This window comes from Streptomyces sp. SAI-135, from assembly GCF_029893805.1.
GTDB lineage: Bacteria > Actinomycetota > Actinomycetes > Streptomycetales > Streptomycetaceae > Streptomyces.
Genome location: NZ_JARXYP010000002.1, coordinates 7,714,616 through 7,940,755, shown reverse-complemented (window position 1 = coordinate 7,940,755; position 226,140 = coordinate 7,714,616). Strand labels below are relative to the sequence as shown.

Below are 226,140 nucleotides of genomic sequence, written 5' to 3'. Positions count from 1 at the left end.
CACCGCCGTACACGTCCGGCGGGTACTCCCGGGTCAGCAGGCCCACTCGCACCCGGAACCCCCTGTCTTTGCGGCTGGTCGGCTTTCATGGTCACCCAGATGCGCCGCGCGGGGAAGAGCGCGGGGCTCGTGTGAAGCAACAGTCACCGCACACGCCACCCCCCGGCAACCGGTAGTACAGACAGCAGCTGCGGCGGCGGCCGGCGGCGTCGAGCGTTCCCGCGAGCAGGGGGTGGGCGAGGAGCTCCGACGCGAGGGCGTGGGCGCCGTGGTGGCCCAGCTGCCGGACGGCTCCCGCGAGCGCGGAGGCGGCGTTGCCCCACAGCAGTCCGGTGGCCAGCCGGTAGTCCGTGCGCAGCATCGCCGTCAGGGGTTCGAGATGGCCGTGCAGCACGACCCGGGCGATGGTCGCGGCGTCGGCCGGGAGCGGTGCCACCGCGTCCAGCCAAAGATCGTCGGGTGCGCTCGCGTCGGGGTCCCAGCGCAGCCGGTGGGGGTCCAGGTCGGGGAGGTGCCCGTACCGCGCGGCGCAGCCGAGTGCCACCGACCACAACCGGGCCGCCAGGCCCAGCTGGGCGATGGAGGCCGCGATCCGGGGTTCGGGGGCGCACAGGGCGCCGGAGACCTTCCGGACACGAAAAGTCAGGGCATTTCCGTAAACATCCGACGGCTGGTTCTCGTAGACTTGTGCGAGAGTCGGCAGCGCCGGGCTCGATGCCCCGACAGGGCCGCCGATCGTCCGTAGTACGAAGAAGGCGCCGAGCGGTCGCAGCGCCGCGAGATCCGGGTCGAGGTCCACGACCAGCAGTAGTACCAAGACCCCTAGGGGTGCCCTCCAGGGGGCCTCCCCTCCGTGTCACCCGCCCTGGGGAGGACACGGACCGTTTTGTACTCCATCGGCAGTAGGACCCATTGCCTGCTCAGGGACGACGACGGGAAGAACTTTTCCGGGCATCGTGTTGTTCATGGAAGACGACCGTTCGTCGCGCCGGGCAGCATGCCCCCGCCTCACGCAGAGGAGCAGCTCATGAGTGCCCTCGCGTTGTCCGTGCTCCTCTCCCTCGTCTCCGCCGTCGCCTACGCGGGCGGAGCGATCGTGCAGGAGCAGGTCGCGGTGTCGCACCCCGACGAGCAGTTCGCGCCGCTGCGCCGGGCGAGCTGGTGGGCGGCGGTCGCGTTGAACGGCCTGGGCGGACTCCTGCACGTGGTGGCGCTCGCCTACGGCCCGCTCAGCCTGGTCCAGCCGCTGGGCGCCCTGACGATCGTCTTCGCGCTGCCGATGGCCGCGCTGTTCGTCGGCCGCAGGGCCGGGGCCACCGCCTGGCGGGGCGCGATCATGGCGACGGTGGGTCTGGCCGGTCTGCTCTCCCTGGTGGGCGCCTCCGACGCGCATTCGCTCGGCACGGCCCAGCGGGTGTTCGCCGGGCTGGTGACGGCCCTTGCGGTGCTCGCGCTGATGATCGCGGGCCGGGCCGCGCACCGGCACCCGGTGGTGCGCAGCGTGCTGCTCGCGACCGCGTCCGGCATAGCGTTCGGCATGTCCTCGGTGTTCACCAAGACGGTCGCCGTCGACTGGAGCGGCGGGCTGTCGGCGGGGGACCTGCCCTCGCTGGCCGCGATCGGTGTCCTGGCCACCGCCGGACTGATGCTGTCCCAGGCCTCCTACCGCGGCGCCGGTCTCGCGGCCCCGCTGGCGACGCTGACGGTCGTGAACCCGGTGGTGGCGGCCGTGGTCGGCATCACGATGTTCGGCGAGACCTTCCGCTACGGCACCACGGGCACCGCGCTCGCCCTGAGCTGCGGTGTGGTGGCGGCGGGCGGCCTGATCCTGCTGACGACCGAGCGGATCCAGCGCACCCACGCCGAGCCGGCGGCGGCCGCGGACACCGGCGGCGGGAGCGTGCTGGTCGCGGCGCCTGCCGAGGAACCGGCCGACGCGCTGGTGCGCGAGGGCGTGCTCGTCGAGCAGATCGCCGCCCTGCGCGAGGAGCTGCTCGTGCCGGCTCCCGGCCTCACCGAGGAGCTGCTCGTGCCGGCTCCCGGCCTGCCCGAGGCGGCGTCCGCGGGCGGCTCGTCCGAGAAGCTGCCCGACCCGGGCGGCGAGCCCCCGGCGTACTACGGCCCCTTCTACGGCGCCGCCTACATCCCGATGCCGGTCCTGGACCGGCATCGGAGCCGGGTCACATCCTGATGCCGCCGGCCCGGAGATACGCCACCGGGTCGATGTCGCTGCCGAAACCGGGCCCCGTCCGCACCTCGAAGTGCAGATGCGGGCCTGTGCTGTTGCCGGTGGAGCCCGAACGGCCGATGCGCTGGCCCGCGCCCACGCTCTGCCCGGACTTGACGGAGATCGCGGACAGGTGGGCGTACTGCGTGTAGCGGCCGTCGGCGTGCCGGATCACCACCTGGTAGCCGAAGGAGCCGCCCCATCCGGAGGTGACGACCTTCCCGGCCGCGACCGCCTTCACGGAGGTCCCGGTGGGCACCGCGAAGTCGACGCCGGTGTGGTAGCCCTTCGACCAGGCGGAGCCCGCCTTGCGGTACGGGGTGCCGAGGGAGGCGTTGACGGGGGCGACCAGGCCGGTGTCCGCTGCCTTCTCGGTCTTCTTCCCGGTGTCGGAGGAGGTCTTCCTCGTCGAGGTCGAGGTGTGCTCGGTTGTGGTGGGCGTACCGGCGCCGGCCCGCAGCCTCAGCCGTTGCCCGGGCAGGATGAGGTCGGGATCGGCCCCGATGGTCTGCCGGTTGGCGGAGTACAGGCCCCGCCAGCCGCCCCGCACCTTGTGCGCGTCGGCGATCCCGGAGAGCGAGTCGCCCCGGACCACGGTGTACATCTCGGCGGACCCGGCCCGCGACTGCGGGGTGGTCTGCGGCTGGACGTCCCGTACGGAGGCCGTCTTCTTCGTGAGCGGCTGGACGTCCGGGGCGGAGCCGCCGCGGGGTCAGTCCGGCCCGAACCGAGCAGGTCGGCCAGGCGCCCGGTCCCTGTCCGTCCAGCACCTTCTCGGCGACGGCGATCTGCTGGTCCCTGGTGGCCAGATCCGCGCGCGCCGCGTACCGGGTGCCGCCGTACGCCTCCCAGGTGGACCGGGTGAACTGGAGCCCGCCGTAATAGCCGTTGCCGGTGTTGATGCTCCAGTTGCTGCTGGACTCGCACGCGGCGACCTTGTTCCAGGTGTCCACGTCGGCCGCCTGGGCCGTGCCGGTGCCGATGAGCGGGACCGCGATGCCGACGCCGCCCGCGGTGACGGTGAGCGAGGCGCGGTTGATCCTGTTCGGCTGATACCGGCGGTGCCGGCCTCGTACGGCCATGGAGGCCTCCCCCTAGACATGCGTCAGGCGCCAGGAGGGGCAAAAGTAAGCGCTGCGAACAGGCCATGACAAGACGGCAACCAGCCGCGTGGGGGCGCGCGCCGGGCCGGTGCGTCCGGCTGAACGCAACGAGGCGCCCGAACCGTATCCCTGGTGTGCGGTCAGGCCCCCGACGGGCCAGGATGACCGGTGGACGATACTGACAAGCACGACCGGCAGCGATAGACAACCTACGCGATCCACAGGATCTTTTGGGAGCAGGCGGTATGAGCAACACAGCGCAGATCGGCGTCACGGGCCTCGCGGTCATGGGCCGCAACCTGGCCCGTAACTTCGCCCGCAACGGCTATACGGTCGCCCTGCACAACCGGACCGCGTCGCGCACGCACGCTCTGGTCGAGGAGTTCGGGAGCGAGGGCGACTTCATCGCGGCCGAGACCGCCAAGGAGTTCGTGGCGGCGCTGGAGCGGCCGCGCCGGCTGGTCATCATGGTGAAGGCCGGTGAGCCGACCGACGCGGTGATCCAGGAGTTCGCGCCGCTGCTCGAGCCCGGCGACATGATCATCGACGGCGGCAACGCGCACTTCGCGGACACCCGGCGCCGGGAGCGCGAACTGCGCGAGCAGGGCATCCACTTCGTGGGCATGGGCGTCTCCGGCGGCGAGGAGGGCGCGCTCAACGGACCGAGCATCATGCCGGGCGGCCCGAAGGAGTCCTACGACTCGCTCGGCCCGATGCTGGAGAAGATCTCCGCGAAAGCGAAGGACGGCGCTCCGTGCGTGACCCACGTGGGTCCCGACGGGGCCGGGCACTTCGTGAAGATGGTCCACAACGGCATCGAGTACGCCGACATGCAGCTGATCGGTGAGGCGTACCAGCTGCTGCGGGACGTGGCCGGGTACTCCCCCGCGCAGATCGCCGACATCTTCCGCACCTGGAACACCGGCCGTCTGGACTCGTACCTGATCGAGATCACGGCCGAGGTGCTCTCCCACGTGGACGCCGAGACGGGCAAGCCGTTCGTGGACGTGGTGGTGGACCAGGCCGAGCAGAAGGGCACCGGCCGCTGGACCGTGCAGATCGCCCTGGACCTGGGCGTCCCGGTCTCGGGCATCGCGGAGGCGGTCTTCGCCCGCTCCCTGTCCGGCCACGCGGAGTTGCGTGAGGCGTCCCGCTCTCTCGCCGGGCCCAAGGCGTCCCCGCTGTCGGAGTCCGAGGCGGGTGCCTTCGCGGACCGCGTGGAGCAGGCGCTGTACGCCTCGAAGATCGTGTCGTACACCCAGGGCTTCCACGAGATCGCGGCCGCCCGTGAGGAGTACGACTGGGACATCGACCTGGGTGCCGTCTCGGCGATCTGGCGTGGTGGCTGCATCATCCGCGCGGCCTTCCTGGACCGCATCCGGTCCGCCTACGACACCCGCGCGGACCTGCCCAGCCTGCTCTCCGACGACACCTTCGCGCAGGAGATCGCCGACGCCCAGGACGACTGGCGCGAGGTCATCGTCGCGGCGACCCGGCAGGGTGTGCCGACGCCGGGCTTCGCGGCGGCGCTGGCCTACTACGACGCGCTGCGTGCCGAGCGGCTGCCCGCGGCGCTGACGCAGGGGCAGCGGGACTTCTTCGGCGCGCACACCTACCGGCGCACGGACCGCGACGGCTCGTTCCACACGCTGTGGGGCGGGGACCGGTCCGAGGTGACCGGCTGAGAGTGTTCGCCTGACATGGCGGAGGGCCACCGTCCGGTGGCCCTCCTTCGCTTTGTCCGGGTGGGTGCCGTCAGCTGAGCGGCGGTCCCGGTTCCGGGTTCGGCACCGGCTCGGGGCCCGGCGGGACCGGGGAGGGCGACGGGTCGGGGCCGGGTCCCGGCGGGACCGGGTCGGGCGCCGGACCGGGGCCGGGGCCCGGACTCGGGGTCGGGTTCGGGGGTGACGGCGGCTCCGGAGCCGGCCCTGGCGTGGGCACCGGCCCGGGGCCGGGAGTGGGGCCCGGAGGGACGGGGTCGGGGTACGGATCGGTCATCAGGTCCTCCAGCCAGTCGGTCGGCGTCGGCTCTGGACTACTCCCCCGCGTACCCGTGGGCCCTGCCGCCAGTCACCCGCCCGTATGACGAGCGGGACCCGCCTGGGTGCGTCCGGGCGCGGGCAGGTCTCGACCCGGCCCGGACGTCGCAACCGCGCGCTCAGAACCCCTCGGGGTGGGCCACCAGCCACTCCTTCGCCGCGCGGAGCAGCTCGGGGTCGGCGGCGGGGGCCTCGTCGGGGTGGCGTTCGGCCCACTTGACGACGTAGGGGCACAGAGGGGCGACGGACACGCCCTCGCGGGCCGCGATGCCGTAGAGCTCGCGGGCCAGGGAGCCCGCGATGCCCTGGCCCTCGTGGGCCGGTTCCACGACGGTGTGGACCGGGACCAGGGCGCGCTCGGGGGATTCGAGGACGAAGTACTGGATGTGGCCGACGACTTCGTCTCCCTCTGATCCGACGGCCTCCAGCATTCCGGCCGGCCGGTCGTCGCGGATCTCGATGTCGCTCATGGGCACGCTCCTGGTCCGAAGGTCGTCGAGCAGGGTCAGGCCGGCACCGAACGCGGGCTGCGCTCCTGGTCCGAACCCGGCACGGGTTCCGACGGATCGGCCCCCAGGGCGAGGATGCGGTTGTCGCGGTCCACGTGCACGACCCGGGGTACCAGAGCCCGTGCCTCGGCGTCGGTCACTTGAGCGTAACTGATGATGATCACCAGATCGCCGGGGTGGACGAGATGGGCGGCGGCACCGTTGATACCGATCACCCCGGAACCGCGCTCGCCCTCGATGACGTAGGTCTCCAGCCGGGCGCCGTTGGTGATGTCGACGATGTGGACGAGCTCACCGGGCAGCAGGTCGGCGGCGTCGAGGAGATCCGCGTCGATGGTCACCGATCCCACGTAGTGCAGGTCGGCCTGGGTGACGGTGGCGCGGTGGATCTTGGACTTGAACAGAGTACGCAGCACTTTGGACTCCTGGAAGACGGCTCCCCGCCGGCTTTCTGCAGGTCAGGGGCATCCGTCACTGTACATCGGCAGGTCCTCGACCAAAAGACTCGCCGGCACATCGTGCGCCGAGGGCAAGCGCTCGGGCGGGCCGGGGAGGAGCGCGCCGGTGCCGTCCGTTGCTGTCCGGCGGCCTGCGGCCCTGTCGGCGGAGGGTGGAGCGAGCGGAGGGTGGGGCGAAGGAGAGCGGCGCACGGCCAGGAGCCAGGAGTGCGCCCGGCGGCGCTGCCCGTGACCGCCGTCGGCGCACACTCCGAGGAGTTCAGATTCTCCCTATTGTCTGAGCTTCCTCAGCGCTCTTGCCCCGGGCTCACGGTCTGCAGCCAGCTGGGTGCTGCGCCCACCTCCTGGCCCGGGTTTCCGATGAACCCTGGGCAGACCGACGGCACGCTGGGCAGTTGCGGGGCCGTCGCTCAGGGAGGTGGCCGGGACACCTGCACCTGAGGAGTAGTCATGTAGAAGGCATACGAGGCACCGACGCTCGTCCGGCTCGGCACCTTCCGGAAGGAGACGGGGCTCCTTCAGCGCTCCGGCAACGACCGGCTGATCCTGAGCAAGAACTCACTGACCGACGGTCCTTGACTCGACGTCATGACTGAACTGCACGAAAGTGCGGGGACGGGCCCCGGCGACGCGCACTTCGCGGTCTTCACCGACCGCGCGGAGGCGGCCGCCGTGGCCCGCTCCTTCGCCCGCCCCGGAAGCCGGATCCTCGCACATGCGTCGGGCCGGCCCTGGCTGGTCGGCCGCTGGCACGCCGACGACATGGTCACGGCGACCGTCGGCGGCGCCGCCGTGGCCGTCGTCGGCTGCTGCCCCGTCGAAGCCGGCGAACTGCGGCGCCGGGTCGCAGGGTTGCGTGATCTCGCGCACCTCGACGCACTGGCCCGGTCCCTTCCCGGCAGCTTCCACCTCGTCGGCGCCCTCGACGGACAGATCAGGGTGCAGGGCACCGCCTCCGGACTGCGACTCGTCTTCCACGCGGAGATCAACGGCGTGCGGGTGGCCGCCACCCGTGCCGACACGCTCGCCGCCGTCCTGGGCGTCGACCCCGACGTGGAAGAGCCGGCCGCGAGACTGCTGTGGCCAGCCCCCTATCCCCTGTTCGAGACGTCCCTGTGGCGTGCGGTCACCGCCGTTCCGCCGCAGGACGCCATGGGTGGTGCAGGACCCGGGACCGGTCCATCACGCCGATGGTGGGCTCGTCGAGGAGGTCGTCGACGGCGAGCAGATCCTCGTAGACCAGGGGCGACGCGTCGGCGTCCCACACCACCTGCTCGACGTCCGGGAGGTGGCCCATCGCCTGTTGGGCCCAGTACAGGTCGGTGTCCGCCGGATCGCGTCCCGGCCAGGTACTGGCCACCACGTGGGCCGGGGAGCGGTCCGCGAGGAAGCAGACGGAGGTCGAGTCCAGGCCGCCGGAGAGATCGCAGCTGACCACGCCGCCCTGCCGGGTGCGCGCGTCGACGGCCTCTCCCAGTGCCGTGCGGATGAGGGGCGCCGCTTCGGCGAGCGGCCGGTCCGGTTCCGGCGGCGTCCACCACCGGGTGTGCCGCACGGTGCGCCCGTCGGCGGTGACGACCATGGGCCTCGTCCAACGCGGGATGGGCGCCTACCGGCGCATCGACCAGACGCTCTGCCTGCCCGTCGAGCCCACCGCACCGCGCCTCCCGGGAGACCCGGTCCCCACACTCCCGCCGGCCGGTCCGTCCGACACCTCCGAGCAGCCCGCCCTCGCCCTGCGCGACGTCCACTTCGGCTACCACCCGGACCGGCCGGTCCTGCGCGGCGTCTCGTTCACCGTCGGGCACCGGCAGCACGTCGCCCTGGTGGGCCGGTCCGGAGCCGGCAAGAGCACGTTGTTCGCCCTGGTGGCGAGGTTCTACGAGCCGGACGCGGGCCACGTGCTCTTCGACGGGCGGCCCGCGACCGGACTCACCCGTGCCGCGTGCCGCCGGCGCATAGCCGTCGTCGACCAGAACGCGCACGTCGTCCGCGGCACCCTGCGCGACAACATCGCCTACGCCGTGCCCGACGCCACGGAAGCGGAGATCCGGCGCGTGGTGGAACTGGCCCGGCTCGAAGAAGTCGTCGACCGGCTGCCCGGCGGGCTGACCGCCGTCATCGGGGAACGCGGCGGCACCCTCTCCGGCGGCGAACGCCAACGTGTCGCCCTCGCCCGCGCGTTGCTGGCCCGCCCCACGCTGCTCCTGCTGGACGAACCCACCTCACACCTCGACGCGATCAATGAGTCGGCGCTCACCGCCGTCATGAAGGACGTCGCCCAGGAGTGCGCCCTGCTGGTCATCGCGCACCGCCTGTCCACCGTGCAGCACGCCGACCACATCGTCGTGCTGCAGGACGGCCGCACCGCCGCCGGCGGACGCCACGAGGAGTTGCTGGCCGACAGCGCCCTCTACCGCGAACTGGCCATGAGCCAGATGCTCAGACCTGGCGGGCACACCGGAAGCGGGGACCGAGCGGGGACATCGGGGTGAAGCCGCGCCCTGCAGAGTGCGGAAGACATTCACCTGGTTTCCGGGACCGCCCTCGCCGCCGCGCCGGCCGCAGCGGCCGTGACCGCCGGGCACGGGCAGCGGCCGCGGGACCGGTCGATGGTCCTCAGTGCGCCGACGCCGTGACGCGGGCGCGGACCGCATGGAGGACGAACCCGCTGCGCACCCGCGCCGGCATGCGGTTCAGCGGGATCCGCAGATCCTGTTCGGGGACGTCGTACTCCAGCCGGGCCAGCCGCGGGCCGAGGGCGGCGAGCAGCGCGACGGTGATGTCCTCGCCGGGGCAGCGGTGGCCGGTGGCCCGGTCCGCGCCCCCCTGCGGAACGAGTTCGTCGGGCCGGGGCGGCCGCCCCACGAAGCGCTGCGGGGCGAAGGCGTACGGCGCGTCCCAGAGGTCGGGGTCGTGGTTCTGCCCGTAGAGGTCGAGCAGGATCAGGGTGCCGGACGGGATCGGCTCGCCCCGCCATTCCAGATCGGTCACGGCCCGGCCGCCGAGGAAGGGCGCGAAGGGGTAGAAGCGCCGCAGTTCGTGGGCGAACGCCACGGCGTAGGCGGGGTCGTCCTCGCGCAGCCGTTCCTTGACACCCGGGGTGCGCAGCGCGTGACCGGCGTAGGAGACGAACCAGCAGACGGCGACGGTGGGGCGGATGACGTTGAGCAGTTCGACGGCGGCGGTGTGCGGGTCCAGGGGCCTGCCGTCGGCGTCCCGGTGGCTGACGACCGCCTCCAGCACCGACCCGGCCGGGGCCGTGGCGTCGCCCGCGCGCACGTCCTCGACCAGCCCCGCCAGCCAGCTCTCACTGCGTGACCTGGCCCTGCGTGCCCGCCAGTGGCGCGGTCCCGGTGTGGCGAAGCCGTCGACCATCGCGACCATGTCCCGGGCCACGGAATCCGCGTCGTCCACGGGGATGCCGGCCCACTGGCAGACGCCCCGGGTGAGGATCCGGCTCGCTTCGTCGAACAGGACGACCGGGCGTTCGGGCCACGACTGCACCGCCTCGTCCCAGACCTCCGTCACGCGGTCGACGACTTCGGCGACCGCCTTGGGGCCGGTCAGCAGGGACAGGAACATCTCCTTGCGCACGCGGTGCGCCGGTCCGTCCAGGGTGTGCACGGCGCCGTGACCGAACAGGGTGCTGAGCACGGGACCGGGAAGGGCGGTGCCGCGTTCCACGTGCCGTTCGTCGTAGAAGAACCGCACCGCTTCCGGGCCTTGCAGGGCAACCGCGTGCTGCCCCATCAGCCGGGTGCGCACGAGCGGAGCGCCGGTGCGGCGCCAGCGGTCGGGCAGCCAGGTGTATCCCTTGGCGAGGAGGGCGAGCGAGCTGTCGGCGATCGGCGGACGACTCTGATTCATGAGGCCGCGAGTGCCCTGCGCCCCCGGCGGGAAACGCGGCGTGGGCGACCCCGCCCCGTGGCCGCCGCGTTTTCGCCGTCCCCGGGTGGGGACCCGGCGCTCGTGGTGGCCTACGGAGCCGAACAGCGGGTGCGGGTGCCGGTCCTGCGGACGCGGTGGCTGCGGCAGACGTTCGTCCACTGGCCGTTCCCGCCGGAGGCGGTGCAGGCCCTGCTGCCGCGGGAGCTGGTCGCGGACGAGTACGACGGCGTGACATGGGTGGGCCTCACGCCGTTCGTGATGGCGGACGTGCGCCCCGCGGGGGTCCCCGCCGCCGTGCCCGGACTCCCGTCGTTCGCGGAGACCAATTTGCGGACCTATGTGCGGCGCGAGGACGGACGGGACGGGATCTGGTTCCTGGCCGTCCAGGTGGCCTGCCCGCTGATGCTCGCGGCCCGTGCCGTCGGGGCCCCGTACACGCTGGGGCACCTGCGCGTCGGCACGGACGGCGACACCGTGTCGTACACGGGCCGGCAAGGGGGCGGGCGCGTCTCCTACCGCCTGGACGTGCGCCCCGGTGAGCCCGTCCAGCCGACGGAGCGCGATGTGTGGCTGACCTCGCGCTGGCGGGCGTACACCCGCCGGCTGGGCGTTCTCCTCGAGACGCCCGTGGAGCACGAGCCCTGGCCGCTGGCCGGTGCGGCCGTCGACGTGCTGGAGGAGACACTGACCGCCGCGGTGGGCCTGCCCGTCCCGCTCGACAAGCCCGTCGTGCACTACTCACCCGGGGTGCGGCACGTCCGGCTCGGGCCCTCCCGGCCCCTGGTCGCATGAGCGGGCGCCTGCGCTTCGACGGCTGGATCGCCGGCCTGGGCACGGCCTCCGGGACCCGCGTCGTGCTCGGGCACTGGCCGCGGTCGCCGTTCGGGCCGTTCAGCGACGTGATGCTGGAACGGCCCGACGGAGAACGGCTGTTGCTCGCCCCGACGCGGGAGACGGCGGACTTCGTCAGTGACACCTACGTCTTCGACACCGTACGGGTCGTCCCGGTCGACGTACGCGTCGCCGACGGGACCTGGAGCGTGGCGGCAGGCTCCCTCGACCTGCGTTTCACCGTGGGTGGCCGACAGTGGCTGGGGCTGCTGCTGCGGGCGGTGCCCGGAGTGCTCGCCCGGCAGCCGGCCTGGTGCGCGCTCACGTCCCTCCCCGCCCGCGTCCTGCTGCCCGGGGTGCGCACCCGCGGCAGTGCGGGAGGGGGCCGCCGGGAATGGTACGGAGCCCGGGACCTGCGCCCCGTCCACACGGTGTCGGGGGTCTTCGAGGGCGAGGACCTCGGTGCGGCGGCACCCGTCGTCCCGCCCGTGCGCTTCGGGTTCGGGTCGGTGCCGAGGAAGCCCTCCCTCACCCGTGTGACGACCACGGTGGCCCTGGCCGCGGAGTGAGGACGCCCGGGCAGGGGTACCCGGCCGTACCGGACAAGGAGCGGGCTCATGCACAGGACGAACAGGCGGGACCCCGCGGACACCCTCGCCGTCACGCACGGCCTCTTCAACCTCGTGGGCGGTCTGTGGCCGCTGGTGCACCTGCGCAGCTTCGAGTGGGTCTTCGGACCGAAGACGGACGTGTGGCTCCAGATGACGACGGGCGGACTGCTGGCCTCCGCCGGCGCCGCCCAGCTCGCCGCCGCCCCCGGCCCCCAGGGCCCGGCCCAGGCCCGCCGGATCGGACTCGGCACCGCTGTGACCCTGCTGGCCGTGGACCTGGTCTACGTGCCGAAAGGACGTATCCGCCCGACGTACCTCCTCGACGCGGCGATGCAGACCGGCTGGATCGGCGCCTGGCTGCGCGCCGCCCGCGGGAAGGCGTCGTGAGCGGGAGAAGGCGCCACCATCGACCCCCGACACACGACAGGGAGACCGACCATGAGTGAGCAGACACCGTCCCAGGCGGAGGGCGAGCGCGAGGAGAGCACCCAGGACGAGCAGGAGGCGTCCGGACGTCGTGACGTGCCCAGGACGACTCCCTCGCAGGCGGAGGGCGAGGACACGGAGGACGAGGAGAACGGTCCCGCCGGTACCTGAGGGGAGGCCGGAGCGAAAAGTGCGATGAATGGCCCCCCGCAGGCTGGTTACACCGCCCTGCACGCATACTTCACAAGCATTCGTAGGGCGGGCCGATGGCGACACATACCGAACCGGTGACCCCGGTTCCGGCGGTGACAGGCCGCAGCAGGGGGCGCGTGGTGGTGTCCTGGCTGACCACGACCGACCACAAGAAGATCGGGCATCTGTATCTGATCACGTCGTTCTGTTTCTTCCTGGTCGGCGGGGTCCTCGCGATGGCGATCAGGGCGGAACTGGCCCGGCCGGGGCTGCAGTTCCTGTCCACCGAGCAGTACAACCAGGCGTTCACGATGCACGGCACGATCATGCTGCTGCTCTTCGCGACGCCGACCTTCGCCGGGTTCGCCAACGCGATCATGCCGCTGCAGATCGGCTCGCCGGACGTGGCCTTCCCCCGGCTGAACATGTTCTCCTACTGGCTGTTCCTGTTCGGCGGCCTGATCGTCATGGGCAGCTTCCTCACCCCGCAGGGCGCGGCCGACTTCGGCTGGACCGCCTACACCCCGCTCAGCGGCCCCATCCGCAGCGGCTACGTCGGCGCCGACCTGTGGATCATGGGGCTCGCGCTGGCCGGTTTCGGCACCATCCTCGGCGCGGTCAACTTCATCACCACCATCATCTGCATGCGCGCCCCCGGCATGACCATGTTCCGGATGCCGATCTTCACCTGGAACGTGCTGCTGACCTCGGTGCTCGTCCTGCTGGCCTTCCCGGTCCTGGCGGCCGCCCTGCTCGCCCTGGAGGCCGACCGGCACTTCGGCGCGCACGTCTTCGACGCCCAGTACGGCGGACCACTGCTGTGGCAGCACCTGTTCTGGTTCTTCGGCCACCCCGAGGTCTACATCCTCGCCCTGCCCTTCTTCGGCGTGATCAGCGAGATCATCCCGGTCTTCTCCCGCAAGCCGATCTTCGGCTACGTCGGCCTGATCGGCGCCACCATCGCCATCACCGGTCTCTCCGTGACCGTGTGGGCGCACCACATGTTCGCCACCGGCGCGGTGCTGCTGCCGTTCTTCTCCTTCATGAGCTTCCTGATCGCCGTGCCGACGGGGGTGAAGTTCTTCAACTGGATCGGCACCATGTTCAAGGGCTCGCTCTCCTTCGAACCGCCCATGCTGTGGGCGGCCGGTTTCCTGGTCACCTTCCTGTTCGGCGGGCTGACCGGCGTGATCCTCGCCTCGCCCCCGATGGACTTCCACGTCACCGACAGCTACTTCGTGGTCGCCCACTTCCACTACGTGCTGTTCGGCACGATCGTCTTCGCGATGTTCGGGGGCTTCAGCTTCTGGTGGCCCAAGATGACCGGCACCATGCTCGACCACCGCCTGGAGAAGATCCACTTCTGGACGCTGTTCGTCGGCTTCCACACCACGTTCCTGGTCCAGCACTGGCTCGGCGCCGAGGGCATGCCCCGCCGCTACGCCGACTACCTGGCCGCCGACGGCTTCACCGCCCTCAACACCCTCTCCTCCCTGGGCGCCTTCCTGCTGGGCCTGTCCACCCTGCCGTTCCTCTACAACGTGTGGAAGACCGCCAAGTCCGGCACGAAGGTCGTGGTCGACGACCCCTGGGGATACGGCCGCTCCCTGGAGTGGGCCACCTCCTGCCCGCCCCCGCGCCACAACTTCTCCGCCGCCCTGCCCCGCATCCGCTCCGAATCCCCCGCCTTCGACCTCCACCACCCCGAGGCGGCACAGCTGGACCAGAAGCGGCACTCCGGCAGACGGGACGTGATCGACGCCGAGGGCCACGAGGGTGAGCGCTCCTGAGGAGGACGAAGCCATGACCGCATCGGTCAGGCAGGACACCGCCCCTGGCCCGCGCGTCGAACCGCGCAGGTCGATGGCCGTGTGCGCACTGATCGGGGCGGCGGTGACGGCGGCGGTCGACGAGATCGTCTTCCACCAGATCCTGGGCTGGCACCACTTCTACGACCGCGCCACCACCAGCACGGGCCTGCTCTCGGACGGACTCCTGCACACCGCCGAACTCCTCGCCCTGTGCGCCGGCTTCTTCCTCTACGCCGATCTGCGCCGCCGCGGGTCCCTGGCGGTGCCGCACGCCTGGGCGGGCCTCCTCCTCGGCATGGGCGCCTTCCAGTTGTTCGACGGTGTCGTGGACCACAAGCTGCTGCGCCTGCACCAGATCCGCTACGGCGTGGACGTGACCCCGTACGACGTGGCGTGGAACCTCGCGGGACTGCTTCTCCTGCTCGCCGGCACGGGCCTCGCCGTGCGCGCCGCGCGCCGGCGGCACGGTGACAGCGGACGGACGGAATGAACCCCGCGCACGTGCACCCGGGCGCCCCGGGGCCGGCCGAGCTGGTCGTCGCCGGGGCCGCGCTGCTGGCGACCGTCCTCTACCTGGCCGCGGCAGGCCGGTTGCGGCGGCGCGGGGACGCCTGGCCCGTGACCCGGGACATGTCCTTCGCGGCGGGAGGCGTGGCCACGGCCTGGGCGACCCTCGGCGAGACGTGGGGCGGACCCTTCACCCAGCACGTGGTGCGGCACCTGGTCGTCGGCATGGCGGCCCCGCTGCTGTGCGTCGCCGCCCGCCCCCTCACCCTCGCCCTGCGCGCCCTCGCACCCGGCCGGGCACGGCGGCGCCTGGTGGCCCTCGCGCACTCCGGTGCCGTGGGGCTGCTGCTCTTCCCTCCCCTGGCGGCCGTCCTGGACGTGGGCGGGCTGTGGCTGCTGTACCGCACGGACCTGTTCGCGGCGACGGCACACCGGCCGTGGCCGCACAGTGCGGTCCAGGTGCACATGGCGGTGGCGGGACTGCTGTTCACCTTCGCCGTGGGCGGGCTCGATCCCGTGCGGCGCCGTTGGGGCCTCGCCGTGCGCGGCGCGACCGTACTGGCCGCCGGGGCCGCGCACGCGGTGCTGGCCCGCACGCTGTACTCCCGGCCCCCGCCCGGTACCGGTTTCGGCGCCGCCGACCTGCATCAGGGCGCCCAGTGGATGTACTACGGCGGCGACCTGGTGGAAGCGGGGCTGGCCGTGCTGATGGGGGTGGGCTGGTACGCCGCCGCCGGACGGGCCCGTACCCGTCGTCCGCGCCGGGGTTCCGGGGCGGGGTGGTTGACCGGCCCGGCCGGGGCACTCGGAGGCCATCACAGGACTCCGGCGGCCGGAGGGGAACCATGAACACGACGGCACGGACCTCGCTCGACGACGGTCCCGCACGGCAGAAACGCCTGGTGATCTACCTCAACGACCACCTGGCCGGTGCGACGGCGGGCGTTGAGCTCGCCCGCCGCATGACGCACGAGCACCACGGCACCGCCTACGGCGAGACCCTGGAGAGCCTGCGCAAGGAGATCGCCCAGGACCGGCAGGCCTTGGTGCGCCTCCTCGCCGACCTCGACGTCCCCGTCCGGCGCTACAAGACGTACGGGGCCTGGCTGGGCGAGAAGGTCGGGCGCATGAAGCCCAACGGCCGTCTGCTGCGCCGCTCCGGCCTCGCCCTGCTGGTCGAGATCGAGGCGCTGCGGCTGGGCACGCAGGGCAAGGCCTCCCTGTGGCGCGGGCTGCTCGCCGCGTCGGCACAGGACTCACGCCTGGACGCCGACCGGCTGGAGGAGTTGCTGCGCAGGGCGGTGCGGCAGATCACGACCCTGGACTCCCTGCACGCGAGGGCCGCCACCGAGCTGCTGTTCCCCGCGACGCGACCGGACTCCGAGTCGACACCGGCACAGCCCGGCTCAGCGCCTTGACCTGCCGGTCAGCGCTGGTCCGGACGGGGGCGCGGAAGCCTGCCCGGAACGGCGGGGACGGTCCCGGCACGGTCGGCCGATTCCGCTCCTCCATGTCCTTCACCGCCCGGTTACACCCCACCGGCACGGGTACCCGCGCGGCTCCACTCCGGCCCACAGCCGAGGAGACCCCCCATGGGCTTCAACCCACTGGAACATCAAGGCATCCCGCTGGAACGCCAGTTGCGCAACTGGCGTGAGCTCGACGTCGAGCCCGTCGACCCCGACCACGGCGATCCGTACACCAAGTGCCGCATCATCGCGATGAACGGCATCGAGGTCGAGGCGATCCTCTTCAGCCACCAGTTCGCCCGCCACTGTCCCGACCCGGACGTCAAACGGCAGCTGGCGGAGGTCCGTTACATCGAGCAACAGCAGCAGAAAGTGGTCAACTGGCTGCTCCCCGGCCTCGCCTCGGTCCTGGAGACGACCATCTCCTACGAGCAGGTCGCGGTCGATCTCACCGGCTGGATCGCCCGCCACGAACCGGACCCGTACCTCAAGCAGGCGTACGAGTTCGGCGTGCTGGAGGACTTCGACCACCTGTACCGCTACGCCAACCTCTACGAGATGATCGAGCACCGCAAGGCGGAGTCGATCGTCGAGGGGCTCACGGAGGTGATGCCGGGACGGCCGACCAAGTTCCACCACCGGCACCCGGCGGACAACGTGCGTGAGCCCTACGACCGCTCGACGGTCAACCCGCTGTCCCGGCTGCACGCGCTGACGATCATGTCGGCCGAGCAGCAGACCATGAACTTCTACATGAACGTCGGCCCCCAGTACATGGAGCCGATCGCCCGCCAGCTGTACCAGGAGATCGGGCTGATCGAGGAGGAGCACGTCACCCACTACGAGTCGCTGGTCGACCCGGGTGAGTCGTGGTGGGAGCAGCTCGTCACCCACGAGTACAACGAGTGCTACCTCTACCACTCCTTCATGGAGCAGGAGCCCGACCCCAAGGTGAAGGCGGTCTGGGAGCTGCATCTGAACATGGAGCTCGAACACCTGCGGATCGCCTGCGACCTGATGCGCCGTCACGACGGCCGCGAGCCGCAGGAGATCCTCGCCCCGGAGCTGCCGAACGTGCTGACCTTCGAGGAGAACAAGCAGTTCGTGCGCGGTCTGCTGGACACCCAGATGGATCTCACGACCCTCGGCACCGGCTACGTCCGCGACGCCCACGAGCGGTTCGAGCGGATGCAGGAGCAGATCCACGGTGGCGAGGAGCCGCCCAGCGAGCGGGTGATGGCCCAGCACCGGGAGATGTTCGGCCGTGAGTACCGCATCGAGACGGAGGGCGAGCACCCCGACGCCGCCTCCCGGGAGAGGAGCTGACATGGCCGGGATCGCGGCGAGCGACGCCGATGTCGTGGCCCTGCTGATGCGTCAGCACGGTGACATCCGCAACCTCTTCGACGAGGTGGAGCGGACGGCCGGGGACGAGCGCCGGGCGGCGTTCCGCAGCCTGGTCCGGCTTCTGGCCGTGCACGAGACGGCCGAGGAGGAGGTCGTGCGTCCCTTCACCCGCACCTCCGTGCCGGACGGCGCGAAGGTGGCGGACGAGCGGCTGGCCGAGGAGCGGGAGGCCAAGGAACTCCTCTCCCGGCTCGACGGGATGGACACGGACGACCCCAAGTTCCTGCCCGAACTCATGACGCTGCGCCTGGACGTGATGAAGCACGCCCGCGCCGAGGAACGGTACGAGTTCAACCACATCCGCCGCCACGCGGACAAGGCCCGGCTGTCCGCCATGGCCACCGCCCTGAAGGCGGCCGAGGCCGTGGCCCCGACCCACCCCCACCCCGGGACCGAGTCGGCGGCCGGGAACATGGCCCTGGGACCGGTCGCCGCCCTGGTCGACCGCACCCGGGACGCCGTGCGCAAGGCCATGGGCAAGGACGGCTGACCGGCCGCGCTCCGTGCCGGCACCAGCATCCTGGGCCGTGGCTTCGGCAGTGACGGCCGTGGCTCAGGAGTCAGGTGTCCGGTCCCGGGTACGCGAGGGGTGTCGGATCCTGCGACCGGGGTGGTGGCATGGAGAACACCGGTGACACCGGGCGGATGCTGAGGCACCTGCTGCAGGCCGCGCACACGGTGACGCTGGAGCAGCTGCCCGGTCTCATCGCCGGCCACGCCGACTCCGCGGGCCTGTACGACGTGGCCGTCTTCGCCGTCGATCTCCGCGAGACGGTGCTGCGGCAGATCACCGGCCGCGGTCTCGACGCGGCGGCGGGCGGGGAGGAGGTGCGGATCGACGGCACCCTGCCCGGACGGGCCTACCAGCGGGTGACGGTCGTCGCCGAAGCGCCGCGCGAGGCGGGGGCACGGCGGCGGTGGTGGGTGCCGGTGACCGACGGTGTCGAGCGCATCGGGGTGCTGCGTGCGGACTCCGAGAACGCTGACGAGGCGGCCGTACGGCAGGATCTGCGGGATCTCGCCTCACTGGTGGCCCTGGTCGTGCTCAGCAAGCGGTCCTGCAGTGACTCCTTCGCCCGGCTGGTGCGCACGGAACCGATGAACGTGGCGGCCGAGATGCAGTGGAAGCTCATGCCGCCGACCGCCTTCGCGGGGCAGGACGTGACCGTCGGCGGGGTGAGCGAGCCCGCCTACGAGATGGGCGGCGACGCGTTCGACTACGCCGTCAGCGGCAACGTCCTGCATCTGTCCGTGTTCGACGCGATGGGGCATGACACCACGGCGGGGATCACCGCGAACGTGGCGGTGTCCGCCTGCCGCAACGCCCGTCGTCAAGGGGCCTCGCTGGCCGAGACGAGCCGGGCCGTCGAGAGCGTCCTCGTCGCCCACTTCGGCACCAGCCGGTACGTCACCGGCATCCTTGCCGACCTGGACCTCGACACGGGGCGTCTGACCTGGATCAACCGCGGTCACCCTCTGCCGCTCGTCATCCGCGACAACCGCTGGACCGTCGAACCGACCTGCCCTCCGGCCGGGCCGATGGGCACCTGCCTGGGACTGCCGATCGTGGTCTGCCGCCAGCAACTGGAGCCCGGCGACCGGCTGCTGATGTACACGGACGGGATCGTCGAGGCACGCAACTTTGAGGGGCAGCGGTTCGGCCGTGAGCGGTTCGTGGACTTCGTGGTGCGCCACCACTCCGGCCGTCAGACGCTGCACGAGACCCTGCGCCGGCTGATGCACGCGGTCCTCGACCACCATTCCGGCCGGCTGGAGGACGACGCCACCGTCCTGCTGACCGAGTGGCGGGCGGGCCACCAGGACCGGCTCACGCCCTGACGGCGACGCCGGTTCCGGTTTCTCCCCCTCAGGGCCAGGGCACCCGCGCCCGGTCATGGTCGTTTTCCGACGAACCGCGCGAGGAGAACCGATGCAGGAGCAGGACCGGAACCGGATCGACACCCCTGCGGTGATCGCTTCCGAACCCACCCCGGACTTCCCCGAGCAGAAGCAGGACCCGCCCGGGCTGGAATCGGAGATGGAGCCCAGGCCGCGGTACCGGGCTGAGCGCTACCGGGCGGCGGGCAAGCTGACCGGCAAGGTCGCCCTGATCACCGGGGGCGACTCCGGGATCGGCCGGGCGGTGGCCCTGCTGTACGCGCGGGAGGGTGCGGACGTCGCCATCGTCTACCTCCCGGGGGAGCAGCCGGACGCCGAGGAGACCCGGCAGGTGGTCGAGGAGCAGGGCCGCAGGTGTCTCCTGCTGCCGGGCGATCTGTGCGATCCGGAGTTCTGCAAGGACGTCGTCGAACGCACCGTGCGGGAGCTCGGACGGCTGAACATCCTGGTCAGCAACGCCGCCTACCTCAACAGCAAGCTGCATCTGGAGCAGTTGACGGCGGACGACTGGGACCGGACGTTCAAGACGAACGCCTACGCCTACTTCCACCTGGTCATGGCCGCCCTCCCGCACCTGGACAAGGGTGACTCGATCATCGCCACGGCCACGGAGGAAGCCCTCAAGGGCAGCACCACCATGATCGACTACGCGGCTTCCAAGGCCGCTGTGATCACCTTCACCAAGTCCATCGCCCCGCACCTGGCGGCGCGGGGCGTGCGGGCCAACATCGTCGCGCCCGGCCCCACCTGGACGGTCCTGAACGTCGCCGACCGGCACATGCCTCCCGGCGACCTGGCCCAGGTGGGCAGCGAGACACCGATCGGCCGTCCGGCGCAGCCGGAGGAGATCGCCCCGGCCTATGTGTTCCTGGCCTCCGACGCGGATTCGAGCTTCGTCACCGGCGAGGTCATCGCGGTCACCGGTGGGGAGACGGACACCCGGTGACCGGCTAGGCGACGGCGGTCGGTGTCACCTCGCCGTCGTCCGGGGCGAACTGGGTGCGGTACAGCTCGGCGTACCGGCCGTCGCGGGCGAGCAGTTCCTCGTGCGTGCCCCGCTCCACGATCCGGCCGTCCTCCACCACCAGGATCAGGTCGGCCGTGCGGATGGTGGACAGGCGGTGGGCGATCACGATCGCCGTCCTGCCCTCCAGCGCCTCGGTGAGCGCCTCCTGGACGGCCGCCTCCGAGGTGTTGTCCAGGTGGGCGGTGGCCTCGTCGAGGATGACGACCCGCTGGCGGGCCAGCAGCAGCCGGGCGATGGTCATGCGCTGGCGTTCGCCGCCGGAGAGCCGGTAGCCGCGTTCGCCGACCACGGTGTCCAGGCCGTCGGGCAGGGACCGTACGAGGGCGTCGAGCCGGGAGCGGCGCAGGGCGTCCCACAGTTCGGTCTCGGTCGCCTCCGGGCGGGCCAGCAGCAGGTTCGCGCGGACGGTGTCGTGGAAGAGGTGGCCGTCCTGGGTGACCATGCCGAGGGTGGCCCGCAGGGAGTCCGCGCTCAGGTCGCGGACGTCGACACCCCCGACGCGTACGGCGCCCTCGTCGACGTCGTAGAGCCGCGGCAGCAGTTGCGCGACGGTCGACTTGCCGGCGCCGGAGGAGCCGACGAGCGCGACCGTCCGGCCGGGTTCGGCACGGAAGGAGATGCCGTGCAGGACCTCGGCGCCGCCGCGGGTGTCGAGGGAGGCGACCTCCTCCAGTGAGGCCAGGGAGACCTTGTCGGCGGAGGGGTAGCCGAAGCGGACGTTCTCGAACTCGACGGCGACCGGGCCCTCGGGGACCGCACGGGCGTCCGGTTTGTCCTCGATCAGCGGCTTCAGGTCCAGTACCTCGAAGACCCGCTCGAAGCTGACCAGCGCGCTCATCACCTCGACGCGGGCGCCGGCCAGGGCGGTGAGCGGGGCGTACATGCGGGTCAGGAGCAGGGCGAGGGAGACCACGGCGCCCGGTTCCAGGCTGCCGCGCAGGGCGAACCAGCCGCCGAGGCCGTAGACGAGGGCGAGGGCCAGGGCGGAGACCAGGGTCAGGGCGGTGATGAACACCGACTGTGCGGTGGCCGTGCGCACTCCGATGTCGGCCACCTGACGGGCGCGGGCCGCGAACTCCACGGACTCCTGCTCGGGGCGGCCGAAGAGCTTGACCAGGGTGGCGCCGGGCGCGGAGAAGCGCTCGGTCATCCGGGTGCCCATGGCCGCGTTCAGGGTGGCCGCCTCCCGCTGCATCCGGGCCATCCTGCTGCCCATGCGCCGGGCGGGGATCACGAACACCGGGAGCAGCGCGAGCGCCAGCAGGGTGATCTGCCAGGACAGGGTGAGCATCACCACCAGGGTCAGCAGCAGGGTGACCAGGTTGCTGACCACGCCGGACAGGGTGTTGCTGAAGGCGCGCTGGGCGCCGATGACGTCGTTGTTGAGACGGGAGACGAGCGCTCCCGTACGAGTGCGTGTGAAGAACGCGACCGGCATGCGCTGCACATGATCGAACACAGCCGTGCGCAGATCGAGGATGAGTCCCTCGCCGAGGGAGGCCGACAGGCGCCGGGCGAGGATGCCGAGCGCGGCCTCGGCCACCGCGATCAGGGCGATGAGCAGGGCCAGACGGACGACCTTGCCCTCGTCGTCACCCGACACGATCGCGTCCACGACGTTGCCGGCCAGCACCGGCGTGGCCACGGCGAGCAGCGCGGTCGCCACGCCGAGCACGACGAAGCGGGCGATACGGGTACGGTGCGGACGGGCGAACGCGCCGATGCGGCGCAGCGTCGCACGGGCGAACGGGCGGCGCTCCTGCTCGGCGTTCATGACACTGTGCAGCTGTGTCCAGGCTGTGGTCTCCATGCTCATGGGAGAGAACTTAGAACCTCAAGCGTTGTCGAGGTCAACGCCCGAACCTCGACCGCCCGACCGAAGGACTCGATGACCGTACGCAAGACCCTGGTCCCGCTTCCGCAACCCGCCGTTGGCGGGGCGGGGAGAACCTCTCCCGGTGTGACAGCGGTAGAACTCCCCCAGGGACGCCCTCTCCAGCGCCTCCCCGTCCGCCGTATCCGCCAGATCCTGTGTCTGGTCCCGCTCTTGCTGGTCACCGTCGTTGCGGTGCGGCACCGCTCCGTGCTCGCCGAGGGCTTCGGTCATCTGCGGCACGCCCAGTGGCCGTGGCTCGCGGCCGCGGTGGGCACGACCTGTCTGACGTGGGTGGCCGCCTCCTTCACCCGGCAGGGGGCTGTGGTGGAGCGGCTGCCCCGGCGACGCCTGCTGGCCACGCAGTTCGCGGCGGGCGCGGCCAACCATCTGCTGCCGACGGGCCTCGGCGCGGGCGCGGTCAATCTGCGCTTCATGACCGTGTGCGGGGTTCCGCTCGCCCGCTCCTCGGCCGCGCTCGCCCTGTATCTGCTGGCCGAGTCGATCGGCCGGCTCGCCCTGCTGACCGCGCTGCTCGTCGCCTTCCCGGACGCGCTGCGGCTGGGCGCCCTGCTGCCGGACACGGCCGTCGGTCCGCTGCTGCTGGGGCTCGGCGCGGTGCTGGTGGTGGCCGTGGGCGTGCTCGCCGCTGTCCGCCGGGTGCGAAGCGCGGTGGGCTCGTTCCTGCGGACCGCGCTGTGCGAGGCCCGCTCGGTGCACGCCCGCCCGTCCCGGGTGCTCGCCCTGTGGGGCGGTTCGCTGGCCTTCCCCGCGCTCCAGGCGGCCGGTCTCGCCGCGGTGGGGCAGTCGCTGGGGCTGTCGGTGCCGCCCGTGCACATGGCTCTCGCCTACCTCGCGGCGACCTGCGCGGTGGCCCTGGTGCCCACCCCGGGCGGGGTCGGTTCGGTGGAGGCGGCCCTGGTGGTGGCCCTGGTGGCGGCGGGCGGCCCGGCCGCAGTGGCCACGGCGGTGGTGCTCGCCTACCGGATCATCACGGTGTGGGTGCCGCTGGTGCCGGGCGCGCTGACACTGGGCGCGCTGGTGCGGCTGAAGGTCATCTGATCCGGGCCCGGGTCGTTCACCGGTCGCCGAGTGTCACCCGTACCGGGCCGCCCCCGGGGTCGACCAGGCGGGTCCACCGTGCGGTCAGGCCGAGGGTCCGGTACGGAACCGCCCTGGCCAGGCGCCGGCGGTGCAGGGTGCGCCCGTCCTGGGTGACCTGGAGGAGCGGGCGGGTCAGGTGGGCCGTCGTGCGCAGGAGGTACGGCAGCCCGCGGTCGGCCGGGGTGACCCGGTTCGGGACGATCCAGCGCAGCGGCGGCGTCACCGACAGGGGGACGCCGTCCGGGGCCGCGGCTCCGGCGAGTGCCTCCAGGACGGCTCCGGCCACGTGCGCTCCCTCGTGGGCCGCGGTCGCCGCGCTCTCCCCGGGGTGCAGCACGCCGCCGGCCGCGAACACACCGGGCCGCGAGGTGTGCAGCGACCCGTCGACGGCCGGGCCCCGGGTGCCGGTGTCCAGGGTGAGGCCGCCGCGCCGGGCGAGTTCGTGGTCGGGCACGAAGTCTCCGGTGAAGACGACGGTGTCACAGGAGAGCACGGCCTCTCTGCCGTCCCCGTGCCGTACGCGGACCCCCGACAGCCGTCCGTGCCCGAGGAGTTCGGCGACCGTCGTGCCGGTGAGGAGCGGGATGCCCTGCCGGAGGCGGGCGTCGGCGGCGCGGGCGGGCCGGGTCCGCGCACGGGGCAGGCCGGTGAGCATGGCCACGACCTCCGCTCCGGCCGCCCTCACGGTGGCCGCGGCCGCGTAGGAGACGTCCTCGGCGCCCACCACGACCGCGCGTTCCCCGATGCGTTGCCCGTACAGGTGCACGGCCTGCTGGAGTTCGCCGGTGGTGAGGACGCCGGCGGGACGGGTGCCGGGCACCAGCCGTGCGGAGCGCGGGCGTTCCCGGGCGCCGGTGGCCAGGACGACCGCCCGTGCCTCGACGGTCTCGGGACCGCGCGGACCGACGGTGTGCAGCGACAGCGGACCGGCCCAGTCGAGGGCGGTGACCCCCGGTCGCACGACGGCTCCGGCGCTCTCGGCGGCGGTGACGAGGAGGCGGGCGTGTGCGGGGCCCGTCAGGAGGTGCGGCCAGGTGCCGAAACCGCCGTGGGCACAGTGCCGCGGCACTCCCCCGGCCTGCTGCTCCCGGTCCAGGACCTCGACCCGGGGCACTCGGGCGGCCGCCAGACGGGCGGCGGCCGCGAGCCCCGCGGGACCGGCGCCGACGATCAGGACGTCGACCTGGCGCACCCGGCTCATCCGCCCGCCTCCTCGAACAGCTCCCGTAGCGCGGCCCCGCAGTGGAACCCCTGGCACCGCCCTGCCCGCGCCCGGGTCCGGCGGCGCAGTCCGTCGAGGCCGGCCGGGGGGATCGTGCCGGTGAGGGCGTCGCGGATCTCGCCGCGGCTCACCCGCTCGCAGTGGCAGACGAGGGTGCCGTACTCCGGGTCGGCGGCGATGAGTTCGGGCCGCTGGTAGGCGCGCGGGAAGGCCTCGCCGAGGTTGGGCATGCGGACCGGTTCCAGTTCCCCGGCGGGTCCGAGGTCCAGCCCGGCGTCGGCGAGCAGGTCCCTCACGTGCGCGGCGACGGCGAGCGAGGCGGTCAGCCCGGTCGAGCGGATGCCGCCGACGGTGACGTACGCCTGCTGCGGGTGTGCGGTGATCCGGTAGTCCTCGTGCTCGGTGGCGGCGCGCAGGCCCGCGTAGACGGCGGTGACCTCCTCGTCGAGCAGTGCGGGAAGGATGCGGCGGCCCTTGTCGCGGAGTCCTTCCAGGCCCTCGGCGGTGGAGCCGGTGGCCCGCTTGTCGTGCAGGTCCTCGGCGGTGGGGCCGAGCAGGACGTTGCCGTACACGGTGGGGGTGATCAGGACGCCCTTGCCGAGGGCGGTGGGGACGGGCAGCAGGATGTGCCGTACGAGGTCGCGGGCGAACTTGTCGAAGACGAGGAGCTGGCCGCGGCGCGGGGTGACGGTGAAGTCGTCGTGGCCCAGGGCCCGGTCGAGGGTGTCGGCGTGCAGACCGGCGGCGTTGACGAGCCAGCGGGTGCGCAGGATGCCCCGTCCCGTGTCGAGGACGTGGGTGCCGTCGTCCCGGCCGACCGCCCTGACCGGGGTGTTGAGGTGGAGGTCGACGCCGTTGCGGACGGCCTGGGTGGCGTACGCCAGGGTCGTCGTCCACGGGCAGATGATGCTCTCGCCGGGCACGTGCAGCGCCCCGAGTGCGCCGGGGCCCAGGTGGGGTTCGCGGGCGTAGAGCTCTTCCGGGCCGATCGGACGGGTGTCCGGGTGGTGGTTGCGTCCGGCCTTGTCCACCAGGCGGGGCAGGGCGGCGAGTTGCTCCTCGTCCCAGGCGACGAGGAGTGCCCCGACGGGTTCCACGGGGATGCCGGTCGCTGCCGCGTACTCGGCGAGCAGCCGTGCGCCCTCGCGGACCAGGCGTGCCTCCAGGAAGCCGGGGGTGGCGTCGAAGCCGGTGTGCAGGATGGCGGTGTTGGCCTTCGAGCTGCCCTGGCCCACGTCGTCCTGTGCTTCCACCAGGGCGACGCGCAGGCGGGGGTGGCGGGCGAGACCGCGTGCGATCGCACTGCCGACCACGCCGGCGCCGACGACCGTCACGTCGTACGGCGATGCGGGGAGCGGACCTTGCCGGGTGACGGTGACGTCCTTCGACCGCTGCTGCGTCGTGGCCGGCCGCGCAGTTCCCCGCGCTCCTCGGGGGCCTCGCCCGGCCGCTGTCATGCGGCCCCTCCGTCGAGCAGTGCCGCCACCGCTCGCCGGAACCGGCCCAACCGCTCCCCCGCCTCCTCCGCCGACACCCGCGGTTCGTACACCGCCGCCGGCTTCCAGTCGGGCAGGGCGTCGGCCGGCTCCAGGCCGGGTTCCGCGCCGAGGCGGGCCAGGGCGCCCACGCCGAGCGCCGTCGCGTCCGGCAGGGCAGACACCTCGACCGGGCGCTGGAGCAGGTCGGCCTGGGTCTGCATGAGGAGGGCGGAGCGGGTGAGGCCGCCGTCGACGCGCAGGGCCTCCAGCGGCGAGCCGAGATCCCGCGCGGCGGCCTCGGCGAGCTCCACGACCTGGGCCGCCAGGCCCTCGCACAGGGCGCGCACCAGGTGCCCGGGACCGGTGTCCAGGCCGAGGCCGGTCAGAGAGCCCCGCAGATCGCCCCGCCACCAGGGCGCGGCGAGTCCGGCGAGCGCGGGGACGAAGGTGACCCCGCCGCTGTCGGGCACCGAACCGCCCACCGCGTCGAGATCGGCCGCGCCCCCGATGACCCCGAGGTCGGTGAGCCAGCGGACCGCGGCCGCGGCCGTGTACACCTGACCGTCGAGGCAGTAGCGCGTACGCCCGTCGAGCCGCCAGGCCACACAGCTCACCAGTCCCGAACCGCCGCGCCGGGGCTCGGACCCGGTGTGCGCGAGGAGGAACGCCCCCGTCCCGTAGGTGCACTTGGCGCCGCCGGGTGCCGTGACGCGCTGGGCGAGCAGGGCGGCCTGCTGGTCCACGGCCAGACCGGTGAGCGGTGTCCTTGGACCGAACGCCCGTGTCACCCCCACCTGTCGGGCGTTGTCGACGACCTCCGGGAGCCGTTCGTCCGCGAGTCCGTACAGGGCGAGGGCCCGGGAGGACCACTCGGCGCGGTCGAGGTCGAGGAGCTGGGTGCGTCCGGCGGTGGCCGCGTCCGTGACGAGGGCCCCGGTGAGCCGGTGGACCAGCCAGGCGTCGCTGGTGGTGACCACGCCCTCCCGGGTGCGGTGCCGTCGTATCCACGCCATCTTCGGCGCGGCGAAGTAGGGGTCCAGTGGGAGTCCGGTCAGCTCCCGCAACTCGTCGCCGTGTCCGGAGAGTTCGGCGCACACGGACTGGGCCCGCCGGTCCTGCCACACGAGGGCGTCGGTGAGCGGCCGGCCCGTCGCTGGGTCCCAGGCGAGCACGGTCTCGCCCTGGTTGGCGAGGCCCAGCGCGGTCACAGGTTCACCCGCCTCCGACAGGGCCCGCGAACCCGCCTCGATCACCGAGTCGTACAGCTGCGCCGGGTCGACCTCGACCAGCCCGCCGGGGAGGTGACGGGGCCGCACCTCGGCGAACCCGGTGCCGAGGACACCGCGTTCGGGGCAGATCACCAGGGCCTTGGTGCCGGAGGTGCCCTGGTCGACGGCGAGCACCGGACCGGTCATCGCGCCCCTCCCGAAGTGATCACGATCCGACAGCCTGCCGCTGCCGTCCGTACCGCGTCAAGGCGCTCCCACCTGCGGTCGCCCGGCCGCGTTGACTGGTCGATCACCAGTCAACTTGCCCTGTTTCACAAGTAGTTCTCAATGATCGGGAAGGTGGTGTGCTGTTCCGATGTCCGCCCCTATAGTGACCGCCGACCGACGCGCGATCTCCTCAACCGCCGCCCCGAGGAGGGCTGTTGTTACTCCACCCCGCCGTCCTGCCCGGTCCCGCGTCCGGGGCGGGCCGGTGATGGCCAGAGAGGGAGCACGCCCCGTCTACGATCCCGCCGGCCACGACCCCGAACTGCGCGCGGCCCTTCAGGAGGTCCGTACCGGGCGCTGGATGTCGATGCGCACCCTGCTGGAGCGGACCACCGCCTGGTGGCAGTGGACCCAGCGCACCCAGGTGCTGGCCGCGGCGGCCGCGGGCACCGACGTGGTGCGCGCCTGGCTCGCCGAGGAGCCCGGCAGCGTGCCGGCCACGGTGATGCGGGCCAGGGTCGCCGTGGAGAGGGCGCTGCGGGCCCGGCGCGAGCGGCACCGCCGTACGCACGAACTGTGGATCGAGGCCTGGGACGTCAGCCGGACCGCCGCCCGGGTGGCCGCGCACGACCCGGTGCCCTGGGTGTGCCTGCTGGCCCTGGCCCAGCTCGACCACCGGCTGCTGTGGGAGGAGCACCGGGCGAAGCCGCCCGGGCCGATGCTGCCGCCGGGGCCGTGGGGGCTGCTGGCCGAGGCCGACAAGCGGGACCCGTACAACCGCGAGGCCCACCACCGGATGCTCCAGTTCCTGTACGCGCGGGCGTCCTCGGGGCGGCTGGCGGAGGCGGTCGGCTACGCCCACTGGGCGGCGGAGTCCGCCCCGCCGGGCTCGGCGCTGCACGTCCTGCCGCTGTACGTACGGGTGGAGCGGTACCGGCGCGGCGGCGGCAGCAGTGCCGCCCTGGACCTGCACTGGGTGGCGGAGGACGCCATCCGGGAGGCGGACCGGGCCCACGAGCGGTGGTTCGGGCTCGCCCCGGCCGAGGAGCGCGGCCCGCTGGACCTCAACCACCTCGCCCACGCCCTGTGGGGTGCGCTGCGGTTCGGGGCGGCGAGCGAGGTGTTCGACGCGATCGGCCCGTACTTCACGCCGCTGCCCTGGTCCTACCGTGCCGACGGCGACCAGGCGCGGGGCGTGCAGGTCTTCCTTCAGGCGCGGGCGCGCAGCCGGTCCGCGGTGCAGGGTCCCTGACAGCCGTAAGTCTCCCGCCACTTCACCGGAGGTCTGCCCGTGTCATCCGAACCGACTCTGTCCCCGCAGGTCCCGCAGCCCGACGAGGAACAGCGGCTGCGCGAACTCGGCTACCGGCCCGTGCTCGCCCGGCGCATGGGCGGTTTCGGCAACTTCGCGATCAGCTTCTCGGTGATCTCGATCCTGTCCGGCTGCATGACCCTGTACGGCTTCGGCATGGGCGCGGGCGGGCCGGCGGTGATGCTGTGGGGCTGGGTGGGCGTCGGCCTGTTCGTGCTGTGCGTGGGACTCGCGCTGGCGGAGGTCACCAGCGCCTATCCGACGTCCGGCGCCCTGTACTACATGGCGGACCGGCTCGGCGGGCGCCGCTGGGGCTGGTACACGGGCTGGCTGAACCTGCTCGGTCTGCTCGGCGCGATCGCCGGCATCGACTACGGCGCCGCCCTGTTCGCGGGCGCGTTCGCCAACCTCCAGTGGGGCTTCGAGCCGACACCGGAGAAGACCATGCTGATCTTCGTGGCGATCCTGTCGCTGCACGCCGCGCTGAACCTGTTCGGGGTGCGGCTGGTGTCCGTGCTCAACTCGGTCAGCGTGTGGTGGCACCTGATCGGGGTCGCGGTCATCGTCGGCGCCCTGTGGATCGTCCCGGACAGCCACCAGTCGCCGTCCTTCGTGTTCACGGAGTTCGTCAACGACACCGGCTGGCACAACCCGCTCTACGTGGCGGCGATCGGCCTGCTCCTCGCCCAGTACACCTTCTCCGGCTACGACGCCTCCGCCCACCTCTCCGAGGAGACCTCCAACGCCTCGGTGTCGGCGGCGAAGGGCATCGTGCGTTCGATCTGGGTGTCATGGATCGCCGGGTTCGTGCTGCTGGCCGGGCTCACCTTCGCGATCCAGGACTACGACGCCACGCGGGCCAGCGCGACCGGGGTGCCCCCGGCCCAGATCCTGCTCGACGGGCTCGGCACGGACGGGGCGAGCGCGCTGCTCGTCGTGGTGATCGTGGCCCAGCTCTTCTGCGGCAACGCCGAGGTCGCCGCGGCCAGCCGGATGGTGTTCGCGTTCAGCCGAGACAAGGCCCTGCCGGGCTCCGCGCTCTGGCGGAAGGTCAGCGCCCGCACCCAGACGCCGGTCGCCGCCGTGTGGCTGTCGGTCGTGGTCGCCGGGGTGCTGGCGCTGCCCTCGCTGTACTCGGCGACCGCGTACGGTGCGGTGACCGCGATCAACGTCATCGGCATCACACCCGCGTACGCCATCCCCGTGCTGCTGCGACTGCGCGCGGGGAGCCGTTTTCAGCCGGGTCCGTGGAGCCTGGGCAGGTGGAGCAAGCCCATTGGATGGACGGCAGTGGTGTGGGTGGCGTGTGTGACGGTGCTGTTCTGTCTGCCGCAGTCCTCGCCGGTGACGGCGGACACGATGAACTACGCCTCCGTGGCGCTGGTCGTGGTCCTGCTCCTCGCCACGGTGTGGTGGTTCGTCGCCCGGCGTTCGTACGGCACGCCCACGACGGCCGCGTACTCCGACCGGGAACAGGCCGAACTCTCGGAGGGGATCGTCTGAAACCCGGCGATCCGGCCTCGGGCCAGGTACGAACTCCTGTAGCGGATACGGCAGGATGAGCGGTCGCGCCGGCCACGGAACCTTCACACGGCCGACGCGATCGCACATCCCGCAAGAACGAACAGGTGGCAACGTGACGGCATTTCAACGGGATCTCACCATGGACGACATGATCGGCGCCGGCGTCGCCGTGGTCGCGGGCCTGGTGGCGGCTTTCCTGCTGCGCATGCTGCTCAAGTGGCTGGGCAAGCACGCGGACCGCACCAAGTGGGGCGGTGACGACGTCATCGTGGCCGCGCTGCGGACCGTGGTGCCCTCGGCGGCGATCGCGGGCGGCCTCGCGATCGCCGGGGCGGCGCTGCCGCTGACCAGGGCGGTCCAGCACACCGTCAACCAGGTGCTGACCGTGCTGCTGATCTTCGTCGTCACGGTGGCCGCGGCCCGGCTGGTCGCGGGGCTCGTGCGCACGGTCACCACCTCGCGCTCCGGGGTCGCCGGTTCGGCCACGATCTTCGTGAACATCACCCGGGTGCTGGTCCTGGCGATCGGCTTCCTGGTCGTGCTGCAGACCCTCGGCATCTCCATAGCGCCCCTGCTCACCGCCCTGGGCGTCGGCGGTCTCGCGGTCGCGCTCGCCCTGCAGGACACCCTCGCCAACCTCTTCGCGGGCATCCACATCCTCGCCTCCAAGACGGTCCAGCCCGGCGACTACATCCGGCTGGCCAGCGGCGAGGAGGGCTACGTCGAGGACATCAACTGGCGTCAGACCACGGTCCGCGCGCTCTCCAACAACCTGATCGTCGTCCCCAACGGCGAGCTCGCCAAGACGAACATGACCAACTTCATGCGTCCCGAGCAGCAGTTGACGATCCTGGTGCAGGTCGGGGTGGCCTACGACAGCGATCTCGACCACGTCGAGCGGGTGACCTGCGAGGTCGTCACCGAGGTCATGACCGGGGTCGAGGGCGCGGTCCCCGAACACGAGCCGCTGGTCCGCTTCCACACCTTCGGCGACTCGCGGATCGGTTTCACGGTCATCCTGGGTGTCGGTGAGTTCAGTGACCAGTTCCGCATCAAGCACGAGTTCATCAAGCAGCTGCACAAGCGCTACCGCGAGGAGGGCATCCGGATCCCGGCGCCGACGCGGACCGTGGCCCTCCAGCAGGGTTCGGTGTCGATCCCGCACCAGCGCGGGGCGGACACCGTGGTCGAGCCGGGCGAGCTGCCCGCCGCCCGGCTCGACTGAGGCCCTACAGGGTCGCCGAGTTGTCGTGCCAGTGGCCGTCCGTCCGGTTCTGCGGCTGCCGCAGCGCGGAGCTGACCGGCGTCACCGTCCAGTCCGGGTGACCGGGCATCCTCGGGGTCCTGGTGCCGTAGAGCCAGGCCTCCAGGAAGCCCGACTGGTCGGTGCCGGAGACCTCCGAGGCGACGGCGATGTAGTCCCGTGTCGACGCCGAGGCGTTGCGGAAGCGCTCCAGGAAGGTGGACTCGATCGCGGCGAAGACGCTCTCGCCGACCTGTTGCCGCAGCGCGTACAGGACGAGGACGCCGCCGAGGTAGCGCTGGCTGTCGAAGAGGTTGGCCTCGTTCGGGGCGGCGACGGGGCCCGAGGTCCTTCGCCACTGGTCGCCGCGCCCGTACGTGTCCTTCATGCGGGCTTCCATGGTGGTCAGGCCGAGGGAGTCGGCCCAGCCGCGCTCGTAGCGGTACAGCAGCCCGTAGAAGTCGGCGTGGCCCTCGTTGAGCCACAGGTCGGACCAGGTGGCCGGGCTCACGCTGTTGCCGAAGTACGAGTGGACCAGCTCATGCATCATGTGCGAGCCGATGCTCTTCTCCGCCTGGAGCAGGAAGTTCGGCTTGTACAGGGTGAGGGTCTGGGTCTCCAGGCCGGTGAAGTCGAAGGCGTTCGCGGCGTCGTTGTTGCACGGCAGCAGGCCGTACGTCTCGAAGGGGAAGGCCCCGAGCCGCTGCTCGATCCAGCCGACCAGGTTCGGGGTCAGGGCCAGGGCGGGCTCCAGGGCGGCGGCCCGGGCGGTCGGGACGACGTCCCTGAGGGGCAGTCCGTGCGGGCCCTGCCGGTCCTTGATCACGTAGTCGCCGACCGTGATCTGCACGACCTCCGTGGCGATCGGCTCCCGGGACCGGTAGCGGTACGCGGTCCGGCCGTCACCGAGGTCCTCCGTGCTCACCAGCCGGCCGCTCGCCACGCCCTTGAGACCGGCCGGGACGGTGATGCGGAAGCTGAAGTCCGCCTTGTCGGAGGGGTGGTCGTTGCAGGGGAAGACGGTGTGCGCCGCGTTGGGCTGGGGGCAGATCGCGAAGCCGTCCGGGGTGGGCACCCAGGCGGTGGGGGTGAGGGCGGCGCGCGGGTCCGCCGTGTACGTCACGGTCACGGTCGCCGTGGTCCGCGCGCCCAGCGGGGCGACAGGGGTGATCCGCAGCTTTCCGCCGACCTGCTCCCGGGCGGCCCGGACGCCGTCGAGCAGCACCTCGTGCACGTCGAGACCCCGCGCGTCCAGGGAGAAGCGGCTCAGCTCCTGGGTGGTGGCGATCGTCAGGGTCGCCGTCGCGTCGACGAGCCGGGTCGTGGCGTCGTAGGCGAGGTCGAGGTCGTAGGCGGAGACGCGGTACCCGTCGTTGCCGAGGGCCGGGAAGACGGGGTCCCCGAGGGTCTCCGGGCCAGGGGCGGCGGTCTCCGGGTCCGCGTGCGCCGGGGCGGCCACGGACAGGGCCGCCACGGTGCCGAGCAGCGCTGCCGGGGCCGTCACTCTGGTGCGATATCTCATGGTCTGCTTTCCCTCGGGCGGCCGGGTGGTCGGGTCCGGCCGTCGGACGACTGTGATCAACGTGCATGACCACAAGATCAGACGCTTCGGTTGCCTCGGGGGAGGTGCGGGATCCGGCCGTCGGGCCAGGACCGCTGTCGAGACCGGGGCGGTCACGAGATATCTTGATGTCGAGCAATGTTGCAGACGTGGAGCGGAGCACCCGGTGACTGACTCGACCATCATCTATACGCACACTGACGAGGCCCCGGCCCTGGCGACGTATTCGTTCCTGCCGGTGGTCCAGGCGTACGCCTCGCAGGCGGGTGTCTCCGTGGAGACGCGGGACATCTCGCTGGCCGGGCGGATCATCGCCGTGTTCCCGGAGTACCTGACCGAGGACCAGCGGATCCCGGACGCCCTGCACGAGCTGGGCGAGCTGGCGAAGACGCCCGAGGCCAACATCATCAAGCTGCCGAACATCTCGGCGTCGATCCCGCAGCTGAAGGCCGCCGTCGCCGAGCTGCAGGCCCAGGGCTACGCGCTGCCGGACTACCCGGACGACCCGAAGACCGACGAGGAGCGGGACATCCAGGCCCGCTACGACAAGGTCAAGGGCTCCGCCGTGAACCCGGTGCTGCGTGAGGGCAACTCCGACCGGCGCGCCCCCGCCTCGGTCAAGAACTACGCCAAGACCCACCCGCACCGCATGGGCGCCTGGTCCTCGGACTCCAAGACCAACGTGGCCACCATGGGCGTGGACGACTTCCGCTCCACCGAGAAGTCCGTGGTGATCTCCGAGGCCGGCTCGCTGCGCATCGAGCTCGTCGGCGACGACGGCTCCACCACCGTGCTGCGCGAGTCCGTACCGGTCCTCGCGGGTGAGGTCGTCGACGCCTCGGTGCTGCACGTGGCCCCGCTGCGCGAGTTCCTCACCGCGCAGATCGCCCGCGCCAAGGCCGAGGACGTGCTGTTCTCCGTGCACCTCAAGGCCACGATGATGAAGGTCTCCGACCCGATCATCTTCGGTCACGTGGTGCGCGCGTTCTTCCCGAAGACCTTCGCGCAGTACGGCCAGACGCTCGCCGCGGCCGGCCTGAGCCCCAACGACGGTCTGGGCGGCATCTACAAGGGCCTGGAGTCCCTGCCCGAGGGCGCCGAGATCAAGGCGTCCTTCGACGCCGAGCTCGCCGAGGGCCCGGCGCTCGCGATGGTCGACTCCGACAAGGGCATCACCAACCTGCACGTGCCGTCCGACGTGATCGTGGACGCCTCGATGCCGGCCATGATCCGCACCTCCGGTCACATGTGGGGCCCGGACGGCCAGGAGGCCGACACCCTCGCGGTGCTCCCGGACTCCTCGTACGCCGGTGTCTACCAGGCCGTGATCGAGGACTGCCGGGCCAACGGCGCCTACGACCCCTCCACCATGGGCTCGGTGCCGAACGTCGGCCTCATGGCGCAGAAGGCCGAGGAGTACGGCTCCCACGACAAGACCTTCGAGATCCCGACCACCGGCACGGTCCGCCTGGTCGACCAGAACGGCAACGCCGTCATCGAGCAGACCGTCTCCGCCGGTGACATCTTCCGCGCCTGCCAGACCAAGGACGACCCGATCCGGGACTGGGTGAAGCTGGCCGTCACGCGCGCCCGTGCCACCGGTGACCCGGCCGTGTTCTGGCTGGACGAGACCCGTGCGCACGACGCGCAGCTGATCGCCAAGGTCAAGGCGTACCTGCCGGAGCACGACACCGAGGGCCTGGACATCCGCATCCTCGCCCCCGTGGAGGCCACCAAGCTGTCGGTGGAGCGCATCCGCCGCGGTGAGAACACCATCTCGGTGACCGGCAACGTGCTCCGTGACTACCTCACCGACCTCTTCCCCATCCTGGAGCTGGGCACCAGCGCCAAGATGCTGTCGGTCGTCCCGCTGATGGCGGGCGGCGGCCTGTTCGAGACGGGTGCCGGCGGCTCCGCCCCGAAGCACGTCCAGCAGCTGGTCAAGGAGAACTACCTGCGCTGGGACTCCCTCGGTGAGTTCTTCGCGCTGGTCCCCTCCCTGGAGCAGTACGCGACGGCCACGAACAACTCCAAGGCCAAGGTCCTCGCCGACACCCTCGACCGCGCCACGGCGACCTTCCTCAACGAGGACAAGTCCCCGACCCGTCGCGTCGGCGGCATCGACAACCGCGGCAGCCACTTCTACCTGTCCCTGTACTGGGCCCAGGAGCTGGCCGCGCAGACCGACGACGCGGACCTGGCGAAGGCCTTCGCCCCGCTCGCGGAGACGCTCGCCGCGAACGAGGAGACGATCGTCTCCGAGCTGAACGCCGTCCAGGGCGAGCCGGCCGACATCGGCGGCTACTACCAGCCCGACCCGGCCAAGGCCGCGAAGGTCATGCGCCCGTCGACGACGTGGAACGAGGCGCTGGCGTCCCTGAACTGACGCCCACCCGCTGCACATCCCCGCCCCGGCCGGCTGCTGCCCGACCGGGGCGGTCGTGCATCCGGCGTCAGGCGGGCAAAAGGACTTCCGCCACGCAAGTGCGTGAGCCAAATGTCTCAAGCCAACTCATTGGCAGTACAAGCGGATTGTCGGTGGGGCACACTTGCCTGGAGCACTACACCACGAGGTCGGTTGCGAGGGGTGAGGCAATGGCCACGGCCGGGGGTCCCACGGTCCGTCGACGTCAACTCGGCGCGGAGCTGCGGCGACTGCGCGAACACGCGGGCAAGCGGATCGAGGACGTCGCCGCCCACCTGGAATGCTCCATGTCGAAGATCAGCCGGGTGGAGACGGGACAGGCCCCGATCAAGGCCCGGGACGTGCGGGACCTGCTGGAGTGGTACGGCGTCGCCGATCCGGTCCGCATCGAGACCGTCATGCAGATCCACAAGGACGCGCAGCAGCAGGGCTGGTGGGCACACTACGGCGACGTGCTGCCCTCGGGCATGGCCACCTACGCGGGCCTTGAGGCAGACGCGCGCGCCCTGCGGTCGTACGAGTCGATGGTGGTCCACGGCCTGTTGCAGACCGAGGACTACGCCCGGGCCGTGATAGCCCCGCTGCCGTACAACCAGCCCGACGAAACGGACCAGTTGGTGCGTTTCCGCAAGGAGCGCCAGGCACTGCTCACCCGGGACCCCGACCCGCTGGAACTGTGGGTGGTGCTGGAGGAGAGCGCGCTGCGGCGTCCGGTCGGCGGCAGGGAGGTCATGACGGCACAACTGCGGTACCTCGCGGAGGCCGCCGCCCTGCCGAACGTCACCCTCCAGATCATGCCGACCGCCAAGGGCGCCCACGCGGCCCTGTCCGGCGCCTTCTCCCTGCTGGAGTTCGAGCCCCAGACGCCCACGGTCGTCTACGTGAACTCCATGGCCGGCAATGTCTATCTGGAGAAGGAGCGGGACGTACGCACCTTCATCCAGACCTTCGACCTGCTGCGGGCGGCGGCCCCGGATCCGCTGGAGGCTCCCGCCCTGCTGGAACGGATCACAAGGGAGATGCAGGACTCATGAACGCCATATGGCACAAGAGCAGCTACAGCACCGGCAACGGGGCATGCGTCGAGATCGCCCTCGTCGAAGGTGTGGTCGCGGTCCGGGACTCCAAGGACCCGGGGCGGCCTGGTCTCGCCTTCTCGCCGCGCGAGTGGCGAGCGTTCCTCGCGACAGCCGGCGACGGCCGTCCGCGACGCCGCTGAACCGACCGGCCAGGGGGGCTGCCCGTGTACGACGTCTTCACCACCCAGCCCGTCGCGTCCGGTTCCGTCTCCGGGGTGGACACCTTCATCGCCGCGGCCGGGGTCGTCGCCACGGTCGTCCTCGGATACGGCGGGATCTGGGCCGTCTTTCGCGCGGCGCACCCCCGGCGCCGGCTCACCTACACGGTCAGCCACGCCCCACTGGTCGACGGCCCCGGCAGCGGCAACCTCGACTTCAGCCACAACGGCATCCTCCTGACCGACCCGCAGGTGGTCACGGTGACACTCGCGAACACCGGTCGCCGGGACATAGGCAGCCGCGACTTCGACCGCGACGAACCGTTCCGCATACGCCTGGACGTGCCGTACGCCAGACTCCTCAACACCACCTCGAAGCCCGACGACGCCGAGGCCCCACCAGCCTGGTTGTACGGTGCCGAGCTGAACATCGGTCCCGGGCGCCTCGGTTGCGGCACGACAGTCGTCTACCGCGTGCTCGTCGACAGGGTCCCCACTCCCCACTGCCGTCACTCCCTGCTGGACGTGCGGGTCCAGTGCGCACCGGCGGCCTCCCCGAACGGGACCCCCGCCTCGGCGCCGCTGGTACGACCGTGAACTCACCGGTCCCGCGTGGCGATCAGCCGCAGGTGCGCGCGACGAACCCGCGGGAACCCGTGGGCAGTCGCCGTCCCGTCTTCGGTGTTCATGCTGAGATGATGCGGCACGTCACTGACCACGCCCCCGGGAGCACCCGTATGCCCTCGTTCGACCTGTTGCCCGGTGCCGAGCGGTCGTCGGTGATCCTCCATGTGCCGCACTCGGCGCGGGAGATCCCCGCCGACGTGCGGGACGGGATCGTGCTGGACGACCCGGCGCTGGAGCGGGAGCTCGACCACATCGTCGACGCGCACACGGCGGAACTCGCCGAGGAGGCGGCTCGGCTGTCCCGGGTGGCCCCGTGGCGGTTCGTGAACCGGCTGTCGCGGCTGGTCGTGGATCCCGAGCGGTTCCCGGACGAGCGGGAGGAGATGCTCGCTGTTGGGATGGGGGCCGTGTACACGAGGACCACGGGGCGGGAGGAGCTGCGGCCCGCGGGCACCGATCCCGAGCCGCTCCTCGCGCGCTACTTCCGGCCGTACGCCCGGGCCATGACCGAGGCCGTGGCGCGTCGGCTGGACGTCACGGGGCGGGCGGTCGTCATCGACGTGCACTCCTATCCGAGCGCTCCGCTCCCCTACGAGCTGCACGGCGAGGGGCCGCGGCCACCCGTCTGTCTCGGTACCGATTCCTTCCACACCCCTCCCGAGCTGCTCGCCGCGGCCCGGGAGGCGTTCGGGGAGGCCGGCCTGGACAGTCCCTTCAGCGGAACCTACGTACCGTTGGAGTTCTACGGCCGCGATCTCCGGGTGAGCGCCCTGATGGTGGAGATCCGGCGGGACACGTACATGACGGAGCCGGGCGGGCCCGCCGGGCCAGGGCTCCACGAGCTCGCGAAGGCACTCGCCGCCCTCGTGGACGCGCTCGCCTGATCCGCCCGGATCATCCCTCAGACCGTCAGCCAGTCGGTGACGATCACCTGCTCGCCGGTCCGCAGCCGTAGCGCGAAGGGACCGGCCGGGGACGCCTCGCAGGTGAAGCGTCCCATGTCGTCGGTGGTGAGCGGCGAGCCCGCCTGCGGACCGCTGAGCACCTCGATCCGGGCCGACTGGGGCGGCAGCACCTGCCCCATGAGGCCCTGCGGGGTGAGTTCGACGTCGACCGTCACCTCTCCCGCGTGGAAGGTCAGCATCCGCGGCGCCCCCGTCGCTCCCCTCACCGGGATGGCGTCCACCACCGAGTCGAAGGCGAGTTCGGCGATCCGGCTGTCCAGGTCGTGCAGCGCGAACGCCTCGACGGCGATCTGCCGCAGGTCCGGCGGTACCGGATCGAGGATGGCCGTCGCCTGCCGGAGCTCCTCCTCCAGCAGTTCCAGGGCGAACTCCTCGTCGGGCAGCGCGTCCGCACCGGAGTCGAGGACGTCGTCGCCGAAGTCGTCGTTCCTGTCGCTCATACCGCCCCCCGGGCTTCGAGCCGCGCCCGCAGCCGCCTGAGGCAGCGCTGGCGCAGAGGTCCGATGCTGCCCACCGCGATCCCCAGGGCGGCGGACACCTCCTGGTAGCCGGGCTTCGGCGAGGCCATCAGGATGCGCAGCAACTGCCTGCACCGCTCGCCGAGTTCCTCGAACTCCTGCCACAGGTACCGCACGCGTTCGCTCTGGGCGGCCGCCTCCTCGGAGTCGATGAACGACTGCTCGGGCGTACGGTCCTCGCTGATCCGGTCCAGGAGCTGCGGGTCGTCCGTGACGGTCAGCCGCCTTAAGCTCTTGAGCACCTTCAGGCACTCGTGGCGCGCGGTGCTGGCCAGCCACGACTTCGCCTTGTCGGGTTCGCGGATCCGCCCCAGGTGCTGGGCGAAGCGGAACCACACGGTCTGGTACACCTCGTGCGCGTCGGCGTCGGAGAGCCGGTGCGCGCGCACCACGGCCCACACCAGTGGGCTCAGCCCTTCCACCAACGCCTTCCAGGCCGCCGCGTCACCGTCGACGGCGGACTGGACCAGCGCACCGACATCTGCTCGGTCCACGGTCCCACCCCTCGTGTACGGCAAGTCATCGTACGCCGTGGAAGGGGCCGTTCCGGCCGTCATGCGCCGACCGGACGCTGCACGACCGGCACCGGGCGCCAGCCGGCCGGCCTGAGCGCCGGCACGTGCGCCCCGCGCACTTCGGCGAACTGAGTGTTGGCGGCCAGCAGTTGCTGCCGGGCCGCGCGCGGGTCGGTCTCCTTGTTCGCGGTCATGTGGGCGGCGACCAGCCCTGCCACGACCGGGGTTGCGAAGGAGGTGCCGCTCCAGTGCGCGTACCCCTCGAACATGACCTGGTCCGGCTTGGTGACACTGCCGTCCTCGCTCAACACGCCGACGTGGGAGGGGGACTGGCAGGTGCACACGTAGGTGAAGCCGTACCGGCAGGCGTCGTAGGTGGAGTGCTGGTACTGGTACGGCACCGGTGCGTCGAAGCCGGTCAGTGCGCTGGTGAGGCGCTCACCGGGGGCGTAGACCTTGACCCAGGAGCCGTGGTTGCTGAAGCAGGCGCCGAACTCGCCGTCGCCGCGCAGCGCGCCGACCGACAGGACGACGTCCCGGTAGTCGGGCAGGTCGGCGTAGGCAGCGGGCCAGAAGGGGCTGGCACTGGCGTTGTTGCCGGCGGCGGCGACCAGCAGGGTGTCGTGGGCGCGCAGTTCCTCCATGAACGCGGCCATCCCGAGCAGACCGTCGGTGCGGCCGTTGGAGGTGCCCGCGGAGAGGCTGATGATGTCGGGCCAGCCGCCGTCGACAGCCTCGAAGAGCTTCTCGCCGAGCTCGGACTCCAGGATGGCGCCCGCGTCGTTGAGGGTGTTGCGGACGGTGATGTCGGTGTTGGGCGCGACGGCCGCGAGGACACCGGCGATGAACGTGCCGTGGCCGACGTACTGGAGGAGGTTCCCGGCCCCGTCGGTCTCGGTGCCGTGCAGGTCGCCCGCGACGTGGGCGAGCAGCGGGACGAGCGGGTGGTCGTGGGTGAGGCCGTTGTCGACGACGAGGACGCCCACGGCCGTGTCGGGGTCGTGAACCGCTTCCGCGGGGGCCGGGTTGGTGCCCTGGCTGAGCGAGGCGGGCACGGGTTCGTCGCCGGGGCAGGAGTTGACCGCGATGGAGACCACGTGGTTGCGGCTGACCAGACGGTGCCCGGCGCGTCCCTCGCGTTCGCTCATGGCGCGCAGGGCGTGGGTGACCGCGCGGTCGCCGCGCCGGTCCCCGTGGCCGGGGTCGCCGACCTTGATGCGGGTGATGCCCGAGCGGTTGGTCTCGGGACTGTCCCGCCGGACGTAGTCGCCGGTCAGCCCGGTCGCCGCGGTGAAGTGGGTGCGCACGGTCTCCTCGACGAGCGCCGCGTCACGGCCGTCGCGAGCGAGGACGACCCCCTTCTCGTAGATGAACTCCGAGGCGTCGTCGGGTCCGAGCGCCAGCGGGACGTCGGGCATGGAGCGCTGGATCTGGTCGAACTGCTCGTGGAATCGCTGAGGTGCCATGGCGTGTCCTCCCACTGGGGCGGCGGTCGTCAGTCAGAGCCGCGGGACCGTTGATTGATACAGCGCCAAACCGGTGTGGCCTGCCACCTGGGCCACTACCATCCATGGAGTGACAGCGGGAAGCGACTCGGTTCTCGAACTTCTGCCGATGGTGTTCGCCGCCCCCAACCAGGCGCTGGCGAGGGCGCAGGACGTACTCGGCTCGGACCCCTCACCGCTGCACGCCTCCGTCGCCCACCAGGTCATCGGCATCTGGCAGCGGGACTGGGGCGACATGCGGATCGCCCTGGACCATCTGCGCCGGGCCCGTGACCTCGCGGCCCGTTCGGAGTCGGCCGACCGGGAGGCGGACGTACTGGCGGCGCTCGGGGTCGCCCTCGTGCACGCGGGGCGCACCCGGCAGGGCCTGGAGTCGTTGGAGCGGGGCGTCGCGGTCAGCAGCGGGCACACCAGGGCGCAGGTCCTGTTCCGGCGCGCGTACGCGTCGTGGGTCCTTGGGCAGCACCGGGCGGCGCTGGAGGACGTACGGCGCGCGGTTCCGGTGCTGCGGCAGGCGGGCGACGTGATCTGGACGGCGCGCGCGCTGACCCTGCGGGCCACCGTGCATCTGGCGCTCGGGGCGGTGGAGCGGGCGGACGCCGACTTCACGGCGGCGGAGGCGCTGTGGGACACCACGGGCCAGGAGCACGACAAGGCCGACGCGGTGGAGAGCAGGGGTCTTGCCGCCTACCGGTCGGGGGACGTTCCCGCCGCGCTGCGGCTGCTCGACGAGGCACAGGAGCGGTACGCCAAGCTCGGCACGCCGACGTTCATGCTCACCATCCGGCGGTGCGAGGTCCTGATGGCCGCGGGGCTCGCCCCGGAGGCGCTCGCGGAGGCGGACGCGGCGATCAAGGTGCTCGACGGGATCGGCGGTCAGTCCACCCTCAAGGCGGAGCTGCTGCTGGCCGCCGCGCGCGCGGCCCGGCACGCGGGGGACGCGCACACCGCGATCGCCCGCGCCGACATGGCGGTACGGCTGTTCGCCGGGCAGCGGCGCACCTGGTGGGAGACGCATGCCCGGCTGGTGCTGATCGAGGCACGGGTCGCCGCAGGGCGCGGTTCGGGACGGCTGGTCGCGGACGCGGCGGCGGTCGCGGACCGGCTGGCCTCCTTCGGCGCGCCGGCCGCCCCGGAGGCCTCGCTGCTGGCCGGCCGGATCGCGCTGGGCCTCGGGTGGCGGGAGGACGCCCGGCGGCATCTGGAGGTGGCCGCCCGCAGCCGGCACAGCGGGCCACCGCTGGCCCGGATGACGGGATGGGCGGCGCGGGCGCTGTGGGCGCGGGCCGTGGGGTCCGACCGGCAGGTACTGGAAGCCTGCCGCCGGGGCCTGGACGTGCTCGACGACCACCGTACGACCCTGGGCGCCTCGGAACTGCGGGCCCGCGCCACCGCGCAGGGCGCGGAGCTCGCCGGGCTCGCGGCGCGGGCCTCGCTCGCGTCGGGCGGGCCGCGACGCCTGCTGGTGTGGAGCGAGCGCTGGCGGGCGACCGTGCTGTCCGCGCCGCCGACCCGCCCACCGGCCGACCCGGCGCTGCTCAGCGGCCTGACCGCCTTCCGGGAGATCGCGGCCCGCGCGGAGGGAGCCCGGATGGAGGGCCGGCCGGTGCCGACGCTGGAACGTGAACAGCGCCGCCTGGAACGGGAGATCCGCTCCCGGACGCTGCACATCCGGGGCGACGCTCCCGGTGACGGCTACCGGTTCGACCCGCGCAGGCTGCTGGACCGGCTCGGGGACGAGGTACGGCTGGTGGAGCTCGCCGTGCTCGACGGGCGGGTCCAGGTGCTGCTGTGTGCGCAGGGGCGGGTGCGGCGGTTCGAGGGCGGGCTGCTGGCCGACGCCGAGCGCGAGGCGGAGCATGTCCAGGCGGGGCTGCGGCGGCTGGCCCACCCGGGGGCGGAAGCCCGGCTTCCGGTGGTGGAGGCGGCCGGGCGGCGGCTGGAGGAGCTGCTGCTCGGACCGGCCGCGGCACGGCTCGGCCCCGGACCGGTCGTGGTGGTGCCGCCGGGGCGGCTGCACCAGGTGCCCTGGGCTCTGCTGCCCTCCCTGCGGGAGCGGGTGTTCAGCGTGTCGCCGTCGGCGAGCAGTTGGCTGCGGGCGAGGGAGACACCGCCGCCGGCGCACGGCGGTCAGGTGCTCGTGCGCGGGCCGGGACTGGCGACGGGCGGCGCCGAGGTGCCCGAGCTGGCCGGACTCTACGGCTCGGCGACCGTCCTGGAGCACGACGACGCGCGCGTGCCGCGGGTGCTGGAGGAGCTGGACGGGGCTGCCCTGGCCCATATCGCGGCGCACGGCGCGTTCCGTGCGGACAGCCCGCTGTTCTCGTCGCTGCGGATGGCCGACGGGCCGCTCATCGTCCACGACTTCGAGCGCCTGGACCGCAGCCCGTACCGGATCATCCTGTCCTGCTGCGACACCGCCCGCTTCGCCTCGGTCGGCGCGGACGAACTGCTCGGCCTGGTCACCGCGCTGCTGCCGCTGGGCACGGCCGGGGTGGTGGCGTGCAGCGCGCCGGTCAACGACGAGGCGGTGGTGCCGCTGATGCTCAGTCTGCACAAGGGGCTGAGTGCGGGGGCGTCCCTGGCGGAGGCGCTGCGTGACGCCCGGGCGTCGCTGCCGGGGGACTCGGTGCACCGGGCGACGGGCTGGGCGTTCTCGGCGTTCGGAGCGGCGTGAGGGTCGCGCGCGCCGGGGGATGCGGCAGGTGCGGGAGGTGTGAGGTGCGGGAGGTGTGGGGCGGCCTGACCCCTCCCCCGAATACTGGGGGTCAGACCGCCCCGGTCCGGTGTACGGCTCAGGCCGGCTGTGCCTCCGGCAGCTCCACCAGGCACGGCAGGGCGTCGCGGTCGCTCGCGCCGAGGCGGGCGTACGCGCTGTAGAGGTGGTTTCCGACCGTCCGGATCGACAGGGTGAGTTTCTCCGCGATCTGGCGGTTGCTCAGTCCGGCGGCCGCGAGGGTGACGATCTGCCGCTGGCGGGCGGTGAGTTCGCCGAGGACCAGCCCGGACAGGGCCGGGGTGCGGGCGCCCTGGCAGCGCCGGGCCAGGGCGACGGCTCGGGTCCGTGCGGTGCGGGCGGCGCTCGGGTCGCGGTGCGCGCCCGCGGCCTGGGCGTAGGCCTCGGCCGCGAAGAGCAGGAAACCGCGCTCCTCCAGGGACTGGGCGGCCCGGTCGAGGCCGGGGCCGTCGCTGCGGGCGAGTGCCTCGGCGTGGGCGGCGAAGACCCCGGACAGCCGGCCGACGGCCCGGTCGGGCGCGCCGAGCCGGACGGCCTCGTACGGGTCCTCCTCGGCCGCCCCGAGAGCCGCTTCGAGATCACCGCGGACGGCGGCCCGCCAGGTGGCTGCGCCGGCTGAGGGGACGGTGGGGGCGGTGACTCGGGGGGCGTCGGAGTCGGCGGCGGGCGGGGCGGGTCGACCGGCCGGCCCGGCAGAGGGGGCCGCGGGGTCCGAGGGGCGGTGGTCACCGGCGTTCCCCCGGAGGACGGCGGAGCCGCGCTCTCCGGGGCCGCCCGGCGAGACGGCCGCCCGGCCGCCGTCGGCCCCCGCCCGGGCCCCCACCGGCTCCGAGTCACCCGCGCGTCCCCCCGCAGGCTCGGGATCACCGGCCCGCGTCACCACCGACCCTGGCCCCTCCGCCTGTGTGTCCCCCGGCACGGGGGTGCCCGACTGGGCCCCCACAGGCTCGGGATCACCGGCCCGCGTCACCACCGACCCTGGCCCCTCCGCCTGTGCGTCGCGCGGCACGGAAGCGCTCCACTGGACCCCCGCCGGCTCGGGATCACCGGCCCGCGTCACCACCGACCCCGGCCCCTCCGCCTGCGTGGCCCCCGGCACCGGGGTGCCCGACTGGGCTGTCGCCAGGGTGAGTTCGCAACGGCAGGGTCGGTCGTCGGGGGTGCTGCGCAGGCCCTCTCTCGCCCAGGCCGCGGCCTCCCGCAGCTGCCCGCGCAGGCGGGCGAAACGGGCTCGTACGGCGGCGTGCGGGGCCGGGATGCCGGTGCCCTCGTCCACGAGCCACTCCCCCACCGGCGCGGGGACGGCCCGTACGTCCGACTCGGCGATCGCCCGGGTGAGCCCGGCCGTCTCGGTCTCCAGGGCGGCCGTGCGGTCGGACGGGGTGCGGGCCAGGCGGCGGGCCCGGAGGCGTCCGGCCGCCGCCCGGAGCGCCGGGCCGTGGAGAGGGTGCGCCAGGCGGACGGTGCCGTGCTCGTCGACGTGGACCAGGCCGTCGGCCTCCAGGGCTTCGAGTGCGGCGAGGTCGAGCGTGTCGGCGTCCGCGGGGAGCGGCTCGCCGAACGCCAGGCGGTCCAGGGTCTCGCGCTCACCGGGACCCGTGCGGTCCAGGAGGTGCGCGACGCGTTCGCGTACGGTCGCGGTGAGGGGCACCGGGCCGCGCCACTCCCACTCGGCCGAGTCCGGCACCCGGCGCAGCAGGCCGCGTTCGCGCACCGCGTCCACCAGCTCGCGCAGCAGGCGCAGATCGCCCTGGCACAGGCGGTACAGCCGGTTGACGGTGAGGGCTTCCGGTCCGCCGGCGCCGGCCGCGAGCAGTCGCGCGGTCTCCTCGCGGGGCAAGGGTTCCAGGGCGAGCCGCGGCAGGAGCTCCGCGGTCCACAGCCGGGAGATCGCGCCCGGCGTCCGCGCGCCCTCGGTGGCGACGACCAGCAGCCGGGTGCGGCCGTGCACCGCGAGCTGGTGGACCAGGGCCGCCGAGGCGTCGTCCAGCAGATGGGCGTCGTCGACGAGCAGGAGCCGTACGGAGGACAGGAGGTGGACGGCTCGGTGCAGGGACACCGTCTCCGGCAGGAGGTGCGCGAAGGCGGCGAACGGCAGTCCGTGGGTGTCAGGCGTGCCCGCCACCCTTGCGCAGTCCGTCCCCCGTACGGCCTCGGTGACGAGCCGGGTCTTGCCCCGGCCCGCGGGCCCGGTCACCACGATGCCCTGCCGGCCGCCGGCGACCGCCCCGCGGACCAGCTCCAGTTCGTCCTCGCGCCCGGTGAAGGGCCAGGGCAGTTCCAGGGTCTTCGCGTCCCGTTCGAAAGTCGTCACGGAAGCTAGAGCACCGCTACTCAGTCCTGATACAGGGGGACTTGAGTAGCCCCCGACTCAGGCGTCCCGGGGCGGCCGACGGCAGGCTGAACGCCATGACCGCACGCTACTGCTCCCTCGCGCAGCAGTCGGCTCCGGCGTTCGCGCCGGGGTTGGCCGCCGAGCGGCTGAGTGCGCTCATCGGCGGCAGCCGGATGTGGGTCAACAACACGGTCCTGCACTACTGCTTCTTCGACGGCGACACCGACGGGTCGGTCATTCCTGTTCCGGGGACCGGGCAGTCGCGTCGGGTGTCGTGGGGCGGCCCCAAGGAGCAGCGGGACGTGGTACGCGAGTGCTTCAAGGAGTGGCAGGACCTCGGGATCGGGGTCCGGTTCGCCGAGGTCGGCGACCGTTCGGAGGCCGAGCTGCGCATCGGGTTCCAGATCGGCGACGGCTCCTGGTCGGCCGTGGGCAAGGACGCGCTCCGGATCGGCCTGAACGACCGCACGATGAACTTCGGCTGGGACCTGACCGCGCCCGGGGAGCGCGGGACGGCCCTGCACGAGATCGGGCACGCGCTCGGCATGCTGCACGAGCACCAGAGTCCGTTCGCCGGGATCCACTGGGACGCCGAGGCCGTCTACGCCGATCTGGCGGGCCCGCCGAACTTCTGGAGCCGGGACCGGACGTTCTTCAACATCCTGCGCAAGCTCGACCCGGACGAGGTCAACGGCTCCGTCTGGGACCCGCAGTCGATCATGGAGTATCCCTTCGAGGCGGGGCTGATCCTGGAGCCGGAGCAGTACCGCGGGGGTCTCCACCCGCCCGGCACCCTGTCGGCCGCCGACAAGGAGTACGTCCTGCGCTGGTACCCGCCTGCCGAGCAGGTCCGGCCGCCGGCGCTGGTGCCCTTCCGGTCCGTGCCGCTCGGGCTCGGCCCGGGTGAGCAGGCGGACTTCACGGTGGAACCGCCGGAGACCCGCGAGTACACCGTGGGCACCTTCGGCGACGGGGACACCGTCGTCGTGGTCTTCGAGGAACGGGACGGAGAAGCCCGCTACCTCGCCGGCCGCGACGACGGAGGCACCCCGCACAACGCAACGCTCAGGGCCCGTCTCGTGAAGGGCCGCCGCTACTTCGTCCGTGTGCGCCTGTACTCCGCGTGGGGTTCGGGGGAAACCGCGGTCATGTGCTGGTGACAGCACAGTCGGGCCGCACACGGGCGGGGCTGGACCACTGTCCGGCGCCGGGGGAATGGCCGGAAGTACGTAACCTTCGGGGGAGGGATACGTACTTCCGGCCACGCGGCGTTCCGGGGGTGCGGAGGGAAAGGCCGCCCCTGATCGACGTGTGTCCCCGGTCCTCAGTCCAGGTCGCGGGTGAAGACGACTCGGGGTCGGCCGGGGCCGTCGTAGTCCTCCACCACGCGGTGGGCGAAGCCGAGGCTGCGGTGGAAGGCGACGGAACCCTCGTTGGTGACCGAGGTGATGGCCTTGAGGCGGACCGCGCCCTGGCGGCGGGCGGTGGCGGTGAAGGTGTCGTAGAGGGTACGGCCGAGGCCGGTGCCGCGGGTGTCGTCGCGGGTGGCGATCAGGTGGACGTAGCCGGTGCGGTCGGGGGTGACGAAGCCGATGAGGTAGCCGCGGATGCCGTCCTCGGCGCGGGCGACGAGGCAGGTCGAGCCGAACTCGCGGACCAGCGCGGTGAGATGGAGGGCTCGCAGGTCGCGTTCGCCCCAGTAGCGGGGGTGGTCCTCCAGGATCCGGTGGAGGTCGTTCACGTCGGCGAGGTCGATGCGGACTGCCATGGTGGTGATCATGGCATGGGGTCGGCCCCGTTGCGGTAGCGGGCGGCCGTGCGGTGCGCCATGTCGGCCAACTGCTCCCGCACGTCCACCGGTTCGAGTACCTCGGCATCCGGGCCGAAGCCGAGCAGGCGGCGGCAGGCGGCCTCCCGGTCGTCGAAGTGGAGGACCAGGCGGTACCGGCCGGGCTCCGCCGGATCCGCGGTCGCCCGTGCCGCCGAGCCGGTGTCCCCGAGCACCTGCGGAAGCGCGGCCAGGCCCGCTGCCGTCAGGCGTACGGTGACCGGGAGTCGGTCCAGGCTCGCCTCGAACTCGGCGGTCCAGCGGGCCCAGTGGGCCGCCAGGTCGAAGTCGGCGGGGCGGTCGAAGGACTCGGCCAGCAGCTCCGCGTCCGTGATCCTCGACGCACGGTGCGTCCGGACACCCCGGTCGGACCGGACGACCAGGTACCAGACCCCCGCCTTCGCGACGAGGCCGAGGGGGTCCACCGTTCCCGTCGCACCGGGACGGCTCGCGTGGGTCAGCCGCAGGCATCTGTCCCGTCGTACGGCATCGACCAGCACGGCGAGATGCGGGACGCGCTCGGGCGGCCTGAACCAGGCCTGGGTGTCGATGTGGAAGCGGCTCGCGGTGGTGTCGGCCTGCTCGCGGCCCGCGGCCGGGAGAGAGGCCAGGAGTTTCAGGCGGGCCTGGGCCAGTGCGTCGCCCAGCGCGATCCGCTCCAGCGGGCCGCTCCCGGAGGCGACCGTCAGCAACGCCGTCGCCTCCTCCGCGCTGATCCCGAGCAGCGGGCTGCGCCAGCCCTCCAGGAGGCGGCAGCCGCCGCCCGGGCCGCCGTTCGCCACCACCGGGACGCCGGCGGAGCTGAGCGCCTGAAGGTCCCGGTAGACGGTACGGACCGACACCTCCAGCTCCGCCGCCAGTTGACGGGCCGTCACCCGGCCGCGGGACTGGAGGGCGAGCAGGAGGGACAGCAGCCGGTCCGCTCTCATCGGGCGATCACCCCATCCATCCATGACTGACAGAGGATGTCAGCCATAGGGCCGTAGCGTCGTCCGCGAAGCCTCCGAACAGCAGGGAGACAGCACGTGATCAGCGGATACGTCATCGGCGAGAGTCTCAGGACGGGTGCGGTGTTCGCGCCGCACGGGCTGCGGTTGCGCAAGGTGAGCAGGGTCGAGGTCGCCGGGGCGAGCGGCGGGCAGCCGCCCGTGTGGACGCTGGTGGAGTGGGAGAGCGACGGCGAGGACATCGACGCGCTCGCGGACGCGTTGGCCGATGCCCTGGAGCCGGAGCTGGGTTGGTACGCCGACTTCGTCGCCGGGGACGAACGCGTGGTGGTGTTCGCCGGAAAGGTCTTCCGTCATCGGCGCGGCGACGAGGCGGGCCGCGCCGCGGCGGTCGCCTACGGGCGGTCGGTGGGGACGCCCGCCCGTCAGCTCGACTGGGACGAGTGAACTTCACGACGCCGCCCGCTGCTCCCCCGGCAGGTCGTCCGGGTGGGCGAGGCCGAGCTGGTGGCGCAGGGTCGGGCCCTGGTACTCGGTGCGGAAGACGCCCTGTTCCTGGAGGAGCGGGACGACCTTGTCGGCGAAGGCGTCGAGGCCGGTCGGGGTGATGTGCGGGACCAGGATGAAACCGTCGCTCGCGTCGGCCTGCACGTACTCGTTGATGGTGCGGGCGATCGTCTCCGGTGAGCCGACGAAGTTCTGCCGGTTGCCGGTGTGGATGACCAGGTCGCGGATGGACCACTTGTTGGCCTCGGCCAGCTCGCGCCATTCGCGGGCGGTGGCCAGCGGGTCCCGGTACATGCGGACCTGGGCGCGGCCCCGGGAGATGTGCTCCTCGCTCACCAAGGGGTCGACGTCGGGAAGCGGTCCGTCGGGGTCGTACGACGACAGGTCCCGGTTCCAGACGAACTCCAGGTGCTTGAGCGCGGTGGCGCCGCTGACCTGCCGGCGTCGGACGGTCCGCGCGAGTTCCTCGGCCTCGGCGTCGGTGTCCGCGAGGGCGAAGGAGGCGGCGGGCAGGATCAGCAACTGGTCGTGGCGGCGGCCGTACTTGGCGAGGCGGTTCTTGACGTCGGTGTAGAAGGCCCGGCCCTCCTTGAGGGTGGCGTACCGGCTGAAGATGGCGTCGGCGGAGGAGGCGGCGAACTCGCGGCCCTCTTCGGAGTCACCCGCCTGGAAGATCACCGGGCGGCCCTGCGGGGAGCGCGGGACGTTGAACCGGCCGTGGATGTCGAAGTGCCGGCCGCTGTGCGCGAAGGAGCCGGCCTTCGCGTCCCGCAGGAACGCGCCGGAGGCCTGGTCGGCGAGGATCTCGTCGCCCTGCCAGGAGTCGAAGAGCTCCTGGGCGGTGGCGAGGAACTCCTTGGCGCGGGAGTAGCGCTCCTCCTGGGGCAGGAAGCCACCGCGGCGGAAGTTCTCGCCGGTGAAGGCGTCCCAGGAGGTGACGACGTTCCAGGCGGAGCGGCCGCCGGAGAGGTGGTCGAGGCTGGCGAACTGGCGGGCCACCTCGTAGGGCTCGTTGAAGGTGGAGTTGATGGTGCCGGTCAGGCCCAGGTGTTCGGTGACGGCGGCGAGCGCGGCGAGGATCGTGAAGGTGTCGGGGCGGCCGACCACGTCCAGGTCGTAGATCTTGCCGCCCTGTTCGCGCAGGCGCAGGCCCTCGGCGAGGAAGAGGAAGTCGAACTTGGCGCGCTCGGCGGTCCTCGCGAAGTGTGCGAAGGAGCTGAACTCGATGTGGCTGCCCGCCTCGGGGTCGCTCCACACGGTGGTGTTGTTGACGCCCGGGAAGTGGGCGGCGAGGTGGATCTGCTTCAGGGGCTTGGACATGGGTGCGGGGTCCTTCCGGCTCAGGCGGACGCGGCGGCGTAGCGGTTGGCGGGGCGGGCGAGGCCCAGGAGGCCGCGCAGGGTGTCGGACTCGTACGCGGTGCGGAAGGCGCCCCGGCGCTGGAGTTCGGGGACCAGGCCGCGGGTGATCGCCGGGAGGTCGTGGCCGAGGACGGCGGGCCTGAGGCGGAAGCCGGTGAGTCCGGCCTCCTGGAACTCGCCCAGCAGATCTGCCAGTTGGGCCGGGGTGCCGGTGAAGACGCGGGCGTCGCTCCGGTACGGCTCTCCCGCGAGCGCGTCGAGACGGTCGCGGCGGGCGGCGGCCTCGGCGGGGTCGTCGTCGAGGAAGACCACCAGGTCGCCGAAGACGTGCAGGAGTTCGTCGGCGCGGCCGGCCGCCTCCTGCTCCGCGCGGATCTCGGCGACGACGGCGCGGGCCTGGCCGGTGTCGTGCGGGGTGGTGTAACCGACGTCGGCCTGGCGGGCGATGAGCCGGTACGGGACGGTCTGGTGGCCGAGGGCGGTGACCAGGGGCTGGCCCTGCGGCGGCCGGGGGGTGATGGAGGGGCCCTTGACGCTGAAGTGCCTGCCCTCGAAGTCGATGTAGTGCAGTTTGTATCGGTCGATGAAGCGGCCGGTGGCGGCGTCCCGGATCTCGGCGTCGTCCTCCCAGCTGTCCCACAGGCGGCGCACGGCCTCCACGTAGTCGGCGGCCTCGTCGAAGAGGTCGGTGACCAGGTCCTGGGCCTCGGGGCTGTCGTAGGCCTCGATGCGCGGGACGGTGCGGCGGCCGAAGTGCGCGGCCTCGTCGGGTCGTGCGGTGATCTGCACGCGCAGACCCGCGCGGCCGGTGCTGACGTAGTCCAGGGTGGCGATCGCCTTGGAGAGGTGGAACGGCTCGGTGTGGGTGACCACCGCCGTCGGGACCAGGCCGATGTGCCGGGTGAGCGGGGCGATGCGGGAGGCGATCAGCACGGCGTCGAGGCGGCCGCGGACCTGGTCGGTGCGCTCGTCCGGGTCGAGGAACCGGGAGGACTGCGGGCCGAGACCGTCCTCGATGGTGACGAAGTCGAGCAGGCCGTGCTCGGCCTCGGCGACCAGGTCGGCCCAGTAGGCGGCGGTGAACAGTTCACGGGGCCGGGCCACCGGCTCACGCCAGGAGGCGGGGTGCCAGCCGGTGCCGTCCAGGGCGACGGCGAGATGCAGCGGGGAAGAAAGCGGGGAAGAAGGGGACACGAGCAAGTGCCTTCCTGGAGATCCGTACGCGAGGGCCGGCCCTCGCGGGGGGCGGGGCACGGCGGCTGGAGCAGCTGACGGGTCAGGAACAACAGAGCGCGGTGGACACGCGCTGGAGATCGATGTGCGGCCGGGAGTGGAGGTGGGCGGAGCGGAGTACGCGGATCACGCCCGTCACCTCCTCCTTCTGGGCGCGCGACGGCGCCCGGCAGATCTCGTCGTGAGTCACAACACCCTGCTTTCCTGCGATGTTCCCGGGCTGCGGACCAGGAGCACGGGTGAGCGGAGGCGCCGGGTGAAGCCGATCGACTCGTAGAGCCGGATGGCGTTCGTGTTGTCCGGGGCCGCGTGCAGGAACGGGGTGTCGCCGCGTTCCCGGATCCCGGCGGCGACCGCGCGGACCAGCCGGGTGGCCAGTCCCCTGCCGCGGTGTGCGGGGTCGGTGCAGACCGCGCTGATCTCGGTCCAGCCGGGCGGGCGCAGTCGCTCGCCGGCGAGGGCGATCAGGCGTCCCCGGTCGCGGATGCCGAGGTAGGTGCCGAGTGCGATGGTCCGCCTGCGGAAGGGGCCGGGTCTGGTGCGGGCGACCAGGTCCAGGATCTCGGGCACGTCGTCGGGGCCCAGCCGTACCGCCTCGGGTGCGGGTTCGGCCCGCAGCGCGGTGTCGACCAGTTGGACGCCCACTCCCCCGCCGACGACCTCCCAGCCGTCCGGGACCCGGTCGACGGGCTTGATCCGTACGGTGGTTCCGGGGCCGACGAGCGTGAGCAGGTCGGCCCAGGCGGCCGGGTCGCCGGGATCGGCGAGGGCGGCTACGGCGTAGACGTCGTCGGGGTAGCGGGCGGCGCGGCCGACGCGGTCGGCCAGGTGGGCGTGCGGGCCGGTGAGGGCAGCCCATACGGCGTTGTCGAGGACGGAGGTGTCGGGTGCGGTGAGTCTCAGGGAGGCTCCGCCTCCGCGGACGTCGATCTGCTGGGCCACGGAGGCGGAGTCCTTCCCGAGTCAACCGGTGGATGTGCAGCACTTCCTGAGCGCGTGTCAGGAGTTGTCCAGCGGCAGTCCGGGCGGGTTGACCTCTGACTTGGTGACGGCGTCGTTCGAGAGGTTCCACGCGGCGAGCCACTTGGCGTACTGGCCGTTGTCGATCAGGTGGTTGATGGCGTCGGCGAGGGGCTCGGCGAGGCCGCTGTCCTTCTTCGCGGTCGCGGCGATCAGGCCCTGGAGCGACTCACCGGCGCCGGAGTACTGGCCCGCGATCTTCGTCGGGCTGGGCGTGCTCGCGGTCTGGGTGACGTGGTAGGAGAGGTTGGGGCTGGGGCCGAGGTAGGAGTCGATCTTCCCGCTGTTGAGGGCGAGGTAGATGCTCGGGCTGTCCTGGAAGTACTTGACGGTCAGCTTCTTGCCCTCCTTCTTCAGCTTGCTCTGCCACTCCAGCAGGATCCGCTCCTGGTTGGTGCCGGCGCCGACCGAGACGGTCTGCCCCGCGAGGGCCTCGTAGTCGCCGTCGAAGCTCCACTTGGAGGACTTGAGCGTCTCGAAGGCGAGGTCGTCCTTGCGGTAGGAGGCGAACTCGTACTTCTGCTTGCGCTCCTCGGTGTCGGTGATGTTGGAGAAGCCGACGTCCACCTTGCCGCTGTCGATGCCGACGAAGAGGTTCTCCCAGGTGAACCGCTTGACCTCGGGCTTCAGGCCGAGGACGGCGGCGACCAGGCGGGCCAGGTCGGTCTCGGAGCCGGTGAGCGTCTTCTGGTCGCTGCCGACGAAGCCCAGCGGCGGGGAGCCGGAGGGCAGGGTGCCGGAGCCGATGACGAGTTTGCCGCTCTTCTTGACGGCGTCGGGCAGTTCGGCGCTGATGGACTTGACCTCGGCGACCTCGAGGGTGGTCTCCTTGGCGGCGCCGTTGGACAGCCGGCCGACGGTGACGGTGCCGGCGCTGTCGTTCGTCTGCGTGGCGGCGTCGCTGTCCCCACCGCAGGCGGCGAGCCCGCCGACGAGGGTGGCGACGGCTGTCGCCGCGGTGATGCCGCGTATCAGGCCGCGTCGGGTGAAGTGGGCAGACATGTCCGTCCTAGGTGTTCGATCGTGTCCGATGAGAGAGGTGAAAGGCGGTGCGCGTGGGGGGAGTTCGTGGGAGCGGTGCGGTCACAGGACCTTGCTGAGGAAGTCCCTGGTCCGCTCGTGCCGGGGCCGGTCGAGGACCTCGGAGGGCGGCCCCTGTTCGACGACGCGCCCGCCGTCGATGAAGACGACCCGGTCGGCGATCTCGCGGGCGAAGCCGATCTCGTGGGTGACGATGACGAGCGTGGTGCCGCTGGTCGCCAAGTCCTTGATGACGGCGAGCACTTCACCGACCAGTTCCGGGTCGAGGGCGGAGGTCGGCTCGTCGAAGAGGATGACGCCGGGACGCAGGGCGAGGGCGCGGGCGATGGCCACCCGCTGCTGCTGGCCGCCCGACAACTGCCGGGGGTAGGCGGCGGTCCTGTCGGCCAGGCCGACCCGACCGAGGAGTTCACGGGCCAGTTCCTGCGCCTCCGCCTTGCCTGTCTTGCCGGTCGCCACCGGAGCGGCGGCCACGTTGTCCAGCACGGTGAGGTGCGGGAAGAGGTTGAAGTTCTGGAAGACGAACCCGATGCGGCTGCGCTGGGTCAGGATGGCCCGCTCGCTCAGCTCCTTGAGCCGCTCGCCCTGCCGGCGGACGCCGATGAGCTCGTCGTTGACGCTGACGTAGCCGATCTCCGGCTTCTCCAGGTGGTTGATGACCCGCAGCAGGGTGGACTTCCCGGAGCCGGACGGGCCCAGGATGACGGTGACCTCGCCGGGGCGCACCCTCAGATCGACTCCGTCCAGGACCCGGTGGGCGCCGTACCACTTGTGCACGCCGTGCACTTCGAGAGCTGCGGCGGTCATACGGCGGCCTCCGTGCGGATGCGGGCGCGCAGGTCGGCGAGGCCGGCCCGCAGTTTCTGGATCGGGGTCGGCGGCAGCGAGCGGGTGGCGCCGCGGGCGTAGTGCCGCTCGACGTAGAACTGGACGACGGACACGGCGCTGGTGAGGACCAGGTACCAGACGGTGGCGACCAGGAGCAGCGGCACGATGTCGCCGGGGTAGGTGGCGCCCATCGACTGCACGGTCCCGAACAGGTCGAGCAGGGAGACGTAGAAGACCAGCGAGGTGCTCTTGACCAGGCCGATGAGCTGGTTGACGTAGTTCGGGGTGATGGAGCGCAGCGCCTGCGGGAAGACGATCCTGCGGAACTGGTAGCCCTTCGGCAGGCCGAGCGCGGAGGCCGCCTCGTGCTGGCCCTGGTCGACGGAGAGGATGCCGCCGCGGACGACCTCGGCGGCGTAGGCGGCCTCGTTGAGGCTGAGGCCGATCACGGCGATGACCATGTCGGTGGCGAGCCGGGACTCGTCGAAGGAGAAGAAGGCCGGCCCGAAGGGGACACCGACGCTCAACGTCTTGTACAGGGCCGAGAAGTTGTAGAGGAAGAGCAGGACCACGATCAGCGGGATCGAGCGCAGCGCCCAGACGTAGGTCCAGCTGACCGCGCGCAGCACCGGGCTCTTCGAGAGCCGGGCCAGGGCGAGCACGATGCCGCCGAGGAGGCCGAGGACCGCGCTGTAGGCGGTGACTTCGAGGGTGATCAGGAGGCCGTCGAGGACGGTCGGCCGCAGGAACCAGTAGCCGAAGCGGTCCCACTGGTAGAAGGGGTTGGTCGCCAGGCCGTGGACGAACTGGGCCGCCAGGACCAGGACGACGGCGGTGGCGATCCAGCGGCCCGGCCGCCGCAGCGGCAGAACTCGCTGTGCTGCCAGAGGCTTTGACGGGGTGTCGGACCGGGGCGGCGCCTCGGTCACGGACACGGCGGCGCCTGGGGGTTCACTCATGAGGGGCTCCGGCGGAGTCGGGTCACCCCTGGGACACGGCGAGCGACAGCGTCCTACGGCGGCAGGACGTGACGCACGGGCACCGGGGGCTGGGCGGACAACGACACACCGCGAGCGCGGTGTTCGTCAGGAACGCGGGGGCTGGGAAGAAACGTCAGCCCCGACAGCGGGCACGGCCCGGTGCGGTACACAGTGCGCTGCTCACGCGCAGCAGGTCGACGGCCCGGTTGACGACCAGCGGGTCGCCGTACGGCCGTACGCAGCCCGGAGAACGGCGTGCGGCCGTCCTGGGAGCTGCGTACATGTCGGTCACCGTCGCTGTTCTCGGGGGTTCCGCGGAACCCTGGTGGGCCCGTGGCTGATACAGGGCCCTGCTGGACCCGTAGGTTAAGGCAGTCGTCCGAACCGCTGTCAATGCCGGTCCGTCAGGTGAAACGGTCAGGCGCTGCGAGCCGCGTGCGCGGCCCAGTCCAGAATCTGTACGGCGGCCCCGGCGGCCTCCAGGCCCCGACAGCGGGCATGGTGGCGGCGGGCGATGCCGGCCAGGTCGAGGTGGGTTCCGAAGGCCGGGTGGGCGGTCAGGCGGCGGGCGTAGCCCCACAGGGTGGGGTGGTCGGCGACGCGGTGCACGGCGGCGGCGTCCAGGTGGTGGCGGTGCACGGTGTCGAGCTGGACCAGGGTGACCCACAACTCGACGTCGGTGGCCGTGATGTGATCCCGGATCAGGTGGTCGCGTCCGACCAGCCAGCGCTCCAGGGAGCCGAGGGCGTCAAGGAGTTGCTCCAGTGCGGCGGCCCGCTCCTCGGCCTCGCCGCCCGCCGATCCGGCGTGCTGTGCGGACTGCTCGATGCCCCGGCACATCCGCTCGACGGCCTCGGTCTCCGACTCGGCGCCGCACGGGTACAGCGCGGGGCGTCCGGAGCCGAAGTGCCGGGCCAGGTCGCGGGTGATGTCTGCGGCGTGGGTGCTGACGATCCGGCCCGACCAGTCGTCGCTGAGCACCGGGGCGACGGCCGCGCCGGTGTACCGGTGCGCGCTGGCCTCGTACAGCGGGCGCAGTGCGGAGTGGCCTCCGTCGGGACAGTCGGGGACCGGGTCCAGGAAGGTCACGGGACAGACGTCGTCGAGGCCGAGCAGGCTGTGCACGACGGCGATGCGCAGACCGTCCGCGCAGGCGGCGGCCAGGTGGAGCCGGTAGCGGCGCGGCACGGCGTAGTGCCCACTGCGCGCGTCCCGTCCGATCCGGCCCCGGAAGGCGGGAGCCGGGTGGGCTGCGGGGACGTGGGCGAGCGGTGTGACGGACATGGGTCTCCCCGGGGTGTCGGTGCGCAGACGTACGCGCGGCGGAAGCGTCGTCGGGCCGAAGGTGCGGGCCTTGACAGGGCGGGGGCGGCTGCGGCCGGGCTCAGCCCAGCGGCCTGATCGCGCTGCAGACACGCAGCAGGTCGATGTGCAGGCGGGAGGTCAGAAGAGGCGAACGCCGCGGTGTACGGCTCTCTCGGCCGGCGGCCGGTGCAACGCGCCCCATGTTTCCCTACCTGTTCACTAGGATTCCCGTCTGGAGTGTCGATCGGGCCGGGGCGCACGTCAAGGGGGCGTCCACGAGGTGGGCGGGGCCGGGGGGCGGCCCCCTTCGTCCCCTTCCGGGTCAGTGCGACTCGCGGCTGACCTCCGAGCCGCTGGAGCCGACGAGGAAATCCAGGTCCGCGCCCTTGTCCGCCTGCTGGACATGGTCGACGTACAGCCGCTGCCAGCCGCGCCGCGGGTCGGCGAAGCCCGCCAGGGTGGCCGCGTTCGGGGTGCGGGCGGCGAGTTCGTCCGCGGGCACCTCCAGGTCGATGCGGCGGGCCTCGACGTCGAGACTGATGACATCGCCGGTCCGGACGAGGGCGAGCGGCCCGCCCGCCGCCGCCTCGGGGGCCACGTGCAGGACGACGGTGCCGTAGGCCGTTCCGCTCATCCGGCCGTCGCAGACCCGCACCATGTCCCGCACCCCCTGCTCCAACAGCTTCGTGGGCAGCGGCATGTTGGCCACCTCGGGCATGCCCGGGTAGCCCTTGGGGCCGCAGCCGCGCAGGACCAGGACGGAGTCGGCGTCGACGTCCAGGTCCGGGTCGTCGACGCGGGCGTGGAAGTCCTCGATGCTGTCGAAGACGACCGCCCGGCCCCGGTGGCGCAGCAGGTGCGGTGAGGCCGCCGCGGGCTTGATCAGTGCCCCGTCGGGGGCGAGGCTGCCGCGCAGGACGGCGATCCCGCCCTCCTCGACGAGGGGGCGGGCCCGGGTCCTGATCACCTCGGCGTCCCAGATCGGCGCGTCGGTGAGGTGGTCCACCAGGGGCCGTCCGGTCACGGTCAGCGCGTCGGGGTCCAGGAGGTCGGCGACCTCGCGCAGCACGGCGAGCAGTCCGCCGGCGCGGTGGAAGTCCTCCATGAGGAAGCGCCCGGCGGGCTGGAGGTCCACCAGGACGGGCACCCGGGAGCCGATGCGGTCGAAGTCGTCCAGGGTCAGTTCGACGCCCAACCGGCCCGCGACGGCCAGGAGATGGACGACGGCGTTGGTGGAGCCGCCGATGGCGGCCAGCGCCACGATCGCGTTGTGGAAGGACCCCTTGGTCAGGAAGGTGCTCGGGCGGCGGTCGCCGGACACCAGCTCCACCGCGAGCCGTCCGGTGCCGTGCGCGGCCTCCAGCAGCCGGCTGTCCGGGGCGGGGGTGCCCGCCACCCCGGGGACGACCGTGCCCAGCGCCTCGGCGACCAGTGCCATGGTGGAGGCGGTTCCCATGGTGTTGCAGTGTCCGCGGCTGCGGATCATCGACGACTCGGAGCGGGTGAACTGCTCCTGGGACAGGGTTCCGGCCCGGACCTCCTCCGACAGCCGCCACACGTCCGTGCCGCAGCCGAGCGGGGTGCCGCGGAAGGTGCCGGTCAGCATGGGCCCGCCGGGCACCACCACGGCGGGCAGGTCCACCGAGGCGGCGGCCATCAGCAGGGAGGGGATCGTCTTGTCGCAGCCGCCCAGCAGGACCACCCCGTCGAGGGGGTTGGCCCGCAGCATCTCCTCCGTGGCCATCGCCGCCATGTTGCGCCAGAGCATGGCCGTGGGCCGCACGTTGGTCTCGCCCAGCGACACCACGGGCAGATCGAGCGGGATGCCGCCCGCCTCGTGCACGCCGTCGCGCACGGACCTGGCCACCTCGTCCAGGTGGGCGTTGCAGGGGGTGAGGTCGGAGGCGGTGTTGGCGATGGCGATCTGGGGCCGGCCGGTGAAGGCGTCGGCCGGGACGCCCCGGCGCATCCAGGCCCGGTGGATGTAGGCGTTGCGGTCCTGTCCCGCGTACCACTGCGCGCTGCGAAGGTTCATCGCCGGTGCTCTTTCCGGTAATCGGTACGGCGGTCTACTATCCGGAACGCCATGCAGCATACGCAGCGCTTCCCCGCTTCGGCAGCCCCCGTCACGAACCGCGCGGAGGGCGGCCGTCCGGTGGGATCGGACCGGGTGCTCGCCGTGCTCAAGGAGCTGGCCCGGCATCCGGACGGGGCGGCGCTGGACGAGCTCACCCGGGCGATCGGCAGTCCCAAGCCGACCGTGCACCGGGCCCTGGCCGCACTGCGCCGGGCCGGTCTCGCCGGTCAGGAGCCCGGCGGCCGCTATCTGCTCGGTGACGAGTTCCTGCGGATGGCCTTCGCCCATCACGAAGCCCGCCCCGAACACGTGCGGGTGCGGCCGCTGTTGGAGTCACTGGCCGCCCGCTTCGGGGAGACCGCGCACTACGCCGTCCTCGACGGCCGAGACGTCGTGTACCGCGCCAAGGTCGACCCGCCCACCGGTGCCGTCCGGCTGACCTCCACGGTCGGCGGCCGCAACCCCGCCCATGCCACGGGGGTCGGAAAGGTGCTGCTCGCCCACGAGTTGGGCACCCTCGACGCCGTACGGCGATGGATCGGCGAGGTCCCCCCGGAACGCCGGACGCCCCGGACCCGGTGCACGGCCGAGGAGCTGCACCGCGAGCTGGTGGACGCGCGGGAGCGGGGGTACGCCCTGGACGACCAGGAGAACGAGCCCGGTGTCACCTGCCTCGCCCTGCCCGTGTACGGCACCTCGCCGCGGGCTCCCTCCGGGGCCGTGAGCGTGAGCGCGCTGGCGTACCGGACCCCGCTGCGGGTGCTGGTGGAGGCGGTGGAGGAGATCCGCGAGGCGCTCGGCCCCCTGAAGGAGCCCTTCTGATGCGCGCCTTCGTCCTCACGGCTCCCGGCGAGTACGCCGTGCAGGAGGTGCCGGTGCCCGTCGCCGCCGCCGGTGAGGTCGTCGTCGACGTCGAGCGGGTCGGGGTGTGCGGCACCGATCTGGAGTTCTTCACAGGGGCCATGACCTATCTGCACCAGGGGCACGCCGGCTATCCGATGCGGCTGGGCCACGAGTGGGCGGGCCGGGTGCGCGCGGTCGGCGCCGGGGTCGATCCCGGGTGGGTCGGGCGCCGAGTCATGGGTGACACGATGCTCGGCTGCGGGACCTGCCGCCGCTGTCGGCGCGGGCGGCAGCACGTCTGCGAGAAGCGGCAGGAGGTGGGCATCCGGGGCGGGCGAGCAGGGGCTCTGGCCGAACAACTCGCCGTGCCGGTCGGCTCGTTGTACGCACTGCCCGATTCCGTGGACCCGGAGCTGGGCGCTCTGGTCGAGCCGGGCGGCACTGCGCTGCGGGCCGCGCGGGCCACCGGGGCCGGGCCCGGCGACCGGGTCCTGGTGCTGGGCCCCGGCACCATCGGTCTGCTGGTCGCCCTCTTCGCCCGGGCCGCCGGTGCGGAGGTGCACCTCATGGGCGCGACCGAGGACTCCCTCGCCTTCGCACGCTCACTGGGCTTCCCGCACGCCTGGCGCGAGGCCACGCTGCCGGACCTGCCGTTCGACGCGGTCGTGGACGCCACCAACGCGGTCCATCTGCCCGAGCTGGCCCAGGAGTTGGTCGAGCCGGGCGGCCGGCTCGTGTACATCGGGCTGGCCGGTGAGCCCAGCAGGATCGACACCCGCGCGCTCGTCCTGAAGGACGTGACGGCGGTCGGGATCCTGTCGGCCTCCCCCGGGCTCGCCGCCACGATCGAGGCGTACGCCGAGAAGGTCATCGACCCGAGGCCGCTCGTGGCCGCGACCGTCGCGCTGGACGCGATCGGTGCCGTACTCGCCGGGGAGCGGCCACCCGGCGCCGGCCCGGGCCCGAAGATCCATGTCGACCCCCACCTCGCCTGAGCCCGGCGTGAGGGTACGGCCGAGCGCCCAGGTCGACGAGACCGCGGTGCTCGGCGAGGGGACGACGGTCTGGGACCTGGCCCAGATCCGCGAGAACGCCCGGCTGGGGAGCGGGTGCGTCGTGGGCCGGGGTGCGTACGTGGGTCCGGGGGTGCGGATCGGCGACAACGTCAAACTCCAGAACCACGCCCTGGTCTACGAGCCCGCGGTGCTCGGCGACGGGGTGTTCGTCGGGCCTGCGGCGGTCCTCACCAACGACTGCCACCCGCGGTCGGTGACCCCGGAGGGACAGCTCAAGCGCGGCGGCGACTGGCAGCCCGTGGCCGTGGAGGTCGCCGAAGGGGCGTCACTCGGGGCCCGTTCGGTGTGCGTGGCACCCGTACGGATCGGCCGCTGGGCGCTGGTCGCGGCGGGTGCCGTGGTGAGCCGCGACGTGCCCGACCACGCCCTCGTGGCCGGTGTTCCGGCGCGCCGCATCGGCTGGGTGGGGCGGGCCGGCGTACGACTGGTGGAGCGGCAGGGCGAGCCGGATGCCTGGGAGTGTCCGCAGACGGGTGCGCTGTACGACGAGAGGGACGGCCACCTCGTGGAGCGCGCATGACGCCCATTCCCATCAAAACGTATAATATTTCGGCATCCTGCCCGGCTGCCTGGGCCTTCCGATAGCGTGTCGTCCATGATCACGGGCGACAAGAAGGTGACCGCGGTTCGACCGGACGCGGTGGGAGGTTGACCGGCCGGCCGACGACCGCCGTGCTGCCGCCGTCGCTGCGCGCGCGGCTCGGGCTGGTCGCGGCTCTCGCCGCGCTGGTGGTCGCCGCACTCGCCGTCCGGTACGCCGGCGACAGCCGACCCGGCAGGGTGGACAGGTGGATCGTCCCGCCGACGGCGGACAGCGTGCGGCCTCCGTTGCGGTACCTCGCCCACAGCCTGGACTTTCTCGGGGAACCCACGGGATCGGTGATGGTGGTCGTGGCCGCCGTGACGGGCTGCCTGCTGCTTCGGCGCCCTCGTGCGGCCGTGCTCGCGGTGGCCGGCGCCGGCCTCGCCGTGGGAACCGCGACGCTGCTCAAGCACCTGGTGGGCCGCACCATCCACGGCGCCGAGAACCTGTCCTACCCGAGCGGACACACGGCCTTCCTCACGGCGATCGCCTTCGTCGCGGGGCTGCTCGCGACCGACCGGCTCGGCCTCGGCGGTACGGCCGGCACGTCACTCGTGCTCGCCGTGACGCTGGTCGCCGGCGCCGCGATGGGATGGGCGCAGGTCGCGCTGGGCGCACACTATTCGACCGACGCGCTGGGTGGCTGGTGCACCGCGCTGGCGGTGCTGCCGGTGACCGCGTGGCTCGTCGACACGGCGGCCGACCGGTGGGTGGACCGGTCGGCCGGCGCCGGTCGGCGAGAGCACCGCTGACGTCACGCCAGGCGTCGGAACACCGGCTTCACCGGCCGCCCGCCCATCCACGGGGTGGGGTCGGCGGCGTCCAGTGCCTTCCGGTACACCGCGCACGCCTGGGCGACCACGTCGACGGTGTGATCGATGTCGGCGTCGCTGAGCGCGCTGCTCACCACGAACGACGGGGCCAGCACCCCGCCCGCGAGGAGCCGGCGCAGGAACAGGGTGCGGTACTCCTGTGACGGCTGCCCGTTCTCGTCGAGGGTCGCGAAGACCAGGTTGCTGGCCCGGCCCCGGACGACGACGTGATCGCCGACGCCCATGCCGGCCGCCGCGTCGCGGACACCGGCGGCCAGCCGCTCGCCGAGGGTGTGCAGCCGCGCGGTGACGCCCTCTTCGGCGTAGACGGTCTGCACGGCCATCGCGGCGGCCAGCGAGTGCGTCTCCGCGCCGTGCGTGGTGGACAGCAGGAACACCCGCTCGTCGTCGTGCCGCAGCCCGCCCCGCTCCATCAGCTCGCGGCGTCCGGCCAGTGCGGAGACGGCGAATCCGTTGCCCAGCGCCTTGCCGAAGGTCGAGAGGTCGGGGACCACGCCGTACAGGCCCTGGGCGCCCGCCTCGGACCAGCGGAAGCCGGTGATCATCTCGTCGAAGATCAGGACGCAGCCGTGCCGGTCGGCCAGTTCGCGCATACCGGCGAGGTATCCGGGCGGCGGCTCGGTGTGGGTGGCGGGTTCGAGGATCAGACAGGCGATGTCGTCCTGGTACCGGGTGAGCAGTTCCTCCGTGGCCGCCAGGTCGCCGTAGGGGAAGGCCACCGTGAGCTCGTTGGTCGTCTCCGGGATGCCGGCGGACATCGGTGTGGTGCCGATGAACCAGTCGTCGGTGGAGAAGAACGGATGGTCGGCGCAGAGGGCCACCCGTCGGCGCCCGGTGGCGGCACGGGCCAGGCGTACGGCCGCCGTGGTGGCGTCGGAGCCGTTCTTCGCGAACTTCACCATCTCGGCGGTCGGCACCGTGGCCAGGAAGCGTTCCGCGGCCTCGACCTCCACCATCGACGGCCGGACGAAGTTGCTGCCGCGGTCGATCTCCCGCCGCACCGCCTCGGTCACCCGTGGGTGGGCGTGTCCGAGGCTGACCGACCGCAGGCCGGACCCGTACTCGATGTACCGGTTGCCGTCCACGTCCCACACATGGGCACCGCGGCCGTGGCTGATGACCGGGGCCAGGTTCTCGGGGTACTGGTCGTCGCCCTTGGCGTAGGTGTGGGCGCCGCCGGGGATCAGGGCGTGGAGCCGTTCGTTGGCCGCACGCGACCGGGGCAGTCGGAAGTCTTCGCTGGGCAAGCCGACTTCACCTTTCCGTGTGCTTGAGGACGTCGGCGAGGCTCGGGGCCTCACGGTCGCGTGGGGACATCGAGGTGACCGGTAGCGGCCAGGGAATGGCGAGTTCCGGGTCGTCGAAGGCGATCGTCACGTCCTCGGACGGATCGTGCTCACGGTCGATACGGTAAGAGGTGTCCGCGAGTTCGGTAAGAGCCTGGAAGCCGTGGGCGCATCCCGCCGGGATGTAGACGCTCTTCTGCGTCTCGCCGGACAGCTCGAAGAAGGCCCGGTTCCGGTACGTCGGCGAGTCGGGCCGCAGATCGACGACGACGTCGAAGATCTCGCCGTACGAGCACCGCACCAGCTTGGCCTCGCCGGCGCCGGAGCGCAGGTGCAGGCCGCGCAGCACGCCCCGGACCGAGCGGGACACGCTGTCCTGGACGAAGGCGTGCGGGTCGAGGCCCACCGAGCGGAACACGTCGACGTCGAAGGTGCGGCTGAAGAAGCCGCGTTCATCGGAGAACGGAGTCGGCTCGAACAGGTACGCGCCGGCGATCTCCGGGACTTGGGTCGCTTTCATGGGGCCTTCCGCGGGGCGTGGGCGTGGGAGTCCGCCGGGAACAGGGTCGTGGTCAAGGCGGTGAACTGCTGGGCGAGTTGCTCTGCGGCGACCCGGTTGCGCTCGGTGAGGGTCCGCCGTACCTCGACCGCGTGCTTCTCCAGGTCCCGGAACTGTTCGAGGAGCCGGTCGGCGTCGACCTCGCGGGCCGGGTGGCAGTACGTGCCGAGGCCCATCCGGTCCATGAGCGCGTCGCTCTTCGCCGCGTAGGACACGGCGAGCACGGGCGTTGCGGTCTTCAGCGCGCAGATCAGGTTGTGGTAGCGGACGGCCACCACGGTGTCGGCGGCCGCCATCTCGTCCATCAGGTCGGCCAGCGAGGCCGGTTCGGCCGCGGTGACCAGCGGTGAGTCGACGGCGTCGAGGATCGCGGCGACCACCGACAGGTCGCACTCGTCGCCGGTGAGGAGCCGGACCGGTCTGCCCTCCGCGACGAGCGCGCGGACGAACGTGATCGTCCCGTCGAGGTAGCGCCGGTGGATCTCCTCGGCCCGGTCGCGGTCGTCGTTGCCTCCGTGGAAGTCCATGACGCCCAGGCAGACGGGGCTCGGTGTGCCGGTGGGCTCGCCCGTCCGCGGCGCGGGCAGGTGGAACGCGAGGTCCGGGTAGACCTCGTCGCGCGCGGTGTCCACGCCCATCGCCCGCATCGCGTCGCGGGACTGGTCGTCCCGGTACGAGCGGTACGCGGCGAGCCGTGCCGACCAGCGCACCAGGGCCCGGGTCGGGCGGTTCCTGATCTCGGCGGCGCCGACGCTGACCAGCGCGACCCGGGTGCCCAGCAGCCGGCCGCTCGCGCAGAGCAGGAACAGCGAGTAGGGGAAGCCCCAGGGCCGCAGCGGCAGCGTGGCCTCCAGGACCCCCATGCCCGGCACGATCACCACGTCGTGCCGGCGCACCCAGGCGGCGGTGCGGAAGACGTCGAGGAGTTTGCCCACGCCCTTGCCCGCGATCGCCGCGGCGCGGGACGCGGTCCGGTACTCCCCGCGGTACCAGTGCAGCCGTGTCGCGGGGATCCCGAACCGGGCCGTGACGGCCTCGGGTCCACCGCACAGGGCGTCGACGGCCGCTTGCGGATGCTCGGCGCGGAGGTAGCGAAGGACAGCTTCGAGCGACCCGTCGTTGCCGAGGTTGCCGGAGCCGAGCAGGCCGAACACCCCGACGCGAGCCGGGGTCCCGTCCTTCGGCGTCATGCCCCCCTCCCTTCACGGCCGGCGACGAGGGCATCGACCGAGACGGTCAGCTTGGCCGGGTCGACCGGGGCGCGGTCCTCGACCCGCTCACCGGCGCCCGGCCGGACCCGGCTGGTCATCCACGCGGCCAGGTGGCGGTAGCACTCGCGCCGGTCGGCCGCGGACAGCGGGGCCCGCCGGATCGCCGAGGCGAAGCCCCAGACGTACTCGGCGAGCAGCCGGGGCGTCGGGTGCAGCAGGCCCGCCCGGCGCGGGTCCAGGTTGACGCACCGGGACCGCTTCGACGGGTTCGCGCGTTCGGCGCGGGTGGGGTGGTCGCGGCGGAAGTACAGCAGCTCCGGCACCTGGTGGAAGCGCCCGTGCAGGGTGATCTCGGCGACGTACGTGCGGTCCGCGTGGTGGTAACTGTCCATCGGCTTGACCCGGCGCAGCACGTCGGTCCGCATCACCCCGTAGAAGTCGTCGCCGCCGGGCTCGAACAGCAGACTGCGGAAGCGGTCCGGTGCGTGCGGCGAGTCGGTGGCGAGCGTGTACTCGTAGGGGACCTTCACCTGGCCGTCGCCGTCGATGACCGCCTGGTCGGTGTGGGCGAGGATCACGTCCGGACGTTCGTCCAGTGCCTCGATGCAGCGCCGCAGCAGGTCGCGGCCGTAGAGGTCGTCGTGCGAGGCCCACTTGAACAGCTCGCCGCGGGCCTCGTCGAGCACCTTGTTGTGGTTCGGTGTCGCGCCGATGTTCCGGGGCAGCCTGATGTACCGGATGCGCGAGTCCTGGGCGAGGTACTTGCGGCAGATCTCCTCGGTGCCGTCGGTCGAGGCGTTGTCGGAGATGACCAGTTCGAAGTCCTCGTAGGTCTGGCCGAGCAGCGCGTCGAGCGATTCGGCCAGGTACTCCTCGCCGTTGTACACGGGCAGGCCGATGCTCAGTCTGGGTCGGTCGGTCATGAGGTCCTCACTTCGGGAACGGATTCGTGGTGGCGCTCGCGCAGGGCGGACCGCAGTTGCAGCCACCACACGGCCGAGCCGCCGACGGTCGCGGCGGCGACGCCCCAGGCCGAGCCGACCGTGCCGGCCAGGGCCGCCCCGCCGAGCCCGCCGCCGACGTAGAAGGCGGAGGCGAACAGCTGGCAGCGCAGGCTGCGCCGGGCGGCCCCGAGGGCGCGCAGTCCGGCCGCCGCGCCGGTGCCGAGGCCGGCGCCCGCGACGCTGAAGGTGATGGGAACGATGAGGTGCGAGGAGGAGTGCCAGACGCCGCCGAGCAGGAGGTCTCCGAGCCGGTTCGGCAGCAGCAGCAACGAGCCGCCCCACACCAAGGCGGCGACGGCCTGTCCCCCGCCGAGCAGAAGGCAGAACTTGCCGAGGCGGTGCGGGGACTGCCGCAGCACCCGTGCCGCCTCCGGGACGGTGACCAGGGACAGTCCCATCAGTACGGCGAGGAAGGGGCCCATCAGGAGCTCGGCGCCCCGTACGGCGCCCACCGCGCCGAGCCCGACGATCGCGCCGAGCCCGTAGGCCCGCAGCTGGCTGGCGCCGCTGAGGCTGACGTTCTCGACCAGGTACCGGTAGCCGAGGTCGCGCTGCTCGCGCAGCCACCCGCGCGCCTTGGTCATCCGGGGCCGGATGCCGGACTGGAGGCAGCCGTACGCGGCGGCCACCGCGGCGGACGCGCCCCAGGCCAGCACGAAGGCGCCCACGGTGTCCACGTGGGCCGCCGCCACCATCGCCGGGACGAGCGCCACGCACCACACGACGTCGTTGACGAAGGCCTTGCGCCCGTTGCCCGCGGCGAAGAACGCGAACCGCCAGGCGTCCTGGAGCAGCAGGCCCGGCAGCATGACGCCCAGGCAGGCGAAGGCTGCCCCGAGACGGCCGCCGAGGGCCAGCCCGACCACCAGGGACAGCGCGCCGATGGAGGTGCCGACGCCGAGCGCGGTACCCGTGGACCGGGCCACCGCCCGTCGCCAGGACGCTTCCGGCACTCCGCTGAAGCGCACGGTGAGCGGGTCGGTGGACAGGCCGCGCGAGACGTTCAGCACCACGCCGTAGGTGACCCAGGCGAGGCTGAACACGCCGAACGCGGTCACTCCCAGCGAGCGGGCCACGTAGATGCCCACCGCGAAGTTGCTGATGCTGGAGGCCGCCTGGTCGGCCAAGCCCCAGGACAGCCGGCCGAGGAGGGCCCGCTTGGCGGATCCGGCCCGTGGCACCGCTGTCGGCGGGTTCTCCCCCTCGACGGGCATCGACGTCATGTCTTGATCAGCCCTGCCTCGTGCAGTGCGCCGGCCGCGTCGGCGACGGTGTCGAAGGGCAGCCCGGACCGCTCGGCGACGTCCAGCAGAGTGTGCTCGCCGTCGGAGAGGCTGAGCACCCAGAGCATGGCCATCTGGGCCTGTTTGGTGTCGCTGCGGCCGCCGAGCGCGTCGTACAGCCCGCGGCGGCCCAACTGCGGTTCGCCGTAGGGGCTGAGGTTGAGGTAGCGCCGGTTGCGGTCCAGGACGGCGAACGCCTCGCGAAGGACGGCGAGGGTGTCCGCCATCGCCTCCGGGGAGACGAAGTCCGGGTTGTCCGCCGAGGTGTGGTACTCGGGATAGCCCGCGTACGGGGTCCGGGTGAGCGAGCCGACGCCGAGGTTGAACCCGGGCGAGCAGTACTGCCGCTCGTCGTAGCCGTACGGGGTGAACTCGTTGATCTTGTGCGGGCGTTCGGAGGCGGTCAGCACGTGCCGCAGCACCCGGTCGATCTCCGCGTCGCCGCGCCTGCTCTGCTTGTAGGTGAGGTGACCCCGGTCGCCGGCGCAGGCCAGCACGAGCCCGTGCTTGACCCGCTCCACCCGCTCCGCGTTGCGGGCCAGCCAGGTGATCGCGCCGATGGTGCCGGGCGCGAAGATGAACCGGTAGGTGTAGTACGGCGTCCGCCGCGCCAGCTCCCGGGCCAGGTACGTGGCCACCGCCACGCCGGCCATGTTGTCGTTGGCCAGTGCCGGGTGGCAGACGTGGCAGGAGACGATCACCTCGTCGGCGACCTGCCCGGGGACCACGTGCTCGGCGTAGGTGAGGTGGCCGTCGGCGAGCGTGGAGTCGATGCGGACCTCGTAGTCGCCGTCCGGCATCGCGTCCAGGGTGTCCTGGGCCAGGCAGAAGCCCCACTCCGGCTTGTAGTAGCTGGTGCGGTACGGCACCCAGGACGGCTGGTCCGGCAGGGTGTGCAGGTGCGGGCGCAGCTCCGACAGCGGCATGGTCGCCGACACCGGGACGCTGTAGCCGAGCACGTGCAGGCTGGACGCGGCGAAGTCGACGACCCGCCGGCCGGTGCTGTCGGCGATGTACGCGTCGCGGATGTTCCACTCCTGCGGCACCGTCCAGTCGAGGACCTGCGTCCCGGTCGGCACCTCGTGCACCTGGAGCGGGAGGTACTCGCCGACGATGTCCAGGGTCGCCCGGACACCGTCGCCTGTGATGCTCCGGCACAGCGGGTACAGCCGCTCCACCAGGGCGTGCATCTCTTCGCCGACATCGGTCATCGGCGCCACCGCAGGGTGTCGTCGACGGTGCCGGCCTCGGACGCGGCGCGCAGCACGGCGAGCCGGGTGAAGCGCTGGTCGAAGTCCTCCTTGGTCAGCCCGAACTTCCGGTAGGCGTCGGCGAGTTCGAGCGCGCCCCGCTTGACGGACCACTCGATGTCGAAGCCGGGGATCGCGGCCCGGAACCGGGAGAAGTCCACCCGGTACGAGCGCGGGTCGGCCCCGTTCTCCCCGGTGATCCGCACCTTGGCGCCGGGCACCGCCTCGGCGACCTGCTCGGCGATCTCGGCGACCCTGACGTTGTTGGTCTCGCTGCCGATGTTGAACGCCCGGTCGTGGACCGCCTCGCGCGGCGCGGTCAACGCGGCCGTGAACGCGCGGGCGATGTCGGCGGCGTGCACCAGCGGGCGCCAGGGGGTGCCGTCGGAGAGCACCAGCACCTCACCGGACAGCAGGGCGTGGCCCACCAGGTTGTTCAGCACGATGTCGGCGCGCAGCCGGGGCGAGTAGCCGAAGGCGGTGGCGTTGCGCATGTACACCGGGGTGAAGTCGCCGTCGGCCAGCGCGTGCAGGTCGTCCTCCACCCGCACCTTGGACTCCGCGTACGGGGTCACCGGGCGCAGCGGGGCGTCCTCGCCGACCAGGTCGTCGCCGCCCGCGGCGCCGTAGACCGAGCAGGTGGACGCGTACAGGAAGCGCCGCACTCCGGCCTCGCGGGCCAGCCGGGCCAGCCGTACGGACGCGTGGTGGTTGATGTCGTAGGTGAGCTCCGGGGCCAGCGATCCCAGGGGGTCGTTGGAGAGCGCGGCCAGGTGGATCACGGCGTCCACCCCGGCCACGTGCTCGGCCGTGACGTCGCGCAGGTCGACGCGGTGTCCCTGCGGGTCCGCGGGTGTGTCGCCGAGGACGGAGTCGGCGAACAGGCCGGAGTCGAGGCCGACGACCTCGTGTCCGGCGGCGGCGAGGACCGGGGCCATGACGGTTCCCAGGTAACCCTGGTGTCCGGTGAGCAGTACGCGCATGGGTTCAACCCCCCAGGTTGAGCGTGAGTTTGGTGGTGGCGAACGCTTCGGCGTATCGCTCATGGCATTCGATGCCGCGGATCCGGGCGAGGCCGAGGAAGGCCTCCCGGTCGTACCAGGGCCGGTGCCGCTGCGAGGCGTAGTGCTCCTGAAGCAGCCGCACCTTCTCCTCGGCGATCTCGGTCGACAGCGGCTGGTAGGCCGACATGCGGCCGAGGTCGCCGTCCCACTTGACGATCTCGTAGCCGAGGACCAGGTGGTCGCGGAAGGCGGTGGGGATCAGCTGGGCCAGGCCGCGGTGGTCCTGGTGGGCGTCGTCGGTGCGCGGGGCCAGGACCAGATCCGGGTCGGTCTGCGCGCGCAGTTCCTCGACGGCGGCCTTGGCCTCGTCCCAGTGCACCGGCATGCGGCCGTCCGGCAGTTTGAGGACGGTCAGCCGCAGGTCGGCGCCCGGGCAGAAGGCGGCGAGCGCGGCCTTTTCCTCCTGCTCGCGTTCGGTACCGCCACCGGAGAGCACCAGCGCGTCGACGCGGACACCCGGCCGCGCGTGACACAGCGTCAGCAGCGTGCCGCCGGCGCCGATGGCGATGTCGTCGCAGTGCGCGCCCACCGCGACGACGCGGTCCAGGCGTTGCCCGGCACCGAGCCCGATCACGCGGTCACCGCCGCGCTGTCCTGCTCCCACACGGCCCACGGGCGCTCGCCCCGGGCGTAGGCGTCGTCGAGCGCGGCGCGCTCCTTGACGGTGTCGGTCGGCTTCCAGAAGCCGCGGTGCTGGTGCGCCACCAGGCGGCCCTGCTTGGCGAGTTGGGCGCAGCCGTCGGCGACGAGGTCGCCGCCCTCCGGAATGTGGTCGAAGACCTCCTGGCGGAGCACGAAGTAGCCGCCGTTCTCCCACAGCGGCATGTCGCTCACCGCGGTGATGCCGCCGACCAGGTTGTCCTCGCCCAACTCCACGCAGTGGAAGGAGGACTGGGGCGGCACGACCATCATCGAGGCGCCGGCGTCCCGCTGGGAGAACTTCTCGATCATCTCGGGCAGCGGGGCGTCGGTGAGGACGTCGGCGTAGTTGGCGAGGAACATCTCGTCGCCGTCCAGGTGGTGCCGCACGCGGCGCAGCCGCTCCCCGATGGGGGACTCGATGCCGGTCTGCGCGAACGTGATCGTCCAGTCGGCTATGTCGGTGGACAGCAGCTCGGTCCTGCCGCCGCGCAGCACGAAGTCGTTGGACGTCGTCTCCTCGTAGTTGAGGAAGAAGTCCTTGATGTGGTGGGCGCCGTAGCCGAGGCACAGGATGAACTCCTTGTGCCCGAAGTGCGCGTAGTAGCGCATGACGTGCCAGATCAGGGGTCTGGGGCCGACCATCGCCATCGGCTTGGGCACGTCGTCAGCGGTGCCGTTGCGCATCCGCATCCCGTAACCGCCGCAGAACAGAACGACCTTCATGCTGTGACCTTTCGGGACGCGACCTCGACGACGCTCAGTTCCGGGATGGGGAAGACCAGTCGGCCGCCCCACTCGTGCACGTAGGACAGCTGCTCGGTGAGTTCGGCCCGCAGGTTCCACGGGAGGACGAGCACGTAGTCCGGCTTGTCGGCGGCGATCTGCTCGGGCGGCAGGATCGGGATGCGGGTGCCCGGGGTGAACCGGCCGTGCTTGTAGGGGTTGCGGTCGACCGTGTACGCGAGCAGGTCGGGGCGGATGCCGCAGTGGTTGAGCAGGGTGTTGCCCTTGCCGGGGGCGCCGTAGCCGACGACCGTCTCGCCGCGTTCGGCCGCCTCGATGAGGAACTTGAGGAGGTCGCGGCGCACCTTGGCCACCCGGGCGGAGAACTCGGTGTAGCCGGACAGCTCCTGGAGCCCGGCGGCCTTCTCGCGGGCCAGTACGTCGGCCACCCGCTCGCTCGGCTCGCCGGCCACCTCGGCGGGGCGGGCCCACAGCCGGATGGAGCCGCCGTGCGTGGGCAGCAACTCCACGTCCACGAGGGCGAGTCCGCCGCTGGCGAGGGCCCGGATCGCGGAGGCGACCGTGTAGTACTGGAAGTGCTCGTGGTAGATCGTGTCGTACTGGTTCTCCTCGATCAGGGTCAGCAGGTGCTGCACCTCGATGGAGACCCAGCCGTCGTCGGCGACCAGGGCACGCAGCCCCTGGGTGAAGCCGATGACGTCGGGGATGTGCGCGTACACGTTGTTGGCCACGACGAGGTTGGCCGGGCCGTGCTCGGCGCGGACGGCCGCGCCGGTCTGAGGGCTCAGGAACTCGGTGAGCGTGGGCACGCCCTTGTCCCGTGCCGCCGCGCCGACGTTCACCGACGGCTCGATGCCCAGGCAGCGGATCCCCCGGTCCACCACGTGCTTCAGCAGGTATCCGTCGTTGCTCGCGACCTCGACCACGAAGGCGTCGGAGCCATCGGCCCCGAGTCCCGCACGCTCGACGGCGTCCGCGACGAACGTCCGCGCGTGCTCCACCCAGGAGGTCGAGAACGACGAGAAGTACGCGTACTCCTTGAAGGTCTCCTCCGGTGTGATCAGCGGCGGGATCTGCGCGAGCCAGCAGTCGGTGCACACCTGGAGGTGCAGCGGGTACGCGGGCTCCGGCTGGTCGAGTTGGTCCGCGGCGAGAAAGCTCTCACACGGTGGCGTCGCTCCGAGGTCGACGACGCTCGCCATCGCTTCCGAGCCGCACAGTCGGCATCGTGTCATCTGTTGTTCCCATCCCCCCAGCTCGCGCGGGTGTCCCCGTCGCGAGTCAGTGCTGACCGACCCGCGATCGCGGTGCGGTACTCGTCAACCAGACGGTCGAGGCCGACCGCCGGGCTGAAACCTTGTTCGTAATGGCGCCGGGCCGCCTCGCCCATCTCCCGGTTGCGGGCCGGTTCGGCCGCGATCCGGCGAAGGCAGGACGCGAGCGAGGCGGAGTCGCCCGGCCGGTGCAGCAGCCCGGTCACCCCGTCCTCGACAAGTTCGACGAAGGCGCCGTGGCCGGCGGCGACGACCGGGACCCCGGCCGCCATGGCCTCCACGACCACCAGGCCGAACGCCTCCAGCCACGTCGAGGGGGCCACCACGGCGACCGACCGGGCGATGGCCTTCTGGCACTCCGCCGTGTCGTACAGGCCGACGTAGCGCACGTCGTCCCGGCCCGCCGCCCAGGCGGTGACCTCCGCCTCCAGTGGTCCGGTGCCGGCGATCACGAGCGGTACTCCCACACCGCCGCTCGCCGCGATCTCCTCCCACGCGGCCATGAGCAGCCGTACGCCCTTGGCCTCCGCGAGCCGGCCGAGATAGAGCACATGCTCGCCGGCGTCCGTGCGGCGGGCGTCCGGATCCGGCACGAAGTTGTGCTTCACCGCCAGCCGCTCGGCTGGCATCCCGGCCTTCACCAGGACGTCGCGCTGCGCCGCGGAGATGCAGAGGAAGCGCTCCACGCCGGACCACCAGCGCCGCCGGTTGGCCGACAGGCTGACCGCGAGCGGGACGGTCGCGAGGCGGGAGCCCCGGTAGCAGCCGTGCCGGACGGCGGGCAGCGGCGTCGACCCGACGCACTCGGTGCACGGCCGGCCGTCCCGCTGGAGGGTGCCGGGCGGGCAGACCTGGGTGTAGTTGTGCAGCGTCGCCACTGCGGGCACGCCGGCGTCGGCGCAGGCGGCGAGCACCGCGGGCGACAGCAGCGGGAAGACGTTGTGGACGTGGACGACGTCCGGCCGCTCGGTGCGCAGCCGGGCGGCGAGTTCGGTGCGGACCGCCGGGTTCCACGGCACCCGCAGGGGCACCGCGACCTTGGCGAGGAGGGACATGGAGCCGATGTCGTCGCTGCGCCGCTCGAACGTCTCGACCCGGTGGCCGCCCTCGCGCAGCAGCTGCACCTCCTGGTCGACGACCTTGTTCTCGCCGCTCGGCTGCGCCGAGGCGTAGCGGTTGTGCACCACGAGGATGCGCATGCTCACCTCACCTCCGATCTCTGGGCCCAGCGCGGGACGCGTTGGCGGGGGACGGCGGGCGCCGACAGCGCGGTTGGCTTGGCAGGTGACGCCAGCAGCGAGACGGCCACGGCCAGGTGCAGCAGATACGGCGAGGCGTCGCCGAGGCCGGCCTCGGTGTACGACGCGATCGCGCAGTAGCTGATCAGGAAGATCGCGCAGGCCCGCTGGAGCGACGGTGGCCGCAGCAGCGCCACGCCGCCCAGCACGACGATGAACGCCGCCACGAGGCAGACGCCGATCAGACCCTGCTCGTTGTAGACGGCCAGCCAGCTGTTGTCGATGGGCAGCCCGCCGAACGACTTGTCGCCCAGACCCACGCCGAACCACTTCTCCCCGGTCGTCCGGGGCGCGGCCAGCAGGGCGTCCCAGACCTTGGCGCGACCGGTGAGGCTGGAGAAGTTGTCCTTGCTCTGGCCGCGCAGGAACCACGCCTGGAGCGCGCCGGCGAACCCCACCGCTGCCACCGTGGCGATCGCCACCGCCCAGGTGAAGAAGCGGCGGGCCGCGGCGCTGGTCAGCAGGAGCGAGCCGATCGCCAGCACCAGCCCGATGAGCAGGCCGAGCGTGGCCGTGCGGGTGTGGGTCAGCGCGAGCAGCACGAGGGAGGGCACGATGACGACCACCGCGCTGGTCCTGTCGGTCCGGCGCCCCAGGAGGAGCAGCACGGTGAGCCCGATGATCACCGCGGCGTACTGGCCGATCTGCGGCGGGGTGAGCGGCCACAGCGCGCCGACCAGCCGCCCGCCGTAGAGGTCGGGCAGGGCCGCGCCCGGTGAGACGGCAAGGCCCAGGGCCACCGACCCGAGCACCGCGAAGTACATCCGGATGTGGTGCCGTACGAACGTCAGGCTGCCGTCCCACCAGCGGCTGAGCAGCCACAGCGTGCCGACGAAGAGCGTCAGCCGGAAGCAGCGGAACAGCGCGCCGAACCCGGACTCCAGGTGAGCGCTGGAGATCACGCTGGTCACCAGCAGCAGGGTGAGCAGGAACACGTACGCACTGGGCCGGATCCGCAGCCGGGCGTTGACCGCGAGCGCCAGCGCGAACGCGGCGACGAGCGAGCCCATGGTGACCATCTGGATGAGGGAACGGGGCAGCGGGACGATGGTCTTCGCCCCGGCGGAACCGAGCGTGTTGAGGACCAGCAGCCCCCAGACCACCCCGACGATCCTCGGTGTGCGCTCCGCCTCCATCTCAACCACCCGCCTTCGGGTCGAGGGCGAGGGTGCTGCCCGTGTCCTGCCGGTACGGCGTGCCCTGCCACTGCGCGAAGTCGAGCACGCGGGCCGGGTCGTGGGCGACGAACTTCCAGGGTCCGACGTAGACGTTGTCGCGCCAGCGGTTGTGCTGCTCGGTGGTGATCGCGTCGGCCACTGCCTCGCCCTTGTACGGCGACCAGTCCGGATAGGTGCCGTAGTTGGACAGCACCGCCATCCGGTCGCACTTCGTCGTGCACTCGACGACGGAGGTGTCGAGCACGAAGCGGTTGGCGTGGACGTCCACCCGCTGGGTCTTCCACCGGCAGTCGGAGTAGAGCGGCGCCTTGGAGATCGCCGGCTTCGCGCAGCTACCGGTCTTCCTCACCAGCAACGTGCAGTCACCGGAGGAGGTGTTGGCCGGGCTGTTGCAGAACCGGTCGGCGTTCTCCCACAGGGTGATCCCGGACCAGTTGTCCTCCAGCAGGTTCCGGTAGATCTCGATCTTGCCGGTGCGGGCCTTGATCCGCGGCTCCCCGCCCGACTCGGACAGGTAGATCGTCGCGAACGGGAAGGTGTCGCCCTTGTCGGCCGCCTTGCGGCCCTCGACCCAGTTGTTCCGCCGGATCGTGTTGCTGCGGATGATCGCGTTGTAGCTGATCTCGTAGATGAGTGCGGCACCGTCGTTGGCCTCGATCACGTTGTTCTCGATGAGGAAGTCGTTGTTGTTGGTGTCCGCCCACAACCCGGTCCCCCGGTTGTCGTGCACCCAGTTCCCGCTCACGTCGGCGCCGTCGACGGCCCAGAACTTGATGCCGCCGGTGCAGCCGCAGCCCGGCTTGCGCCGCTCCCAGTCGCCGGTGTTGTTGCCGACGATCTCGTTGCCCTCGACCACCAGGCCGGTGAGGCGGCCTTTGCCCTTGTACGCGTTCATGCCGTACTGGCCGTTGTTGCGCAGGCAGTTGCCGCGGACCTGCTGGCGGGCACCGGCCATCAGGCCGGCACCGGAGTTGTCCTGGATCGTCGAGTCCTCGACGATCCACCCGTCGGCGGAGTCGTGGTTGACCACGCCCTCGTCGGACGGCGCCACGAACCCCTGCACGGTCAGATAGCGGATGGTGACGTCGGGGGCGTTGCCGCTGAACGCGTACTGGTTCTTCTTCCCGCCGTCGAGCACCGCGCCCGGCGCGCCGAGGTAGCGGTCCCCCTTCTTGGGGACGACCTGGGCGTAGCGGTCCGGGTCGAGCCGGTGCCTGCCCGGCCGGAGCCAGAACGTGGTGTTCGGGGGGTTGCTCCTGGTCTTGGCCGCCAGGTCGCCGACCTTCGCGGGGTCGACCGTCACCGCACCCGCCGGTGCCTTCGCCGGTCCGGCCGCGGGGTGGGCGCACACCCGGGCCAGGGACTCGGACCGGGCCCCGGACGTGGTCGGCACGGCGGTCGGTTTCGCGTCGGCTGCCGGCGTGCCTCCGTCACAGCCGGTCGCCGCCAGCAGGGCCAGCGCGAGCGGTGCCACCGCCCACGCCCAGGGCCGCCTCTTGATCCCCACGTGCCGCCCCCTAGCTGCCGAACCTGAGCACGGTGGTGAAACCCTCCGTGCCGTCGGTGGAGCCGGTGCCGATCAGGGTGGTGGCGGGTTCCTTGCGCCCGAATCCGGCGGAGTACCAGCCCAGCGGCGGCTCGGTCTCGCCGCGGTGCGCCTGCCAGGACAGGTGCGCGGGCAGGTCGAGCACGGCGGAGCGGTCCTCGCCGTCGCGCGTCCAGGTGAGTTGGGCCCGGTTCCCGACCAGGTCGGCGGTGATCGCCGGGCCGAGGTGGAACGCCAGGCGTGCCTGGCGGCACGGGCCGCGCACCTCGTCCACGATCATCAACTCATGCTTCTCGGCGGTCAGTTCCACCTTCCGTCGGTGCACAGTGCCCTGGTAGCCGTCGTGTTCGGCGCTCCAGCGGGCCGCCTCCGCCGTCAGGACCCGGCTCTGGGCATGCCGGGTCCACAGGAACGGTCCGCCGGAGACGGACTGGTCGGCGCCGTCCAGCTGGAGGGTGTTGTGCCCGAGGGTCGAGCGGAAGTACTGCCGCCACTCGGGCTGCCCGTGGTAGCAGTACGTCCCCGGGTCGGCGAGCACGTCGACGCCGTCGTGTCGGACCTCCACGGACAGGGCGTCCGCGTGGGCGTGCGCGGCGATGGACAGGAAGCCGTGCGGCCCGCCGTCGCAGCGGCACCAGATCTCCTCCGGGCCGCGCAGGATCGTCATGCCCGCGTCGGCGAAGTGGGCGGGTCGGCTCGCGGGGCGGGACACGGCCGGTCCGGTTCCGTTTTTCGCGTACGGCTTGACGAGCGCGGCAAGCAGCGGGGTGCGCACGTCGGTGGCGGTCACCTCGGGCCACCAGTCGAGCCGGCCGAACACGGCGTCCCCGGTGGTCAGCAGCGAGGCCCAGCGGTCGGTGCCCGTGCCGTCCACGATCAGACCGTGTCCGTCGTCCGCGTCGCCCTGACGCGGCGGTCGCAGCCGGTTGTCCACGACGGCCGCGAGCGCGTCGGTCATGCGCAGCAGTACCAGCCGGACGGTCGCGGGGACCGGCACTCCGGCTGCGTCGGCCTCGGCCAGCGCGGCCAGGCCGAGCTCCAGGACAAGGCCGTGGTACTCGGTGGCCAGCTCGCGGTTGAGGCCGGAGCCGTAGGTGTTGGCGCGCAGCTGCCGGTCCAGCGAGCGCAACGCGCCGGCCCGCCAGCGTGCCGACTCGGGGAACCAGTCGAACGCGCAGGCCGCGGCCAACTGCCCGGCGTCCTCGGCGATGACGTGGTTGTTCGCCGAGGAACCCCGGCTGGGGAAGGCGGCCAGCCAGCGCTGGTGGTGCCAGATCTGGTTGCGGGCCACCGGGTTGTTCTCGAACAGGTCGGCCGCGCCCGGCCAGCCGTCGAGCAGCCGGCGGACCCACACCCAGGACAGCAGCCGGATGCCCAGCTCGATGCCGCTGAGCCAATGGACGCCGCGCAGCGGGGGGTTGGCCTCCCACCACGACCGCAGGTGCTCCGCGACGCGCTCGGCGTACCGCTCGTTCCCGGTGATCGCGTAGGCGGCCGCGAGCTGGGTGAGGTACTGGTGCCGGGACGGCTCCCAGATCTGCTTGATGTCCCCGACCGCGTCCTCGCTGCGGTACGGCACGTCGAAGGCGTACCCCGAGGGGGCCCGGCGCCCGGTCTTGGGGTCGAACCACCAGTCCGGGTCGGCCAGGTCGTCGCGGACCACGCCGAAGAACTCGGCGTGCCCGTCCATCAGCCGGTCCGCCTCGGCGACGAGACGCTTCGCGGCGTCGGCGGGTACGGCGGTGATCGTCCCGGCGGGCAGGACGGCGGTGAACCGGGCGCCGGTCACGTTCGGGCAGTCGGGCGGCGCCGACCGCCAGCGCCGTCTGCGCACGGTGTCGGCCACCCGGCCCGCGACCTCCTGCGGCCCCATCCGGGACAGCCGCCGGAGGTACCAGCCCACGCTCATGGTCACTTGGACCTCGCCAACGTCACCGGCACACCACCGGCCAGGCCGGTCTGCACGGCGAGGGTGGCCGCCGTGGTGGCGACCAGCGACTCCAGCGGCACCGGCATCGGCCCGCCGGTGCGAACCGCCTTGACGAACGCCGCCAGTTCGGCGTTCTGGCCCTTGTCCCGCGCCTTGGGCAGCCGCGAACTGACCCACTTCCTACGGCCGTACACCGAGGCCCGCACGAAGTCGTCGAGCCGCAGCGCGCGGCCGTCGGCGACCAGGTCTAGCGTCTCCTTGGGGAAGCCGGACGGGCCGGTGGTGACGTAGCTGATGGTGGCGGTGGAGCCGTCCGGGTAGCGCAGCACGACCTGGAGGTCCTCGTTGCCGGACGTGGCGGTCGCGTACACCGAGACCGGGTCGGCGTCGAGCAGCCAGCTCGCCGTGTCGATGAAGTGCCCGCCCTCGCCCACGAACCGCGAGCCCTCGGAGCCCTGCTGGAGATACCAGCTGCCGTGGTCGAGACGGCCCGCGTTGACCAGGTAGCGCAGGTGCGCCGGACCGCTCCGGGCGCCGAAGTGGTTCCTGGCCTCCTGGAGCAGGGGCGCGAAGCGGCGGTTGAAGCCCACCTGGAGCCGGTCGTTGCCGGACTCCTCCACCGCCGCGAGCACGCCGGACAGCTCGTCCTCGGTGAGGGCCAGGGGCTTCTCCACGAAGACGGTCTTGCCGGCGAGGAGGGCCTGCCGGGTGAGTTCGGCGTGCGAGCTGTGCCGCGTCACCACGAACACCGCGTCGACGGACTTGTCGCCGAGCACGGCGTCGAGGTCGGTGGTCGCCTTGGCGAAGCCGAACTTCCGCTGCGCGTTGGCCCCGGACAGCGACGTCGTGGTGACGACGGTCGACAGCTCGACGCCCTCGCGCTGCGCGAGGTGCGGCAGGAGCATGGAGGTCGCGTAGTTGCCGGCGCCGACGAACGCCAGCTTCACCGGCGTCCTGGCGGCACGGGCCGGACCGGCCTTCACCGCCACCGCGGGCACGGTGACCTCCGGGGCCGTCGCCTCCGCCGCCTCCTGCGCCTGTTCCGGGTACCGGAACAGCGCGGTGACGGCCTTCAACTCGCCGTCCTTCAGGCGCTGGTAGGTCTCGACGGCGTCGTCGAAGTCGGCGACGTGGGAGATCAGGGGCTCCACGTCGACCTTGCCGCGGGCGGCGAGGTCGAGGAAGCAGGCCAGGTTGCGGCGCTCGGTCCAGCGGACGTAGCCGATCGGGTAGTCGCGGCCCTCCAGTTCGTACGACGGGTCGTAGCGACCGGGGCCGTAGCTGCGGGAGAAGCGGACGTCGAGTTCCTTCTCGTAGTACGCGTTCCACGGCAGGTCGAGGCGGCACTTGCCGATGTCGACGACCCGGCCGCGGTCCCGGGCCAGCTTGGCGGCCAGTTCGACGGGCTGGTTGCTGCCGCCGCCGGCGGCCAGGTACACCTGGTCCACGCCGTGTCCGTCGGTGAGTTCGGCGACGGCGTTCTCCACGGCGGTGGAGGCGGGGTCGCCGCAGGCCGCGGCGCCCAGGCGCTCGGCCAGCTCGCAGCGCGAGGGGTCGGGGTCGGCGCCGACGACGCGGACTCCGGCGGCGGCCAGGAGCTGCACCACCAGCTGGCCGATCAGCCCGAGGCCGATGACCAGGGCCACCTCGCCGAGCTGCGGCTCACCCTGGCGGACACCCTGCAGGGCGATCGAGCCGACGGTGCCGAAGGCCGCGTGCTGCGGCGCGAGGCCGTCGGGCACCGGGACGTAAAGGTTCTTCGGCACCCAGTTGAGCTCGGCGTGCAGCGCGTGCTCGTTGCCGGCGCAGGCCACCAGGTCGCCGACCTTCACGTCGTCGGTCCCGGCACCGACCTGCTCGACCACCCCGCACAGCGAGTAGCCCAGCGGCGTGTAGGAGTCCAGCTTGCCCATCACCTTGCGGTACGTGGCGGGCACCCCGTTGGTGGCCACGCTCTGCATGACCTTGGCCACCTGGTCGGGGCGGGAACGGGCCTTGCCCAGCATCGACATGCCGGCCTCGGACACCTTCATGAGCTCGGTGCCGGTGGAGATCAGCGAATAGGCGGTGCGGACCAGCACACCGCCCGGCTTGCACCCGGGCACCGGCACGTCGAGCACCGCCAGCTCGCCGCTCTTGTAGTTCTGTACGACCTGTTTCACCGAAGTCCCCTGATTCCTAAGCCGTTTGCCGAGTGCTCTGGCCGGACCGGGAGGTCGCGTCGCGGTACCAGTACTCGAGGGTCAGCACATGCCACAGATGCTTGGAGAAGTCCTGCTGTCCGGCGGCGTCCACGGCGACCATCCGGTTCAGCGCGTCCCGGCGCAGGAAGCCGGAACGCACGAGCTCGCCGTCGTTGACCACCTCGCGCACCAGCGGTGCCAGGTCCCGGCTCATCCAGGCCCGCAGCGGGGCGCTGAACAGGCCCTTGGGCCGGTACACGATCTCCCGGGGCAGGATCGAGGTGGCCGCCTCCTTGAGCACGGCCTTGCCCTGCCGTTTGACGATCTTGCGGTTGCCGGGCACGGCGAACGCCGCCCTGACCACCTCGACGTCCACGTACGGCACGCGTACCTCGGTCGAGGCGGCCATGCTGGAGCGGTCCGTGTAGGTGAGGTTCAGGCCCGGCAGGAACATCCGGGCGTCGCCCAGGCACATGCGGTTGACGAAGTCGTCGAGCTCGTTGTCCTGGTAGATGTCCGCGTGTTCGGTCAGGACGTCGTCGACCGTCCCGGCCAGGTCCGGATCGACCAGGGCGAGCAGCTCGTCCTGGTCGTACATGGTGTAGCTGCGCCGGAACGCGGTCTCCTCCGGCAGATCGGCGAAGGAGAGGAACCGTTTCGCGAAGCGCACGGACCTCAGTCCCCGGCGGGACGTGGCGACCGGCAGCCGGTCCACGACGGCGGACACCCCGCGCCGCAGCGGCCCCGGCACGCGCTGGTAGCGCAGTGCGATCAGGTTGGCCAGGTGCTTGCGGTACCCGGCGAACAGCTCGTCGGCGCCCATCCCCGAGAGCATCACCTTGACCCCGGCCTCCCGGGCCGCCTGGCAGATCAGGAAGGTGTTGATGGCGGCGGGGTCGCCGATCGGCTCGTCGAGGGAGTACGTCATCTGCGGCAGCAGGTCGAGCACGTTCGGGGCGATCTCGATCTCGTGGAGGTCGACGCCGAACTGCTGGGCCACCTGCCGGGCGTAGCGCAGGTCGTCGGGCATGGCCTCGAACCGGGCGTCCTCGGCGCGGAACCCGATGGTGTAGGCGGAGATCCCCGGCTGGTGGCGGGCCGCGAGGGCGGTCAGCCAGCTGGAGTCGAGGCCGCCGGACAGGAAGGTGGCCACGGGGACGTCGGCGAGCAGGTGCTTGCGGGTCGACTCCTCGACGACGGCGGCCAGGTCCGGCAGTTCACCGGACCGGGCCCGCTCCTGGCCCTCGGCGGCGACGTCCTTCAGGTTCCAGAACCGGCCGCGCTCCACCCGGCCGTCGGGCCGGCACCGCAGCCAGCTCCCCGGCGGCAGCTTCTCCGCCTCGCGGAAGGCGCACCGGGTGTCCGGCACCCAGTAGTAGAGCAGCGAGGCCACCAGCGCCGCGTGGTCCACCTCCAGCGACCCGCCGGTCGCGGCGGCGAGCGCCTTGAGCTCGGAGGCGAACGCCAGACCCTCGCCGCGCCGGATCAGGAACAGCGGCTTGATGCCCAACTGGTCGCGCACCAGCACCAGTTCGCCGGTGCGCTCGTCGAAGACGCCGAACGCGAACATGCCGCGCAGCCGGGGCAGGCAGTCCGTACCCCAGCGCCGCCAGGCCTCAAGCAGCACCTCGGTGTCGGAGGTGCCGCGGAAGCGCACCCCGGCGGCCTCCAGCTCGGCGCGCAGCTCGGGCGCGTTGTACAACTCGCCGTTGTACGTCAGGACGAGGCCGTCCTTGGCCATCGGCTGGGCGCCGGTCTCGGACAGGTCGACGATGGACAGCCTGCGGTGCCCGAGCTGGACCTCGCCGTCACCGACGGGGTGGCCGTAGCGGCCCGCCCCGTCGGGGCCGCGGTGGGCGAGGGTCTCGGTGAGCCGGTCGGTCACGATCTTGCCGTCCGGCCATCGGTAGGTCCCTGCGATGCCACACATGTCCTACCGCACCTCCTGGTCGCTGTCCGGGACGCGTGCGGCCCACATCGGCTGTCGTTCCGTCTTCACCTGGCCGTTCCCGTTCTGCCGGGCCGTCCGCTCGCTGTGCCCCCGCAGCGCGACGTGCAGCCCGTCCCACAGGGTGCCGTCGGTACGGTCCCGCGGATCGGGGTCGATCAGCACCACGCCGACCACCGTGATGCGCTGGTCCGCGAGTTGCCGCGCCACGGTGTGCAGCCAGGCGGCGCTGCCGTGTCCGGCCCGCACGACGAGCACGGTCTGGGTACCGAGGTACCGGAGGTCGGTCCACGCGGTGCCGGGTGCCACCGAGCCGACGCCGAGCAGGCGCCCGCCGTCCGGAACCGTGGTGGCCTGCCGTCCGCTGACCACGGTGGGGTCCCCCGGCTTCGGGCGGCGGCGGGAGAGCTCCGAGTTCGGCAGCCCGTCGACGACGGCCACGGGCCCGTCGGCCTCCAGTGCCCGGGCGACGTCCAGGGCGATCTCGCTCGTGCTGCGCGCACAGCCCAGTTCCAGCAGCGACAGCGGCTGCGCGCAGTCGCGCGCGGTGCGGGCCAGGGAGACGGTGAGCCGTTCGCGTGCCAGCCGGGTCCGCCGGCGCTGCCACGGTCTGCCCGACCGGCGGGGCAGCTCGGAGACGACCGAGGCACCCAGGTTCGCGGCGATGTCCCGGCGCAGTACGGGGCGGTCCGCGACCACCACGCCGACCGCGGCAAGGGCGAGCCCGAGGAAGAGCCCGAGGACCAGTCCGATCCCGGCGTCGGTGGCGGCGGCCTTGGGCAGGGAGTGCCGTACCGGGCTCGGGGCGTCCACGATCTGCGTGCCGGCGACGACCGCGGGCGTGCCGGTGCGGGCGTCGGCGGCGCGCGCGTCGAAGTCGGAGATCCGCGAGTTGAGTTCGGCCCGGCGGGCGTAGAGCGACTCGAGGCTCGCCGCCCCCGTCGTGTCGCCGGCCTCGGCCCGTTCGTTGATCTGCTTGTTGACCGAGGCGAGTTCGTCGCGCGTACGGTCGCGCTGGTCGAGCAGGGCCTTGGCCTCGGCCTGCGCGGTCGCCTTCATCCGCTGCACGTGGTCCGCGACGAAGGCGTCGGCGAGCGCCTTGGCACGGGCCACCGCCTGCGCGTCGTCGTCGCCGGTCACCTCGATCTGCAACAGGTTGTTGGTCAGGCCGGTGCCCTGGTAGTCCTTCATGAAGTCCGCCGGTTTCTCCGGGGACTTGAGGGACTTCAGGGCGGCGTCGGCGATGCGCGTGGTGTGCAGCAGCGCGACGTCGGTGCGGATCAGCGTTCCGGTGTCGTTCGGCTGGTCCTCCGCGTGGGCGACCAGCACCTTGGTCGTCGCGCTCGGCGGCGGCGGCATCAGGACCGCCACGGCCGCGCCGGCCGAGAAGCCCAGGACCGCCATGGCGCACCACAGGCGGCGGCGCCTGCGCACTGCCACCACCAGCGCCTGGAGGTCCAGGAGCGGCGTGGCGGCCGACTCCGGTGACGTCGTGTTCGTCGTCACGCCCGACCTCCCGTCGCACGGCCGGGAACCGCGAACGTCAGCGTGGCGTCGTCCGGCAGGTCGGCGGCAGAGCGCGTGGGGCGGGCCTGGACGGGGCCCGCGACGACGACGCCGACGACGTCGTGCCGGCCGTCCGCGCACGCCTCGGCGATGCCGGCGAGCTCCTCCGCGGTCCGGCTGTTCGCGCTGAGGACCACCACGGCACCGTTCTCCGTCCCTCGGTCCGGCACGATCGGCCGGTCCACCGACACTTCCACCACCCGCAGCTGCGGGTCGTTCTTGGCCTCGGCGAGGAGCTGCCCCGCGGCCCGGCGGGCGATCTCGTCGCCGTCCGGTACGACGACCAGCAGCCGCCGGGGGGCCGGCAGCTGCTCCCGGAGCCGGGCGCACACCCGCCGGTAGCGGAGCCGTCCGGCGGCCTCGTCGACGGACTTCTGCGGGGCCGGTTCGTCCCACCGGGTGTCGGTGCCGAGGAGCCGGCGGATCCGGGCTCCCCGGACCCCGCTCTCCGTCCCGTGCACGGGCCATTCACCGGGCACGTCCACGGCGCCGAGCAGCGTCGAGCCCAGGGCCGCGGCGATCTCGGGTTCGGTGCGCAGCCGACGGTTCATCCGTGCGGCGACGAGATGGCCGACGACCGCGAGCAGGAAGAACACCAGCGCCCCGCCGACGACGAGGTGGATCCTCGTCGGCGGCGCCTCGCCGGTGGGCCGGGGGGCCGGCCCCATGACGACCATGCCGGATCTGCTGGTCGACGGGTCGGCCTCTTCCAGCTTCTTCATGGCCGCCTCCAGCGAGGTGCGCAGGTTCTCGAGTGCCGTGCGGGACTGCACGCTCTCCACGGTCTGTCCCGGGTCGGCCGCCTCGGCGAGCTCGGAGATGCGCCGATTGGTCTCCGCCACCTGCTTGCGCAGCGCCTCGGTCTGTGCGGCCACCGAGGCGTCGGCGCCGCTGCCCGCGACCTGCGCGGCGAACTGCACGAACTGCTGGGCCACGCCGTCGGCGAGATGCTGCGCGCGCTCCGGGGTGTCGGCCGTGCCCGAGATCGTGATGATGTTCCCGTCGGCGGCCGTGGCGCTCACGTCGTCCCGCAGCTCGGAGCGGCTGACGTCGGACCAGTGCAGGGCGTCGGCCGCACGGTCGACCACGGTCAGGCTGGTGGCGATGTCGACCTGGGTGAGCAGCTCGCGCTCCTCCCACACCCCCGGCAGCAGGACCGATGCCGATGCGGTGTATCTCGGCGGGAACACCAGCACCGAGGTGCCGTAACCGAACAGTGCGCCCACCACGGCGAGGACGGCCAGGAGCCGCCACCGCCGCCGGAGTATCCGCCCGATCGTGACAAGGCGGATGGTGTCTTCGTTCAACTGCGCTGCCTCTTCTTCCTCGTGCGCACCGGACCGCTCGCCGGCACCGCGTCGCGGTTCCGGCAGGCGGCGGCATAGGCGGCGAGCAGCGACGCCTGGGAGTTGCGCCAGGAAAGCTGCCCGCCGATCCGCTCCTGGCCGATCTTGCCCATCCGGGCCCGCCTGTCCGGGTCGTCCAGCAGCACCGTGATGAGCTCGGCGAACCGGGTCTCGTCGTTGGCGGGCGCGTAGACGGCGGCGTCACCGGCGGAGACGCGCGCCTCCTTCAGGTCGAAGGAGACGATCGGCCGGCCCATCGCCATGTACTCCAGGACCTTGTTCATGGTCGACACGTCGTTGAGCGGATTGCGCGGGTCGGGAGAGAGGCACACGTCCGCGGTGGACAGGTAGCGCAGCAGGTCGGCGTCGGGGATGCGTCCGGTGAACTGCACCTGCTCGGTGAGCCCGAGCTCCCGGGACAGCTCCACCATCGCGTCGAAGGCGTCGCCGGAGCCGACGAACACCGCGTGCCAGTCGGTCCGCCCGAACTCGTCGCGCAGCTTGGCGAGGGCGCGCAGGGCGTAGTCGACGCCGTCCTGCGGGCCCATGACGCCCAGATAGCACAGCAGATGGGGCTTGCCGCGCTTCAACTCAGGCTCGGGCGGCACCGGTTGGAACCGCTCGATCTGGGGTGCGCTGCGCACCACGAAGACGTCCTCGGGCCGCTTGCCGCCGCGGCTCACAGCGACGTCCTTGTAGCTCTCGTTCGTCGCGAGCACGATGTCCGCGGCCCGGTAGGTCCGCCGCTCCACGGCGCACACGGCGCGGTAGAGCAGGTCCTTGCCGCGGTCGAAGCGGGAGAGGTACAGCTCGGGCACCAGGTCGTGCTGGTCGAAGACGAACCGCGCGCCGAGCCGCCTGAGCCTGCGGGCCGCGAGGAACAGCAGGTCGGGCGGGTTGCAGGCGTGGACCACGTGGACCGGGCCGACCTTGCGGGCGAGCCGGGCCGTGTGCCAGAGCGCCGAGCCGTACTCCTGGAGATATCCGGCCGGTCCTCCGGTGGCGGCGCGCAGCGGGTAGCGGTGGATCCGCACCCCGTCGATCACCGCCTCCGGCTCCGTGTCCCGCTTCTCGCCGCGGGGGCAGATGACGTGCACCTCCCAGCCCGCGTCGCGCAGCGTCGTGCACTCCTGCCACACCCGCCGGTCGAACGGCACCGACAGGTTCTCCACCAGGATCAGCGCGCGCCGGCCCGAGCCGTCGCCGCTGACTTCGTTACCAAGCAAGGCCCACGTATCCCGGTTCGGTCCGGCGCGTCTCGGCGTCGGGAAGGCGGATGAGGTCGACGATCACCGGGCCGCCGCCATGAGGCAGGGCCGCGAGGACGGCCGGGTCTTTGGTCCCGACCAGGCACACCTCGGCATGGTCGAGCACCTCCTCGACGGAGTCCGCGAGCAGCTGCGCGAGGTGCGGCAGCCGGGTCTCGATGTACTCGCGGTTCGCGCCGATCAGCCGGGACAGGCTCACGTTGGCGTCGTGGATCCGCAGGTCGTACCCCTTGCCGTGGAGCCGCTCCGCCAGCTCGACGAGCGGGCTCTCGCGGAGGTCGTCGGTGCCGGGCTTGAAGGAGAGCCCGAACAGGCCCACCTTCCGCTTGCCGGTGCGCTCGACCAGGTCCACCGCACGCTGGAGGTGGTCGGAGTTGGAGGCCAGCACATGGGAGAGGATGGGCACCGAGACGTCGGCCCGCTGCGCCGCGTGGACCAGGCTGCGCAGGTCCTTGGGCAGGCAGGAGCCGCCGAAGGCGAAGCCGGGCCGCAGGTAGGCGGGGCTGATGTTCAGCTTGCGGTCGGCCAGGAAGACGTCCATCACCTGGTGCGAGTCCACCCCGAGCGCCTGGCACACCGCGCCCAGTTCGTTCGCGAAGCCGATCTTGAGGCCGTGGAACGCGTTGTCCGCGTACTTGATCGCCTCGGCCGTCGGGACCGGCACCCGGAACACCTCGCCGGGCAGGCCCTCGTACAGCGCCGCCACCACGTCACCGCTGGCCGCGTCCAGCTCACCGATGACCGTCTTGGGCGGGTCGAAGAAGTCCCGCACGCTGGTGCCCTCGCGCAGGAACTCCGGGTTGACCGCGACCCCGACGTCCACTCCGGCGGTGCCGCCGATGTTCTTCTCCAGGATCGGCACCAGGAGGTTCAGGCAGGTGCCGGGGAGCATGGTGCTGCGGAACACCACGGTGTGCCGGCTCCCCTGTTCGGCCCCCTCGCCCAGAGCGGCGCCGATCTCCTCCGTGACCCGCTCCAAGTAGGTGGTGCACAGGCTGCCGTTGGGCTCCGAGGGGGTGCCCACGCAGATCAGCGACACCTCGCTGCCCATGATCGCCTCACGGACGTCGGTGGTGGCGCGCAGCGCCCCGGTCGCCACGACCTCCGCGGTCAGCTCGCCGATCCGCTCCTCGACCACCGGGGCCTTGCCGTCGTTGACCAGGTCGACCTTCACCTGGTTGACGTCCACGCCGATGACCTCGTGCCCCATGCCGGCCAGGCACGCGGCCGACACGCAGCCCACGTAGCCGAGCCCGAACACGCTGATTCTCATGACCCGTTCCTCCCCCCAGCCAGGCCCTTGCGGCCTGCGGTCTGCCCGCCGTCCCGACGGCGCCCCCCGCACATCAGTAGGCCCCCTGGCCGTAGATCACCGCGCGCAGCGTCTTCCACAAGATCACCGCGTCCAGGGCCAGCGACCAGTCCTCCACGTACCGCAGGTCGAGGCGGACGGCCTCCTCCCACGGCAGGTCGCTGCGTCCGCTGATCTGCCACAGGCCGGTGAGGCCGGGCTTGACCAGCAGTCGCCGCCGGATGTCCGGGCCGTACGCGGCGGACTCCTCCGGCAGCGGAGGGCGCGGACCGACGAGCGACATCGATCCGGTGAGTACGTTGAAGAGCTGCGGGAGTTCGTCGAGCGAGTACCGGCGCAGCACGGTTCCGATGCGGGTCACCCGGGGATCCCGGCGCATCTTGAACAGCAGCCCCGCGCCCTCGTTGCGGTCGGCCAGCTCGGCACGGGCCAGGTCGGCCCCCACGACCATGGTGCGGAACTTGAGGATGGTGAACTCGCGGCCGTCCTTGCCGACCCTGCGCTGGCGGTAGAAGGCCCCGCCCCGGCTGTCCGCCACCACGAGCAGTCCGACGCAGAGCATCAGCGGCGCGAACAGGACCAGCAGGATCGCCGAGCCCAACCGGTCGGCGACCGCCTTGATGGCCCGGCGGCCTCCGGTGAACGTCGGCATGCTGACCCGCAGCAGCGGGATCCCGAGCACGGCGTCGACGTGCAGCCGCGGCCCTGCCACCTCCATGAGCACCGGGGCCACGACCATCTCGGCCTCGCTGCCCTCAAGGTTCCAGGCCAGCCGCTGGAGCCGGTCCGGTGTCCAGTACGGGTCCGGTGTGATGGCGACGACGCGATAGCCGTCGTTGTCCACGTACTTGGCGACGTCCGTCAGCTGGCCGACGACCGGCACTCCGTCCAGTTCGTCACCGTCGAGCCCGCGGCCTTCCGTGGTGCACACCCCGTCCACCCGCCATCCGAGGTGCGGGAACTTCCGGGTGCGGCTGATCAGGTCGCTGACGGTGGCCGGGCTCCCGGCGGCGAGCACCGGTCTCAGACACCGGCCCTCCTTGCGCTGCTTGTGCAGCCCGAGGCGGAGCACATAGCGCGCGGTCATGGTGACCAGCGCGATGGCGGGGATCGCGACGAAGATCCAGAGCTTGATGTTGCGTGAGGTGAGGGCGATCCCGCCGAGCGCGAGCACGACGGTCGCCGCGAAGAGTGAACGTCCGAGCCTGCGGAATTCCTCGGCACCCTGGCCGAGCACGGCCGGTGCCCATGCCCGGCCCACCGCGAGCGCTCCCAGCACCAGCAGTTCGGTGCCGAACGCGAGAATCGTCCATTTCTCGTGCCAGTTGGCCGCGTCCCGGGCCCCGAAGAACTCGCCGATCCCCGCCACCACGAAGGCGGTGGTCACGGTGTCGCTGGTGATCACGGTACGGCGGTACCGCTGCTCCCAGTCGTTCGCCGGCTGGCCCATCGCCCCGTCCGCCAGACGCTCGTGCGCCGACGGAAGGGGCCTGACTATTCCCCCCTCCCGCACAGAACCCCCCCGGTCCCCAGTGGTACGACGTGGATGCCAGACATCGTTCCTCCCCCCAGGAGGCCCCCGCCTCCCGCCACGTTCCTCGCAGGACCCCCCGCCCTGCGCCGTGCTGTTCCTCTCCCGGGAGACACGGCCCGCGCATGACATGCCTACGTCAACACTGCGCAGGCAACTCACCTCGAAAGCAGCGGACTTGCCCCTTCCGCCGGTCTCGCAGTTGCGCGGGAACCCACTGAACCTCGGATGCTCCCCGCACCCGAAGCCCCCCTCGGGTTCCAGAACCGATCACCCCCGAGCCTGACGCCGAGACGTTTCTGCTCAGTGTCCGCAGCATCGGACCCATAGATCACTATTTGTCGCCCCGTGTCCCACCATGGGCAGCAAGGTCAATCTAGACCATCGGGACCCGTCTGCAAGGGGGGATGTGTGGAATATGTGCTTACGATTTGGAGATAGGGGTAATGCAGCCACCATCACAGTGGGTGTTTCGGCCATGGGGGCGACCCTCGCGACCTGCGACGACGGAAGTTCCGGGAGGCGGGACGACATCCCGCGGGGCGGGCGCCGGGCGGCACAGCCGACCAGGACGCCGATGTCCGCAGGCCGGGATCGCCGGCTCCATCGGACGGGATCGGCCGGCTCCGCCGGACGGCTCGCCCAACTCGCCTCAGCAGGGGGCCTCGTGGGCGGCCGCCTGCCTCGGCGTGCGGAACGGGGTGACCGGCCCGTACCGTCTTACGGTCCGCACGCCACCCCCGCGCGGGACGCCCCGCTCACCGCGTTCGGTGCAGCTCGGCCTCCACCGGGTCGTCCTCGAGGAACCCGCCCGACTGGTGGTGCCACAGCTTCGCGTACGGCCCGTCCAGGGCGAGCAGTTCCTGGTGGCTGCCCTGCTCCACGATCCGCCCCCGGTCGAGGACGACCAGCTGGTCCATGCCGGCGACCGTGCTCAGCCGGTGGGCCACCACGAGCGCCGTCCGTCCCTCCATGAGCCGCCACAGCGCTTCCTGGACCAGGATCTCGCTCTCCGAGTCCAGCGCGCTGGTCGCCTCGTCGAGCAGCAGGATCGGGGCGTCGCGCAGGATCGCCCGGGCGAGCGCGACGCGCTGGCGCTGTCCGCCGGACAGTTTGACGCCGCGCTCCCCCACCAGGGTGTCGAACCCCTCCGGCAGCGCGTCGGCGAACTCCGTGACGTGGGCCGCCTCGGCGGCACGGCGGATCTCGGCGTCGGTGGCGTCGGGCCGGGCGAAGGCGATGTTGTCCCGCAGGGTCCGGTGGAACATCGCCGGGTCCTGCGGCACGTAGGCCATGAGACTGCGCAGGTCGCTCTGGCGCAGTCTGCTGATGTCCTGTCCGCCGACGAGGATCCGGCCGCCGTCGATGTCCTGCATCCGCAGCAGCAGTCGGGTGAGCGTGGTCTTGCCGCCGCCGGAGCGGCCGACGAGTCCCACCTTGGTCCCGCCGGGCACGACCAGGTCGAGCCCCTCGAAGAGCCGCTCGGCGCCCGCGTGGGCGAAGCTCACCCGCTCGAAGCGGACGTCCGCGGCGCCGGGCAGCAGCGGCTCGGGCGACGGCGGGTCGAGCACGGTCGGCGGGGTCAGCAGCAGTTCGGTGAACTGCGCGGCCTCCGTCATCGAGCTCTCCAGGCGACGGTAGATCTGGTTGAACTCGAACATGATCCGGGTCGCGTTGGAGTAGTAGGTGAAGGCCACCACGACCGCCTCGACGTTGTGCCCGCCCCCGCCGAGGGCGACCGCGAGCAACAGGCCGAGCGCGTTGGTCACTACGGACATCGGCGCGACGAAGGTGTCGATGCGCAGGTTGCCGTAGTCCCAGGACCTGAGCATCAGCCGGCGCGAGACCGCGACCCGGGAGCGGTGCTCGGCGGCCTCCCGGGCCTCGGCGCCGAACGCCCGGACGGTGTCCATGTTCATCAGGCTGTCGGCGACGTGCCCGGACACCCGGGCGACAGCCGCCTCGCGCTCGGCCACCAGCATCTGCCGGCGCCGGATGAGGGGTGCCGCGCACAGCGCCGTCAGCGTGATCATCGTCAACAGCCCGACGACGAGCAGCGGTTCGTAGCGCCACAGCACCACCGAGCCGAACAGCAGCGGGACGAGGCTGCCCACGATCTGGAACGCCAGGGTGTCGACGAACGGCTCGAAGCGGGTGGCGAAGCTCAGAACGCGCTTGGTGAGCGACCCGGCGAAGTTGTCATGGAAGAACGAGGCGTCCTTGGCGAAGAGTTCGTCCATCCCGATCACGTATAGGTGCTCGATGCCGAGGGCGTCGAGACGGTTCAGACAGTGCAGGGCGACCCGCCACAGCGCTTCCGCGAGCAGCAGGACGCCGGCGAAACCCAGGACGTACGGCAGCGCCGAGCCGACGGTCGTGCCGCCGCCGTCGGCGATGGTGCCGGCGAGCTTCGCGACGATCAGCGGCGCGATGTAGTTGATGCCGATGCTGCCCAGCGCCGACAGCAGCATGGCGGGCAGCGTCAGCCACCGAAGACGGGCCAACTCCCTTCCGTAGTAGCGAAGTGCGAGAAGCACCGCCCCCTTGGGCGGTGCGGTCTTCTGTGCCTCAGGCGTCTGCATCCTCACCCTGTGTGTTCGAAGGATTGCGGTCCGAGTTCGGCAGTGTCCCGCGGCACCCACCTCGCGGTCCACGCGTTTTCCGGCAGGTCACGCCCGTTGGGGACCGTCAAATCCCAAGTGACGCAAGGGGATTGACGTAGAAAGCGCTTGCCGCCTACGGTCCCCCGAATGGGTATGCAGCGAAGATTCGGCTGGGCCTCGCTCGCCGCGGCGACCACCATGGCACTGGCGGCAGGAGTGACCGCGGCCCCCGCCGCCCACTCCGCGGACGATCCCGTGCAGGTCGTGGTCGACGGGGACGACGTACGCGCCGACAACATGAACGGCCTGACCTACAAGGGACTCGGTCTGCTCAGCTGCAACAGCACGAGCAACCTGCTGATGGACTACAAGGCGGAGCACCCGGACCGCTACTGGCAGCTCGTCCGAGTGCTCTTCGGCGGGAGGAACCCGCTCATCAACCACGTCAAGATCGAGATGGGGTCCGACACCAACACGTCGACCGGCGCCGATCCGGCGACCATGCGCACGGCGGACGAACTCGCCGACGCCTCCCGCTCCCCCGGCTTCCAACTGGCCGCCGACGCCAAGACGGTCAACCCCCGCCTCAAGGTCTCGATCCTGCGCTGGGTCATGCCCCAGTGGGTGCAGACCGAATGGAACAAGGGCACCGGCACCGACGAGATGTACAAGTGGTACAAGGAGACGATCCTCGACGCGTACGAGAAGTACGGGTACATGGTCGACTACGTCGATCCGGACACCAACGAGACCACGAAACCCGACGTCTCCTTCATCAAGTGGTACAAGAGCACGCTGGTGAACGACACCGACTTCGCCGATCCCCGCTACGGATTGACGCCTCGTCAGCAGAAGGCGGCGGCCAAGGCGTACCACGCCGTCAAGATCGTCGCCTCGGACGAGAACACCACGAAGAACATCGGGCCCGCGATGCTCACGGACACCGAGCTCTTCGGCATGGTCGACGCGGTGGGCTACCACTACACCACCGACGACCGGCTCGACGGCACCCCCGACAGCGCCACCTACCGGCCCTACACGAAGCTGGCGACCGGCGCCGCCGCGGGACAGGACAAGGAGGTCTGGTACAGCGAGGGCGTGGGTTCCTTCGGCTGGACGGACTACCGGGTGGCCAACACCGAGGGCCCGGGCGGCGCGAGCACCGGGATCGGCGGCGTGCAGAGCGCCCTCGACCTCGCCAACCGCTCCGTGAAGAGCTATGCCAGCTCCAAGCGGACGCACTACATCTTCCAGCCGGCGATCGGTGCCTTCTACGAGGGCGCCCAGTACAGCCACAAGGAACTGGTCAGCGCCCGCGACCCGTGGTCCGGGAGCATCCACTACGACGCCGCCGTGTACGTGATGCAGCACTTCACGCAGTTCGCGAGGACCGGCTGGGAGAACGACACCAACACGGCCGGCATCTGGCGCACCGTGCCGGAGGCGAGCCACAGCGGAGCGAGCGGCACCGAGAACGTCGACGGCTCCAACGGCGCGCCCAGTTACCTGACACTCGCCGACCCGAGAAGGACGGACTTCTCCACGATTGCCGTCAACGACAGCGACCGGACGCAGAGTTACCGCATCAAGGCCGAGAACATGGACCTGGGCGCCGATCCCGTCATGGAGGTCTGGGAGACCCGCGCGGCGGACCCCGGCCAGGCGTACGACGCGAACTTCAAGCACCTCGCGGCCCGGCTCCGCCCCGACGGCGAGGGCTACTTCACCTACACCGTCGAGCCGCGCTCGATCGTCACGTTCACCACGCTCGACCGCAGCCACGACAAGGCGACGGCACAGCGCCTCCCGCGGTCCGCGGCCCGCACCGTGCTCGACACCGACGCGAGCGGCAAGCGGCACGACACCCGCGACACCGTCCTGTACGCCGACGACTTCGGCTACGAGGAGGAGGGCCGGGTCCGGGTCGGCACCGACAACGGCGCCCGCACGGTGTCCCAGCCCTATCTCAAGTCCCGTGGCAACCAGCCCCGTTACCTGGTCGACCAGACCGGCGCGTGGGAGGTCGGCAAGGACGCGAACGGCGACGAGGTGCTCTACCAGTACCTCGACCAGTCCATGAAGGACACCGGCGCCTGGAACCGGAACACCCCCAACACCACGGTCGGCGACTTCCGCTGGGAGAACTACAGGGCCTCGGTCGACGTCTCCTTCCCCGACCCGCACGGCGGCCTCGCCACCCTGGGCGTACGCCAGCAGAAGGGCATGGCCGCGACCGACGCCGCGTACAGCGTCGGGATCGGGCGGTCCGGGAACTGGACCTTCTACAGGTACGGCACGGCCGTCAGCACCGGGACGGTCACCGCGTCCGAGGGCTACCGCCTGGCCGTGGAGGCCAGGGGCGCGACCGTCACCGCGTACGTCGACGGACAGGCCGTCAGCACGTACCAGGACCCGGCACCCGTGACCGGGGGCCGCGTCAAGCTCGGCACCGACTTCCACCGGACGGCCTTCGACAACCTGAAGGTCGAGAAGGTCGCCGGCCACACCCCGTACGCCACCGCGCTGACCGACAACATGGACCGGACGGTGGCCTACGACGGCACCTGGAGCCGCAACGCCGCGCTGGGCGACGCGATGAACTGGTACCGCACGACGTCGACCAGCGGCACGGCCGGCGCGACCGTCACCGTCCCGTTCCGCGGCACGCGCATCGACGTCATCGGCGGCAACGACGGAAGCGCGGTCCTCGACGTCTCCGTGGACGGCCGGACGGTCGCGGTGGACGCGAAGACCACCGCCACCGACAAACGCCGGGCGACGTACTCGCTGCGCGGTCTGCCCGACGGCCGACACACCGTGACCTTCACCCTGAAGTCCGGCAAGATCGTCCTCGACGCCTTCACGGTGTTCTCCGAGGACGTGAACGGGCGCGTGCCCTCCAGCACCGGACCATGAGCTGACGCCCGGCCCGGAGGGCTACGGCGGCGCCCCGGCCCGTGGCCCCCGGGTCACCCCCGGCGGGTGAGGTCGCGCGGGCGTCACCGTCGGATCCTTCGAGGACACAGCGATCCGGGTCCGGGGAACGGTCCTCGCATCCGTGGCGCGCCTCGCTCCCGCCAAGCCAGGAACTTCGTCACCGCCTTCAGCCGCAGCACCGGAGCCGAGTGGGCCACCGGCTCCGGCACCCCACCGCTCGACAGGAGGTGCAGCGGATGGGCAGCACCGACAGAGGGGCCGCCGCGGAGGCGGCACGGCTGGCCGTGGGGCTGGTCGATCTCGCCGTACGGGCCGTCGCCGACACCGCGCGGGACGCGGCACACGCGCGGGCCGAGGGCGTCACCGCGGTGCCGGACGCGGCGCTCGGGCTCGCCCTGGAGCTGCGGCGCCGGTCGTCGTGGGTGCTGGCGGGTGTCGGTGCCGTCGCCGCGCCCGGCACCCGCGCCGCGGTGCGCCTGCTGGTGCCGTCCCGTGCGACGGATGCCGTCGCCAGGCGGATCACGCGCTGGCGTGCGCTCGGTGCTGCGGAGCGGCTGCGGGCTCGCGACGAGGCGGCACTGCGTGCCCGAGCGCTGGTGCGGACGGTCGCCGCCGCCGTCCTCGACGAGATCGACGTCGACGCGGTGGCCGACCGGCTGGACGTCGACCGCGTCGCCGCGCGCATCGACCTGGACGCCGTGCTGGCCCGGGTGGACCTGGACGGCGTCCTCGACCGCGTCGACCCGGACGCCGTGGTGGCCCGGGTCGACCTGGACAGTGTTCTCGACCGCGTCGATCTGGACGCGCTGGTCGCGCGGGTGGACCCGGACAGCGTCCTCGCCCGAGTGGACCTCGTGACATACGCCGAGTCGGTTCTCGACGAGCTCGACCTCGGCCGGGTGGTCCGGGACACCGGAGGAAGCATCACCGCGGAGACACTGGACTCGTTCCGCGAGCAGAACGCGCGTGCCGACCGGCTCGTGCAGCGGATCACGGACCGGCTGCTCCACCGAGCGGGCCCGTCCGGAGCGGACGGCTCCTCGGGCGGGCGTCCGCCCGGTCCGGCCGCACCGCTGGAGACACCGTGACAGCCCCGTCCCGCACCCGTCGCCCGCCGGAGATCCAGGGGCGTCCCGCGGGGCTCGTGTCGCGCACGGTGGCGGCCGCCGTCGACGCCTTCGTGGTGCTGGCGATCCTTCTCGCCCTCCAGTCCGGATACGCGGCGGCACGCTCCCTGCTGACCGGACAGCCCTTCGCCCTCCCGGATCCAGGGCCCGGCTTCACCGTGGCCTTCGGCTACACGGTCCTCGTCGCCTACCTGGTCGGCGGCTGGGTCCTCGGCGGGCGCACCGCCGGGGACCAGCTGATGGGCCTTCGGGTGACGGCCGGTTCGGGGCGGCGTCTGACGGCGGGCACCGCCCTGTTCCGGGCCGTCCTGTGCGTCGTCCTGCCCGTCGGGTTGCTGTGGATCCCCGTCAGCCGCCGAGCGGCGTCGCTGCAGGACGTGGTGACGGGCAGCGCGGTCGTCCACGACTGGTACGGCGGTACGCACGGCCGTCCGGCCGGCTCACGATGAACCGGGTGCGCAGGAACCGGATGCGGAGGAACCAGGTGCGCAGGAACCGGGTGCGGAGGAAGGGGCGCGCGTCCGGGGAAGCGACCTGCGGGGCGCCGGAGCACGGGCCGGCCGTGAACCCGCCCCGCACCGTCAGTCGCCCCGCTCCCCGCCGGTGCCCGTCTCGGCCGTCTCTGTTCCGCCCCGGGACGGACGCCCTCCACCCCACGCGAGCCGCGCCACCGCCGGCCAGTCGGCCCGCCCCCCGGTCACCGGCTTGCCGGGGCGACGGCGTGGCACACGCAGCCGCAACGCCCCGGGAGCGATCCGGCACACCACGGGCGTCGGCAGCATGACGTGTTCTCCGTCGATGCCGACGGCGATGTCGGCGGTGTCCGCGTCCACGACCACCTCGTCGGCCCGCAGGCGCAGGACGGACCCGGAGCGGTCCCCGCGCACCAGTCCGGCCGCCTGGGCCGTGTTCGCCACCCGCACGCCCAGCACTCCGAGCAGCCCCGAGTCCAGCCGTTCCCGGCGTCCCGGACGGGCCGCGTCGACGGCCCGCAGATAGGGGTTGTTGCTGACGAGCAGCGCCTGGAGTCCGCCGATCTGCCGGGAGCCGGCCCGCATCCTCAGACCGGGCGCACGGTCACCGGTGAGGAGCCCGGGAAGGGTCCGCAGTGTCGTGTGCAGCTTGGCGTCGCGGTAGGCGGGGTCGGCCACCACGGACGCGTAGGTCCCGAAGGAGGCGTTGTTGACGAACACGCGGTCGGCGGCGAATCCGAGGTCCACGCGGAGCTCCACGCCGTCGGTGAGTGCCTGGAGCGCCGCCGCGGGGTCGTCGCGGTCCAGGCCGAGATCGAGGGCGAAGTGGTTGCGGGTGCCCGCGGGGATGACGGCGAAGGGCACGCCGTGCCGGGCCGCCACCTCGGCCACCAGGGCCTGGGTGCCGTCGCCACCGGCCACCGCCAGCAGATCGGCGCCCTCGGCCACGGCCTGCCGCGCGAGGGCCGCCACGTCCCGGTGGCCGTCCAGCAGGACGACCCGGGCGCCCGCCGCCCGGGCCTTTCCCACCAGGCCGAACCGTTCCACCTTGCCGCCGCCGGAGCGGGGGTTCATCACGATCCAGGGAGCGTGCGGCGCCTCCGCACGTCCGGCCGCGGCACTCGGGGGTGCCAGGGCGGTGCGTGCCGAGGCCACCGCCAGGATCCACAGGGCCAGGGACAGACACGCCGGCCACAGCAGTCCCGACGCGCCGTACAGGGAGAGGACGGTGAGCGGCGCGGCCACCGACAGCACCAGCCCGAGGACGCGCAGGGTGCCGGTGTGGGCCAGCGTCCACCACACTCCTACGGCGGCCAGCGCCAGCCCGGCGATGCCGACGAGGGCCCACAGCACGCTGCGCAGTCCGGCCACCAGGAGCGGCACCAGGATGCCGGCCAGGAGGGCCAGGAGGGCGAGGCGGGCCCGGAGGACACGGCCGGTCCGCGCACCGCCGCTCCGGTCTCGTGCCACGCCCTCGCCCTCCCTCCCGGTTCCGGAGTGGCGGGTCGTCACATATCCCGTCCGGGACGTTCGAACGGCTCGAAGGAGTCGTCACGCCGGACCGTGCACAGCGCCCAGATGACGAATCCGGAGAACGCGATCATCACGACCGACCAGACCGGGTAGTACGGCAGGGAGAGGAAGTTGGCGATGATGATGAGTGAGGCGATGGCGACCCCGGACACCCGCGCCCAGGTGGCCGCGCGGAAGAGGCCGAGGCTCACCACGACGCCGATCACGCCCAGGGCGAGATGGATCCAGCCCCAGCTGGTCAGGTCGAACTGGAAGACGTAGTTGCGCGTTGTCACGAAGACGTCGTCCTCGGCGATGGCCATGATGCCCCGGAAGATGTCGAGCAGTCCGGCGAGCATCAGCATGACGGCCGCGAAGACCATCGTGCCTGCGGCCCAGTCCTGCTTGGCCGTGGACCGGTGTGCGGTGTGTGTGGCGGTCATCCTGATTCCTCGTTTCGCTGTCGGCCGGCGTACTCAGCGCCGGGAGGTGGCGGTGACGCCGGTGGACGTCCCCGGGCCGTGGCCGCTGAGGACCAGCTCCTTCGCCCGGGCGAACTCCGCGTCCGTGATGTCGCCCTTGGCCCGGATCTCCGAGAGCCTGGCGAGTTCGTCGACGCTGCTGGTGCCGCCCTGGGCGGTCTGACGGATGTACGAGTCGAAGGCCTGCTGCTGCTCCCGCGCCTGTGCGACCTCACGGCGGCCCATGTTCTTGCCGCGGGCGATGACGTAGACGAAGACGCCCAGGAACGGCAGGACGATCGTGAACACCAGCCATCCGGCCTTGGCCCAGCCGCTCAGTGAGTCGTCGCGGAAGATGTCGACCACGATCCGGAAGAGCAGGACGAACCACATGATCCACAGGAAGAACCACAGCATGGACCAGAAGACGCTCAGCAGCGGATAGTCGTATGCGAGGTACGTGGACGCACTCATGTCTGTCTCCTCCGTCCGGGGCCTTCGCCCGGCGCCTGTGTGCCGACTTCAGCGTGCCCACGGCAAGGAGCGGACCACCTCACCCGGCGCGGGTGATCAGACACCGGGTGAGGACGGAGAACCGAACCCGCACGGGCCGCGCCGTGGGCGCCGGCCGGTGGCGATCCCGTTCCCCGGGAGGGCGCGCGGCCGTCGCCGTGAGCGCGCGACGGGCCCCGCGGCGGCCGCGGGGCAGCGCCGGGACGTCCGGGGCCCGCCCCCTCAGTCGGGCATCCGCCGCATCTCCACCACGTGCAGGCCCAGTGACTGGCAGCGGGCCAGCAGGCCGAACAGCTGCGCCTCGTCGATGACGGACCCGAACAGGACGGTCTGTCCGGACATGACCACGCGTTCCAGCTCGGGAAAGGCTTCGGCCAGTGTGTCCGACATGTGTCCGTCGACGCGGATCTCGTAGCGCATGGGCTGTACTCCCGATGGCTGCCCGGAAAGGCGGTCTGGAAGGCGGCTGTGCCCTTGTCTGCGATGGTCCGCTCGCGGCGGGCCCGGCGGCTTCACCCGGTGAAGGTGATTGGCGGGCCGGGTCAGTGCTTGAGGATCACCTTGAAGGAGATGATCAGCAGGCCGAGCAGCAGGTTGACCGCGGCGGTGGCGGCGACCAGGCGCCAGGAGGCGTGGGCTCGCCGGGCCGCCGCCACGGACCACCCCACCTGCCCGGCCACCGCGACGGAGAGCGCCAGCCAGAGGGCGCCCTGCACGTCCAGGCCCAGCAGGGGGCTGACGGCCACCGCCGCGGCGGGCGGCACGGCGGCCTTGACGATCGGCCACTCCTCACGGCAGGCGTGGAAGACGACCCGGCGGTCGAGCGGTTCCTGTGCCAGCCGCGCCCCGAACAGCTGGGAGTGCACATGGGCGATCCAGAACGCCACGCCGGTGAGCAGCAACAGCACCACCAGTTCCACGCGGGGGAACGAGCCCAGGGTGCCGGCGCCGATCACCACGGAGGCCGCCAGCATGGACCCGTAGACACCGCCGGTGTAGTCGGCGCGGGCCCGGCGTTCCGCAGCGGTCCCGCGCACCGTCGAGTGGTCGGTCGTCGACATCGGTGCTCCTGAGGGTCAGCGCGTCGGCCCGGCAGACGGGGCCGGTGCCGCGGTCTTCCCCCGGCCCCCGGTACGGCTCTTGCCCCCGGCCGGGAGGTTCGGTGTGACGAGGAAACTGGCCAGCGTGACGCCGCCGGTGGCGAGAATCGCCGCCTTGAGACCGTCGAGCTGGGCGGAGGCGTAGGACTCCGTGACGGCGTCGACCTCGGAGGGCGGCAGTCCGGCGTCCACCGCCGCCGCGCGCACCTGGTCGGTGGTGACGAAGGAGATCCCGGACTCCAGGGCGACACCGGTCTGGGTACGGGCCGCCTCGGAGATCCGCGGATCGTCGGCGACCTCCGCGGTGAAGGCGTGCGCCAGGGCGCCGAGGAGGATCGACCCGATCAGCGCCGTGCCGAGCGCGGAGCCCAGGTTCTGCGCCGTGAACTGGAGTCCTCCGACCTCGCTGCGTTCCTCCTCGCCGACGCTGGACTGGACGACGTTGCCCAGTTGCGAGGCGAGCAGGCCGGTGCCCACGCCCACCAGGGCCATGGCTCCGGCGAACTGCGCGTCGTCGATGACGGGGTCGATGGTGGCGAGCAGCCACACGACGGCGACCACCAGCGTGGCGAGGGCCAGCCGGACCATCCGGCGCGGTCCCACGGCCCGGCCCAGCGAGGAGGCGAGCATGGAGGCCGCGAGCATGGCGATGGAAACCGGCAGCAGACGGAGTCCGGTCTGGAAGGCGTCGAAGCCCTGCACGACCTGCAGGTACAGCGGGATGACGAAGAACAGGCCCAGCAGGATGAGGTTCTGGCCCAGCAGGGTCAGCAGTCCGGAGCGCAGCGCCGGCCGGCCCAGCAGGGGCAGGTGGACGAGGGGCTCGCCGCCCCGGGCGTCGCGCCGCCGCTCCCAGTGGACGAACAGGGCGAGAACGGCCACCCCGGCTCCGACGACGAACAGTGTCGGGGCGAAGCCCAGCACGGTGAAGGGCGGGTTGCGCGGTGAGACCCAGCCCCAGGTGCTGCTCTGGAGCACACCGAGGACGCCCAGGGCGAGCCCGGCGGCCGACAGCACCGCGCCGACTCCATCGAGACGGGGACGGGGTCCGGTGCGGGCCGACTCGGTGATCATCCGGCGGCAGCACAGCATGGCCACGACGACCACGACCTCGCCGGCGAAGACCAGCCGCCAGGTGAGGTAGGTGGTCACCCAGCCGCCGAGGAGCGGTCCGACGGCGATCCCCGCGCCCGCGAGGCCCCCGATGACGCCGTAGGCGACGGCCCGGTCCGGCCCGCGGTAGGACTCCGCGACGAGGGCCGCCATGGCCGGCAGCACCATGGCGGCACCGAGCCCCTCGATGACCGACCAGCCGAGGGCGAGGACCCACACCGTGGGGGCCAGCGCGGTCAGGGCCGAGCCCGTGCCGTACACGATCAGTCCGAGGAAGAACAGGCGGCGGCGCCCGAGGATGTCGCCGAGCCTGCCACCGATGATCATGAATGCGGCCATGACCAGCGCGTACAGGGTGATGACGGCCTGGATCGTGGTGACCTCGGTGTCGAAGTCCTCGACCAGCTGGCTGATCGAGACGTTCATGACCGAGGTGTCCAGGACCATCAGGAACTGGGCCGTTCCCAGGACGATGAGTGCGCGCCAGCGTCTCACGGTGACCACCTCGCCGGGTCGGTTCGCAGCGGCGGTGGGGCGGCCGCTTCTTCCATGTCAGCGGAGAGGGGCGGGCGGTGCCTCACCCGCCGCGGGCGACCTGGCGGGTCTCACAGGAGCCGCAGCTCCCGGGCGCGGCGGACCGCCTCGCTGCGGCGGTTCACCCCCAGCTTCCGGTACAGGCTCTTGAGGTGGGTCTTCACGGTGTTCACCGAGAGGTACAGGTCGGCGGCGATCTCCTGGGTCGACATCATCTGCGCCAGCCGTCGCAGGACGTCGTGCTCGCGCTCGCTCAGCTCCTCGACGACGAGCGGCGCGGGGCGCGGGGCGGCCACCGGTCCGCCGCCGGGCGCCGGGGCGGGCAGCAGCCATCCGGCGGCCAGCGGCCGCAGGGGCGCCCCGACCAGGAGCGGCCTGATCCAGCGTCCCGCGTCGAGGAAGGGCCGGCGCAGCCGCTCGCTCCTGGCCAGGACGAGGGCCTGCGCGACCAGTCTGCGGGCTGTCTCGCTGTCTCCCGCCCCGTGTGCGGCCCGCGCCCGCACCAGCGCCGCCCGCACGGTCACCGCGGGTCCGGACCGGCCGTCGGCGGCGAGGCTGTCGAGCAGGTCGATCGCCTCGTCGGCTCGGCCCGCCGCGAGCTGGATGCGCGCGGCTTCCACCGCCCACGCCGGCCGGCCGTCCGGCAGGTGCCGGACCCCTTCGGCCGCCGTCTCGGACCGTCCTTCGGCCAGCTGGACGGTGGAGGTGACCAGCCGCCCCAGGCTGTCCGCCCAGGGTGAGGCGACGGCGGTGGACAGGGCCGGGGCCGCCGACTCCATGGCCGCGCACGCGTCGCCCCGAGCCAGGTGGAGCCGGGCCGTGGCGATCGCCCGCCCGGCGGCCTCGACCGGGTCCTGGGTGTCGAGACCCTGTTCGCCGGCCTCGTCGAGGAGGGCCTGGGCCCGGCCCAGTTCGTGGCGGTCGACCGCCACGGCGGCCAGCACCAACCGTGCGATGCCGCAGCCGGAGGGCTGCGGAAGGCTGAACCGTTCCCTCTCGGTCAGCGCCGCCAGGGCCTTGTGCTCGGCTCTGCCGGGCCAGCCGTCCAGGTAGTCGAGCAGCGCGAGGTGGCCCAGGGACTCCTCCCGTGGGCCGACCGTCAGGACCCCGCCGGGACAGTCGGCCGCCTCGGACAGCGCGGCCCGGGCGTCCTCGTAGTGTCCGGCCCACAGACGCGCGGAGCCCAGGTGGGTCAGCAGGAGAGCGGACAGCTCGGGGTGTTTGGCCAGGAGGTGCGCGGGGACCTCCGGGCGTATGCCGTCGGCGGTCTCGGCGGCCTGTTCGGCCCGTGCGGGAGAACCGGTCAGTCTGGCGGCCAGCGTCTCCAGGAAGGCACAGCTCAGGCGGGCGGCCGCCGGATCGCCCTCTTCCCCCTCCTCGCCCGCCAGCCGTGCCTCGGCGTGCTGGAGGTGGGCCACGCCCTGGTCGAGGTCGCTGTGCGCGAGGTCCCGGGCCGCCCGGACGAGCTCGGTGGCGGGGCCCGTGGCCTCGGGTCCCATACGGGAGAACAGCTCGTTCAGCTCGGCGGAGCGCAGACCGGTGAAGAACTGTCCGATGGCGAGGTCGTCGACGAGTGCGGCGGCGGTGAAGTCCCAGTCCGCGGCGGCGGCTCCGTGGGCGAGTACCTCCGGCAGGGTGCCGCGCCGCCGCAGCCACTGGGCCGCCGACCGGTGCAGATCGGGTTCGAGGCCGGGGTGGCGCACCCGCAGGTGGGTCTGGAGGATCTCCCCGAACAACGGGTGCAGGCGGTACCACCCCTGTCCCAGCTGTTCGACGAAGGCGTTGTCACGGTGCAGCTCGGCCAGGATGGGCCCGGCGTCGGTGCGGTGGGTCAGCCCGTCGACCAGGTCGGGGCAAAAGCGGTCCAGGACGCTGGCGCGCAGCAGCAGGTCCTGAGTCGCCGGCGGCTGGCGTCGCAGGACCTCCGCCAGCAGGAAGTCGGCGACCGCGCTGTGGTCGGCCTCGAACTCCTTGAGGTACATCTCCGGTTCGGGGCTCTGCTGGGCGGCCAGCGCGCACAGCCGCAGACCGGCGGCCCAGCCGCGGGTGCGGTCCACGAGGGCGCGCACGGCGTCGGCGGGCAGGCTGAGTCCGTGCAGTTCCAGGAGTGCCGCGGCCTCCTCGGGGGTCATGGCGAGCTCGGCGTCGCGGATCTCCGTCAGGGTTCCGGCCGCCCGGTACCGGTGCAGGGAGAACATCGGTTCGTTGCGGGTGACCAGGACCAGACGCAGCCCCGAACCGGCGTGCTGGAGCACGAACTCCAGCTGTTCCGCCACCTCGGACGCGCTCACCCGGTCGAACTCGTCGAGCACGACGACCGGGGCCGGGTCGCGTCCGACCAGGTCCTCGGCGATCTCCGACAGCATCGTGCGGCTCACCCGGCCCGGGTCCGCGGGGCGGCGGACGCGGTCGGACAGCGGGGTGCCGGAGGCGCTGAGAGCCTGCAGGAAGTACGCCCAGAACATACCGGGGCGCTGTGCCTCCGCCTCCACCGTGAGCCAGGTGACGGGCCGGTCCAGGCTCGCGGTCCAGTCGGCGACGAGCAGGGTCTTCCCCGCGCCGGCCGAGCCGTTGACCATGGTCAGCGGCGTTCGGAGCCCCTCTGCCAGGTGCCGGGTGAGGCGTCCGCGAGGAAGGAACGTGGCGGGCCGCGACGGGATCGCGAAGCGCGTACGCAAGAACGGGTCCCCGAGCGGATCGACACGGCCGGTGGCCGGCCCCACGGTGTTCCTGTCGCCTGTGATCACGGCGCTCACCACCATGTCTCGTCAGGTCATGGGCAGCGCTTCCCTTAGCTCAGCTTTACATGCTTCCCCGACATTCACCTGACGCACAGGACCCACCCGTCCCTCCCCAGGGGCCGGTCGGCCCTGCGCGGGGGCCGATGGGCCCATACGAAAAGGGCCTCGCGGGCTGTTGCCCGCGAGACCCTTCGTACCGTCGGGACGACAGGATTTGAACCTGCGACCCCTTGACCCCCAGTCAAGTGCGCTACCAAGCTGCGCCACGTCCCGGCCGCGACGGACACGGGGTTCCCCGTGTGATCGCGCAGGTAGACCCTACCGCACGGGAACGGCCGGGAGCTCGGGGGTGGCCGTTCACGGGCGCGTACCGCTCAGTGCGCCCCGACCAGTTCCTGCTCGCTGCCGGTGGGGGCCTGCCGGGAGGTGCGCAGGGCGGCGATGCCGATGAAGACCATGGACGACAGGCCGGCGACGGCGAAGGCCGTGAAGCCCCAGTCGCCGTTGCCCGAGGCGAGGAGCTGGCCGCCGAGCCACGGTCCGAAGACGGCGCCGAAGCGGCCCATGCCCGAGGTCCAGCCGACGGCCGTGGCGCGGTTGTCGGCGTCGGAGCGGATGGAGACCGTGGCGTAGATCATCGTCTGGGCGCTGTTGAGGAAGACGCCGGTGAGGAAGACGACGATCATCGTGACGGTCATCGGCATGTGGACGCTGAGCAGGAAGACGCCCGCGGCGGTGAGCGCGAACCAGAGGGCGGAGATGCGCGGGGCGCCGAAGCGGTCGGCGGCCCGGCCCGCGATCAGCATGCCCACGATGCCGCCGAGGTTGAAGACGACCACGAAGGACAGGGCGGAGCCCAGTTCGTAGCCTTCGGCCCGCATCAGGGTGGGCAGCCAGGTGGCGACTCCGTAGACGAGGAGCAGACCGCCGAAGGAGGCCACCCAGTAGAGCAGGGTCTGGATCCACTCGTTGCCGCGGAAGAGGTTGGCGAGGTTGGTCCAGCGGTCCCCCGCGCCACCGGTCCTCGCGGCCGGCACCTCGACGTCGTAGCGCGCGGCCAGGGCCCTGGCCTCCTCGTCGCGGCCCTTGGCGACCAGGAAGCTCAGCGATTCGGGCAGGAACTTCGCCAGCACCGGGGCGAAGAGCAGCGGGAGCACGCAAACCCCGAACGCGGCACGCCAGCCGACCGGGTCGATCAGCCACTTGGCGACGTAGGCGGAGAGGATGCCACCCGCGTGGTGGGCCGTCATCAGCAGGCCGATGACGAGGGCGCCGCGGCCGCGCGGGGCGTAGTCGCAGACCATGCTGATCGCGGTCGGCAGCAGACCGCCGAGGCCGACGCCGGCCAGGGTGCGGCCGAGGCCGAAGACCGCGACGCCGTCGGCCAGCGCGCACAGGCCGGAGGCGAGCGAGAAGAGGACGACGCAGGAGACCATCAGCTTCTTGCGGCCGATGCGGTCGGCGACCGTGCCGGCGACGAGGGCGCCGACCAGCATGCCGAAGGTGGCGTAGCTGCCGAGGTCGCCGGCCTGGTCCGGGGTGAGGCCGAAGGTCCTGGTCTCCAGCAGGTGCGGCAGCACCGAGCCGTAGATGAACATGTCGAGACCGTCGAACAGCACGGCCAGCCAGCACAGACCGACGACCAGGAGGGCCAGTCTGCTGCCGCGAGCGGTCAGGGAGGGGGAGGAAGACATCGTTGGTTACCTCTCGTACTTGGTGCGCTAGACGCTAAGGAGCCACCCCCGGACTGTCAACGCTTTTGTCAACAATCTCATCGACAATCCAGGGGTGGCTCGGCGGAGCGCGGCTCAGGCCACCGGCGGCGTCCCGTGCGTGTGGAAGGACTCGATGGTCTTCAGGCCCCAGGCCTGGCCCTTCTTGCGCTCTCCCTCGGTCCAGGTGACCAGCGGCCAGTCGGGCGCGAGCACCAGCCGGGTGAGCGGGTTGCACAGCTCGATGCGGTTGCCGCCGGGCTCGTAGACGTAGAGGAAGAACGTCTGCTGGATGGCGTGCTTGTGCGGTCCCGTCTCGATGAACACCCCGGTGTCGATGGCGAGATCGGCCGCCCGCAGCACGTCCTCGCGGGTGTCGGTCGCGAAGGCGATGTGGTGCAGCCGCCCTTCGCTGCCGGTCCAGTCCGAGGTGTAGACGACGTCGTACGACTTGTTCGTGTACGTCAGCCAGCGCGCCGCGATCTTCCCGCTGTCCAGCCGGATCTGCTCGGTGGGCCGGGCGCCGAGGACGTTCTGCTGGAACTCGGCGTTGGCGAGCACGTCGGCGGCGAGGAAGTTGATGTGGTCCAACCGCCGTACGCCGACTCCCCTGTTGGGCTTGGCCTGCGGCTGGTTCTTCAGTGCGGGCCTGAGCTCCTCGGGGGCCCGGTAGTGCTCGCTCTCCCAGTAGAGGGCGTGTTCGTGGCCGTCCGGGTCGGTGGTGACGTAGAGCTTGCCGAGGCCGGGTTCGTCCTCGGCCCAGGTGCCGGTGCCGCCGGACTCCTCGACCGCCTTCACCCGGCGGTGCAGTGCCTCCTCGCTGGAGGTGCGCAGGGCGAGGCGGCCGAGGCCGGGCTGCTCGCGGGCGGTGAGGACCAGGCTGTGGTGCTCGTAGTCGTCGAAGGTCCGCAGGTAGACCGTGTCGCCGTCGTGCCCGTTGACCGTGAGGCCGAGGAAGTCGGTGAAGAAGGCGACGCTGGCGTCCAGGTCCGGCGTGAACAGCTGGGTGTGGCCGATGTGGGCGATGTCGCCGAGCGGCGGAGTCATCGGTGACCTCCTGTGGGTCGGTCGGCGGCCCGGGGGAAGACGGTGCCGTCGAAGATCTTGCGGGCCGTGCGGACCACGGCGGTACGGCGGGCCGAGGGCGGGCCGCCCGGGACGGCATCCACGCTGCTCTCGATGTCCAGGAACCCCGTGGGGTGTTCTATGCGTACACGCTCGCTCCCGGGATCGATCTCCGCGAGCCCGGCGCCCACGCTCCCGTCGATCCGCAGGCCCGCCGCGACGCTCGCCGCGCCCAGGACACCGATGGAGGTGTGGCAGCGCACGGGGATGAAGGTGCGGGTGGTGACCGCACCGCCGTCGCGGGGCGGGGCGAGCAGCGTCAGCTTGGGCACGGTGGCGTCGGAGACGTCTCCGAGGCCCATGAGGCGGCCCGCGGCCAGCCGGATCGTGCGCAGCCGGTCGGCCAGGGCCACGTCCTCCTCCAGGTCCCGGGGCAGCTCGTAGCCGGTGACCTTGAGGGAGGTCGCCGCGATGAGGACGGTCGGCATCCCGTTGTTCACGCAGGTCACCTCGACGTCGTCGATGACGTCGACCGCGTTGCCGGTCGGGAGCAGCTTCCCCGCGCCCGGCGGGAACTCGATCACCACGGCCGCGGACGTTCCCGGCACGCCCGAGATCTCGGCGTCCCCGGTGTAGTCGACGCGGCCACCGGGGGTGGGGAAGGTCGCGGTGGCGTGGTCGCCGGTGTTGACCATGCGGATCCGGACGGAGGTCTCCTGCTCCCCCGCCGGGACGAGTCCGCGCTCGACGGCGAACGGGCCGACGCCGGCGAGGATGTTCCCGCAGTTCTGACGGTCGCTCACCTCCGGCCGGTCGACGATGACTTGGAGGAAGAGGTAGTCGACGTCGGCCTGCGGATCGGCGGACGGCGAGACGACGGCGACCTTGCTGGTGAGCGGGTGCGCACCACCCAGGCCGTCGATCTGCCGGTCGTCCGGGCTGCCCATGATCCGCAGCAACAGGTCGTCGCGCAGGGCGGGTTCGGCGGGCAGGTCGTCGGCGAGGAAGTAGGCGCCCTTGGACGTGCCGCCCCGCATCAGCATGCAGGGCACCTCCTCGGGCAGCGCGGTCACGACCGCTCCCCCGTGTACTCCTCGTAGGACCGGTACTCGACACCGAGGTTCTTGAGGGTCTCCCGCAATCCGTAGCGGTCCAGGCCCAGTTGGCCGTCGATGAAGGCGGCGCGGGTGGCGGCCTCCTTGGCCTCGCGGGCCTCGGACCTCTCCACCGTCGCGGCCACCCGCTCGCGCGGGACGACCACGACACCGTCGTCGTCGGCGAGGATCACGTCGCCCGGGTGGATCACCTGGCCGTCGATGGCGATCGGCACGTTGACCGAGCCACCGGTGGCCTTGACCGTGCCCTGCGAGGACACCGCGCGCGACCAGGCGGCGAAGCCCATGTCCCGCAGCTCCTGGGTGTCGCGGATGCCGGTGTTCAGGACGACCCCGCGCACCCCGCGCTGCTGGAGGGCGGTCGCGAACAGCTCGCCGAACAGGCCGTCCGTGCACGGGGAGGTGGTGGTGACGACCAGGATGTCGCCCTCGCCGCACTGCTCGACGGCCGCGTGGATCATGAGGTTGTCGCCGGGCCAGCTCAGCACCGTGACCGCGGTGCCCGCGACCCGTACGCCCTGCTGGACGGGGCGGATCTCCGGGCCCAGCAGGCCCGTTCGGCCCATCGCCTCGGAGACGGTGGCCACGCCGTACCGCGCGAGCGCGTCGACGTCCTTCAGGTCCGCCTTCGGCGGGTCGGTGACGATCACGCCGCTCATGCCAGCTCCTTCGCGATCTGCGGGTAGGGGCGCATGTACGCCTCGGCCATGGTCCTGTGGGCCAGGCCCAGGTTCGGGCCCGCGTTGCGCTTGAGCTGGACGCCCCGGCGCACGGCGAGGTCGGTGTAGTAGTCCCACAGGTGCTGCTGGGCGCCGAGGCACTCCATGGCCTTGCGCTTGGTCTCCCAGACCTCGGTGATGTCGAGGAGGACCTCGGGCCTGAAGCCGCTCATCTCGGGCTGGTGGGGCTCGAAGTAGAAGACCGGCGGGGCGCCGATGATCTCGCCCTCGCCCGGGTAGCCGATGGCCTGCGCGAGGACCCGGGCCTCCAGGGCCATGCGGTTGGCGGCCGGGTGGTCGCCGTTGTACGGGTCCTCGACCGGGTGGGTGAGCACCACGTCGGGCTGGGTGGCCCGGTAGACCTCGACAAGCCGGTCGGTCAGCTCGGCGGTCGCCACCAGCGGATAGTCGCCGGCGTCGAAGAAACGGACCTCGGCGCCGAGGGTGGCGGCGGCGCGCTCGGCCTCGTCCCGGCGTATCGCCTTGATCTCGTCGAGCTTCTTGCCCTCGCGCCAGGCTTTCGCGGACTCCCCGCGCTCACCGAAGGTCAGACAGGCGATGGTGACCTTCTCGCCCCGGGAGGCGGCCAGGGCGATGGCTCCGCCCGCCCGCCACACGAAGTCCCCGGCATGCGCGGTGATCACCAGTGTCGAACGGGGAGGGGCGGGCGCGCCTGACTGCGTCATTGCTGAAATCTCCTTGGAGTGGACAGTTCGCGCCCGCCTCGCGCGGCTCAGTCGCGCAGCGCCTCGATCACGCTGGTGAGGTGGGCGCGGACGGCCTTCTCGGCCGCCTGCGGGTCCCTGGCCCTGATCGTCTCGATCATCGCCAGGTGTTCGTTCAGGGAGTGCTGCGGGCGTCCCGGACGCAGTGCCAACTGGAAGCGGTGGCGCACCAGTTGGGCGTTGAGCCGCTCCAGCAGATCCACGGCGGTCCGCTGGCCGGAGAACTCCCGCACCTTGGCGTGCAGCTCCTGGTTGAGCTCGGAGTAGGTCACCGGCTCGCCGTCGGCCACGGCCTTGGTCATCGCCGTGCCCAGTTCGGTCAGCTCGGCGAGCTGCTCGTCGCTGGCCAGGGTCGCCGCCTTGGCCGCGCACAGCCCTTCGAGGACCATGCGGCACTCGGTGATGGCGACCGCCTCCTCGACGGTCACCACCCGCACCCGGGAACCCCGGTTGCGGATCCGCTCGACGAGGCCCTGGGCCTCCAGATCGATGAGCGCGGCCCGGATGCTGGCCCGTGTCACACCGAACTGCTCGGCGAGCTCGTTCTCCACCAGCCGCTGTGCCGGCGCCATCTCGCCGTGCAGGATCGCCTGCCGCAGCTGCGCGAACGCATGCTGCTTGGCCTGCTCCCCGGTGCTCGGACGGGCTTCCTTCGGCATCGTTGCCCTCCCTGAGTGAGTGCCTGTCGAACCTAAATCTAGCCAGACAAGATTGTCAACAATTTTGTCTGCCGTATTGCATGCGCAGTTGGCGTGGAGCTCGGTGACGTATGGGCTCCACCGGGCGGGCAGCCCCCGTTGCCGGTCGGGGTGTTGCTCATAGCCGTCGGTCGCGGACTCGACATCGCTCGATGCCCGCGGCCCGGCCCCTCGTCCCGGGCTCCTGCGTCATCGGCGCCGACGTCGCCCCCGTACGGCGCGGCGCCCACCCTGACCGTGGGCGCCGTGCACCCCTCCCGGAGGGGCACCGCCGACAGCCCCGCCACCGCACGCGCGCAGTCCTCTACTTGATCAGCGCGTTCGCCACCACGACCACCGCTCCCAGCATCGCGTCCACCGCCCCGACGACGACCGCGGTGCGCCACGGCCGGTGGGACCGGCGGGACGTGACCAGGCCCAGGGTGAACAGCAGGGCGATGTTGAGGACGAAGGCCGGGTACTCGACGCCGTTCGCGGGCCACCAGCCCCAGCCGGCCCCCGCCAGGAGGGCGACCGTCGGCAGTACCGCGGCGACCAGGGGCCACTCGTCGGCCAGGGTGCGCAGCGCGTCCCCGCGGCGGTGCGGGGCGCGCTCGGCGATGTAGTGGGCGTAGCCGTGCGCGAGGGCGGAGGCGAGGGCGGTGACCAGGAGCCACACGGCGTCGTAGCGGCGACTGCCGCGGGAGGTGTGCCCGTACTGGGTGAGCGCGGCGACCATGGAGCAGGCCAGGACCGAGCCGTAGACCCCGCCGAAGAGGACGGCCTCACGGGTGTCATGCCGGTACGGCCGGACCGCGGCAGCCTCGGTGTCCGCCATGTCCTCCACGATCACCCGGGCCGCGAGCGGCCGCCAGTCCGCGACGGAGTGTCCGCCGGCCTGCCTCGACACCCCACACACTGTCCACGGACGGGCCCGGAACGACCTCGCTAGGGTCGCCCCATGGATCACAGCTTCGTACTGCACGTCCCCGACGCCGAGCTCACGTCGGAGCCCCTCGCACGGGAGCAGATCGTCTCCGGGACGCCCGAGGTGACCGGGAAGGTGGTCTGGGAGTCGGAGGACGGGCGTCAGATCCGGGGCATCTGGCAGATCACCCCGGGCGTCGTCACCGACACGGAGGCGGACGAGCTGTTCGTCGTCGTCAGCGGCTCGGCGACCATCGAGGTCGAGGGCGGCCCGACGCTGAACGTGGGGCCCGGCGACATGGCCGTACTGCGCCAGGGCGACCGTACGACGTGGACCGTGCACGAGACGCTGCGGAAGGCCTACGCGATCAACCTCTGACGGGGCCGGGGCCGCCGTCACCGCCCGTCCGGCGGGGCCCCCGTCGTCCCCCGGATCTCCAGCGCCGGCGCGGCGAGTGTCGTACTGCCCTCTCCCCCGCGTCCCTCGAACCGGTCGAGCAGACGGCGTGCGGCGCGGCGGCCGACCTCGTGGCTGGCGTTGTCGACGGTGGTGAGCCAGACGTGGCGCAGCCGGGCGATGCTCGTGTTGTCGTAGCCGACGACGGACAGGTCGCGCGGGATCTCCAGACCCAGTTCCTCGGCGGCCGAGACCGCGCCGATCGCGGCGATGTCGTTGACGGCGAAGACGGCCGTCGGCCGGTCGGGGCGGCTCAGCAACCGGACCGTCGTGCGGTAGCCGCCCTCCTCGGTCATGTCGCTCGGCTCGACGACCGCCTCCGCCGCGAGGCCATGGGCCCGCATCGTCGCCTCGAAGCTGCGCCGACGCAGTTCGCCGACCGCCCCGTACCCCGCGATGTGCGCGACACGGCGGTGGCCGAGGCCGATCAGGTGCTCGGTGACCAGGCGGGCCCCGCGTTCGTCGTCGTTGGCGACGATGTCCACCCCCGGCGGACCCGGCTCGCGCGCGCCGGCCACCACCACCGGGAGGCGTTCGGCCACCGCCTGGAGCGCGGCGGGTTCGGGCAGGGTGCCGACCACGACCAGGCCGTCCACGCCGAGCTCCAGGAAGGGGCCGGCCGGGTCCTGTCCGGTACGGCGGTTGAGTCGGGCGTCGGCCAGGAGCATGCGCAGGCCGTTGTCGTGGAGCAGCGAGTTGAGGCCGTCGAGCAGGTCGACGAACCAGGGGTTGCGCAGGTCGTTCAGGAGGACGCCGACCGTGCGGGTGCGCTGCTCGCTGAGGCTGCGGGCGGCGGCGTTCGGGCGGTAGCCGAGTTCGCGCACGGCCCGCAGCACGGCCTCCCGTTTCTCCGGGCGCACCTGGTCGGAACCGCGCAGCACGAGGGAGACCAGCGACTTGGAGACACCGGCCCGGTCGGCCACATCGCGGATCGTCGGCGCTCTCATGGGTATGGACCGTTCCATGCCGTCCGGCGGCTTGTCAAAGGGTTGACAGCAGGCGAAGACGCCGCCCAAGGTGACCTGGACAGGATATGGACCGGTCCAAAGAGGGGCTGTCAGTCATGGTGGACACGCTCGGCGTCGCCGTCGTCGGATTCGGCTGGATGGGGCGGGTGCACACCCAGGCGTACGCCCGTGTCCCGCACCACTACCCCCGGCTCGCCCTGCGTCCGGAGCTCGTGACCGTCGCCGACGACGTGCCGGGGCGGGCCGAGGAGGCCGCGGCGCAGTTCGGGTTCGCCGGGGCGACCCGCGACTGGCGCGAGGTCGCCGCCGACCCACGGGTCGAGGCGGTCAGCGTCACCGCGCCCAACTTCCTGCACCGCGAGATCGGCGTGGCGATGGCGGAGGCCGGCAAGCACCTGTGGATCGAGAAACCGGTCGGCCTCACCGTCGGGGACGCCCGGGCGGTGGCCGACGCGGCGGCGAGGGCCGGTGTGCGGAGCACGGTCGGCTTCAACTACCGCAACGCGCCCGCCGTCGAGGCCGCCCGCGAGCTGATCGCCGCCGGGGAGATCGGCACGGTCACCCATGTCCGCGTCCGGCTCCTCAGCGACTACGCGGCCCATCCGCAGGGCGCCCTCACCTGGCGCTTCGAACGCGCGCGCGGCGGCAGCGGCGTGCTCGGCGACCTCGCCTCGCACGGCGCCGACCTGGCCCGCTTCCTGCTCGGGGACATCGTCTCCCTGACCGCCGACACGGCGATCTTCGTGCCGGAGCGCGCCCGCCCCACCGGCGCCACGGCCGGGCACACCCTCGCCACGGGCGAACTCGGACCGGTCGAGAACGAGGACTACGTCAACTGCCTGCTGCGTTTCGCCTCGGGCGCCCGGGGTGTCCTGGAGGCCTGCCGGGTCTCGGTCGGCGAGCAGAACAACTACGGCTTCGAGGTGCACGGCACGAAGGGCGCGGTGTTCTGGGACTTCCGCCGCATGGGCGAGCTGGCCGTCAGCCGTGGCAGCCGCTACCAGGACCAGCCGGTCAGCACGGTGTACGTCGGCCCGGGCGACGGCGAGTTCGGCGCCTTCCAGCCGGGCGCGGCCAACGCCATGGGCTACGACGACCTGAAGGTCGTGGAGGCCTGCCGCTTCCTGCGCTCGGTCGCCGAGGGCACGCCGTACGGGGCCACGCTGGAGGACGCGGTGCACAGCGCGGCCGTACTGGACGCCATGTCCCGGTCCGCGCAGAGCGGTTCGTGGGTGGACGTGTAGAACAGCCCCTTCGGAGCGGCCTCTTCAGTGCGGCCTCTTCAGTGCCGTCTCTTCAGTGCCGTCTCTTCGGCGCAGCCCTTCAGTACGGCATGTTGTACGGCGTCACCACCTGGATCGCCGAAGGCGTCGTCGGTCCCGCCGGCGGCAGCGCCCCGTGGGCCCGCATCACGATGTGGCACGCCTCGCGCATGTCCTGCCGCAGGTCGTGGTGCAGTACGGCCGACAGGCGGTGTTCCCGCAGCAGCCGGTCGTTGTCGTGGTCGAGGTCGTGGGCCACGAACACCGCGCACTCCCGGCCGAGGTCCTCGAAGGCCCGGAGCGTGGCGATGTTGCCGCCGCCGATCGAGTAGACCGCCCGGATCTGCGGGTCCCGCTCCAGCGCGGCCCGCACGAGGTCGTACTGCGTGGCGTCCAGGCCCTGCCCCTCGGCGATCTCCACCACCGCCCGTTGCGGATGCCGGGCGCGCATGGCGCTGCGGAACCCCATCTCCCGCTCCTCCTCGTTGCGGAAGAACCCGCTGCTGAGGCTCGTGAGGACGTTGCCGGGACGGTCGCCGAGCCACTGGCCCATGAGGTAGGCGGCGGTCGCTCCCGCCGCCCGGTTGTCGATGCCGACGTAGGCGAGGCGGGCCGTGGCGGGCAGGTCGGTGACGAGGGTGACCACCGGGATGCCCGCCTCCGCGAGCCGGCCGACGGCCGCCGTGACCTCGGGGACGTCCGGGGCCTTGAGGATCACTCCCTGGGAGCCGCGCCGGGCTATCCGGTCGAGGATCCTCGTCAGTTCCACCACCGGGCCGGTCTCACGGAAGTGGAAGCGTGAGCGCAGGACGGCGGGGTGCAGCGCGGGCAGTTCGGCCTCCAGGGCGGCGCGTACGGCCGTCGAGAAGCGCTCCGGGGTCTGCATCACTATGTCGATCATGAAGGTGCGGCCGATCAGCCGTACCTGGGTGCGCTGCCGGTCCAGGTCGGTGATCGCCTGGCGGACTTCGCGGGCGGTGCTCTCCCTGACGCCTCCCCTGCCGTTCAGGACGCGGTCGACGGTGGCCTCGCTAAGCCCCGCCTGACGTGCGATTTCCCGGATCGGGTAGGGGTGGCCCACGCCTTCGCTCCTTGAGGGGTTTTTGATGGCTGCCTGCTGGTTGTTCGACGGCTTTGTCATGACAAGAATGACAGCGCTGAGTCGCCCCTGTCACCGAGAGGACGCCGATGTCCTTCACCGCCGTACACCGCCGTGCCTGGCTGTCCGAGCAGGACTGCGACCTCGAGGCGTTCCGCGTGCTCGTCGAGCGGACCGCCGACCCCGCCGACTACCCGTACGCCTCGGCCGTGGAGCGGAACGTCCTGCTGTACGACACCGAGCGCGTCCGCGGCGCCAAGGACCGCCGGGACGTGCAGGAGGAGCTGGTGCGGGCCCTCGCCGACGGCCCCGGGGTCGCGGTCTTCCGGGGCGCGTTCCCCGATCCCGCGGTCGTCGACCGCTTCACCGAGGTCTTCGACTCGCTGATCCGCGAGCAGTACGCGGCGGGCACGACCGCGGGCGACCACTTCGCGAAGCCCGGCGCCAACGAGCGGGTGTGGAACGCGCTGGAGAAGGCCGCCCTCTACGACCCGGCGGCGTTCGCCGACTACTACGCCAACCCCGTGCTCGCCCTGGTGTCCGAGGCCTGGCTCGGCCCCGGCTACCAGGTAACCTCGCAGGTCAACGTGGTCAATCCGGGCGGTCTCGCGCAGACCGCACACCGGGACTACCACCTCGGATTCCTCTCCGACGAGGCCGCCGCGGCCTACCCTGCGCACGTCCACCGCCTCTCCCCCGTGCTCACGCTCCAGGGTGCCGTCGCGCACTGCGACATGCCCGTGGAGTCGGGGCCGACGCTGTACCTGCCGTACTCGCAGCTGTTCGAGCCCGGGTACCTGGCGTGGCGGCGGCCGGAGTTCCAGGCGTACTTCAAGGAGCACCACGTCCAGCTGCCGCTCGCGAAGGGCGACGCGGTGTTCTTCAACCCGGCGCTGTTCCACGCGGCCGGGACCAACCGCACCACCGACGTGCGGCGCATGGCCAACCTGCTCCAGGTGTCCTCGGCCTTCGGGCGCGCCATGGAGACCGTGGACCGGGAGGCGGTGTCGAACGCCGTCTACCCGGCGCTGCTGCGCCGCAAGACGGACGGCGCGGACGCGGAGTGGCTGGACAACGTGATCGCCGCGAGCGCCGAGGGCTACCCCTTCCCCACCAATCTCGACAGCGACCCGCCGGTCGACGGACTCGCCCCGCCCTCGCAGGCCGACCTCGTACGGCGGGCGCTCGCCGAGGGATGGAACGCCCGGGTGCTCAGGGACGAACTCCGGGCGGGCGCCGACCGGCGCACGAGCTGAAAGGTACGGGCACATTCATGGGACTTCTCGACGACAAGGTCGTCCTCGTCAACGGCGGCAGCCAGGGCGTCGGTGCCGCGATCGCACGGGCCGCCGTGCGCGAGGGGGCGGTCGTGGCGGTCAGCGGGCGCCGGCCGGAGCCCGGTGAGGCGCTGGTCGCCGAGCTGGAGGCGGCCGGCGGCAAGGCGCTGTTCGTCCGCGCCGACCTCGCCGACGCCGAGCAGGCCAGGTCCTCCGTCACCCGGGTCGTCGAGGCGTACGGCCGGGTCGACTGCCTGGTGAACTCCGCGGGGCTCACCTCCCGGGGCACCCTGCTCGACACCACGCCCGAACTGTTCGACCAGCACATCGCGATCAACCTGAAGGCGCCGTTCTTCGCGATGCAGGCGGCGGTCGCGGACATGGTCGGCCGGGGGGCGCCCGGCACGGTCGTCAACATCATCACGTCCTCGGCGCACGGCGGGCAGCCCTTCCTCGCGCCCTACGTGGCCGCGAAGGCCGGCCTGATCGGTCTGACCCGCAACGCCGCGCACGCCCACCGCTGGGACCGGGTCCGGATCAACGGCCTGAACATCGGCTGGACGGCGACCGAGGGCGAGGACGCCACCCAGAAGGCCTTCCACGGCGCCGGCGACGACTGGCGCGAGGAGGCCGCGGCCAGGCTCCCGATGGGCAAGCTCGGCCAGCCCGACGAGATCGCGGACTTCGTGGTCCTGCTGCTGTCCGACCGGTCGGGCGTGGTCACCGGATCGGTGATCGACTGGGACCAGAACGTCCTGGGCGGCCTCGACTGACCCCCTCCCCGACTGCTTCACACCGCTCACCGAAACACCCTCAAGGAGCTGCACCCCCATGCGCATCGGAATCCTCGGCCTCGGCCGCATCGGCGCCTTCCACGCCGAGACCCTCTCCGGACTCGACGTGGTCGACTCCCTCGTGCTCACCGACCCCTTCGCCGAGGCCGCCAAGTCCGCCGCTGACCGGTTCGGCGGCGAGGTCGTGGACTCGCCCGAGGCCCTGCTGGCCGCCGGCGTGGACGGCATCGTGGTCGCCGCCGCCACGGACGCCCACCCCGGACTGATCCTGGCCGGTGTCGAGGCCGGCATCCCCGTCTTCTGCGAGAAGCCCGTCGCCAAGCACATGAGCGAGGGCGTCGAGGTCCTCAAGGCCGTCCAGGGCAGTGACGTACCGATCCAGATCGGCTACAACCGTCGCTTCGACACCGGTTTCGTGAACGCGCGGGCCGCCGTCCGGTCGGGTGAGCTGGGCAAGCTGCACACCGTGCGCTCGACCACCCTTGACCCGGCCCCGCCGCCGGCCGCGTACGTCGCCGCCTCCGGGGGCATCTTCCGGGACTGCTCGGTGCACGACTTCGACATCATCCGCTGGGTGACCGGCCGCGAGGTCGTCGAGGTGTACGCCGTGGGCGGCAACCGCGGCGCCGACTACATCAAGGAGGCGGGCGACGCCGACACCACCGGCGCGATCCTCACCCTCGACGACGGCACGATCGCGGTGGTCTCCAACTCCCGCCACAACGCCCGGGGTTACGACGTCCGCATGGAGATCCACGGCTTCACCGACTCCATCGCCGTGGGCCTGGAGGACAAGCTGCCGCTGCGCTCGGTCGAGCCCGGGGTGACCTTCCCCGCGGGCACCCCGCACGACTTCTTCATGGACCGCTTCACCGCGGCCTACCGCGCCGAACTGACCGCGTTCACCGAGGTCGTGGCCGGCACCCGGCCCTCGCCGTGCACCGTCGCGGACGCGCTGGAGGCGGGCTGGATCGCCGAGGCGTGCACGCTGTCCCTGCACGAGCACCGCCCGGTGACGATCGCCGAGGTCCGCTCCGCCTGAGTCCCCCGGGTCCCGGGCGCCCGCGCCCGGGACCCGGCGGGTGAACGCTCCGCCCGCGACGCCCGTTTACGGTCACGTGATCTCTCCGTACGACGATGAGAGCCTCCCACGTCCGACCGACCCAGGAGTCACGAGCATGCAGGAGTTACCGGACCGTACGGGCCCCCGAACCGTGGCCGTCGTGGGCGCGGGACCGAGCGGCCTGGCCGTCGCCCGCGAACTGGAGCGTGCCGGGCACCGGGTGACCGTGCTGGAGGAGCAGGACACGGTGGCCGGGAAGTGCCAGAGCGTGCACGTGGACGGGCACGCCTTCGACCTCGGCGGCCACATCTGCACCAACAGGTACGCACGGGTGGCCGAGTTGCTGGGCGAACTGGACGTGGAGACGGAGCGCACGAGCCGCTACCGCGTCCTCGACGCCCGGGGACGTGCCGTGCGGCAGCCGATGGCGTTCCTGCGCGACGGCTCCCTCCAGCGCTACCGTGCCCTGCGCGAGCGGGAGTTCCCCCGCATAGCCGAACCCGGGCTCGCCCACTCCGCGCGAGCCCTCGCCGCCCCCGTCGGCCGGTGGATCGCCGACCACGGCCTGTACTCCATGGCCGAGTCCTTCGGCACCGGCTACACGGCCGCCGGCTACGGCCACCTCGACGACGACGTTCCCGCGCTGTACTTCGTGAAGTACGCGGAGATGACCGGCCTGCTGGACCCGGGCCCCGAACTCCTCGGGCACCCCGGTGACTTCACCGTCGTGGGCGGGTTCGCCACGCTGTGGCGGCGGGTCGCGCAGGAGCTGAAGGACGTGCGGTGCGGGGTGCGGGTGACATCGGTGGAGCGCCGCCCGGACGGGGTGCGGCTGCACACCGACTCGGGCCCGGTCGCGGCGGACGAGGTGGTGCTGGCGGTCGCGCTCGACCGGATCCTGCCGGTCCTGGACGCCACCGACGAGGAGCGCGACCTCGCCGCACGGATCCGCAGCAACGCCTACCACACCACCCTGGCCGCCGCGTCCGGCCTCCCCTCGGACGCGTTCTACTTCCTCGCCGCCCACACCACGAGCCGCGAGACGGCCGGCCACTGCGTCTCGTACCACCACCGCTACCCGGGCAGCGAGGTGCGGACCTTCTACTCCTACGGCCGCCCCGGTGAGGTCACCGCACTGCTCAGCGAGGACGTGGCGGCCCTCGGCGGGCGGCTGGAGGAGGTGCATCTGCGGCGCGAGTGGGCGTTCATGCCGCACTTCGGCGGCGCCGACCTCAGGGACGGGGCACTGGACCGGCTCGACGCGCTGCAAGGGCAGGACCGCACCTACTTCGTCGGCGGGCTGCCCGCCTTCGAACTCGTCGAGTGCACGGTGGCCCACGCCCAGGACCTCGCGCGCCGCCACTTCCCGCCCGCACAGGGCACACTGACCCGGCGGGACGACGGCCCCGCCACGATCGAGGAGGAACGGCAGACATGAGCGAACCGCTGCGCATCGGAGTGCTGGGAGCCGCGCGGATCAGCGAGTCCTCGCTGATCGGGCCGGCCCGGGCGACCGGCCACCGGGTCGTCGCGGTGGCCGCGCGCGACCGGGCCCGCGCCGAGGCCTACGCGGCCGGGCACGGTGTGGAGCGGGTGGCGGGGTCGTACGCCGAGCTGATCGCCGACCCCGAGGTCGAGGTCGTCTACAACCCGCTCGCCAACGGGCTGCACGGGCCGTGGAACCTCGCGGCGCTCGCGGCCGGCAAGCATGTGCTGAGCGAGAAGCCGTCGGCGAGCAACGCCGAGGAGGCGGCGGAGGTGCGGGAGGCCGTCGCGAAGGCCGGGACAGTGTTCATGGAGGCCTTCCACTATCTGTTCCACCCGGTCACCCGGCGCCTGCACGAGGTCCTCGCGAGCGGGGAGATCGGCGAGCTGCGGCACGTCGAGGCCATGGTCGCGATCCAGGCTCCGGCGGACTCCGACCCGCGCTGGTCGCTGCCGCTGGCCGGCGGCGCGGTGATGGACCTCGGCTGCTACAGCCTGCACGCGCTGCGCATGCTGGCCCCCTGGGCGGGCGGCGCGCCCCGGCTGGTGTCCGCGCGGGGCGGTGAGCGGGCGGGCGCCCCCGGCGTCGACGAGTGGCTGGACGCCGACCTGGCCTTCCCGGGCGGTGCGACCGGCTCCGCGCGCTGCCACATGGCGTACGACCGGCTGGAGATGAGCTGCCGGATCATCGGTTCGCACGGGGAGGTCCTCGCGCCGAACTTCGTGCTGCCGCACACGGACGACCGGGTCGTGGTGCGCACGGCGGCCGGCGAGCGCACCGAGCGGCTCGGCACCCGGTCGTCGTACACCTACCAGCTGGAGGCGTTCGCGGACCGGGTGCGCGGAGGTGCCCCGCTGCCGCTGGACGCGGACGACGCCGTGTCGACGATGACGCTGATCGACGAGGCCTACCGGGCGGCGGGCTTCGAGCCGCGGCCGCGCACGTCCTAGGTCCCGCGCAGCTCGGCCGCCTCGCGCCGGGTGATGGACTCCTTGTCGGTCCGGCCCAGTTCGCCGAGTACGTCGGCGAGGCAGTCCAGGGCCGAGGTCAACTCGCCCGCGCCGTGCGGCTTGCGGGCCTCGGCCACCGCCGCCGCGGCACAGGCGCCGGCCTCGGCCGGGTCGCCGGTGGCGGTGTGGCAGCGGGCGAGGTCGATCAGGAGCCGTACCCGCAGGGGCAGCACGATCTCGGGGACGGTCCACGCGAGGGGGCCCCGCAGTGCCTCCCGGGCCTCGGGGCCCACGCCCAGCGCGTCCTCGTACCGTCCCGATGCCCGGAGCACGCCGACCAGTTCGGCGAGCACCTGCGGCCGCACCAGCTCGACGTGCGCCAACTCGCGCAGCGACATGGCGGCCAGCCGCGCCGCGCACTCCTCGTAGACGGCCACGGACTCCTCGGTGCGGCCGGTCGCGGCCAGGAGCCACCCGTACGTCCGCAGCGCGCCGGGCAGGCTGCCGAGCGCCCGGTCCCTGCGGTCGGGGGCGGGCAGGCGGCGGTAGGCCGCCACGCTCGACCGGGCCGCCGGGACGGCTTCCGCGGTCCGCCCCAGGCCCGCGAGGGCCTGCGCCCGCACGTCCCCGGCGAAGGCGGCCGGCGCCGGTGACACCTCGCCCGGTACGTCGGCCGCGGCCGCGCACGCCTCCTCGTACCGGCCGGACAGCAGCAGCGCATGGGCGCGCAGCGCCAGGGCCCGGCCGAGCCCTTCCGTGTCGCCCGTGCCGCGGTAGACCGCGGCCGCCTCGTCGGCCCAGGCCAGCCGACGCTCCGGCGACGGCGACCGCAGTCCCGCCCAGGAGGGGGTGACGCAGTACGACAGCGCCGCCCCGAGCAGCGGTCCGCCCCTTTCCGGCGCCAGTCGGGCCGCCGCGCGCGGCAACGGCAGGAATATCCGTACGAGTCCCATGACCACCCCCTCGCCGCCCCGCCGAGGACAGCCGCGCCATGGTGGCACAAGGGGTCGCGCCGTTTCCGCGATTCACCGGGTACGTAGCGAGCACGGGGGAATCTCGTCGAACTCCCCCCGCACGGCACGGAGTCAGCCGTACAGCGCGGGCCGTTCCACGAGTTCCACCGGCACCCGGCCGCCCTCGTCCAGCGACCGTACTCCGGCCTCGCACACCGCGGCCGCCGCGTAGCCGTCCCACACGCTGGGGCCGGTGACCTGGCCGCGGCGGGTGGCGTCGACCCAGGCCTGCACCTCGCGGTCGTAGGCGTCGGCGAAGCGTTCGACGAAGTCCTGGGCGATGGTGCCGCCCCAGCGTCCCGCCATGTTGGTGACCATGGCGTGCCCGTCACCGATGCGGGCGGTACCGCGTTCGCAGACCGCCTCGGCCTGGACCTGGTAGCCGAAGCCGCAGTTGACGAAGATCTCCACGTCGGAGAGGGCGCCGCCGTCGGTCTCGAAGACGACGAACTGGGGGTCCTGGAGGTCGTCCGGGGCGTTCGCCGACGGGGTGGGCCGCCACACCGTGACCGCGGTGATCTCGTGCCCGAGCAGCCAGCGCGTCACGTCGGTCTCGTGGGCCACCGAGTCGCTGATCAGCATGGAGCTGGTGAAGAAGGGCGGGCTCGCGGCGTTGCGGTGCCGGTTGTGCAGCATCAGCGGCCGCCCCAACTGGCCCGTCTCCAGCAGCGACTTGAGTTTCATGTACTCGGCGTCGTAGCGCCGCATGAACCCCACCTGGGCACGCCGGTGCCCCAGTCGCTGCTCGGCCTCCACGACCCGTATCGCGGAGGCCGCGTCGGGGGTGAGCGGTTTCTCGCACAGCACCGGCAGGTCGTGCTCGAAGGCCTGGAGCAGTGCCGCCTCGTGGGCGGGGCCCGGTGAGGCGATCAGGACGGCGTCGACGTCGGCCGCCGCCATCGCGGAGGCCGGGTCGGTGTAGGCGGTGCAGCCCTCGATGCGGGCGGCGATCTGCTTGGCGCGTTCCGCGTCCAGGTCCACGACGGCGCTCACCCGGGCCCCGCTGACGACCTCGTGGATTCGGCGGACGTGGTCGGCGCCCATCTTGCCGGTGCCGATGACGGCGACACCCAGCGTGGCTCGCTCGGTCATGGTCCTCCCTTCAGGCGCCGCAGGACCTCAGGAACTTCCGGGTGCGCACCGCGATCGGCAGCGGCTTGTCCGGCTCGCACGGGTACATGTCCTGCTCGACGATGGCGAACAGCTCCACGCCGAGTTTCTGCGCGGCCACCAGCACCGGCTCCAACTCCGGTGCACCGGAGGGAGGTTCGCACATCACCCCGCGCTGGACGGCCGGGCCGAACGGCACCCCGTCGCGCACGACGTCCGCGAGGATCTCCGGGTCGACCTGCTTGAGGTGCAGATAGCCGATGCGCTCGCCGTACGTCTCGATGAGCTTGACGCTGTCGCCGCCGCAGTAGGCGTAATGGCCCGTGTCCAGGCAGAGGTTGACGAGTTCGGAGTCCGTCGAGTCCAGGAAGTGCTCGACGTGGTCCTCGGTGTCGAGGTGGGTGTCGGCGTGCGGGTGGACCACGAGGTCGAGCCCGTACGCCTCCTTCACCTCGTGGCCGAGCCGCTCCATGCCCTTGGTGAGGTGGGCCCACTGCTCGTGGGTGAGCTCCGGCGGCTCCAGGATCTCGGCCGTCCTGTCGTCACGCCAGAAGGAGGGGATGACGACCAGGTGCCGCGCGCCCATCGCCTGGGTGAGCGCGGCGACCTGGCTGACGTGCTCCCAGGTCGGCTCCCACACCGAGGGCCCGCGGTGCAGTCCGGTGAAGACCGTGCCCGCCGAGACCTTGAGGTCGCGCCTGGCGATCTCGTCGGTCAGGCGGGCCGGGTCGGTCGGGAGATAGCCGTACGGCCCCAGCTCGATCCAGGAGTAGCCCGCCTCGGCGACCTCGTCGAGGAAGCGTTCCCACGGCACCTGGGCCGGGTCGTCGGGGAACCAGACGCCCCAGGAGTCCGGGGCCGAACCGACGCGGATGCGGTCGAGCGGGGCCGCCATCTCAGGACTTTCCCTCGCCGCCGGAGGCGACGGGCGCGGTGAGGTCCTGCTCCTCGGGGAGCGCTTCGGTGTCGACGCCGCGGACCTGGGACAACTCGTGCTTGAGCGCGGCGAGTTCGGCGCCGCCGGCCATGTGGTTGGTGAGTTCGTCCAGGGTGATCCGGTCGCGGGCCGCGGACAGCTCCATGGCGCCCAGGCGCAGCACGCTGAAGTGGTCGCCGACCATGTAGGCGTGGTGCGGGTTGTGGGTGATGAAGATGACCCCGAGTCCCCGGTCGCGGGCGGCGGCCACGTACTTGAGCACCACACCGGACTGCTTGACACCCAGCGCCGCGGTGGGCTCGTCCAGGATCAGCACGCGGGCGCCGAAGTAGACGGCGCGGGCGATGGCCACGCACTGGCGCTGGCCGCCGGAGAGGGTGCCGATGGGCTGTTCGAGATCGTCCAGGACGATGCCCATCTCGCGCAGTTCGTGGTCGGCGGTCTGCTTCATCCTCTCGATGTCCAGGCGGCGCAGCGGCCAGCGGCCCTTGGTCATCTCGGAGCCGAGGAAGAAGTTGCGCCACACCGGCATCAGGGGGACCACGGCCAGGTCCTGGTAGACCGTCGCGATGCCCTTGTCCAGCGCCTCGCGCGGGGTGGTGAAGCGTACGGGCTGCCCGTCGACGAGGAACTCGCCCTCGGTGTGCTGGTGCAGACCCGAGATGATCTTGATGAGGGTGGACTTGCCGGCGCCGTTGTCGCCGAGCACGCAGGTGACCTGGCTCGGGCGGACCTGGAGGCTCACCCCGTGCAGGGCGCGGATGTTGCCGTAGGACTTGCCCGCGTTGCGCAGTTCGACGATCACCCCGTCCGTGCCGGCGGTCTCGGGGGTGTCGGCGAGGATCGCGCCGTGGGTGCCGGTCTCTTCAGTGGTCATAGCGCAGTTACCTCCGGGTCGCGGTGCGGCTGACCCACAGATTGATCATGACGGCGCCCAGCAGCATCACGCCGAGGAAGGCCTTGAACCAGTCCGGGTTCCAGTTGGCGTAGACGATGCCCTGCTGGACCATGCCGAACATGAACGCCCCGAACACCGGGCCGATCGCGCTGCCCGCGCCGCCGGTCAGCAGACAGCCGCCGATCACCGCGGCCGAGATGTAGATGAGCTCCTGGCCCACGCCCTCGCCGGACTGCACGGTGTTGAAGGAGAACAGGTTGTGCATGCCGACGAACCAGGCCGCGAAGCCCACCAGCATGAACAGGCTGATCTTCGTGAAGTTGACCGGGACACCCACGGCCCGGGCGGAGTCCTTGTTGCCGCCCACCGCGAAGATCCAGTTGCCGTACTTGGTGCGCAGCAGCACCCAGGTCGCCAGCGCGGCGAAGACCAGCCAGTACACGATTGTGATCTTGATCTGGACGCCGGCCACTTCGAAGGAGTTCGCGAAGACCTTCTTGGCCTGGTCGAAGCCGTCCATGTTGGAGATGTCGTCGGTGGCGACGTTCCCGGTGACCAGCTTGGTCACCGCCAGGTTCACACCCTGGAGGATCAGGAAGGTGCCCAGGGTGATCAGGAAGCTGGGCAGACCGGTCTTGACGACCAGCCAGCCGTTGAGGAACCCGATCGCCAGCGACACCAGCAGGGCGACGAAGATGCCCGCCCACACGTTCAGCGTGAGCTGGAAGGCGAACATGCTCGCGGTCAGCGCCGAGGTGATCACCGCGACACCCGCCGACAGGTCGAACTCCCCGCCGATCATCAGCAGGGCGACCGGCAGCGCCATGATCCCGATCGTGGACGACTGGTAGAGGATGTTCGCCATCGCACTGCCCTCGCGCACCGGCGGAGCAGCGATCAGGAAGAACACCCACACCGCCACCGCGCCCAGGAACACACCCACGTCGGGGCGCGCCAACAGCCTGAGGGCAAGCGGTCGTTCCGAGGTCCGGCCGTCCTTGACCTTGCTGGGGCCGGGGGCCGGCGGTGTGGTCACCGCCGGCTCGGCGTGCTGGGTCATCCCCATCACCTGGTGCCCTTCGCGGCGTACTGGGCCACGGTCTCGACGTTGGACTTGTCGACGAAGGCCGGACCGGTGAGCACCGGCTGCTCGCCGCCGCCCATGTAGTTGCCGTTGTTCTTGTACAGCCACAGCGAGTCGATCGCCAGGTAGCCCTGGAGGTAGGGCTGCTGGTCGACGGCGAACTGGATGGTGCCCTTGCTGATGGCGCCCGTCAGGTCCTTGTTGAGGTCGAACGTGGCCACCTTGGCCTTGCTGCCCGCGTCGGTCACCGACTGGGTCGCGGTCAACGCGAAGGGCGCACCGAGGGCGACGACGTAGTCGATGGACTTGTCCTGGGACAGCTTGGCGGTGATCGTCGACTTCACGGACGGCATGTCGGTGCCGTTGACGTTGAGCGTCTGGAGCTTGCCGGTGAAGGTCTTCTTCACACCGTCGCAGCGCTGGGTGAGGCCGATGTTGCCCTGCTCCTGGATGACACAGACGGCACTCTTGGCGCCCTCCTCGTTCAGCCGCTTGCCGAGCGCCTCGCCGGCGACGGTCTCGTCCTGGCCGAAGAACTCCATCAGACCGAGCTTCTGCCACTCGCTGACGCCGGAGTTCAGGCCGACGACGGGTATCCCGGCCTTCTTCGCCTTGGCCACGACGTCCTTGAGGGCGTCCGGCTTGGCGAGGGTGATCGCGATGCCGTCGACCTTCTGGTCGATCGCGTTCTGGACCAGGTTGGCCTGGTTGGCCGCGCTCGGGTCGGCTGAGTAGACCAGCTTGACGTTGTCCTTGGCGGCGGCGGCCTGGGCGCCCTTGCGGACGATGTCCCAGAAGGTGTCACCGGGCGACTGGTGGGTGACCAGCGCGATGGTCATCCGGGGCGTGGTGGCCTTGCCCGCGGAGGCGCCGTCCGCGCTCTCCTCGGACTTCTTGCCGCCCGAGCTGCTGGAGCAGCCGGCGAGCGTCAGGGCCGCGGCCGCAGCCAGGGCCACGGCGGGAGCGAATCTCCGCGAACGGGAGAGAGAAGAGCGGTCCATCTTTCCTTGCACCTCACTGTGCGACGGGGAGAACGTCGGGAAAGGGGGCGGGATCTGTGAAAACGCGCCAACTTGCGTTGGGACGGGATCCAACTCCCCTGGCGCGGCCGCTGTCAATACTTTGTTAAGACATCATTTCACGCTCAGGTCCGAATGTAAGTACAAACTATTGACAGCGTCGCCCTTCAAGTCCTACACCTGGGAGGCAACGGCCCGGAGGGCCCCGCGTCCCCAGCCCGGATCGAGGAGCGTCGCGCATGGTCGAGCCAGTGCAGCAGTTCGACGTGATCAGTATGGGCCGTATCGGAATTGATCTCCACCCGCTGCGGTCGGGGGCACCGCCGGCCCGGACCCGCTCCTTCACGGGGTCCGTCAGTGGTGATGCCGCCCACGTCGCGGTCGCCGCCCGTGTCGGAGCCGGCTCCTTCGGCGCCCGTCTCCACCAGACCCTCACGGAACCCGGCGTCTTCGCCGGGCACCGTCGGCGTCCGGCGTGACCGTCCGCACCGCCGACGGCTTCCCCCAGGGGCCACCCGCCCGACCGGCCCCGCCGCGGCGCCGTCCGACCTCCCCGCACCCGCCCCACACCGCACCGGAGCAGCCCTGATGAGCACCACCACCCGTCTGACCGTCGCCCAGGCCCTGGTGCGGTTCCTGTCCGTCCAGTACACGGAGCGCGACGGCGTACGGCACCGGCTGATCGCCGGGACCTGGGGCATCTTCGGCCACGGCAACGTGGCGGGGATCGGGCAGGCCCTCCTGGAGGCGGGCGAGGACGCCATGCCCTTCCACCAGGGCCGCAACGAGCAGGCGATGGTCCACGCGGCCGTCGGCCACGCCCGCCAGCTCAACCGCCTGTCGGCCCAGGCGGTCACCACGTCGATCGGCCCGGGCGCCACGAACCTGGTCACCGGCGCGGCCCTGGCGACGATCAACCGTCTGCCGGTCCTGCTCCTGCCCGGCGACTACTTCGCCACCCGCGCCGCCGACCCGCTCCTCCAGCAGCTGGAGCACCCCACCGAGGCGGACGTGTCGGTGAACGACACCCTGCGCCCGGTCTCCCGGTACTTCGACCGCATCCACCGCCCCGAGGCCCTCGTCCCCTCCGCCCTCCAGGCCATGCGCGTCCTGTCGGACCCGGCCGAGACCGGCGCGGTCACCCTCGCCCTCCCCCAGGACGTGCAGGCGCAGGCGCACGACTGGCCCGAGGAGTTCTTCGCCGAGCGGGTGTGGCGGGTACGGCGGCCCGCGCCGGACCCGGTGGAGCTGGCGGAGGCGGCCGAAGCGATCCGGTCCGCCCGCCGCCCCCTGATCGTGGCGGGTGGCGGAGTCCACCACAGCGAGGCCGAACAGGCGCTGAAGGCACTGGTGGACGCCACCGGCATCCCGGTCGCCGCCACCCAGGCGGGCAAGGGCTCGCTGCGCCACGACCACCCCGCCGACGTGGGCGGCATCGGCCACACCGGCACGGCGGTCGCCGACGACCTGGCGCGCACCGCGGACCTCGTCATCGGCGTGGGCACCCGCTACTCCGACTTCACCACGGCCTCCGGCACCCTCTTCCAGGACCCGGACGTCCGCTTCCTCAACCTCAACATCACCGCCTTCGACGCCCACAAGCTGGCCGCACGGACCGTCGTGTGCGATGCGCGGGCGGGGCTGGAGGCGCTCGCCTCCGCGCTGGCGGGCCACCGCGTCGAGACGGCCTACGAGGCCGGGTACGGCGTCGGCAAGGAGCGCTGGGACCAGGTGGTGGACCGGGCCTACAGCGCCGCCGACGAGAGCGCCGTACCGACCCAGACCCAGCTGCTCGGCGCGCTGGACGCGGTCGTGGGCGACGAGGACGTGGTGATCAACGCGGCCGGCTCGCTCCCCGGCGACCTGCACAAGCTGTGGCGGGCCCGCAGCCCGCGCCAGTACCACCTGGAGTACGGCTACTCCTGCATGGGCTACGAGATCCCGGCGGCGATCGGCGTCCAGCAGGCCACCCCGGACACCCCGGTGTGGGCGCTGGTCGGCGACGGCACATACCTGATGATGCCGACGGAGCTGGTCACCGCGGTCCAGGAGGGCCTGCCGATCAACGTGGTCCTCATCCAGAACCACGGCTACGCCTCGATCGGCGGTCTGTCCGAGTCGGTGGGCGGCGAGCGGTTCGGCACGGCGTACCGCTACCGGGCCGCCGACGGCACCTTCAGCGGGGCCCCGCTCCCGGTCGACCTGGCCGCCAACGCGGCGAGCCTCGGCATGGACGTGCTGCGCGCCAAGACGGTCCGGGAGCTGCGCGAGGCCCTGGCCGCGGCCCGCGCCTCGGACCGCCCCACCTGCGTCTACGTCGAGACGGACACCGCGAACCCGGCCGCTCCCCCGGCGGAGGCCTGGTGGGACGTGCCGGTGGCCCAGACGGCGTCCCGCACGGCCGCCGTGCAGGCGCGGACGGAGTACGACCGCCAGGCGTCCGCACGCCGCACCCACCTGTGACGGCCCCGCTCCCCGAGGGAGGCAATGGAATGGCGAAGCCCCGCGGCACGTCACGTGCCGCGACCACCCCCGCGCTCGACTGCCTGGACTTCGCCCTGGACCGGGGCAGTCCGGTGCCGCTGTACTACCAGCTCGCCCGGCAGCTGGAGGCGGCGATCGAACACGGCGTGCTCGCCCCGGGAAACCACCTGGGCAACGAGATCGACCTCTCCGTCCGCCTCGGCCTGTCCCGCCCGACCGTCCGCCAGGCCATCCAGACCCTGGTGGACAAGGGCCTGCTGGTCCGCCGCCGCGGGGTGGGCACGCAGGTGGTGCACAGCCAGGTCAAGCGCCCCCTGGAGCTCAGCAGCCTCTACGACGACCTGGAGGCGGCCGGTCAGGGCCCGGCGACGCGGGTCGTGCGCAACGAGACCGTGCCGGCGCCGGCCGACGTGGCGGCCGCGCTGTCCCTCCCGGAGGGCGGCCCGGTCACGGTGCTGGAGCGGCTGCGCCTGACCCACGGACAGCCGGTGGCCCTCCTCAGCAACCACCTGCCCCCCGACCTGCTCGACCTCGACAGCACCCGTCTGGAGTCCACCGGCCTCTACCGCATGCTGCGCACCGCCGGCATCACCCTGCACAGCGCCCGCCAGACCATCGGCGCCCGCTCCGCCACCGCCGAGGAGGCCGCCCGCCTCGACGAACGGGCGGGCGCGGCGGTCCTGACCATGCAACGCACGGCCTACGACGACACCGGCCGCCCGGTCGAGTACGGCAGCCACATCTACCGCGCGTCACGGTACGCGTTCGACTTCCAGCTGCTGGTCAGGGCCTGAACCGGCCGCCCCACTGGCGCCCGGCCGCGGACGGCACGCCACACCACTTGACTTCGGCGGGCGCACAGAGAGAAGGTCGTGGGTATACGCCGTAAACATACGACGTTCGCACACGCGGGAGCGTCCTGGAATGGCACGCAGTGAGCCACTGCCGTCGACCGTCCTCGTCACCGGCGGGGCCGGTTTCCTCGGTGGGCACACCTGTGTGGAACTCCTCGACCACGGCTACGAGGTGATCGTGGTCGACAACTACTCCAACAGCACGCCCCAGGCGCTGACGCGGGTGGAGCGGATCGCCGGCCGCTTCGTCGGCGCCGTCTACGAGCTGGACATCCGTGACCAGCGCGCCCTGTCGGCCGTCTTCGACCGGCATGCCCTGGACGCCGTCGTGCACTGCGCCGGTGTGCGGGCCGTGGGCGCGTCGACCCGGATGCCCGTCGAGTACTACGACACCAACGTCGGCGGCACGATGTCCCTGCTGCGGACCATGCACGAACACGGGGTGCACCGGCTCGTCTACTCGTCGTCCTGCGCGGTCTACGGCGACGCCGGACGGGGCCCGCTCGACGAGGCCACCCCGGCCCGGCCGACCACCCCCTACGCGGCCTCCAAGTGGGCCTGCGAACAGATCCTCGCCGACGTGTGCCGACGGCGCCCCGAGTACACCGTGCTGTCCCTGCGGTACTCCAGCCCGGCGGGCGCCCATCCCAGCGGACTGCTCGGCCCCGAGCCCCTCGGCGACCCCCACGACCTGATGCCGTACCTGGCCCAGGTGGCCGCCGGCCGGCGCGAACGGCTCCGGGTGTTCGGTGGCGACTACCCCACGCCCGACGGGACCGCGATCCGGGACTACCTCCACGTCATGGACACGGTCGAGGCGCACCGCGTCGCGCTCGACCACCTCGCCGACTCACCCGGCATGCACGTGTACAACCTGGGCGTCGGCAGGGGCAGTTCGGTACTGGAGGTCGTCGCCGCGTTCGCCGAGGCATGCGGCCGGACCATCCCGTACGAGATCGGGCCCCGCCGTCCGGGCGATGTGGCCGCACTGGTCGCCGACGCGAGCGCGGTGGCGCGCGACTGGGGCTGGCATGCCACGCACGACCTCGCCGACATGTGCCAGGACGTCTGGCGCTTCGAGCACCTCAACCTGCACGGCCGTGGTGGCGCGATGCAGGGCCCGGACTCGAAGGGCTGAGGGCGAACGCCGTCTCGACCAGGGCGATGTGACTGGACGCCTGCGGTGCGTTGCCCAGTTGACGGCCGGTGTCCGGGGCCCACTGTTCGGCCAGCAGGCCGACGTCGTTGCGGGTGGCGAGCACGCGCTCGAAGACCTCCCGGGCCTGTTCCGCACGCCCGGTCCCGGCGAGGGCGTCGGCGTACCAGAGGGAGCACGCCACGAAGGCTCCTTCCGATCCCCTCACGCCGTCCACCGCGTGGACGCCGTCGCCGCTCGCCGCGTACCGCCGTACGAAGCCGCCGTGGTCCAGGCCCCGCATGGCGCGGACCGTGCCGCGCACGCGCTCGTCCCGAGCCGGCAGGAAGCCGAGGCGCGGCATCAACAGCGCGGAGGCGTCGAGAGCCGTGGAGCCGTAGGACTGCACGAACGACTGCTGGTGCGCGTCCCAGCCCTCCCGGCACACCTGACGGTGCACCTCGTCCCGCATGGCACGCCATTGGCCGGAAGAGCCGTTGCGGCCGAGCAACTCCCCCATCCGCACCGCCCGGTCGGCAGCCACCCAGGCCATGACCTTCGAGTGGACGAACTGCCGTCCCCGCCCGCGCACCTGCCACAGCCCGTGGTCCGGCTCCCGCCAGTGCCGCTGCAGATAGCCCATCATCGCTTCCACCAGGCTCCACACATGGGCCGGCATGGGGATCCCGGCCCGCAGCGACAGGCAGAGGGCGTCCAGGACCTCACCGTAGACGTCCAACTGGAACTGGCCCGCCGCGGAGTTGCCGAACCGGACCGGCCGCGACCCCTCGTAGCCGAGCAGCCAGGGCGCCTCGGTCTCCGGCAACAGCCGCTGCCCGCCCACGCCGTACACGGTCTGCAGGTCGGTGGGATCGCCCGCGATCGCCCGCACCAGCCAGTCCACCCAGGCCGCCGCCTCGTCGCGGTAACCGCTGCGCAGCAGACAGGACAGGGTCAGGGTGGAGTCGCGCAGCCAGCAGTAGCGGTGGTCCCAGTTGCGTTCGCCGCCGATGCATCCGGGCAATGACGTCGTGGGGGCGGCGACGACGCCACCCGTGGGTGCGTAGGTGAGCGCCTTCAGGGTGATCAGGGAGCGTACGACGGCGTCCTGCCAGGGTCCCTCGTAGCGGCACCGGGCGCTCCAGCGCCGCCAGAAGTCACCGGTCTCCTTCAGCAGGGTCTCGGCCGGAACGCTCAGCGGCGCAGGCGTCTGCGGCACATGGGAGGGCGACCAGGCCAGCGTCAGCGCCAGCCGCCGTCCCGCCGGGACCGTGAAGTCGTACAGAGTGGAGTCCTCGCGGTCGAGCGCCGACACCGGGCCGTCGGCGTCCAGCCAGACGGCGTCCGGGCCGGCGACCGCCACCGCACACCGGTCGACGGCCCGGATCCAGGGCACCACCCGGCCCTGATGGAAGCGCAGTCGCAGCTCGCTGCGCATGGGTACGGCGCCCGAGAGCCCTTCGATCACCCGCACGACGCAGGGAAGTTGGGCCCGGGGCGGCATGAAGTCGATGACCCGCACGGTCCCGGTCGGGGTCTCCCACCGCGTGTCCAGAACCAGCGTGTCCGGCCGGTAGGCCCGCTGTGCGCATGCGACGGGGGCGACGGGGGCGACCCGCCAGAACCCGTTGTCAAGCGTGCCGAGCAGCGCGGCCAGACAGGCCGGCGAGTCGAAACGGGGCAGGCACAGCCAGTCGACGGAGCCGTCCCTGCCGACCATGGCGGCCGTTTCCAGGTCACTGATGAGGGCGTAGTCCTCAATGGGAGCACTCATGATCGCCCCACGGGCGTTAAGCCGTATATTTACGTCGTATACGAATATCGTCACACGAGGGGACGCGCGAGTCAACGCCGGGCTCGACCGCTTCCGTACCGGCAGGCCGTCCACCCCTTGACCCCCCGTTCACGCGGTGCCAATATGGACATATACGCTGTAAACATACATCATCAGGATACATCCATCCACTCTCCAGGCCGGGTGAGCACCGATGCCTCAACTTCCTGTCCCGCAGAGCGCCCAGCGGGTCCCTGATGTCGGCAACGGCCACAAGTCCGCACAGATCGACCACGCCGCGGCACCCGTCGCTGTCGTCGGCCTCGGGTACGTCGGCCTGCCCACCAGCCTGGCCCTGCTCGCAGCAGGCAACGAGGTCATCGGCATCGACCTCAGCGAGAACCGGCTGGAGGCCATCCGCCGCCAAGAGGTGGATCTGCTGCCCGCCGACCACCAGCGCCTCGCCGCGTACGTGGACGACCCGCGGTTCACCATCACGTCGGACCACGCCGCGATCGCCCGGGCCCGTACCGTCGTGATCTGCGTGCCCACCCCGATCGACCGCCACCTCGTACCCGACCTTGACGCACTCTCCGCGGCCTGCGCCTCGGTGGTCGAGCACGCCGTGCCCGGTCAGCTGCTGATCCTCACCTCCACCACCTACGTGGGCGCCACCCGGGATCTGCTGGCGCAGCCGCTGACCGAGCGAGGGTTCCAGGTCGGCAGCGACGTGTTCGTGGCGTTCTCGCCCGAGCGCATCGACCCAGGCCGTGCCGAACACCCGCACAACCGCACCACCCGCGTGGTCGGCGGCATGGGCGAGCTGAGCACCAGCCTGGCCGCGGCCGTGCTGCACCGGACCGCCCCCGCCGTGCACGTGCTCCCCTCGACCGAGGAAGCCGAGATGACCAAGCTGTGGGAGAACACGTTCCGGGCCGTCAACCTCGCACTGGCCAACGAGTTCGCCGAGGACTGCCGGGCTCTCGGCCTGCAGCCACAGCCGATCATCGAGGCGGCGGCGACCAAGCCCTACGGCTTCGTGGCGCACTACCCCGGGCCGGGCGTGGGCGGCCACTGCATCCCCTGCGATCCGCACTACCTGCTCTGGCAGTTGCGGGCGCTGCGCGTCACCTCCCCGCTCGTCGAAACAGCCATGTCCGCGATCGCGGCCCGGCCGCGACAGGTGGTGCGGCGCGTGCACGACGTCCTCGCCGATCGGGGCACCAGCACCGCGGGCGCCCGGATCCTGATCGTGGGCGTCACCTACAAGTCGGGCGTCGCGGACCTGCGCGAGTCGCCTGCCCTGGAGATCCTGGCGGAGCTGGCCGACGAAGGCGCCAAGGTGCACTTCACGGATCCGCTGATCACCACGCTCAAGCTCGGCCCCGACCTCTTCGCCGGTGTCACCGAGCCGGAGGCGGAGCAGTGGGACCTGGTCGTGGTGCACACCGTGCAGCCCGGCACCGAACTGGAATGGCTCGCCGATCAGCCGGCCGTGCTGGACGCCACCTACAGTCTCGGACCGCTCAAGGCCAAGGCGGTCCTGTGAACGCCGCGTACGCCGACCGCAGACCTCCCGGCGCGGGCGCGGTGTCGGCCTCGCAGGGGCTGAAGGTGCAGCCCACCGGGCCGCGACCGGAGCGGTCCGGACCGGATCAGGGCATACCCACCCGGCCGAAGCCGGCGCCGCCGCCCCTGCCACCACTTCGCTCGGCACGGCCGCACCGCCCCGGACCGGTGCGACGCTGCCTGGACCGGATGGACCCGGACACCCGCTTCGACGCACGGCGCGTACTGACCCTGATCTGTCTGCTGCCGCTGCTGGTGCTCCTGGCCCGCGGGGCGCCGGCGCTGCTGCAGGACCCCCTGTTGCTGAGCTACGGCTTCATGGTCCTGCTCGGCACGATCATCATGTTCTACCTCGCCTACACCCGCTACGACGACCCGTCCGAACGCCCCCTGCGGAAACGGCCGAAGGATCTCGACAGCTTTCCCGCGCTGCCCACGACGCCGAAGGTGAGCTTCCTGCTCGCGGTCAAGGACGAGGTGGAGTGCATCGAGGACTGCGTGCGTTCCATGGCCACGAGCGACTACCCGAACCTCGAGGTCGTCGTGGTCGACGACCTGTCCGAGGACGGCACCCAGGACGTGCTGCGCCGGCTGGAGACGGAGCTCGACATCAGGGTCATCTGCCTGGACAAGAACCTCGGCAAGAAGGGCGCCCTGGTCCGCGCCTGCGAGGAGGCCGACGGCGACATCATCGCCATGACCGACTCCGACTGCTTCCTCGCCCCGGACGCACTCACCCGCTGCGTACGCGCGCTCGTCACGCACCGCGAACTGGGCGCGGTGAGCGGCCACGCCCGTGCGCTCAACGCGGACTTCAGCTTCTGGACGAAGGCCCAGGACGTCTGGTTCGAGGGCCAGTTCCGGGTGGTGAAGGCGACGGAGGCCACCTTCGGCACCGTCACCTGCGTCTCCGGCCCGTTGGCGGTGTTCCGGCGCGACGCCATCTTCAACTACCTGCCCGCCTGGGCCAACGACCATTTCATGGGCGCCCCCTTCCGCTTCTCCACCGACCGCCAGCTCACCGGGTACGTCCTCGGGCAGGTGTGGAGGGGCCAGTCGCTCAAGGCCCAGTACGCGGATTCGCCGTTCGTCACGGAGCGGGACTACCCGGAGCGCAGATGGCGGGTCGGCTACGTCTATTCGGCCAAGGTGTGGACCAATGCACCGCCCCGCTTCCGGCCCCTGATGAAGCAGCAGATCCGCTGGAAGAAGAGCTTCATCCGCAACCTGTGCTTCACCGGCACCTTCATGTGGCGCATGGGCCCTGGGCCGGCGACCCTCTACTACGGCCACGTCCTGTGGGTGACCGCCGCACCGCTGATGGCCTTCCGGCACATGATCTGGGCGCCGATGCACGGGGCGGCCCTCCTCACCGTGCTCTATCTGTGCGGAATCATCTTCAAGGGCTGCGCCTACGGCATCGCCTTCCTGATCGACAACCCCGGCGACAGCCGCTGGATCTACCGGCCGGCGATGGGCCTGCTCTCCACGTTGCTCCTGGCCTGGATGCTGCCGTACTCCTTCGCCACCATCCGGCGAGGGGTCTGGTCGAGGAGTGCTACGTGATGGACACCCGTCGCAAGGTCGACCTACGCAAGGCCGGACACCTGGTCGGCCTCCTGCTGTCCCTCGCCGTGATCGGCCTCTTGAGAATCGACGGTGCTCACCCGGGGAGGCCTTCCCGCACGGGCTCGCCATCAGGACCGGCCACCCGGGCGACCACCGCCGGATCGCCCCGTCGTCCTCCGGCGAGGGAGCCGGTCGAGGAGTGCCACCCGGTGATCAACCCGTACAAGGTCCACCTCCGCAGGGCGGGACGCCTGCTCGGCCTCCTGCTGTCCCTCGCCGTGGTCGGGCTCCTGTACTCGATGGTGCTCACCCGAGGAGGCATCCTCCCGTGACCGCGACCGGGCCCACGCCGGAGCCGAACCCCCTGCTCGATGCCCTCCGCGGTCGGGCAGGGCGAAGCGTCCGCCTTCTCGGCCACTGGTTGGTTCGCGCCGGGCTGATCCTGCTCGCCCTGTCCGTCCTCATGCTGCCGTTCTACGTGGCCTCGCAGTACTACCTGGAGCAGAAGTACGTGAGCAAGCAGGCCAGCCCGCCGGTCACCCACATCGACGCCACCGCGGCCGCGACGGCGTCACGGCTGTCCCTGGAGCTGCCGGCGGCCACGGCACCGGTCGTGCTGACCTACCACGACGTCAACAGCGGCAACCCCAGCAAGTACGTGGTCACGCCCGCCGCGTTCGACGCCCAGATGGCCGCGCTGAAGAAGGCGGGGTACCGCAGCCTGACCAGCCAGGAGTTCGTCAACTACCTCAAGGGCGGCCCCGCTCCGCCCAGGTCGGTCTTCATCACCTTCGACGACGGCCCACGGGGGCTGTGGAGCAATGCGGACCGCATCCTGGCCCGGCATCACCTGCACGGCTCCGTCTTCCTGATCACTTCCCGGGTGGACGACCGCCCCTATTACCTCTCCTGGCGGGAGATCGGGCGGATGGCAGGCTCCGGCCGGTGGGACTTCCAGGCGCACACCCACAACCTGCACCACCGCGCCCCCACGGACGCCGCAGGCCACCGCGGCTCCGCCCTCTCCAACCGGCTGTGGCTGAACGACCGGCACCGGCTGGAGACCCGGTCGGAGTACCAGGCACGGGTGTCCGCGGACATCAGGACGAACATCGACAAGTTCAGGAGCCACGGCCTGCCGACGCCCCAGCTCTTCGCCTACCCCTTCAGCGAGGCCTCCGAGCGCGGAAACCTGCCTACCGGGTCCACTCTGCGGAGCCTGCTGTCCAAGCACTACGCGGCCACGCTGTCCAACAAGTCGCCCGATCCGCTGGGGCCGCCGGTCGCCGCAAGCCGCCGTGCCGCGGCGGACCGGACGGTCCAGCGGCTCGAGGTGACCGACTCGACCACCCCCGACGAGCTGCTCTCCGACGTCGCCGAGTGGACCCAGAGGCCGCCCGTCGCCTCCTCCCCGCTGACCGAACCCGCGCTGTGGACGCGCGACGACGGCACCGGTGGGCGCGGCATCGACGTCTTCACCGGGCGCAGGCCCTTCGCGGGCACGGACCACTACGCCGCCGCCGCCTATCGCCCTCTCGGGAGCGTGGACTGGACCGACTACCGGGTGGACGCCACCATCACCGGGCTCGCGAACGGGACCAACCAGGCCGCCGTCTCGGTACGCAACCGCACCAGGAACCTGGTGGTGATCAGCGTCAGCCAAGACACGGCCACACTCGAACACGGCGGACGGAAGGTGGTCGTCCGCAAGCTGGCGCAGAAGAGTTCGCACACCCTGAGCGTCAGTGTGCGCGGCGCCACCACCACGGCCCGGGTGGACGGCACCACCGAGCTCAGCTGGGTCGCCGAGAACGTCCCCGCCACCGAACTCACCGGGGGCTTCGGCATCCGGGTCGGCAGCAACCGTACGGGCGCCGCACCCCCGGCCTTCAGCGAGCTGCGTCTTTCCCCCCTGCCGCAGAAGACCCCCACGGCCGCCGTCACCCGGCAGACCGTGACCGAATCGGCGCCGCTCGCCCCCAACGCCTACTGGCAGAGCGCCCCCGGGGTGCGTGCGCCGTTCCAGATCAAGGACGGTGCGATCACGCCCCTGGGCCGTGTCGCCCTGTCGTCCCTGGGGGCGTACGAGCCCGCCCGTACGCAGGAATGGACCGACTACACGACGAGCGGCACCATCTCCAAGCTGTACGATTCTGGGGTGAAAGGTGCAATTCAGGTCAGGGTGGGCAGTCCGCAGGTGATCAGCGTGCAGGTCTCCCACAGCCGCCTGGAGGTGCTCTCCGGGAACGCCGACAGTCAGAGCCTGGTCGGAGCACGCGACCTGAAGGCGGCCGACTCCCACCAGGTGTCGGTCACGGTGACCGGCCGGTCCACGGTGATCAGGGTGGACGGCACGGTTCGGATGACGCTGCCCGCCGAGGGAGAGGCCGGAGGCGTGGCCTACGCCGCATACCGGGACGCCACCCGGCTCTCCTGGCCGCCCCTCGCCGGCCTCAAGGTCGTACCCGTGGCGGGCGGATGAGCGACGAGCCACGCAGCGCCCTCCGGACCGAGGGCCGGAGGGCCTCCCGGCGAACACTCGTCTTCGTCCTGCTGCTGGCCACCGCCGCGTTCATCGGGACCGGCACGGCCCTGGTCATGAGGATGACCGGGGAGACACCACGCAAGCCCGCAGTCGACGCAGAGCCGGGCTTCGCCCCGTTCGAGCCGCGTTTCGCCAAGGGGGGCCTGGTCACCAATGAGTTCGCCTACCTCCACCCGCGCAATCGGCAGGCGAGGGCGTCCCGCGACTGGATCGCCACCAGCGGTTCCCTCTTCGCCAAGGACGGCGCGGGCTGGACGGGCGTGCCCGACGTCGGCGACACCGGCGCCGACTCCGCCCGTCACACCGACTCGGCCGTCTTCCGTCTGGTCTCGCGTCGGCGCGACTTCGGTCCGGTCACGGTGAGTGTGCGGAGTCGACTGGAACCGCCCGTCACCACGCCGAAGACCCCCGCCCGGGACTGGGACGGCGGCCACATCTGGTTGCGGTACCACAGCCCCGACGAGCTGTACGCGATCAGCTTCCGCCGCCGCGACGGCGCGGTGGTGATCAAGCGCAAGATTCCGGGCTGGGGCCCGGAGGACGAGGACACCGGAGGCTACGCCACCCTGGCCGAGGGCAGACACGCCATCTCCTACGACACCTGGCACCGGGTGTCGGCAAGCGCCGTCAACCTGGACTCGGGATCAGTCCGGCTCCGACTCGACATCGACGGCAAGACCGTTCTCACGGCCGAGGACCGCACCCCGGGGCCGCTGCGCCGACCGGGCGGAGTAGGGCTCAGGGCGGACAACACCGAGTTGCTCTTCGCGGGCTTCCACGCCATGCAGGCGCCCGCACCGACGTCGGGATGACCTGACACCCTGCCGTCACGTGCCCTGCCGTCACGTGCCGACGATGAACCGGTCGAGCAGGGCGTTCAGGCCTGCGGCCAGTGGCTCGGGCCCTCCGCGCTCGGCGAGACCGGGCGCGATGGCCCGCAGCCGCGGGAGTTCCTGCGCGGGCATGAGATGCAGGCCGAGCCGGAACGCGGGCTCAGGCTCCTCGGGGTTGTCCACCATGGCCCGCAGCTCGACCAGGAAATAGCCGAGGAGCCAGGCGGTGACCGCATGCAGGACCAGCGCGGCGGTGCGTTCGTCCATGCCGGCCCGGTCGAAGAGGGCCAGGAGGCGCTCGTGGAACCGCAGCACCGCCATCGGGCGCCGGGCCAGGGGCACAGCCAGCATGCGGGTGGCGAGCAGCGGCGCGACATGGGGGTGTGCCAGGGAGACGCGGCGGCTCTCCTGGGCGATGCGGTGCAGCTCGTCGCGCCATGGAACGGGCTCGCCGACTCCTTCACCCGGTGCCGGCTCGGAGGATGCCAGATTCTCCTCGAGTTCGAGGTACAGAGCCTCGACCAGGCCGTCCAGCAGTGCCTCCTTGCCCGCCGCGTAACGGTAGAGGGCCATGGCCTCCACCTCCAGCTCCGCGCCGAGCCTGCGCATGCTCAGCGCGGACAGTCCTTCACGGTCCACCACATCGAGACCGGCCGTCAGCACCCGCTCGCGGCTCAGCCGCCCGTAGCGTCCCCGGTCGCCGACGCGCCGTCCACCGCGGGCGTCTGTCCCATGGGTCATGCGTCGCCTCACTTGTTCCGTGCCGCGTTGCCCGCTGCCAGTGAGTCACTGATCCGGCGGGCGGTGAAGCCCGTGCCGCACACGAATCGCAGGAGCGGCCCGAAGGTGGGAGCTGCGGCCAGCCCCGCGAAGTACAGGCCGGGCACCGAGGCCTGGAAGTCGGCGGACAGTCGCGGCGCACCGGCCAACTGGGGCGGACCGACCGCGTTCTTGCGCACCGCCCGGCGCAGTTCCGGGCTCAGCAGGGCCACCCTGTCGATGTCCACCAGGTATCCGGTCCCCGCGATGACGTGGTCGGCGTACAGGGTCTCCACGTCTCCGCCAGCATCCGACACCTGTAGCCGCACACCGCCGTTCTCGCGCGCCGCCGAGCGGAGACTACGGCCGGGCAGCACCGGAACACGGCCCTGCACGCGTTCTCGGAGCCACCATGCGCCGGACGGCCCCAGGACCGTGCGCAGAAGGTGGGCACGGATGTGGGCCGGCATGTGACGGATGGCCGCGGGTCCGCGGCTGCAGACCACCAGCGGCCATCCCGTGCCCATCGCGGCCTCCGGCCACATCAGTCGAGCGTGGAGCGGACGGTCCTGCGCCCAGTCGGCCTCGGGAGGAGGGCCGAAGGACGGGCGGCTGCGGGCGACCACCGTGGGCCGTGCTCCGGCCTCGTTCAGCAGGGCCGAGGTCTCCAGGGCGGACTGGCCGCTGCCCACCACGACGACGCGTCGTCCCTCGAACACCGCCAGGTCGGTGTGATCCGCCGTGTGCGAGACGAGGCCGTCGTCCCTCAGCCCGGTCAACTCCCGTGGTACGTACGCGAAGGGATGGACGCCCGTGGCGACCACGACGGTGCGCGCGGCGAACTCCTCCCCGGAGTCCAGCGTGACCCGGAACCGGCCGTCGTGGGAGCGGTCGAGGCAGCACACCGCGGTCCGCTCCAGCTCGGGGACGCAGTTCTGCTGGAACCAGATCCCGTAGCGCACGAACTCGGACAGCGGCACCGGCTCCCGCTCGCGGCCCGGGTGGCGTCCCTCCTGGACCCGGAAATCTCCGAGCCCGTACCCCGGTGCGGGGGCGGAGATCGACGAGGAGAACGGGGACGACTTGAGGTGCATCTCGCGCGGCATGTGCGAGCGCCAGCCCTGCATCGGCTCCCCGAAGATCCGGTACGGCACGCGGCGGCCCCGGAGGTGGGCGGCGATCGAGAGTCCGTAGGGGCCTGCTCCGACCACGGCGACTTCGGTGTGTCCTGAAGGCTTCATGGCTTCCCGGTTTCTTGACTTTCGGCCCTTGTGCAGCGTATGTATGTATACATCGTAAACGTACAGGTTTGGGCATTCAAGACCGGCCAAGAGGTGAGGTTGCGAACCATGGCCGTCGTGGACGAAACGACCGGCACCGGGCCGGCGAAGACCGCGGGAAGCTCACGCATGCGCCGTCGCCGCAGATCTTCCGTCCCGCTCCTGGTCGCGGTCGACGCGACCGCCGCGGCCATCGCCGCGTGCGGGGTGCAGCTGCTCTTCCATCGCTGGTTCGTCCCGGCCCTGCTCGTTCCGCTGTGGCTCCTCTCGCTGGCGTCACAGCGGGCATACGGGCCCGCCGCCGACACGGGGTGTTCCCGCCGGGTTATGGGGGCGGCCTGCCTGGCCGCCGCAGCGGCCGGTACCGCATGGTGGTTCGCGCCGCGCGACGACCTGCTGCACGACGCGCTGGTCGCGCTGCCGCTCGCCGCCGCACTGACGGTCGGCCTGCGCCGGTACCGACCGGCTCGCCTGCGCTCGGGTCCAGGCCGGAGCGCCGGCCGGGTGCTCGTACTCGGCCCGGCCGAGTCCGCCTCCGAGTTGATTGCGGCACTGCGCCGGGGGCACGGCCCGCGGCCGCAGGTCGTCGCAGTCCACCGCGCCGGCCCGACGGCCGCCGACGGCCGGGCCGGCGCGGAGGCCGGGATGTCCGGCGACGCCATGGACCTGCTCAGGGTGGTACGGCGGACCGGCTGCGACGCGGTCATCGCGTTGCCGGGCCCCGAGTTGGGTGCCGATAGACTGCGGCGGCTGTCCTGGGACTTGCGGGCGGAGGGCGTCGACCTGATGCTCGCGCCGGTCCTCGCCGACGTCGCGGCCCGGAGACTGGCCGTGCGTCCGGTCGCCGGGGTGCCCCTTCTGCAGCTGCGCGCGCCCGCGCTTTCCGGGCTGCCCCGCCTCCCCAAGGAGCTGACCGATCGTCTGCTGGCCCTGCTGGGCATCCTGCTGCTGACTCCACTGATGGTGGTCATCGGTGCCTGGGTACGGCTCGACAGCCCAGGTCCCGCGTTCTTCCGGGAACGCAGAATCGGGCGCGACAGTCATGAATTCACTCTTCTGAAGTTCCGGACCATGCACCGTGGCGCGGATCGGCGCAAGGGCGAGCTCGCCCACCTCAACCATTACGGCAGCGACCGGTTCTTCAAGATCGCGGACGACCCTCGGGTCACCGGCGCGGGGTCCTTCCTGCGCTCGTCCTCCCTGGACGAGCTGCCGCAGCTGTTCAACGTGCTGGCGGGCCAGATGTCCCTGGTCGGTCCGAGACCACTGGTGAAGGACGAGGTCGCCGCCCTGAGCGAAGACGGGAGTCACCGGCTTCTGGTGAAGCCGGGCATGACCGGTTTGTGGCAGGTCAGCGGCCGCTCTCGCCTGCCGACCGAAGAGCGGATCCGACTCGACGTGAGTTACGTCGAGAACTGGTCGGCCGCCCTGGACCTGTCCATCCTGCTGCGGACGCCGTCCGCGGTCGTGCGCCGGACCGGCGCCAGCTGAACCGTGCCGTGGCCTGACCCCGGTCGACGCGCGCACCGAAGGAGCCCCGCATGAGCGACCGAGCACCGGCGCTGCTCGTCAAGGTGGGCCGGTTTCCGCAGCTGCACGGCGGCCTCGGGGTGGTGCGCACACTGGGGCGTATGGGCGTGCCGACGTACGCCATGGTCGAGGACCGCTTCACCCCGGTCGCCCTCTCACGACATCTCGCCGGCCGCTTCGTCCGACCGACGACCGGAGGGGAGGACGCTTCGGAGCTGGTCTCGGCCCTCCTGCGGATCGGCCGGGAGATCGGGCGCCCCACCGTCGCTGTGGCGGAGGGCGACGAGGCCGCCGTCCTGCTGGCGGAGAACGCCGACCGTCTGGCCGAACGGTTCGTGCTTCCCCCTGTGCCGCCCGGGCTGCCCCGCAGACTGGCCAGCAAGGAGGGGCTGCACGGAATCTGCCAGGAGTACGGCGTGCCCACTCCCCGGACCCGATCGCCGGTCGACCGCGCCGAGTTGGTCGCGGTGGGCCGTGACTGGGGCTTTCCCGTGGTCCTGAAGGACAGGGAGCCGTTCACCAAGCTCAACGACCCAGCCGTCGGGCACACCACAGTGGTCCGCGACGAGGCCGAGCTGCTCGCCCGGTGCGGGAGGGCCGGTTCTCCCTCCGTCGTCGTGCAGGAGTACATCCCTCTGGAACGTGCCGAGGAGTGGTTCACCCACCTCTACGTGGACGCGGGAGGCATACCCCGGCTCGTCTTCACCGGGCGCAAGCTCCGCTCCTGGCCGCCCGGGACAGGCCTCACCACCCGGGCGCGGGCCCGGGCCAACACCGTCCTGGCCACCCTGGCAGCAGAGCTGTGCCGAGCCCTCGGCTACCGCGGGATCGCGGACCTCGACTGGCGCTTCGACCGGCGCGACGGCCTGTACAAGCTGGTGGACTTCAACCCTCGGTTCGGACAGCAGTTCCGCCTCTTCAGCACCGCGGGAGGAATGGACGTGGTCCGGGCGATGTACCTCGACCTGACAGATCGGCACGTCCCGGACGGCACACAGATCGACGACCGGGGCTTCATCGTGGGCAATCTGGACGCGGTATCGGCGACGGTGACCGCCTGGCGCGAACGCCGGCTCCCGACAGCGCTGCCGCGGCGCGACCTCGAACGGGCCTGGCTGAGCGGGGACGATCCGCTGCCCGCGGTCGCCGAGTCGGTGCGCTTCAGCGCCACCGTGGCCCGGCGGCTCACGAAACCGGTGCGCACCCTGCGCCGGCCGGACAAGGGTGCCCCGGACGGGCACCCGCACGGGCATGAGCCGCCGGACCGGACCGTCCGTGCTCCGGCAGATCCGCTCCTGTCACGGAAGGGTGCGGCGCCGTGACACGGGCCATCCTGCACATCACCCAGTCGAGCGAAGCAGGCGTCGCCCGAGTGGTCACGGACCTGGCCGCCGGGCAGTGCGCGAAAGGCGACCGGGTGACCGTGGCGTGTCCGGGCGTCGGCACGCTGACGTGGACAGCAGCGCAGCGCGGGGCCCGAACGGTGTGCTGGGACGCCGTACGGTCGCCCGGTCCGGCGCTTCCGGGCGAGGTCGCCGGAGTGCGGCGCATCGTGGACCTGGTGCGACCGGACGTGGTGCACCTGCACAGCGCGAAGGCGGGCCTCGCAGGCCGCCTGGCGCTGCGCGGGCGCCTTCCCACCGTCTATCAACCGCATGCATGGCCGTTCGCCGCCGTGTCCCCCGCTTTGCGGACCGCCGCCGTGCGGTGGGAGAGGGCGGGAGCCCGCTGGGCCCACCAGGTGGTGTGTGTCAGCGAGGGCGAGCGTGCCCAGGGAGTGGCCGCGGGCATCCGGTCCCGGTGCACGGTCGTCCGCAACGGGGTGGACCTCGACTGGCTCACCCCGCCGGGGGCCTCCTCGCGTGCGGCCGCGCGGTACCGCCTCGGCGTCCTTGGCACGGGACCACTGGCGGTGTGCGTGGCACGTCTGTGCCGACAGAAGGGGCAGGACGTGCTGCTCGACGCCTGGACGGAGGTGGAGGCCCGGCTGCCGGAGGCACGGCTGGTGCTGGTCGGGAGCGGTCCGGACGGTTCGCTCCTGACGGCACGGGCGTCGCCCACAGTCGGGTTCGCGGGAGCCGTCGTCGATCCCCGTGACTGGTATCTCGCGGCCGATCTCGTGGTGCTGGCCTCGCGCTGGGAAGCGGGGATGGCACTCGCCCCGCTGGAAGCCATGGCATGCTCCCGCCCCGTGGTCGTCACCGACGTGCCGGGAGCGCGGGAATTCCTCCCGGCCCCTCATGTGCCGTTCGCCCTGGTGCCGTTGGAGGAGCCGGGCGCTCTGGCAGCCGCCGTGACACGTCTGCTGGCCGATCCGGCGACCAGTCGTGCCCTCGGCGCCGAGGCGCAGGCACACATCCGTCGCCATCACGGGGTGCGCCAGGTCGTCGAGCGCATGGACACCGTGTACGACGACGCCCACCGGGTCTGGGCCGCGGGCCTCCGTGGCGCGGACCCTGCGAGGGTGGACGCGCCGGCCGGGTAGACGTGGTCACGGCCGGTGGGCGCGGCCGATCAGCGTGTGCAGGGCGGGGCGCAACGACGGCACCGCCCCGGCCATCCGGCGCAGGGCGGGATAGCTCCGCAAGGTCTTCAGGCGGAAGGTCGCGTCGGTCTCGGTGGCGTTGATGTCGACACGGGGGACGGCGTAGCGTCCGGCACCCTCGTGCACGCCGAAGGCGATCTCGTATCCGGCTTCGGCCACCGCTCTGCGTGCGGCGGCGTCGTGCCTTCCGTAGGGATAGGCGAAGGCGCGGACACGCCTCCCGGTGAGGTCGGCCACCACCGCAGCGGCGTCCACGAGGCTGCGGGCCAAGGTCCCGGCCGTGGCGTTCACCAGGTCGCCGTGGTCCCATCCGTGGCATTCGACGTCCAACCCCGCATCGACCAGGGCGCGTACGCCCTGCGCGTCCAGGAGTGGTTCGTCGGGCATCCCGGCCGTCCATGTGGCGGTGCCGCCCAGCATGCCGCCGAGCACAAAGGCCGTCGCGGGTACCCCCAGCTCGCGCAGGACCGGCAGCCCTTCCTCCACCAGGGCCAGGTAACCGTCGTCGAACGTCACCAGCACGCTGCGCCGTGGGAAGTCACCGCGCAGGTACCGGTCGAGCGTCAGGGGCGTCCAGCCGCGGTCGAGAAGTCCCCGCAGCTGTCTGTGGAGCGTGTCGGGCGGTACGAACAAGCAGTCCCGGTCCTTTCGGGCGGGCCGTGTGCCGACACCGTGGTACATCAGCACCAGCGGCGACCTGACCGGAAGGGCCCCAGTCATGGAGAACCGTCCGTATCCGGATCGTCCGCGGCAGGTCCGTCCGCTCTCGTCCCCCGGACCAGTCCGCGCCCGGCGCCGGCCACCTTGGCCAGGTCGCGCACCACCGCCGCGAAGGGGACCAGGGGCAGCGCCGCCCAGTGGCGCCGGCGCACGACCCTGGTGAGCGGCACCGACACGTAGACCGCGAACGCGCTGATCGCGACGGACCGGGCGCGCGGGCCGGTCACCACCGCGGCGACGGCGGTGGTGTAGGCGAACGCCCTGGCCAGGTCCCGGGCCACCAGGTGCGGGTCGGCCGACTGTCCGCCGCCCTCGCCGTAACGGAAGTACATCGCCGCCGTCCCGCGCAGGGTCGGCCGTTGTTCCCAGCGGACCTCGGCCGCCGAGGCCAGGACCGCCCGGCGGCCGGTACCCACCACGGCGCGGCCGAAGAGCACATCCTCACAGGTGCGCAGATGTTCGGGAAAGCCCCCGGCGTCCTGCCAGGCGGCGCGGGAGAAGGCCATCGAACGCCCCGTGGGCATGGTCGCGTCGAGTCCGCGGCCGAACAGCCGGCAGTACACGCGGGTCCACGGTCGCGGACGGCGGGCCTCCTCGGGGACCGGATACCCCACCGCCGACATGGCACGGGCCGACGCTCGGTGGCCGTCCACCCGGTAGACGCCCGTGATCAGGTCGGCCGGGACGGGCTCCGCCGCCGCCGCGCGAAGCCGGTCCAGCCAGTCCGGACCGGGGTCACAGCCCGCGTCGGTGCAGGCGATCAGCGAGTTGCGCGCCGCACGCACGCCGGCGTTGCGTCCGGCCGAGATACCCGAGCCCGGGAGCCGGAGCAGGCGGATCCGGGCGTCCTTCGAGGCCCAGGCCTCGGCCCGGTCGGCCGTGCCGTCGGTGGACCCGCCGTCCACGACGACGATCTCGTCGCCGTCCTCGACCAGTTGGGGTACCAGCAGTTCGAGAAGCCGGTCGATCACGTCGGCCTCGTTGAGCACGGTGGTCACCACCGAGACCGGCGCGGTCCCGGTCAGCCCCGCACCCGGCAGCCGCGCGGCCTCGGACAGGACCTGCGCCAGCCGTCCGGCGCACTCGGCAGGCCCGGGGTGAGCTGCGGTCAGGCGGCGTCCCACCGCGCCCATGGCGGCACGGGTGTCACGGTCCGCCAGACGCCGCAGCGCCAGAGCCACCTCGGTGGAGTCGCCGGGCGGCACGGCGATCCCAGCGTTCGCCGCACCCGGCTGCGCCACCCGCTCGGCGACGGGGCTGCCCGCAGTGGTGATCACCGGGACGGCGGAGCGCATCGCCTCCAGCGCGACCGCACCGAACCCCTCCGGATAGGGCATGGACGGTGTGGGCTTGGTCAGCACCGCGGCCACGTCAGCACCGGGAATGATCCGCCAGGCGTCGGGGATCCAGCCCGTGAAGTCGACGCGGTCACGCACTCCGAGATCGGCGGCCAACCGGGAGAGCCTGCTCCGCTCCCCCGGTTCGGTCGGCGCGTCCTCACCGACCACGGCCAGTCGCCAGCGCTCGCCCCCAGGCTTCGCCAAGGCCTCGATCGCGTCGTCCACGCCCTTGTTGGAGACCAGACGGCTGACGGTGAGCAACAGCGGCTCGTCGTGGCCCTCCGCGAGCCGTGCCCCATGTCGTGCCAGCTCCTCCCGGGCGGCCTCGCGGGACAGCGCGGTGCCTTCCGGCGCGGGGAACGGAACGAGCACGGCCCGGGGATGTCTCGAGGCGAGGAGCAGTCCCTCCGCCGTCGCCACGCAATCGTCGGTGAGCATGGCCAGGAGCCTCATCAGGCGGGGATGGGTGTAGTCGTGCTTGGCCCACACGCATCGCACGCCGGCGAGCCACGCCGCCGGTCCGCACACACACGCCGCTTTGACCCCGTTGGCGAGGACCACGTCCGGCCGATTCACCCGCAACCTGCGCGCGAGGGACACCGCGGAGGCCGCCACGGCCACTCCGGTCCGGCCCGTGGAGCGCGTGACGCACGGTATGCCCCTGCGGCGGAACTGCTCGTCCAGCGGTCCCGGGCCCAGCATGACCGCGTCCACGTCCAGCCGGTCGGTGGCGTCGAGCAGCGCCAGCAGCCAGAGTTCCGCGCCACCGATGACTCCGGCGTGCGTCACCACCGTGACGCGCAGTGGACGGTTCATCGGGCCCTCCTGCTCATCACCGAGCGGCACCGGTAGCTCCGGCGTGCCCGCCACCCGGCCGGTACCACCTCGTCAATGCTCCGCCGATCCCCGCACTGACGCCAACAGATGACCCATGCCAGGTATGTTTACGACGTATATGAATACGGTCGCCCCTGTTGGACCGCGGGGCAAGGAGGCGCGGCATGGTCAACGGACCCGGAAACGACCCAGCACGTCGCGCGAGCGATCGCGGGCGCTACGGCAGGCTCAATCGCGAGCGCGTGCTGGCAGCCGCCCTCGACCTGGTCGACCAGGAGGGGTTGTCGGCCCTGAGCATGCGGCGGCTCGGGGCCGAGCTGGGCGTGGAGGCGATGGCGCTGTACCGGTATGCGGCGAGCAAGGAGGCCCTGCTGGACGGTCTGGTCGAGGCCCTCTACCTCGAACTGGAGGAGCGGCTGACCGCCGAACAGGGGCGCGGGGACGAGACCACCGGGGCACCCGGATGGCGTACGGGGCTCCATCGCGTCGCGCGGGCGACCTACGACGTCTGCTTCGACCATCCCCAGGCGGTACCGCTGCTGACCACGCGCATGCTGGCGGTGCCGCTCGCCCGTCGGCCGCCGGCCGTGCTCAGGGACCACGAGCGGGTGCTGGTGCTCCTGCGGGAGGCCGGATTCGACGACGACCGGGTGGCCGTCGCCTTCCGGGCCTTCACCGCCTGGCTCCTCGGCTACGTGTCCGTGGAGCTGCGTCCGATGGTGGACAACCCCGACGAGTCGGACCCGGCGTTCCGTCTGGGCCTGCACCGGATGCCACCGCAAGAACTGCCGGCTCTCCGGGACATCGCCCCCGCACTCGCCGACCGCGGCGGACCGGAAGGGCTGGCGGCAGGGCTGGACGCGCTGCTCGACCGGTTCACCGACACGGCGTGACGAGCCCGACATACCATCACAAGCCGCCCAAACGGTCCAAACGGTCAGTGAACCCCGTCCAACCGGGCCCGCTGCTCCCCCGTGAGCTCCAGCTCCACCGCCGCCAGGTTCTCCTCCAGCTGGGCCACGGACGACACCCCGGCGAGCGGGATGACGGGCAGATCGCCGCCGAGCTGCCAGGCCAGGACCACCTGGTTGACGGTGGCGTCCGTTTCCTTCGCCACCTCCGTCAGGGCCTTCAGGCGGGACGGCGTGCCCGGGTGGTCGAAGTCGGCGGGGAGGCGGTCCGGGTGGGTGTAGGCGCCCTTGAGGAGGGGCGAGTACGCGACCAGGGTGAGGGCGGGCTCCGCGCGCAGGTAGCTCAGCAGGTCCGGGCCCGCGTGGCCGAGGCTGCCGTCGGGGAAGAGGGGCTCCGGGACGTCGGTGCGGGGGCGCAGATGGCTGTGGGCGTACTGGAGGACCTCGTAGCCCGGCAGGCCTGCCGCCGCCGCCAGGGCACGGGCCCGCTCCACCCGCCACACCGCGTGGTTGCTCACGCCCAGCAGACCCACGGTGCCCTCGGTGACCAGTTCGGCGAATCCCTCCACCGTCTCCTGGAGCGGGACCTTGTGGTCCTCTATGTGCGCGTACAGGAGGTCCAGCTTGGGCACGCCGAGGCGTTCCCGGCTGCGTTCCGCCGACTCACGGATCACCTTGGCCGACAGGCCCTCCGCGTTGTCGACGTAGCTGGTGCCGGGGGCCAGGGGGCGGGCGCCGAGCTTCGTGGCGATGACGATCTCGTCGCCGATGCCGCGGCTGCGCCGCCACCGGCCGAGCAGTTCCTCGCTCTGGCCGCCCTGTCCGCCGCCCTCCCAGAAGGCGTAGTTGTCGGACGTGTCGATGAAATTGCCGCCGGCCTCGACATAGCGGTCGAGTACGGCGAAGGAGGTCTCCTCGTCGGTCCGTGAGCCGAACAGCATCGCGCCGAGCGCGAGGACGCTGACCTCGCGGCGGGTCGCCGGGTCGGTGCCGATGGTGCGGTAGCGCATGGTGATGTCCTCCCGTGTGAGCCCCTGGTACGGGGGCACACGGGAGTCTTCATGCTGGAGCGCACACGAAGTCAAGGACTTGCGCGCTCACTTGGCGAACGGGCCCTCCAGAGCCGCCCATTGGAGCAGCATGATGGTCTTGGCGTCGGCGATCTCCCCGGTGCGGATCATCTCCAGGGCTCTGCGGAAGGGCAGTTCGAGGATCTCGATGTCCTCGCCCTCCTCATGGAGACCGCCTCCCTCGTGGGTACGGGTCGAGGGGGCGTACTCGGCGGCGTAGAAGCTGACGCGCTCGGTGACCGAGCCGGGGCTCATGTAGACGTCGAAGACGTGGCGGACCTCGCCGATGGTGTGCCCGGTCTCCTCGACGACCTCGCGCCGCACGGCGATCTCGGGGTGCTCGTCATCGTCGTCGAGCAGACCGCCGGGGGTTTCGATCAGCAGTCCGTCGGGGTGCCCGTTGACGTACACCGGGAACCGGAACTGGCGGGTGAGCAGCACGGTTTCGCGTTCCGTGTCGTACAGCAGCATGGTGGCGCCGTTGCCGCGGTCGTGGGTCTCGCGCTGCTGGGTGCTCCAGGTGCCGTCGGCGCGCTGGAGGTCGAACGTGGTGGCCCGCTCGACGTACCAGTGGCTGGACAGCAGTTTCACCTCGCGGACCTTGACGCGCGGGTTGCGTGTCAGGTCCAGGCCGGTGCGGTCGAGTCCGGTGCGGCCCCGGCGGTCGGGGATGTCGACGCCCTCGGTCATCGGACACCCGCCGTCCGGGAGGTGGAGCGGGAGGTACGGGCATTACGGGAGGAGCAGCGGAAGCGGGCTTGGTGCGAGTTGGTCATGACCGCTTCTACCATTCCGGGCCGGTCGTTCGCACAGTTCGGGCTGCCCGTGCCGTATCCGGAGCGGGTCGTGGACACGGTCCTGGACCATGCGCGCGGCGCCCGGCATTTCGGTCCCGGACGGGAGAACGCCTGCAACGTGCTCGACGTGGCCCACCCTCTGTGGCTGCGCACCCGGCAGCTCGGGCACGCCGCTGACGGGTACCGCTCCGGGGAGATCCGCGACTGGGCCGAGCGGCAGCCGGCCGGGGCGCTCTCGCGTCGGCAGGCGGGCCGGCTTCAGGTTCGGGCCGGGCTCGGCGGGACCCGGCCCCGAACCCGGCCTCCAGGGCACGGGGATGTGGCCGGCCATCGTCTGGCACCTCGCCGATCTGCTGGGCCGCTCCGAGGAACTCGGCTACCGCCCCCGGGGCAGCCACCGCCCCGAAGCGGCCCGGCAGGGAATCGGGGGCCGGGTTGAGGGGGGGGACGAGGCTGAGGGGTCTGACTGAGGTGGCCCGGCTGCGGGCCTGGAGCCTCTCCGCGCTGGCGTCGGGTGCCCGGCCTGGTGCGGCAGACCGGCGTGCACGTGCCTCCACCGGCCGGACGTCGTCGCCGGAACACACGAAAAGGGCCCCCGCAGGCTCTCGCCCGCGAAGACCCTTCGCACCGTCGGGACGACAGGATTTGAACCTGCGACCCCTTGACCCCCAGTCAAGTGCGCTACCAAGCTGCGCCACGTCCCGGTGCGCTGCCCCGCGGTCGACCGCGGGAACGCGCGTACAGAACTTTACCCCACACAGGGGGCAGGACCGAAGCGGGCACCAGGCGCGGGACAATCGACGCATGGCCAGTACATCCTCAGGACGGCAGCCGGGCGCGCGGGACCGGGACAGCGAGGGCCGGGCACGCAACGCCCGGCCCCGGGACGGGCTCGGACGACCGCTCCCGTACGGCGCCGACGGCGTCGCCCGGCAGCCGGAGGGCGTGGTGCGCGCTCCGGAGGAGACGGTGGCCGAGGCGCAGGAACTGCTGGACCTGGGGCGCCCTTTTCATGCCCACGAGGTCTTCGAGGACGCCTGGAAATCGGGCCCCGACGAGGAACGGGCCCTGTGGCGGGGGCTCGCCCAGCTCGCGGTGGGATTGACCCACGCGGCCCGGGGGAACGTCACGGGCGGCGCGAGGCTGCTGCGTCGCGGTGCCGGGGCCGTGGAGGAGTGGGCCGCGTCGCCCGCCGGGCGGGAGCGGCCGTACGGGATGGACCTGACCGGGCTCGGCGGATGGGCCCGACGGCTGGCGGACGACGTGGAGCGGAGCGGCTCGGCGGTGGACGCGCACAGCCGTGGTCCTCGGCTGCGGGGATGACGGGGGCGGGCGAACGCCGCACGGCGGTCGGGCAGCGGTGCCGGGAGGTGCCAGGCGCGCAGTCCGACTGGCTGAGGCCGATGCCGGGCGGGCAGCCCAACATCACGGCGACAAGCACGACACCGCCTGGTGGGTCGGCACCGTGGCCGCGTGCGCTGCGCCCGGCCGGCAGCGCGGCACTCGGGGCCGCAGGCGCGACACCCCAGGTGGGCAGTGGAACAGCAACACTCGGCGGTCGGCTCCACCACGGCCGCGGGCGCGGGGCCTGCCGCACAAACCCCTCCACCGCCACTGACGCCCCGCCCGGCCCGCAGTCCGCAGACCCCAGACCCCAGACCCCAGACCCCAGCATCGGGAATCGTGACCGCGTTCCGCGCCCGGTAACTCGCCGGCCCGGGGTCCGATGCCGGACGCGGTGCCGTCGCTGTCAGTGGCGTGGGGCAGACTCGGGGTGTGCGAAAGATTCATGTCATCGGTATCGGCGCGGGCGACCCCGAGCAGCTCACCCTCCAGGCGGTCAGGGCGCTGCGCGGCACGGACGTGTTCTTCGTCCTGGACAAGGGCGAGGTGAAGGGCGATCTCACACAGCTGCGCCGGGACATGCTGGACGCGCACATACCGGAGGGGACGTACCGGGTCGTGGAGGCCCGGGACCCGGAGCGGGACCGCAGTGCGGGCGGCTCCGCGTACTCCCCCGCCGTCGGTGACTGGCGCAGCGCCCGCGCCGACATCTACGAGCGGCTGATCTCCGAGGAGCTGGGCGAGAGCGAGAGCGGCGCGTTCCTGGTGTGGGGGGACCCCGCGCTGTACGACAGCACGCTCGGGATCCTCGAGGAGATCCTGGAGCGGGGTTCGGTGTCCTTCGAGTACGACGTCGTGCCCGGCATCAGCAGTGTGTCCGCGCTGGTGGCCCGGCATCGCACCGGGCTGAACCGGGTCGCGCGGCCCGTCCAGATCACCACCGGCCGGCGCCTGGCCGAGGGGTTCCCGGAGGGGGTGGACGACGTGGTCGTGATGCTCGACGCCCACCAGGCCTTCCGCGCCTACGCCGACCAGGACATCGACATCTACTGGGGCGCCTACATCGGCACACCGGACGAGATCCTCGCCTCCGGTCCGATCGCCGAGGCCGCGCCCCGGATCGAGCGGCTGCGCGCCGAGGCGCGGGAGCGCAAGGGCTGGATCATGGACACGTATCTGCTGCGCCGGCATCCGAAGCAGCCGTAGGCACCCGGGCGGACCGCCCCGCATGCACGGATGGCCCAGCGGTGTGATCGTGCCCTTGTGACAGTCGCCGAGGAATCCGGGCCATCCACACCGACCGCCGCCGCCCAGCCACCCGTGCTGGACGCGCGCCGCCGCAACGTCGTCTTCGTGACGATCATGCTGGGGATGCTGCTCGCCGCCCTCGACCAGACCATCGTGGGCACCGCCCTGCCGACGATCGTGTCGGATCTCGGCGGCGCCGAGCACATGTCGTGGGTCGTGACCTCGTACCTCCTCGCGGAGACCGTCGCGACCGTGCTGGTGGGCAAGTTCGGCGACCTGTTCGGCCGCAAGGTGGTCTTCCAGGTGTCGGCGATCGTGTTCATCACCGGTTCGTTCCTGTGCGGCCTGGCCTCCAACATGACGCTGCTGATCGTCTGGCGGGCGATGCAGGGAGTCGGCGCCGGCGGTCTGATGGTGACGGCGATGGCGTTGATCGCCGACGTGATCCCGCTGCGTGAGCGCGGCAAGTACCAGGGCGCCATCGGAGCCGTGTTCGGGGTGGCCACGGTCGTCGGACCGCTACTCGGCGGCCTGTTCACCGACCATCTGACCTGGCGCTGGGCGTTCTACGTCAACGTCCCCGTCGCGGTCGTCGTGGTGGCCGCTGCCGCCCGCACGATCCCCGTGGTCAAGTCGGCGGTGCGGCCGGTGATCGACTACCTGGGCATCGCGTTCGTCGCGGTGGGTGCCAGCGCACTGATCCTGGCGACGAGCTGGGGCGGCAACGAGTACGCGTGGGGTTCCGGCGTCGTCATCGGTCTGTTCGTCGGCGGGGCGATCGCGCTCGGGCTCTTCTGCTGGGTGGAGACCCGGGCGGCCGAACCGATGCTGCCGATGCGGCTGTTCGCCAACCCGGTGTTCACGGTCTGCTCGATCCTCAGCTTCATCGTGGGCTTCGCGATGCTGGGCGCGATGACGTATCTGCCGACCTATCTGCAGTACGTCGACGGCGACTCGGCCACTGTCTCCGGGGTGCGGACGCTGCCCATGGTGATCGGCCTGCTCATCGCGTCGGTCGCGAGCGGGAACGTGGTGAGCAAGACCGGGCACTACCGGCTCTTCCCGATCGCCGGCTCCCTGGTGATGGGGCTCGGGCTGTTCCTGATGTCCCTGATGGGGCCGTCGACGGGGGCGTGGCTGGAGTCGCTGTACATGTTCGTGCTGGGCACCGGCATCGGGCTGTGCATGCAGGTCCTGACGATCGCCGTGCAGAACACCGTCGAGTACGCCGACCTCGGCACCGCGACCTCGGGCGTCACCTTCTTCCGTACGCTGGGCAGTTCCTTCGGCACCGCCGTCTTCGGCACGATCTACACCAACTCCCTCACGCCCCACCTGAAGGACGGCATCGCCTCCGCGGTGCGGGCGGCGGGCGGCGGGCTGGATCCGGCCGTCGTGACCAAGGCGGCGACCAGCCCGGAGGGCCTGCACGACCTTCCCCCGGCCGTCGCAGCGCCGATCATCAGTGCGTACGCCGACACGATCCAGACGGTGTTCCGGTGGACCGTGCCGGTCGCGGCGCTCGGCTTCGTCGTCGCCCTGTTCCTCAAGCAGGTGCAGCTGCGCGACAGTGCGCGGGCCGGTTCCACCGACATGGGCGAGGGGTTCGCGTCACCGTCCGGGGCGGACTCGCAGCGGGTGCTGGAGAGCACCGTCGGGAAGATCATCGGCAGTACGGACCTGGACACCGCGCGCCGGATCATCGCGGACTCCGACACCCGGCTCGACATCGCCGGGGCGTGGGCCGTGATGCAGGTGGAGCTGCACAACCGGATGGTCGGGCACGCGAGCCTCGGCATGATCGCCGCGCGCCGGCATCTGCCGCCCGAGGTGCTGCTGCCCGTCTTCGACCGGATGGTCGAGGAGGGTTATCTGACCCGGGCCGGCCATCTCTTCTCCCACACCCCGGGGGGCGCGCGCGAGGCCCGGGTCATCAGTACGGCGTGGGGCAACTGGCTTGCGGACCGGGTGCAGCAGGATATCGGCCGCCCCTCGGGCACGGACCTGAGGGCAGCGGTGGACACGATCGCGAAACGGCTCCTGGTGGAGGACCTGAACAGCGGACTGCCGCAGCGGACACGGGAGTTGGCGAACAGCACCGCCGGCTGAACCGCGTGCGTGTCAAAGGCGGTCGAGGTCCAGCCACCTCTCGACGCCCGCCACGTCCGGCACCGCCGTCACCCCGTCGGGCAGGGCCGGTCGGCGTACGACCACCACGGGCACGGCCAGTTCGCGGGCGGCCGTGAGTTTGGCGGAGGTGGCCGTGCCCCCGCTGTCCTTGGTGACCAGGACGTCGATGCAGTGGTCGTACAGGAGCGTCGACTCGTCGGCCACCGTGAACGGGCCGCGGGCGAGAAGGACTTCGGTGTGCGGGGGCATGGGCGGCTCGGGCAGCTCCACCGACCGTACGACGAAGTGCAGTTCGGTCAGGTGGGCGAAGGCGGCGAGCTCCGTGCGACCGGTGGTCAGGAACACCCGCCGGCCGAGGCTCGGCAGCAACCGAGCGGCCTCGTCGAGGGAGTCGACCTGGTGCCAGCGGTCCCCCGGCCCCGGCCGCCAGCCGGGGCGGCGCAGCACCACGCAGGGCACGCCGGTCGCCGCGGCCGCCCGTGCCGCGTGGGCGGTGATCGCGCGGGCGAAGGGGTGGGTGGCGTCGACCAGTGCGTCGACACGCTCGTCCCGCAGCCAGTCGGCCAGCCCCTCGACCCCGCCGAACCCCCCGATCCGCACCTCCCCCGCGACCGCGCCCGGCCGGGTCACCCGCCCCGCGAGGGAGGTGGTGACGCGCACACCCGGCCGCGCCGCCAGCACGGCGGCCAGTTCACGGGCCTCGGTGGTGCCGCCGAGGATCAGGATGTGCGGGGACATGGCGGGTAGCGTACGAGGTCAGGGGGCGCGAGACGGCACGGCGGGTGCATGCCGTCGGCCCACGCCCGCCCCCCTCCGGCATGACATACGGCACGGTCGGCCTTGGAACTGCGGCCGACGTCCGTCCCCTCCGGAACTGCGGCCGACGTCCGCCCTCCCCGGTGGGACATGCGGCACAGCCGGGTGCCCCGCCGCGACCGATGCCCGCCCCTTCCGGCAGGGCATGTGGCACGGCGCGCGCACGGCCGCGACCGACGCCCGTCGCCGTCTGGTGGGGCATGCGGCACGGTCCGGTCCCCCGCCGGGACCAACGCCCGCCCCCTCCGGCAGGGTGTGCGGCTCGGCCCACGTCCGCCCACCCCGGCAGAACATCAGGGGCGTCGGACAACAGGCGTTCCAGCCCGTCCCTGGTTATGGTCCGGGCATGGCATCCGTGCGTGCGGTCCTCATCGACATCGACGGTGTCCTCACCGTTTCGTGGGAGCCCCTGCCCGGGGCGGTGGCGGCGTTGCGGGAGGTGCGGGAGGCCGGGTTCGGGGTCGCGTTGGTGACGAACACGACCTCGCGGACGCGGGCGTCGATCGCCTCGGTGCTGGTGGGGGCAGGGTTCGCCGTATCGGCGGAGGACATCCTCACCGCGCCCGCGGTCACCGCCGCGTATCTGGCCCACCACTGTCCCGGCGCCCGCTGCGCCCTGCTGAACAGCGGGGACATCGCCGAGGACCTCGCGGGCGTCACGCTGGTCGGCGACGAGGCCGAGGACGCCGACGTCGTCGTGCTCGGAGGTGCCGGGCCCGAGTTCGGTTACGCGGCGCTCAACCGGGCCTTCGGGCACCTCCAGCGCGGGGCCCGGCTGGTGGCGATGCACCGCAACCTGTACTGGCGTACCGCCGACGGGCTCCAGCTGGACGCCGGGGCCTTCTTGGCCGGTCTGGAGCAGGCCGCCCGGACCGAGGCCGAGGTCACCGGCAAGCCGTCGCCCGCGTTCTTCGAGGCGGCACTCGCGCGGCTCGGGGCCGGGCCGGACGAGGCGCTGATGGTGGGGGACGACATCGAGTCGGACGTGCTGGCCGCGCAGCGCGCCGGGCTCACCGGAGTGCTGGTGAGGACCGGCAAGTACCTCCCGGAGACCCACCGCTCGGCCAGTGGCAGGCCCGACCACGTGATCGACTCCTTCGCGGACCTGCCGGCGCTGCTCGGCGCGTCAGCGCAGCAGGAGCTGTAGACCGCCCACGACCGTCGCCGCGATCACCAGCTGTTCGAAGAGCCGCTGGTTGATGCGGTTCACGGCCCATTTGCCGAGCAGCGCGCCGGGCACGACGAACGCCACGAGGGCGAGGTCGAGCAGCAGCGAGTGCCCGTCGATCAGGCCGAGGCCGACGCTGAAGGGCACCTTGGAGACGTTGACGATCAGGAAGAAGAACGCCGAGGTGCCGAGGAAGCCGAGTTTGCGGAAGCCCGCGGACAGCAGGTACATCGACATCACGGGGCCGCCGGCGTTGGCGACCATGGTGGTGAAGCCGCCGAGGACGCCGTAGGAGCGGGCCTTGACGCGGCCGGTCCGGGTGGCGACCGAGTCGGGTTCCTCCTCGGCGTCGGCCGTGCGGCGGCGCCAGACCGTCACCGCCGCCATGAACAGGAGGATCGCGCCGATCGACGTCCGTACGATCCCGTCGTCCGCCCACCGGAGGAACAGCGTGCCGGCGACCACGCCGACCGCGACCGCCGGGAACAGCCGCCAGAGGGTGGGCCAGTGGGCGTGCCGCCGGTAGGTGAGCACCGCGAGCACGTCCCCGGCGATCAGGATCGGCAGCAGCGCGCCGGTGGAGGCGCGGGCGGGCAGCACCGCGGCGAAGATCGCGAGGCTGACCGTGTTGGCCCCGCTCACGGCGGTCTTGGAGAAGCCCACGAGCAGTGCCGCGGCGGCGAGGGCGGCGAACTCCCAGCCGGAAATGTGCCAGAGCGTCATCGTGTCCATGCGGAGACCGATGCTATGTGCAGGCAACCGGTCCGGTAAGTGCCGTCTCGCCGAGTGGTCCTGTTGACGTCCTCGGGCAGCCCCTAGTGCCGCTCCACCAGGACTGCGCTGCCCTGTCCGACTCCCACGCACATCGTCGCCAGCCCGCGCGCGGCCCCCGTCCGCCGCATCCGGTGCAGCAGGGTCGTGAGGATGCGGGCGCCCGAGCAGCCGAGCGGGTGACCCAGCGCGATGGCGCCGCCGGTGGGGTTGACGCGGTCGGGGTCGATGCCGAGTTCGTCCACGCAGGCGAGGGCCTGGGCGGCGAAGGCCTCGTTGAACTCGGCCTCCTCGATGTCGTCGACGCTCCAGTCCACGCGGGCGAGCGCCTTGCGGGTGGCGGGGACCGGTCCGATGCCCATCACGTCGGGGTGCACACCGGCCGAGGCGCCGGCGACGTAGCGGCCCAGGGACTCGAGGCCCAGCTCGTTCAGTGCCTCCTCGCTGACCAGGAGGAGTCCCGCCGCGCCGTCGTTCATCGGGGAGGCGTTGCCCGCCGTGACCGTGCCGCCGGCCCGGAAGACGGGCTTGAGGCGGGCCAGTTTGTCGTAGGAGGTGTCCTCGCGGATGCACTCGTCGCTGTCGACGAGCACGCCGTCGGGGCGCTCGACGGGGAGGAGTTCGTCGTCGAAGTGGCCGTTCTTGCGTGCCTCGGCGGCGAGTCGGTGGCTGCGCAGGGCGAACCGGTCCTGGCGTTCGCGCCCGATGCCGTAGCGCTGGGCCACCTCCTCGGCGGTCTCGCCCATGGGCAGCAGGCCGTGCAGTTCCTTCATGGCCGGGTTGACCAGACGCCAGCCGAGCCGTGTGTCGTGGGTCTCGATGCGGTGCGGGAGGGCCTCGTCGGGGCGCGGCAGCACGAAGGGGGCGCGGCTCATCGACTCGGAGCCGCCCGCGAGCACGATGTCGGCCTCGCCGGCGGCGATGGTGCGGGCGGCGGTGGTCACGGCCTCCAGTCCGGAGGCGCACAGCCGGTTGACCGTGGCGCCGGGCACGGTCTCGGGCAGTCCGGCGAGCAGCGCGGCCATGCGGGCCACGTTGCGGTTGTCCTCGCCGGCCTGGTTGGCGGCGCCCCAGTAGACGTCGTCGACGCGCGCCGGGTCGAGTGCGGGCACGTCGGCGACCAGGGCGCGGATCACGGTGGCGGCGAGGTCGTCGGGGCGTACGGCGGACAGCGCGCCGCGGAGTCTGCCGATGGGGGTGCGGCGGGCGGCCGCGAAGTGGACGGGGCGCACGGGAAGACTCCTGACCGTAGGGGTTCCGGACCGCTTTAATTAGCACCGCTAGTTTCGGACTATAGCGCAGCGGGAGCAGACATGGCCGAGCACGTCCTCACCGGCATCCACGGTCCCCTCACCGTGCGCGAGTGGCCCCACGGCCGCCCCCGGTACGTGGCCCTCGTGGTGCACGGGTACGGGGAGCACGCCGGCCGGTACGAGGAGCTCGCCGGGGTCCTCACAGCGCACGGCGCGGCCGTCATCGGGCCCGATCACACCGGGCACGGCAGGTCCGGCGGGGAACGGGTCCTGATCGAGGACTTCGAGGACGTGGTCACCGACGTGCACGCGGTCGCGGACCTGGCCCGGGGCGTCCACCCCGGGGTGCCGCTCGTCATGGTCGGGCACTCCATGGGCGGTCTGATCGCCGCCCGTTTCGCGCAGCGGTACGGCGACGAGCTCACCGCGCTCGTGCTGTCGGGGCCGGTGATCGGCGCCTGGGAGCTGCCGGGAGCCCTGCTCGCCCTCGACGAGATCCCGGACACCCCCGTCAGTCCGGCCTCGCTCTCCCGTGACCCCCGGGTGGGCGCCGCCTACCGGGCGGATCCCCTCGTCTGGCACGGGCCGATGAAGCGGCCGACGGTGGAGGCGTTCGCCCGCACCCTGAGGACCGTGTCCGAGGGCGGCCGGCTCGGCCCGCTCCCGTTGCTGTGGCTGCACGGTGACGACGACCGGCTGGTCCCGCTCGCCGGGAGCCGCGCCGGGATCGAGGAGATCAGGGGGCCCCTGTGCAGCGAGCGGATCTACGCCGGTGCCCGCCACGAGGTGTTCCACGAGACGAACAGGGCGGAGGTCTTCGCAGATGTGACGGGCTTCATCGAGGGCGTGCTCACACCCTGAGACCGCCCTGTTTGCACGAGTACGCCCGGGGCACCCGCGCCCCCATGGAGTGGTTGCGTCGAGCGGCCTGCGTGGGAGAGGACCCCGAGCTGTTCTTCCCCGTGGGCACGCAAGGACCCGCGCTGCGGGACGTCGCGGCGGCGAAGCGCGTGTGCGCCCGCTGCCCGGTGACCGCCGAGTGCCTCGACCTGGCGCTCAGCAGCGGGCAGACCTCCGGCGTGTGGGGCGGAACCTGCGAGCAGGAACGCGACGCACTGCTCCGTACCGGCATTGACCATGCCAGAAGGAGGAGCACGGTATGACTGTGGTCAGGAGCACCCTGTCCGATTCGGCCCGCGAGACGGCCGGGGACGCCCTGCAGAGCACCCTGGTGGATCTGATCGGCCTGTCGCTGATCGGGAAGCAGGCGCACTGGAACATCGTGGGCCCGCGTTTCCGTTCCATCCACCTCCAGTTGGACGAGGTGGTGTCGACGGCCCGTACGTTCTCCGACACCGTGGCCGAGCGCGCCGCGGCCCTGGGCGTGCCGCCGGACGGCCGCCCCGAGACGATCGCCGCCGCCTACACGCTGCCCGGCTCGAAGAGCGGCTGGATCCGGGACGACGAGGTCGTCCGGCTGATCGTGGAGACGCTGGAGGCGGCCATCGGCCGGCTGCGCGAGCGCATCGAGGCCACCGAGAAGGCCGACCCGGTCACCCAGGACCTGCTCATCGGCATCACCGCCGAACTGGAGAAGCAGCGCTGGATGTTCGAGGCCGAGAACTGGCCCCGGGACTGACCGGCCGCAGACACCCACGGAAAGGCGCACGCGATGACCGACGCCCTCGAACTCGACGCGCTGTGGGAGGACTTCCACCGCGCGGTGAACATGACCTCCCAGGAACTGGCCGCCTGGCTGCGGGTCAGCGACGCCGACGAGTCCGCCGAGCCGCTGCCGGAGCACGCGGGTGAGCCGACCGGGCAGCACGTCCTCGCGATCCTCCAGAAGCGGCGCACGGACCTGACCGACGACGACATCGACGTGATGTACGAGGTCGTGGACACCGTCGCCGCGGAGGCCGACGTGGAGAAGGAGCCCGAGGCCGAGGAGACACTCCGCCGGCACCGGCTGATGTCCGTCGGACACGACCCGCTCAGGCGGTGACGAGGGCGGAGCGCGTCGTACGGGAACTCGTCGGCGCGCACGGACGGACGTACGCCGCGGAGGCGGGCATCACGCTGAAGGACACCCCGCAGCCCCTGTACCGGCTGCTGGTGCTGTCCCTTCTGCTCAGTGCCCGCATCCGCGGCTCCGTCGCGATCGCCGCCGCCCGCGAACTGCACCGGGCCGGACTGCGTGATCCCCGCAGCATGGCCCAGGCCGGCCGGCAGAAGCGGGTGGACGCACTGGGCCGCGGCGGCTACCGGCGCTACGACGAACGTACGGCCACCCAACTCGGCGAAGGCGCCGACCTGTTGAACGAGCGCTGGGGCGGCGACCTGCGCCGGCTGCGCGCCGAGGCGGACGGCGACGTGAGCGAACTGCGGCGCCTGCTCCAGGAGTTCCCCGGCATCGGACCCGCCGGAGCCGACATCTTCCTGCGTGAGGTGCAGGGCGTCTGGCCCGAGGTCGCACCCTGTCTGGACGGCAAGGTGCTCGCGGGTGCCGAGCGGCTGGGCCTGCCGAAGGATCCCGACCGGCTGGTCGAGCTGGCCGGTGACGCCCAACCCGACGTCCTCGCCGCCGCGTTGGTGCGGGCGGCGATCGACGACGGGGTGGCCGAGGACAGCCTCCGCCGCGCCGGGTGACATGGCACACTGCTCGCACATCCTGTCGAGCAGAGGAGCGTTGTGTGACCGGGACCGAGTCGGCCGGCCGACGGATCGACACGAGCAGGCCGCATCCGGCCCGGGTCTACGACTGGTTCCTCGGCGGGAAGGACAACTACCCCGTCGACGAGGAGCTGGGACGCCGGATCACCGCGCAGGGCGACGCCCCCCGGCAGGCGCGCGCCAACCGCCGGTTCATGGAGCGGGCCACCCGTGCCGTCGTACGGGAGGCGGGAATCCGCCAGTTCCTCGACATCGGCTCCGGCATCCCCACCGAGCCCAACCTGCACCAGATCGCCCAGTCCGCCGTACCGGACGCCCGGATCGTGTACGTCGACAACGACCCGATCGTCCTGGCCCACGCGGCGGCCCTGCTGCACGGCACCCCGGAGGGGGCGACGCACTACATCCAGGCCGACGCCCGCGAACCGCGGCAGATCCTGCAGGGCGCCTCCGCCGTCCTCGACTTCGAGCAGCCCGTCGCGCTGTCGCTGCTGCACTTCATCCCCGACGAGGACGGCGCCCAGGAGCTGGTGGAGACGCTGGTCGGCGCGCTGGCACCGGGCAGTTGTCTGGTGCTGTCGGCGATGACGGCGGACTTCGACCCGGAGAAGGTGAACGCGGGCATCGCGGCCTACACCGCCGGCGGGGTCACCCTGGTGGCCCGCTCCCACGACGAGGTCAGCCGTCTCTTCAAGGGACTCGACGTACTGGAGCCCGGCATCGTGTCCCTGTCGCGGTGGCGTCCGGACGAGCGGGAGGACGGCGAGCCGGTGTCGCTGTACGGCGGGGTCGGCGTCAAGCGCTGAGCCGTCATCCCAGCAGCCATCCGCCGTCCACGCTCAACTCCACGGCGTTGACCGAGCCGTTGCGCAGCAGGAAGTCCACGGCGTCCACCACGTCGGCCACGGTCGCGAGCCGTCCGGTCGGGGTCCTGGCCCGCAGGGCCGCCAGGACCTCCTCCGGCTTGCCCCGCCAGTAGGGGCTGTCCCCGACCACCCCGGGGTGGATCGCGTTGACGCGGACCGGGGCGAGTTCGAGGGCCAGGGTGTGCATGAGCCCGGTCACCCCGGCGTTGACCGTCGCCACCGTCGTCGCCCCCGGGTAGGGCCGCTCCTTGGCCTGTCCGCCGAACAGCACGACGGCACTGTCGTCGTGCAGCCGGGACCGCAGCGCGTGCACGACGGCGGTGTAGCCGACGAGCTTGAGGGTGACGAGGTGGACGGCTGCGTCGATGTCGTACGCGGCGACCCGGTTCTCGTCGCGGGAGATGCCCGCGATCACCAGGTGGTCGACGGGTCCCACGTCGCTCAGCGCGTCGACGATGCCCTTCGGCCGTGCGAGGTCCAGGGCGAGGCCCCGGGCGCCGATCTCCTTGGCCGCGGTGTCGGTGCGGTGGGCATCGCGTCCGGTGATGACCACCTCGTCGCCGCGCTCCGCCCGCACCCGGGCGAACTCCCGCCCGATGCCCGAGGTCCCGCCGACCACCACCACAGCGCTCATCGGGACGCCTCCCTCAGGTACTCCCAGTCCCGCGTGAACCGGTAGGAGTGCCGCACCGGCGGCTGCGGCGCCTGGGTCTCCAGCCAACGCAGCGGCCGGTCACCGGCGTTGGAGAAGCCGTGCACACAACCCGCGCCCGCCCAGGCGCAGTCGCCCGGCCCGAGCCGGTAGCGCGAGCCGTCGAAGACCGCGTCCGCCTCGCCCTCCAGGAACAGGTACGTCTCCTCGAAGGGGTGGTCGTGCGTGCCCGCGACGCCGTCGGGCGCGTACTGCACCATGAACATCGTCGAGGCGACCGCGCCGAGATCGCCGTCGACCATCATCTTCACGGTGATCCCGCTGTAGACGAGCAGCGCGGTCCGCATGCTCGCCGACACCGCGAGCAGGTCCTGGGACTGCTTGCCGGGGTCCATCTGCGCGGGCTCGAAGTGACCGAAGGACCGGGTGCGCGGGTCACGGACGTCGACGCGGACCGGCGGGCGTACCGGCCACGGGGCCACCGACTGGGTGTCGTACCCGTAGCGGGCGCGCGGCACCGGCGCGAGCATGTCCGCCCAGCGGGCGACGCCGTCCCCGCCGCCGCGCCAGGCGTGCGGGACACCGGTCGGCAGGAGCCCGTAGTCGCCCTCCTCCAGCAGGTACGACCCCTCGGGCACGTCGAGGACCACGGCGCCGTCGAGGACGTGGAAGCTCTCCTCGTACGAGTGCACATGGGCCGCGACCGCGCCGTCGGGGCGCAGCTCGCACACCCCGAAACCGGTGTGCGAGCTGCCGTCGGCCTCTCCGACCAACTCCCGTCGCCGGAAGCCGTGTTCGTCGTACGACGACTCCGGGAGGCCGGTGCCCCGGCGCACCAGGTGTCGTGTCACGCCCGGGCCTCCTTCGCGGCCAGCAGCCGGTCGCGGGACTCCTCGACCAGGCGCCGGGCACGCGCCACGTCGGCCGTGAGCCTGCCGTCGCGCTTGCGGACGACGCCGTCGACGATGACGGTCTCCACGTTGGACACGTCGGCGCTCAGGGCCACGGCGGCGGCCGCGTCGTGCACGGGGGCCACGTTCAGGGCGGTCGCGTCGATCGCGACGACGTCCGCGCGCTTTCCGGGGGTGAGGGATCCGGTGCGGTCCTCCAGACCGGCCACGTGGGCACCGTTGCGGGTGGCGATCTCCAGCATCTGACGTGCCGTCAGCATGGTGTCGGGGACCGGGACGTCGGCCTGCCAGCTGTCCGCGTTGACGCGGGCGCGCTCGGCGCCGAAGGCCGCGCGGATCTGGGTGAACATGTCCCCGGGCACGGTGGTGACGACGTCGATGCTGAGCGAGGGGCGCAGGCCGTGCTCGATCGCCTTCATCACCGGCGGCCAGCCGTGCCCCATCTGCGTCTCGACCTGCGGCGCGATGGAGACCGTACCGCCGCTGTCGGCGACCAGCCGCCACTCCTCCTCGCTGAAGTAGCAGCAGTGGATGTAGGTGGTGTCGGGGCCGAGCAGTCCGAGGTCGTGGAGCTGCTTGACCATGCCGAAGCGGCCGGCGAGGCGCCCCATGGCCACGTGCACGGTGATCGGGATGCCCAGCTCGCGGGCGAGGGCCCACTCGGAGGTGACGACGTCGCCCACGCAGAAACCGGGGCCGCGGGTGGCGAGGGCCAGGGTGAGCAGTCCGGCGTCGGAGGAGAAGTACTCGGTGCGGATCCTGCGTACGTCGTCGCCGGGGATCGCGATCTTGCTCTCGAACCAGTAGTCGGCCAGGGAGGTGTTGGCGCTGCCGTAGGCGTACTGGGCGCGGATGCCGGTCTCCCGCAGGGCCCGGATCGCCGCGTCGGGGTGCTCGGGGGTGTTGTTGATGTGGGACCAGTCGACGAGCGTGGTGATGCCGGCGTTGAGGCACTCCAGGGCGCCCGCGAGGTTGGCCGCGTAGACGTCCTCGGGGGTGTAGAGGGGGGCGAAGGTGTCGAGGATGTCGACGAAGTAGTCGTCGAGGGTGGCGTCGGGCGCCACGTTGCGGATCGAGGCCTCCCAGGTGTGGCGGTGGGTGTCGACGAAACCGGGGATCACGATGCGGCCGGTCATGTCGAGGACTTCCGCGTCCGCGCTGATCTCGCGGTCCACGGCCGCGATCCACCCGTCCTCGATGAGGACGTCCCCCCTCGGCAGGTCCCCGATGCCGGGGTCCATGGAGAGCACGTGTCCGGCTCGAAGGAGTGTCCGATGGGTCATCGCGCTTCCTCCTAGGGGGTGTTCAGTACGCGGCGAGGCTCCTGACGGCCGCCACGACCTTGTCGACGGTGGGGATGACCTGTTCCTCCAGGGCGTCCGCGAAGGGCAGCGGCACGCACTCCCCCGCCACCCGCCGCACCGGTGCGTCCAGCAGTCCGAACCCCTCGTCGGCCACGACGGAGACCAGGGTCGCGCCCCAGCCGCCCTGGTACGGGTTCTCCTCGACGACCACCAGCCGGGAGGTCCGGCCGAGCGAGGCGAGGACGGTGGCCGTGTCGAGCGGCACGAGGGAGCGCAGGTCGACGACCTCGGTGCCGATGCCCTCCTCGGCGAGCCGCTCCGCGGCCGTGAGCGCGACCGGCACCATCGAGGCGAGCGCGACCAGGGTCACGTCGGCCCCCTCGCGCACGACGGCGGCCCGGCCCAGTGCGACGACGTGGTCCGGCGGCGGGGGCGCTCCCTTGCTCGCGAGCAGCCCCTTGTGCTCGAAGAACACCACCGGGTCGTCGCTGCGGATCGCGGCCGCCATCATCCCGACGACGTCGGCGGGGGTGGAGGGTGCCGCGATCTTCAGCCCGGGCACGGTCAGCGCCCAGTTCTCGGTGGCCTGCGAGTGCTGGGCGCCGAAGCCGAGCCCGCCGCCGTTGGCGGTGCGCACGACGAGGGGCACGGTGACCTGACCGCCCGTCATGTACCGCACCTTGGGGATCTCGTTGGCGAGGTAGTCCCAGCAACAGGCCAGGAAGTCCGAGAACATGATCTCCGCGACGGGCCGCATCCCGGTCATCGCGGCTCCCATGGCCGCTCCCACGATGGCCTGTTCGGAGATCGGCGTGTCCCACACCCGCTCCGGCCCGAACTCCTCGTGCAGCCCGGCGGTGGTCTTGAACACCCCGCCCGCCGCGCCGATGTCCTCCCCCAGGCAGACGACCGACGCGTCGCGCCGCATCTCCCGGGCGATGCCCTCGGCGACGGCCTCGCGGTAGGTGATCACGTCCGCCATGCGGCACCTCCGTCGGCCCACACATCGGTGAACGCCTCGCGCGGATCGGGCGCCGGCGCGTTCTTCGCCGCGTCGACGGCCTGCTGTACGACGTCACGCGCCCGCTCGTCGGCCTCGGTGAGCCGCTCCTCGGGCACCCCGGCCTCCACCAGGCGTCCCCGTGCGAGGTCCAACGGGTCGTGCTTGAGCCAGCGTTCGACCTCCTCGGCCGGGCGGTAGGCCGCCGGGTCGGTCCGGGAGTGCCCGAAGTGCCGGTAGGTCTCCGCCTCCAGCACGGCGGGCCCGTCCCCGGCCCGGGCCCGTCGCGCCAGCCGCGCCACCGCCTCCTGGACCAGGACGACGTCGTTGCCGTCGACGGCCTCGCCGGGGATGCCGTACGCAGACGCCCGGTCGGCGGCGGGCCGGGGCACCGCGGTGACGTCGGCGATCGGCGTGTACTCCATGTACAGGTTGTTCTCGCAGACGAACAGCACGGGCAGCTTCCACACGGCGGCCAGGTTCAACGCCTCGTGGAAGGCGCCGATGTTGGTGGCGCCGTCCCCGAAGAAGGCGACCGCGAGCTGTCCGGTGCCGCGCAGCCTCGCCGACCAGGCGGCGCCGACCGCCATGGGGAGGTGGGCGCCGACGATGGCGTAGGAGCCGAGCATGTTCACGGCCGCCTTGGTGAGGTGCATCGAGCCGCCCTTGGCCCGGCACAACCCCGTTGCCCGTTGCATGAGTTCGGCGAGGCACTCCTCGGGGGTGGCGCCCCGGGCCAGGGCGTGGTGGTGGCCGCGGTAGGTGGCGAAGACGTAGTCGTCGTCGCGCAGGGCGGCGCCCGCGCCGACGGCGATGGCCTCGTGGCCGGCGGCGAGGTGCGTGGTGCCCTTGACGAGGCCCTGGAGGAACAGGTCGTGGGCGGCCTTCTCGGTACGGCGGATGAGGGCCATCTGCTCGTAGAGGGCGAGGAGTTCAGCGGTGTCCATCGCCGCTCCCCCGGTGCCCGTCCGCGGTCCCCGTGTTCAGGTGGGACTGCGACTCGCGGGCGGTGTCGAGTTCGCCGCCCACCGTCCAGTACTTGCGGCCCGCGACCAGGAGCTCCTCGGCCGGGAACCTGGTGATGACCTCGCAGCCGTCGGCGGTGACGACCAGTTCCTCCTCGATCCGGGCGGCGGACCAGCCGTCGGCGGCGGGCCAGTAGGTCTCCAGCGCGAACACCATCCCCTCTTCGAGGACTTCGGGGTGGTCGAGGGAGACCAGACGGCTGAAGATGGGCTTCTCCCAGATGGACAGCCCCACGCCGTGGCCGTACTGGAGGGCGAACGCGGCGGTCTCGTCGGGGAAGCCGAACTCCTCGGCGCGCGGCCACACCTGGACGATGTCGGCGGTGGTGGCGCCCGGCCGGACGAGGGCGATGGCCCGGTCCATGTACTCCCGGCAGCGGACGTAGGCGTCCCGCTGCGCCCGGGAGGCGCTGCCTACGGCGAAGGTGCGGTAGTAGCAGGTGCGGTAGCCGAGGTGGCTGTGCAGGATGTCGAAGAACGCGGGGTCCCCGGGGCGGATCAGGCGGTCGCTGTAGACGTGCGGGTGGGGTGAACAGCGCTCCCCGGAGATGGCGTTGACGCCTTCGACGTACTCGCTGCCGAGGTCGTAGAGCACCTTGCTGACCAGTCCCACGCACTCGTTCTCGCGGACTCCCGGGCGCAGGTGGGCGTAGAGCTCCTCGTAGGCCGCGTCGACCATCGCGCAGGCCTGGGCGAGCAGGGAGATCTCGTCGCCGGTCTTGATGCGGCGGGCCTCCAGGAAGACCTGCTGGCCGTCGACGACGTCGATGCCCTCGGCGCGCAGGGCGGCCAGGACGGGCATCTCGGCGACGTCGACGCCGAGCGGTTCCCCGGCGAGGCCGTGGGCGCGGAGCTCGGTGGCGATCTTCGCGGCGACGTCCTCGGCGATGCCGGCGTCCGGGTGGAAGGCGCCGCGCAGGGTGGAGATGCCGGCGCGGGCCCCGGTGGGCGGGCCCCCCTTGCCGTCGCTGTAGTCGAGCCACGGGTTGTGGAGCTGGTGGTGGCGGGCCGCGGAGCCGAAGTCCCAGACGACCGGTTCGCCGCCGCGGACCAGCAGGGCGAAGCGGATCAGCTTGTCCATCGCCCAGGTGCCGATGTGCGTGGCGGTCATGTAGCGGATGTTGGCGAAGTCGAAGCTGAGCACGGCGCCCAGCTCGGAGCGGTTCAGCGTGTCGTGGAGCCGGGCCAGGCGCTGCCGGCGCAGCCGGTCCAGGTCGACGCGCTCTTCCCAGTCGACGGCATTGGGGCCGTATGTGCGGATCGCCATCGCGACCACCCCCACCATCGAGTCAACGACCGTCCCCGGGGAGTGTCAAGCGTCACTGAACACTTCGGCTCGCCACGAACCAGACGCCCACGGCCGGTTCCTCGCCGTCGTTGCGGTAGCGGTGGGGGGTGGCGGACTCGAAGCAGACGGCGTCGCCCGGGCGCAGGACCCGCTCCTCGAAGCCGAGGGTGAGGACGAGTTCGCCGGAGGTCAGATAGCCGTACTCGGTGCCGGCGTGCCGCATCAGAGCGCCCGAACCGGAGGAGGCGCCGCCGGGCCGGTAGGTGACGAGCAGGAAGTCCACGTCCGTGCCGGGGACGTGCCCGAGCCGTTCCCACACGACGCCGGAGTCCAGTTCCAGCACCTCCCGCTCCCCCGGGGTGACCAGGGGGCCCATGCGTCGCGCCGGGTCGGCCGCGAAGGCCGCGAGGGCGTGCAGGACGGGGCCCGTGTGCACCGCCGCGGCGGTCTCCCGCCCCTCGAAGAGGGACTCGACGGAGATGCCGAGGGCCGTGGTGATGGCGTACAGGGTGCTGACCGACGGCTGGCTCTTCCCGGTCTCTATCTGGGAGACCAGGCTCGCGGAGACACCGACCTCACGCGCCAGGGCGCGCAGCCCCAGTCCACGCTCCAGACGCGCCAGCCGGATCCGCGCACCGACGGACGGCACGGGTCCAGGGGCCACGGGCGCCCTCCTCTCGTGTGCAGCCCCATTGAACAGCGCGGCCCGTCGACACGGGAAGAGGGGAAAGCCGGGTCACCCCTTCTTCTCAGCCGCCACCAGCTCCTCCAGCCGGTCGAACCGCTCGTGCAGGGCATGCAGCGCCTCGGCACCCACCGGGTGTCGCCGCTTGTGCTCCCGCGCCACGAACCAGGTGGCGAGCGCCGCCGTGACCATGCCGTAGGTCGTGATCCCGACGACCATGACCACCGTGCCGACGAACCGGCCCCACCAGGTCACGGGGTAGAAGTCGCCGTACCCGACGGTCGTCGCCGTCTCCACCGACCACCACAGGGCCTTCGGGTACGAGGTCAGATCGGCGCCCCGGGCCCCCTCCTCGGCGGCGACCACCGCCCAGGAACCGGTGAGCATCACCGCGAGGAGGACGAGGGTCGCGCCGCCCGCCGCCTTCAGATGGAGCGGGCGTCCCTGTCGGCCGAGCATCAGGTCGACGACCTTGGCGAGGAATCCGGGCAGCATGCGCACTCCTCGAAGTCCGCGGGCGGGGGCGGGCGTACCGGGCCAGTCTCGCCGCCGGGCAGGCGCCCGGCACCCCGGGCAGGGCGTTCGAGTCGCGGTTTCCGGGACAAGCTGATCATCGGACGGCACAATGGCGGCAAGGGCCGCAGGGGCGAGAAGGAGCACAGTCGTGAGCGAGAGCCACACCCCGTCGGGTGCGTCGGCGAGGCTGAACACAGGTGTGGCGCACAACGCGCGCGTGTGGAACTACTGGATCGGCGGCAAGGACCACTACGAGGTCGACCAGCGGGTCGGCGACCATGTCGCCGGGATGTTCCCGATCATCCGGGAGATCGCCCGCGCGGACCGCTGGTTCCTGGGCCGCTCGGTGCGCTTCCTCGCCGAGGAGCAGGGCATCCGGCAGTTCCTGGACGTCGGCACCGGTCTGCCGACGGTGGACAACACCCACGAGATCGCCCAGCGCATCGCGCCCGACGCGCGGATCGTCTACGTCGACAACGACCCGATCGTCCTCGTCCACGCCCGCACCCTGCTGACCAGCACCCCCGAGGGCGTCACGGACTACATCGACGCCGATGTCCACGACCCGGCCGCCATCCTCGAACGGGCCGCGCGGACGCTGGACTTCACCAAGCCGGTCGCGGTGATGATGCTCGGCATCCTCAACTTCGTGCTGGACACCGGCGAGGCGCGCCGGATCGCGCACGAGATCATGGCCGCGATGCCCGCCGGCAGCCATCTGGCCCTGACCCACCCCACGTTCGACGCCGAGCTCGGCGGCGAGGGCCAGATCCCGGCCATGAAGTTCTGGAACGAGAACGCCACTCCGCCGATCACGGCCCGCAGCGGCGAGGACATCGCCACGTTCTTCGAGGGCCTCGACCTGCTCGAACCGGGCCTGGTCTCCTGCTCCCGGTGGCGTGCCGGGTCCGACTCCCCGGCCGTCGTACCGCAGTACGGCGCGGTGGCCGTGAAACCCTGACGCGGGATCCGTTCGGCCGAGCCCGTCGTGGAGGACGTATGACCACCCTTGCCGACCCCGTCCCCGGAGGCCGCCCGGGGGACGTGGACCGGGCCACCGCACTGAGCAAGGAGCTGTCCTCGAAGGGCGTGCACGGTGTGGTGCTCGCCTATGTCGACACCGCGGGCATCTGCCGGGTGAAGACGATCCCGACGGCGAGGCTGGCCTCCGCCGCGGCCTGGGGCGTGGGCATGTCGCCGGTGTTCGACACCTTCCTGGCGAACGACTCCATCGTCACCACGGACACCCTGGGCTCCCCCGACGGCGATCTGCGCCTGTTCCCCGATCTCGACCGGCTCGTGGCCCTGGCCGCGCAGCCCGGCTGGGCGTGGGCGCCGGTGGACCGGATCACGCAGGAGGGCGAGCGGCACCCGGGCTGCTCCCGCACGGTCCTCAGGCGGATCGTCACGGCGGCCGCCGAGCGGCACGGGATCACCTTCGAGGCGGGCATCGAGATCGAGTGGGCGGTGGGCCGGGGCCCGGCGGCGGAGGGCGACTTCGTGCCCGCCGTGTCGGGACCGGCGTACGGCGCCACCCGGCAGGTGGAGCTGAGCGACTACGCGGCCGACGTGCTGGCGGCCTGCGCCGAGCAGGGCGTCGAGGTGGAGCAGTTGCATCCCGAGTACGCCGCCGGGCAGTTCGAGATCTCGACGGGTGCCCTGGACCCGGTGGCGGCGGCCGACGTCAGCGTCCTGGTGCGGCAGACGATCCGGGCGGTGGCCCAGCGGCACGGGCTCGTGGTCTCCTTCTCCCCGGCGGTCTTCGCGGAGGGCGTCGGCAACGGCGGGCATCTCCATCTGTCCGCCTGGCGCGACGGCGTGAACCTCCACTCGGGCGGCAAGGGCCGGTACGGCATGACGCGCGAGGCCGAGTGGTTCGTCGCGGGTGTCCTCGCCCACCTGCACGCGCTGGCGGCCCTGACCGCGCCGAGCCCGGCCAGCTATCTGCGTCTGAAGCCCTCCCAGTGGGCGGGGGTGTTCACCGCCTGGGGCCGCGAGACCCGGGAGGCGGCCGTCCGGATCGTCACCGGCACGGCGGGCCTGACCGACCGGGCGGCGAACCTGGAGCTGAAGCCGGTGGACCTGGCAGCGAACCCGTATCTCGCGCTCACCGGTCTGATCGCCGCCGGACTCGACGGGCTGACCTCGGCCATGCCCCTGCCGCGGGAGATCACCGGCGATCCGGCCCTGCTGGCCGCCGACCGGGCCGCTGCCCTGGGCGTACGCCGGCTGCCGACCTCCCTGTCCCAGGCGGTCCGGGCCTTCCGCGCCGACGAGCAGCTGCGGGCGGCGCTGGGGCCGGTCCTCGCGGACGCCGTGGTCGCCGTGCGCTTCGGGGAGAGCGACTGCGTGGCCGACCTGGACGACGAGCAGATCGCGGCGGCGTACCGCTGGAAGTACTGAGCATGGGCGGACCCGTCCACGAGGCCCTCGTCGCCGCCCGGCTGGTGGACCACCACTGCCACGGGGTCGTCGGCGACGCACTCGACCGGGCCGGCTTCGAGTCGCTGCTCACCGAGGGCTCGGCCTGGCCCGGGATCTCCCCCTTCGACAGCCCCGTCGGGGTGGCGGTCCGCCGGCACTGCGCACCCTTGCTGGACCTCCCCCGCCACGCGCCGCCCGAGGTCTATGTGGCTCGCCGTGCCGAACTCGGCCCGCAGGAGGTCAACCGCCGCTTCCTGACCGCCGCGGGCACGGAGGTGTTCTGCGTCGACACCGGGTACACGACGGACCGCATCACCTCGCCCCGGGAGCTGGCCGCGATCGCGGGCGGGACGGCCTACGAGGTCGTACGGCTGGAGAGTGTCGCGGAGGCCGTGGCCGCGCGGGGCGTGGAACCGGACGCGTACGCCGACGCGTTCCGGGCGGCCGCCCTGGAGGCCGTGGGGCGTCCGGACGTGGTGGCCGTGAAGTCGGTCGCCGCCTACCGCACCGGCTTCGACCTGGACCCGGCGCGCCCCTCGGACGCGGAGGCCGCCCGGGCCGCCGCCGACTGGCTCGCCCGGGGCGGACGGCTGGCCGATCCCGTTCTGGTACGGCATCTGCTGTGGACCGCCGTGGACCTGGGGCTGCCGCTCCAGCTGCACACCGGGTTCGGCGACAGCGACATTCGGATGCACCGGGTGGATCCCACCCACCTCACGGACTGGCTGCACCTGACCGCGGGCACGATCCCGGTTCTGCTGCTGCACTGCTGGCCCTACCAGCGGCAGGCCGCCTATCTGGCCGCGGTGTTCGAGCAGGTGTACCTGGACGTGGGCCTGACCCTGCACCACGTCGGCCCCGCGCGGTCCCGGGCGATCCTGGCGGAGGCGCTGGAGATCACACCGTTCCGCAAGCTGCTGTACAGCTCCGACGCCTACGGAGTGGCCGAATTCCATCTGCTCGGCGCGCTGTCCTTCCGGCAGGGCCTCGCCGGGCTGCTCCAGGAGCGGGTGGACGCCGACGAGCTGAGCCTGCCGGACGCGTTGCGCGTCGCGGCCTGGACGAGCGGGGACAACGCCCGCCGCCTCTACGGACTTCCCGCCCGTCCCCGTCCCACCAGGCGAGCGCGACTCAGCACCCGCCGTCCCCGGAAAGTATGATCTAGCAATGTCTGACTTGACCGAAACCACGCCCGGCTGGCTGAGCGCCGACGATCTCGAGCAGGCGCGCGCCCGGATGCCCATCCTGTACGTCGAGGCCGTGCCCGTGCGCGTCGACGACAGCGGCGAAGTCACCAGCGTCGGCCTGCTGCTGCGCATCGGACTCGACGGAACGGTCAGCCGGACTCTCGTCTCCGGCCGCGTCCTGCACCACGAGCGGGTCCGGGACGCCCTGCTGCGGCACCTGGAGAAGGACCTGGGACCGGTGGCGCATGCCCCGGATCCCGTCCTCGCTCCAGCCGTTCACGGTGGCGGAGTACTTCCCCACGCAGGGCATCACGCCGTACCACGACCCGCGCCAGCACGCGGTCTCCCTGGCCTACGTCGTCCCGGTGACCGGCGACTGCCGGCCCCGGCAGGACGCTCTGGACCTGGTGTGGTTCAGCCCGCAGGAGGCACTGTCACCGGCGGTGGCGAGCGAGATGCCCGGCGGTCACGGGGTGCTGCTCAAGCAGGCGCTGGCGCACGTGGGCTGCGCGATCTGAGTCCCCCGGCCGCCCCCGGTCAGTCGGTCTCCTTGCGCTGGGCGGTACCGGGCACGCCGTCGTCCCGGGTCCACTCGACGACGAGTTCGTCCTTGCTGCCGAAGCGGACCAGGTGGCTGCCGACGACGCCCTCCAGGAGATCGAGGTGCTCGGACTCCGTCTCCAGCGTCAGCAGCAGCGCGCCCTCGGTGGCGGTGAGGGAGCCCTTGCCCCCGTTCTGGAAGAGCAGGCTGCCCTCACCGCTCTCCTCGTCCCAGGTGGTCTCGCTGCGGCGCCCGAGGTGCGAGGCGAGCTGCTTGGCGTAGCGGTGCGGCCGGTCGGTGGCGACGCGGGCTTCGGAGCGGGGCATGGGAACTCCCAGGAGTGCGGTGGCGGGGTACGGACCCGATGCTGCCGCAACACCGGCCGCCCCGCGCCCATTCCGCGCTCCCTGGCCCTTCGCAAGCTTTGGCTGCGGCTTATGCGCGGGTCTTGGCGGTCATGGAGAACTCGTCGGCCTCCGCCAGGTCGAAGTCGCCGTGGTCGCTGCCCAGGCCCTGTGCCACCAGTGCCGCCGCGGCGCAGCCCAGGACCGCCGCCTCGCGTGGCGTGCGGTCCAGGCTCATCCCGCGCAGGAAGCCCGCCGAGAAGGCGTCGCCGCAGCCGGTGGTGTCGACGACCTCGACCTCGAAGGCGGGGACCGTCTCCGTGCCTTCGGCGGTGACCAGGAGGGCGCCGTCGCCGCCCCGGGTGACCGCGACCAGGCCCACGCCGCCGGCCAGGAACTTCTTCGCGCCGGTGACGACGTCCTGTTCCTCGCTGAAGCCGAGGACCTGGTCCTCGTTGGGGAGCAGGAAGTCGACGTACGGGAGCAGCGGTTCGATCTGGTCGAAGGTGCCGAGCTCGCCCGGGGCGAGGAGGTCCACGGAGGTGACGACACCGTGCTCCTTGGCGTGCGCCAGGATGCGGGCGGCGACGTCGGCACCGATCAGCTCGGGGCCGCCGAGGTGCAGGTGGCTCGCCTCGGCGACCGCGTCCCAGGGCACGTCGTCGAGACCGTAGGTGATGTTGGCGCCGAGCAGGTGGAGGGTGGGGCGGTCGCCGTTGGGGCGGATGGGCAGCACGGTCGCGGAGGTGGAGGTGTCGATACGGCGGACGAGCAGCGAGGTGTCGATCCCCGCCCGGTCGAGGAGCTGCGTGAGCAGGTCGCCCGTCGGGTCCGTGCCGATTGCTCCCGCGGTGCGCACCGAGGCGCCCAGCTTGGCGAGGGTGAGGGCGGTGCCCGCGGCCGTGCCGGCGGCGGTCATGCGGATGTCCTCGACCAGGGTCGCGCCCTGACCCTCCGGTATCTCCTCGACCGGCCGGACCAGGACGTCCAGCACGTGCACGCCCATGGTGACGACGTTCTGCGCCTTCATCGGGTTCCCTCCTGAGCGGATTGCGTGGTGCCGTAGTTGCGGGCGAGGGCGGCCTCGATCACCGCGATCTGCTGCTGTTCGTCGAGGGCGCGCGGGGTGCCGAGGGCGGCCGCGCGCTGGTAGACACCGCAGGCCCACTCCAGGAGCAGTGCGTGCTCGACCGCCTTGTCGAGGGTCGGGGCGTGGGTGACGGCCCCGTGGTTGGCCATCAGGGCGGCGCCCCGGCCCTCCAGTGCGGTGAGGACCGACTCCGCGAGGTCCGGGGTGCCGAAGGTGGCGTAGGGGGCGACCCGGACGGTGCCGCCGAGAGCCAGCAACTGGTAGTGGACGCAGGGCAGTTCGTCGAGGACGAGGGAGAGGGCGGTGGCCATCGGGGCGTGGGTGTGCACGACCGCGGTGGTGCCGTAGCGGCGGTAGACGCCGAGGTGGAGGTCGAGTTCCGAGGTCGGCAGGAGGCTGCCGGTCACGATCTCCCCGTCGAGGTCGACGACGGTCACCTGGTCCGGGGTGAGCTCGGCCAGGATCGCGCCGGTCGCGGTGATAGCCACCCGGTCCTCGACGCGGACGCTGACGTTTCCCGCCGTGCCGATGAGCAGTCCCTCGGCCCCCAGACGGCGGCAGGCGTCCGCCACGGCGGCCCGCTCCTCGCTCAGCGCCGGGCTTGAGTCGGTCATGCGCGCGACGCTAACCTAAACCTGAAACAAAGTCACGTTCACGTTCGGAGGTTGTCGCGTGGGATCGTCACGTGGATGAGCGGAGGTCGTGCCGTGGCTGAGTCCGCCCCGGACGCCGACCCGGCCGCATGGATCGCCTCCCTGCGCCGCACTCCCCAACAGGCACGCAGCCGGGCCCGGTTGGCCAGGGTGCTGGAAGCCGCGGAGCGCATCCTGGTGGAGGAGGGCGTGGAGTCGCTCACCACGACCCGGATCGCCTCCGAGGCCCGGGTGTCGGTCGGCTCGCTCTACCAGTACCTGCCCGACCGCGGGGCGATCATCGAGGCGCTGGCGGCCGGCTACTTCGCGAAACTGGAAGCCGCGATGGACGCGCTCGTGGCGGCCGCGGCCGTCGAGCACTGGGAGGACCCGGTGGGTGTCCTCGTCGACGCGTACGCCGAGATCTACCGCACCGAACACGGCTTCCGCGCCCTGTGGTTCGGCAGCGGACTGACCGAGCGCACCCGGGCCGCGGACCGCGAGCACAAGCTCCGCATGGCCGACGGGATCCGCCGTGTCCTGCTCGCGCTGCGGCTCGCCGAGGACGACGAGATCCTCGCCCGCGTGTGCCATGCCGCGATCCTCGCCGCCGACGCCCTCGCCCAGGAGGCCTTCCGCCGGGACACGAAGGGGGACGCGGCGCTCCTGGAGGAGGCGAAGATACTGCTGCGCGGGTATCTCACGGACGTCGCGGCGCGGTACGGACGGTCCTGACGTCGTCGGAACGGGGTCTCATGCAGCTCACCTTCACCGGCCGGGTGATCGAATGGCGCGGCCCGGCGCCGTACTTCTTCGTCCCGGTGCCGGACCAGGAGTCCGCCGACATCGGCGAGGTGGCCCGCATGGCCACCTACGGCTGGGGCGTGATCCCGGTCGAGGCACGGATCGGCGAGGTCACCTTCACGACATCGCTGTTCCCGAAGGACGGCGGCTATCTGCTGCCCTTGAAGAACGCGGTGCGGGTGCCGGAGGGGCTCGCCGCGGGGGACGACGTGCGGGTGGAGCTGACGGTCCGCTTCTGACACGGTCACCGGGACGCGGACCGGGCACCGCCGGCATCCGTCCAGCCCCGGCTCAGGGCGAGCCGTCCGGACCGGTGTGCTTCCCGCTGTGCGCTCATCCAGCGCACCATCGCTTCCGTGGACGCCGTGAGCGGCCGGCCGGTGGTGTCGAGCAGGTGGGTGTGCCAGCGCGGGTCGCCGGCGGCCCATGACGTCCAGCGGTGCCAGACCATGTCGGGCCAGCCGCCGTCGACGACGGCCTCGGGCAGGTGCCGGGGGTCGGCGGCGTGCCCCCGGTGCCAGGCCGCCCAGCCGAGAAAGGCGTCGACCGCGGGGGCGTCCCATCGGCCGGGGTCGCGCCGGGCGAGCCTGGCGCGCCGGGTGTCGTCGTCGACGTCGACCAGGCACACGGCGATCCCGTCCAGCAGCGGCGCGGACGGGACGGCCAGCACCTCGCCCAGCGGCGACTGCCCGGTCAGCAGGAGATCGATCCCGCGGTCCTGGTACTCCAGCGCGCGCCGCACCCACCACTCGGTCGCGCGGTGCCGCCAGTGCGGCCCGGGGCGGTCGGGAACGCCGATCTCGTCGAAGTCGTGCACGGCGATCCCCGAGAACCGGCCGGCCGCGGCCAGGGCGAGCGTGGACTTGCCGGAACAACTGGAACCCGTCAGCTTGAGCAGCACCGGCCCAGCGTGACAGACGACGCTGCGGCGTCCGAACGCTTTTCCCCCGGGGCCGGCCCGGCAGCCGCACCAGCACTGCCCCGTATCGTTCGGCCGTGACCGACACCGAGCCCCTGCGGCTGCCCGACATGCCGTTGCACGATCCGTTCGTCGTCGCGGACGAGCGGACACGGACCTATCACCTGTACACGTCGAACGAGCCGTCCGTGTCGGGCGTGGAGGGCGTCGGGACGATGGTGTACCGCAGCCGGGACCTGCGGGAGTGGACGCGGCCCGTCGTGGTGTTCAGGACCGCCGAGCAGGAGGGGATCTGGGCGCGGGACGGCGGATGGGCGCCGGAGGTCCACGCCTGGGGTGGCAGGTACTACCTGTTCACCACCCTGCACGACGAGGGCCGGGTGCTGCCGGTGCCGCCCGCCGGACGCTGGGGCACACCCTTCAGGCTGCCGAACCACGCGCGCGGCACGGTCACCGCCGTGTCCGACTCGCTGCTCGGTCCGTTCACCGTCGTCGATCCGTCCGGGCCCACTCCGCCCGCCCATCTGATGACCCTCGACGGAACGCTCCACGTCGATCCGGACGGGCAGCCGTGGATGGTGTACGCGCACGAGTGGCTGCAGACCGTCGACGGGACGGTGGAGGCCGTGCGGCTGACTCCCGATCTGAGCGGGACGGTCGGCGAGCCCGTCTTCCTGTTCAAGGGCTCGGACGCGTTCTGGCTCGGTGAGCAGATCCCCGCGGGCGTGCCGCACCAGCTCGCGCCGTACGTCACCGACGGCCCGCAGCTCCACCGCACCCCTGACGGCGCCCTCCTCATGCTCTGGTCGACGTACGAGAAGAACACGGCCGCCGCCGACGGCACCCTCACCGGCGGGTACGTGCAGACCTACGCCGTCTCCAGGTCCGGTGCGCTGACCGGCCCTTGGGAGCAGCGCCGGCCGCTGGTCCGGGAGGACAGCGGGCACGGCATGCTGTTCCGGACCTTCGACGGCACGCTGATGATGATCCTCCACCGTCCGTTCGAGAACGCGCGCGGGAAGCTGTACGAGATGCGGATCGAGGGTGACGAGCTGCGGGTGCTGCGCCAGCGCACCGACCTGGACGGTGACGGGGCCGGTGCCGGGTAGCCGCCGGGCGTGGCCTTGACCGCTGCCGTACGCCGTCGGCCTCGACGGGGACACGGCCGTCGCCCAGGACCGGACGCGGAGTTCAGGTCCTGTCCGTTCGGTGACCGGCCGGTCACATGGCCGCGCGGATCGCCTGTTCGAAACCCTCGACGTGGCTGCGGGCGAGCCGTGCCGCCCTGTCCACCTCACCGGCGACGATCGCCGCGATCAGCGGCCCGTGCTCCTCGACGTGGCCGGCCATGTCGTCCAGCCGGTCCACGAACAGGCACCAGATGCGGGTGGCCAGGTTGTCGTGGCGGACGAGGGTGTCCTCCAGGTACGGGTTGTGCGTGGCGGTGTAGATGGCGCGGTGGACCCGCAGGTCCAGACGCATCAGGTCGGCGGCCTCCCGGCCGGAGGTGCCCGCGCTTCCCAGCTCCCCCAGCAGGTCCGTCAGGTGCGCCCGGTCGGTGGCCGTGGCGCGCCGCGCCGCCTGGGCCGCGGCCAGGGGTTCCAGTTCCTGGCGCACTTCGGAGATGTGGGCGAGGTCGGTGATGTTGACCTCGGTGGCGAAGGTGCCGCGCCGGGGGTAGGTCGTGATCAGGCGCTCGTACTGGAGCCGCTTGAGCGCCTCGCGCACCGGTGTCCGGCCGACGCCGAGGGACTGACCCAGCTGTTCCTCGTTGATCGGCGCGCCGGGCCGGATCTCCAGCATGACGAGCCGGTCCCGGATGGCGCGGTACGCGCGCTCGGCGAGCGACAGCTCCTCGATCTCGGTCGCGACCTGCTCCACGGATGCCCCCTTGACCTGTGCGGCGAGCTCCCATACCTTACCGCACAGGCTGATATATCAGTTGCTCATTACCTGGCTCTCAGGATGGTGCACAGATGGCAACGAGCACGCCGCCCACCTCGCCGCTCACCACGCCCGCCTCGCCGCTCACCCTCCCCCTCAGCGCAGTCGACCCGGACGTCGCCGCCGCCGTGGCCGCCGAGCTGCACCGCCAGCAGTCCACGCTGGAGATGATCGCCTCGGAGAACTTCGCCCCGGCCGCGGTGATGGAGGCCCAGGGCTCGGTCCTGACCAACAAGTACGCCGAGGGCTATCCCGGGCGCCGCTACTACGGCGGCTGCGAACACGTCGACGTGGTCGAGCAGTTGGCCGTCGCCCGGGTGAAGGAGCTCTTCGGCGCCGAGGCCGCGAACGTCCAGCCGCACTCGGGCGCCCAGGCCAACGCGGCCGCGATGTTCGCCCTGCTGAAGCCCGGTGACACGATCCTCGGCCTCGACCTGGCGCACGGCGGGCACCTCACCCACGGCATGCGCCTCAACTACTCCGGCAGGCTCTACGACGTCGTGCCGTACCACGTGCGCGAGTCCGACCTGCGCATCGACATGGACGAGGTCGAGCGGCTCGCCCTGGAGCACCGGCCGAAGATGATCATCGCGGGCTGGTCGGCCTACCCGCGGCAGCTGGACTTCGCCGGTTTCCGCCGGATCGCCGACGCGGTGGGCGCGTACCTGATGGTGGACATGGCGCATTTCGCGGGGCTGGTCGCCGCGGGTCTGCACCCGAGCCCGGTGCCGTACGCGGACGTCGTCACGACCACCACCCACAAGACCCTCGGCGGCCCGCGCGGCGGTGTCGTTCTCAGCCGCGCCGACCTGGCCAAGAAGATCAACTCCGCGGTCTTCCCCGGTCAGCAGGGCGGTCCGCTGGAGCATGTGATCGCGGCGAAGGCGGTGGCCTTCAAGGTGGCGGCGGGCGAGGAGTTCAAGGAACGCCAGCGGCGCACGCTGCGCGGCGCGAAGATCCTCGCGGGCCGGCTGCTGGCCGACGACGTGGCCGAGGCCGGGATCACCGTCCTGACCGGCGGCACCGAGGTCCATCTGATCCTCGTCGACCTGAGGAACTCCGAGCTCGACGGGAAGCAGGCCGAGGACCTGCTGCACCGCATCGGCATCACCGTCAACCGCAACGCCGTGCCGTTCGACCCGCGCCCGCCGATGGTGTCCTCGGGGCTGCGGATCGGTACGCCCGCCCTGGCCACCCGCGGATTCGGCGAGACGGAGTTCCGCGAGGTCGCCGACGTCATCGCCGAGGCCCTGAAGCGCGAACGCCCCGAGGACGAACTGCGCGGCCGGGTCGAGAAGCTCGCCGCCGCCTTCCCCCTCTACCCCCACCTCGACGGAGGCCCGGCATGACCGCCGAACCCCTGCCGGAACACCCGGACTTCCTGTGGCGCAACCCCGACCCGAAACGGTCGTACGACGTCGTCGTCGTCGGCGCGGGCGGTCACGGCCTCGCCACCGCCTACTACCTCGCCAAGAACCACGGCATCACCGATGTGGCCGTCCTGGAGAAGGGCTGGCTGGCCGGCGGCAACATGGCCCGCAACACCACGATCATCCGCTCCAACTACCTGTGGGACGAGAGCGCCGCGATCTACGAGCACGCGCTCAAGCTGTGGGAGCGGCTCCCGGAGGAACTGGACTACGACTTCCTGTTCAGCCAGCGCGGTGTCCTCAACCTCGCGCACACCCTCCAGGACGTCCGCGAGGGCGTGCGGCGCGTGGGCGCCAACCGCCTCAACGGGGTCGACGCCGAGTGGCTGGAGCCGGACGAGGTCGCCAAGGTCTGCCCCATCCTCAACGTCTCGCCCCGCACCCGGTACCCGGTCCTCGGCGCCACTTTCCAGCCCCGGGCCGGCATCGCCAAGCACGACCACGTCGCCTGGGCGCTGGCCCGCCGCGCGGACGAGCTGGGTGTGGACCTGATCCAGGGCTGCGAGGTCACCGGCTTCCTCAAGGACGGCGACCGGGTGGTGGGCGTCGAGACGAACCGAGGCCGCATCCACGCCGGCCGGGTCGGTCTCGCGGCCGCCGGGCACAGCAGCGTGCTGGCCGAGCGGGCGGGCATCCGGCTGCCGGTGCAGTCCCACCCGCTCCAGGCCCTGGTCTCCGAACTGCACGAGCCGGTGCATCCCACCGTCGTCATGTCGAACCACGTGCACGTCTACGTCTCCCAGGCCCACAAGGGAGAGCTGGTGATGGGCGCGGGCGTCGACGCGTACAACGGCTACGGCCAGCGCGGCTCGTTCCATGTGATCGAGCAGCAGATGGCCGCCGCGGTGGAGCTGTTCCCGGTCTTCGCGCGGGCGCACGTGCTGCGGACCTGGGGCGGCATCGTCGACGTCACCCCGGACGCCTCGCCGGTCATCGGCCGCACCCCCGTCGAGAACCTCTACGTCAACTGCGGCTGGGGCACGGGGGGTTTCAAGGCCACTCCGGCGGCCGGCTGGACCTTCGCGCACACCATCGCGACGGGCGAGCCGCATCCGCTGAACGCCCCCTTCGCCCTGGACCGGTTCACGACCGGCGCGTTGATCGACGAGCACGGCGCCGCGGCCGTGGCCCATTGAGGCATCAAGGCATCGAGGCATCGAGGCATGAGGCACTGAGGAGAACGCCATGCTGCTGATCACCTGCCCGTGGTGCGGGCCGCGGAACGAGACGGAGTACCGCTACGGCGGACAGGCCCATGTGCCCTACCCGGACTCCCCCGCCGACCTCAGCGACGAGCAGTGGGCCGAGTACGTCTTCTACCGCGACAACCCCAAGGGCCCCTTCGCGGAACGGTGGATGCACAGCATCGGCTGCCGCCGCTGGTTCAACGTCCTGCGCGACACCGCCACCCACGAGGTGCTGACCTCGTACCGGCCCGACGAGCCCCGCCCCGGAGGGAACCGATGACCGACCAGCTCTTCCGGCTGCCGCGAGGTGGCCGGATCGACCGCGGCACCCTGCTGCGATTCACCGTCGACGGAAGGGAGTTGACCGGCCATCCCGGCGACACCCTCGCCTCGGCGATGCTGGCGAACGGCCTGGTCGAGGTCGCCCCGTCGCTCTACCGCGGCCGCCCCCGCGGCATCGTCGCCGCGGGCGTCGAGGAGCCGAACGCCCTGGTGCAGCTGGGCGGTTCGTGCTCGGAGGGCATGCTCCCGGCCACGAGCGTCGAGCTGTACGACGGCCTGTCCGCCACCACGCTCTCCGGAATGGGCCGGCTGGACCCCACCGCGGACCCCGCGGTCTACGACAAGAAGTACGTCCACACCGACGTCCTGGTCGTCGGCGCCGGACCGGCGGGCCTGGCGGCGGCTGCCACCGCCGCCGCCTCCGGCGCGCGCGTGATCCTCGTCGACGAGCAGCCCGAGCCGGACGGCCGGGAGTGGGCCGAGGAGCTGCGCGCGGCCCTCGACGCCGCCCCCGAGGCCGTCGTACTGCATCGGACCACGGCTTTCGGATCGTACGACGACAACTACGTGTTGGCGCTGGAGCGGCGCACCGACCACCTCGGCGCGGGCGCCCCCGAGGGGGTCTCGCGGCAGCGGCTGTGGCACATCCGTGCCCGCCAGGTCGTCCTGGCGACCGGCGCGCACGAACGTCCGCTGGTCTTCGCGGGCAACGACCGGCCGGGCGTGATGCTCGCCGGGGCCGTGCGCACCTACCTCAACCGGTACGCCGTGGCGCCGGGTTCACGGGTGGTGGTCGGCACGACGAACGACAGCGCCTACGACACGGTCGCCGATCTGCACGCGGCCGGCATCGACATCGCCGCCGTGGTGGACGCCCGCCCCGAACTCACCGGCCGGGCCGCCGCGGTGGCAGCGGCCACAGGTGTGCGGGTGCTCACGGGCAGCGCGGTGGTCGGCACCTGCGGCGACCACCGGCTCGCCGGTGTCACCGTCCGGGCCCTCGACGCGGAGGGGCGACTCACCGGTGAGCCGGAGTCGTTCACCTGCGACCTGCTCGCCGTCTCGGGCGGCTGGAGCCCGGTGGTACATCTGCACAGCCAGCGTCAGGGGCGGTTGCGCTGGGACTCCGACCTGGTCGCGTTCGTGCCGGACGGGGCCGTACGGGACCAGCAGGTCGTGGGGGCGGCCAGGGGGACGTACGACCTCGGCGACTGTCTGGCCGAAGGGACCCGGGCCGGAGCACTGGCGGCGACGGCGGCGGGCTTCCCGGTGGCCGTGCCCGCCGAGAGCGCGCGGCGCGCCCCCGGCCCGACGCGCGCCCTGTGGCTGGTGCCCGCCTCCGAGGGCGAACCCGGCACCTGGGACGACCACTTCGTCGACCTCCAGCGCGATGTCACGGTCGCCGACGTGTGGCGCTCGACCGGCGCCGGGATGCGGGGCGTCGAGCACGTCAAGCGGTACACCTCGCTCGGCACGGCCAACGACCAGGGAAAGACCTCCGGTGTCAACGCGATCGGAGTGATCGCCGAGGCGCTCGGCGGTTCGCCGGGCGAGATCGGCACCACGGCCTACCGGGCGCCGTACACGCCGATCGCCTTCGCCGCCCTGGCGGGGCGTGAGCGGGGCGAGTTGTTCGACCCGGAGCGCACGACCTCGATCCACGGCTGGCACGTGGCGCACGGCGCGCGGTTCGAGGACGTCGGGCAGTGGAAGCGCCCCTGGTACTACCCGCAGGCCGGCGAGGACATGGCCGCGGCGGTGGCCCGCGAGTGCCGGGCGGCCCGGGAGGGCGTGGCCTTCATGGACGCGTCGACCCTCGGCAAGATCGAGATCTGGGGCGCGGACGCGGGCGAGTTCCTCAACCGGATCTACACCAACGCCTTCAAGAAGCTGAAGCCCGGCACGGGGCGCTACGGCGTGATGTGCAAGCCCGACGGCATGATCTTCGACGACGGTGTCACGCTCCGGCTCGACGACAACCGCTACTTCATGACCACCACGACCGGTGGCGCGGCGAACGTCCTGGACTGGCTGGAGGAGTGGCTTCAGACCGAGTGGCCCGAACTCGACGTGCACTGCACCTCGGTGACCGAGCAGTGGGCGACGATCGCCGTGGTCGGCCCGCAGTCGCGCGCGGTCCTCGCCCGTCTCGCCCCGGACGTCGACCTGTCCAACGAGGCCTTCCCGTTCATGGCCTTCCGCGAGACGACCCTGGCCTCCGGCGTCCCGGCCCGCATCTGCCGGATCTCGTTCTCCGGCGAGCTGGCCTACGAGATCAACGTCTCGTCCTGGTACGGCCTTTCGGTCTGGGAGGAGGTGGACGCGGTCGGACGGCCGTACGGCATCACCCCGTACGGCACCGAGACCATGCACGTCCTGCGGGCGGAGAAGGGGTACATCATCGTCGGCCAGGACACCGACGGGACGGTCACCCCGCAGGACGCGGGCATGAGCTGGGTGGTGTCCCGGCAGAAGGACTTCATCGGCAAGCGGTCCTTCGCCCGCGCGGACACCTCACGCCCCGACCGCAAGCAGCTGGTCGGCCTGCTCCCGGCCGACCGTACGACCCGGCTGCCCGAGGGCACCCAACTCGTCGCTCCGGACGTCGACTTGGGGGCGGTGCCGGTGCCGATGCTCGGCCATGTCACCTCCAGCTACCACAGCCCGGCGCTCGGCCGCCCGTTCGCCCTCGCCCTCGTCGCCGACGGCCGGGCGAGGAAGGGCCAGACCCTGCTGGCGCCGGTGGGCGAGTCGCTGGTGCCGGTCGAGGTGACCGACTTCGTGCTCTACGACCCCGAAGGGACCAGGCGAGATGGCTGAACCGAGCACGGCGGGACCGGTGGCGCTGCGCACCAGCCCCCTGTCCCACCTGGAGGAGCGGATGCGTGCCGCCGCCGTCACCGGCGCCCGGGGCGTCACGCTGGCCGAGCTGCCGTTCCGCACGATGGTGAACGTGCGGGTCGACCCCGCGTCCGAGGCGGCCGGCCGGATCGGGAGGGCCCTGGGGGAACCGCTCCCCCGCCGCTGCGGCGACACCGCCGCCCACGGCCACCGTACGGCCGTCTGGCTGGGCCCTGACGAGTGGCTCGTGCTCTCCCGGGACGACCCCGGCGCCCTGACCGGGGCGCTGCGGGAAGCCCTCTCGGGCGACCCCGGCTCGGTCGTGGACGTGTCGGCGAACCGCACCACCCTGGAGCTGAGCGGCCCGTCCGCCCGGGAGGTCCTGGAGAAGGGGTGCCCACTGGACCTCCACCCGCGGGCGTTCGGCCCCGGCCGCGCGGTGTCCACCACGGTCGGCCCGGTCGCGGTGCTGCTCTGGCAGACCGACGACGCCCCGACGTACCGCCTGCTGCCCCGGTCCTCGTTCGCCGACTACCTGGCCCGCTGGCTCATCGACGCGATGAGCGAGTACGGCCGGCCGTGAGCGGCGCCGCCCAGGTATGTGTGCGGTGGCGCTCAGCCTGCTGGGCTGGCCCCGTACCCGGCCCCCGGGCGGACGGCACACACGAAAAGGGCCCCCGCAGGCTCTCGCCCGCGAAGACCCTTCGCACCGTCGGGACGACAGGATTTGAACCTGCGACCCCTTGACCCCCAGTCAAGTGCGCTACCAAGCTGCGCCACGTCCCGGTGCCGTCTGACCTGGGGTTTCCCCTGGCCGAACGCGCAGAGAAACCATACCGCACTCGGGTCGGTGGTCGCGCACCCCTTTCCCCGGCTACCTCACGTTTGGTCGAGGTCGTACGGCCGTCCGCGTTCCTCGGGCGCACCGGGTCCTGGACCTTGCTCACCCCCTGGGCAGCCCCAGCTCCGGATAGGCGTCGAGGAGCCGGGACGGGGCGGCCTGTCGCCAGGAGTCGGCGAGGATGTCCCGCAGCTCGCCCTCGTCCTCGATCGCGGCGAGACGGGCGCGCACCCAGGCGAACTGTGCCTCGTGGTCGGCGATCCAGAACTTCCCCGGCTCGGCCAGCACCAGCTCGTCCCGCTCCTCCTTGGGGCAGCGCACGGCGATGGAGGTCTCGTCCTCGGGCAGCGTGGCGAACATCTTGCCCGCGACCCGGAACGTGGGCATGCTCCAGGCGATCTTCTCCGTCGTGTCCGGCAGGGACAGGGCGATACGGCGTACGTCTTCGGCGTCCGGCATGACAGGCACCGTAGCGGCTCGCACTGACAATCACCTGGTCGGAGCGGTGTCTGCGAGCAGCTTGTAGTAGAGGGTGGTCGGCCGCAGCACCCCGGCGGGATCGGCCGCGTAGTCGGGGATGACGCCCGCCCTGATCCAGCCGGCCGAGGCGTAGAGGCGTTCGGCGGAGCTGTCGGCCTCGGTGTCGAGGTGGAGCAGGGTGACGCCGGCCGAGCGGGCGGCCTGCTCCGCGGTATCGAGGAGCCGGCGCCCGAGGCCCTGCCCGCGGGTGTCCCGGTGCACCATCAGCTTGATCAGCTCCGCGCGGTGGCGGGAGTTGGGCTTGTCGGGGAAGGCGAGGCCGACGGTGCCGACCGCGCGGTGTCCGTCGTACGCCGCCCACACCGCCTGGTGTCCCGCGGCCACCGCGCCGACACGCTCCTTCCACCAGGCGACGGCCGCGGGGCGGTCCATCGGTGCGAGGAACCCGACGGAGGCTCCGCCGTCCACGGTGTCGACCAGGAGGTCGGCCAACTGATCGACGCGGTCCGCGAGGTGGGTGGCGTCGAGGCGGGTGACGATCACGGCAGGACCACCGCCAGCACGTAGCGCGCCGCGTCGGGTCCCGCGCACCGGAACCGTGTCGGCCCCCACACCCGCAGCCGCAGGCAGTCCCCGGTGCCGAGGTGGTGCTCGACGTCCTGGGCGGTGACGTCCAGCGTGCCCGCGAGGACCCAGATGTGCTGCTCCAGACCGGGCACGGGCGGCCGGTCGTAGGCGATGTCCGCCCCGGCGGCGAGCCGTCCCTCGACGAGTTCGCCGCGCAGCCCGGGGTGCGGCGGCGACACGGACCGCCGTACGAACCCGAAGGCCCGGTCCTCCCAGACCGGCTGGTCGGCGTCCCGCACCAGCAGGGCGGGCTCGGCCTCGATCTCGCTGAGCAGCTGGGACATGGTCCGCCCGTACACCCCGCACAGCCGGTTCAGCAGCGAGGCGGTGGGGCTGATCTCGGCGCGCTCGGCCCGGGAGAGGGTCGACCTGCTGACACCGCTGCGCTCGGCCAACTCGCCCAGGGACCAGCCCCGTTCGGCCCGCAGTGCGGCGAGCCGGAGGCCGAGGCGGGTGTCCACGGGGTCCACGGGGTCTACGGGGTCTACGGGGCCCACGGGGCCGGGTCCGGGTTCCTGGCGTTTCATATCCGGGACGCTATCCCATATATGAGACGCCCGCTACTCCCTGCCTCCGAACGCCACGAGCGTCCGCTCCAGGGCCGGCATCGCCCGCACCACCCGCTGCGACCGGATCAGCAGGTCCCACGCGGGCTCGAACTTCTTCCAGCCGCCCGCGTACGCGAGGTGCCGCAGCCGTTCGCGACGGCCGGGCTGGGCCGCCGAGCCGCGCCAGATGTTGGACCAGCGGTAGAAGTCGCGGTACGCCCTCCAGTAGCCGTCCTCCAGCTCGCGCGGTGTCATGCCCTTGGGGCGGTGGACGACGTGGCGGGTGTCGTACAGGTCCCAGTCGCGGTGCACGATGCGGTTCTCCGACTCCAGTTGCTTCCACAGTCCGGTCGAGGGATACGGCGTCATGATGTGGAAGGTCGCGGTCTCGATGCCCTGCCCGACCGCCCAGGCCACGGTCCGGTCGAAGACGTCGGGTCCGTCCTGGTCGAGCCCGAAGACGAAACTGGCGTTGACCATGACGCCGTTGTCGTGCAGCCGCCGTACCGCGGCCGCGTAGTCGGTGCCGATGTTCTGGTTCTTGCGCCGCTCGGCGAGGTTGGCGTCGTTGACGGTCTCGAAGCCGACAAACAGGCTGCGCAGCCCCGCCTCGACCGCCCGCTCCAACAGGCCGGGCACCAGTACCGAGTTGACCGTTCCCGCCGCCTGCCACAGTCGGCCCATCCCCTTCATGCCGTCGAACAGCGCCTGCGCGAAGCGCCGGTTGCCCAGCAGGTGGTCGTCGAGGAAGTAGAGGTGGCGGCCGGGCAGGCGGTCGATCTCCGCGAGGGCGTCGTCGACGGCCTGGGTGTAGAAGGACTTGCCGCCCTCGAAGAAGGCGTCCTTGTAGCAGAAGTCGCAGTGGTGCGGGCAACCGCGGGAGACGACGATCGAGTTGGGGACCAGATAGAGGTGACGCTTGATCAGGTCACGTCTGATCGGGGGCAGTCCGGCGAGGGAGCGCAGCCGGGAGTCGTAGCGGCGGGCCGGGACGCCGTCGCGGAAGTCCTTCAGGAACAGCGGCCAGGTGTCCTCGCCGGGGCCGGTGAAGATCGTGTCGGCATGGGCGGCCGCCTCCTCGGGCAGCGAGGTGACGTGCAGGCCGCCCATGGCGACATGGACGCCGCGCGCCCGGAAGTGGTCGGCTATCTCGTAGCTGCGCCGGCCGAGGTGATGTAGGGCTGGACGACCAGGAGGTCGGGGGTGCCGAGGGCTTCCAGGTCGAGCCGCTCCACGTGCTCGTCGAGGAGGGTGACCTCGTCGTCGGGGTCCAGGTGGCCGGCCAGGGTCGCGAGGCCGAGCGGCGGAAACAGCGAGTACTTGATGGGCCGGAACAGCGGGCTGGTCGCCTCGGTCAGGGCCGGAAGGATCATCGTCACACGCATGACCGTCCAGACACTGTCCGACCGGTGGCCGGTTCCCTACCCCTGGGCGACGGCCTGAAGCGCGTCGAGGACGGGACGGATCAGGGGATGCTCCTCGGCTCCGCGCCGTACGGCCGCGAAGACCCGGCGCGTCGGGGCCACCCCGTCGACCGGCCGGACGACCACTCCGGCGAGGTCCATCCCGATCAGCGCGGACCGCGGCACCAGCGCCACTCCGGCGTCCGCCGAGGCCAGGGCGACCACCGCGCGGAAGTCGTCCGAGGAGTGCTCCAGGCGTGGCTGGAAACCGGCGTGCTCGCAGGCGAGGACCACGACGTCGTGGCAGGGGTTGCCGGGGTAGGGGCCGATCCACGGGTCCTTGGCGAGCTCCGCCAGCGGCACTTCGCCCGCGTCGGCCAGCCGGTGGCTCACCGGCACGACCGCGTCGAAGGGCTCGGCGTACAGCGGCACGTGCGCGAGGCGGGGGTCGTCGGCGGGCGGGGCCCCGCGGTACTCCACCGCGACCGCCACGTCGACCTGCCGGTCGAGGACCATCGGCAGGCTGGCGTCGCCCTCGGCGTCCTGCACGCGGATGCGGATGCCGGGGGCCGTCGCGGCGAGGCGGGCCACCGCGGGCGCCACCACCAGCGCGATCCCGGTCGCGAAGGAGGCGACGGTGACCGTGCCGGCCGCGCCCGAGCTGTAGGCGGCCAGCTCGGCCTCCGCCCGCTCCAGCTGGGCGAGGACCGCGTTGGTGTGGCTGAGCAGGATCTCGCCCGCGGGGGTCAGCCGTACGCCCTTGGCGCCGCGCTCCACCAGACGGTGGCCGGTCTCCTGCTCCAGGGCGGTGAGCTGCTGCGAGACCGCCGACGGCGTGAGGTACAGCGCGGCGGCAGCCGCCGTGACCGTGCGGTGGTCGGCCACCGCACGGAGGATGTGGAGCCGCCGTGCCTCGATCATGGGATCGATTATCGCAACAGGTCCGGACTTACTCCGCCAGCTCGGCCCGGGCCGCGACGAAGGCGTCGACCGCGCGGTTCACGTCCTCGGTGGAGTGAGCCGCCGAGAGCTGCACCCGGATGCGTGCCTGTCCCTGCGGGACCACCGGGTACGAGAAGCCGATCACGTACACGCCCCGCTCCAGGAGCAGCTCCGCGAGGCGTCCCGCCCTCGCCGCGTCGCCGATCATCACCGGCGCGATGGCGTGGTCGCCGGGCAGGACGTCGAAGCCCTCCTCGGTCATCCGGCGGCGGAACAGCGCGGTGTTCTCCCGCAGCCGCACCCGCAGGTCGTCGGCCGACTCCAGCAGGTCGAGGACCTTCAGGGAGGCAGCGGCGATCACCGGGGCGAGCGTGTTGGAGAAGAGGTACGGCCGGGAGCGCTGGCGCAGGAGGGCGACGATCTCGGCGCGGGCGGCCACGTAGCCGCCGGAGGCGCCGCCGAGCGCCTTGCCGAGGGTGCCGGTGATGATGTCGACGCGGTCCATCACCCCGTGCAGCTCGGGGGTGCCGCGGCCGCCGGGGCCGACGAAGCCGACCGCGTGCGAGTCGTCGACCATGACCATGGCGTCGTAGCGGTCGGCGAGGTCGCAGATCTCCGCCAACGGTGCCACGTAACCGTCCATCGAGAACACGCCGTCGGTGACGACCAGCTTGCGCCGGGCGCCCGCGGCCTCCTTCAACTGCCGTTCCAGGTCGGCCAGGTCACGGTTGGCGTAGCGGAAGCGGCGGGCCTTGGACAGCCGGATGCCGTCGATGATCGACGCGTGGTTCAGGGCGTCGGAGATCACCGCGTCCTCGGGCCCGAGGAGCGTCTCGAAGACACCGCCGTTGGCGTCGAAGCAGGAGGAGTACAGGATCGTGTCCTCCTGGCCGAGGAAGGCGGACAGCCGCGCCTCCAGCTCCTTGTGCACCTCCTGCGTCCCGCAGATGAAGCGGACCGAGGCCATGCCGTAGCCCCAGCGGTCCAGGGCCTCGTGCGCGGCGGCGACCACCTTGGGGTGGTCGGCGAGGCCGAGGTAGTTGTTGGCGCAGAAGTTGAGGACCTCGCCGGGGCGGCCGCCCGCCGAGACGTGCACGGTCGCCGACTGCGGGGTGTCGATCACGCGCTCGGGCTTGTGCAGTCCGGCGGCGCGGATCTCGTCGAGGGTGGCGCGCAGGTCGTCGCGCACGGAGTCGAACATCGTCAGTCCCTAAGTCAGTTGGTCCAGTCGAGGATGACCTTGCCGCCGCGGCCGCTCGCCGCGTCGGCGAACGCCGCCTCGAAGTCGCGGTAGCCGTACCGGCCGGTGATCACCGGGGCGAGGTCGAGGCCGCCCTCCAGGAGGACCGACATCGCGTACCAGGTCTCGAACATCTCACGGCCGTAGATGCCCTTGATGGTGATCATGGAGGTGACGATCCGGGCCCAGTCGACCGGGAACTCCGCGGCCGGCAGTCCCAGCATCGCGATCCGGCCGCCGTGCGTCATGTTGGCGATCATGTCGCGCAGGGCCTCCGGCCGCCCGGACATCTCCAGGCCGATGTCGAAGCCCTCGCGCAGCCCCAACTCCCGCTGCCCGTCGGCGATCTGCGCCTCCGACACGTTCAGCGCGAGGCTCACCCCGATCTTGCGGGCGAGCTCCAGTCGCTCCTCGCTGACGTCGGTGACGACGACGTTGCGGGCACCCGCGTGCCGGGCGACCGCCGCCGCCATCAGCCCGATCGGTCCGGCGCCGGTGATCAGCACGTCCTCGCCGACGAGCGGGAAGGACAGCGCGGTGTGCACGGCGTTGCCGAACGGGTCGAAGATCGCGGCCACGTCGAGGTCCACGGGGACGCGGTGCACCCACACATTGGCGGCGGGCAGGACGACGTACTCCGCGAAGGCCCCGTCCCGGCCGACGCCCAGTCCGACCGTGGCCCGGCACAGGTGCCTGCGCCCGGCGAGGCAGTTGCGGCACTTCCCGCACACGAGGTGCCCCTCGCCGCTCACCCGGTCCCCGACCCGGATGTCCGGCACGTCGCGCCCGGTCTCCACGACCTCGCCGACGAACTCGTGCCCGAGCACGAGCGGGGTCCGGATGGCCTGCTGGGCCCACCCGTCCCAGGACCGGATGTGCAGATCGGTGCCACAGATGCCGGTGCGCAGCACCTTGATCAGTACGTCGCCGGGGCCGACGGCCGGCTCCGGGACGTCCGCGAGCCACAGCCCGGGCTCCGCCTTCTCCTTGACCAGCGCCTTCAAGGTACGGCTCCTGTGGGTGCGAGGGGTGGAAACGCCCAGCAATCTGCCGTACGGCACCGTCCCGGTCCATCGAGACTTTCTTAAGCGGTGCCACAGCTGCGCTTCACGCCTCGCACACCGGCCTCGGGGATGCCGGGACCGGTCACCCCATCGATAAACATCCGGGTTGCGAATTTACGAAAGGAATACCCTTACGTCAGGTCCGTAATATCACGGGGCGCCAAACCGACGCCAGGCCGGTCGGGAACCTGTCCAAAGGTGGTGGAGGTCTGGCGGAATCTTCATCCTTGCAACTTCCTCAGCACATTCGTAAGATCATTCCATCTGCGCTATCACTCGACGGGGGAGCATATGGCGATGCAGAACACAGGTATGCAGTCCTGCGTGGATTACCCTTCGGGGCGGCACCGAACATGACGGTCGGACCGATACTCGACGCAAGAATCGTTTTCCGGTCCGGACGGGCGTCCGACACCCTTCACTCACGCGATCTCGCACTGCTCGGCCCGGAGGAAAGAGCCAGGCTCTCGGCTTTCCGGGACCGGGTCCGTGGAGCCCATTACGCAGCCGCGCACGCGGCGGTGCGGCGCATGCTCTCGGATCTGCTCGGCTGCGGCGCGGGCGATATCCGCTTCGATCGTCACAGGTGCCCGGGCTGCGGCCGGACGAGCCACGGCCGCCCCTTCATTCGGGCGCCGCGCACCTCGCTGGAGCTGAGTCTGTCCAGGTCAGGGCCGTACTGGCTGTGCGCGGTCGCCGACGGGGTACGGGTGGGCGCCGATATCGAGAGGGTGCGACCGTTCAACGCCGGGCGGCTGGCGCGGCTGGCCGAAGCCGTTCTGACGGGCGGTGAGCGGTCCTATTTGGCAGAGGTTCCCGCCGAACGGCTCCCGGCCGAGTTCATCCGCTGCTGGACGCGAAAGGAAGCCGTGACCAAGGCGAGCGGTATCGGCATCGAGGCCGCAATGGGGCGTCTCGATGTGCATCCGGAGCGCTCGCGCGCGCTGGTTCGCCACTCGGTCGGCGGCTGTCCGGTGAACACCTGGACCGTACATAACCTGCCCAGCGGGCCTGATCATTTCGCCGCTGTGGCATTCCCTGCCGAGTAGGCGGTCCTTCCTCCTCTTCTTTCCCTGCCTTATTGAAGGAGATTTCTCACAGTGGGAACTCAGTCGAGCGCCGCTGGGTTGCGCGTTTCCCTGATTATCGAGAACACGATTCACCGCTATGGCATCGAGGGCATGATCCGTTCCCTCAGCGGAATCAGCTCGGTCCACAGCGTCAGCTTCGGCCTGGACGAGATCAGGACCTGGGACGGGCAGCAGTTCGACGTCGTGCTCGCCGCGGCCGACGACCTCGTGACCGACGAGGCGCGCGACGCCATCCGCGCACTGTGCAACCGGGGCACGAAGGTGCTCCTGCTCATCGACGGCCCGGACGGGCTCGACGCGTCGTGGCTGGCGCACATCGGTGCGCAGGGGTTCGTGGACTGGACGGGCCTCGAACCGCGGATCCTGGCCGACGCGGTGGCCGACGTCACCGCGGGCAAGTTCCACGTGTCGAGCTCACTGGCCCGGCGGTTGCTGGGCCGGGCCGGTCCCAACTCGCTGGGCGGTGTGCAGCCCTGGGGCCCGGCCGGTGCGACCCTGACGCCACGTGAGCTCCAGGTGCTGCGGCTGGTCGCGGAGGGACTGAGCAACAAGCAGGTGTCCCGCCAGCTCCAGATCTCCGAGCACGGTGTGAAGCGGTTGGTGGGCAATGTGCTGGCCAAGCTGAACTGCCCCAACCGCACCCTGGCCGTCGTCCGCGCCATGGAGGACGGCCTGTTGGCGGTCTGAGCCGGGCGTGGAAACGGCCCACGGGCGGCGGGACGCTCGTGGGTCGTTTCCACGCCCGTCCGGGCGGCGGCGCCGACGTGGCCGTCCTCGGCCGTCCGGCGTGGGAGCCGCCCGGCACGCGCGTCCGGGATGTCGAGGGCGGCCGCGTCGGCCAGGGCCTGCGGCCCCCCTGGGAACGGGGAGGCCGGCGTGGTTCCGTCGGGTTCGGCGTGGAGCCGCGCGTCGCCCCGCCCGCCGGCCGGCGCGTCGCGGCCCCCGGCCAGGACCAGGACGGTCCCGTCGTCGTGCCGCGGGTCCAGGCTGTCCCGGCGGTGGCCCTCGAAGGCGTTCACCCGCGCGGCCGCCCGGCGAAGCCGGAACCCGCGGCTCCCTCCTGCCGCTCCGGGCCGCGGGCTGGTCACAGGTCGGGGGCATCGGTGGGGCGATGCCTGCTGAGGTCGCATCAGGGGCGGGCCGGATCGGTCCGGGCCTCGGTCCACATGCTCGGCCTCCCATTGGTGGACTGCGAAACGGTTCGACTATACAACAGGCGTCGCTTATCCATTCGGTGTCGTCCACGGGTAGGGTGGCAGGGTGGTGGAACCCAACGCAGAGACCTCGACCGGCCGCGTCGACCCCCGGGTGCTCAGGACGCGCGCGCTGCTTCGCACGGCCGCGCTGGAACTGGCCTCGGAGCGCGACGCCGACAGCATCACGATGGCCGACATCGCCGAGCGGGCGACAGTGAACCGGGCCACCGTCTACCTCCACTACAAGGACCGGGACGAGCTGCTGCTCGCGGCGATGGAGAGCGAGATCAGCGCTCTCGCCCGCGCCGCCGCCAGCTGCCCGCTCGCCCATCCACCGGACCGGATGCCTCCCGAGCTGGTGGAGCTGTTCCGGCACATCGACTCCAACGCCACGCTGTACCGGCGGCTACTGGGTCCGTCCGGCACGGCCCGCTTCGTCAACCGGCTGCGGGACCTGCTCGCGCAGGAGGTGATGGCCCAACTGCGCACCCCCGGCGCCCGGCCGTCCGGCGCACTGCCGGACGACCTGCGCGCGCACTACCTGGCCGGTGCCTTCGTGGGCCTGATCACCCAATGGCTGACGAGGCCGGACCGGCTGTCCTACCGGGAGGCTGCGGCTGCCGCGTGGGAAGGACTGCGGCGCCCCTCCTGAGGCCGGCGTCGGCGGCCACCTCGCGGGCCAGGGCGTGCGCGGCCCGCATGCCCTCCTCCACGGCCCGGACCGCGTTCAGCCCGCGGGCGTCGGCAGCTCCGCCCGCGACCCGGTGACTGACGCCCACCGCTGCCAGTACCGGGCGCAGCGCGTCCACCGGAGCCTGCCCGGCCGAGATCACCACGGTGTCGGCCGGTTCCAGCCTTTCGGTGCCCTCGGCGTCCCGCAGCAGCACGCCCTGCGGCAGTACGGCCCGGTAGCGCACCCCGGTCCGCCAGCGCACGCCCCGCTCACGCAGCTCGGCCAGTACGGCCCACCGGGTGCTGCGGCCCATGCCCTCGCCGACGCGTCCCGAGCGGCGCAGCAGACACACCTCGTGTCCCCGCCGGGAGAGCAGGTGCGCCAGGTCCACGGCGATGCCGCCGCCTCCGATCACCACCACCCGGTGTCCCAGGAGCCCGGGGTGGCGCAGGGCGTGCCGGTAGTCGACGACGTGCGGCAGATGCTCGCCGGGCAGGCCTGCCGGGCGCGGGACGACGCCGGTCGCCAGCAGCACCCCGTCGAAGCCGCGCAGAAGGTCGGTGTCGGCGGTGTTCAGCGGCCGGTTGAGGTGGACGCGCGCGCCGAGTCGGTGCAGTTCGGCGGAGAAGTAGCGGACGGTGTCGCCGAAGTCCTCCTTGCCGGGGACGAGCCGGGCCAGCCGGAACTGGCCGCCCAGTTCGTCGGCCGCCTCGTACAGCTCGACCCGGTGGCCGAGTGCGGCCAGGGTCCGGCCCGCCTCGAGCCCGGCCGGTCCGCCACCCACCACGGCGATCCTGGGCTGCCGGGGCCGCCGCCGTCCGGCGCGGCGCGGGTACTCCAGCTCCCGTCCCGCGCGGGGGTTGACCAGGCAGGAGACGGGTTCGTCGCCCAGCGAGCGGTCGATGCAGGCCTCGTTGCAGGCGATGCAGATGTTGGTCGGCGCGCCACCGGGGCGCCCCGCCTTGCGCACGATCTCCGGGTCGGCGAGGAACGGGCGTGCCATGGACACGAAGTCGGCCTGCCCGGAGGCCAGTACGCGGTCGGCGAGGTCCATCCGGTTGATCCGGTTGGACGCGATCACCGGGGTGCGCAGGCCCGCCGCCCGTACCGCGCGGCGGATCCGGGCCGCCTCGCCGGTCCAGGCGCCCGGCGGGACCAGGCTCTGCACGGTCGGGACCCGCGACTCGTGCCAGCCGACGCCGACGTTCAGCGCGTCGGCGCCGGCCCCGGCCAGTTGGACGGCGAAGCGGTCGATCTCCTCGGGGGTGCTGGAGCCGGGCATCAGGTCCGTGCCGGAGATCCTGAACAGCACCGGGAATCCGGGGCCTACCGCGGTCCGTACGGCGTCCAGCACGGCCAGCGGGACGCGGGCACGGCGTTCGGGGTCGCCGCCCCAGGCGTCGTCGCGGACGTTGGTCAGCGGGGACAGGAACTGGTTGAGCAGATAGCCCTCGGAGGCCATCACCTCGACCGCGTCGAAGCCGAGTTCGCGGGCCCGACGGGCGCCGTCGTGGAAGCGGCCGACCAGTTCGTGGACGCCCGCCTCGTCGAGCGCCCGGGGGACCTCGCGGCTCAGTCCCCCGGCGAGCGCCGACGGTGCCACCGGGGTGTGTCCGGTGGCCTGCCGGGTGGTGGAGCGTCCCGCGTGGAAGAGCTGGAGTGCGATGCGGCCGCCCTCGCGGTGGACGGCGGCCGCCCAGGCGGCGAGGGCCGGGTGCCGGGCGGGGTCGTCGATCCTGGCGTAGTGCCGTCCGCCCGAGCCCTCCGGGCCGACCGCGCAGCCTCCGGTGACGATGAGACCGGCACCGCCCCTGGCCCGTTCCGCGTAGAAGGCGGCCATCGCGGCGCCGCCGTCGTCGCGGGTCTCCAGGTTGAGGTGCATGGCTCCCATGACGATGCGGTTAGGCAGCCGCAGGCCGCCCAGGGTGCCCGGCCGCAAGGCGTGCTCCAGCACCTACGCCTCCCAGGTGGGCCGCTCGCCGAGGCTGAGCGGTGCCGAGGTGTCGGCGAAGAACGGCGGTGCCGCGACGCTGAGGCCGCCGTCGACCACCAGGCTCTGGCCGGTGATGTACTCGGCGCCGGGCGACAGCAGGAAGGCGATGCTGTCGGCGACCTCCTGGACCGTGCCGGCCCGTCCCTTGGGCACCCGGTCCAGGACGGTCCTCATGTCGGCCATGCCGGGGACGCCGTAGAAGTACGCCAGGGAGTCGGAGTCGATGAGGCCGCCGTTGACGGCGTTCACGTTGATGCCGTAGGGGGCGAACTCCACGGCCATGTAGCGGACCCAGGACTCGAGGGCCGCCTTCATCGAGCCGAGCGCCGCGTAGGTCGGGTAGGCGCGGATGCTGCCGTAGCTGGACAGGGCCACGATCCGGCCGCCGGAGTCCATGAGCCGGACGGCCTGCTGGGCGCCGAGCACGAACGGGCGCAGGTTCATGGCGTACGTGCGGTCCAGGTGGTGCGGCTTGAGGTCGAGGATGTTCTTGAAGGCGCCCGCCGCCGCGTTGGACACGAAGTGGTCCAGCCTGCCGCACTCCTCGCGGACGGCGGCGAACAGCTCCGTCACGCCCTCCACGGTCTCCACGTCGGCCTGTACGGCGAAGCCGCGCCCGCCCGCCTCCTCCAGGTCGGCGACGGTCTTCCCGGCGAGGTCGGCGTTCTTCTTGTAGTTCACCACCACGGTGGCGCCGCCGCGCCCGAGAGTGAGCGCCAGGGCCCGCCCGATGCCGCGGGACGCTCCCGTGATCAGCGCCACCCGGTCCTGGAACGGCCTGTCGGACGTGGTCATCGGCCGGCCTCCGTACGGCTGAGCAGCTCGCGGAAGACGATCGTCTTCTGGATCTCGTTGGTGCCCTCCTCGAAGCGCTGGGCCCGGGCGTCCCGGTAGACCCGCTCGATGGGGCTGGTCTTCCAGTAACCGGAACCGCCGTGCACCTGGAGGGCCTTGTCGGTGACGCGGCCGAGCATGTCGACGGCCGTCAGCTTGGCCATCGAGGAGAGCATCGCGGCATCGGCGTCGCCCGCCTCCCAGCGGCGGGCCGCGTGCAGGGTGAGCTGCCTGGCCGCCTCGATGTCGGCCTCGTTCTCGGCCAGCATGAACTGGAGTGCCTGCCGGGAGGTCAGCGGCCGCCCGAAGGTGACCCGGTCGCGGGCGTACCTGAGGGCCAGTTCCTGGGCGCGGCAGGCCAGACCCACGCAGCTCATCGCCACCGAGATCCGCGACGGGGTGAGGAACCCGCCGAGGGCGACCGCGAGGCCGTCGCCCTCGGCGCCGAGCCGGTTGGCGACCGGGACGGGGGTCCGGTCGAAGGTGAGCCGGGCGTGGTCCGTGCCGGTGACGCCCATGGTCTGCGAGGTGTCCTCGACCCGCACGCCGGGCGCGTCGCGCGGGACCATGAGGGCGACGGTGCCCTCGTGGCCGCTGCTGCCGGCGAGCCGTGCGGCCAGCAGCCAGTAGTCGCACCGCACCCCGAAGGTGATGAGGTGCTTGACGCCGGTCAGGTAGTACGTGTCGCCCTCCCGCACGACACTGGCGCGGATGTCGGCACCGGACCCGGCATCCGGTTCGGTGAGCGTGAACGCGGCCTTGATGCGGCCCGCGATCGACGGCAGCACGAACCGCTCGCGCTGCTCGGGGGTGGCGAAGCGGTCGATGGCCCGCCAGGTGCCGTTGACGACGTGCACGACCATGCGCAGCGAGCCGTGAGAGCGGGAGAACAGCTCCATCAGGTCCATCCACTGAGGGAATGACAGTCCGCGTCCGCCGTACTCGCGGGGGGCGGCCAGTGACAGGTAGCCGCGCTCGCGCAGTTCGCTCCACAGCTCCTCGGGAACCTCCCCGGTGTGCTCGATCCGCTCGGCCCAGGCCTCGGCGGGGCCGGCCACGTACGCGGCGACTTCAGCGCGCAGCAGTTCGAACTCGGCGGTGTCGATGCCGGGCGCCGCGGTCGCGGCCTCGGTGGTGAGGGTCATGCCTGCTGCTCCTGGAGGGGGGCGGGGCGGCGGGTCTCGGCCCACTGCCTGAGGACGAACTTCTGGACCTTGCCCGCGGGGTTGCGGGGCAGCCGGGCGACGATCTCGAGCCGCTCCGGCCAGTAGTGCTTGGAGACCTGCTGCTGGTCGAGGTACTTGCGCATGGCCTCCAGGTCGAGGTCGGCGCCGTCGACGAGGGACGCGTAGGCGCAGGCGCGTTCACCGAGCCGTTCGTCGGGGGTGCCGACGACGGCGACCTCGTCGATCGCCGGGTGCTGGTGCAGGAGTTCCTCGATCTCGGCCACGGGCACCTTCTCGCCGCCGCGGTTGATGACGTCCTTGACCCGGCCGGTGATGCGGACGTAGCCGTCGGAGCCGATGACGGCGAGGTCGCCGGTGCGGTACCAGCCGTCGCCGGCCCAGGCCTCGGCCGTCAGGTCGGGGCGGTCCAGGTAGCCGACGAAGGAGGTGTCCGAGCGGACCTCGAAGTGGCCCTCGCTGCCGGCGGGCAGAGTCCGTCCGCTGTCGTCGGTGACGCGCAGTCCGACACCGGGCAGGGCGCGGCCGTCGGTGCCCCACACCTTCGCGGGCGGGTCGCTGGGCGCGGAGAGCGAGCCGAGGCAGGTCTCGGTGGTGCCGAACGCTCCGCACACGGCGGTGCCGAGGACGGCGGTCGCCCGCTCGGCCAGGGTCCGGGGCACGGCGGCACCGGTCACCACGACCGCGCCGAGCGTCTCGGGGGCGGCGCCGCCCGCCTCGACCTCCTTGACCAGGTCGGCCAGGAACGGCGTCGCGGCCTGCATGAACGTGGCGCCGTGGGCACCCATCACGCGCAGCGCGGTGCGCGGGTTCCAGTGCGCCTGGAGGAGCTGGGGCGCTCCGAGGGCGATCGCCGACCACATGCCGTAGAGGAAGCCGGTCTGGTGGGCGAGCGGGGAGGGGATGAAGACCACGTCGCGGTCGTCGAGGCCGATGCGTTCGGCCTGGAGGCGGGCGGCGTGCGCGAGGGTGTCGTTGCGGTGCAGGACTCCCTTGGGCTCGCCGGTGGTGCCGGAGGTGAACAGCAGTTGGGCCAGTGCGTCGGGGCGAGGGCGGCGGGCGGCGAGCGCGGCCGGGTCGATCTCGGCGCCGGCCGTGACGCTGCCCCAGTCGTGCCAGGACACGCCGGGTGTGCCGGCGGGCAGTTCCACCGGCTCGCGGTCTCCGCTGACGACGGCGACATGGCGTACGCGGGCGCGGCCCGCGGGTTCCTCGGCGAACCAGGCCTCCGTCTCGCGGCGGTGGTCGCGGTTGCGGAAGCGGTCGGCGACGAGCAGTACGCTCGCGCCGGAGCGGCGCAGCGCGAACGCCATCTCGCGCTGGCGCAGGATCGGCATCAGCGGGCAGCAGACGGCTCCGATGCGCAGGACGGCGAGGGACACCTCGACGAACTCCGCCCAGTTGGGCAGCTGGTAGGCCACGGCCTCGCCCGGTCGCACCCCGAGGCCGAGCAGGGCTGTGGCGGCACGGTCGACGCGCCGGTCCAGCTCGGCCCAGGTCAGCCTGGTGTCGTGGTCCTCCCGGGCGTCGACCAGGGCGGTCTCGTCGGGGCGGCGGGCGGCCCAGTGGCGCAACTGGTCGGCGGGGGCGGTGCTCGCGGCGGGCCCGCGGCCCTGTTCGACGGTCAGCCGCAGCCCGAGACCGGTCATGTCGGTCAGGAACGCCGGGTAGGAGATCTGGTACGCCTTCGGGTAGGTGAGGGTGGTGACGCCGTGCGCCCGGGTACCGGCCAGGGCCAGCGACATCAGGATCCGGTGGTCGTTGTACGAGGACAGCCGGGCGCCCGTCAGGCTGCCGACGCCGCGCACCCGCAGCCGGTCGCCGTCCAGGGCGAGGTCGGCGCCCATCGCGTTGAGCTGGAGCATCGCGGCGACCCGGTCGGACTCCTTGAGGCGAACATGCCCGACGTGCTCGAAGACGGTCTCGCCGTCGGCCAGGGCGGCCAGCGTGGACAGCACAGGGAGCATGTCGGGCACCTGCCGGCAGTCGACGGTGGTGCCGCGCAGGCGGGTGCCGTCGTGGCGGATGCGGACCCCGCCCGCCGCCTCGTCGAGGGCCATCGGCACACCCATGCGCCGTACGACGTCCAGGAAGCCGATCTCGGGATGGTCGCCGGGGTCGCCGTCGAGCCGGGTGATCCCGCGCAGCAGGACGTCGGAGGGGTGCAGGGCGGCGGCGGCGATGCCGAACGCGGCCGAGCCGATGTCGGGCGGCAGGACCAGGTCGGTGGGACGGGCCTGCTGGCCGGGCTCGATCTCGAAGCGCCGCCAGTCGTCGGCGACGCCCACCCGCAGTCCGAAGCGGCGCATCATCGCCACCGTCAGCTCCACGTACGGGCGCTCGTTGAGTTCGCCCTCGACCTCGACCACGGTGGGTCCGGAGGCGAACGGGGCGAGCAGCAGCAGCCCCGATATCCACTGCGACAGGGTGCCGGGGATGACCACCCGGCCGCCGGTGGGACGGCCGGGGGTCAGGTGCACGGGCGGGCAGCCGTCGGCTGACTCCAGGTGCACGCCCAGGTCGCGCAGCGCGTCGAGCAGCGGCCCGACCGGCCTGCGCCGGAAGTACTTCTGGCCGGTCACGGTGACGGGGGCGTCGGCCAGTGAGGCGAGGCCGAGCATGAAGTACAGCGTCGTACCGGAGCTGCCGGCCGAGACGGAGGTGCCGCGTGGCCGGTAGCGGCCGCCGGTCACGACGTAGGTGTCGCCCTCGACGGTGATGCGGGTGCCGAGGTCGCGCAGCAGGCGGACGGTGTACCGCACGTGGCGGGCGTCGGAGACGCCCTGGATCCGGCTGGTGCCCTCGGCGAGGGAGGCGAGGATCAGCGCGCGGTGCACGTGGTACTTGGACGGAGGGACCAGCAGCTCGCCGTGCAGCGGCTTTCTGGTCGGCCTGGCCATGAGATGCATGAACTGCCTTTCCGGCTCGTCGAGTCGGGGCGGGGGCGGCCGTCAGGCCGGGATCTCTCCACGTTCGAGGTAGGCGACGGCCTTGCCGACGGTGGTGAGCCGGTCGAAGACCTCGTTGGGCACCTCGGTGCCGAAGCGGCGCTGGACCAGGACGAACAGCGACACGACGGTCAGCGAGTCCAGGGCCAGATCCTCGGTGAAGGAGCTGTCGGGTGTGACGTCCTCGGCCGGTACTCCGGCGACCTCGTCGAGGATCTCCTTGAGGGTCTGGAGGGTGTCGCTCTGCACTGCGGTCATGATTGGGTCTCCTTCGCGGGTGCGGTGGGGTTGGTGTCGGTGGTGGGCGCGGTGACGGCCGGCCGGGGCGGTCCGGCGGGTGCCGGGGGCAGCCGTACGACCTGGCCGGCCCAGACGAGGCCGGTGCCGAAGGACAGCAGCAGCGCGAGGCCGCCGGGCCGGGCGTCGCCGCCGGCGAGCAGTTCCTCGATGGCGAGCGGGACGGACACCGCGGAGGTGTTGCCGTGGATCTCGACGCTGCGGGCCACGGCGACTCCGGCGGGCAGGTCGAGGCCCTTGACCAGTTCGTCGGTGATCCGGGCGTTGGCCTGGTGCGGGACGAAGGCGTCGAGGTCGGCGGCGCTCACCCCGGCCCGTGCCAGGGCCTCTTCGGCGATCGGGCCGAGTTGGTAGGCGGCCCACCGGAAGACCTCGCGGCCGTCCATGGTGATGTGGGGCATGCCCGGTCCGGGTGTCTCGCGCAGCGCGGCCCAGGAGTGGGTCTGCCGGATGGTGTCCTTCTGGGAGCCGTCGGAGCCCCACACCACGGGTCCCACGCCGGGCTCGTCGCTGGGTCCGACGACGGCGGCGCCCGCCCCGTCGCCGAACAGGAACGCGGTGTGGCGGTCGGTGGGGTCGAGGAGTTCGGAGAGCCGTTCGACGGCGATGACCAGGACATGGCGGGCGCTGCCCGCGGTGATCATGTCGGAGGCCAGGGACAACCCGTAGCAGAAGCCCGCGCAGCCTGCGGAGATGTCGAAGGCCCCGGGCGCGCCGGCCCCGATGCGGTGGGCGACCCCGGCCGCCAGGGAGGGGAACTGGTGCAGGTGGGAGACGGTCGACACGATCACGCATCCGACCTCGCGGGCGTCGATCCCGGCGTGTTCCAGGGCCCGTTCGGCTGCGGTGGCGGCCATGTACTCGACCGTCTCGGAGGGTTCGGCCCAGTAGCGGACGCGGATGCCGGACCGGCTGCGGATCCATTCGTCCGAGCTGTCGATCCGCTCGGCGATCTCCTCGTTGGTGATCTTGCGGGAGGGCAGGTAGGTGCCGAGTCCGAGCAGGCCGGTCGGAGCGCCGCGGAAGGCGGAACGGGTGTGCGGGGCAGAGGTGTTCACGCGGTCGCCACCGTTTCGAAGTCCTCGGCGCCGCACCAGCGCAGCAGCGCGACCCCGACGCTCAGGCCGGAGCCGAACGCGGCGAGCACGACCTCGTCGCCCGGTGCGAGCCTGCCGAGGTCCTGGGCCTCGCGCAGCACCAGGGGCACGCTGGCTCCCGAGGTGTTGCCGTACTTCTCGATGTTGGTGACGGTGCGGTCCTCGGGGACGCCGAGGGCGGCCATGATGCCGCGGACGATGTAGAGGTTCGCCTGGTGCAGCGCGAACAGGTCGATGTCGTCGGCCTTGCGGTCGGCCCGGCCCAGCAACTGCTGGATGAGGCCGGGGACTTCACCGACCGCGAAGTCGTGCACGTCGCGGCCCGACAGTTGGGCGAAGTTGTCACCGAAGCCGCTGGTCAGCGGGGTGCCGTCGCGCAGGGCGCGCTTCTCGCGGGCCACCCAGACCGACTGGTAGCGGGTCGGGTCGCTGTGCAGCAGGGTGGGACCGAGACCCCGGTCGGGGCGGCAGCGCTCCAGCAGGTAGCAGGCGGCTCCGTCGCCGAAGATGACGGCCGGGCCGGGGTCCTTCCAGTCCATGGTCCGGGTGTTGACGTCGGCGAGGACCACGGCGACACGCCGGTACTCGCCGGAGGCCAGGTACTTGGCGCCGACGTCGAGGGCGAACACCCCTCCGGGGCAGGCGCCGCTGTTGACGTCGAACCCGGCGGCGCCGTGCGCGCCCGCCTTGTCGATCACCAGCATCGCGGCGGGCGGTGCCATGTTGTCGGGGGTGTAGGTGCCGCAGATGACGAGGTCGACCTCGGCGGGGTCGATGCCCGCGCGGGCGCAGGCGTCCTTGAGGGCGGCGGCCCCGAGGTCGGAGGTGCGCTCGTCGTCGGCGGCCATCCGGCGGGTCTCGACACCGATGTTCGCCCTGATCCAGTCGTCCCGGGTGAGGAGGATCTCCTCCAGGTCGGCATTACTGACCGACTTCTCGGGGAGATATCCGCCTACCGCCCGGATCCCCACTCCCCAGGACCGCTCAAGCGGTTTTCCGAATATGCCCATGCGACGATTCCTGTTCGTTTCGGTGAGCGGGTTCAGATGATTCGGCGGGCCTTCTCACGCCGGTTCGCCCTGGCTTTTCGCCAGGCCTCGACCGCCTCGGTGACGAGTTCGGGGTGGCCCGCGAGGACTTCCCCGAGCGCCTGTGCCGCGTCGTCGGCGTCGGCGAGGTAGTCGATGGTCTGGGTGCCGCCGCGGGCCCGTACGACGTTGTCGCCGAGGACGGCGACCTTGCCGTCGGGCAGAGTGCGCGAGCACAGCAGGCTGCCGGTCAGCGGGGAGTCCTCGGCCGTCAGGTGGAAGTCGACGATCCACGCGTAGTCCGGGATGTCCAGCGGCTGCGAGGCGAAGCGGTACACCGGCGTCCACACCCCGTGGGCGTCGGCGCGCAGCAGGGTCGGGCCGTCGTCCTCGGCCACCACGCGGAACGTCCATCCGCCCTGTTCCGCCGGGGTGCCGGCGATGTCCAGCGGCTGCGGCGGGGAGAGCATGAGGAAGCCGACGTCCACGAGGTACGTGGTCCCTTCGACGGTGACCAGCAGCACCAGGTGGTCCCAGTGCGGCCACCACTCGCCGCTGACCCGCCACATCTGCGCGGCCACCAGCCGCACGTCGAAGCCGGCGGACCGCAGGAACGCGCCGAACAGCGGGGTGGCCTCCAGGCAGGTGCCGCCGCGCCGGCGGCGGACCAGCTTCTCGAAGATGTCGGCGTACTCCAGCGAGGGCCGGATCCCCTCGAGGGATTCGAGCATCTCGTAGGGGACGGCGCCGAGGTGGGCGGTGAGCAGGGCGCGCAGGCAGTCCGCGGTCGGCTCCACCGGCCCGGCGTAGCCGATCCGGTCCAGGTATTCCGGCCAGGGGAGACGGTCGGAATCCGCGGGCAAGGGGGAATGGGGCGCGAATTCCAAGGAGTTCTCCGATGGCTCGGGATGCGTCAGTCGGGCGGCTCGCTGAAACGCTGCCGGGATGAATTCTGGAAGAGCGGATTCGCGCTTATAAGACCCGACTGCCCTGCTCGATGGTGCACCCCGATGACGTCCCCGGCGGATGAGATTCGGGTACCTGGATCAGGTCTTGGCCGGCCTGCCCGGGCGCGCGACAGTACGGATGAAGCCCGGTGCCCGACGGTGCTCGGGTCCGCGACCCAGGAGAAGAGACCTATGGAGAGCAGGGCCGTGAAGGCCGACGTCCCGGCGCCGGCCGAACCGCCGGTGCCCCGCAGCGTGTTGTCCGTGCCGCCCGCGCTCGCGGACCGGCAGCTCGCGACGCGGATGGGCATCGAGATCGTGTCCTGGGACCCGGACCGGCTGGTCGGCACGATGCCCGTGGACGGCAACCAGCAGCCGTTCGGCTGGTTGCACGGCGGCGCCAACGCGGTGCTCGTCGAGACCCTCGGATCGGTCGCGGCCGGCCTCCACGTCGCACCGCGGGGCACGGTGGCCGGGCTCGAACTGTCCTGCACGCACCACCGCGCCGCCCGCAGCGGCCTGGTGACCGGTGTGTGCACCCCGCTCCAGCGGGGCGACCGGGTGGCCTCGTACCAGGTGTCCATCACCGATGACCAGGGGCGGCTGACCTGCACGGCCAGGCTGACCTGCCTGGTCTACAAGCGCTGAACCCGAGAGAGGCGAACGCATGTCGATGCACGTTGCGCGGCGGCCGGGCGGCGCGGGTGGCCGTGCCGCCTCCGTGGACGCCGCGCTCTTCCGCCGCACGATGGGCCTGCTGCCGACCGGCGTCACGGTCGTCACCGCGGGCAGCGGCGGCACGACCGAGGCGGTGACGGCGAGTTCGGTCACCTCCATCTCACTGGACCCGCCGCTGGTGCTGGTGAGCGTCGGCGCGACGGGCAGACTGCGCGGGGCGATCGAGGAGGCGGGCGGCTTCGCCGTGAACGTACTGGGTGAGGACCAGGCGGAGCTCTCCGCGGTGTTCGCCGGCCGGGACCGGCCGCGTGGCGACCTGGCGCAGGAGCGCCTGGGCGGCCGGATCGGCGACGGCGGGCACGCGCTGCTGGCGGGTGCGGTGTTCTCCCTGGAGTGCCGTACCGAGCACGTCTACCCGGGCGGCGACCACGTGCTGTTCCTCGGCCGGGTCGGCGCGGTGCACGCGGCCGACCCGGTCCGGCGTCCGCTCGTCCACCACCAGGGCGGTTACACCGTCCTTGGCCCCCGGCCCGCGCAGGCGAGGACCTGACCGATCCGTGAACCGACACGAGAAGGAGCACACCACTGTGGGACGTTCGGTACTGGTGACAGGCGGCAACCGCGGCATCGGCCTCGCGGTGGCCCGGCGGTTCGCCGCCAACGGCGACTCGGTGGCCGTCACCCACCGCGGCTCAGGCGCCCCGGAGGGTCTGCTCGGCGTCAAGTGCGATGTCACGGACGCCGAGCAGGTCGCCGAGGCGTTCGCGCAGGCGGAGACCGCGCACGGGCCGGTGGAGGTGCTGGTGGCGAACGCCGGCATCACCGATGACGGGCTGCTGATGCGGATGAGCGACGAGCAGTTCTCCCAGGTGCTGGAGACCAACCTCGGGGGTGCGTTCCGGGTGGCCCGCCAGGCGTCCGCCGACATGGTGCGCAGGCGTGGCGGGCGGATGGTGTTCCTGTCCTCGGTGGCCGGGCTGCGCGGCTCGGCCGGGCAGGCCAACTACGCGTCGAGCAAGGCGGGTATGGTGGGCCTCGCCAGGTCGCTGGCCCGCGAGTTCGGGCCGCGGTCGATCACCGTGAACGTGGTCGCGCCGGGTCTGGTGGACACCGAGATGACCGAGGGCCTCGGACAGCGGCGGCGCGAGCAGATCCTCAGCGAGGTGCCCCTGGGCCGCAGCGCGTCCGCCGAGGAGGTCGCCGAGGCGGTCTTCTGGCTGGCGTCGCCCCAGGCCGCGTACGTCACCGGGGCGGTCCTGCCGGTGGACGGCGGTCTCGGCATGGGCCACTGAGCACGCGCACCGCGCGAAGCCGGGCGGCGGCCCCCTCCCCGGGGGCCGCCGCCCGGCTTCGTGATCGGTGTTCCGGTGCTACTTGGTGGCGGGCGCCGGACGGCCGAGCAGGGTGGCGCCGTGCCGTTCGGCCCAGGCCCGGGTCTGTTGCGAGGTCCACTCCTGGGAGGCCTCGAGGCCGCGCAACGAGCCGTTGAAGCGGGGCGCGACGAATCGGGCGAGCAGTTCGAAACTGTGCTTCATACGGTCGCGGGGCGCCCAGTCCTGGACCGTGACCAGGAGCCGGCCGAAGCCGCCGGTGGCCTCCTGGACGCGTGCGACGGCCTCGATGGCGTCGTCCACGGAGCCGATGATCGCACCATGGTTGTCGACGGCCGTCTCCAGCGCCTTGCGGGCGTCGGCGCGTGAGAGCGCGATCGGCAGTCCGAGCGTCTGGGCCCAGTACTCGTTGCGGTAGCGCAGCCAGCCCTCCACCACGTCGCGGTAGGCGTCCTCCCGGGTCTCCGCGATGTGCACGGGCAGGGTGACGCGCCAGTCGGCACGGTCGGCGGTGCGGCCGTGCTCGGCGGCGGCCTCCTCGGCGTGCTCCCATTGCGCGCGCAGGTCGCTGGGCGAGGTGCCGGGGCGGGGGGTGCCGAGGGAGAGCACGCCGATGCCGTGCTGCCCGGCCAGCCGCATCCCGCTCGGCGAGGAGGCGCTGGAGACCGCCATGGGGATGCCGCCGGCCGACCAGGGGCGCAGCTGGAGGCGCGCGTCGCGCAGTTCGAACCAGTCGGTGCTCCGGGTCAGCGGCTCCTCGCTGCGCAGCAGGTGCAGGATCACCTCCAGGGCCTCGGCAGTACGCGGGCGGGTCTGCGCCGGGTCGATGCCGAGGATGTGCATGTCGGAGGGGAGCGAGCCGGCGCCGACGCCGAGCTGGAAGCGGCCCCGTGTCATGTGGTCGAGCTGCACGGCCCGCGAGGCCACCATGAACGGGTGGTGGTACGGCAGGCTGGTGACGCCGGTGCCGAGCCTGATGTGGCGGGTGCGCTCGGCTGCGGCGGCGATGAACAGCTCGGGCGAGGCGATCGTGCCCCAGCCGGCCGAGTGGTGCTCGCCCACCCAGAACTCGTCGTAGCCGAGCTGGTCGAGCCATTCGACCAGTTCCATGTCCCGCCACATGCTGAGGGTCGGGTCCTCGCCGAGCGGGTGCAGCGGTGAGAGGAACGCGCCGAAGCCGATCCGGTCCATCTGCGGACTCCTTCTGTGGTGTGTCAGTGGTTCGCGGCGGCGTACCGCGCCTGGTGTGCGGCGGCCCGGGCGAGCAGCGGCCTGATCTCGGGCTGGCCCAGGGCGAGGACCTCGAACTCAGGGGCCCGTTCCCGCTCCGGTGCCGCCTGGTCGGCGCGGGCGGGGGTGTTGGTGGCCTGGAGGTTCTGGAGGGCCTCGATGTAGGGGCGGCGGATCCGTTCGAACGCGTCGAAGCCGCCGGTGTCCTGGCCGGTCAGCGCCTGGTCGATGGCGTCCGTGAGGCACACGGCGTCCTGGAGGGAGGTGTTCATGCCCTGCCCCGCGAAGGCGTGCATCCCGTGTGCGCTGTCGCCGAGCAGGACGACGTTGCCCGCGCTCCACGTCCGCGCCCGAACCGAGTGGTGCTGGACGCGGCGTACCTGGTCCCAGTCGGTGATGTGCCGTGCGAACCAGTCGCCCAGCCGGGGCACCACGTCGGACCACACCTTCACCAGGCCCTCCACCGGCCCGTCGAGGACCGCGGCGGCGGCTGCCGCGTCGGTGATCCACACGATGACCAGGCCGTCCTCGCCGCGGCGGGTCTCCAGAAGGTAGCCGTGCGCGCCGAAGTGCGCCCGGGTCAGCTCGTCCCAGCCGGGCGGGATGGGCACGCCCGCGTCGAGGTAGCCGCCGCCGGACGCGGTGACCTCCGCGGGGATCCCGGCGAGCGCGCGGGTGGCGGAGTCGCGGCCGTCGGCCGCCAGGATGTACCCGGGCCGGTACTCGCGGGTGCCGTCGGGCGTACGTACGGTCAGGGTGCGGGTGCCGCCGGGGGTGCCGCCGAGCGACTCGACCTCGGCGCCCCACACCAGCGTCACGTTCGGCAGGGCGTCCAGCGCGGCGAGCATGCCGGCCAGCAGCGCGCCGGGCCGTATCGACAGCGCGTACGGGAGGGGGCTGCCGGGGAGTTCGTCGTACCGGTAGCTGCCCGCGAGGGCGCCGCCGAACCAGGCCTCGGCGCCGAGCATCCGGCCGGCTCCCTCGGCGGCGGCGGCGAGCAGTCCCGCCTGTTCGAGCAGGCCGAGGGTGACCGGCTGCACGATGACGGCCCCGCCGGCGGCCGGTGCGGCACCGGCGGGGTCGGGGCGGCGCTCCAGGACGACGACGCGCCGGCCCCGGCGGCCGAGCAGCAGCGCCGCCAGCAGTCCGGCCGGTCCGGCTCCGACGACGACGCAGTCGGGGGCGGTGTCGTCCCCGGCGGCGGGGGCGCGGCCGTGCGATGCGTGCGTGTTCAATGCGCAACCTTCCTGTGGTTCTCGGGTCGGTCAGGAGGTGGTGGGGCCGACCTGGAAGCGGTCGGGGCCGCTGCTGTGGACGAGCGCGCGGGTCACCCGGCCGCCGCTGACCCGTTCGGCGGCCTGCGCCGTCTCGACGAGGGCGCGCAGCCATCCGAAGGGCGCGCTCCACGGCACGGTTTCGTCGGCCGTGGGGCCCGGCTCGGCGGGCACGGACCTGAGTTCGGGCAGTCCCGGCGCGGTGCGGCGCAGCAGCAGGGCGACCGCCGCGTCACCGGCGGGCAGCGCGTCCAGGCCGTCCTCGGCGGCGGTCCGCTCGTGCACCCAGGTGGCCCGCTCCCCCGGCTCGGTCTCCACGCCGATCACCAGGACCTGTTCCACGTCGTCCTGGTCGAGCAGCAGGTCGGCGGTGCGCAGGGCGTCGGCGGCCAGGTCGCCGCCCGCCGAGAGGCAGGTGAGCTGCCCGGTGATGCCGTACCGCTTGGTGAGGTGACCGAGGATCGAGGTGGTGACGGACTGGAAGAACAGCAGCGGGCTGTGGACCTGGCCGGCGACCAGGCGCTGGGTGGCGGTGTCCGTGGTGGTGGTGTCGCCGTAGAGGGTGGCCAGCACGATCGCGGTACGCGGTCCGAGGTCGCCGACCAGGTCGTCGGGAGTGCCGGGGGTGCCCAGGCAGGCGGTGACCACGTCGTGGACGAGGGGGCTGAAGCGGGAGACGACGAAGCCGACCACCTTGGGCAGTTCGGTGTCGGCGGCGCCGGGCAGCCCGGCCGCCGCCTCCCCCCACGGGGTGCGGCAGGCGGCGCCGGCGATGGCGCGCGGCCGGGTGAGCGCGGTCGGCATACGGACGTCCTTCGTCGGCGGGGCCGGGTGGGGGGCGGCGGGTGTCATGGGCGCTCCAGCACGAGGGCGGCGTTGACCCCGCCGAACGCCGCGTTGAGGGAGAGCGCGTAGCGGGCCTCGGACGGGCGGGCCACGGACGGGATGTGTTCGAGGTCGCAGGCCGGGTCCGGCTCGGTCAGGCCCGCGGTGGGCGGCAGTACGCCGTCGCGCAGGGCGAGCAGGGTGATCACGGCCTCGACGGCGCCGGTGGCCTCCAGCATGTGGCCGGTGCTGCTCTTGGTGGAGCTGACCGGTACGGAGCCGGTGTGCGGTCCGAGGATGCGGTGCAGGGCGGCCGTCTCGGCGACGTCGTTGAGGGGGGTGCCGGTGCCGTGCGCGTTGACGTATCCCAGGCTCTCGGGCGGTATCCCGGCGCGGCGCAGCGCGGCCCCGGCCGCCGCGGCCAGGCCCAGGCCCTGCGGGTGCGGCTGGATGACGTGGTGGGCGTCGGCCGCCATGCCCCATCCGGCGACTCGGGCCTGCACCTCGGCCCCTCGGGCGCGGGCGCGGGCGGCGTCCTCCAGGACGAGTACGGCCACGCCGTCGCCCTGGAGGAGTCCGTCGCGGTCGGCGGCGAAGGGACGGACGCGGTCGCGGCGGCTGAGGGCCTTGCCGGAGTCGAACTTGGCGAACACGTCCTCGGTGACGAGGTAGGCGCCGCCGCAGACCACGGTGTGCGCGGCGCCGCTCGCGACGAGGGCCGCGCCGTGCGCGATCGCGTTGGTGGAGGCGACGCAGGCGTTGACGAAGGCAAGCCGGCTGCCGCCCAGGCCGTGGCGTTCGCCGAGCCGATGGGCGAGGCGGGCGGGCAGGCTGTCCAGCATGCGCCGGTCGGCGGGCCGGTGTCCGGCCGCGCTGTCCTCCCAGAAGGAACGGGCCGCCGCGTAGTCGCCGTTGGTGCCGAGCAGGACGGGCGCGCCGGCGGCGTCGGTGTCCGCCATCCGCAGCGCCTCCGCGGCGCACGCGTCCAGTACGTCGGCCTGGGCCGGGGTGTACCCGGGTTTGACCGGCACGTCCGGGACGGACGGCCCGTCGCCCTCGTAGGTCCCGGCGTACGCGGCCCGGTAGGGGGCCGGGTCGAAGCGGGTGACCGGCGAGAATCCGGGCCGTCCGGCGAACACGCCGTCGCGCAGGGCCTGGGCCCCGAACCCGAACGCGGTGAACACGCCGAACCCGGTGATCGCCACCTCATGCGTCATGGACGACCTCCTTGGCCGTGGTGCGGGTGAGCAGGCGGTGCAGCTCGGCCGCCGAGGTGCAGGAGGCGAGCTCCTCCTCGTCGTCAGGGCCGACGGTGATGCCGTGCTCCTCCTGCAGCAGGTGCACCAGCCAGACCAGAGTCATGGAGTCGAGTACGAACTCCTCGTCGGGGTCGGCGTCCTCGGCGAGGAAGCCGCACTCCCCGAGCATCCGTACGACGTCGTGGACGGAGATCACTGAGCGGCCCCTCCGGCGGCCACGCGGGAACGGCGCTCGACCACCACCGCGACGAGTTCGCCGAGCGTGGAGACGACCGCGGGATCGATCTCCGACTCCGGCAGCTCGATGTCGTACTCGCCCTCCAGCTGGAGCATCAGCTCGATGGTGGCGAGGGATTCCAGGCCGAGGCCGGCGTCACCGAGGGGGGTGCTGTCGTCGACACGGTCCGGGAGGGGCAGGTTGATCACGTCGCGCACCACGGTCAGGACGAACGCGCGGGTTTCCTCATGCATGAGTGGTTCCTTCGGCAGCGGGTGGACAGGGCGGGAGGTGCCGGGCGCGTCGGGCGCCCGCTCACCGCACGACGGCCGGGACCCGGCCGGTGAGCAGCTCCGCGGAGTCGGGCAACCCGTGGATCACCGAGGCGAGTTCACGGACCGCCTTGACGGGCTCGGGGTGCTGGAAGACGCCGCGGCCGACGGCGAGGCCGCCTGCTCCGGCGGCCATCGCGGCAGCGGCGAACTCGTTGAGCGCGGTGCCCGCGGGACCGCCCGCGAGCAGCACCGGTATGGGGCAGCTCTCGACGATCTCGGCGAGCCGCTCGAACGGCCGCGGCCACGAGGTCTTGACGAGGGTGGCGCCGAGGTCGGCGGCCACGTTCACCACGTGGGCGAGCAGTGCCGGGTCGTGCGGATCGGTGACGCGCGGGCCGCGCGGGTAGGCCATGGCCAGCAGCGGGACGTTCCAGCGCTGGCAGGCCTCGGCGACCGAGCCGAGGTCGGAGAGCTGCGCCGCCTCGCTGTCGGAGCCGATGTTGACGTGGACGCTCACCGCGTCGGCGCCCAGCCGGACCGCCTCCTCGACGTCGCCGACCAGGACCTTGGCGTCACCGTCGAGCGCGTGCGGGGTGCTCGCGCTGAGGTGGACGACGAGGGCGCACTCGCGCAGCAGCCGGGGATCGACCGTTCTGGCCCGGCCCTTGTGCACGACGATCGCGTCGGCGCCGCCGGCCACCACGTCGCCCACCAGCCCGTTGAATCGGGCGGCGTCGACGATCGGCCCGTCGGCCACCGAGTGGTCCATCGGCACGAAGAGGAAGCGCCCGTCCCGGTGCCGGGAGAGCCGGGCCAGCCGAACGGCGAGCCCGTCGGACCGTGCAGTCATACTCCATCAACTCCTGGTTTCCGTTCGGATGTCGCCGCACCTCGGCGGGCAACTGGAGTCTGGCGCGGGAGCCGTGACACGGCAGCCCCCGAATGGAGCGTCTGTAGGGCGGCCGCGGGCAGCGCGATGGAGGTAGCCGTACAGGCAGGTGGGACCCCGCCGGTGCGGAGCCCGGTCGAGCAGTCCTATCGAGCATGGGGGGCGCGGACGCCCGATGCGAGGGTTCTGGCAGTCAGCGAGCCGACCGTAGGGATGGTAGTTGTGAAATTCGCTTGGGTTGATCTCCGCTCCGTCGCCGCCGACCGGCGGGAGTCGATCGTCGACGCCACGGTCCATGCCCGGCTGGCCGGTGTGCTGGACGACCGGCTGGAGACACTCGCGCTCCTGCCGCCGACGGTGCAGAAGCTGCTGGTCACCGAGGACGGCGCGACGCTCGCGCCGGAGGCCGCCGACGTCGCCGACGTGGTGCTGACCCGGATCGGGACCATGGCGGAGCTGGACAAGCTGAAGCTGTCGGCGGCGGACCGGCCCGACCGCTGCGGCGCGTTCGTCGAGGTGGTCGACGACCCGACGCTGCGGGTGGCGTGCGCTGCCGCGCAGGCGCTGGAGTACACGGTGGTCAAGTTCCGCGACCCCACGAAGATCCCGCTGGAGATCGTGATCGCCGCGGCCGACAAGTCCCCGGGGCGCCTGATCTGCGAGGCGGGCAGCCTGGAGGAGGCCGGCATCATCGTCGACGTTCTGGAGAAGGGCTCGGACGGTCTGCTGCTGGCCCCCGAGGACGCCAACGACATCTTCGGTCTGACGACGCTGCTGGCCAGCAGCACCCCCGACCTGGACCTGACCACGCTGACCGTGGAGTCCATCGAGCACAACGGGCTCGGCGACCGGGTGTGCGTCGACACCTGCACGCACTTCGAGAAGGACGAGGGCATCCTGGTCGGCTCGTACGCGCACGGCTTCGTGCTGTGCGTGAGCGAGACGCACCCGCTGCCGTACATGCCGACCAGGCCGTTCCGGGTGAACGCCGGCGCGCTGCACTCGTACGTGCTGGGCGCGGACAACCGGACGAACTACCTCAGCGAGCTCAAGGCGGGCAGCACGGTCCTCGGTGTCACCGCCGACGGGCGGACCCGGCGGATCGTGGTGGGCCGGGTGAAGCTGGAGTCGCGTCCGCTGCTGACGGTCCGGGCGCGTTCGGAGAGCGGTGTCGAGGTCAGTCTGACGCTCCAGGACGACTGGCACGTACGGGTCCTCGGTCCGGGCGCGACGGTGCTGAACTGCACCGAGCTGAAGCCCGGCGACAAGCTGCTGGGCTACCTCGCCACCGACAAGCGGCACGTCGGATGGCCGGTGGGCGAGTTCTGCATCGAGAAGTGACCGACGCGCGAGGTACCGCCGGCATCCGCCCCGACGGGATGCCGGTCCTCGCCTCAACGTCCGCGCTCCGCACGGAGCCTGACGGAAGGGATGACGCGATGGCTGCCGCCACGGACTTCGACTCCTGGCTCGCCGCTCTCCTGTCGGACCGGGAACGTTTCGACGAGGTGTGGGCCCACGGGGAGACCGTGGTGACCCGGCACCGGCTGCGCGCCGGGACCGAGCGCGCGGCTGCGGCCCTCGGGGCGCACGGCGTCAGGGGCGGCAGCACGGTCGCCGTCCAGGTACCGCCGAGCTTCACCCTGCTGTGGTCGGTGTTCGCGCTGTGGTCGGCGGGCGCGCAGGTGATGCTGTTCGACCCGCGGTTGACGGCCGCCGAGACGACCCGGCTGCTGGAGCTGTGCGAGCCGCAGTTCCATCTGACCTCCTCCCGTGGGGGCCGGCCCATGGCCGTCTTCCGGGACGAGTGCGAGGTGGTCGTGGAGCGTCGCCGGACCGGCCGGCCGGCGCAGAGCGACCACGCGCTGCTCCAGTTCAGTTCGGGTTCGACCGGGCTGCCCAAGGTGATCGGCCGGTCCGGGCGGTCGCTGCTCGCGGAGGTGGAGCGGTTCGCCGACCTGCCCGACATGCCCAAGCGGGGCGAGAACCTGCTGCTGCTCAGCTCGTTGATGCACTCCTTCGGGCTGATCGGGGGTGTGCTGCATGCCCTGTCGGCCGGGGTGGCGCTGCACTTCGCGGCCCGCCCGCAGCCCTTCGAGCTGCTGAAGCTGATGGCGGAGCGTCCGGTGGACGCGGTGTTCGGGGTGCCGGTCCACTTCGACCTGCTGAGCCGGACGGCCGCGCCGCCACCGCTGCCCGCGCTGCGGCTCGCGGTCTCCGGCGGCGAGATGCTGTCGGGTGAGGTCTTCGACCGGTTCGCGCGGCGCTACGGCGTCCGGGTGGGCCAGGCGTACGGGATGACCGAGGCCGGGATCATCGCCACCGACCTGACGGGACGTCATGGCCCGCCCGTGGTGGGGCTTCCGGCGCCCGGCGTCGAGACGGCCGTGGTCGACGGGACCCTGCGGGTGCGCCTGGCGGAGGACCCCTATCTGCACACGGACCGCGCCGAGCGGTTCACGGACGGCTGGCTCAACACGTACGACCGGTGCCGGGCGCAGCCGGGTTCGGGGGTCCTGGAGATCAACGGGCGGGCCGACTCGGTGGTCGCCGTCGGAGGGCTGAAGGTCGATCTCACGGAGGTCGAGGCGGTGCTCGCCGGCCATCCCGAGGTCGGTGAGGCCGTTGTGGTCTTCGGCGAGGCGATCGAGGCGCATGTGGTGGTCAAGGGGTCGCTCGGCAAGAGCGCGTTGCTGGACTGGTGCCGGGGCCGGCTCAGCGCGCACAAGATTCCCAAGGTGTTCCACTTCAGCGCGGCGGCGCTGCCGCGCACCAGCAACGGGAAGCTGATCCGCAACCGCGAACTGCTGCACGCGGCGCGGGAGAAGGGCCGTCAGGCGGTGATCCGGTGATCGACACGGCGTTCGTGGGCAGCAGGTCCGTGCCCTTCACGGCGGACGTGGAGCGCGGCAGGCTGCGGATGTTCAACGAGGTCGTGGGGGCGCCCGGGGCGGAGTTCACCGACCTGGACGCCGCCCGGCGGGCCGGGCACCCGGACCTGCCGGTGCCGCCGACCTTCCTGTTCGGCCTCGACCTCGCGGACCCGTCGGATCTCCTGGCCGAGATGGGCGTGGACCTCGACCGGGTGCTCCACGTGGAGCAGGGCTTCGTCTACCACCGCCCGGCGTACGCGGGCCAGACCCTCACCTTCGCGCCGGTCATCACGGACATCAGGGCCCGCGGGGCACTGGAGTTCGTGGTGCGCGACACGGCGGTGACGGGTCCCGGCGGGGAGCCGGTGGCGGACCTGCACCAGGTGATCGCGGTACGGCCGGCGAGCCGGGGCGGGGAGGGGGCATGAGCGTGTTCTCCCCCGCCTCGGCCGAGGTCGGCACCGAACTGCCCGAACTTCCGGGCGTGCGGGTCACGCGGACGCTGCTGGCGTTGTTCGCGGGCGCGTCCGGTGACCACAACCCGATCCACATCGACTCGGACGCGGCCCGTGCGGCCGGTCTGGACGACGTGATCGCGCACGGCATGCTGTCCATGGCGCTGCTGGGCCGTCTGCTGACGACCTGGGTACCGGTCCAGGACCTGCTGTCGTTCAAGGTCCGCTTCTCGGCGCCCACCCCGGTCCACGCCGTGCTGCGCTGCACGGCCCGCGTCACCGCGATCGACGAGGACGAGGGGGTGCGCCGGGCCCGGCTGTCCGTCACCGTACGGATCGAGGACGGTCCGGTCACCGTGCGCGGCGAGGCCTGCGTACGCCTCCCGGACCACAGGGCGGAGCGGTGAGCGGGGTGCGGTCGGCCGAGGAGCGGGTGACGCGGCAGCACGAGTACATCGGGGAGCTGGACCGGTCGCTGATCGATCTCGTCGTCCGGCGCAGCGAGGCCGCGGCGGAACTCGCCTCGCTGAGCCGCCGGCTCGGCTCGCCCGGTGTGGAACTGGCCCGGGAGAACGCCGTACTGCGCCTCTACCACTCGGCGCTCGGCCGCCCGGGCACCTCGCTGGCGCTGCTGCTGCTGGGTCTGGGGCGGCGTGAAACCCTGCCGGCGGGCGAGGAGGAGGCGCACGACTGAGGTGGGGCGCGGAAACCGGGGCCGGGCACGCACGGACGTGCCCGGCCCCGGTGCTGTGAGCGTCCCCGCATTCGGGAGGAGCCCCACCCCGGAGCTGTAAGCGGCCATGCCCACCGGACAGGCCCCGCCCCGCAGCTGTAAGCGACCCCGACTACCGGGCAGGCCCCGCCCCCGCGCTGTGAGCAGCCCCCGCCCACCCGACAGGCCCCGCCCCGCAGCTGTAAACGACCCCGACCATCGGGCAGGCCCCGCCCCCACGCTGTGAGCAGCCCCACCCACCCGACAGGCCCCGCCCCGCAGCTGTAAACGGCCCCGACTACCCGACGAGACCCGCCCCCGCAGCCGTAAGCAGCCCCGCCCACCCGACAGGCCCCGCCCGGTCCCCGGCGAAGCCTGCATCCGGGCTCGTCCCGACCGCCCCGATGGGTCGGGACGGGCCTTTCGTCATCACCTGCCGGGGCCGCCCGGCCGCCCCGGCCGGCCACTGGCATCGGTCGGGCACAGCCATGTTCCGTGCGGGGTCGGTGTCTCCCCCGGGCGTGGCCGGCGCCGGAGTTCGTACCGCTGCGTTCGTTCGCACGGGTTCCCGCACGGGATGGGCATGCCCCGAGTCCGCCGCGAGGAAGAGGAGCCGCCAGGGCACGAGGACGCGACGGAAGGGCGGCGCGGCCCGGACCGTGAGGTCCGTCCGGCCGCGCCGCCCGCCGCGAAGGTCGGTCCGGGAGGTCAGACGGCGGCTTCGCCGAGCTGCGCGGGCTCGGCAGCCGGCGACGGCGCTTCGTGCGGCTGCCTGCTCGGCAGCACCATGCACGGCAGCAGGGCGAGGACCGTCAGCCCCAGCGCCCACCAGAACGTCGTGGAGAAGGCCCCCGACAAGGAGTGCGCGATGTCGCTGTCCGGCAGCACCTGGGTCAACCCGGCGGCGCGGCCGTCCAGTTCGGTGGTCGCGCGCTGCTGGAGCACCACCGCGAGCGCGGCCGTGCCCACCGAGGCGCCGATCCGCTGGAAGATGTTGAAGGCGCTGGTCGCGTGCGGCACCGTGGCGGCCTCGAGGTTCGAGTAGGCGGTGGTCATGCAGGGGAGCATGGCCGCGCCGAAGCCGAAGCCACGGATCACCATCGACGAGCAGAGCAGGACCTTGCTGCTGTCGGCGGTGATCAGACCGAACGGAAGGGTCGCGACGGCCGCGAGGACGACACCGCCGATCGAGACCGACCGCGCACCGTACATGGCGGTGAGCCGGCCGACCACCACGATGGCGAGGAAGTAGCCGATGCTCTGCGGCATCAGCAGCAGACCCGACTCCATCACGTCCGCGCCGCGCACGAGTTGGAAGTACAGCGGCAGAGGGATCATGGCGCCGAACATCGCCATGCTGAGGAAGAACGTCGCGGCCGTGCCACTGGTGAAGTTGCGCTCCCGCAGCAGCCGCAGGTCCATCAGCGGCGCGAAGCGGGTCCGCAGCGCGTGCACGCTGAAGGCCGCGATCAGCAGGACACCGGCGATCAGTCCGGCGAGCGTGCGGCCGTTGCCGAAGCCGCCCTCCTCACCGACCTCCGACAGGCCGTACAGGAAGGCCCCGAGGCCGGGCGCCAGCAGGACCAGACCCAGCACGTCCAGGCGGGAGCGGCCGGGCACGACCACGTTGCTGATCTTCATCAGGGACAGCGCGATGGTGATCAGGCCGAGGGGCAGGTTGAGGTAGAAGATCCAGCGCCAGCCGATGTCGTCGATGACGACTCCGCCGAGCGTCGGTCCGACGACCGGGGCGAACATGGCCGGGATGGAGACGATGCCCATCAGCCTGCCCAGCCGCTTGGTGCCCGCGGCCTGCGCCAGCAGCGACTGACCGACCGGCATCACCAGACCGCCCCCGATGCCCTGGAGCACGCGGAAGAGGATCAGGCTCTCCACCGACCAGGACAGCCCCGCGAGCAACGAACCGGCGAGGAAAACCACCTGGGAGAAGAGCCAGGTCTGCTTGGCGCCGAAACGCTCGATGGCCCAGCCACTGAGTGGGATGGTCATGCACAGAGCCAGCAGATAGCCGGTCACGGACCACTGGACGGCGGACAGTTCGGCGTCGAACTCCTTGGCGAGCGTACCGACGGCGACGTTCACGATCGTGCTGTCCAGGAGGGTGGCGAACCCGCCCAGCACCAGGATGCCGGTGAGCCACCACAGATCGGGGCCGATGCGGTCGGAGTCGTCCGCGGCCACCGGCGGCGCCGCGTTGTCCTTGCTCATGGGTGTGGGTGTCCATTCTCTTCCGAGGATCGTCGGCCCCGATCGTTCCACGACACCTGTCGTCTGTGCAACACGTGTCGTCGAATGGTGTCCGCCTATCGGTCAGAAGCCGCTGAGCCGCCACCGACCAGGGCCGCCAGCTCGCGCTTGAGGACCTTTCCACTGGGTCCGAGCGGGAAGGAGTCGACGAACTCCACTCGTCGGGGGTACTTGTAGGCGGCGAGACGTTCCCGGCTCCAGGCCACGATCCGCTGGGCGAGCGGCGGCCCGGCCGTCACGCCGGGCCGCGCCACGACCACCGCGCACACCTCCTCGCCGTACCGCTCGTCGGGCAGGCCGATGACCGCGACCTGCGCGACGGCCGGGTGGTGCACGAGTACCTCCTCGATCTCGCGCGGGTACACGTTGTAGCCGCCGCGCACCACCATGTCCTTCTTGCGGTCCACCACCGACAGATAGCCGTCCTCGTCCTTGACACCGAGGTCGCCCGACCGGAACCAGCCGTCCACCAGCACCTCGGCGGTCGCCTCGGGGCGCCCCAGGTACCCGGCCATCACGTTGTGGCCGCGGACCACGATCTCGCCCACCGTGCCCGCCGCCACGAGTTCGATCCGGCCCTCCACGTCGGCCCGTGCGATCTCGGCCTCGACACCCCGGATCGGCATCCCCACCGTGCCCGGCCGGGTCGGCCAGGCCTTTTGGTTGTACGCCACCACAGGGGACGTCTCGGTGAGTCCGTAGCCCTCGTACACCGGGCAGCCGAAGGTCCGCTCGACCTCGTCGAGCACCTTGACCGGCAGCGCGGAGCCACCGGAGTAGGCCCGGTCGAGCGGGGGCCGCCGGGGTTCGTGCCGCGCCGCCTCGAGCAGCGCCAGGTACATCGTGGGTACGCCCATGAACACCGTGCAGCCGTGGCGGATCATCAGCTCGAGGGCGGGCTCGGCGTCGAACCGCTCCATCAGCACCATGGTCGCCCCGGCCCGGAAGCAGGTGCTCATCGCGCAGACCAGCCCGAAGGTGTGGAACAGCGGCAGGCAGCCGAGCAGTACGTCGGCGGGCCGGAAGTCGAACGGCGAGACCACACCGACCTCGACGTTGCTCACGATGTTGCGGTGCGTCAGCATCGCACCCTTGGGGCGGCCGGTGGTGCCCGAGGTGTAGAGGACCACCGCGAGGTCGCCCGGCTCGCGCGGCGTCCAGCCGTCGGCCGGCTCCGCCCGGTCGGCCAGCGCGTCCAGCCGGGGCGCGTCCGCGGCCCGCGGCGCCAGTACCGTGACCAGCGGCACCCCGGCGAGCTCCGCGCCCGGCGCGCCCTCGGTCAGCAGCGCCCCCTCGCACACCAGGACCGAGGCGCCGCAGTCGCGCAGCACGTAGTCGATCTCGGACGCCTTGAGCAGCGCGTGCACGGGGACCACGACCGCGCCGCACGTCAGCGCCCCGAAGTGGACGGCCGGGAACTCGGGCGAGTTCCCGATCAGCAGCGCCACTCGGTCCCCCGGACCGACGCCGAGACCGGCCAGGGCCGCAGCGTACTTCCTGGCGCGTTGCCACAGCCGCTCGTACGTCACCCGCTCGTCACCGAACACGACAGCCGGGTGGTCCGGGCGCCGGGTCGCGGAATCGGCGAGGATCGCCGCCACCGACAGGGACATGGGACCTCCGCTCAGCAGTGTTCGACGTGCGCTCTCGCGCGCGGCGCCCCGGCCTCGGAGCCGGGGCGCCGTGCAGGGCGGTACCGGTCACAGGGTGTGCGCGGTCCGCGTCCTGGCGATGTCCAGCTCCTGCCAGATGCCGCCGAGCGCCTCGGCGAACTTCTCCACGTCACTGGTGGTGTGGGTGGCCGAGGGCGCGACCCGCAGGATCTCCTCGCCGGCCCGGACACTGGGCGCGTTGATGGCCTGGACGTAGATGCCGTGCCGCTCCAGCAGGAGGGCGGAGGCCCGTCGGCACAGGGCGTCGTCGCCGACGAAGACGGACACGATGTGCGACATCGGCGAGATGTAGGGGATGCCCCGCTCGTCCAGCAGGCGGTGCAGCAACCTGGCGTTGTCCCGGAGCCGGTCCCGCTCCTCCTCGCTCGCGCGCAGGTGACGGACGGCGGCGAGCGCGCCTGCGGCCAGCGCCGGGGGCAGCGAGGTGGTGAAGATGAACGAGCGCGAGAAGCTGCGGACCGCGTCGATCAGCGGGGCGGGTCCGGCGATGTAACCCCCGGAGGTGCCGAACCCCTTGGCCAGCGTGCCCATGACGACGGTGAACTCGTCGGCGATGCCCTCGCGGGCGGCGATCCCGGCACCCTCGGGTCCGTACATGCCGACCGCGTGCACCTCGTCGATGAACGTCGTCGCGCCGTAGCGCCGGGCGAGGGCGGAGATGTCCTTCAGCGGGGCCACGTCGCCGGACATCGAGTACACCGACTCCAGGACGATCATCTTGGGCCGCTCGGGGTCGGCGGCGGCGAGCAGTTCTTCCAGGTGTGCCACGTCGTTGTGGCGGAAGATGCGCTTCTCGGCGCGGCTGTGGCGCAGCCCGTCGATGATGGAGGCGTGGTTCAGCTCGTCGGAGAAGACCAGCGTGCCGGGCATCCGCCCGGCCAGGACGGACAGCGCGCCGTCGTTCGCGGTGTAGCCGGAGCTGAAGATCAGGGCGCTCTCCTTGCCGTGCAGCGCCGCGAGTTCGTTCTCCAGCAGGACGTGGTAGTGGTTGGTGCCGCCGATGTTGCGCGAGCCGCCGGAGCCCGCGCCGAACGCGTCGAGGGCGGTGCGCATCGCATCGAGCACGGCGGGGTGCTGTCCCATGCCGAGGTAGTCGTTGCTGCACCAGACGCTGATGTCGAGGTCGCGGCCGTCGCCCGCGGTCCGGGCCGTGGCGCTGGGGAACCGCCCTGCGCGGCGGCCGATCTCCAGGAAGGACCGCTTGCTGTCGGCGAACTCCCTCATCTCGCTCGCAAAGAAGTCCAGATGCTGGGTCATGGTGCGAACTCGCTTTCTGGTAAGGGACGTTGAACCTTCACCGGCATCCGAGGAACCGGGCGAGAAGGGTCGTGCTCGGGCAGTGGCGCTCAGACGGTGGCGGAGAGCCGGCGCAGACGCCGTTTGTCGGGCTTCCCCGAGTCGTTGAGCGGGAGTTCGTCGAGGAAGCGGATCTCCTCGGGCACATGGGCCGCTGTCAGCGCGGCGCCGACCCGGGAGCGGACCTCGGCCGGCCCGACCCGGGCGCCGGGCTTCGTCACGATCGCGGCGTACAGGTGCTCGATGCCGTCCATGTCCCGTACGCCGTAGACGGCGACGTTCGCGACACCGGCCAGCGCGGCGATCTCCCGCTCCACGACGGCGGGGTAGATCTTGACGCCCTCGGCCTTCACCATGTCCGCGACCCGGTCCAGCAGGTGCAGATATCCCTCGGCGTCGACGCGTCCGATGTCGCCGGTGCGGTACCAGCCGTCTCGCAGGACCAGCGCGGTAAGGCCCGGGTCCTTGAGGTAGCCGTCCATGACGTGGGGCGAGCGCACCCACACCTCTCCGCTGTGCCCGGCGGGCAGTTCGTCGCCCGTCTCGGGAGCGCAGATCTTGACGGCGGTCTCCTTGAAGGGCCTCCCCACCGTGGTCCGCAGCCGTGGGTCCATGTGCTCGCCGGGGTCCAGCAGGGTGATCCGGCCGCCCTCGGTGGTCCCGTAGCCCTGGACGAGGACGGGCCCGAAGATCTTCGCGGCCTCCTCGATCCGGGCGGGCGCGGCGGTGCTGCCGCTGTAGATCAGTTGCCGCAGGGAGGAGAGATCGGCCGGTTCGCCGCGGGCGTGGTCCACCGCCCCGTACAGGTGGGCGGTGGCCATGAAGGTGTGGGTGATGCGGTGGTCGGCCACCGCCCGCAGGGCGCGCGCCGGGTCGAACTCCTCGTGCAGGACCACGGTTCCGCCCGCGGCGAGGACGGCGTCGGCCATCGGTCCCGCGGTGTGGCTGAGCGGTGTGACGACGAGCAGTCGCGGGTCGTCCGTGCCGAGGGAGGCCGCGGTCGCGGCGACGACGCTCTCCCAGGCGCGCACCGACAGCCGGATCCCCTTGGGCTGGGCGGTGCTGCCGCTGGTGAAGACGACAGCGGCGAGATCGCTCGGATCGGCCGCGGTGAGCGGGCCGAGACGGGCCGGGTCCGCGGGTTCGGCGGGCACGGCACCCCCGGCTCCGACGCCGAACCCGGTGACGGCGGGCCGCCGGTTGACGCGGGCGCACAACTCCTGGGCGCGACCGGCGTTCTCGGCG

207 protein-coding genes, 3 tRNA genes and 6 pseudogenes (2 of these 216 only partly in view) are annotated in these 226,140 nt (G+C 72.1%); 90 read left to right on the top strand and 126 right to left on the bottom strand.

Annotated features, from left to right (window positions below):
* Positions 1-52, bottom strand: the start of a protein-coding gene (glgA, locus tag M2163_RS40320) for a glycogen synthase (protein WP_280896491.1). It extends 1,100 nt beyond the left edge of the window; the window shows 52 of its 1,152 coding nt (coding positions 1-52); its start codon is at positions 50-52; the stop codon falls past the left edge of the window.
* Positions 53-91: 39 nt separating this feature from the next.
* Positions 92-817, bottom strand: a complete 726-nt coding sequence (locus M2163_RS40315; RefSeq protein WP_280896490.1) for a (2Fe-2S)-binding protein — start codon at positions 815-817, stop codon at positions 92-94.
* A gap of 210 nt (positions 818-1,027) precedes the next feature.
* Between M2163_RS40315 and M2163_RS40310 the strand changes: the two genes are divergently transcribed.
* The gene (locus M2163_RS40310; protein WP_280896489.1) at positions 1,028-2,191 is read left to right on the top strand and encodes a DMT family transporter; all 1,164 of its coding nucleotides are present in this window, start codon (positions 1,028-1,030) and stop codon (positions 2,189-2,191) included.
* Here M2163_RS40310 and M2163_RS40305 read toward each other — a convergent pair.
* Positions 2,181-3,309: pseudogene (locus M2163_RS40305) on the bottom strand (transglycosylase family protein). The gene M2163_RS40310 and the pseudogene M2163_RS40305 overlap by 11 nt on opposite strands.
* 266 nt (positions 3,310-3,575) lie before the next feature.
* On the opposite strand from M2163_RS40305, the gene gndA reads away from it, so the two are divergent.
* A complete protein-coding gene (gndA, locus tag M2163_RS40300) occupies positions 3,576-5,015 on the top strand; it encodes an NADP-dependent phosphogluconate dehydrogenase (RefSeq protein WP_280896488.1) in 1,440 nt (479 codons plus the stop codon).
* Between the two features lie 473 nt (positions 5,016-5,488).
* Here the strand turns inward: gndA and M2163_RS40295 are convergent, their stop codons facing one another.
* Both M2163_RS40295 and panD read right to left on the bottom strand, forming a co-directional pair.
* Entirely contained in the window at positions 5,489-5,839 is a 351-nt protein-coding gene (locus tag M2163_RS40295; protein ID WP_280896487.1) for a GNAT family N-acetyltransferase, read from the bottom strand.
* Positions 5,840-5,874: 35 nt separating this feature from the next.
* Complete coding sequence (panD, locus tag M2163_RS40290; protein ID WP_280896486.1) at positions 5,875-6,294, bottom strand: aspartate 1-decarboxylase; 420 nt, start codon at positions 6,292-6,294, stop codon at positions 5,875-5,877.
* Positions 6,295-6,798: 504 nt separating this feature from the next.
* Here panD and M2163_RS40285 point away from each other — a divergent pair.
* Both M2163_RS40285 and M2163_RS40280 read left to right on the top strand, forming a co-directional pair.
* Positions 6,799-6,915, top strand: a pseudogene (locus tag M2163_RS40285) (keywimysin-related RiPP); the annotation flags it as partial.
* Between the two features lie 9 nt (positions 6,916-6,924).
* Positions 6,925-7,491 (top strand): annotated as a pseudogene (locus M2163_RS40280) (lasso peptide isopeptide bond-forming cyclase); the annotation flags it as partial.
* A 1-nt stretch (position 7,492) separates the two neighbouring features.
* On the opposite strand, the pseudogene M2163_RS40275 reads toward M2163_RS40280, so the two are convergent.
* Positions 7,493-7,915, bottom strand: a pseudogene (locus M2163_RS40275) (asparagine synthase-related protein); the annotation flags it as partial.
* 1 nt (position 7,916) lies between these two features.
* On the opposite strand from M2163_RS40275, the gene M2163_RS40270 reads away from it, so the two are divergent.
* On the top strand, positions 7,917-8,831 hold the full coding sequence (locus tag M2163_RS40270; RefSeq protein WP_348541392.1) for an ABC transporter ATP-binding protein: 915 nt from the start codon (positions 7,917-7,919) through the stop codon (positions 8,829-8,831).
* Positions 8,832-8,955: 124 nt separating this feature from the next.
* Here the strand turns inward: M2163_RS40270 and M2163_RS40265 are convergent, their stop codons facing one another.
* Positions 8,956-10,206 carry a cytochrome P450 gene (locus M2163_RS40265; RefSeq protein WP_280847967.1) on the bottom strand — a complete coding sequence of 417 codons (1,251 nt, stop codon included), beginning with the start codon at positions 10,204-10,206 and terminating at the stop codon, positions 8,956-8,958.
* A 102-nt stretch (positions 10,207-10,308) separates the two neighbouring features.
* On the opposite strand from M2163_RS40265, the gene M2163_RS40260 reads away from it, so the two are divergent.
* The 12 genes from M2163_RS40260 to M2163_RS40205 all read left to right on the top strand — a co-directional run bounded on the left by M2163_RS40260 (position 10,309) and on the right by M2163_RS40205 (position 20,326).
* A complete protein-coding gene (locus M2163_RS40260) occupies positions 10,309-11,019 on the top strand; it encodes a DUF2071 domain-containing protein (RefSeq protein ID WP_280896485.1) in 711 nt (236 codons plus the stop codon).
* The gene (locus tag M2163_RS40255) at positions 11,016-11,627 is read left to right on the top strand and encodes a hypothetical protein (protein ID WP_280896484.1); all 612 of its coding nucleotides are present in this window, start codon (positions 11,016-11,018) and stop codon (positions 11,625-11,627) included. Before M2163_RS40260 ends, M2163_RS40255 begins: the two co-directional genes overlap by 4 nt.
* 48 nt (positions 11,628-11,675) lie before the next feature.
* A complete protein-coding gene (locus M2163_RS40250; RefSeq protein WP_280847970.1) occupies positions 11,676-12,056 on the top strand; it encodes a hypothetical protein in 381 nt (126 codons plus the stop codon).
* A gap of 51 nt (positions 12,057-12,107) precedes the next feature.
* Positions 12,108-12,266 carry a hypothetical protein gene (locus tag M2163_RS40245; RefSeq protein ID WP_280896483.1) on the top strand — a complete coding sequence of 53 codons (159 nt, stop codon included), beginning with the start codon at positions 12,108-12,110 and terminating at the stop codon, positions 12,264-12,266.
* Positions 12,267-12,361: 95 nt separating this feature from the next.
* A complete protein-coding gene (ctaD, locus tag M2163_RS40240) occupies positions 12,362-14,077 on the top strand; it encodes a cytochrome c oxidase subunit I (protein ID WP_280896482.1) in 1,716 nt (571 codons plus the stop codon).
* Positions 14,078-14,090: 13 nt separating this feature from the next.
* Positions 14,091-14,588 carry a DUF2243 domain-containing protein gene (locus M2163_RS40235; RefSeq protein WP_280896481.1) on the top strand — a complete coding sequence of 166 codons (498 nt, stop codon included), beginning with the start codon at positions 14,091-14,093 and terminating at the stop codon, positions 14,586-14,588.
* A complete protein-coding gene (locus M2163_RS40230) occupies positions 14,585-15,454 on the top strand; it encodes a cytochrome c oxidase assembly protein (RefSeq protein ID WP_280896480.1) in 870 nt (289 codons plus the stop codon). Before M2163_RS40235 ends, M2163_RS40230 begins: the two co-directional genes overlap by 4 nt.
* Positions 15,451-16,023, top strand: a complete 573-nt coding sequence (locus tag M2163_RS40225) for a hypothetical protein (RefSeq protein ID WP_280896479.1) — start codon at positions 15,451-15,453, stop codon at positions 16,021-16,023. Before M2163_RS40230 ends, M2163_RS40225 begins: the two co-directional genes overlap by 4 nt.
* 174 nt (positions 16,024-16,197) lie before the next feature.
* Positions 16,198-17,400: a hypothetical protein gene (locus M2163_RS40220; RefSeq protein WP_280847975.1), complete on the top strand. Its 1,203-nt coding sequence runs from the start codon at positions 16,198-16,200 to the stop codon at positions 17,398-17,400.
* Between the two features lies 1 nt (position 17,401).
* Positions 17,402-17,971, top strand: a complete 570-nt coding sequence (locus M2163_RS40215) for a hemerythrin domain-containing protein (RefSeq protein WP_280896478.1) — start codon at positions 17,402-17,404, stop codon at positions 17,969-17,971.
* Between the two features lie 128 nt (positions 17,972-18,099).
* Entirely contained in the window at positions 18,100-19,320 is a 1,221-nt protein-coding gene (locus tag M2163_RS40210; protein WP_280847977.1) for a PP2C family protein-serine/threonine phosphatase, read from the top strand.
* 91 nt (positions 19,321-19,411) lie between these two features.
* Positions 19,412-20,326, top strand: coding sequence for an SDR family oxidoreductase (locus M2163_RS40205; RefSeq protein WP_280847978.1), 915 nt, complete (start codon positions 19,412-19,414; stop codon positions 20,324-20,326).
* A gap of 4 nt (positions 20,327-20,330) precedes the next feature.
* Here M2163_RS40205 and M2163_RS40200 read toward each other — a convergent pair whose 3' ends face one another.
* Positions 20,331-22,217 (bottom strand): ABC transporter ATP-binding protein, encoded by a 1,887-nt coding sequence (locus M2163_RS40200; protein ID WP_280897392.1) that lies wholly within the window; start codon positions 22,215-22,217, stop codon positions 20,331-20,333.
* 150 nt (positions 22,218-22,367) lie between these two features.
* On the opposite strand from M2163_RS40200, the gene M2163_RS40195 reads away from it, so the two are divergent.
* Entirely contained in the window at positions 22,368-23,342 is a 975-nt protein-coding gene (locus M2163_RS40195; protein WP_280847979.1) for a lysylphosphatidylglycerol synthase transmembrane domain-containing protein, read from the top strand.
* Positions 23,343-23,358: 16 nt separating this feature from the next.
* Here the strand turns inward: M2163_RS40195 and M2163_RS40190 are convergent, their stop codons facing one another.
* Genes M2163_RS40190 through M2163_RS40180 form a run of 3 tightly spaced genes read right to left on the bottom strand, consistent with a single transcriptional unit; the run spans position 23,359 to position 27,499 of the window.
* The gene (locus tag M2163_RS40190) at positions 23,359-24,585 is read right to left on the bottom strand and encodes an FAD-dependent oxidoreductase (protein WP_280896477.1); all 1,227 of its coding nucleotides are present in this window, start codon (positions 24,583-24,585) and stop codon (positions 23,359-23,361) included.
* Positions 24,582-26,063, bottom strand: a complete 1,482-nt coding sequence (locus M2163_RS40185; RefSeq protein WP_280847981.1) for an FAD-dependent oxidoreductase — start codon at positions 26,061-26,063, stop codon at positions 24,582-24,584. Before M2163_RS40185 ends, M2163_RS40190 begins: the two co-directional genes overlap by 4 nt.
* Positions 26,060-27,499, bottom strand: coding sequence for an FGGY family carbohydrate kinase (locus M2163_RS40180; RefSeq protein ID WP_280896476.1), 1,440 nt, complete (start codon positions 27,497-27,499; stop codon positions 26,060-26,062). Before M2163_RS40180 ends, M2163_RS40185 begins: the two co-directional genes overlap by 4 nt.
* Positions 27,500-27,788: 289 nt before the next feature.
* On the opposite strand from M2163_RS40180, the gene M2163_RS40175 reads away from it, so the two are divergent.
* From M2163_RS40175 to M2163_RS40165, 3 genes are all read left to right on the top strand, one after another.
* Positions 27,789-28,772: a hypothetical protein gene (locus M2163_RS40175; RefSeq protein WP_280896475.1), complete on the top strand. Its 984-nt coding sequence runs from the start codon at positions 27,789-27,791 to the stop codon at positions 28,770-28,772.
* A 39-nt stretch (positions 28,773-28,811) separates the two neighbouring features.
* Complete coding sequence (locus M2163_RS40170; protein WP_280896474.1) at positions 28,812-30,335, top strand: amino acid permease; 1,524 nt, start codon at positions 28,812-28,814, stop codon at positions 30,333-30,335.
* Between the two features lie 160 nt (positions 30,336-30,495).
* Positions 30,496-31,581 carry a mechanosensitive ion channel family protein gene (locus tag M2163_RS40165; RefSeq protein WP_280854022.1) on the top strand — a complete coding sequence of 362 codons (1,086 nt, stop codon included), beginning with the start codon at positions 30,496-30,498 and terminating at the stop codon, positions 31,579-31,581.
* A gap of 4 nt (positions 31,582-31,585) precedes the next feature.
* On the opposite strand, the gene M2163_RS40160 is transcribed toward M2163_RS40165, so the two are convergent.
* The gene (locus M2163_RS40160; protein WP_280896473.1) at positions 31,586-33,121 is read right to left on the bottom strand and encodes a M1 family metallopeptidase; all 1,536 of its coding nucleotides are present in this window, start codon (positions 33,119-33,121) and stop codon (positions 31,586-31,588) included.
* A gap of 205 nt (positions 33,122-33,326) precedes the next feature.
* Here M2163_RS40160 and M2163_RS40155 point away from each other — a divergent pair, with 205 nt between their 5' ends.
* The 5 genes from M2163_RS40155 to M2163_RS40135 all read left to right on the top strand — a co-directional run bounded on the left by M2163_RS40155 (position 33,327) and on the right by M2163_RS40135 (position 38,333).
* Positions 33,327-35,546, top strand: a complete 2,220-nt coding sequence (locus M2163_RS40155; RefSeq protein ID WP_280896472.1) for an NADP-dependent isocitrate dehydrogenase — start codon at positions 33,327-33,329, stop codon at positions 35,544-35,546.
* 209 nt (positions 35,547-35,755) lie between these two features.
* Positions 35,756-36,619 carry a helix-turn-helix transcriptional regulator gene (locus M2163_RS40150; RefSeq protein ID WP_280847988.1) on the top strand — a complete coding sequence of 288 codons (864 nt, stop codon included), beginning with the start codon at positions 35,756-35,758 and terminating at the stop codon, positions 36,617-36,619.
* Positions 36,616-36,804, top strand: a complete 189-nt coding sequence (locus M2163_RS40145; RefSeq protein WP_280847989.1) for a DUF397 domain-containing protein — start codon at positions 36,616-36,618, stop codon at positions 36,802-36,804. Before M2163_RS40150 ends, M2163_RS40145 begins: the two co-directional genes overlap by 4 nt.
* 24 nt (positions 36,805-36,828) lie before the next feature.
* Positions 36,829-37,419, top strand: coding sequence for a hypothetical protein (locus M2163_RS40140; RefSeq protein WP_280847990.1), 591 nt, complete (start codon positions 36,829-36,831; stop codon positions 37,417-37,419).
* A gap of 140 nt (positions 37,420-37,559) precedes the next feature.
* Positions 37,560-38,333 (top strand): N-formylglutamate amidohydrolase, encoded by a 774-nt coding sequence (locus tag M2163_RS40135; RefSeq protein ID WP_280896471.1) that lies wholly within the window; start codon positions 37,560-37,562, stop codon positions 38,331-38,333.
* Positions 38,334-38,350: 17 nt separating this feature from the next.
* Here M2163_RS40135 and M2163_RS40130 read toward each other — a convergent pair whose 3' ends face one another.
* Genes M2163_RS40130 through M2163_RS40120 form a run of 3 tightly spaced genes read right to left on the bottom strand, consistent with a single transcriptional unit; the run spans position 38,351 to position 40,913 of the window.
* A complete protein-coding gene (locus tag M2163_RS40130; RefSeq protein ID WP_280847992.1) occupies positions 38,351-38,854 on the bottom strand; it encodes a hypothetical protein in 504 nt (167 codons plus the stop codon).
* Positions 38,851-39,426 carry a sigma-70 family RNA polymerase sigma factor gene (locus tag M2163_RS40125; RefSeq protein WP_123993854.1) on the bottom strand — a complete coding sequence of 192 codons (576 nt, stop codon included), beginning with the start codon at positions 39,424-39,426 and terminating at the stop codon, positions 38,851-38,853. Before M2163_RS40125 ends, M2163_RS40130 begins: the two co-directional genes overlap by 4 nt.
* Before the next feature lie 59 nt (positions 39,427-39,485).
* Complete coding sequence (locus M2163_RS40120) at positions 39,486-40,913, bottom strand: S8/S53 family peptidase (protein ID WP_280896470.1); 1,428 nt, start codon at positions 40,911-40,913, stop codon at positions 39,486-39,488.
* A 148-nt stretch (positions 40,914-41,061) separates the two neighbouring features.
* Between M2163_RS40120 and M2163_RS40115 the strand changes: the two genes are divergently transcribed.
* Positions 41,062-43,629: a CHAT domain-containing tetratricopeptide repeat protein gene (locus tag M2163_RS40115; RefSeq protein ID WP_280897391.1), complete on the top strand. Its 2,568-nt coding sequence runs from the start codon at positions 41,062-41,064 to the stop codon at positions 43,627-43,629.
* 118 nt (positions 43,630-43,747) lie between these two features.
* Here M2163_RS40115 and M2163_RS40110 read toward each other — a convergent pair whose 3' ends face one another.
* Positions 43,748-46,003, bottom strand: coding sequence for a LuxR C-terminal-related transcriptional regulator (locus M2163_RS40110; RefSeq protein WP_280896469.1), 2,256 nt, complete (start codon positions 46,001-46,003; stop codon positions 43,748-43,750).
* Positions 46,004-46,098: 95 nt separating this feature from the next.
* Here M2163_RS40110 and M2163_RS40105 point away from each other — a divergent pair, with 95 nt between their 5' ends.
* Positions 46,099-47,184: a M12 family metallopeptidase gene (locus M2163_RS40105; protein ID WP_280847995.1), complete on the top strand. Its 1,086-nt coding sequence runs from the start codon at positions 46,099-46,101 to the stop codon at positions 47,182-47,184.
* A gap of 164 nt (positions 47,185-47,348) precedes the next feature.
* Here the strand turns inward: M2163_RS40105 and M2163_RS40100 are convergent, their stop codons facing one another.
* Together M2163_RS40100 and M2163_RS40095 are read right to left on the bottom strand one after the other, a co-directional pair.
* Complete coding sequence (locus M2163_RS40100; RefSeq protein ID WP_280896468.1) at positions 47,349-47,792, bottom strand: GNAT family N-acetyltransferase; 444 nt, start codon at positions 47,790-47,792, stop codon at positions 47,349-47,351.
* An 8-nt stretch (positions 47,793-47,800) separates the two neighbouring features.
* Entirely contained in the window at positions 47,801-48,781 is a 981-nt protein-coding gene (locus M2163_RS40095; protein WP_280896467.1) for a YafY family protein, read from the bottom strand.
* A gap of 96 nt (positions 48,782-48,877) precedes the next feature.
* Here M2163_RS40095 and M2163_RS40090 point away from each other — a divergent pair, with 96 nt between their 5' ends.
* The gene (locus tag M2163_RS40090; protein ID WP_280847998.1) at positions 48,878-49,246 is read left to right on the top strand and encodes a hypothetical protein; all 369 of its coding nucleotides are present in this window, start codon (positions 48,878-48,880) and stop codon (positions 49,244-49,246) included.
* 3 nt (positions 49,247-49,249) lie between these two features.
* Here the strand turns inward: M2163_RS40090 and M2163_RS40085 are convergent, their stop codons facing one another.
* From M2163_RS40085 to M2163_RS40040, 11 genes are all read right to left on the bottom strand, one after another.
* The gene (locus tag M2163_RS40085; protein ID WP_280896466.1) at positions 49,250-50,626 is read right to left on the bottom strand and encodes an NtaA/DmoA family FMN-dependent monooxygenase; all 1,377 of its coding nucleotides are present in this window, start codon (positions 50,624-50,626) and stop codon (positions 49,250-49,252) included.
* A 20-nt stretch (positions 50,627-50,646) separates the two neighbouring features.
* Positions 50,647-51,861, bottom strand: a complete 1,215-nt coding sequence (locus M2163_RS40080; protein WP_280896465.1) for an LLM class flavin-dependent oxidoreductase — start codon at positions 51,859-51,861, stop codon at positions 50,647-50,649.
* An 82-nt stretch (positions 51,862-51,943) separates the two neighbouring features.
* A complete protein-coding gene (locus tag M2163_RS40075) occupies positions 51,944-52,090 on the bottom strand; it encodes a putative leader peptide (protein ID WP_280896464.1) in 147 nt (48 codons plus the stop codon).
* The gene (locus M2163_RS40070; protein ID WP_280896463.1) at positions 52,087-52,842 is read right to left on the bottom strand and encodes a GNAT family N-acetyltransferase; all 756 of its coding nucleotides are present in this window, start codon (positions 52,840-52,842) and stop codon (positions 52,087-52,089) included. Before M2163_RS40070 ends, M2163_RS40075 begins: the two co-directional genes overlap by 4 nt.
* Before the next feature lie 57 nt (positions 52,843-52,899).
* Entirely contained in the window at positions 52,900-53,922 is a 1,023-nt protein-coding gene (locus M2163_RS40065) for a transporter substrate-binding domain-containing protein (RefSeq protein WP_280896462.1), read from the bottom strand.
* A gap of 81 nt (positions 53,923-54,003) precedes the next feature.
* Positions 54,004-54,768, bottom strand: a complete 765-nt coding sequence (locus tag M2163_RS40060; RefSeq protein ID WP_280896461.1) for an amino acid ABC transporter ATP-binding protein — start codon at positions 54,766-54,768, stop codon at positions 54,004-54,006.
* Entirely contained in the window at positions 54,765-55,748 is a 984-nt protein-coding gene (locus tag M2163_RS40055) for an amino acid ABC transporter permease (RefSeq protein WP_280896460.1), read from the bottom strand. Before M2163_RS40055 ends, M2163_RS40060 begins: the two co-directional genes overlap by 4 nt.
* A 154-nt stretch (positions 55,749-55,902) precedes the next feature.
* Entirely contained in the window at positions 55,903-56,052 is a 150-nt protein-coding gene (locus tag M2163_RS40050) for a hypothetical protein (RefSeq protein ID WP_280896459.1), read from the bottom strand.
* A gap of 134 nt (positions 56,053-56,186) precedes the next feature.
* Positions 56,187-57,053: a glutathione S-transferase C-terminal domain-containing protein gene (locus M2163_RS40045; RefSeq protein WP_280896458.1), complete on the bottom strand. Its 867-nt coding sequence runs from the start codon at positions 57,051-57,053 to the stop codon at positions 56,187-56,189.
* A 100-nt stretch (positions 57,054-57,153) separates the two neighbouring features.
* Complete coding sequence (locus M2163_RS46670) at positions 57,154-57,276, bottom strand: putative leader peptide (protein ID WP_348541269.1); 123 nt, start codon at positions 57,274-57,276, stop codon at positions 57,154-57,156.
* A gap of 120 nt (positions 57,277-57,396) precedes the next feature.
* The gene (locus M2163_RS40040) at positions 57,397-59,109 is read right to left on the bottom strand and encodes an IlvD/Edd family dehydratase (RefSeq protein ID WP_280896457.1); all 1,713 of its coding nucleotides are present in this window, start codon (positions 59,107-59,109) and stop codon (positions 57,397-57,399) included.
* A gap of 39 nt (positions 59,110-59,148) precedes the next feature.
* Between M2163_RS40040 and M2163_RS40035 the strand changes: the two genes are divergently transcribed.
* The 4 genes from M2163_RS40035 (at position 59,149) to M2163_RS40020 (ending at position 62,405) form a co-directional block, all read left to right on the top strand.
* Positions 59,149-59,973, top strand: a complete 825-nt coding sequence (locus M2163_RS40035) for an IclR family transcriptional regulator (RefSeq protein WP_348541393.1) — start codon at positions 59,149-59,151, stop codon at positions 59,971-59,973.
* Positions 59,973-60,989: an alcohol dehydrogenase catalytic domain-containing protein gene (locus M2163_RS40030; RefSeq protein WP_280896456.1), complete on the top strand. Its 1,017-nt coding sequence runs from the start codon at positions 59,973-59,975 to the stop codon at positions 60,987-60,989. Before M2163_RS40035 ends, M2163_RS40030 begins: the two co-directional genes overlap by 1 nt.
* Positions 60,990-60,996: 7 nt before the next feature.
* Complete coding sequence (locus M2163_RS40025) at positions 60,997-61,590, top strand: acyltransferase (protein WP_280896455.1); 594 nt, start codon at positions 60,997-60,999, stop codon at positions 61,588-61,590.
* A 128-nt stretch (positions 61,591-61,718) separates the two neighbouring features.
* A complete protein-coding gene (locus M2163_RS40020; RefSeq protein WP_280896454.1) occupies positions 61,719-62,405 on the top strand; it encodes a phosphatase PAP2 family protein in 687 nt (228 codons plus the stop codon).
* Between the two features lie 2 nt (positions 62,406-62,407).
* Here the strand turns inward: M2163_RS40020 and M2163_RS40015 are convergent, their stop codons facing one another.
* The 22 genes from M2163_RS40015 to M2163_RS39910 form a co-directional block, all read right to left on the bottom strand.
* On the bottom strand, positions 62,408-63,733 hold the full coding sequence (locus tag M2163_RS40015) for a glutamate-1-semialdehyde 2,1-aminomutase (RefSeq protein ID WP_280896453.1): 1,326 nt from the start codon (positions 63,731-63,733) through the stop codon (positions 62,408-62,410).
* Between the two features lie 7 nt (positions 63,734-63,740).
* Positions 63,741-64,292, bottom strand: coding sequence for a dTDP-4-dehydrorhamnose 3,5-epimerase (rfbC, locus tag M2163_RS40010; RefSeq protein WP_280896452.1), 552 nt, complete (start codon positions 64,290-64,292; stop codon positions 63,741-63,743).
* Entirely contained in the window at positions 64,289-65,521 is a 1,233-nt protein-coding gene (locus M2163_RS40005) for a polysaccharide pyruvyl transferase family protein (protein WP_280896451.1), read from the bottom strand. Before M2163_RS40005 ends, rfbC begins: the two co-directional genes overlap by 4 nt.
* Positions 65,518-66,465 carry a glycosyltransferase family 2 protein gene (locus M2163_RS40000; RefSeq protein WP_280896450.1) on the bottom strand — a complete coding sequence of 316 codons (948 nt, stop codon included), beginning with the start codon at positions 66,463-66,465 and terminating at the stop codon, positions 65,518-65,520. The genes M2163_RS40005 and M2163_RS40000 overlap by 4 nt, the downstream gene beginning before the upstream one ends.
* Entirely contained in the window at positions 66,462-67,769 is a 1,308-nt protein-coding gene (locus tag M2163_RS39995; protein WP_280848015.1) for a hypothetical protein, read from the bottom strand. The genes M2163_RS40000 and M2163_RS39995 overlap by 4 nt, the downstream gene beginning before the upstream one ends.
* Positions 67,766-69,049: a DUF4910 domain-containing protein gene (locus M2163_RS39990; protein WP_280896449.1), complete on the bottom strand. Its 1,284-nt coding sequence runs from the start codon at positions 69,047-69,049 to the stop codon at positions 67,766-67,768. Before M2163_RS39990 ends, M2163_RS39995 begins: the two co-directional genes overlap by 4 nt.
* Positions 69,037-70,062 (bottom strand): SDR family oxidoreductase, encoded by a 1,026-nt coding sequence (locus M2163_RS39985; protein WP_280896448.1) that lies wholly within the window; start codon positions 70,060-70,062, stop codon positions 69,037-69,039. The genes M2163_RS39990 and M2163_RS39985 overlap by 13 nt, the downstream gene beginning before the upstream one ends.
* Positions 70,063-70,066: 4 nt before the next feature.
* Positions 70,067-70,717 (bottom strand): PIG-L deacetylase family protein, encoded by a 651-nt coding sequence (locus M2163_RS39980; protein WP_280848018.1) that lies wholly within the window; start codon positions 70,715-70,717, stop codon positions 70,067-70,069.
* Positions 70,714-71,508, bottom strand: coding sequence for a glucose-1-phosphate cytidylyltransferase (locus tag M2163_RS39975; protein ID WP_280848019.1), 795 nt, complete (start codon positions 71,506-71,508; stop codon positions 70,714-70,716). The genes M2163_RS39980 and M2163_RS39975 overlap by 4 nt, the downstream gene beginning before the upstream one ends.
* Positions 71,505-72,764: a class I SAM-dependent methyltransferase gene (locus M2163_RS39970; RefSeq protein ID WP_280896447.1), complete on the bottom strand. Its 1,260-nt coding sequence runs from the start codon at positions 72,762-72,764 to the stop codon at positions 71,505-71,507. Before M2163_RS39970 ends, M2163_RS39975 begins: the two co-directional genes overlap by 4 nt.
* Positions 72,761-74,002: a glycosyltransferase gene (locus M2163_RS39965; protein ID WP_280896446.1), complete on the bottom strand. Its 1,242-nt coding sequence runs from the start codon at positions 74,000-74,002 to the stop codon at positions 72,761-72,763. The genes M2163_RS39970 and M2163_RS39965 overlap by 4 nt, the downstream gene beginning before the upstream one ends.
* 2 nt (positions 74,003-74,004) lie before the next feature.
* A complete protein-coding gene (locus M2163_RS39960; protein WP_280897389.1) occupies positions 74,005-75,237 on the bottom strand; it encodes an O-antigen ligase domain-containing protein in 1,233 nt (410 codons plus the stop codon).
* 1 nt (position 75,238) lies between these two features.
* Positions 75,239-76,786 carry a right-handed parallel beta-helix repeat-containing protein gene (locus M2163_RS39955; RefSeq protein ID WP_280848023.1) on the bottom strand — a complete coding sequence of 516 codons (1,548 nt, stop codon included), beginning with the start codon at positions 76,784-76,786 and terminating at the stop codon, positions 75,239-75,241.
* A gap of 10 nt (positions 76,787-76,796) precedes the next feature.
* The gene (locus tag M2163_RS39950; protein ID WP_280848024.1) at positions 76,797-78,740 is read right to left on the bottom strand and encodes an alginate lyase family protein; all 1,944 of its coding nucleotides are present in this window, start codon (positions 78,738-78,740) and stop codon (positions 76,797-76,799) included.
* Positions 78,737-80,917 carry a bi-domain-containing oxidoreductase gene (locus M2163_RS39945; RefSeq protein WP_280896445.1) on the bottom strand — a complete coding sequence of 727 codons (2,181 nt, stop codon included), beginning with the start codon at positions 80,915-80,917 and terminating at the stop codon, positions 78,737-78,739. The genes M2163_RS39950 and M2163_RS39945 overlap by 4 nt, the downstream gene beginning before the upstream one ends.
* Before the next feature lie 16 nt (positions 80,918-80,933).
* Positions 80,934-82,868: an asparagine synthase (glutamine-hydrolyzing) gene (asnB, locus tag M2163_RS39940; protein WP_280896444.1), complete on the bottom strand. Its 1,935-nt coding sequence runs from the start codon at positions 82,866-82,868 to the stop codon at positions 80,934-80,936.
* Between the two features lie 3 nt (positions 82,869-82,871).
* Positions 82,872-84,392: a Wzz/FepE/Etk N-terminal domain-containing protein gene (locus tag M2163_RS39935; protein WP_280896443.1), complete on the bottom strand. Its 1,521-nt coding sequence runs from the start codon at positions 84,390-84,392 to the stop codon at positions 82,872-82,874.
* Positions 84,389-85,759 (bottom strand): Wzz/FepE/Etk N-terminal domain-containing protein, encoded by a 1,371-nt coding sequence (locus M2163_RS39930; protein ID WP_280896442.1) that lies wholly within the window; start codon positions 85,757-85,759, stop codon positions 84,389-84,391. The genes M2163_RS39935 and M2163_RS39930 overlap by 4 nt, the downstream gene beginning before the upstream one ends.
* Entirely contained in the window at positions 85,756-87,024 is a 1,269-nt protein-coding gene (locus M2163_RS39925) for a glycosyltransferase family 4 protein (RefSeq protein WP_280896441.1), read from the bottom strand. The genes M2163_RS39930 and M2163_RS39925 overlap by 4 nt, the downstream gene beginning before the upstream one ends.
* Positions 87,014-88,339 carry a nucleotide sugar dehydrogenase gene (locus M2163_RS39920; protein WP_280896440.1) on the bottom strand — a complete coding sequence of 442 codons (1,326 nt, stop codon included), beginning with the start codon at positions 88,337-88,339 and terminating at the stop codon, positions 87,014-87,016. The genes M2163_RS39925 and M2163_RS39920 overlap by 11 nt, the downstream gene beginning before the upstream one ends.
* Positions 88,340-88,412: 73 nt before the next feature.
* Positions 88,413-89,891, bottom strand: coding sequence for a sugar transferase (locus M2163_RS39915; RefSeq protein ID WP_280848031.1), 1,479 nt, complete (start codon positions 89,889-89,891; stop codon positions 88,413-88,415).
* Positions 89,892-90,667: 776 nt separating this feature from the next.
* Positions 90,668-92,491: an ABC transporter ATP-binding protein gene (locus tag M2163_RS39910; RefSeq protein ID WP_280896439.1), complete on the bottom strand. Its 1,824-nt coding sequence runs from the start codon at positions 92,489-92,491 to the stop codon at positions 90,668-90,670.
* A 168-nt stretch (positions 92,492-92,659) separates the two neighbouring features.
* On the opposite strand from M2163_RS39910, the gene M2163_RS39905 reads away from it, so the two are divergent.
* From M2163_RS39905 to M2163_RS39895, 3 genes are all read left to right on the top strand, one after another.
* The gene (locus M2163_RS39905) at positions 92,660-95,428 is read left to right on the top strand and encodes a GH59 galactosidase (RefSeq protein WP_280896438.1); all 2,769 of its coding nucleotides are present in this window, start codon (positions 92,660-92,662) and stop codon (positions 95,426-95,428) included.
* A gap of 257 nt (positions 95,429-95,685) precedes the next feature.
* Positions 95,686-96,537, top strand: coding sequence for a hypothetical protein (locus tag M2163_RS39900; protein ID WP_280896437.1), 852 nt, complete (start codon positions 95,686-95,688; stop codon positions 96,535-96,537).
* Positions 96,534-97,025, top strand: a complete 492-nt coding sequence (locus M2163_RS39895; protein ID WP_280896436.1) for an RDD family protein — start codon at positions 96,534-96,536, stop codon at positions 97,023-97,025. The genes M2163_RS39900 and M2163_RS39895 overlap by 4 nt, the downstream gene beginning before the upstream one ends.
* A 132-nt stretch (positions 97,026-97,157) precedes the next feature.
* On the opposite strand, the gene M2163_RS39890 is transcribed toward M2163_RS39895, so the two are convergent.
* From M2163_RS39890 to M2163_RS39820, 15 genes are all read right to left on the bottom strand, one after another.
* Positions 97,158-98,519 (bottom strand): diacylglycerol kinase family protein, encoded by a 1,362-nt coding sequence (locus M2163_RS39890; protein WP_280896435.1) that lies wholly within the window; start codon positions 98,517-98,519, stop codon positions 97,158-97,160.
* A gap of 38 nt (positions 98,520-98,557) precedes the next feature.
* Positions 98,558-99,004 carry a hypothetical protein gene (locus M2163_RS39885; protein WP_280848037.1) on the bottom strand — a complete coding sequence of 149 codons (447 nt, stop codon included), beginning with the start codon at positions 99,002-99,004 and terminating at the stop codon, positions 98,558-98,560.
* Between the two features lie 33 nt (positions 99,005-99,037).
* A complete protein-coding gene (locus M2163_RS39880; protein WP_280848038.1) occupies positions 99,038-99,496 on the bottom strand; it encodes an SHOCT domain-containing protein in 459 nt (152 codons plus the stop codon).
* 261 nt (positions 99,497-99,757) lie between these two features.
* A complete protein-coding gene (locus M2163_RS39875; protein ID WP_280848039.1) occupies positions 99,758-99,955 on the bottom strand; it encodes a hypothetical protein in 198 nt (65 codons plus the stop codon).
* 122 nt (positions 99,956-100,077) lie between these two features.
* Positions 100,078-100,596 (bottom strand): hypothetical protein, encoded by a 519-nt coding sequence (locus M2163_RS39870; protein ID WP_280848040.1) that lies wholly within the window; start codon positions 100,594-100,596, stop codon positions 100,078-100,080.
* Between the two features lie 15 nt (positions 100,597-100,611).
* A complete protein-coding gene (locus M2163_RS39865) occupies positions 100,612-102,243 on the bottom strand; it encodes an MFS transporter (RefSeq protein ID WP_280896434.1) in 1,632 nt (543 codons plus the stop codon).
* Positions 102,244-102,353: 110 nt separating this feature from the next.
* Positions 102,354-105,044, bottom strand: a complete 2,691-nt coding sequence (locus M2163_RS39860) for a LuxR C-terminal-related transcriptional regulator (RefSeq protein ID WP_280896433.1) — start codon at positions 105,042-105,044, stop codon at positions 102,354-102,356.
* A 178-nt stretch (positions 105,045-105,222) separates the two neighbouring features.
* Positions 105,223-105,296 (bottom strand) — tRNA-Pro (locus M2163_RS39855).
* A 101-nt stretch (positions 105,297-105,397) separates the two neighbouring features.
* Positions 105,398-106,717, bottom strand: coding sequence for an aromatic acid/H+ symport family MFS transporter (locus M2163_RS39850; protein ID WP_280896432.1), 1,320 nt, complete (start codon positions 106,715-106,717; stop codon positions 105,398-105,400).
* Between the two features lie 114 nt (positions 106,718-106,831).
* A complete protein-coding gene (locus M2163_RS39845) occupies positions 106,832-107,782 on the bottom strand; it encodes a catechol 2,3-dioxygenase (protein ID WP_280896431.1) in 951 nt (316 codons plus the stop codon).
* A complete protein-coding gene (locus M2163_RS39840) occupies positions 107,779-108,843 on the bottom strand; it encodes a 4-oxalomesaconate tautomerase (protein ID WP_280854026.1) in 1,065 nt (354 codons plus the stop codon). Before M2163_RS39840 ends, M2163_RS39845 begins: the two co-directional genes overlap by 4 nt.
* Before the next feature lie 26 nt (positions 108,844-108,869).
* On the bottom strand, positions 108,870-109,574 hold the full coding sequence (locus M2163_RS39835) for a 4-carboxy-4-hydroxy-2-oxoadipate aldolase/oxaloacetate decarboxylase (protein WP_280848044.1): 705 nt from the start codon (positions 109,572-109,574) through the stop codon (positions 108,870-108,872).
* A complete protein-coding gene (locus tag M2163_RS39830) occupies positions 109,571-110,320 on the bottom strand; it encodes a PIG-L deacetylase family protein (RefSeq protein ID WP_280848045.1) in 750 nt (249 codons plus the stop codon). The genes M2163_RS39835 and M2163_RS39830 overlap by 4 nt, the downstream gene beginning before the upstream one ends.
* A gap of 47 nt (positions 110,321-110,367) precedes the next feature.
* Positions 110,368-111,018 (bottom strand): GntR family transcriptional regulator, encoded by a 651-nt coding sequence (locus M2163_RS39825; RefSeq protein WP_280848046.1) that lies wholly within the window; start codon positions 111,016-111,018, stop codon positions 110,368-110,370.
* Between the two features lie 343 nt (positions 111,019-111,361).
* Positions 111,362-111,874: a hypothetical protein gene (locus M2163_RS39820; protein ID WP_280897388.1), complete on the bottom strand. Its 513-nt coding sequence runs from the start codon at positions 111,872-111,874 to the stop codon at positions 111,362-111,364.
* Between the two features lie 123 nt (positions 111,875-111,997).
* Here M2163_RS39820 and M2163_RS39815 point away from each other — a divergent pair, with 123 nt between their 5' ends.
* The gene (locus M2163_RS39815) at positions 111,998-112,342 is read left to right on the top strand and encodes a cupin domain-containing protein (protein WP_280848047.1); all 345 of its coding nucleotides are present in this window, start codon (positions 111,998-112,000) and stop codon (positions 112,340-112,342) included.
* 17 nt (positions 112,343-112,359) lie between these two features.
* Here M2163_RS39815 and M2163_RS39810 read toward each other — a convergent pair whose 3' ends face one another.
* The gene (locus tag M2163_RS39810) at positions 112,360-113,367 is read right to left on the bottom strand and encodes a LacI family DNA-binding transcriptional regulator (protein WP_280896430.1); all 1,008 of its coding nucleotides are present in this window, start codon (positions 113,365-113,367) and stop codon (positions 112,360-112,362) included.
* 116 nt (positions 113,368-113,483) lie between these two features.
* Here M2163_RS39810 and M2163_RS39805 point away from each other — a divergent pair, with 116 nt between their 5' ends.
* Complete coding sequence (locus M2163_RS39805; RefSeq protein ID WP_280848049.1) at positions 113,484-114,632, top strand: Gfo/Idh/MocA family oxidoreductase; 1,149 nt, start codon at positions 113,484-113,486, stop codon at positions 114,630-114,632.
* Positions 114,633-114,711: 79 nt separating this feature from the next.
* Here the strand turns inward: M2163_RS39805 and M2163_RS39800 are convergent, their stop codons facing one another.
* A complete protein-coding gene (locus M2163_RS39800; protein ID WP_280897387.1) occupies positions 114,712-115,731 on the bottom strand; it encodes a LacI family DNA-binding transcriptional regulator in 1,020 nt (339 codons plus the stop codon).
* Between the two features lie 107 nt (positions 115,732-115,838).
* Here M2163_RS39800 and M2163_RS39795 point away from each other — a divergent pair, with 107 nt between their 5' ends.
* The 5 genes from M2163_RS39795 (at position 115,839) to M2163_RS39775 (ending at position 121,319) form a co-directional block, all read left to right on the top strand.
* Positions 115,839-117,005 carry a phytanoyl-CoA dioxygenase family protein gene (locus M2163_RS39795; protein WP_280848050.1) on the top strand — a complete coding sequence of 389 codons (1,167 nt, stop codon included), beginning with the start codon at positions 115,839-115,841 and terminating at the stop codon, positions 117,003-117,005.
* Positions 117,006-117,022: 17 nt separating this feature from the next.
* A complete protein-coding gene (locus M2163_RS39790) occupies positions 117,023-117,799 on the top strand; it encodes an SDR family oxidoreductase (RefSeq protein WP_280848051.1) in 777 nt (258 codons plus the stop codon).
* Positions 117,800-117,857: 58 nt separating this feature from the next.
* Positions 117,858-118,862 (top strand): Gfo/Idh/MocA family oxidoreductase, encoded by a 1,005-nt coding sequence (locus tag M2163_RS39785; protein WP_280848052.1) that lies wholly within the window; start codon positions 117,858-117,860, stop codon positions 118,860-118,862.
* Positions 118,863-118,998: 136 nt separating this feature from the next.
* Positions 118,999-120,321, top strand: a complete 1,323-nt coding sequence (locus tag M2163_RS39780; protein WP_280896429.1) for an FAD-dependent oxidoreductase — start codon at positions 118,999-119,001, stop codon at positions 120,319-120,321.
* The gene (locus M2163_RS39775) at positions 120,318-121,319 is read left to right on the top strand and encodes a Gfo/Idh/MocA family oxidoreductase (RefSeq protein WP_280896428.1); all 1,002 of its coding nucleotides are present in this window, start codon (positions 120,318-120,320) and stop codon (positions 121,317-121,319) included. The genes M2163_RS39780 and M2163_RS39775 overlap by 4 nt, the downstream gene beginning before the upstream one ends.
* On the opposite strand, the gene M2163_RS39770 is transcribed toward M2163_RS39775, so the two are convergent.
* From M2163_RS39770 to M2163_RS39745, 6 genes are all read right to left on the bottom strand, one after another.
* Positions 121,316-122,272 (bottom strand): tetratricopeptide repeat protein, encoded by a 957-nt coding sequence (locus M2163_RS39770; RefSeq protein WP_280896427.1) that lies wholly within the window; start codon positions 122,270-122,272, stop codon positions 121,316-121,318. The genes M2163_RS39775 and M2163_RS39770 overlap by 4 nt on opposite strands.
* A gap of 132 nt (positions 122,273-122,404) precedes the next feature.
* Positions 122,405-123,424 (bottom strand): Gfo/Idh/MocA family oxidoreductase, encoded by a 1,020-nt coding sequence (locus tag M2163_RS39765; RefSeq protein WP_280896426.1) that lies wholly within the window; start codon positions 123,422-123,424, stop codon positions 122,405-122,407.
* A gap of 10 nt (positions 123,425-123,434) precedes the next feature.
* Positions 123,435-124,337: a sugar phosphate isomerase/epimerase gene (locus M2163_RS39760; protein WP_280896425.1), complete on the bottom strand. Its 903-nt coding sequence runs from the start codon at positions 124,335-124,337 to the stop codon at positions 123,435-123,437.
* 1 nt (position 124,338) lies between these two features.
* On the bottom strand, positions 124,339-125,256 hold the full coding sequence (locus M2163_RS39755; protein WP_280896424.1) for an ATP-binding cassette domain-containing protein: 918 nt from the start codon (positions 125,254-125,256) through the stop codon (positions 124,339-124,341).
* 7 nt (positions 125,257-125,263) lie between these two features.
* Entirely contained in the window at positions 125,264-126,343 is a 1,080-nt protein-coding gene (locus M2163_RS39750) for an ABC transporter permease (RefSeq protein ID WP_280896423.1), read from the bottom strand.
* Positions 126,343-127,362 carry a sugar ABC transporter substrate-binding protein gene (locus tag M2163_RS39745; RefSeq protein WP_280848060.1) on the bottom strand — a complete coding sequence of 340 codons (1,020 nt, stop codon included), beginning with the start codon at positions 127,360-127,362 and terminating at the stop codon, positions 126,343-126,345. Before M2163_RS39745 ends, M2163_RS39750 begins: the two co-directional genes overlap by 1 nt.
* A gap of 257 nt (positions 127,363-127,619) precedes the next feature.
* On the opposite strand from M2163_RS39745, the gene M2163_RS39740 reads away from it, so the two are divergent.
* The 4 genes from M2163_RS39740 to galE all read left to right on the top strand — a co-directional run bounded on the left by M2163_RS39740 (position 127,620) and on the right by galE (position 131,856).
* Positions 127,620-127,859: a hypothetical protein gene (locus tag M2163_RS39740; RefSeq protein WP_280896422.1), complete on the top strand. Its 240-nt coding sequence runs from the start codon at positions 127,620-127,622 to the stop codon at positions 127,857-127,859.
* Between the two features lie 109 nt (positions 127,860-127,968).
* A complete protein-coding gene (gene iolD, locus M2163_RS39735; protein ID WP_280896421.1) occupies positions 127,969-129,843 on the top strand; it encodes a 3D-(3,5/4)-trihydroxycyclohexane-1,2-dione acylhydrolase (decyclizing) in 1,875 nt (624 codons plus the stop codon).
* 29 nt (positions 129,844-129,872) lie between these two features.
* Complete coding sequence (locus M2163_RS39730) at positions 129,873-130,658, top strand: GntR family transcriptional regulator (protein WP_280848063.1); 786 nt, start codon at positions 129,873-129,875, stop codon at positions 130,656-130,658.
* A gap of 130 nt (positions 130,659-130,788) precedes the next feature.
* Entirely contained in the window at positions 130,789-131,856 is a 1,068-nt protein-coding gene (galE, locus tag M2163_RS39725; protein WP_280896420.1) for a UDP-glucose 4-epimerase GalE, read from the top strand.
* Here galE and M2163_RS39720 read toward each other — a convergent pair.
* A complete protein-coding gene (locus M2163_RS39720; protein ID WP_280848065.1) occupies positions 131,804-133,627 on the bottom strand; it encodes a glycoside hydrolase family 15 protein in 1,824 nt (607 codons plus the stop codon). The two genes, galE and M2163_RS39720, sit on opposite strands and share 53 nt — an antisense overlap.
* Before the next feature lie 214 nt (positions 133,628-133,841).
* Between M2163_RS39720 and M2163_RS39715 the strand changes: the two genes are divergently transcribed.
* From M2163_RS39715 to M2163_RS39695, 5 genes are all read left to right on the top strand, one after another.
* On the top strand, positions 133,842-135,176 hold the full coding sequence (locus M2163_RS39715; protein WP_280848066.1) for a nucleotide sugar dehydrogenase: 1,335 nt from the start codon (positions 133,842-133,844) through the stop codon (positions 135,174-135,176).
* A 209-nt stretch (positions 135,177-135,385) separates the two neighbouring features.
* Positions 135,386-136,762, top strand: a complete 1,377-nt coding sequence (locus tag M2163_RS39710; protein ID WP_348542162.1) for a glycosyltransferase — start codon at positions 135,386-135,388, stop codon at positions 136,760-136,762.
* Positions 136,759-137,097 carry a hypothetical protein gene (locus tag M2163_RS39705; protein ID WP_280896419.1) on the top strand — a complete coding sequence of 113 codons (339 nt, stop codon included), beginning with the start codon at positions 136,759-136,761 and terminating at the stop codon, positions 137,095-137,097. The genes M2163_RS39710 and M2163_RS39705 overlap by 4 nt, the downstream gene beginning before the upstream one ends.
* Positions 137,094-139,247: a polysaccharide deacetylase family protein gene (locus M2163_RS39700; protein ID WP_280896418.1), complete on the top strand. Its 2,154-nt coding sequence runs from the start codon at positions 137,094-137,096 to the stop codon at positions 139,245-139,247. Before M2163_RS39705 ends, M2163_RS39700 begins: the two co-directional genes overlap by 4 nt.
* Positions 139,244-140,122 carry a hypothetical protein gene (locus M2163_RS39695; RefSeq protein WP_280896417.1) on the top strand — a complete coding sequence of 293 codons (879 nt, stop codon included), beginning with the start codon at positions 139,244-139,246 and terminating at the stop codon, positions 140,120-140,122. Before M2163_RS39700 ends, M2163_RS39695 begins: the two co-directional genes overlap by 4 nt.
* Positions 140,123-140,152: 30 nt before the next feature.
* On the opposite strand, the gene M2163_RS39690 is transcribed toward M2163_RS39695, so the two are convergent.
* The gene (locus M2163_RS39690; RefSeq protein WP_280848070.1) at positions 140,153-140,884 is read right to left on the bottom strand and encodes a TetR/AcrR family transcriptional regulator C-terminal domain-containing protein; all 732 of its coding nucleotides are present in this window, start codon (positions 140,882-140,884) and stop codon (positions 140,153-140,155) included.
* A gap of 8 nt (positions 140,885-140,892) precedes the next feature.
* Positions 140,893-142,143, bottom strand: a complete 1,251-nt coding sequence (locus tag M2163_RS39685) for an FAD-dependent oxidoreductase (protein WP_280896416.1) — start codon at positions 142,141-142,143, stop codon at positions 140,893-140,895.
* Positions 142,144-142,260: 117 nt separating this feature from the next.
* Between M2163_RS39685 and M2163_RS39680 the strand changes: the two genes are divergently transcribed.
* From M2163_RS39680 to M2163_RS39670, 3 genes are read left to right on the top strand one after another with little or no spacing between them, the layout of a single operon-like run.
* The gene (locus M2163_RS39680; RefSeq protein ID WP_280896415.1) at positions 142,261-143,673 is read left to right on the top strand and encodes an exopolysaccharide biosynthesis polyprenyl glycosylphosphotransferase; all 1,413 of its coding nucleotides are present in this window, start codon (positions 142,261-142,263) and stop codon (positions 143,671-143,673) included.
* 50 nt (positions 143,674-143,723) lie between these two features.
* Positions 143,724-145,034, top strand: coding sequence for an ATP-grasp domain-containing protein (locus tag M2163_RS39675; RefSeq protein ID WP_280896414.1), 1,311 nt, complete (start codon positions 143,724-143,726; stop codon positions 145,032-145,034).
* Entirely contained in the window at positions 145,031-146,197 is a 1,167-nt protein-coding gene (locus tag M2163_RS39670) for a glycosyltransferase (protein ID WP_280848074.1), read from the top strand. The genes M2163_RS39675 and M2163_RS39670 overlap by 4 nt, the downstream gene beginning before the upstream one ends.
* Before the next feature lie 6 nt (positions 146,198-146,203).
* Here the strand turns inward: M2163_RS39670 and M2163_RS39665 are convergent, their stop codons facing one another.
* Both M2163_RS39665 and M2163_RS39660 read right to left on the bottom strand, forming a co-directional pair.
* A complete protein-coding gene (locus tag M2163_RS39665; RefSeq protein ID WP_280896413.1) occupies positions 146,204-146,977 on the bottom strand; it encodes a polysaccharide deacetylase family protein in 774 nt (257 codons plus the stop codon).
* Positions 146,974-149,133, bottom strand: coding sequence for a glycosyltransferase (locus tag M2163_RS39660; protein WP_280896412.1), 2,160 nt, complete (start codon positions 149,131-149,133; stop codon positions 146,974-146,976). The genes M2163_RS39665 and M2163_RS39660 overlap by 4 nt, the downstream gene beginning before the upstream one ends.
* Positions 149,134-149,318: 185 nt before the next feature.
* On the opposite strand from M2163_RS39660, the gene M2163_RS39655 reads away from it, so the two are divergent.
* Positions 149,319-150,047, top strand: coding sequence for a TetR/AcrR family transcriptional regulator (locus tag M2163_RS39655; RefSeq protein WP_280896411.1), 729 nt, complete (start codon positions 149,319-149,321; stop codon positions 150,045-150,047).
* A gap of 44 nt (positions 150,048-150,091) precedes the next feature.
* Here M2163_RS39655 and M2163_RS39650 read toward each other — a convergent pair whose 3' ends face one another.
* Positions 150,092-151,075, bottom strand: a complete 984-nt coding sequence (locus M2163_RS39650; RefSeq protein WP_280897386.1) for an aldo/keto reductase — start codon at positions 151,073-151,075, stop codon at positions 150,092-150,094.
* Between the two features lie 87 nt (positions 151,076-151,162).
* Positions 151,163-151,825, bottom strand: a complete 663-nt coding sequence (locus M2163_RS39645; RefSeq protein ID WP_280848079.1) for an NUDIX domain-containing protein — start codon at positions 151,823-151,825, stop codon at positions 151,163-151,165.
* 111 nt (positions 151,826-151,936) lie between these two features.
* Here M2163_RS39645 and M2163_RS39640 point away from each other — a divergent pair.
* A pseudogene (locus M2163_RS39640) lies at positions 151,937-152,402 on the top strand (acyltransferase); the annotation flags it as partial.
* Positions 152,403-152,562: 160 nt separating this feature from the next.
* Here the strand turns inward: M2163_RS39640 and M2163_RS39635 are convergent.
* Positions 152,563-152,636 (bottom strand) — tRNA-Pro (locus M2163_RS39635).
* 100 nt (positions 152,637-152,736) lie between these two features.
* Between M2163_RS39635 and M2163_RS39630 the strand changes: the two genes are divergently transcribed.
* The 3 genes from M2163_RS39630 (at position 152,737) to M2163_RS39620 (ending at position 156,633) form a co-directional block, all read left to right on the top strand.
* Positions 152,737-153,255, top strand: a complete 519-nt coding sequence (locus tag M2163_RS39630; protein WP_280896410.1) for a DUF309 domain-containing protein — start codon at positions 152,737-152,739, stop codon at positions 153,253-153,255.
* 453 nt (positions 153,256-153,708) lie between these two features.
* Positions 153,709-154,482: a precorrin-6A synthase (deacetylating) gene (gene cobF, locus M2163_RS39625; RefSeq protein ID WP_280896409.1), complete on the top strand. Its 774-nt coding sequence runs from the start codon at positions 153,709-153,711 to the stop codon at positions 154,480-154,482.
* A 57-nt stretch (positions 154,483-154,539) separates the two neighbouring features.
* Complete coding sequence (locus tag M2163_RS39620; RefSeq protein WP_280896408.1) at positions 154,540-156,633, top strand: MDR family MFS transporter; 2,094 nt, start codon at positions 154,540-154,542, stop codon at positions 156,631-156,633.
* 12 nt (positions 156,634-156,645) lie between these two features.
* Here the strand turns inward: M2163_RS39620 and M2163_RS39615 are convergent, their stop codons facing one another.
* Positions 156,646-157,392 carry a cobalt-precorrin-6A reductase gene (locus M2163_RS39615; RefSeq protein WP_280848083.1) on the bottom strand — a complete coding sequence of 249 codons (747 nt, stop codon included), beginning with the start codon at positions 157,390-157,392 and terminating at the stop codon, positions 156,646-156,648.
* A 424-nt stretch (positions 157,393-157,816) separates the two neighbouring features.
* Here M2163_RS39615 and M2163_RS39610 point away from each other — a divergent pair, with 424 nt between their 5' ends.
* A complete protein-coding gene (locus M2163_RS39610; RefSeq protein ID WP_280896407.1) occupies positions 157,817-158,617 on the top strand; it encodes an HAD-IIA family hydrolase in 801 nt (266 codons plus the stop codon).
* Here the strand turns inward: M2163_RS39610 and M2163_RS39605 are convergent.
* Together M2163_RS39605 and M2163_RS39600 are read right to left on the bottom strand one after the other, a co-directional pair.
* Entirely contained in the window at positions 158,597-159,370 is a 774-nt protein-coding gene (locus M2163_RS39605; RefSeq protein WP_280848085.1) for a sulfite exporter TauE/SafE family protein, read from the bottom strand. The genes M2163_RS39610 and M2163_RS39605 overlap by 21 nt on opposite strands.
* 83 nt (positions 159,371-159,453) lie before the next feature.
* A complete protein-coding gene (locus M2163_RS39600; RefSeq protein WP_280896406.1) occupies positions 159,454-160,641 on the bottom strand; it encodes a thiolase family protein in 1,188 nt (395 codons plus the stop codon).
* 81 nt (positions 160,642-160,722) lie between these two features.
* Between M2163_RS39600 and M2163_RS39595 the strand changes: the two genes are divergently transcribed.
* Genes M2163_RS39595 through M2163_RS39570 form a run of 6 tightly spaced genes read left to right on the top strand, consistent with a single transcriptional unit; the run spans position 160,723 to position 164,141 of the window.
* Positions 160,723-161,523: an alpha/beta hydrolase gene (locus tag M2163_RS39595; RefSeq protein WP_280896405.1), complete on the top strand. Its 801-nt coding sequence runs from the start codon at positions 160,723-160,725 to the stop codon at positions 161,521-161,523.
* A 44-nt stretch (positions 161,524-161,567) separates the two neighbouring features.
* A complete protein-coding gene (locus tag M2163_RS39590) occupies positions 161,568-161,825 on the top strand; it encodes a WhiB family transcriptional regulator (RefSeq protein WP_280848088.1) in 258 nt (85 codons plus the stop codon).
* Entirely contained in the window at positions 161,822-162,301 is a 480-nt protein-coding gene (locus M2163_RS39585) for a DNA starvation/stationary phase protection protein (RefSeq protein WP_280848089.1), read from the top strand. The genes M2163_RS39590 and M2163_RS39585 overlap by 4 nt, the downstream gene beginning before the upstream one ends.
* A gap of 33 nt (positions 162,302-162,334) precedes the next feature.
* Positions 162,335-162,667 carry a DUF3140 domain-containing protein gene (locus tag M2163_RS39580; RefSeq protein WP_280848090.1) on the top strand — a complete coding sequence of 111 codons (333 nt, stop codon included), beginning with the start codon at positions 162,335-162,337 and terminating at the stop codon, positions 162,665-162,667.
* Positions 162,664-163,311: an endonuclease gene (locus tag M2163_RS39575; RefSeq protein WP_280896404.1), complete on the top strand. Its 648-nt coding sequence runs from the start codon at positions 162,664-162,666 to the stop codon at positions 163,309-163,311. The genes M2163_RS39580 and M2163_RS39575 overlap by 4 nt, the downstream gene beginning before the upstream one ends.
* 44 nt (positions 163,312-163,355) lie before the next feature.
* A complete protein-coding gene (locus M2163_RS39570) occupies positions 163,356-164,141 on the top strand; it encodes an SAM-dependent methyltransferase (RefSeq protein ID WP_280896403.1) in 786 nt (261 codons plus the stop codon).
* A 4-nt stretch (positions 164,142-164,145) separates the two neighbouring features.
* On the opposite strand, the gene M2163_RS39565 is transcribed toward M2163_RS39570, so the two are convergent.
* From M2163_RS39565 to M2163_RS39530, 8 genes are all read right to left on the bottom strand, one after another.
* Entirely contained in the window at positions 164,146-164,835 is a 690-nt protein-coding gene (locus M2163_RS39565; protein WP_280848093.1) for an SDR family oxidoreductase, read from the bottom strand.
* Complete coding sequence (locus M2163_RS39560; RefSeq protein ID WP_280896402.1) at positions 164,832-165,704, bottom strand: cupin domain-containing protein; 873 nt, start codon at positions 165,702-165,704, stop codon at positions 164,832-164,834. The genes M2163_RS39565 and M2163_RS39560 overlap by 4 nt, the downstream gene beginning before the upstream one ends.
* Positions 165,701-167,047, bottom strand: coding sequence for an amidohydrolase family protein (locus M2163_RS39555; RefSeq protein WP_280848095.1), 1,347 nt, complete (start codon positions 167,045-167,047; stop codon positions 165,701-165,703). Before M2163_RS39555 ends, M2163_RS39560 begins: the two co-directional genes overlap by 4 nt.
* Before the next feature lie 22 nt (positions 167,048-167,069).
* Positions 167,070-168,050, bottom strand: a complete 981-nt coding sequence (locus M2163_RS39550; RefSeq protein WP_280896401.1) for an alpha-ketoacid dehydrogenase subunit beta — start codon at positions 168,048-168,050, stop codon at positions 167,070-167,072.
* Entirely contained in the window at positions 168,038-169,015 is a 978-nt protein-coding gene (locus tag M2163_RS39545; protein WP_280896400.1) for a thiamine pyrophosphate-dependent dehydrogenase E1 component subunit alpha, read from the bottom strand. The genes M2163_RS39550 and M2163_RS39545 overlap by 13 nt, the downstream gene beginning before the upstream one ends.
* Positions 169,002-170,360, bottom strand: coding sequence for a M24 family metallopeptidase (locus tag M2163_RS39540; RefSeq protein WP_280848098.1), 1,359 nt, complete (start codon positions 170,358-170,360; stop codon positions 169,002-169,004). The genes M2163_RS39545 and M2163_RS39540 overlap by 14 nt, the downstream gene beginning before the upstream one ends.
* A 52-nt stretch (positions 170,361-170,412) precedes the next feature.
* Complete coding sequence (locus M2163_RS39535; RefSeq protein WP_280848099.1) at positions 170,413-171,045, bottom strand: XRE family transcriptional regulator; 633 nt, start codon at positions 171,043-171,045, stop codon at positions 170,413-170,415.
* Positions 171,046-171,117: 72 nt separating this feature from the next.
* The gene (locus M2163_RS39530) at positions 171,118-171,561 is read right to left on the bottom strand and encodes a potassium channel family protein (RefSeq protein WP_280848100.1); all 444 of its coding nucleotides are present in this window, start codon (positions 171,559-171,561) and stop codon (positions 171,118-171,120) included.
* 169 nt (positions 171,562-171,730) lie between these two features.
* Here M2163_RS39530 and M2163_RS39525 point away from each other — a divergent pair, with 169 nt between their 5' ends.
* From M2163_RS39525 to M2163_RS39510, 4 genes and pseudogenes are all read left to right on the top strand, one after another.
* Positions 171,731-172,543, top strand: a complete 813-nt coding sequence (locus M2163_RS39525; RefSeq protein WP_280896399.1) for an SAM-dependent methyltransferase — start codon at positions 171,731-171,733, stop codon at positions 172,541-172,543.
* Between the two features lie 38 nt (positions 172,544-172,581).
* Positions 172,582-173,985 (top strand): glutamine synthetase family protein, encoded by a 1,404-nt coding sequence (locus tag M2163_RS39520; protein ID WP_280896398.1) that lies wholly within the window; start codon positions 172,582-172,584, stop codon positions 173,983-173,985.
* 2 nt (positions 173,986-173,987) lie between these two features.
* Complete coding sequence (locus M2163_RS39515; protein ID WP_280896397.1) at positions 173,988-175,166, top strand: amidohydrolase family protein; 1,179 nt, start codon at positions 173,988-173,990, stop codon at positions 175,164-175,166.
* A gap of 7 nt (positions 175,167-175,173) precedes the next feature.
* Positions 175,174-175,711: pseudogene (locus M2163_RS39510) on the top strand (NUDIX hydrolase family protein).
* A 19-nt stretch (positions 175,712-175,730) separates the two neighbouring features.
* Here the strand turns inward: M2163_RS39510 and M2163_RS39505 are convergent.
* The 3 genes from M2163_RS39505 to M2163_RS39495 form a co-directional block, all read right to left on the bottom strand.
* Complete coding sequence (locus M2163_RS39505) at positions 175,731-176,060, bottom strand: DUF2218 domain-containing protein (RefSeq protein WP_280896396.1); 330 nt, start codon at positions 176,058-176,060, stop codon at positions 175,731-175,733.
* 109 nt (positions 176,061-176,169) lie between these two features.
* Positions 176,170-177,108 carry a carbohydrate kinase family protein gene (locus M2163_RS39500; protein ID WP_280896395.1) on the bottom strand — a complete coding sequence of 313 codons (939 nt, stop codon included), beginning with the start codon at positions 177,106-177,108 and terminating at the stop codon, positions 176,170-176,172.
* Complete coding sequence (locus M2163_RS39495) at positions 177,105-177,782, bottom strand: class II aldolase/adducin family protein (protein WP_280848107.1); 678 nt, start codon at positions 177,780-177,782, stop codon at positions 177,105-177,107. Before M2163_RS39495 ends, M2163_RS39500 begins: the two co-directional genes overlap by 4 nt.
* Before the next feature lie 93 nt (positions 177,783-177,875).
* Between M2163_RS39495 and M2163_RS39490 the strand changes: the two genes are divergently transcribed.
* Positions 177,876-178,535, top strand: a complete 660-nt coding sequence (locus tag M2163_RS39490; RefSeq protein ID WP_280896394.1) for a TetR/AcrR family transcriptional regulator — start codon at positions 177,876-177,878, stop codon at positions 178,533-178,535.
* Between the two features lie 20 nt (positions 178,536-178,555).
* On the top strand, positions 178,556-178,843 hold the full coding sequence (locus tag M2163_RS39485) for a DUF1905 domain-containing protein (RefSeq protein WP_280896393.1): 288 nt from the start codon (positions 178,556-178,558) through the stop codon (positions 178,841-178,843).
* A 5-nt stretch (positions 178,844-178,848) separates the two neighbouring features.
* Here M2163_RS39485 and M2163_RS39480 read toward each other — a convergent pair whose 3' ends face one another.
* Positions 178,849-179,505, bottom strand: a complete 657-nt coding sequence (locus M2163_RS39480; RefSeq protein ID WP_280896392.1) for a hypothetical protein — start codon at positions 179,503-179,505, stop codon at positions 178,849-178,851.
* Between the two features lie 128 nt (positions 179,506-179,633).
* On the opposite strand from M2163_RS39480, the gene M2163_RS39475 reads away from it, so the two are divergent.
* On the top strand, positions 179,634-180,632 hold the full coding sequence (locus M2163_RS39475) for a glycoside hydrolase family 43 protein (protein WP_280897385.1): 999 nt from the start codon (positions 179,634-179,636) through the stop codon (positions 180,630-180,632).
* A 112-nt stretch (positions 180,633-180,744) separates the two neighbouring features.
* On the opposite strand, the gene M2163_RS39470 is transcribed toward M2163_RS39475, so the two are convergent.
* Positions 180,745-181,404, bottom strand: coding sequence for a GntR family transcriptional regulator (locus M2163_RS39470; RefSeq protein ID WP_280848111.1), 660 nt, complete (start codon positions 181,402-181,404; stop codon positions 180,745-180,747).
* 95 nt (positions 181,405-181,499) lie between these two features.
* Here M2163_RS39470 and glyA point away from each other — a divergent pair, with 95 nt between their 5' ends.
* The 5 genes from glyA to M2163_RS39445 are packed head-to-tail and all read left to right on the top strand — an operon-like array spanning position 181,500 to position 187,790.
* Positions 181,500-182,816 (top strand): serine hydroxymethyltransferase, encoded by a 1,317-nt coding sequence (gene glyA / locus M2163_RS39465; protein WP_280896391.1) that lies wholly within the window; start codon positions 181,500-181,502, stop codon positions 182,814-182,816.
* Positions 182,813-184,033, top strand: a complete 1,221-nt coding sequence (locus M2163_RS39460; protein ID WP_280896390.1) for a sarcosine oxidase subunit beta family protein — start codon at positions 182,813-182,815, stop codon at positions 184,031-184,033. The genes glyA and M2163_RS39460 overlap by 4 nt, the downstream gene beginning before the upstream one ends.
* Before the next feature lie 49 nt (positions 184,034-184,082).
* Positions 184,083-184,364: a sarcosine oxidase subunit delta gene (locus M2163_RS39455; RefSeq protein ID WP_053850975.1), complete on the top strand. Its 282-nt coding sequence runs from the start codon at positions 184,083-184,085 to the stop codon at positions 184,362-184,364.
* Positions 184,361-187,186 (top strand): sarcosine oxidase subunit alpha family protein, encoded by a 2,826-nt coding sequence (locus tag M2163_RS39450; RefSeq protein WP_280896389.1) that lies wholly within the window; start codon positions 184,361-184,363, stop codon positions 187,184-187,186. Before M2163_RS39455 ends, M2163_RS39450 begins: the two co-directional genes overlap by 4 nt.
* Positions 187,179-187,790 (top strand): sarcosine oxidase subunit gamma family protein, encoded by a 612-nt coding sequence (locus tag M2163_RS39445; protein ID WP_280896388.1) that lies wholly within the window; start codon positions 187,179-187,181, stop codon positions 187,788-187,790. Before M2163_RS39450 ends, M2163_RS39445 begins: the two co-directional genes overlap by 8 nt.
* A 129-nt stretch (positions 187,791-187,919) precedes the next feature.
* Here M2163_RS39445 and M2163_RS39440 read toward each other — a convergent pair.
* The 9 genes from M2163_RS39440 to tdh form a co-directional block, all read right to left on the bottom strand.
* Positions 187,920-187,993 (bottom strand) — tRNA-Pro (locus M2163_RS39440).
* A 157-nt stretch (positions 187,994-188,150) separates the two neighbouring features.
* Entirely contained in the window at positions 188,151-188,507 is a 357-nt protein-coding gene (locus tag M2163_RS39435) for an MmcQ/YjbR family DNA-binding protein (protein WP_280848118.1), read from the bottom strand.
* A gap of 30 nt (positions 188,508-188,537) precedes the next feature.
* The gene (locus M2163_RS39430) at positions 188,538-189,071 is read right to left on the bottom strand and encodes a GNAT family N-acetyltransferase (RefSeq protein ID WP_280896387.1); all 534 of its coding nucleotides are present in this window, start codon (positions 189,069-189,071) and stop codon (positions 188,538-188,540) included.
* The gene (locus M2163_RS39425; protein ID WP_280896386.1) at positions 189,068-189,682 is read right to left on the bottom strand and encodes an XRE family transcriptional regulator; all 615 of its coding nucleotides are present in this window, start codon (positions 189,680-189,682) and stop codon (positions 189,068-189,070) included. Before M2163_RS39425 ends, M2163_RS39430 begins: the two co-directional genes overlap by 4 nt.
* A 33-nt stretch (positions 189,683-189,715) precedes the next feature.
* Positions 189,716-190,813, bottom strand: a complete 1,098-nt coding sequence (locus tag M2163_RS39420; protein WP_280896385.1) for a radical SAM protein — start codon at positions 190,811-190,813, stop codon at positions 189,716-189,718.
* A 35-nt stretch (positions 190,814-190,848) separates the two neighbouring features.
* On the bottom strand, positions 190,849-191,082 hold the full coding sequence (locus tag M2163_RS39415; protein ID WP_280896384.1) for a hypothetical protein: 234 nt from the start codon (positions 191,080-191,082) through the stop codon (positions 190,849-190,851).
* 42 nt (positions 191,083-191,124) lie between these two features.
* Positions 191,125-192,027 (bottom strand): LysR family transcriptional regulator, encoded by a 903-nt coding sequence (locus tag M2163_RS39410; protein WP_280848122.1) that lies wholly within the window; start codon positions 192,025-192,027, stop codon positions 191,125-191,127.
* 28 nt (positions 192,028-192,055) lie between these two features.
* Entirely contained in the window at positions 192,056-193,249 is a 1,194-nt protein-coding gene (locus tag M2163_RS39405) for a glycine C-acetyltransferase (RefSeq protein WP_280848123.1), read from the bottom strand.
* 14 nt (positions 193,250-193,263) lie between these two features.
* Positions 193,264-194,292 (bottom strand): L-threonine 3-dehydrogenase, encoded by a 1,029-nt coding sequence (gene tdh / locus M2163_RS39400; protein ID WP_280896383.1) that lies wholly within the window; start codon positions 194,290-194,292, stop codon positions 193,264-193,266.
* Positions 194,293-194,882: 590 nt separating this feature from the next.
* Between tdh and M2163_RS39395 the strand changes: the two genes are divergently transcribed.
* From M2163_RS39395 to M2163_RS39385, 3 genes are all read left to right on the top strand, one after another.
* Complete coding sequence (locus M2163_RS39395; RefSeq protein WP_280896382.1) at positions 194,883-195,401, top strand: 4'-phosphopantetheinyl transferase superfamily protein; 519 nt, start codon at positions 194,883-194,885, stop codon at positions 195,399-195,401.
* A gap of 132 nt (positions 195,402-195,533) precedes the next feature.
* Positions 195,534-196,130: a response regulator transcription factor gene (locus M2163_RS39390; RefSeq protein ID WP_280848126.1), complete on the top strand. Its 597-nt coding sequence runs from the start codon at positions 195,534-195,536 to the stop codon at positions 196,128-196,130.
* A gap of 576 nt (positions 196,131-196,706) precedes the next feature.
* Positions 196,707-197,291: a TetR/AcrR family transcriptional regulator gene (locus M2163_RS39385; protein ID WP_280848127.1), complete on the top strand. Its 585-nt coding sequence runs from the start codon at positions 196,707-196,709 to the stop codon at positions 197,289-197,291.
* On the opposite strand, the gene M2163_RS39380 is transcribed toward M2163_RS39385, so the two are convergent.
* Genes M2163_RS39380 through M2163_RS39345 form a run of 8 tightly spaced genes read right to left on the bottom strand, consistent with a single transcriptional unit; the run spans position 197,206 to position 207,556 of the window.
* The gene (locus M2163_RS39380) at positions 197,206-199,266 is read right to left on the bottom strand and encodes an FAD-dependent oxidoreductase (RefSeq protein ID WP_280896381.1); all 2,061 of its coding nucleotides are present in this window, start codon (positions 199,264-199,266) and stop codon (positions 197,206-197,208) included. The genes M2163_RS39385 and M2163_RS39380 overlap by 86 nt on opposite strands.
* Complete coding sequence (locus tag M2163_RS39375) at positions 199,267-200,100, bottom strand: SDR family oxidoreductase (RefSeq protein ID WP_280848129.1); 834 nt, start codon at positions 200,098-200,100, stop codon at positions 199,267-199,269.
* Complete coding sequence (locus M2163_RS39370; RefSeq protein WP_280848130.1) at positions 200,097-201,284, bottom strand: acyl-CoA dehydrogenase family protein; 1,188 nt, start codon at positions 201,282-201,284, stop codon at positions 200,097-200,099. Before M2163_RS39370 ends, M2163_RS39375 begins: the two co-directional genes overlap by 4 nt.
* The gene (gene aroA / locus M2163_RS39365; RefSeq protein ID WP_280896380.1) at positions 201,281-204,232 is read right to left on the bottom strand and encodes a 3-phosphoshikimate 1-carboxyvinyltransferase; all 2,952 of its coding nucleotides are present in this window, start codon (positions 204,230-204,232) and stop codon (positions 201,281-201,283) included. Before aroA ends, M2163_RS39370 begins: the two co-directional genes overlap by 4 nt.
* Before the next feature lie 42 nt (positions 204,233-204,274).
* Positions 204,275-204,529, bottom strand: a complete 255-nt coding sequence (locus M2163_RS39360; protein ID WP_280896379.1) for an acyl carrier protein — start codon at positions 204,527-204,529, stop codon at positions 204,275-204,277.
* Complete coding sequence (locus M2163_RS39355) at positions 204,526-205,626, bottom strand: beta-ketoacyl-ACP synthase III (RefSeq protein WP_280896378.1); 1,101 nt, start codon at positions 205,624-205,626, stop codon at positions 204,526-204,528. The genes M2163_RS39360 and M2163_RS39355 overlap by 4 nt, the downstream gene beginning before the upstream one ends.
* The gene (locus M2163_RS39350) at positions 205,623-206,675 is read right to left on the bottom strand and encodes a ketoacyl-ACP synthase III (protein WP_280896377.1); all 1,053 of its coding nucleotides are present in this window, start codon (positions 206,673-206,675) and stop codon (positions 205,623-205,625) included. Before M2163_RS39350 ends, M2163_RS39355 begins: the two co-directional genes overlap by 4 nt.
* 32 nt (positions 206,676-206,707) lie before the next feature.
* Positions 206,708-207,556, bottom strand: a complete 849-nt coding sequence (locus M2163_RS39345) for an arylamine N-acetyltransferase (RefSeq protein ID WP_280896376.1) — start codon at positions 207,554-207,556, stop codon at positions 206,708-206,710.
* 276 nt (positions 207,557-207,832) lie between these two features.
* Between M2163_RS39345 and M2163_RS39340 the strand changes: the two genes are divergently transcribed.
* From M2163_RS39340 to fabG, 3 genes are read left to right on the top strand one after another with little or no spacing between them, the layout of a single operon-like run.
* Complete coding sequence (locus M2163_RS39340; RefSeq protein WP_280848137.1) at positions 207,833-208,288, top strand: hotdog fold thioesterase; 456 nt, start codon at positions 207,833-207,835, stop codon at positions 208,286-208,288.
* A 19-nt stretch (positions 208,289-208,307) separates the two neighbouring features.
* A complete protein-coding gene (locus tag M2163_RS39335) occupies positions 208,308-208,868 on the top strand; it encodes a flavin reductase family protein (protein ID WP_280896375.1) in 561 nt (186 codons plus the stop codon).
* 37 nt (positions 208,869-208,905) lie between these two features.
* Entirely contained in the window at positions 208,906-209,610 is a 705-nt protein-coding gene (fabG, locus tag M2163_RS39330) for a 3-oxoacyl-ACP reductase FabG (protein ID WP_123994010.1), read from the top strand.
* A gap of 78 nt (positions 209,611-209,688) precedes the next feature.
* On the opposite strand, the gene M2163_RS39325 is transcribed toward fabG, so the two are convergent.
* From M2163_RS39325 to M2163_RS39295, 7 genes are all read right to left on the bottom strand, one after another.
* Positions 209,689-210,840 carry an LLM class flavin-dependent oxidoreductase gene (locus M2163_RS39325; RefSeq protein WP_280848140.1) on the bottom strand — a complete coding sequence of 384 codons (1,152 nt, stop codon included), beginning with the start codon at positions 210,838-210,840 and terminating at the stop codon, positions 209,689-209,691.
* Positions 210,841-210,863: 23 nt separating this feature from the next.
* Positions 210,864-212,114 carry an NAD(P)/FAD-dependent oxidoreductase gene (locus M2163_RS39320; protein WP_280896374.1) on the bottom strand — a complete coding sequence of 417 codons (1,251 nt, stop codon included), beginning with the start codon at positions 212,112-212,114 and terminating at the stop codon, positions 210,864-210,866.
* A 30-nt stretch (positions 212,115-212,144) separates the two neighbouring features.
* Positions 212,145-213,005, bottom strand: coding sequence for a beta-ketoacyl synthase chain length factor (locus M2163_RS39315; protein ID WP_280848142.1), 861 nt, complete (start codon positions 213,003-213,005; stop codon positions 212,145-212,147).
* Complete coding sequence (locus tag M2163_RS39310; protein WP_280848143.1) at positions 213,002-214,195, bottom strand: beta-ketoacyl-[acyl-carrier-protein] synthase family protein; 1,194 nt, start codon at positions 214,193-214,195, stop codon at positions 213,002-213,004. Before M2163_RS39310 ends, M2163_RS39315 begins: the two co-directional genes overlap by 4 nt.
* Positions 214,185-214,433: a hypothetical protein gene (locus tag M2163_RS39305; protein ID WP_280848144.1), complete on the bottom strand. Its 249-nt coding sequence runs from the start codon at positions 214,431-214,433 to the stop codon at positions 214,185-214,187. Before M2163_RS39305 ends, M2163_RS39310 begins: the two co-directional genes overlap by 11 nt.
* Positions 214,430-214,708 carry a phosphopantetheine-binding protein gene (locus M2163_RS39300; RefSeq protein WP_123994015.1) on the bottom strand — a complete coding sequence of 93 codons (279 nt, stop codon included), beginning with the start codon at positions 214,706-214,708 and terminating at the stop codon, positions 214,430-214,432. The genes M2163_RS39305 and M2163_RS39300 overlap by 4 nt, the downstream gene beginning before the upstream one ends.
* Before the next feature lie 61 nt (positions 214,709-214,769).
* Complete coding sequence (locus M2163_RS39295; protein ID WP_280848145.1) at positions 214,770-215,579, bottom strand: 2-amino-3,7-dideoxy-D-threo-hept-6-ulosonate synthase; 810 nt, start codon at positions 215,577-215,579, stop codon at positions 214,770-214,772.
* A 261-nt stretch (positions 215,580-215,840) separates the two neighbouring features.
* Between M2163_RS39295 and M2163_RS39290 the strand changes: the two genes are divergently transcribed.
* The 5 genes from M2163_RS39290 to M2163_RS39270 all read left to right on the top strand — a co-directional run bounded on the left by M2163_RS39290 (position 215,841) and on the right by M2163_RS39270 (position 219,640).
* A complete protein-coding gene (locus M2163_RS39290) occupies positions 215,841-216,959 on the top strand; it encodes a 3-dehydroquinate synthase II (protein ID WP_123994017.1) in 1,119 nt (372 codons plus the stop codon).
* 98 nt (positions 216,960-217,057) lie between these two features.
* The gene (locus M2163_RS39285) at positions 217,058-218,470 is read left to right on the top strand and encodes a class I adenylate-forming enzyme family protein (RefSeq protein WP_280848146.1); all 1,413 of its coding nucleotides are present in this window, start codon (positions 217,058-217,060) and stop codon (positions 218,468-218,470) included.
* Positions 218,467-218,919: a MaoC family dehydratase N-terminal domain-containing protein gene (locus M2163_RS39280; protein WP_280896373.1), complete on the top strand. Its 453-nt coding sequence runs from the start codon at positions 218,467-218,469 to the stop codon at positions 218,917-218,919. The genes M2163_RS39285 and M2163_RS39280 overlap by 4 nt, the downstream gene beginning before the upstream one ends.
* On the top strand, positions 218,916-219,353 hold the full coding sequence (locus M2163_RS39275) for a MaoC/PaaZ C-terminal domain-containing protein (protein ID WP_280896372.1): 438 nt from the start codon (positions 218,916-218,918) through the stop codon (positions 219,351-219,353). Before M2163_RS39280 ends, M2163_RS39275 begins: the two co-directional genes overlap by 4 nt.
* Entirely contained in the window at positions 219,350-219,640 is a 291-nt protein-coding gene (locus M2163_RS39270) for a chorismate mutase (protein WP_280896371.1), read from the top strand. The genes M2163_RS39275 and M2163_RS39270 overlap by 4 nt, the downstream gene beginning before the upstream one ends.
* 726 nt (positions 219,641-220,366) lie before the next feature.
* On the opposite strand, the gene M2163_RS39265 is transcribed toward M2163_RS39270, so the two are convergent.
* The 4 genes from M2163_RS39265 to M2163_RS39250 form a co-directional block, all read right to left on the bottom strand.
* Complete coding sequence (locus M2163_RS39265; protein ID WP_280896370.1) at positions 220,367-221,887, bottom strand: DHA2 family efflux MFS transporter permease subunit; 1,521 nt, start codon at positions 221,885-221,887, stop codon at positions 220,367-220,369.
* 95 nt (positions 221,888-221,982) lie between these two features.
* Entirely contained in the window at positions 221,983-223,539 is a 1,557-nt protein-coding gene (locus M2163_RS39260; protein WP_280896369.1) for a long-chain fatty acid--CoA ligase, read from the bottom strand.
* Between the two features lie 87 nt (positions 223,540-223,626).
* Complete coding sequence (gene hemA, locus M2163_RS39255) at positions 223,627-224,856, bottom strand: 5-aminolevulinate synthase (protein WP_280854032.1); 1,230 nt, start codon at positions 224,854-224,856, stop codon at positions 223,627-223,629.
* An 89-nt stretch (positions 224,857-224,945) separates the two neighbouring features.
* Positions 224,946-226,140 carry the 3' portion of an AMP-binding protein gene (locus M2163_RS39250; protein WP_280896368.1) on the bottom strand. It continues 374 nt past the right edge of the window, so only the last 1,195 of its 1,569 coding nucleotides appear in the window; the start codon falls outside the window, past its right edge; its stop codon occupies positions 224,946-224,948.

Bases quoted from the DNA above. Each gene is read 5' to 3' on its own strand.
- M2163_RS39785 (WP_280848052.1), top strand. From the start codon at position 117,858: ATGCGCATCGGAATCCTCGGCCTCGGCCGCATCGGCGCCTTCCACGCC.
- M2163_RS39775 (WP_280896428.1), top strand. From the start codon at position 120,318: ATGAGCGAACCGCTGCGCATCGGAGTGCTGGGAGCCGCGCGGATCAGC.
- M2163_RS39515 (WP_280896397.1), top strand. From the start codon at position 173,988: ATGGGCGGACCCGTCCACGAGGCCCTCGTCGCCGCCCGGCTGGTGGAC.
- M2163_RS40215 (WP_280896478.1), top strand. From the start codon at position 17,402: ATGGCCGGGATCGCGGCGAGCGACGCCGATGTCGTGGCCCTGCTGATG.
- M2163_RS39645 (WP_280848079.1), bottom strand. From the start codon at position 151,825: ATGACCGAGGGCGTCGACATCCCCGACCGCCGGGGCCGCACCGGACTC.
- M2163_RS39460 (WP_280896390.1), top strand. From the start codon at position 182,813: ATGACCGCCGAACCCCTGCCGGAACACCCGGACTTCCTGTGGCGCAAC.
- M2163_RS39375 (WP_280848129.1), bottom strand. From the start codon at position 200,100: ATGACCACGTCCGACAGGCCGTTCCAGGACCGGGTGGCGCTGATCACG.
- M2163_RS39825 (WP_280848046.1), bottom strand. From the start codon at position 111,018: ATGCCGAAGGAAGCCCGTCCGAGCACCGGGGAGCAGGCCAAGCAGCAT.
- M2163_RS39765 (WP_280896426.1), bottom strand. From the start codon at position 123,424: ATGACCGAGCGAGCCACGCTGGGTGTCGCCGTCATCGGCACCGGCAAG.
- rfbC (WP_280896452.1), bottom strand. From the start codon at position 64,292: ATGAAAGCGACCCAAGTCCCGGAGATCGCCGGCGCGTACCTGTTCGAG.
- aroA (WP_280896380.1), bottom strand. From the start codon at position 204,232: ATGCATCTCATGGCCAGGCCGACCAGAAAGCCGCTGCACGGCGAGCTG.
- M2163_RS39405 (WP_280848123.1), bottom strand. From the start codon at position 193,249: ATGTTCGACTCCGTGCGCGACGACCTGCGCGCCACCCTCGACGAGATC.
- M2163_RS39730 (WP_280848063.1), top strand. From the start codon at position 129,873: ATGGCGAAGCCCCGCGGCACGTCACGTGCCGCGACCACCCCCGCGCTC.
- M2163_RS39840 (WP_280854026.1), bottom strand. From the start codon at position 108,843: ATGCTGATGCGGGGCGGCACGTCCAAGGGCGCCTACTTCCTCGCCGAC.
- M2163_RS39810 (WP_280896430.1), bottom strand. From the start codon at position 113,367: ATGAGAGCGCCGACGATCCGCGATGTGGCCGACCGGGCCGGTGTCTCC.
- M2163_RS40225 (WP_280896479.1), top strand. From the start codon at position 15,451: ATGAACACGACGGCACGGACCTCGCTCGACGACGGTCCCGCACGGCAG.
- M2163_RS39860 (WP_280896433.1), bottom strand. From the start codon at position 105,044: ATGGTGGTGAGCGCCGTGATCACAGGCGACAGGAACACCGTGGGGCCG.
- M2163_RS39760 (WP_280896425.1), bottom strand. From the start codon at position 124,337: ATGGCGGCCCCGCTCGACCGCATCCGCGTCGGTTCGGCCCCGGACTCC.
- M2163_RS39615 (WP_280848083.1), bottom strand. From the start codon at position 157,392: ATGTCCCCGCACATCCTGATCCTCGGCGGCACCACCGAGGCCCGTGAA.
- M2163_RS39555 (WP_280848095.1), bottom strand. From the start codon at position 167,047: ATGACCCATCGGACACTCCTTCGAGCCGGACACGTGCTCTCCATGGAC.
- M2163_RS39260 (WP_280896369.1), bottom strand. From the start codon at position 223,539: ATGTCCCTGTCGGTGGCGGCGATCCTCGCCGATTCCGCGACCCGGCGC.
- M2163_RS39995 (WP_280848015.1), bottom strand. From the start codon at position 67,769: ATGACGTCGATGCCCGTCGAGGGGGAGAACCCGCCGACAGCGGTGCCA.
- M2163_RS39770 (WP_280896427.1), bottom strand. From the start codon at position 122,272: ATGGGACTCGTACGGATATTCCTGCCGTTGCCGCGCGCGGCGGCCCGA.
- M2163_RS40145 (WP_280847989.1), top strand. From the start codon at position 36,616: ATGAACGCCATATGGCACAAGAGCAGCTACAGCACCGGCAACGGGGCA.
- M2163_RS40220 (WP_280847975.1), top strand. From the start codon at position 16,198: ATGGGCTTCAACCCACTGGAACATCAAGGCATCCCGCTGGAACGCCAG.
- asnB (WP_280896444.1), bottom strand. From the start codon at position 82,868: ATGTGTGGCATCGCAGGGACCTACCGATGGCCGGACGGCAAGATCGTG.
- M2163_RS39875 (WP_280848039.1), bottom strand. From the start codon at position 99,955: ATGCGCTACGAGATCCGCGTCGACGGACACATGTCGGACACACTGGCC.
- M2163_RS40000 (WP_280896450.1), bottom strand. From the start codon at position 66,465: ATGACCGACCGACCCAGACTGAGCATCGGCCTGCCCGTGTACAACGGC.
- M2163_RS39815 (WP_280848047.1), top strand. From the start codon at position 111,998: ATGGATCACAGCTTCGTACTGCACGTCCCCGACGCCGAGCTCACGTCG.
- M2163_RS39685 (WP_280896416.1), bottom strand. From the start codon at position 142,143: ATGAAGCCTTCAGGACACACCGAAGTCGCCGTGGTCGGAGCAGGCCCC.
- M2163_RS40060 (WP_280896461.1), bottom strand. From the start codon at position 54,768: ATGACCGCCGCAGCTCTCGAAGTGCACGGCGTGCACAAGTGGTACGGC.
- glyA (WP_280896391.1), top strand. From the start codon at position 181,500: ATGGCAACGAGCACGCCGCCCACCTCGCCGCTCACCACGCCCGCCTCG.
- M2163_RS39335 (WP_280896375.1), top strand. From the start codon at position 208,308: ATGTCGATGCACGTTGCGCGGCGGCCGGGCGGCGCGGGTGGCCGTGCC.
- M2163_RS39325 (WP_280848140.1), bottom strand. From the start codon at position 210,840: ATGGACCGGATCGGCTTCGGCGCGTTCCTCTCACCGCTGCACCCGCTC.
- M2163_RS39720 (WP_280848065.1), bottom strand. From the start codon at position 133,627: ATGAGTGCTCCCATTGAGGACTACGCCCTCATCAGTGACCTGGAAACG.
- M2163_RS39830 (WP_280848045.1), bottom strand. From the start codon at position 110,320: ATGACGCAGTCAGGCGCGCCCGCCCCTCCCCGTTCGACACTGGTGATC.
- galE (WP_280896420.1), top strand. From the start codon at position 130,789: ATGGCACGCAGTGAGCCACTGCCGTCGACCGTCCTCGTCACCGGCGGG.
- M2163_RS39565 (WP_280848093.1), bottom strand. From the start codon at position 164,835: ATGAGCGCTGTGGTGGTGGTCGGCGGGACCTCGGGCATCGGGCGGGAG.
- M2163_RS39755 (WP_280896424.1), bottom strand. From the start codon at position 125,256: ATGACCACTGAAGAGACCGGCACCCACGGCGCGATCCTCGCCGACACC.
- M2163_RS40055 (WP_280896460.1), bottom strand. From the start codon at position 55,748: ATGAGTGAACCCCCAGGCGCCGCCGTGTCCGTGACCGAGGCGCCGCCC.
- M2163_RS39595 (WP_280896405.1), top strand. From the start codon at position 160,723: ATGGCCGAGCACGTCCTCACCGGCATCCACGGTCCCCTCACCGTGCGC.
- M2163_RS39820 (WP_280897388.1), bottom strand. From the start codon at position 111,874: ATGGCGGACACCGAGGCTGCCGCGGTCCGGCCGTACCGGCATGACACC.
- M2163_RS40105 (WP_280847995.1), top strand. From the start codon at position 46,099: ATGACCGCACGCTACTGCTCCCTCGCGCAGCAGTCGGCTCCGGCGTTC.
- M2163_RS39285 (WP_280848146.1), top strand. From the start codon at position 217,058: ATGGCTGCCGCCACGGACTTCGACTCCTGGCTCGCCGCTCTCCTGTCG.
- M2163_RS39360 (WP_280896379.1), bottom strand. From the start codon at position 204,529: ATGACCGCAGTGCAGAGCGACACCCTCCAGACCCTCAAGGAGATCCTC.
- M2163_RS39710 (WP_348542162.1), top strand. From the start codon at position 135,386: ATGGACCCGGACACCCGCTTCGACGCACGGCGCGTACTGACCCTGATC.
- M2163_RS39970 (WP_280896447.1), bottom strand. From the start codon at position 72,764: ATGACACGATGCCGACTGTGCGGCTCGGAAGCGATGGCGAGCGTCGTC.
- M2163_RS39605 (WP_280848085.1), bottom strand. From the start codon at position 159,370: ATGGACACGATGACGCTCTGGCACATTTCCGGCTGGGAGTTCGCCGCC.
- M2163_RS40065 (WP_280896462.1), bottom strand. From the start codon at position 53,922: ATGTCTGCCCACTTCACCCGACGCGGCCTGATACGCGGCATCACCGCG.
- ctaD (WP_280896482.1), top strand. From the start codon at position 12,362: ATGGCGACACATACCGAACCGGTGACCCCGGTTCCGGCGGTGACAGGC.
- M2163_RS39545 (WP_280896400.1), bottom strand. From the start codon at position 169,015: ATGGACACCGCTGAACTCCTCGCCCTCTACGAGCAGATGGCCCTCATC.
- M2163_RS39310 (WP_280848143.1), bottom strand. From the start codon at position 214,195: ATGACGCATGAGGTGGCGATCACCGGGTTCGGCGTGTTCACCGCGTTC.
- M2163_RS39505 (WP_280896396.1), bottom strand. From the start codon at position 176,060: ATGCCCCGCTCCGAAGCCCGCGTCGCCACCGACCGGCCGCACCGCTAC.
- M2163_RS40115 (WP_280897391.1), top strand. From the start codon at position 41,062: ATGGTGTTCGCCGCCCCCAACCAGGCGCTGGCGAGGGCGCAGGACGTA.
- M2163_RS39520 (WP_280896398.1), top strand. From the start codon at position 172,582: ATGACCACCCTTGCCGACCCCGTCCCCGGAGGCCGCCCGGGGGACGTG.
- M2163_RS46670 (WP_348541269.1), bottom strand. From the start codon at position 57,276: ATGGGGCGCGTTGCACCGGCCGCCGGCCGAGAGAGCCGTACACCGCGG.
- M2163_RS40190 (WP_280896477.1), bottom strand. From the start codon at position 24,585: ATGAGCCGGGTGCGCCAGGTCGACGTCCTGATCGTCGGCGCCGGTCCC.
- M2163_RS39410 (WP_280848122.1), bottom strand. From the start codon at position 192,027: ATGATCGAGGCACGGCGGCTCCACATCCTCCGTGCGGTGGCCGACCAC.
- M2163_RS39835 (WP_280848044.1), bottom strand. From the start codon at position 109,574: ATGAGCGGCGTGATCGTCACCGACCCGCCGAAGGCGGACCTGAAGGAC.
- M2163_RS39450 (WP_280896389.1), top strand. From the start codon at position 184,361: ATGACCGACCAGCTCTTCCGGCTGCCGCGAGGTGGCCGGATCGACCGC.
- M2163_RS39500 (WP_280896395.1), bottom strand. From the start codon at position 177,108: ATGAAGGCGCAGAACGTCGTCACCATGGGCGTGCACGTGCTGGACGTC.
- M2163_RS39485 (WP_280896393.1), top strand. From the start codon at position 178,556: ATGCAGCTCACCTTCACCGGCCGGGTGATCGAATGGCGCGGCCCGGCG.
- M2163_RS39580 (WP_280848090.1), top strand. From the start codon at position 162,335: ATGACCGACGCCCTCGAACTCGACGCGCTGTGGGAGGACTTCCACCGC.
- M2163_RS39435 (WP_280848118.1), bottom strand. From the start codon at position 188,507: ATGCCGGACGCCGAAGACGTACGCCGTATCGCCCTGTCCCTGCCGGAC.
- M2163_RS40180 (WP_280896476.1), bottom strand. From the start codon at position 27,499: ATGACCGGTCCGGTGCTCGCCGTCGACCAGGGCACCTCCGGCACCAAG.
- M2163_RS40160 (WP_280896473.1), bottom strand. From the start codon at position 33,121: ATGAGATATCGCACCAGAGTGACGGCCCCGGCAGCGCTGCTCGGCACC.
- M2163_RS40235 (WP_280896481.1), top strand. From the start codon at position 14,091: ATGACCGCATCGGTCAGGCAGGACACCGCCCCTGGCCCGCGCGTCGAA.
- M2163_RS39315 (WP_280848142.1), bottom strand. From the start codon at position 213,005: ATGACACCCGCCGCCCCCCACCCGGCCCCGCCGACGAAGGACGTCCGT.
- M2163_RS39660 (WP_280896412.1), bottom strand. From the start codon at position 149,133: ATGAACCGTCCACTGCGCGTCACGGTGGTGACGCACGCCGGAGTCATC.
- M2163_RS40295 (WP_280896487.1), bottom strand. From the start codon at position 5,839: ATGAGCGACATCGAGATCCGCGACGACCGGCCGGCCGGAATGCTGGAG.
- M2163_RS39870 (WP_280848040.1), bottom strand. From the start codon at position 100,596: ATGTCGACGACCGACCACTCGACGGTGCGCGGGACCGCTGCGGAACGC.
- M2163_RS39880 (WP_280848038.1), bottom strand. From the start codon at position 99,496: ATGAGTGCGTCCACGTACCTCGCATACGACTATCCGCTGCTGAGCGTC.
- M2163_RS39420 (WP_280896385.1), bottom strand. From the start codon at position 190,813: ATGGGCGGCCTGCACGTCACCTCGCTGCCCGAGGAGGCGGCCGCCCAT.
- M2163_RS39475 (WP_280897385.1), top strand. From the start codon at position 179,634: ATGCCGTTGCACGATCCGTTCGTCGTCGCGGACGAGCGGACACGGACC.
- M2163_RS39845 (WP_280896431.1), bottom strand. From the start codon at position 107,782: ATGACTCCGCCGCTCGGCGACATCGCCCACATCGGCCACACCCAGCTG.
- M2163_RS40030 (WP_280896456.1), top strand. From the start codon at position 59,973: ATGCGCGCCTTCGTCCTCACGGCTCCCGGCGAGTACGCCGTGCAGGAG.
- M2163_RS39910 (WP_280896439.1), bottom strand. From the start codon at position 92,491: ATGCAGACGCCTGAGGCACAGAAGACCGCACCGCCCAAGGGGGCGGTG.
- M2163_RS40005 (WP_280896451.1), bottom strand. From the start codon at position 65,521: ATGACGCCGAAGGACGGGACCCCGGCTCGCGTCGGGGTGTTCGGCCTG.
- M2163_RS39675 (WP_280896414.1), top strand. From the start codon at position 143,724: ATGAGCGACCGAGCACCGGCGCTGCTCGTCAAGGTGGGCCGGTTTCCG.
- M2163_RS40265 (WP_280847967.1), bottom strand. From the start codon at position 10,206: ATGAATCAGAGTCGTCCGCCGATCGCCGACAGCTCGCTCGCCCTCCTC.
- M2163_RS40165 (WP_280854022.1), top strand. From the start codon at position 30,496: ATGGACGACATGATCGGCGCCGGCGTCGCCGTGGTCGCGGGCCTGGTG.
- M2163_RS39965 (WP_280896446.1), bottom strand. From the start codon at position 74,002: ATGCGCATCCTCGTGGTGCACAACCGCTACGCCTCGGCGCAGCCGAGC.
- M2163_RS39750 (WP_280896423.1), bottom strand. From the start codon at position 126,343: ATGGGGATGACCCAGCACGCCGAGCCGGCGGTGACCACACCGCCGGCC.
- M2163_RS39885 (WP_280848037.1), bottom strand. From the start codon at position 99,004: ATGACCGCCACACACACCGCACACCGGTCCACGGCCAAGCAGGACTGG.
- M2163_RS40250 (WP_280847970.1), top strand. From the start codon at position 11,676: ATGCACAGGACGAACAGGCGGGACCCCGCGGACACCCTCGCCGTCACG.
- M2163_RS40045 (WP_280896458.1), bottom strand. From the start codon at position 57,053: ATGTCCGTCACACCGCTCGCCCACGTCCCCGCAGCCCACCCGGCTCCC.
- M2163_RS39795 (WP_280848050.1), top strand. From the start codon at position 115,839: ATGTCCTTCACCGCCGTACACCGCCGTGCCTGGCTGTCCGAGCAGGAC.
- M2163_RS40130 (WP_280847992.1), bottom strand. From the start codon at position 38,854: ATGAGCGACAGGAACGACGACTTCGGCGACGACGTCCTCGACTCCGGT.
- M2163_RS39265 (WP_280896370.1), bottom strand. From the start codon at position 221,887: ATGAGCAAGGACAACGCGGCGCCGCCGGTGGCCGCGGACGACTCCGAC.
- M2163_RS39650 (WP_280897386.1), bottom strand. From the start codon at position 151,075: ATGCGCTACCGCACCATCGGCACCGACCCGGCGACCCGCCGCGAGGTC.
- gndA (WP_280896488.1), top strand. From the start codon at position 3,576: ATGAGCAACACAGCGCAGATCGGCGTCACGGGCCTCGCGGTCATGGGC.
- M2163_RS40050 (WP_280896459.1), bottom strand. From the start codon at position 56,052: ATGTACGCAGCTCCCAGGACGGCCGCACGCCGTTCTCCGGGCTGCGTA.
- M2163_RS40200 (WP_280897392.1), bottom strand. From the start codon at position 22,217: ATGGAGACCACAGCCTGGACACAGCTGCACAGTGTCATGAACGCCGAG.
- M2163_RS39300 (WP_123994015.1), bottom strand. From the start codon at position 214,708: ATGCATGAGGAAACCCGCGCGTTCGTCCTGACCGTGGTGCGCGACGTG.
- M2163_RS39445 (WP_280896388.1), top strand. From the start codon at position 187,179: ATGGCTGAACCGAGCACGGCGGGACCGGTGGCGCTGCGCACCAGCCCC.
- M2163_RS40210 (WP_280847977.1), top strand. From the start codon at position 18,100: ATGGAGAACACCGGTGACACCGGGCGGATGCTGAGGCACCTGCTGCAG.
- M2163_RS39390 (WP_280848126.1), top strand. From the start codon at position 195,534: ATGATCCGTTCCCTCAGCGGAATCAGCTCGGTCCACAGCGTCAGCTTC.
- M2163_RS39540 (WP_280848098.1), bottom strand. From the start codon at position 170,360: ATGGCGATCCGCACATACGGCCCCAATGCCGTCGACTGGGAAGAGCGC.
- M2163_RS39690 (WP_280848070.1), bottom strand. From the start codon at position 140,884: ATGACCCATGGGACAGACGCCCGCGGTGGACGGCGCGTCGGCGACCGG.
- M2163_RS39740 (WP_280896422.1), top strand. From the start codon at position 127,620: ATGGTCGAGCCAGTGCAGCAGTTCGACGTGATCAGTATGGGCCGTATC.
- M2163_RS39745 (WP_280848060.1), bottom strand. From the start codon at position 127,362: ATGGACCGCTCTTCTCTCTCCCGTTCGCGGAGATTCGCTCCCGCCGTG.
- M2163_RS39590 (WP_280848088.1), top strand. From the start codon at position 161,568: ATGGAGTGGTTGCGTCGAGCGGCCTGCGTGGGAGAGGACCCCGAGCTG.
- M2163_RS40270 (WP_348541392.1), top strand. From the start codon at position 7,917: ATGGGCCTCGTCCAACGCGGGATGGGCGCCTACCGGCGCATCGACCAG.
- M2163_RS39850 (WP_280896432.1), bottom strand. From the start codon at position 106,717: ATGTCTTCCTCCCCCTCCCTGACCGCTCGCGGCAGCAGACTGGCCCTC.
- M2163_RS40120 (WP_280896470.1), bottom strand. From the start codon at position 40,913: ATGGCACCTCAGCGATTCCACGAGCAGTTCGACCAGATCCAGCGCTCC.
- M2163_RS40095 (WP_280896467.1), bottom strand. From the start codon at position 48,781: ATGAGAGCGGACCGGCTGCTGTCCCTCCTGCTCGCCCTCCAGTCCCGC.
- M2163_RS39610 (WP_280896407.1), top strand. From the start codon at position 157,817: ATGGCATCCGTGCGTGCGGTCCTCATCGACATCGACGGTGTCCTCACC.
- M2163_RS39790 (WP_280848051.1), top strand. From the start codon at position 117,023: ATGGGACTTCTCGACGACAAGGTCGTCCTCGTCAACGGCGGCAGCCAG.
- M2163_RS40255 (WP_280896484.1), top strand. From the start codon at position 11,016: ATGAGCGGGCGCCTGCGCTTCGACGGCTGGATCGCCGGCCTGGGCACG.
- M2163_RS40205 (WP_280847978.1), top strand. From the start codon at position 19,412: ATGCAGGAGCAGGACCGGAACCGGATCGACACCCCTGCGGTGATCGCT.
- M2163_RS39275 (WP_280896372.1), top strand. From the start codon at position 218,916: ATGAGCGTGTTCTCCCCCGCCTCGGCCGAGGTCGGCACCGAACTGCCC.
- M2163_RS39425 (WP_280896386.1), bottom strand. From the start codon at position 189,682: ATGAAACGCCAGGAACCCGGACCCGGCCCCGTGGGCCCCGTAGACCCC.
- M2163_RS39340 (WP_280848137.1), top strand. From the start codon at position 207,833: ATGGAGAGCAGGGCCGTGAAGGCCGACGTCCCGGCGCCGGCCGAACCG.
- M2163_RS40310 (WP_280896489.1), top strand. From the start codon at position 1,028: ATGAGTGCCCTCGCGTTGTCCGTGCTCCTCTCCCTCGTCTCCGCCGTC.
- M2163_RS40040 (WP_280896457.1), bottom strand. From the start codon at position 59,109: ATGAACCTTCGCAGCGCGCAGTGGTACGCGGGACAGGACCGCAACGCC.
- M2163_RS40150 (WP_280847988.1), top strand. From the start codon at position 35,756: ATGGCCACGGCCGGGGGTCCCACGGTCCGTCGACGTCAACTCGGCGCG.
- M2163_RS39920 (WP_280896440.1), bottom strand. From the start codon at position 88,339: ATGAGAATCAGCGTGTTCGGGCTCGGCTACGTGGGCTGCGTGTCGGCC.
- M2163_RS39715 (WP_280848066.1), top strand. From the start codon at position 133,842: ATGCCTCAACTTCCTGTCCCGCAGAGCGCCCAGCGGGTCCCTGATGTC.
- M2163_RS39395 (WP_280896382.1), top strand. From the start codon at position 194,883: ATGCTCTCGGATCTGCTCGGCTGCGGCGCGGGCGATATCCGCTTCGAT.
- M2163_RS39455 (WP_053850975.1), top strand. From the start codon at position 184,083: ATGCTGCTGATCACCTGCCCGTGGTGCGGGCCGCGGAACGAGACGGAG.
- M2163_RS40245 (WP_280896483.1), top strand. From the start codon at position 12,108: ATGAGTGAGCAGACACCGTCCCAGGCGGAGGGCGAGCGCGAGGAGAGC.
- M2163_RS39550 (WP_280896401.1), bottom strand. From the start codon at position 168,050: ATGGCGGACGTGATCACCTACCGCGAGGCCGTCGCCGAGGGCATCGCC.
- M2163_RS40135 (WP_280896471.1), top strand. From the start codon at position 37,560: ATGCCCTCGTTCGACCTGTTGCCCGGTGCCGAGCGGTCGTCGGTGATC.
- M2163_RS39530 (WP_280848100.1), bottom strand. From the start codon at position 171,561: ATGCTGCCCGGATTCCTCGCCAAGGTCGTCGACCTGATGCTCGGCCGA.
- M2163_RS39805 (WP_280848049.1), top strand. From the start codon at position 113,484: ATGGTGGACACGCTCGGCGTCGCCGTCGTCGGATTCGGCTGGATGGGG.
- M2163_RS39370 (WP_280848130.1), bottom strand. From the start codon at position 201,284: ATGACCCTCACCACCGAGGCCGCGACCGCGGCGCCCGGCATCGACACC.
- M2163_RS39655 (WP_280896411.1), top strand. From the start codon at position 149,319: ATGGTCAACGGACCCGGAAACGACCCAGCACGTCGCGCGAGCGATCGC.
- M2163_RS40175 (WP_280896475.1), top strand. From the start codon at position 27,789: ATGGCCAGAGAGGGAGCACGCCCCGTCTACGATCCCGCCGGCCACGAC.
- hemA (WP_280854032.1), bottom strand. From the start codon at position 224,856: ATGACCCAGCATCTGGACTTCTTTGCGAGCGAGATGAGGGAGTTCGCC.
- M2163_RS39585 (WP_280848089.1), top strand. From the start codon at position 161,822: ATGACTGTGGTCAGGAGCACCCTGTCCGATTCGGCCCGCGAGACGGCC.
- M2163_RS40085 (WP_280896466.1), bottom strand. From the start codon at position 50,626: ATGTCCAAGCCCCTGAAGCAGATCCACCTCGCCGCCCACTTCCCGGGC.
- M2163_RS39495 (WP_280848107.1), bottom strand. From the start codon at position 177,782: ATGACCGACTCAAGCCCGGCGCTGAGCGAGGAGCGGGCCGCCGTGGCG.
- M2163_RS40100 (WP_280896468.1), bottom strand. From the start codon at position 47,792: ATGGCAGTCCGCATCGACCTCGCCGACGTGAACGACCTCCACCGGATC.
- M2163_RS39295 (WP_280848145.1), bottom strand. From the start codon at position 215,579: ATGACTGCACGGTCCGACGGGCTCGCCGTTCGGCTGGCCCGGCTCTCC.
- M2163_RS39985 (WP_280896448.1), bottom strand. From the start codon at position 70,062: ATGCGCGTACTGCTCACCGGACACCAGGGTTACCTGGGAACCGTCATG.
- M2163_RS39975 (WP_280848019.1), bottom strand. From the start codon at position 71,508: ATGAAGGTCGTTCTGTTCTGCGGCGGTTACGGGATGCGGATGCGCAAC.
- M2163_RS39630 (WP_280896410.1), top strand. From the start codon at position 152,737: ATGGCCAGTACATCCTCAGGACGGCAGCCGGGCGCGCGGGACCGGGAC.
- M2163_RS40185 (WP_280847981.1), bottom strand. From the start codon at position 26,063: ATGACAGCGGCCGGGCGAGGCCCCCGAGGAGCGCGGGGAACTGCGCGG.
- M2163_RS39350 (WP_280896377.1), bottom strand. From the start codon at position 206,675: ATGGGCATATTCGGAAAACCGCTTGAGCGGTCCTGGGGAGTGGGGATC.
- M2163_RS39900 (WP_280896437.1), top strand. From the start codon at position 95,686: ATGGGCAGCACCGACAGAGGGGCCGCCGCGGAGGCGGCACGGCTGGCC.
- iolD (WP_280896421.1), top strand. From the start codon at position 127,969: ATGAGCACCACCACCCGTCTGACCGTCGCCCAGGCCCTGGTGCGGTTC.
- M2163_RS39905 (WP_280896438.1), top strand. From the start codon at position 92,660: ATGGGTATGCAGCGAAGATTCGGCTGGGCCTCGCTCGCCGCGGCGACC.
- M2163_RS39780 (WP_280896429.1), top strand. From the start codon at position 118,999: ATGCAGGAGTTACCGGACCGTACGGGCCCCCGAACCGTGGCCGTCGTG.
- M2163_RS40230 (WP_280896480.1), top strand. From the start codon at position 14,585: ATGAACCCCGCGCACGTGCACCCGGGCGCCCCGGGGCCGGCCGAGCTG.
- M2163_RS39960 (WP_280897389.1), bottom strand. From the start codon at position 75,237: ATGGAGGCGGAGCGCACACCGAGGATCGTCGGGGTGGTCTGGGGGCTG.
- M2163_RS39695 (WP_280896417.1), top strand. From the start codon at position 139,244: ATGAGCGACGAGCCACGCAGCGCCCTCCGGACCGAGGGCCGGAGGGCC.
- M2163_RS39665 (WP_280896413.1), bottom strand. From the start codon at position 146,977: ATGACTGGGGCCCTTCCGGTCAGGTCGCCGCTGGTGCTGATGTACCAC.